General features: G+C 42.1%; 195 protein-coding genes, 1 tRNA gene and 7 pseudogenes (2 of these 203 cut by a window edge). 96 read left to right on the forward strand and 107 right to left on the reverse strand.

Going from position 1 to position 230,686, the window contains the following annotated elements; genetic code table 11:
• Both ttcA and CKV74_RS08105 read left to right on the forward strand, forming a co-directional pair.
• Nucleotides 1-434: the end of a tRNA 2-thiocytidine(32) synthetase TtcA gene (ttcA, locus tag CKV74_RS08100; protein ID WP_095176986.1), read on the forward strand. 499 nt of this gene lie to the left of the window's left edge; 434 of the gene's 933 nt are visible here — the last part of the coding sequence; its start codon lies off the left edge, out of view; the stop codon is at nt 432-434.
• A 1-nt stretch (nt 435) separates the two neighbouring features.
• Nucleotides 436-765, forward strand: a complete 330-nt coding sequence (locus CKV74_RS08105) for a TusE/DsrC/DsvC family sulfur relay protein (protein ID WP_007243612.1) — start codon at nt 436-438, stop codon at nt 763-765.
• A gap of 307 nt (nt 766-1,072) precedes the next feature.
• Here CKV74_RS08105 and CKV74_RS08110 read toward each other — a convergent pair whose 3' ends face one another.
• From CKV74_RS08110 to CKV74_RS08160, 11 genes are all read right to left on the reverse strand, one after another.
• The gene (locus CKV74_RS08110) at nt 1,073-2,551 is read right to left on the reverse strand and encodes a hypothetical protein (protein WP_007243654.1); all 1,479 of its coding nucleotides are present in this window, start codon (nt 2,549-2,551) and stop codon (nt 1,073-1,075) included.
• 96 nt (nt 2,552-2,647) lie between these two features.
• Entirely contained in the window at nt 2,648-3,133 is a 486-nt protein-coding gene (locus tag CKV74_RS08115) for a hypothetical protein (protein ID WP_007243645.1), read from the reverse strand.
• Nucleotides 3,134-3,142: 9 nt separating this feature from the next.
• Nucleotides 3,143-3,853, reverse strand: a complete 711-nt coding sequence (locus CKV74_RS08120; protein WP_007243610.1) for a coiled-coil domain-containing protein — start codon at nt 3,851-3,853, stop codon at nt 3,143-3,145.
• A 20-nt stretch (nt 3,854-3,873) separates the two neighbouring features.
• Nucleotides 3,874-5,454 (reverse strand): SUMF1/EgtB/PvdO family nonheme iron enzyme, encoded by a 1,581-nt coding sequence (locus CKV74_RS08125; RefSeq protein ID WP_095176987.1) that lies wholly within the window; start codon nt 5,452-5,454, stop codon nt 3,874-3,876.
• A complete protein-coding gene (locus CKV74_RS08130; protein ID WP_007243561.1) occupies nt 5,447-6,655 on the reverse strand; it encodes an ABC transporter permease in 1,209 nt (402 codons plus the stop codon). The genes CKV74_RS08125 and CKV74_RS08130 overlap by 8 nt, the downstream gene beginning before the upstream one ends.
• 15 nt (nt 6,656-6,670) lie before the next feature.
• Nucleotides 6,671-7,393 (reverse strand): ABC transporter ATP-binding protein, encoded by a 723-nt coding sequence (locus tag CKV74_RS08135; protein ID WP_007243575.1) that lies wholly within the window; start codon nt 7,391-7,393, stop codon nt 6,671-6,673.
• 12 nt (nt 7,394-7,405) lie between these two features.
• Complete coding sequence (locus CKV74_RS08140; RefSeq protein WP_231897293.1) at nt 7,406-9,355, reverse strand: vWA domain-containing protein; 1,950 nt, start codon at nt 9,353-9,355, stop codon at nt 7,406-7,408.
• A 50-nt stretch (nt 9,356-9,405) separates the two neighbouring features.
• Complete coding sequence (locus CKV74_RS08145; protein WP_095176989.1) at nt 9,406-10,419, reverse strand: hypothetical protein; 1,014 nt, start codon at nt 10,417-10,419, stop codon at nt 9,406-9,408.
• A 10-nt stretch (nt 10,420-10,429) separates the two neighbouring features.
• Complete coding sequence (locus tag CKV74_RS08150; RefSeq protein ID WP_095176990.1) at nt 10,430-13,111, reverse strand: putative virulence factor; 2,682 nt, start codon at nt 13,109-13,111, stop codon at nt 10,430-10,432.
• A 12-nt stretch (nt 13,112-13,123) separates the two neighbouring features.
• On the reverse strand, nt 13,124-16,162 hold the full coding sequence (locus tag CKV74_RS08155) for a virulence factor SrfB (RefSeq protein ID WP_007243574.1): 3,039 nt from the start codon (nt 16,160-16,162) through the stop codon (nt 13,124-13,126).
• 37 nt (nt 16,163-16,199) lie between these two features.
• A complete protein-coding gene (locus CKV74_RS08160; protein WP_095176991.1) occupies nt 16,200-17,807 on the reverse strand; it encodes an SrfA family protein in 1,608 nt (535 codons plus the stop codon).
• Between the two features lie 359 nt (nt 17,808-18,166).
• On the opposite strand from CKV74_RS08160, the gene CKV74_RS08165 reads away from it, so the two are divergent.
• The 4 genes from CKV74_RS08165 (at nt 18,167) to CKV74_RS08180 (ending at nt 21,276) form a co-directional block, all read left to right on the forward strand.
• Nucleotides 18,167-19,153 carry a FecCD family ABC transporter permease gene (locus CKV74_RS08165; RefSeq protein WP_007243556.1) on the forward strand — a complete coding sequence of 329 codons (987 nt, stop codon included), beginning with the start codon at nt 18,167-18,169 and terminating at the stop codon, nt 19,151-19,153.
• Entirely contained in the window at nt 19,153-19,941 is a 789-nt protein-coding gene (locus CKV74_RS08170) for an ABC transporter ATP-binding protein (RefSeq protein WP_007243591.1), read from the forward strand. Before CKV74_RS08165 ends, CKV74_RS08170 begins: the two co-directional genes overlap by 1 nt.
• A 21-nt stretch (nt 19,942-19,962) precedes the next feature.
• Nucleotides 19,963-20,997 carry an ABC transporter substrate-binding protein gene (locus tag CKV74_RS08175; protein ID WP_007243614.1) on the forward strand — a complete coding sequence of 345 codons (1,035 nt, stop codon included), beginning with the start codon at nt 19,963-19,965 and terminating at the stop codon, nt 20,995-20,997.
• Between the two features lie 69 nt (nt 20,998-21,066).
• The gene (locus tag CKV74_RS08180) at nt 21,067-21,276 is read left to right on the forward strand and encodes a TOBE domain-containing protein (RefSeq protein ID WP_007243633.1); all 210 of its coding nucleotides are present in this window, start codon (nt 21,067-21,069) and stop codon (nt 21,274-21,276) included.
• 353 nt (nt 21,277-21,629) lie between these two features.
• Here CKV74_RS08180 and grxB read toward each other — a convergent pair whose 3' ends face one another.
• From grxB to recB, 3 genes are read right to left on the reverse strand one after another with little or no spacing between them, the layout of a single operon-like run.
• A complete protein-coding gene (gene grxB, locus CKV74_RS08185; RefSeq protein WP_007243571.1) occupies nt 21,630-22,277 on the reverse strand; it encodes a glutaredoxin 2 in 648 nt (215 codons plus the stop codon).
• A gap of 8 nt (nt 22,278-22,285) precedes the next feature.
• On the reverse strand, nt 22,286-24,220 hold the full coding sequence (gene recD / locus CKV74_RS08190; RefSeq protein WP_007243603.1) for an exodeoxyribonuclease V subunit alpha: 1,935 nt from the start codon (nt 24,218-24,220) through the stop codon (nt 22,286-22,288).
• On the reverse strand, nt 24,220-27,798 hold the full coding sequence (recB, locus tag CKV74_RS08195; protein WP_095176992.1) for an exodeoxyribonuclease V subunit beta: 3,579 nt from the start codon (nt 27,796-27,798) through the stop codon (nt 24,220-24,222). The genes recD and recB overlap by 1 nt, the downstream gene beginning before the upstream one ends.
• A 280-nt stretch (nt 27,799-28,078) precedes the next feature.
• Between recB and CKV74_RS08200 the strand changes: the two genes are divergently transcribed.
• The 6 genes and pseudogenes from CKV74_RS08200 to CKV74_RS08225 all read left to right on the forward strand — a co-directional run bounded on the left by CKV74_RS08200 (nt 28,079) and on the right by CKV74_RS08225 (nt 35,194).
• Nucleotides 28,079-29,626, forward strand: coding sequence for a type I restriction-modification system subunit M (locus CKV74_RS08200; RefSeq protein WP_095176993.1), 1,548 nt, complete (start codon nt 28,079-28,081; stop codon nt 29,624-29,626).
• Between the two features lie 84 nt (nt 29,627-29,710).
• Nucleotides 29,711-30,868: a restriction endonuclease subunit S gene (locus CKV74_RS08205; RefSeq protein ID WP_095176994.1), complete on the forward strand. Its 1,158-nt coding sequence runs from the start codon at nt 29,711-29,713 to the stop codon at nt 30,866-30,868.
• Between the two features lie 76 nt (nt 30,869-30,944).
• A pseudogene (locus CKV74_RS10665) lies at nt 30,945-31,037 on the forward strand (restriction endonuclease subunit S); the annotation flags it as partial.
• 91 nt (nt 31,038-31,128) lie between these two features.
• The gene (locus CKV74_RS08215) at nt 31,129-31,659 is read left to right on the forward strand and encodes an REP-associated tyrosine transposase (protein ID WP_007243643.1); all 531 of its coding nucleotides are present in this window, start codon (nt 31,129-31,131) and stop codon (nt 31,657-31,659) included.
• Nucleotides 31,660-31,747: 88 nt separating this feature from the next.
• A pseudogene (locus tag CKV74_RS08220) lies at nt 31,748-31,981 on the forward strand (hydroxyacid dehydrogenase); the annotation flags it as partial.
• Nucleotides 31,982-32,065: 84 nt separating this feature from the next.
• Nucleotides 32,066-35,194 carry a type I restriction endonuclease subunit R gene (locus CKV74_RS08225; protein ID WP_095176995.1) on the forward strand — a complete coding sequence of 1,043 codons (3,129 nt, stop codon included), beginning with the start codon at nt 32,066-32,068 and terminating at the stop codon, nt 35,192-35,194.
• Nucleotides 35,195-35,395: 201 nt separating this feature from the next.
• On the opposite strand, the gene CKV74_RS08230 is transcribed toward CKV74_RS08225, so the two are convergent.
• The 3 genes from CKV74_RS08230 to CKV74_RS08240 form a co-directional block, all read right to left on the reverse strand.
• Nucleotides 35,396-35,752: a DsrE/DsrF/TusD sulfur relay family protein gene (locus tag CKV74_RS08230; protein WP_005696059.1), complete on the reverse strand. Its 357-nt coding sequence runs from the start codon at nt 35,750-35,752 to the stop codon at nt 35,396-35,398.
• Nucleotides 35,753-35,814: 62 nt separating this feature from the next.
• Complete coding sequence (locus CKV74_RS08235; RefSeq protein ID WP_007243628.1) at nt 35,815-37,122, reverse strand: NCS2 family permease; 1,308 nt, start codon at nt 37,120-37,122, stop codon at nt 35,815-35,817.
• A gap of 15 nt (nt 37,123-37,137) precedes the next feature.
• Nucleotides 37,138-38,091, reverse strand: a complete 954-nt coding sequence (locus CKV74_RS08240; RefSeq protein ID WP_007243617.1) for an oxidoreductase — start codon at nt 38,089-38,091, stop codon at nt 37,138-37,140.
• Between the two features lie 78 nt (nt 38,092-38,169).
• Between CKV74_RS08240 and ybaK the strand changes: the two genes are divergently transcribed.
• On the forward strand, nt 38,170-38,643 hold the full coding sequence (ybaK, locus tag CKV74_RS08245) for a Cys-tRNA(Pro) deacylase (protein ID WP_095176996.1): 474 nt from the start codon (nt 38,170-38,172) through the stop codon (nt 38,641-38,643).
• Nucleotides 38,644-38,810: 167 nt separating this feature from the next.
• On the opposite strand, the gene fabA is transcribed toward ybaK, so the two are convergent.
• Together fabA and CKV74_RS08255 are read right to left on the reverse strand one after the other, a co-directional pair.
• Nucleotides 38,811-39,344 carry a bifunctional 3-hydroxydecanoyl-ACP dehydratase/trans-2-decenoyl-ACP isomerase gene (fabA, locus tag CKV74_RS08250; protein WP_007243588.1) on the reverse strand — a complete coding sequence of 178 codons (534 nt, stop codon included), beginning with the start codon at nt 39,342-39,344 and terminating at the stop codon, nt 38,811-38,813.
• Nucleotides 39,345-39,512: 168 nt separating this feature from the next.
• Nucleotides 39,513-41,276, reverse strand: a complete 1,764-nt coding sequence (locus CKV74_RS08255) for an AAA family ATPase (protein WP_164703789.1) — start codon at nt 41,274-41,276, stop codon at nt 39,513-39,515.
• Between the two features lie 142 nt (nt 41,277-41,418).
• Between CKV74_RS08255 and matP the strand changes: the two genes are divergently transcribed.
• Nucleotides 41,419-41,868, forward strand: coding sequence for a macrodomain Ter protein MatP (matP, locus tag CKV74_RS08260; RefSeq protein WP_007243638.1), 450 nt, complete (start codon nt 41,419-41,421; stop codon nt 41,866-41,868).
• 85 nt (nt 41,869-41,953) lie between these two features.
• Here matP and cspD read toward each other — a convergent pair whose 3' ends face one another.
• The 5 genes from cspD to CKV74_RS08280 all read right to left on the reverse strand — a co-directional run bounded on the left by cspD (nt 41,954) and on the right by CKV74_RS08280 (nt 43,923).
• A complete protein-coding gene (cspD, locus tag CKV74_RS08265) occupies nt 41,954-42,163 on the reverse strand; it encodes a cold shock domain-containing protein CspD (protein WP_007243621.1) in 210 nt (69 codons plus the stop codon).
• Nucleotides 42,164-42,308: 145 nt separating this feature from the next.
• Nucleotides 42,309-42,473 carry a YoaH family protein gene (locus CKV74_RS10495; RefSeq protein WP_164703790.1) on the reverse strand — a complete coding sequence of 55 codons (165 nt, stop codon included), beginning with the start codon at nt 42,471-42,473 and terminating at the stop codon, nt 42,309-42,311.
• Nucleotides 42,474-42,476: 3 nt separating this feature from the next.
• Nucleotides 42,477-43,187 carry a tRNA pseudouridine(65) synthase TruC gene (truC, locus tag CKV74_RS08270; RefSeq protein WP_164703791.1) on the reverse strand — a complete coding sequence of 237 codons (711 nt, stop codon included), beginning with the start codon at nt 43,185-43,187 and terminating at the stop codon, nt 42,477-42,479.
• A complete protein-coding gene (locus CKV74_RS08275) occupies nt 43,180-43,503 on the reverse strand; it encodes a YqcC family protein (RefSeq protein ID WP_007243592.1) in 324 nt (107 codons plus the stop codon). The genes truC and CKV74_RS08275 overlap by 8 nt, the downstream gene beginning before the upstream one ends.
• A gap of 141 nt (nt 43,504-43,644) precedes the next feature.
• A complete protein-coding gene (locus CKV74_RS08280) occupies nt 43,645-43,923 on the reverse strand; it encodes an acylphosphatase (RefSeq protein ID WP_007243619.1) in 279 nt (92 codons plus the stop codon).
• A gap of 110 nt (nt 43,924-44,033) precedes the next feature.
• Here CKV74_RS08280 and CKV74_RS08285 point away from each other — a divergent pair, with 110 nt between their 5' ends.
• The 10 genes from CKV74_RS08285 (at nt 44,034) to CKV74_RS08330 (ending at nt 55,271) form a co-directional block, all read left to right on the forward strand.
• Nucleotides 44,034-44,693: a curli polymerization inhibitor CsgI-related protein gene (locus CKV74_RS08285; RefSeq protein WP_007243650.1), complete on the forward strand. Its 660-nt coding sequence runs from the start codon at nt 44,034-44,036 to the stop codon at nt 44,691-44,693.
• 73 nt (nt 44,694-44,766) lie between these two features.
• Nucleotides 44,767-46,932, forward strand: a complete 2,166-nt coding sequence (gene yccS, locus CKV74_RS08290; protein WP_007243585.1) for a YccS family putative transporter — start codon at nt 44,767-44,769, stop codon at nt 46,930-46,932.
• A 210-nt stretch (nt 46,933-47,142) separates the two neighbouring features.
• A complete protein-coding gene (rsxA, locus tag CKV74_RS08295; RefSeq protein WP_007243584.1) occupies nt 47,143-47,721 on the forward strand; it encodes an electron transport complex subunit RsxA in 579 nt (192 codons plus the stop codon).
• A gap of 67 nt (nt 47,722-47,788) precedes the next feature.
• Entirely contained in the window at nt 47,789-48,367 is a 579-nt protein-coding gene (gene rsxB / locus CKV74_RS08300; protein ID WP_007243634.1) for an electron transport complex subunit RsxB, read from the forward strand.
• On the forward strand, nt 48,368-50,806 hold the full coding sequence (gene rsxC / locus CKV74_RS08305) for an electron transport complex subunit RsxC (RefSeq protein ID WP_095176999.1): 2,439 nt from the start codon (nt 48,368-48,370) through the stop codon (nt 50,804-50,806). It abuts the gene before it with no gap.
• 23 nt (nt 50,807-50,829) lie between these two features.
• Nucleotides 50,830-51,912, forward strand: coding sequence for an electron transport complex subunit RsxD (gene rsxD, locus CKV74_RS08310; protein WP_095177000.1), 1,083 nt, complete (start codon nt 50,830-50,832; stop codon nt 51,910-51,912).
• A 5-nt stretch (nt 51,913-51,917) separates the two neighbouring features.
• Nucleotides 51,918-52,535: an electron transport complex subunit RsxG gene (gene rsxG, locus CKV74_RS08315; RefSeq protein WP_095177152.1), complete on the forward strand. Its 618-nt coding sequence runs from the start codon at nt 51,918-51,920 to the stop codon at nt 52,533-52,535.
• A gap of 1 nt (nt 52,536) precedes the next feature.
• A complete protein-coding gene (locus CKV74_RS08320) occupies nt 52,537-53,238 on the forward strand; it encodes an electron transport complex subunit E (protein WP_095177001.1) in 702 nt (233 codons plus the stop codon).
• Nucleotides 53,238-53,873 (forward strand): endonuclease III, encoded by a 636-nt coding sequence (gene nth / locus CKV74_RS08325; RefSeq protein ID WP_007243587.1) that lies wholly within the window; start codon nt 53,238-53,240, stop codon nt 53,871-53,873. The genes CKV74_RS08320 and nth overlap by 1 nt, the downstream gene beginning before the upstream one ends.
• A gap of 24 nt (nt 53,874-53,897) precedes the next feature.
• On the forward strand, nt 53,898-55,271 hold the full coding sequence (locus CKV74_RS08330) for a sodium-dependent transporter (protein WP_007243597.1): 1,374 nt from the start codon (nt 53,898-53,900) through the stop codon (nt 55,269-55,271).
• Between the two features lie 195 nt (nt 55,272-55,466).
• Here CKV74_RS08330 and thrS read toward each other — a convergent pair whose 3' ends face one another.
• Nucleotides 55,467-57,398, reverse strand: a complete 1,932-nt coding sequence (gene thrS, locus CKV74_RS08335) for a threonine--tRNA ligase (RefSeq protein WP_007243579.1) — start codon at nt 57,396-57,398, stop codon at nt 55,467-55,469.
• Nucleotides 57,399-57,661: 263 nt separating this feature from the next.
• On the opposite strand from thrS, the gene CKV74_RS08340 reads away from it, so the two are divergent.
• The 13 genes from CKV74_RS08340 to hybG all read left to right on the forward strand — a co-directional run bounded on the left by CKV74_RS08340 (nt 57,662) and on the right by hybG (nt 70,308).
• Nucleotides 57,662-58,246: an FMN-dependent NADH-azoreductase gene (locus CKV74_RS08340; protein ID WP_007243616.1), complete on the forward strand. Its 585-nt coding sequence runs from the start codon at nt 57,662-57,664 to the stop codon at nt 58,244-58,246.
• 183 nt (nt 58,247-58,429) lie between these two features.
• Nucleotides 58,430-59,980, forward strand: coding sequence for an anthranilate synthase component I (trpE, locus tag CKV74_RS08345; protein WP_007243620.1), 1,551 nt, complete (start codon nt 58,430-58,432; stop codon nt 59,978-59,980).
• 12 nt (nt 59,981-59,992) lie between these two features.
• Nucleotides 59,993-60,574, forward strand: a complete 582-nt coding sequence (locus CKV74_RS08350; protein ID WP_007243624.1) for an aminodeoxychorismate/anthranilate synthase component II — start codon at nt 59,993-59,995, stop codon at nt 60,572-60,574.
• A gap of 69 nt (nt 60,575-60,643) precedes the next feature.
• Entirely contained in the window at nt 60,644-61,030 is a 387-nt protein-coding gene (locus CKV74_RS08355) for a tautomerase family protein (protein WP_007243618.1), read from the forward strand.
• Between the two features lie 11 nt (nt 61,031-61,041).
• The gene (gene trpD, locus CKV74_RS08360; protein WP_007243627.1) at nt 61,042-62,043 is read left to right on the forward strand and encodes an anthranilate phosphoribosyltransferase; all 1,002 of its coding nucleotides are present in this window, start codon (nt 61,042-61,044) and stop codon (nt 62,041-62,043) included.
• A gap of 141 nt (nt 62,044-62,184) precedes the next feature.
• The gene (trpCF, locus tag CKV74_RS08365; protein ID WP_007243632.1) at nt 62,185-63,618 is read left to right on the forward strand and encodes a bifunctional indole-3-glycerol-phosphate synthase TrpC/phosphoribosylanthranilate isomerase TrpF; all 1,434 of its coding nucleotides are present in this window, start codon (nt 62,185-62,187) and stop codon (nt 63,616-63,618) included.
• A gap of 264 nt (nt 63,619-63,882) precedes the next feature.
• Nucleotides 63,883-65,031 (forward strand): hydrogenase 2 small subunit, encoded by a 1,149-nt coding sequence (gene hybO, locus CKV74_RS08370; RefSeq protein ID WP_007243559.1) that lies wholly within the window; start codon nt 63,883-63,885, stop codon nt 65,029-65,031.
• 2 nt (nt 65,032-65,033) lie between these two features.
• The gene (hybA, locus tag CKV74_RS08375; protein ID WP_095177003.1) at nt 65,034-66,071 is read left to right on the forward strand and encodes a hydrogenase 2 operon protein HybA; all 1,038 of its coding nucleotides are present in this window, start codon (nt 65,034-65,036) and stop codon (nt 66,069-66,071) included.
• Nucleotides 66,064-67,290, forward strand: coding sequence for a Ni/Fe-hydrogenase cytochrome b subunit (hybB, locus tag CKV74_RS08380; RefSeq protein WP_095177004.1), 1,227 nt, complete (start codon nt 66,064-66,066; stop codon nt 67,288-67,290). Before hybA ends, hybB begins: the two co-directional genes overlap by 8 nt.
• Entirely contained in the window at nt 67,290-68,999 is a 1,710-nt protein-coding gene (gene hybC / locus CKV74_RS08385; protein ID WP_007243608.1) for a hydrogenase 2 large subunit, read from the forward strand. Before hybB ends, hybC begins: the two co-directional genes overlap by 1 nt.
• On the forward strand, nt 68,999-69,472 hold the full coding sequence (locus CKV74_RS08390; RefSeq protein ID WP_007243606.1) for a HyaD/HybD family hydrogenase maturation endopeptidase: 474 nt from the start codon (nt 68,999-69,001) through the stop codon (nt 69,470-69,472). Before hybC ends, CKV74_RS08390 begins: the two co-directional genes overlap by 1 nt.
• Nucleotides 69,473-69,498: 26 nt before the next feature.
• Nucleotides 69,499-70,005: a hydrogenase-2 assembly chaperone gene (gene hybE / locus CKV74_RS08395; protein WP_007243580.1), complete on the forward strand. Its 507-nt coding sequence runs from the start codon at nt 69,499-69,501 to the stop codon at nt 70,003-70,005.
• A gap of 27 nt (nt 70,006-70,032) precedes the next feature.
• On the forward strand, nt 70,033-70,308 hold the full coding sequence (gene hybG, locus CKV74_RS08400; protein ID WP_007243596.1) for a hydrogenase maturation factor HybG: 276 nt from the start codon (nt 70,033-70,035) through the stop codon (nt 70,306-70,308).
• 200 nt (nt 70,309-70,508) lie between these two features.
• On the opposite strand, the gene dapD is transcribed toward hybG, so the two are convergent.
• Nucleotides 70,509-71,336: a 2,3,4,5-tetrahydropyridine-2,6-dicarboxylate N-succinyltransferase gene (gene dapD, locus CKV74_RS08405; RefSeq protein ID WP_007243552.1), complete on the reverse strand. Its 828-nt coding sequence runs from the start codon at nt 71,334-71,336 to the stop codon at nt 70,509-70,511.
• A gap of 343 nt (nt 71,337-71,679) precedes the next feature.
• On the opposite strand from dapD, the gene purR reads away from it, so the two are divergent.
• Nucleotides 71,680-72,690 carry an HTH-type transcriptional repressor PurR gene (gene purR / locus CKV74_RS08410; RefSeq protein WP_007243655.1) on the forward strand — a complete coding sequence of 337 codons (1,011 nt, stop codon included), beginning with the start codon at nt 71,680-71,682 and terminating at the stop codon, nt 72,688-72,690.
• Nucleotides 72,691-72,984: 294 nt separating this feature from the next.
• Nucleotides 72,985-75,621 (forward strand): phosphoenolpyruvate carboxylase, encoded by a 2,637-nt coding sequence (gene ppc / locus CKV74_RS08415; RefSeq protein ID WP_007243629.1) that lies wholly within the window; start codon nt 72,985-72,987, stop codon nt 75,619-75,621.
• Nucleotides 75,622-75,770: 149 nt separating this feature from the next.
• Here ppc and CKV74_RS08420 read toward each other — a convergent pair whose 3' ends face one another.
• Nucleotides 75,771-76,388 carry an endonuclease III domain-containing protein gene (locus CKV74_RS08420; RefSeq protein WP_039847960.1) on the reverse strand — a complete coding sequence of 206 codons (618 nt, stop codon included), beginning with the start codon at nt 76,386-76,388 and terminating at the stop codon, nt 75,771-75,773.
• A gap of 19 nt (nt 76,389-76,407) precedes the next feature.
• Nucleotides 76,408-77,019, reverse strand: a complete 612-nt coding sequence (locus CKV74_RS08425) for a cation diffusion facilitator family transporter (protein WP_095177005.1) — start codon at nt 77,017-77,019, stop codon at nt 76,408-76,410.
• Between the two features lie 85 nt (nt 77,020-77,104).
• On the opposite strand from CKV74_RS08425, the gene CKV74_RS08430 reads away from it, so the two are divergent.
• A complete protein-coding gene (locus tag CKV74_RS08430) occupies nt 77,105-77,488 on the forward strand; it encodes a MerR family transcriptional regulator (RefSeq protein WP_007243601.1) in 384 nt (127 codons plus the stop codon).
• Nucleotides 77,489-77,539: 51 nt separating this feature from the next.
• Here CKV74_RS08430 and CKV74_RS08435 read toward each other — a convergent pair whose 3' ends face one another.
• From CKV74_RS08435 to ygiD, 7 genes are all read right to left on the reverse strand, one after another.
• Nucleotides 77,540-78,640 (reverse strand): NnrS family protein, encoded by a 1,101-nt coding sequence (locus CKV74_RS08435; protein ID WP_007243636.1) that lies wholly within the window; start codon nt 78,638-78,640, stop codon nt 77,540-77,542.
• The gene (locus CKV74_RS08440; protein ID WP_007243652.1) at nt 78,633-79,325 is read right to left on the reverse strand and encodes an ATP-binding cassette domain-containing protein; all 693 of its coding nucleotides are present in this window, start codon (nt 79,323-79,325) and stop codon (nt 78,633-78,635) included. Before CKV74_RS08440 ends, CKV74_RS08435 begins: the two co-directional genes overlap by 8 nt.
• Nucleotides 79,325-80,122 (reverse strand): ABC transporter permease, encoded by a 798-nt coding sequence (locus tag CKV74_RS08445; protein ID WP_007243602.1) that lies wholly within the window; start codon nt 80,120-80,122, stop codon nt 79,325-79,327. The genes CKV74_RS08440 and CKV74_RS08445 overlap by 1 nt, the downstream gene beginning before the upstream one ends.
• 21 nt (nt 80,123-80,143) lie before the next feature.
• Nucleotides 80,144-81,121, reverse strand: a complete 978-nt coding sequence (locus CKV74_RS08450; RefSeq protein ID WP_007243605.1) for an ABC transporter substrate-binding protein — start codon at nt 81,119-81,121, stop codon at nt 80,144-80,146.
• A gap of 211 nt (nt 81,122-81,332) precedes the next feature.
• Nucleotides 81,333-81,692: an MmcQ/YjbR family DNA-binding protein gene (locus CKV74_RS08455; RefSeq protein WP_007243593.1), complete on the reverse strand. Its 360-nt coding sequence runs from the start codon at nt 81,690-81,692 to the stop codon at nt 81,333-81,335.
• A 436-nt stretch (nt 81,693-82,128) separates the two neighbouring features.
• A complete protein-coding gene (locus tag CKV74_RS08460) occupies nt 82,129-82,314 on the reverse strand; it encodes a hypothetical protein (protein WP_007243569.1) in 186 nt (61 codons plus the stop codon).
• Between the two features lie 247 nt (nt 82,315-82,561).
• Nucleotides 82,562-83,347, reverse strand: coding sequence for a 4,5-DOPA-extradiol-dioxygenase (ygiD, locus tag CKV74_RS08465; protein ID WP_007243641.1), 786 nt, complete (start codon nt 83,345-83,347; stop codon nt 82,562-82,564).
• A gap of 302 nt (nt 83,348-83,649) precedes the next feature.
• Between ygiD and CKV74_RS08470 the strand changes: the two genes are divergently transcribed.
• Nucleotides 83,650-84,018 (forward strand): rhodanese-like domain-containing protein, encoded by a 369-nt coding sequence (locus tag CKV74_RS08470; RefSeq protein WP_039847963.1) that lies wholly within the window; start codon nt 83,650-83,652, stop codon nt 84,016-84,018.
• A gap of 118 nt (nt 84,019-84,136) precedes the next feature.
• Here CKV74_RS08470 and CKV74_RS08475 read toward each other — a convergent pair whose 3' ends face one another.
• A complete protein-coding gene (locus CKV74_RS08475) occupies nt 84,137-85,009 on the reverse strand; it encodes an MBL fold metallo-hydrolase (RefSeq protein WP_007243607.1) in 873 nt (290 codons plus the stop codon).
• A gap of 141 nt (nt 85,010-85,150) precedes the next feature.
• Between CKV74_RS08475 and CKV74_RS08480 the strand changes: the two genes are divergently transcribed.
• Nucleotides 85,151-86,104 (forward strand): GlxA family transcriptional regulator, encoded by a 954-nt coding sequence (locus CKV74_RS08480; protein ID WP_007243564.1) that lies wholly within the window; start codon nt 85,151-85,153, stop codon nt 86,102-86,104.
• Nucleotides 86,105-86,555: 451 nt separating this feature from the next.
• On the opposite strand, the gene CKV74_RS10400 is transcribed toward CKV74_RS08480, so the two are convergent.
• A complete protein-coding gene (locus CKV74_RS10400) occupies nt 86,556-86,747 on the reverse strand; it encodes a hypothetical protein (RefSeq protein ID WP_123947615.1) in 192 nt (63 codons plus the stop codon).
• 108 nt (nt 86,748-86,855) lie between these two features.
• Between CKV74_RS10400 and brnQ the strand changes: the two genes are divergently transcribed.
• Nucleotides 86,856-88,181 (forward strand): branched-chain amino acid transport system II carrier protein, encoded by a 1,326-nt coding sequence (gene brnQ, locus CKV74_RS08485; protein WP_007243622.1) that lies wholly within the window; start codon nt 86,856-86,858, stop codon nt 88,179-88,181.
• 219 nt (nt 88,182-88,400) lie between these two features.
• Here the strand turns inward: brnQ and smrB are convergent, their stop codons facing one another.
• Nucleotides 88,401-88,910 carry an endonuclease SmrB gene (smrB, locus tag CKV74_RS08490; RefSeq protein WP_039847964.1) on the reverse strand — a complete coding sequence of 170 codons (510 nt, stop codon included), beginning with the start codon at nt 88,908-88,910 and terminating at the stop codon, nt 88,401-88,403.
• Between the two features lie 82 nt (nt 88,911-88,992).
• Here smrB and prmB point away from each other — a divergent pair, with 82 nt between their 5' ends.
• Nucleotides 88,993-89,934, forward strand: a complete 942-nt coding sequence (prmB, locus tag CKV74_RS08495) for a 50S ribosomal protein L3 N(5)-glutamine methyltransferase (protein ID WP_007243642.1) — start codon at nt 88,993-88,995, stop codon at nt 89,932-89,934.
• A 48-nt stretch (nt 89,935-89,982) separates the two neighbouring features.
• Here prmB and CKV74_RS08500 read toward each other — a convergent pair whose 3' ends face one another.
• The 6 genes and pseudogenes from CKV74_RS08500 to CKV74_RS08525 all read right to left on the reverse strand — a co-directional run bounded on the left by CKV74_RS08500 (nt 89,983) and on the right by CKV74_RS08525 (nt 97,630).
• The gene (locus tag CKV74_RS08500; RefSeq protein WP_007241342.1) at nt 89,983-90,615 is read right to left on the reverse strand and encodes a histidine phosphatase family protein; all 633 of its coding nucleotides are present in this window, start codon (nt 90,613-90,615) and stop codon (nt 89,983-89,985) included.
• A gap of 50 nt (nt 90,616-90,665) precedes the next feature.
• Complete coding sequence (tdeA, locus tag CKV74_RS08505) at nt 90,666-92,033, reverse strand: toxin/drug exporter TdeA (protein WP_007241328.1); 1,368 nt, start codon at nt 92,031-92,033, stop codon at nt 90,666-90,668.
• A 93-nt stretch (nt 92,034-92,126) separates the two neighbouring features.
• Complete coding sequence (locus tag CKV74_RS08510) at nt 92,127-94,061, reverse strand: MacB family efflux pump subunit (RefSeq protein ID WP_007241363.1); 1,935 nt, start codon at nt 94,059-94,061, stop codon at nt 92,127-92,129.
• A gap of 14 nt (nt 94,062-94,075) precedes the next feature.
• Nucleotides 94,076-95,260: an efflux RND transporter periplasmic adaptor subunit gene (locus tag CKV74_RS08515; protein WP_095177006.1), complete on the reverse strand. Its 1,185-nt coding sequence runs from the start codon at nt 95,258-95,260 to the stop codon at nt 94,076-94,078.
• Between the two features lie 176 nt (nt 95,261-95,436).
• Nucleotides 95,437-96,090 (reverse strand): annotated as a pseudogene (locus tag CKV74_RS08520) (IS1595 family transposase).
• 262 nt (nt 96,091-96,352) lie between these two features.
• A complete protein-coding gene (locus CKV74_RS08525) occupies nt 96,353-97,630 on the reverse strand; it encodes a citrate synthase (protein ID WP_007241375.1) in 1,278 nt (425 codons plus the stop codon).
• A gap of 268 nt (nt 97,631-97,898) precedes the next feature.
• On the opposite strand from CKV74_RS08525, the gene icd reads away from it, so the two are divergent.
• Both icd and acnB read left to right on the forward strand, forming a co-directional pair.
• Nucleotides 97,899-99,146, forward strand: a complete 1,248-nt coding sequence (gene icd, locus CKV74_RS08530; protein ID WP_095177007.1) for an NADP-dependent isocitrate dehydrogenase — start codon at nt 97,899-97,901, stop codon at nt 99,144-99,146.
• A gap of 9 nt (nt 99,147-99,155) precedes the next feature.
• Complete coding sequence (gene acnB / locus CKV74_RS08535) at nt 99,156-101,762, forward strand: bifunctional aconitate hydratase 2/2-methylisocitrate dehydratase (protein ID WP_095177008.1); 2,607 nt, start codon at nt 99,156-99,158, stop codon at nt 101,760-101,762.
• 46 nt (nt 101,763-101,808) lie between these two features.
• Here the strand turns inward: acnB and CKV74_RS08540 are convergent.
• Nucleotides 101,809-102,630 (reverse strand): annotated as a pseudogene (locus CKV74_RS08540) (IS3 family transposase); the annotation flags it as partial.
• On the reverse strand, nt 102,612-102,986 hold the full coding sequence (locus CKV74_RS08545) for a transposase (RefSeq protein WP_095177009.1): 375 nt from the start codon (nt 102,984-102,986) through the stop codon (nt 102,612-102,614). The pseudogene CKV74_RS08540 and the gene CKV74_RS08545, both read right to left, overlap by 19 nt.
• A 162-nt stretch (nt 102,987-103,148) precedes the next feature.
• Here CKV74_RS08545 and CKV74_RS08550 point away from each other — a divergent pair.
• Nucleotides 103,149-103,307, forward strand: a pseudogene (locus CKV74_RS08550) (30S ribosomal protein S15); the annotation flags it as partial.
• Nucleotides 103,308-103,324: 17 nt separating this feature from the next.
• Here CKV74_RS08550 and CKV74_RS08555 read toward each other — a convergent pair.
• Both CKV74_RS08555 and sspA read right to left on the reverse strand, forming a co-directional pair.
• Nucleotides 103,325-103,765, reverse strand: a complete 441-nt coding sequence (locus CKV74_RS08555) for a ClpXP protease specificity-enhancing factor (protein WP_007241367.1) — start codon at nt 103,763-103,765, stop codon at nt 103,325-103,327.
• Nucleotides 103,765-104,403, reverse strand: coding sequence for a stringent starvation protein SspA (sspA, locus tag CKV74_RS08560; protein ID WP_007241349.1), 639 nt, complete (start codon nt 104,401-104,403; stop codon nt 103,765-103,767). The genes CKV74_RS08555 and sspA overlap by 1 nt, the downstream gene beginning before the upstream one ends.
• 260 nt (nt 104,404-104,663) lie before the next feature.
• Here sspA and CKV74_RS08565 point away from each other — a divergent pair, with 260 nt between their 5' ends.
• Entirely contained in the window at nt 104,664-105,527 is an 864-nt protein-coding gene (locus CKV74_RS08565; RefSeq protein WP_095177011.1) for a fructosamine kinase family protein, read from the forward strand.
• A gap of 47 nt (nt 105,528-105,574) precedes the next feature.
• On the opposite strand, the gene CKV74_RS08570 is transcribed toward CKV74_RS08565, so the two are convergent.
• Both CKV74_RS08570 and sohB read right to left on the reverse strand, forming a co-directional pair.
• Complete coding sequence (locus CKV74_RS08570; RefSeq protein ID WP_007241343.1) at nt 105,575-106,462, reverse strand: OmpA family protein; 888 nt, start codon at nt 106,460-106,462, stop codon at nt 105,575-105,577.
• A gap of 203 nt (nt 106,463-106,665) precedes the next feature.
• Nucleotides 106,666-107,718, reverse strand: coding sequence for a protease SohB (gene sohB / locus CKV74_RS08575; protein WP_095177012.1), 1,053 nt, complete (start codon nt 107,716-107,718; stop codon nt 106,666-106,668).
• Nucleotides 107,719-107,862: 144 nt separating this feature from the next.
• Between sohB and asnS the strand changes: the two genes are divergently transcribed.
• Nucleotides 107,863-109,266: an asparagine--tRNA ligase gene (gene asnS / locus CKV74_RS08580; protein WP_095177013.1), complete on the forward strand. Its 1,404-nt coding sequence runs from the start codon at nt 107,863-107,865 to the stop codon at nt 109,264-109,266.
• A gap of 210 nt (nt 109,267-109,476) precedes the next feature.
• Nucleotides 109,477-110,169 (forward strand): carbonate dehydratase, encoded by a 693-nt coding sequence (gene can, locus CKV74_RS08585; RefSeq protein ID WP_007241319.1) that lies wholly within the window; start codon nt 109,477-109,479, stop codon nt 110,167-110,169.
• A 43-nt stretch (nt 110,170-110,212) separates the two neighbouring features.
• Here can and bioD read toward each other — a convergent pair whose 3' ends face one another.
• The 7 genes from bioD to apbC form a co-directional block, all read right to left on the reverse strand.
• A complete protein-coding gene (gene bioD, locus CKV74_RS08590) occupies nt 110,213-110,947 on the reverse strand; it encodes a dethiobiotin synthase (protein WP_007241340.1) in 735 nt (244 codons plus the stop codon).
• A 133-nt stretch (nt 110,948-111,080) separates the two neighbouring features.
• Nucleotides 111,081-111,347, reverse strand: coding sequence for a YcgL domain-containing protein (locus CKV74_RS08595; protein ID WP_007241350.1), 267 nt, complete (start codon nt 111,345-111,347; stop codon nt 111,081-111,083).
• Between the two features lie 65 nt (nt 111,348-111,412).
• Nucleotides 111,413-111,904 carry a histone gene (locus CKV74_RS08600; RefSeq protein ID WP_007241372.1) on the reverse strand — a complete coding sequence of 164 codons (492 nt, stop codon included), beginning with the start codon at nt 111,902-111,904 and terminating at the stop codon, nt 111,413-111,415.
• 257 nt (nt 111,905-112,161) lie between these two features.
• Nucleotides 112,162-112,647, reverse strand: a complete 486-nt coding sequence (gene sixA, locus CKV74_RS08605; protein WP_095177014.1) for a phosphohistidine phosphatase SixA — start codon at nt 112,645-112,647, stop codon at nt 112,162-112,164.
• Between the two features lie 105 nt (nt 112,648-112,752).
• On the reverse strand, nt 112,753-114,087 hold the full coding sequence (glmM, locus tag CKV74_RS08610; RefSeq protein ID WP_007241374.1) for a phosphoglucosamine mutase: 1,335 nt from the start codon (nt 114,085-114,087) through the stop codon (nt 112,753-112,755).
• A 25-nt stretch (nt 114,088-114,112) separates the two neighbouring features.
• Nucleotides 114,113-114,940, reverse strand: a complete 828-nt coding sequence (gene folP / locus CKV74_RS08615; RefSeq protein ID WP_007241391.1) for a dihydropteroate synthase — start codon at nt 114,938-114,940, stop codon at nt 114,113-114,115.
• A 294-nt stretch (nt 114,941-115,234) separates the two neighbouring features.
• Nucleotides 115,235-116,347 (reverse strand): iron-sulfur cluster carrier protein ApbC, encoded by a 1,113-nt coding sequence (apbC, locus tag CKV74_RS08620; RefSeq protein WP_007241385.1) that lies wholly within the window; start codon nt 116,345-116,347, stop codon nt 115,235-115,237.
• A gap of 126 nt (nt 116,348-116,473) precedes the next feature.
• Between apbC and metG the strand changes: the two genes are divergently transcribed.
• The 6 genes from metG to CKV74_RS08650 all read left to right on the forward strand — a co-directional run bounded on the left by metG (nt 116,474) and on the right by CKV74_RS08650 (nt 123,686).
• Nucleotides 116,474-118,546 carry a methionine--tRNA ligase gene (gene metG / locus CKV74_RS08625; protein WP_269457016.1) on the forward strand — a complete coding sequence of 691 codons (2,073 nt, stop codon included), beginning with the start codon at nt 116,474-116,476 and terminating at the stop codon, nt 118,544-118,546.
• A 100-nt stretch (nt 118,547-118,646) separates the two neighbouring features.
• A complete protein-coding gene (tehB, locus tag CKV74_RS08630; RefSeq protein ID WP_095177016.1) occupies nt 118,647-119,510 on the forward strand; it encodes an SAM-dependent methyltransferase TehB in 864 nt (287 codons plus the stop codon).
• A 239-nt stretch (nt 119,511-119,749) separates the two neighbouring features.
• The gene (locus CKV74_RS08635; RefSeq protein ID WP_095177017.1) at nt 119,750-121,288 is read left to right on the forward strand and encodes a lipopolysaccharide biosynthesis protein; all 1,539 of its coding nucleotides are present in this window, start codon (nt 119,750-119,752) and stop codon (nt 121,286-121,288) included.
• Nucleotides 121,285-122,238: a polysaccharide pyruvyl transferase family protein gene (locus tag CKV74_RS08640; protein WP_095177018.1), complete on the forward strand. Its 954-nt coding sequence runs from the start codon at nt 121,285-121,287 to the stop codon at nt 122,236-122,238. Before CKV74_RS08635 ends, CKV74_RS08640 begins: the two co-directional genes overlap by 4 nt.
• 2 nt (nt 122,239-122,240) lie before the next feature.
• A complete protein-coding gene (locus tag CKV74_RS08645) occupies nt 122,241-122,984 on the forward strand; it encodes a YdcF family protein (RefSeq protein WP_095177019.1) in 744 nt (247 codons plus the stop codon).
• 39 nt (nt 122,985-123,023) lie between these two features.
• A complete protein-coding gene (locus CKV74_RS08650; RefSeq protein WP_095177020.1) occupies nt 123,024-123,686 on the forward strand; it encodes an NAD(P)H-dependent oxidoreductase in 663 nt (220 codons plus the stop codon).
• Between the two features lie 41 nt (nt 123,687-123,727).
• On the opposite strand, the gene CKV74_RS08655 is transcribed toward CKV74_RS08650, so the two are convergent.
• From CKV74_RS08655 to proQ, 11 genes are all read right to left on the reverse strand, one after another.
• Entirely contained in the window at nt 123,728-124,501 is a 774-nt protein-coding gene (locus CKV74_RS08655; RefSeq protein ID WP_095177021.1) for a TIGR01619 family protein, read from the reverse strand.
• Nucleotides 124,502-124,510: 9 nt separating this feature from the next.
• Entirely contained in the window at nt 124,511-125,314 is an 804-nt protein-coding gene (gene xthA, locus CKV74_RS08660; RefSeq protein WP_007241337.1) for an exodeoxyribonuclease III, read from the reverse strand.
• A 285-nt stretch (nt 125,315-125,599) separates the two neighbouring features.
• Complete coding sequence (locus CKV74_RS10515) at nt 125,600-126,139, reverse strand: hypothetical protein (RefSeq protein ID WP_167373268.1); 540 nt, start codon at nt 126,137-126,139, stop codon at nt 125,600-125,602.
• A gap of 211 nt (nt 126,140-126,350) precedes the next feature.
• A complete protein-coding gene (odhB, locus tag CKV74_RS08670; protein ID WP_007241313.1) occupies nt 126,351-127,580 on the reverse strand; it encodes a 2-oxoglutarate dehydrogenase complex dihydrolipoyllysine-residue succinyltransferase in 1,230 nt (409 codons plus the stop codon).
• Nucleotides 127,581-127,624: 44 nt separating this feature from the next.
• A complete protein-coding gene (gene sucA / locus CKV74_RS08675; protein WP_095177022.1) occupies nt 127,625-130,438 on the reverse strand; it encodes a 2-oxoglutarate dehydrogenase E1 component in 2,814 nt (937 codons plus the stop codon).
• Between the two features lie 164 nt (nt 130,439-130,602).
• Nucleotides 130,603-131,175, reverse strand: a complete 573-nt coding sequence (locus CKV74_RS08680) for a ComEA family DNA-binding protein (protein ID WP_007241358.1) — start codon at nt 131,173-131,175, stop codon at nt 130,603-130,605.
• Nucleotides 131,176-131,243: 68 nt separating this feature from the next.
• Nucleotides 131,244-131,873 carry an MBL fold metallo-hydrolase gene (locus CKV74_RS08685; protein ID WP_007241353.1) on the reverse strand — a complete coding sequence of 210 codons (630 nt, stop codon included), beginning with the start codon at nt 131,871-131,873 and terminating at the stop codon, nt 131,244-131,246.
• Nucleotides 131,874-132,062: 189 nt separating this feature from the next.
• On the reverse strand, nt 132,063-132,623 hold the full coding sequence (locus tag CKV74_RS08690) for a peptidoglycan L,D-endopeptidase MepK (protein ID WP_007241370.1): 561 nt from the start codon (nt 132,621-132,623) through the stop codon (nt 132,063-132,065).
• Between the two features lie 68 nt (nt 132,624-132,691).
• Nucleotides 132,692-134,155, reverse strand: coding sequence for a L,D-transpeptidase family protein (locus CKV74_RS08695; protein WP_095177023.1), 1,464 nt, complete (start codon nt 134,153-134,155; stop codon nt 132,692-132,694).
• Nucleotides 134,156-134,209: 54 nt separating this feature from the next.
• On the reverse strand, nt 134,210-136,285 hold the full coding sequence (prc, locus tag CKV74_RS08700; RefSeq protein ID WP_007241345.1) for a carboxy terminal-processing peptidase: 2,076 nt from the start codon (nt 136,283-136,285) through the stop codon (nt 134,210-134,212).
• A 32-nt stretch (nt 136,286-136,317) separates the two neighbouring features.
• Nucleotides 136,318-137,016 carry an RNA chaperone ProQ gene (gene proQ, locus CKV74_RS08705; RefSeq protein ID WP_007241341.1) on the reverse strand — a complete coding sequence of 233 codons (699 nt, stop codon included), beginning with the start codon at nt 137,014-137,016 and terminating at the stop codon, nt 136,318-136,320.
• A gap of 187 nt (nt 137,017-137,203) precedes the next feature.
• On the opposite strand from proQ, the gene CKV74_RS08710 reads away from it, so the two are divergent.
• The 6 genes from CKV74_RS08710 to CKV74_RS08735 all read left to right on the forward strand — a co-directional run bounded on the left by CKV74_RS08710 (nt 137,204) and on the right by CKV74_RS08735 (nt 147,058).
• Nucleotides 137,204-138,460 carry a paraquat-inducible protein A gene (locus CKV74_RS08710; RefSeq protein ID WP_007241326.1) on the forward strand — a complete coding sequence of 419 codons (1,257 nt, stop codon included), beginning with the start codon at nt 137,204-137,206 and terminating at the stop codon, nt 138,458-138,460.
• The gene (locus CKV74_RS08715; protein ID WP_095177024.1) at nt 138,441-141,098 is read left to right on the forward strand and encodes a PqiB family protein; all 2,658 of its coding nucleotides are present in this window, start codon (nt 138,441-138,443) and stop codon (nt 141,096-141,098) included. The genes CKV74_RS08710 and CKV74_RS08715 overlap by 20 nt, the downstream gene beginning before the upstream one ends.
• Nucleotides 141,099-141,707: 609 nt before the next feature.
• Complete coding sequence (gene nrdA, locus CKV74_RS08720) at nt 141,708-143,978, forward strand: class 1a ribonucleoside-diphosphate reductase subunit alpha (protein WP_095177025.1); 2,271 nt, start codon at nt 141,708-141,710, stop codon at nt 143,976-143,978.
• Nucleotides 143,979-144,014: 36 nt separating this feature from the next.
• Nucleotides 144,015-144,272, forward strand: a complete 258-nt coding sequence (locus CKV74_RS08725) for a hypothetical protein (protein ID WP_039847704.1) — start codon at nt 144,015-144,017, stop codon at nt 144,270-144,272.
• 86 nt (nt 144,273-144,358) lie between these two features.
• Nucleotides 144,359-145,489, forward strand: coding sequence for a class Ia ribonucleoside-diphosphate reductase subunit beta (gene nrdB / locus CKV74_RS08730; protein WP_007241315.1), 1,131 nt, complete (start codon nt 144,359-144,361; stop codon nt 145,487-145,489).
• Nucleotides 145,490-145,666: 177 nt separating this feature from the next.
• Nucleotides 145,667-147,058 carry an SLC13 family permease gene (locus CKV74_RS08735; protein WP_095177026.1) on the forward strand — a complete coding sequence of 464 codons (1,392 nt, stop codon included), beginning with the start codon at nt 145,667-145,669 and terminating at the stop codon, nt 147,056-147,058.
• 218 nt (nt 147,059-147,276) lie between these two features.
• Here the strand turns inward: CKV74_RS08735 and folE are convergent, their stop codons facing one another.
• Nucleotides 147,277-147,933 carry a GTP cyclohydrolase I FolE gene (gene folE, locus CKV74_RS08740; protein WP_007241373.1) on the reverse strand — a complete coding sequence of 219 codons (657 nt, stop codon included), beginning with the start codon at nt 147,931-147,933 and terminating at the stop codon, nt 147,277-147,279.
• Nucleotides 147,934-148,100: 167 nt separating this feature from the next.
• Here folE and moeA point away from each other — a divergent pair, with 167 nt between their 5' ends.
• From moeA to CKV74_RS08765, 5 genes are all read left to right on the forward strand, one after another.
• Nucleotides 148,101-149,318: a molybdopterin molybdotransferase MoeA gene (gene moeA, locus CKV74_RS08745; protein WP_039847711.1), complete on the forward strand. Its 1,218-nt coding sequence runs from the start codon at nt 148,101-148,103 to the stop codon at nt 149,316-149,318.
• Nucleotides 149,318-150,043 carry a molybdopterin-synthase adenylyltransferase MoeB gene (moeB, locus tag CKV74_RS08750; protein ID WP_007241364.1) on the forward strand — a complete coding sequence of 242 codons (726 nt, stop codon included), beginning with the start codon at nt 149,318-149,320 and terminating at the stop codon, nt 150,041-150,043. The genes moeA and moeB overlap by 1 nt, the downstream gene beginning before the upstream one ends.
• 284 nt (nt 150,044-150,327) lie before the next feature.
• On the forward strand, nt 150,328-151,548 hold the full coding sequence (gene yedE / locus CKV74_RS08755) for a selenium metabolism membrane protein YedE/FdhT (protein WP_007241383.1): 1,221 nt from the start codon (nt 150,328-150,330) through the stop codon (nt 151,546-151,548).
• 30 nt (nt 151,549-151,578) lie between these two features.
• Nucleotides 151,579-151,848 (forward strand): sulfurtransferase-like selenium metabolism protein YedF, encoded by a 270-nt coding sequence (gene yedF / locus CKV74_RS08760; RefSeq protein ID WP_007241376.1) that lies wholly within the window; start codon nt 151,579-151,581, stop codon nt 151,846-151,848.
• 136 nt (nt 151,849-151,984) lie between these two features.
• Nucleotides 151,985-152,728, forward strand: coding sequence for an SIMPL domain-containing protein (locus CKV74_RS08765; protein ID WP_007241390.1), 744 nt, complete (start codon nt 151,985-151,987; stop codon nt 152,726-152,728).
• Between the two features lie 141 nt (nt 152,729-152,869).
• On the opposite strand, the gene CKV74_RS08770 is transcribed toward CKV74_RS08765, so the two are convergent.
• Together CKV74_RS08770 and CKV74_RS08775 are read right to left on the reverse strand one after the other, a co-directional pair.
• Nucleotides 152,870-153,304: a pseudoazurin gene (locus CKV74_RS08770; RefSeq protein WP_007241365.1), complete on the reverse strand. Its 435-nt coding sequence runs from the start codon at nt 153,302-153,304 to the stop codon at nt 152,870-152,872.
• A gap of 121 nt (nt 153,305-153,425) precedes the next feature.
• The gene (locus CKV74_RS08775; RefSeq protein ID WP_007241384.1) at nt 153,426-154,553 is read right to left on the reverse strand and encodes a cytochrome-c peroxidase; all 1,128 of its coding nucleotides are present in this window, start codon (nt 154,551-154,553) and stop codon (nt 153,426-153,428) included.
• Nucleotides 154,554-154,707: 154 nt separating this feature from the next.
• Between CKV74_RS08775 and fdhE the strand changes: the two genes are divergently transcribed.
• Complete coding sequence (gene fdhE / locus CKV74_RS08780) at nt 154,708-155,613, forward strand: formate dehydrogenase accessory protein FdhE (protein ID WP_007241347.1); 906 nt, start codon at nt 154,708-154,710, stop codon at nt 155,611-155,613.
• A gap of 173 nt (nt 155,614-155,786) precedes the next feature.
• On the opposite strand, the gene rimI is transcribed toward fdhE, so the two are convergent.
• The 3 genes from rimI to CKV74_RS08795 are packed head-to-tail and all read right to left on the reverse strand — an operon-like array spanning nt 155,787 to nt 157,223.
• Nucleotides 155,787-156,233, reverse strand: a complete 447-nt coding sequence (gene rimI / locus CKV74_RS08785) for a ribosomal protein S18-alanine N-acetyltransferase (protein WP_007241333.1) — start codon at nt 156,231-156,233, stop codon at nt 155,787-155,789.
• The gene (locus CKV74_RS08790) at nt 156,230-156,628 is read right to left on the reverse strand and encodes a DNA polymerase III subunit psi (RefSeq protein ID WP_007241335.1); all 399 of its coding nucleotides are present in this window, start codon (nt 156,626-156,628) and stop codon (nt 156,230-156,232) included. Before CKV74_RS08790 ends, rimI begins: the two co-directional genes overlap by 4 nt.
• 10 nt (nt 156,629-156,638) lie before the next feature.
• Nucleotides 156,639-157,223, reverse strand: a complete 585-nt coding sequence (locus CKV74_RS08795) for a hypothetical protein (RefSeq protein WP_095177027.1) — start codon at nt 157,221-157,223, stop codon at nt 156,639-156,641.
• A gap of 83 nt (nt 157,224-157,306) precedes the next feature.
• Between CKV74_RS08795 and rsmC the strand changes: the two genes are divergently transcribed.
• Together rsmC and CKV74_RS08805 are read left to right on the forward strand one after the other, a co-directional pair.
• A complete protein-coding gene (rsmC, locus tag CKV74_RS08800; protein WP_039847705.1) occupies nt 157,307-158,290 on the forward strand; it encodes a 16S rRNA (guanine(1207)-N(2))-methyltransferase RsmC in 984 nt (327 codons plus the stop codon).
• 8 nt (nt 158,291-158,298) lie between these two features.
• The gene (locus CKV74_RS08805; RefSeq protein WP_007241361.1) at nt 158,299-158,796 is read left to right on the forward strand and encodes a YbhB/YbcL family Raf kinase inhibitor-like protein; all 498 of its coding nucleotides are present in this window, start codon (nt 158,299-158,301) and stop codon (nt 158,794-158,796) included.
• A 58-nt stretch (nt 158,797-158,854) separates the two neighbouring features.
• Here CKV74_RS08805 and dld read toward each other — a convergent pair whose 3' ends face one another.
• A complete protein-coding gene (gene dld, locus CKV74_RS08810; RefSeq protein ID WP_095177028.1) occupies nt 158,855-160,546 on the reverse strand; it encodes a D-lactate dehydrogenase in 1,692 nt (563 codons plus the stop codon).
• A 28-nt stretch (nt 160,547-160,574) separates the two neighbouring features.
• Nucleotides 160,575-161,303, reverse strand: a complete 729-nt coding sequence (locus CKV74_RS08815) for a phosphatase PAP2 family protein (RefSeq protein ID WP_095177029.1) — start codon at nt 161,301-161,303, stop codon at nt 160,575-160,577.
• 72 nt (nt 161,304-161,375) lie between these two features.
• Here CKV74_RS08815 and ribA point away from each other — a divergent pair, with 72 nt between their 5' ends.
• Nucleotides 161,376-162,020: a GTP cyclohydrolase II gene (ribA, locus tag CKV74_RS08820; protein ID WP_007241317.1), complete on the forward strand. Its 645-nt coding sequence runs from the start codon at nt 161,376-161,378 to the stop codon at nt 162,018-162,020.
• A 175-nt stretch (nt 162,021-162,195) separates the two neighbouring features.
• Here the strand turns inward: ribA and CKV74_RS08825 are convergent, their stop codons facing one another.
• The 3 genes from CKV74_RS08825 to metH all read right to left on the reverse strand — a co-directional run bounded on the left by CKV74_RS08825 (nt 162,196) and on the right by metH (nt 169,213).
• On the reverse strand, nt 162,196-162,663 hold the full coding sequence (locus CKV74_RS08825) for a hypothetical protein (protein ID WP_095177030.1): 468 nt from the start codon (nt 162,661-162,663) through the stop codon (nt 162,196-162,198).
• Nucleotides 162,664-163,011: 348 nt separating this feature from the next.
• Nucleotides 163,012-165,468: a toll/interleukin-1 receptor domain-containing protein gene (locus tag CKV74_RS08830; RefSeq protein ID WP_095177031.1), complete on the reverse strand. Its 2,457-nt coding sequence runs from the start codon at nt 165,466-165,468 to the stop codon at nt 163,012-163,014.
• Between the two features lie 58 nt (nt 165,469-165,526).
• Nucleotides 165,527-169,213 carry a methionine synthase gene (metH, locus tag CKV74_RS08835; protein ID WP_007243179.1) on the reverse strand — a complete coding sequence of 1,229 codons (3,687 nt, stop codon included), beginning with the start codon at nt 169,211-169,213 and terminating at the stop codon, nt 165,527-165,529.
• Between the two features lie 674 nt (nt 169,214-169,887).
• Between metH and CKV74_RS08840 the strand changes: the two genes are divergently transcribed.
• The 3 genes from CKV74_RS08840 to trpA are packed head-to-tail and all read left to right on the forward strand — an operon-like array spanning nt 169,888 to nt 172,664.
• Entirely contained in the window at nt 169,888-170,646 is a 759-nt protein-coding gene (locus tag CKV74_RS08840; protein ID WP_007243183.1) for an SDR family oxidoreductase, read from the forward strand.
• 15 nt (nt 170,647-170,661) lie between these two features.
• The gene (trpB, locus tag CKV74_RS08845; RefSeq protein ID WP_095177032.1) at nt 170,662-171,858 is read left to right on the forward strand and encodes a tryptophan synthase subunit beta; all 1,197 of its coding nucleotides are present in this window, start codon (nt 170,662-170,664) and stop codon (nt 171,856-171,858) included.
• Nucleotides 171,858-172,664 (forward strand): tryptophan synthase subunit alpha, encoded by an 807-nt coding sequence (gene trpA / locus CKV74_RS08850; RefSeq protein ID WP_007243131.1) that lies wholly within the window; start codon nt 171,858-171,860, stop codon nt 172,662-172,664. Before trpB ends, trpA begins: the two co-directional genes overlap by 1 nt.
• A 150-nt stretch (nt 172,665-172,814) precedes the next feature.
• Here trpA and aroA read toward each other — a convergent pair whose 3' ends face one another.
• The 8 genes from aroA to CKV74_RS08890 form a co-directional block, all read right to left on the reverse strand.
• A complete protein-coding gene (gene aroA / locus CKV74_RS08855) occupies nt 172,815-174,104 on the reverse strand; it encodes a 3-phosphoshikimate 1-carboxyvinyltransferase (protein WP_007243138.1) in 1,290 nt (429 codons plus the stop codon).
• A complete protein-coding gene (gene purU / locus CKV74_RS08860; RefSeq protein ID WP_095177153.1) occupies nt 174,104-174,940 on the reverse strand; it encodes a formyltetrahydrofolate deformylase in 837 nt (278 codons plus the stop codon). The genes aroA and purU overlap by 1 nt, the downstream gene beginning before the upstream one ends.
• Before the next feature lie 56 nt (nt 174,941-174,996).
• The gene (locus tag CKV74_RS08865; protein ID WP_007243112.1) at nt 174,997-175,410 is read right to left on the reverse strand and encodes an H-NS family histone-like protein; all 414 of its coding nucleotides are present in this window, start codon (nt 175,408-175,410) and stop codon (nt 174,997-174,999) included.
• 754 nt (nt 175,411-176,164) lie between these two features.
• Entirely contained in the window at nt 176,165-179,029 is a 2,865-nt protein-coding gene (gene valS, locus CKV74_RS08870; RefSeq protein ID WP_007243114.1) for a valine--tRNA ligase, read from the reverse strand.
• An 8-nt stretch (nt 179,030-179,037) separates the two neighbouring features.
• Nucleotides 179,038-180,108 (reverse strand): hypothetical protein, encoded by a 1,071-nt coding sequence (locus tag CKV74_RS08875; protein WP_095177033.1) that lies wholly within the window; start codon nt 180,106-180,108, stop codon nt 179,038-179,040.
• Nucleotides 180,109-180,122: 14 nt separating this feature from the next.
• The gene (gene yqfB / locus CKV74_RS08880; protein WP_007243140.1) at nt 180,123-180,428 is read right to left on the reverse strand and encodes a N(4)-acetylcytidine aminohydrolase; all 306 of its coding nucleotides are present in this window, start codon (nt 180,426-180,428) and stop codon (nt 180,123-180,125) included.
• A 4-nt stretch (nt 180,429-180,432) separates the two neighbouring features.
• On the reverse strand, nt 180,433-180,990 hold the full coding sequence (locus CKV74_RS08885) for a hypothetical protein (protein WP_095177034.1): 558 nt from the start codon (nt 180,988-180,990) through the stop codon (nt 180,433-180,435).
• Between the two features lie 30 nt (nt 180,991-181,020).
• Nucleotides 181,021-181,443 (reverse strand): DNA polymerase III subunit chi, encoded by a 423-nt coding sequence (locus tag CKV74_RS08890; RefSeq protein WP_007243174.1) that lies wholly within the window; start codon nt 181,441-181,443, stop codon nt 181,021-181,023.
• Between the two features lie 291 nt (nt 181,444-181,734).
• Here CKV74_RS08890 and fumC point away from each other — a divergent pair, with 291 nt between their 5' ends.
• The gene (fumC, locus tag CKV74_RS08895) at nt 181,735-183,129 is read left to right on the forward strand and encodes a class II fumarate hydratase (RefSeq protein WP_007243150.1); all 1,395 of its coding nucleotides are present in this window, start codon (nt 181,735-181,737) and stop codon (nt 183,127-183,129) included.
• Between the two features lie 109 nt (nt 183,130-183,238).
• Nucleotides 183,239-183,841: a chalcone isomerase family protein gene (locus CKV74_RS08900; protein ID WP_095177035.1), complete on the forward strand. Its 603-nt coding sequence runs from the start codon at nt 183,239-183,241 to the stop codon at nt 183,839-183,841.
• A gap of 45 nt (nt 183,842-183,886) precedes the next feature.
• Here the strand turns inward: CKV74_RS08900 and CKV74_RS08905 are convergent, their stop codons facing one another.
• Complete coding sequence (locus CKV74_RS08905) at nt 183,887-184,789, reverse strand: ATP-grasp domain-containing protein (protein ID WP_039847903.1); 903 nt, start codon at nt 184,787-184,789, stop codon at nt 183,887-183,889.
• A 133-nt stretch (nt 184,790-184,922) separates the two neighbouring features.
• Here CKV74_RS08905 and CKV74_RS08910 point away from each other — a divergent pair, with 133 nt between their 5' ends.
• Both CKV74_RS08910 and prfC read left to right on the forward strand, forming a co-directional pair.
• On the forward strand, nt 184,923-185,186 hold the full coding sequence (locus tag CKV74_RS08910; RefSeq protein WP_095177036.1) for a GrxA family glutaredoxin: 264 nt from the start codon (nt 184,923-184,925) through the stop codon (nt 185,184-185,186).
• Nucleotides 185,187-185,675: 489 nt separating this feature from the next.
• The gene (gene prfC / locus CKV74_RS08915) at nt 185,676-187,259 is read left to right on the forward strand and encodes a peptide chain release factor 3 (protein ID WP_007243107.1); all 1,584 of its coding nucleotides are present in this window, start codon (nt 185,676-185,678) and stop codon (nt 187,257-187,259) included.
• Between the two features lie 83 nt (nt 187,260-187,342).
• On the opposite strand, the gene CKV74_RS08920 is transcribed toward prfC, so the two are convergent.
• Nucleotides 187,343-187,945, reverse strand: a complete 603-nt coding sequence (locus tag CKV74_RS08920) for a peroxiredoxin C (protein ID WP_007243134.1) — start codon at nt 187,943-187,945, stop codon at nt 187,343-187,345.
• Between the two features lie 147 nt (nt 187,946-188,092).
• Here CKV74_RS08920 and metC point away from each other — a divergent pair, with 147 nt between their 5' ends.
• Both metC and mpl read left to right on the forward strand, forming a co-directional pair.
• On the forward strand, nt 188,093-189,277 hold the full coding sequence (metC, locus tag CKV74_RS08925) for a cystathionine beta-lyase (protein WP_007243151.1): 1,185 nt from the start codon (nt 188,093-188,095) through the stop codon (nt 189,275-189,277).
• Between the two features lie 51 nt (nt 189,278-189,328).
• Nucleotides 189,329-190,690, forward strand: a complete 1,362-nt coding sequence (gene mpl / locus CKV74_RS08930) for a UDP-N-acetylmuramate:L-alanyl-gamma-D-glutamyl-meso-diaminopimelate ligase (protein WP_007243135.1) — start codon at nt 189,329-189,331, stop codon at nt 190,688-190,690.
• A 156-nt stretch (nt 190,691-190,846) separates the two neighbouring features.
• Here the strand turns inward: mpl and ftsH are convergent, their stop codons facing one another.
• Nucleotides 190,847-192,745 (reverse strand): ATP-dependent zinc metalloprotease FtsH, encoded by a 1,899-nt coding sequence (gene ftsH, locus CKV74_RS08935; protein ID WP_094188663.1) that lies wholly within the window; start codon nt 192,743-192,745, stop codon nt 190,847-190,849.
• Between the two features lie 117 nt (nt 192,746-192,862).
• Nucleotides 192,863-193,495, reverse strand: a complete 633-nt coding sequence (rlmE, locus tag CKV74_RS08940) for a 23S rRNA (uridine(2552)-2'-O)-methyltransferase RlmE (protein WP_095177037.1) — start codon at nt 193,493-193,495, stop codon at nt 192,863-192,865.
• 148 nt (nt 193,496-193,643) lie between these two features.
• Here rlmE and yhbY point away from each other — a divergent pair, with 148 nt between their 5' ends.
• Nucleotides 193,644-193,943, forward strand: coding sequence for a ribosome assembly RNA-binding protein YhbY (yhbY, locus tag CKV74_RS08945; RefSeq protein WP_007243164.1), 300 nt, complete (start codon nt 193,644-193,646; stop codon nt 193,941-193,943).
• Nucleotides 193,944-193,976: 33 nt separating this feature from the next.
• On the opposite strand, the gene greA is transcribed toward yhbY, so the two are convergent.
• The gene (gene greA, locus CKV74_RS08950) at nt 193,977-194,453 is read right to left on the reverse strand and encodes a transcription elongation factor GreA (protein ID WP_007243132.1); all 477 of its coding nucleotides are present in this window, start codon (nt 194,451-194,453) and stop codon (nt 193,977-193,979) included.
• Nucleotides 194,454-194,607: 154 nt separating this feature from the next.
• On the opposite strand from greA, the gene dacB reads away from it, so the two are divergent.
• The 3 genes from dacB to CKV74_RS08965 all read left to right on the forward strand — a co-directional run bounded on the left by dacB (nt 194,608) and on the right by CKV74_RS08965 (nt 197,876).
• On the forward strand, nt 194,608-196,044 hold the full coding sequence (dacB, locus tag CKV74_RS08955; RefSeq protein ID WP_095177038.1) for a serine-type D-Ala-D-Ala carboxypeptidase: 1,437 nt from the start codon (nt 194,608-194,610) through the stop codon (nt 196,042-196,044).
• Nucleotides 196,045-196,115: 71 nt separating this feature from the next.
• Nucleotides 196,116-196,739, forward strand: a complete 624-nt coding sequence (gene dmsD / locus CKV74_RS08960; protein ID WP_007243165.1) for a Tat proofreading chaperone DmsD — start codon at nt 196,116-196,118, stop codon at nt 196,737-196,739.
• A gap of 78 nt (nt 196,740-196,817) precedes the next feature.
• The gene (locus CKV74_RS08965) at nt 196,818-197,876 is read left to right on the forward strand and encodes a TIGR01620 family protein (RefSeq protein ID WP_095177039.1); all 1,059 of its coding nucleotides are present in this window, start codon (nt 196,818-196,820) and stop codon (nt 197,874-197,876) included.
• A 248-nt stretch (nt 197,877-198,124) separates the two neighbouring features.
• Here CKV74_RS08965 and pyk read toward each other — a convergent pair whose 3' ends face one another.
• Complete coding sequence (gene pyk / locus CKV74_RS08970; RefSeq protein ID WP_039847897.1) at nt 198,125-199,561, reverse strand: pyruvate kinase; 1,437 nt, start codon at nt 199,559-199,561, stop codon at nt 198,125-198,127.
• Between the two features lie 225 nt (nt 199,562-199,786).
• On the opposite strand from pyk, the gene CKV74_RS08975 reads away from it, so the two are divergent.
• A tRNA-Val gene (locus CKV74_RS08975) sits at nt 199,787-199,863 on the forward strand.
• Nucleotides 199,864-200,279: 416 nt separating this feature from the next.
• Nucleotides 200,280-202,466 (forward strand): TonB-dependent siderophore receptor, encoded by a 2,187-nt coding sequence (locus CKV74_RS08980; protein WP_095177040.1) that lies wholly within the window; start codon nt 200,280-200,282, stop codon nt 202,464-202,466.
• Nucleotides 202,467-202,587: 121 nt separating this feature from the next.
• On the opposite strand, the gene cysB is transcribed toward CKV74_RS08980, so the two are convergent.
• From cysB to CKV74_RS09010, 6 genes and pseudogenes are all read right to left on the reverse strand, one after another.
• A complete protein-coding gene (gene cysB / locus CKV74_RS08985) occupies nt 202,588-203,559 on the reverse strand; it encodes an HTH-type transcriptional regulator CysB (protein WP_007243111.1) in 972 nt (323 codons plus the stop codon).
• Nucleotides 203,560-203,575: 16 nt separating this feature from the next.
• Nucleotides 203,576-204,463: pseudogene (gene rluB, locus CKV74_RS08990) on the reverse strand (23S rRNA pseudouridine(2605) synthase RluB); the annotation flags it as partial.
• Between the two features lie 73 nt (nt 204,464-204,536).
• Nucleotides 204,537-205,163 (reverse strand): L-threonylcarbamoyladenylate synthase, encoded by a 627-nt coding sequence (locus CKV74_RS08995; RefSeq protein WP_095177041.1) that lies wholly within the window; start codon nt 205,161-205,163, stop codon nt 204,537-204,539.
• A 146-nt stretch (nt 205,164-205,309) separates the two neighbouring features.
• Nucleotides 205,310-206,179, reverse strand: a complete 870-nt coding sequence (gene sucD / locus CKV74_RS09000; protein WP_095177042.1) for a succinate--CoA ligase subunit alpha — start codon at nt 206,177-206,179, stop codon at nt 205,310-205,312.
• 3 nt (nt 206,180-206,182) lie between these two features.
• Nucleotides 206,183-207,349, reverse strand: a complete 1,167-nt coding sequence (gene sucC, locus CKV74_RS09005; RefSeq protein ID WP_095177043.1) for an ADP-forming succinate--CoA ligase subunit beta — start codon at nt 207,347-207,349, stop codon at nt 206,183-206,185.
• 101 nt (nt 207,350-207,450) lie between these two features.
• A complete protein-coding gene (locus tag CKV74_RS09010; protein WP_095177044.1) occupies nt 207,451-208,140 on the reverse strand; it encodes a TIGR01621 family pseudouridine synthase in 690 nt (229 codons plus the stop codon).
• 14 nt (nt 208,141-208,154) lie between these two features.
• On the opposite strand from CKV74_RS09010, the gene cls reads away from it, so the two are divergent.
• Nucleotides 208,155-209,615 carry a cardiolipin synthase gene (gene cls, locus CKV74_RS09015; protein WP_007243137.1) on the forward strand — a complete coding sequence of 487 codons (1,461 nt, stop codon included), beginning with the start codon at nt 208,155-208,157 and terminating at the stop codon, nt 209,613-209,615.
• 155 nt (nt 209,616-209,770) lie between these two features.
• On the opposite strand, the gene CKV74_RS09020 is transcribed toward cls, so the two are convergent.
• From CKV74_RS09020 to CKV74_RS09035, 4 genes and pseudogenes are all read right to left on the reverse strand, one after another.
• The gene (locus tag CKV74_RS09020; RefSeq protein WP_007243121.1) at nt 209,771-210,586 is read right to left on the reverse strand and encodes a DmsC/YnfH family molybdoenzyme membrane anchor subunit; all 816 of its coding nucleotides are present in this window, start codon (nt 210,584-210,586) and stop codon (nt 209,771-209,773) included.
• A 1-nt stretch (nt 210,587) separates the two neighbouring features.
• Nucleotides 210,588-211,205: a DMSO/selenate family reductase complex B subunit gene (locus tag CKV74_RS09025; protein ID WP_095177045.1), complete on the reverse strand. Its 618-nt coding sequence runs from the start codon at nt 211,203-211,205 to the stop codon at nt 210,588-210,590.
• A gap of 10 nt (nt 211,206-211,215) precedes the next feature.
• A complete protein-coding gene (locus CKV74_RS09030) occupies nt 211,216-213,630 on the reverse strand; it encodes a DMSO/selenate family reductase complex A subunit (RefSeq protein ID WP_007243144.1) in 2,415 nt (804 codons plus the stop codon).
• 311 nt (nt 213,631-213,941) lie between these two features.
• Nucleotides 213,942-216,359: pseudogene (locus tag CKV74_RS09035) on the reverse strand (DMSO/selenate family reductase complex A subunit).
• Between the two features lie 259 nt (nt 216,360-216,618).
• Here CKV74_RS09035 and CKV74_RS09040 point away from each other — a divergent pair.
• The 3 genes from CKV74_RS09040 to CKV74_RS09050 are packed head-to-tail and all read left to right on the forward strand — an operon-like array spanning nt 216,619 to nt 218,341.
• Nucleotides 216,619-217,731, forward strand: a complete 1,113-nt coding sequence (locus CKV74_RS09040) for a transglutaminase-like domain-containing protein (RefSeq protein ID WP_007243116.1) — start codon at nt 216,619-216,621, stop codon at nt 217,729-217,731.
• Nucleotides 217,703-218,065, forward strand: a complete 363-nt coding sequence (locus tag CKV74_RS09045) for a hypothetical protein (protein WP_095177046.1) — start codon at nt 217,703-217,705, stop codon at nt 218,063-218,065. The genes CKV74_RS09040 and CKV74_RS09045 overlap by 29 nt, the downstream gene beginning before the upstream one ends.
• Nucleotides 218,066-218,341, forward strand: coding sequence for a heavy-metal-associated domain-containing protein (locus CKV74_RS09050; RefSeq protein WP_007243129.1), 276 nt, complete (start codon nt 218,066-218,068; stop codon nt 218,339-218,341).
• 128 nt (nt 218,342-218,469) lie between these two features.
• Here CKV74_RS09050 and sodC read toward each other — a convergent pair whose 3' ends face one another.
• Nucleotides 218,470-219,024: a superoxide dismutase family protein gene (sodC, locus tag CKV74_RS09055; RefSeq protein ID WP_095177047.1), complete on the reverse strand. Its 555-nt coding sequence runs from the start codon at nt 219,022-219,024 to the stop codon at nt 218,470-218,472.
• Nucleotides 219,025-219,336: 312 nt separating this feature from the next.
• Complete coding sequence (locus tag CKV74_RS09060; RefSeq protein ID WP_007243160.1) at nt 219,337-220,746, reverse strand: YcjX family GTP-binding protein; 1,410 nt, start codon at nt 220,744-220,746, stop codon at nt 219,337-219,339.
• Between the two features lie 87 nt (nt 220,747-220,833).
• Here CKV74_RS09060 and CKV74_RS09065 point away from each other — a divergent pair, with 87 nt between their 5' ends.
• From CKV74_RS09065 to CKV74_RS09090, 6 genes are all read left to right on the forward strand, one after another.
• Nucleotides 220,834-222,531 carry an ABC transporter substrate-binding protein gene (locus tag CKV74_RS09065; protein ID WP_095177048.1) on the forward strand — a complete coding sequence of 566 codons (1,698 nt, stop codon included), beginning with the start codon at nt 220,834-220,836 and terminating at the stop codon, nt 222,529-222,531.
• Nucleotides 222,531-223,496, forward strand: coding sequence for an ABC transporter permease (locus CKV74_RS09070; RefSeq protein ID WP_007243168.1), 966 nt, complete (start codon nt 222,531-222,533; stop codon nt 223,494-223,496). Before CKV74_RS09065 ends, CKV74_RS09070 begins: the two co-directional genes overlap by 1 nt.
• Nucleotides 223,486-224,373, forward strand: coding sequence for an ABC transporter permease subunit (locus tag CKV74_RS09075; protein WP_007243166.1), 888 nt, complete (start codon nt 223,486-223,488; stop codon nt 224,371-224,373). Before CKV74_RS09070 ends, CKV74_RS09075 begins: the two co-directional genes overlap by 11 nt.
• 3 nt (nt 224,374-224,376) lie before the next feature.
• Complete coding sequence (locus CKV74_RS09080; RefSeq protein ID WP_007243136.1) at nt 224,377-225,429, forward strand: peptide ABC transporter ATP-binding protein; 1,053 nt, start codon at nt 224,377-224,379, stop codon at nt 225,427-225,429.
• Nucleotides 225,429-226,229, forward strand: a complete 801-nt coding sequence (locus tag CKV74_RS09085) for a peptide ABC transporter ATP-binding protein (protein WP_007243154.1) — start codon at nt 225,429-225,431, stop codon at nt 226,227-226,229. Before CKV74_RS09080 ends, CKV74_RS09085 begins: the two co-directional genes overlap by 1 nt.
• A 188-nt stretch (nt 226,230-226,417) precedes the next feature.
• Nucleotides 226,418-227,353 carry a bile acid:sodium symporter family protein gene (locus CKV74_RS09090; RefSeq protein ID WP_095177049.1) on the forward strand — a complete coding sequence of 312 codons (936 nt, stop codon included), beginning with the start codon at nt 226,418-226,420 and terminating at the stop codon, nt 227,351-227,353.
• Nucleotides 227,354-227,434: 81 nt separating this feature from the next.
• On the opposite strand, the gene CKV74_RS09095 is transcribed toward CKV74_RS09090, so the two are convergent.
• Both CKV74_RS09095 and CKV74_RS09100 read right to left on the reverse strand, forming a co-directional pair.
• Complete coding sequence (locus CKV74_RS09095; RefSeq protein ID WP_095177050.1) at nt 227,435-230,038, reverse strand: restriction endonuclease; 2,604 nt, start codon at nt 230,036-230,038, stop codon at nt 227,435-227,437.
• A 9-nt stretch (nt 230,039-230,047) separates the two neighbouring features.
• On the reverse strand, nt 230,048-230,686 hold the final stretch of the coding sequence (locus tag CKV74_RS09100; RefSeq protein ID WP_039847900.1) for a site-specific DNA-methyltransferase. Its footprint extends 1,101 nt past the window's final position; 639 of the gene's 1,740 nt are visible here — the last part of the coding sequence; its start codon lies off the right edge, out of view; it ends in the stop codon at nt 230,048-230,050.

Here is a 230,686-nt window from a genome sequence, read left to right on the forward strand (position 1 = left end):
AATTAAAATCTATGCCACCCAAATTGATTTCCGACGATGGTAAACAGATTGTGATTCGCCCATTGGCATATTGTAAGGAGAAAGATATTGAGAAATATGCCGTAGCGAAAGCCTTCCCGATTATCCCTTGTAATCTGTGCGGCTCTCAACCAAATTTACAACGCCAAGTCGTGAAAGATATGCTCAATACCTGGGATCGCCAATATCCTGGACGTTTAGAAACTATGTTCAGCGCAATGCAAAACATCACGTTGTCACATTTGTGTGATCCAAAACTCTTTGATTTCAAAGGTATCAAACATGGACAATCATTGGATGGTATTGAAGGCGATACGGCCTTTGATGAAGAACGCATTGAGCCTATGACATTTGACGATGAAGATGCTGTAGATTATTCCGATAACGAAATGATCAGCTTTAAAGAAGTGAATTAATATGATTGATGTGCAAGGTAAACAAATCGAAACGGACACCGCGGGTTATTTACTCAATATTGCCGACTGGAATGAAGAAGTCGCCAAAGCTATCGCGCAACTGGAAGGCATTGAATTAACCCAAGCGCATTGGGAAGTGATTTATTTTGTGCGCGATTTCTATCAGGAATACAACACATCTCCCGCAATTCGAATGCTAGTAAAAGCAATGTCAGAAAAATTAGGTGAGGACAAAGGTAATAGCCGCTATCTACAACGTCTCTTCCCTGATGGCCCAGCTAAACAGGCAACTAAACTTGCCGGCTTACCGAAACCGGCTAAATGTTTGTAAACAATATAACCGCGCCAATCAGGCGCGGTTATTTTTTTACTAAAATCGTAAGACAACGTTACATTACTCAACTTTTAAAGAAACATTAATAAAATCAACAAGTTACACTTCTTTTTCAAAGAAACTATGATTTTTAATAGGGCGTTTTATTGATAGCAAAAGATTAAAAAGGGCGTTGAACGCCCTTTTTTATTTATTACATTGCTTGTTACGCAGATTCCATGAGTTTTAACTGATTGGTCTGCATTCAGAATGTATCCATTTTTGATGGACTTACTGCGATTTGGAGTAGCTAAGCATAAATCCCTTATTCACACTCATCGGTTTTAGTCATTGGTGTAATGGCTTGGTTAATCATACTCACCACTTGTTTTTGATTGTTCGCAGTAAATACCTTCCCTCCTGTTGCAGTTGCCACGCAGTTGGCGGCTCTCGCACCACCAATATCGACCACATTCACTTTCAAACGCGGTTTTTGTTTAGCTATATGATGCGCCAAGCTACAGATATCGGCTTTACTACAATTGTCCTTACCATCACTTAAAATAAGAATAAAGGCATCACGTTTTACTCCGTCAACCATTGAACTAGCAACTTGTAAGCCGTTATATAATGGTGTGCCACTTTGTTCTTCACCCGGTTTCATTGCCTGAATTTTGGCTTTAAGTACACCGCGTTTAGCCGGTGAATAAAAACCATGATTAATCGCTGCCGGACAGGTTTTTAAAGAAACGAGGCCAATATCCACATTCTTACCGATGCTATTAATAATGCTGGCAGAAGATTTTTTCGCAGTAGATAAACGGTTTGGAAGCCGTTGCATGTACTGAATTTCAGTTTCTGTTACCCCATATCTCTCCCAACGCTCATTAAATGCTTCAATGGATTGCGGGCTTTCTAGTAAGCTATAAAGCATTGATGCAGAATTATCGAAGATCATCACCATTTGCGGTGTTTCACCCGGTTTATATTTTGGTTTACACACTTTTTGTGGTGGTTGTTTCGGTTCTTCTTTCGGCGGTTCTACCGGCTCCTGTGGTTTTTCCACAACAGGTTCTTCCACCTTTGGTTCTTCCTTAACCGGTTCTTGTACAGGCTCCGGTTTAGGCTCCTCTACTTTAGGTTGCTCTTTTGGTGGTTCCGGTTTTAGTTCTTCTTTTTTAGGCTCTTCTTTTTTCGGTTCCTCAACCTTTGGAGGTTCTACTTTTGGCGATACTACAGGTTCACGATTAAACCACCACCAAGCCAATAAACCGAGTAACAATAAAAGAAGCGGTAATAACCAACAACACCAGCGATGTTTAGGCGCAGCAACCGGAACAACCGGTGGCGGTGGAGGCGGAGCCGGTAGTTCGACTTTTTTGCCAATCCCCCAACCTGTAATAACAGGTTCATTATTCACTAAATAAATTTGTCGGGTGTTGTGATTCGCACCTTCGACCAATTGAGTTAACCAAGCACTTTGCTCTGCATTAATCGCCCCTTTTGCAGTTAGACTTTGAGTAAGAGCAGTAATCGCATTTAGGCGCTGTTGGATTAAAGGTGAAATTCTCTGCAATGTTGCTTTGCCAGCTTCATCTTCAGAGACCAAGTATGGTTGTCCTTCCAATTCGCTATACCATTCTACCGTTACCTGATCAGATTTAATTTCAGGTTTGGCAAATAATGTTGCGGTACTCGGCGGAAGATGAGCCCGTACAATTTTTAGCATTTCATCATAATGTTCAAACAATACGGCCGCATTTTGATTAATTTCTTCGAGTTTAAAACGGGCTAAGCGTTGCATAAATTCCTCTCGATTTGAGTTTGTATTATTGGAATAAAAACAGTCGATATTCTTATTCCAATAATAATGGCTGATCTTAACGATCAGCCATTGTGGTTATTTTACGGCAAGAGCTTTTTTATAAGCGGCCAACTTACGTTGTAACGTTTGCAATTCTTTTGCTTTAGCTTCATCAGACGCACCAGAAGTATTTACCTGTTTCATCTGTTGTTCTACGTCTTGGATTTTAGCCAATACGTCGCTATTACCTTGCGCTTTTTGCTTAAGTAAGGTCGCATCATTTTGCAATTCGCTATTTAAATTAGCCAATGCTGCTTTTTTCTGATTAAGCTGTTTGGCTGATTTATTTTTTGCCTCTTGAGCACGCTTATTTTTAGCCTGTAAATCGGCATTTTTCACTTGCTCCTGCGATAATTCATTTTCTTTACGCTGTACACGGGTTTCATAACTACCTGAGTTTACACAGGCCATCTTTCCCCAAATGCTTTGCTCCACATTGGGATCGCATTCTTCCGGTGTAGCAGAACAAGCAGCTAATAACAAACCGGCAGAAAGTACGCTTAATAACTTAATCGCTTTCACACAAGCCCCTTAACCAACTTGAATTGCAGAACGTTGTTTTACTTGAGCTTGCAATGCTTGCTCATAAGTAGAAACTTGTTTTCTTAATTGAGCAATTTCCTGATCCAATTTTTTGCTTGCAGCACCTGAGGAACGCTCAGCTTTAGCGGTATCACTAAGCATATTTAAGTTGGATTTCATTGCACTTAAACGTTCTTTTGCGGCTTTGATATCAGCATCCACTTGAGCTAATTGTTGTTTAGCTTCAGCTTTCTGAATTGCACCAGATTTTAGTTGGCTATTCACTTTAGCAATCAACTGATTATTGCGAGCAGTTGCCGCATTTAATTTAGCCGTAGATTTTTCGACCATTTGTGAATTTTGACGAACATCAGCAATGTAAGCATTTAAACGATCTTCTTTTTTCACATAGGTTTTACGTTGTTTTTCCAAGTAGTAGTTGGTTGTCATTCCTGCACCACATCCGGCAGCTCCGCCTACTACAGCACCGGTTACAGTACTCTTGGTATCACCACCAATTGCGAGTCCTGCAAGAGCACCTAAAGCAGCACCACCTGCAGCTCCCCAAGCACAAGAGCCCCAACCGGACGAGCTAAAGAATTTTGCATCATCGCCGCTATCCAAGCTACTTGAACTACTACCAGCACCTGTACCGGCACAGCCTGCAAGGACTAAAGAGCTAGATAAAACTAGTACACCAAAGGTTTTTTTCAATTTCATAGGATTTTCCTTATTTATCATTAGTGGGTTTGAGGTTTAATTTGATTACATTGCTGTAACCATTGATCTCGGGTGATTTTGCCATTTTGATAATATTGGCTTAAATGTTTCCAATATAAATCAAGATACTGGCTCAAATTCGTTGCCTTTTGTCCATTTGCGAGTTTTTTCTCGTTCATCATGGATTTCGTTCTTTCTACCTGTTCTTTTACATTGATCTGGCTATAAGTGTCAAAGGTACTGGTAATAGTACCTGCATAGTACTGCACAACAAAATCTCTAGCTTTTTCTGCTTCTTGTAGGCGTTGCTTAAAGTCGGCTTCTTTTTGCTGATAGATTTGCTTTAAATCAGCATCCTGTTCATTTTTTATTTCTTCTGCAAAAGCTTTTACTGCTGTTTCCTGCTGCTCTACTTCAGCCTGTAAATCAGAAATATTGGCACAAAGGAATCCGCCTAATTGTAAAGCAGAACGAATAGCCGCATCCCGTTGCTCATCTCGAGCTTGGTTAGCTGCGCGCAATTCATCTTTAGTTTTATTAATCTCTTGTTTGAGTTTTTCATCTGCAACATTAGAAGCTAATTTTTCTAGTTTGCCGACGATATTCGGATCATTATTTTCTTTACTATCCGATCCTAAGGTAGCCCATTCTTGGCGCAATTGGTTAATACGAGCATTTGATGTCAATAGCGGAGCGGTAATCGCGACACGGAATCCCATATCCTTTTTCTTCATCGCGCCATTATTATCATAGTAAGGTACTTCAATACGTGAAGTATTATTGACTTCACTTTCCCCTTTAATATAACTTCCTCCACGAGCAATCATTCCACCCTCTTGTCCATGATAACGGCTTAGCTTGTTGGCTCGGAAACCATCAAATACCATTTCGGAAACATTTCCTAATGTATCAAATAAACCCAGCGGATTTGCTTCGAGTAAACCAATAACCTGCAAACGGCCATTTGCATTTTTAGATGACCACGCATAACGGGCAATCCCCTCAGGCATAGGGAAAGTATTTTCACGAAATGCCGCTTCATCAACCGCAACCCCACCACGGGAGGCGAATTCCCACTCGGCATTAGTCGGTAAACGGACAAAACCTTTACTGCCATCTTCTGTTGGGAGTTTATCGGCTGCATTTTTAAGTAGCCATTCGTTATATTTATGGGTAAATTCTACTGCATCAAACCAGCTAATATTAATCGCTGGTAAGCTTGTTTTCATATTCACCGAAGGACATTGCTCTCCTTTCATTACGGCATTGAACTGCGCTTCAGTGACTTCATATTTTCCCATTAAGAAATAACGTTCTTGTTTTTCATTGGCGAAGCTACCTGAAATATAATTGGGAGTAGCATATTGAGCATACCCATCCTCATCATTACTATTCCCCCCCAGGGTAACTTTGATATCTTCTAATGGTTTTTTAGTATTCGTTTTAATTACTCGAAAAACCATATTTCCTTCACAAGGCATAGGTAAAACGACATCACCATCTAATTTTTTCGGATTAAAAAATTTTTCATCCCAAGGTTGGGCTGATACGGCGACACTAGCCACACATAGTGCTAATAAAGAAAATCGGTATTTAAACATCTCGCAGACTCTCCGCAGGTTGAATCTTTACCGCTCGAATTGCACCAATCGCTGCAACTACACCAGCAAGTAAAAAAGAGAAAACAAAAGCCAGGCTTAAATGTACAGGAGCCAAACGGCTAACAAAATAAGAACCACTTAGACTTGTTCCTAAAATTTGATTAAATAATTGACTGCCAAACAAATACAGCCCGTAAGATAGAACAAAAGCAACACTACTAAGTACGATTGCTTGAAAAACCAGATAAATACCAACTGCACTCTGTTGAAAGCCTATCAAGCGCAAAACCGCAATATCCTTACGTTTTCTATCAATATTTGCAAGAAATGCGCCAATAAGGGATAGAACACAACCAACCACGGAAGTAAATGCGATTACCATAAAAATAATATTTAATACACTATCAATCGCTTTTACATTTTCAATAGCCTTGGATTCTGTGCGAGTATCGATGTGAAATTGTTCGCGTAACTTAAGGGCTAAAGGAGCCACATCATCTAAACTTTTGGCATAAATTCTAGCTCTGGCAAAATGCTCACGAGCTTTATCGTTCAACTTTCCTTTCGCTTCCGGAAAAAGGGCTGTTTGCATACCATCGCGGAAATCTTCAACGCCAATTAACAAAGACATAGGCACAAAAATAGCCGCACGTGGAAACTGTTGTTCATTTAAAACAGACTGAACTTTTAATTGCAATAATGCTTTTTCCTCTTGTCCATTTTCATTACGCGTGGCAACCAAAGTAATACTTTCACCCTGTTTAGTTTGTAGCTTTTCTGCACTTAACGCACTCAAAATAATAGAGTTTTCAGTTTGTAAAGATTGTTGGGTGATTGGATCACCTTCATCCGTTGGAATTAATTCTACGTTACGAACAAAATTTGTTCCTTTTTTCAAATCAATAATGGTGTTGAGCGAACGGGTTAAGGGAATAGAAAATTGAGTTTCTGGCTGTTGTTTAAGCCAGTCAAACCAATTCTGAGAGAGATTTAAATTACCAACTATTTTCACTTCTAAATTAGTCGGATCATTCACTAGTTGATAGCGTAACTGAGAAACAATGCCGTATTTCAAACTAAACAGAAGCAATAAAGGCGCAATGACAGCAACTAGAGAAGCAATAATACAAAAAGAAACTTTACGATCATAAAAGAGGTCGTTTAATGCTAATCTTGCCAATAATACAAATCTATTCTTCATTGAAACGCCCTATTTTTACCGGTCATTATTGGTTTGTTCGATAAAACAAGACTGACGTAACGCCGTATCTAATTTTGCACTAAAGGTACGAAGTTTGTTACGTTGTACCAAATCCCAATCATGGGTAACTAACAAAACAGCGATTTTTTGCTGTTTTGCTAGGGATAGCATTAAATGAAATAACACCTCTGAGTGATGGGGATCTAATGCAGATGTTGGTTCATCCGCTAATAATAAAAGTGGTTTATGGGAAATTGAACGAACAAAAGCTACTCGTTGGCGTTCACCGATAGAAAGCTGTTTGGGATACTTAGCCAACAAATGGCCGATGTTTAGTTTCTCACATAAATGATGCAACCAAACTTCATCGGCTAAAATCTCATTAGTTTGACAAGGTAATAGGATATTTTGCCATACGCTTAAAAAAGGCAATAGGCCACCATTTTGCAACATAAATCCAAGATTCTTTGAGCGAATCTCAGCTAAAGTCTTTTGGTCATTCCCCTGAATAAGGGGAGCTAAATCCATATTCAAAGTAACACAATCAAAATTATATTGGCTCAAGGTATCGGGCTTTAAAATTAGCCCGATCATTTCTAATAGCGTACTTTTGCCACAACCACTTGAACCGCAAAGAGCAATGACTTCACCTTCGGTTAAAGATAAATGAGGCAACGAAACCGTAAAACTTTGTTCACCTACCCCACGGGTTATAGATAAATCTTTAATGGCTAGCACGCTACATCCTTTTTATGGTAACGCATCCAATGGTACTGGATACACATTATCTCGGGGATCCGCACCTTCAGTCAGAGAAATCCAGCGAGATTGATCTTCATTAAAAATACGGTAATGGCGTAATTTACTATGTAGATCACGAATAAATTTCTCTTGTTCCTGAACGCTCATTCCCTTCCAAGTATCTTCGTCAATTCCAGTCACCTGACTCTTATATGGAATACCATCCAAATATTCTCCAAGTAAGCCTAAATCTGCCAATTTAGTTGATTTATCTTCCTTAATTTTATTTGGATCCTGTCCCATAGCGGCAGCCACCGAACGCAATTGAGCAAACATATCCGTTGGCGAGATCAAACCATTATTTGCTGCATCCGCAATTTTCTTAACAACATCACTTAAATCACTCAACTGCGCCTTGGTTAATAAAACTCGGGCTTCAGCTGTTGGGATTGTTGGTTTAGCAAAATCACGGTCACTCACCCAGGCTTTAAATACTGGGGGGGCTTTCGTACCTTTTACATCACCTAAATAGGCTAACTGCATTGCTTTACCCAATAAAATTGCATCTTCTTCAATTTCTGATTTCTTCTGATCATCGCCTGTTTTCGGTGTAGCAGTTAACACACTACCGGCAGCCTCTTCTCCTGAGTAAGCCTGTTTTACTTGTGTGGTTAACGCATTAGCAAGAGTATCTACTTTTTGCCCAAACTCATTCACATCTCCCGCATTGACCGAATAGTAAAGCGGTTTATTTAAATAATTATTGAAAGACAATTCATTATATTGTGTTTGAGCTATTTGGTGGTTATTTTTACCTGATGGAGTTTTAAGGTGCAGCGTATAGATCGCCACACCACGATGTTGAGCCTCTAAACGCAATTGCTTAGCATCTAATCCTGTAGTTGAAATCGGATTATCTCCCTCAATCGCGCCGGCATCAGTAATCAACACTAAGTAACGGCCACCAAAATTGTTCCAATTGATTTCATTCAATGCCTGCGATACTCCAGCATAAGCATCTTCACTAAATTCTTTTGAAGAAACTACCGCCTGTTTTAGGTTAGCCACTTTATCCATGAAATCCTTGCCATCTTTTACAGTACTTGGATCAACAAACATTTTTGAAGTGTACTCTAATCCAGGTACAGCTTTAGTGCTTGAACGGAATGCCACTAAACCAAATTTAACCTGTTTACCCAGATTCTCTTTTTCGATTTTTTCATAGACTTTTTTAATCGCATCTCGGGTTCGATTAATGTAGGGATCCATAGAAATCGTCGAATCAATCACAAACACAACAGCTGCGCTAAATCCAACAATTTCTTGAGGTTGATTTTGCCCCGCTTTATTTGTTTGATTCCCCGTAGCTGTCGTAGTCGGTTGGGCTACTGGTTTATCATTTTTACTAACCGATGCTACTTCTAACAAACGTTCGTAAAATCCTTGGCTATCCATTACTTCTTCACCTTGTAAAACAGGTAATAGATAGAAGTTCTTTTGGAAATCAACAAACTCCTTTGGCTCTTCCGCTAACACTTTTTCACTGCTTTTTTTCTGGGATAATTCGGCACGAATTGGTTCAACGGCTTTTGCTGGAGAATTATCATTGATGATACCTTCAAGAGTTGCCTTATCCTTAAAGAACAATAAGGAACCACGATCAGATGGATTGGTAAAGACCATTGTCATTTGCATATTCCAAGGTACTGCGCAGCTGGCATCCAACCAACCGACAGTTTTACCAAAGCTATCCGGCCCTACCTGTAATAGTTCTTTATTAGCAACATTTTCCCGTTTATATACATAATAGCGGGAAAATGCAGGAATTTTTTGACCGCTCTTAGCATCCGTTTTTGCCAACAATTCACAACTTGGCGTACTTAACACACGTTGATAGAGCGTAGTTTTACCTTCTTGCAGTAACGGTTTACTCTCTTCAGCAAAAACTGATTGAGACATAATCGCAGTCAAACAACAAAGAGATAAAGTAGAAAATCTTAACGGTTTCATTATTTTTTCAATGCCTCTAATTTTTCTTTAGCTGTCGCATTATTTGGATCGTGACTTAATGCTGTTTCATACCAATAAATTGCAGTTTCTTTATCTGCTTGGAAGCAGCTACTGCCTTTTTCATATTCCGCGGCATAAGCCAGCGCAATCTCTACATTACCACCTTGTGCTTGATTGGCATAAAGTCGCTGAGCAATTGCGCATTTATTTGCTTGTTTGGCCGAAGCAATAATTTCTAAAATTTGCTTCGGCTCAGGTTTAGTTTTCAAACAACTTTGAATAAACGCTAATTCATCATTAGTATTTGCATCAACAGTACAGTCAGATTTTGCAACAGGTTCATCCTTTTTATTTAACAAGAAATAAGCCCCAACGCCCCCGCCAATTAATAAAGCTAAGATTAATGCAATTAAGCCACCCTTACCTTTTTTCTTAGGTTCTTCTGCAATAGTTATCTTTTCCTGGTTCACCGCTGATTCATTCGGTGTTTCTATTTGCGTTAAATCCTCAAACTCAATAGCCGGTTCTGCCGCTTGTTCAACCTCAACTACTGCAATGGAATCCTCTTCAACCGGTGTTTCAATCACGGCCTCTGGCTCTGGCTCTGGCTCAGGTTCATACTGAACGTGGCTTTGTACATTGTCTTCCCGACTAGAATCACCTCCTGCAAGAGAGGCTAAGATATTACCGACCATTCGGACTGGGCCATTATCCATAACAGCACTATCATGCACATCACGAACAGACATCATATAACGTACATTACCAATTTGTTGCACAAGGCTATCCACTAACCATTTACCAATAACGCCTTGCAATACATCATTTTCTAAATTTAGTCCTTCTACCTTATGCCAAACTGGCTCAGGATTCCATGGATTACCGTTACCATTAAAATAGCAACCATCTTGGTTTCTTTGCACTGCAATTTCGACTTCTGCACTTCCACTCCATTTCATCGCAGTAAATTTTGCGTATCCTGGGCGGTCTTCCTCTAATTGAATTCGTAACATTTTCTATTCCTTAGCATTGTGCGGAACGATATAAATCTAATACCGTTCCTAATTTTGTATTGCTGACCTGATCAATCTCACGACCGGCACTGTGTCCTGCATTTCCTTCAGCAAAGTGGCCAAAAGCCACAAACCAATCAAAAAGATAATTTTTGGTGTAATTATTAGTTTGGTCGTCCAATTTAGGTAAACCATTTATCTTTTCAACTTCCCGATTTTCAAATATAGCCCGTTCATTCATCACACGACTGGCGGGGCGTTGAGATAATGGTTGATTAACAAAATCTAACCAAGCGATGAAATCGGCAATTTCCGTATTAATGGAAAATACTTGGCGTTCAGCTAATTGGTCACGCTTACTACCGGCATTTTCATTGCGAAAAACAACTTTTGAAAGTTTATCTTGCAGATGAAGACGATTTGCACCAGTAATCAATTCACCAACTAAACCTTCAACGGTTTCTTTAGAAAAACCAAAAAATTGCATCAAATGCTGATCCGAGGAAACTGAACGCAAGTGCTCAATCCAGGATTTAAAAGCAGCCATTGAAAAACGAGATTCTACAAGTTTCTCAACTGGTTTTTCTTCTACTACAGCAGGTGCCGGTTCAGCAAATAAGTCAAAGCCTTCTGAACCGAAGCCAAAACCAGCATCAAAGGTATTCGTCGAGCTTTCTTGTGCTTTAGTTTTTTCCTCATCTTTATTCAACAAAATTTCTTCATAATCAGAAAAATATAAAGAACGAATCGTTTCTTCTGGCAATTGAAGACAACGTAAAAATTCACCAACCAAAAGACCTTTTTTACTGAATTCAGCAACAATCATTTGTGCCAATTGGCGTTTTTTATTCACCTCTTCGGCACCTTCACTTTGATACCAAGAAGAAAAACGGTTTTCTACAATGTGATGAATACATTCATTAAGTTGCTCGGTTAAACGTTGAGTCTTCACTTCTGGCAAAGCAATAGTTTTCAAATAATCACTAATTCGCTGCATACCGCCATCATTCAGTTTCATCATAGCGTCCCAAGCTTCTAGCGGCTGAGCAACATGTTTTTGAATATCCGGATCATTCGCAAAAGTGCTACGCAAAAGATTAAGCTGACCAGCTTCTTTGGCATTGATAGCTAATTCTTCGGTATTATCCATATCTAAGAAAGCGACTTTAAAACCAGGTTTACGTACTAAAAAAACATTATCAAAAGGCTTACCATTCGCCCATTCATTTAACCACGTATAGTTTCCAAAGCGTTCTAAAATTGTTTGTTTCAGTAATCCGCCCTGTCCCCAAGACATTTTTAGCATATCTTCATCTTTGCCCAAGTCACTACTGATACGCATATCAAACATCGTTATTGCCCAAAGTAAGCCTGGTTTACGTTTTGCCCGATCAATCGGATTATCCCCTTGGGTTTTATTGATCCAACGTTCTAATACAGGTCCTACACTATTTACATCAGATTGCTTGGTTGATGGTGTACAAACAACCAAAATATTCATTTCTTGGCTGTCGGTATAGCGTTCAAAGAGATAAGCCACCTTACCCCGTAAAATAAGCTGAGATACCGGATTACCCTCTTTCACTTCACTCAACGAAGTAATGGCTAAACGCCCGCGGTAGCCGGGAAAATCCAATAAATCCACGGTCTCAACAGCTGGCACTCGAGTTGGATTAATCAACGGGAAAACCAATTCAGCGGTCAATGCGGTTAATTCAGCCAAGGAAATAGAAACAGGTTCACCGACTAGCCCTTCTTCAATAAACGGACGAACAGCAATTTGTTCATCTCTATTGGTCCCCAAACGCTCAAGCATATCTACGTTCATAATACTGTCTGCCTGAGAAAGGCCTCCACTACCATTATCTTTAACAACAGCAGTAAGCGGTGCATAAACCCGTTCAGGATTACCTAATTGGAAAAGTGTTTTAGCAAACCGGATATAAATTTGTGTCAATTCTGGAATTTCGGCCCATAACACAGAAAATAATGTCGCACGATCTTCGATATTTAGGCGAGGAGCCATTGCAACCGCTCGCGCCCAGTAATTCGCTTGCAATACAGATAAAGATTTACCGAAACTTTCTTGTGCATAATCCTGTAAATCAACCACATCATCTTCATTAACCCCTTTTATCCGCTGTGCATTGAGCTTAGCGTTTAACGGTTTTAGAATTTCATTAATGCGGGATTGCTCCAATTGATAAGTCACCCGTTCTTTATCAAAATCGTTGAAATAAGCATTAACTAAAATCTTGGCAACTTCAATTTCATGGAACAAACGTAATTCCAAAGGATAACCACTGACTGCAGCTTTAGCCGAACGAGTAAAACGGGTAACCAAACCGGTTGCCTCTTTACCACCGCCAGGTGGATTAACATGTTTAATAAAATCCAGTTGTTGTCCATCAAAAATGGTTTCTAGATTTCCTTTTTGATCTGCTGCCAATGCGGAAATTAAAAAAGACTTTCCTGCTTGAGACAAGCCAAAAAAACCGGCAGTGATCGGTTTGGAAGAAACTGCACCAAGACGTTTTGCCGTATTACGTAAACGTCTTAATTCAAGGATTAAACCATCCGCCTCATTATTTAAACGAGCAACATTTGGGCGAACATCATTTACCCAATCAATCGCTTGTTGTGATGCTTGGAATACCTTATCCCAAGAGGTTGTTAATTGATTATCCGTCATTTTATCTTCCACCTATCGTTTCACACAGCCAGTATCTAACCAGTATAATTTTTGATCGCCAAGCCCTGCATCTGTCATTGTATTTAGATGAAGGGTAATATCCCTTTCACGCACACAAGAACGCCCATTCGATGCGGTCACATTTTTAATATAGAAATTTTCCGCTCTTTCTTTACTATTACGGCTGTTTTTTATACCTAAAGTAACCTGCAATACTACGCCTTCATTGTTCAACATAGCTTTCCACTCTCGGCTTTCAATAGAAAGCATATAAAGTGGAGATGCGACCCAACGTTCCACATTTAATTGACGGAAACCTAAACGGGTATCACCACGAACTTCAAAGGAAGTATCAGGGAAATCATAGTCTTCATTATCTAAATCAATATCGCGATAATAGACATTGCTATCTTTAATCACATTATTGTTATCCAAGTAGCCAATGTATTTCACTGTGGAATAAGCGGTCATTGCCATTGAACGCAAATAGAAATTTGTTAAACGCATGTCTTTACATAAGAAGCAAAGCATCGCGCCTACTGCTGCAGTAGTTTTTGGATCATCTATGCGACCTTGTTTATGGAATGGATACCAGTTTCCCGTACGATAATGGTGCAACGGTAAAATCCGCCCTACCGGTAAAGGTAAACGGGAACGGAAAAAGGATTGCACTCCCGGTAAACGGGATGGGCGACCGGTCAGTAATAGCACATCACATTGATAGCTGTTGACTACCTCGCACAAGGCATTAAAGGTCTTGCAAATATCAAAATAATCACCACGAATAAACAAACTGTGGATACGCTCTAAATTCACCTGAACCGGTAAATTCAAAATATTAAAATCAGAAGAGCCCAAAGCACGACGAATTGGTTCATTAATATAATCCAATACACTTTCTGTCGGTTGCTCTACATCCTCTAATAATTCTGCAAAGGTTTTTCCATTTAATGCATTGGTCTTTTGCATCGGATCATAGCCTTCGTATTCTTTCAATACGCGCAAACCGATCGGGCTGAATACTTGTAATGTTAATTGTTGACGCAGTAGCGCATCCTGTACTTTTAACGCCTGATCACCAATCAATTCAGAAAGAATCGGTTCCGGATCACGCAAGCCGGCATTTTTCAAGCCAACAGTTAAGGATTCCACCACCACATTACGAATCATATCCAGCAAAATATCATCGCCCGCCACTTTGAAGCCATCGCGGAAACGTTGAGTCGGGATAATATAGGCGTTACTGCCAGAGCCACCGTTTTCCCCATAATCAAGGGAATAATCGTTGATTACCAAGTCGGTTGTGCCACCGCCAATATCAACTGTCGCGATAGTAATACGATCCTTTTCTTTTTTATCCGGACGCTGCAATGCGGCAATAAATTCCTCCGGACGACCGCCATAGTTATTCTGTGTTTCATTGAATAGATAGACGACTTGTCCACAGGTTGCTTCATCCCATTGAATAATTACTTCCGGTAAAATCGGCCAATATTTTTCCCTTGCAGTTTGCGAATTGAAGTCAAAGTCATCATCGGATTTATCCCAACCAAGAGATTTCCATACTAAACCGATAGCCTGGTAAATGGATTGACGGAAAATTTCTCGTTCAGGTTTTGGCATTGCCGGTGGCACGGTCAAGATAATTGAACGTAAGAAACGCGGTGCTTTGGAATGTTCTAATTTAGCCCGTTGAGCTGGACTATTAATTTGCATCAACGCCTGCATTAAGACTTCTGACAACATAAATGTCATCAAGGAACGACGGGAATATTTAGGTTGGAATACCGGCATTTTACGTTCGAACTCTTCATCAATATCGTCCCGCAAAATATGTAATGCTTCGCCATACTCATTGATTAATCCGGAAAGCGGATCGGCCGTTGCATAAGGTTCATAATCGGTTTTCACATAGGAAGAGTTAAAACGCCAACCCTGTTCATAGCGGGCATCGTCCCATAAGTAACGTTTCGGGCTAGATAAACCGGTTGAGCCTTCATTACCTTCACGACGGCTTGCCAAACGGGCGGCTTCCTTACCGACACGGGCAATGGTCGCCCATTGGAAAGCATCGCGTCGGCCACTTTGTACAGAAAAATGATCTTTGCCAAAAAACGCTTGAGCAAATTCAACGCGACTTTCAAATGGTTCAGAATACACACGTTCCGGACGGGTCAAATCACGTAATTCCAATTCGTAGCGTTTTTTCAACCCATCTTTTTCCTGCACGTGATCCTCAATTAAAATACCACAGGTACGGGAATTACCGACATCCAATACCATATCCACCGGAATAGCACGGTTAATTTCATCGGAACGATTAGAAATCATTTTAATGCGCGGAATATCAATTTCTTCGCCAAGAATCGCCAACACATTCAAATAATGGCCTTGGTGGAATTTCGCAACAATATCGGTTTTCAAATCATCTGGATGAATTTTTAAGCGATCATTTTCCGGAGCCAATTCGGTAAAGAGCTCCAGCAACCACTCATTTACCCATTTATAATCTAAAAACCATGACATCTGGTGGGATTGGTAAGCGAGTCCAAAAACCGCACCGGAACGCACATCTTCTTCAGTCGGCGCAAGGTAAGCAACATCCGCACGGTTTGGGAAAATTTTGGTATCAAAAGCTAAAGTAACACGATAAGTATTACCTTCTACATCCGGCTCAGCCAATTTAACAATGCGTGCTCGCGCCCAGTTATAAGGACCTTCATCAAAACCATCGGTCGAAGCCACCGTACGTAATACCGGAATGGGTAGCCAAACGCCATCCAATAATTTGAAAGACTGCTCTACGCTGATTTCATGCTCTACTTTGACCATACGGCTCAAATCACTACTATCGCAATAACCTTCGCCACTACGGTGTTCAACTAAACGACGAATCGGATGGTTTTCACCGCCAGAGGCAAAGTTTCCCATGCTTTTGCTGCGCCACTCTTTGTCTTTCCAATCAATTTTTAAACCGAAGTCTAAAAATTGCACCCCACTATTCATAATCAGTGAGATTTCTTTTCCGTAATGATGTAGTTCCGGTAACATTTTTATTCTCGCTTCTATTCGTTATTTATTGGTTCACTTAATTCGATTTCATTGTCATTGGGAAACCCTGTCCGCTACCGTATCCGCCTTGGCAATCGGCAACGCTGGTTGCACCCGGTTTACAAATCACTTCAGGTAACTGATAGCTTGAACCATCACTACACTTGGCCACGCCTTTATTAGCAATATTCAAACCATTACCTTGCATTTTTGCAGAAACATCGCCGGTACATTGTACACCGTCACCACGTTGTACTTGCACTTGGCCAACACCATCAGAGAATGCATAACTTAAGCGTAACGGTTTGCCGGTAGTTTTATCCTGAATACCGGCTCCAGCATTCCAACGACCATTTAAGAAATCCACGTTGCCGTTTTGCGTACTGGCAGTCGGAATTTGTAATGGTTTCGCATTACCGGACGTTGGACTGGTTGCATTGTTATTCGCCGGGATATTTTTAGCATCGCCGGATGCTGTCGGATTATTTTTGCTATCCGCAGTATTTAGATTAGCATTTGGATTGCCATTATTTTGATCTGCTTTGATATCCGCTTTATTATTTTCAGCTAATGGATCGACCGGCGGTTGTGGCGCATTTCCAGCCATTTTATTTTCATCCGCTTTGATATCCCCAGCTTTATCGTTGTTTAACGCATCCACTTTAATATCATCGGTTGTTGGTAAAAGTGAATTAACATCTCCCGACACATTTCCTTCACCAACCACCGGTGCCGTATTCAAATTATTTAAAATGGAAGAATCCGTTACCGATACCCCGTTATGATCAACCCAACGGCCATTTAAGTAACGGTAAAGTGCCTCATTCAATTTACGAGCTTCTTTTTCCTTAGGCTTTTTCGGTTTTTTCGCTTTTTGCTCTTTCGGTTCGGAAACAGTCACCGGCTCATTCTTCACAACAGTATCTTCTTTTGGCCACCATAAATCTTTAAACCACCAAGCCAATAATAAGAGTAATCCGAGTAACAATGGCAATACCCACCAAAAGACGCGACAAGGGTGTTTTTTCTCGATAACAGGTTCAATCGGTGCTGCGACTGCTGGTGCAATCGGTATGCTCGGCGCAACCGGTTTTGGCTCTGCAGCCTGTAGAGATAAAAACGGATTGCCATGCGCCGCAGCATGTTTTTCAAGAAATCCCCAGAAGGTGATCACCGGACGATCATTGACTAAATAAACATGTTCAGGATTAGGAAAGCGCAGGGCTTTAAGGTTTTCAGGATCGGTAATATCGTCAGGATTGCCGCCACAGAGTAAACGGGCAAATAACAGTTGGTCGCCTTTGGAGGTGGGAGATTGAATCAGTTCCTTGCCGAGCTCCAGCACAGTACGTTCAAAAACTTTCAATTCAGCCCTGGCGGTTTCACGTTCCTCTTCAGTGGCTGAAGTCCAAGGAATAATCATATATTGCCCATCGGCACGGGTAGAATCAAAGGGCACATACCAATCAATCTTATCCCCTTGTTCATTGCGCTGCGGAATTGCTAAATATTCTGCAAAGGAACGACCACGTTTAAACTTAATCGCATCCCGCAATTGGGAGGCTACCGTATAAACGGCCATGCCATCCTGGCCTAATGGCGTATAGTCTTTGATTTCGCCACTTCTCAACAATGCACTCAACATAAAAAGCTCCGCAAATTTTTAGAGATTAATTTAAATGGCGCCTATTCTATTAAAAAAACCGCAGAAAAAGAAGGTTCATTTATTTGTTTTATAAAGAAAAAACACTTTCAAAACCATAAAGTTTTTATGGTGTTAAGAAGCCCATAGAAACCGCTAAAATTTCTGTAAAAAAATCAATGCCTTTTCTATTTTTCATGCAACCCTAATAAAATCAATGGGTTATATTCAACTTTAGGAAAAACTCCGTTCTTCGAGGGGGCGTTTTAAGGGAAATCAGAGGATTAATCCGAACTCGTTATATAAAAAAATCGATAAAGGGGTTACAATCCGTCACCTACATTGTGGATATCGGGATATTTATGGATAAACAAAAATTACTTTTTTCCCTCCTCTTACTCTTACTGCTATTTCTTTGCCTGCTTTCACTTTCGCTCGGGCGATTCTCTATTCCATTGAGCGATACCCTGGAAATTCTGTTGGGGCAACAAGATAACGAGATTCAACGCAATATCATTTTTAATCTACGTTTACCACGTATACTCGCCGCGATTTTGGTCGGCGCCTCCCTAGCTATTGCCGGTGTGGTATATCAAGGTATTTTTCGCAATCCATTGGTTTCACCGGATATTTTAGGGGTATCTAATGGCGCTTGTGTTGGGGCTGCATTAGCGATTTCAATCGGTTCGGGCATGCTGGGTATTCAAGCCTTTGCCTTTGTCGGTGGTTTGATTGCCGTCTTGCTCACCATGAATTTACCACGTTTAATTCAACGCGACTCCACCATTGTTTTAGTGCTTTCCGGCATTATCGTTTCAGGTTTTATGATGGCGACATTAGGCCTCTTGAAATACCTTGCAGATCCCGAAACCCAGCTGGCTGATATTGTGTATTGGCAATTAGGGAGCCTAACCAAATCCAACTACGACAACTTACTCGTACTTTCACCAATCATTTTACTCACCACTCTTGGCTTATTTTTAATGCGTTGGCGCATTAACGTACTTTCCTTGGGCGATCGAGAGGCGAAATTAATTGGGGCAAATATTCGATTAGAGAGAGGTTTAATGGTGGTTTGTGCCACGTTACTGACAGCTTCATCGGTTTGTTTAAGCGGGACGATTGGTTGGCTTGGTTTAGTCATTCCGCATTTAGCGCGACTTTTTATCGGTGATAACAATGTCAAAAGCTTACCGCTTGCCGGACTTATTGGTGCAATATTCTTGCTCGTAATCGATACTCTCGCCCGCAATTTATATATTCAAGAAATTCCGCTCGGCATTCTCACCGGCTTTATCGGTGCACCATTTTTTGCTTGGGTACTGATTAAACAAAAGGTGGTGGACTAATGCTGAAAATCGATGAGCTTTATTATTGGCACAATGTTGAACATTCGCTACTCAATGGTATTGATTTAACCTTACAAAAAGGCGAATTGCTGACTATTCTTGGTGCTAATGGTCGTGGTAAATCAACGTTATTAAACTGTATCGCGGGGCTTTTGAAACCAAAGAGCGGTCAGATTTTGCTGGATAATTGCAAATTAAGCGAAATGAGCAGCAAGCAAATTGCTCAAAAAATTGCTTATGTCTCGCAACACAGCCCACAAACCTATCAATATCGCGTGCGTGATTATGTGGTACTCGGTCGCGCTGCGCATTTAGGTGTTTTTGATAAGCCAAGTGAAGCTGATTTTGCATTAGTTGATGAGGCTTTAAATAAACTTGGCATCAGTCATTTTGCAGACCGAATTTATATGCAAATGAGTGGCGGCGAAAAGCAACTGGTCAATCTTGCGCGTATTTTGGTGCAACAACCGCGACTGATTTTATTTGATGAACCTACTTCGGCATTAGATTACGGCAATGTATTTAAAACCTTAAGCCTAATAAAAGAGCTCTCACTACAAGGCTTTACCATTGTGATGACAACACATAATCCCGATCATCCAATGTTATTGCATAGCACACTACCCAACAGCCGCGTGAGCATCTTAAACGAACACGGCAAATTACAAACAGGTTCGGCACCAGAAATCATTACCGAAGCCAACTTAAAAGCGCTTTATCAAACAGATTTGCGCCTGGTCGATGTGCCATCTCTGCAACGACAAATCTGTGCGATTACCCATTTATAACCCCACTAGAAGGAAATTCATATGTTGAAACATTCTCTAAAAAAAGGCTTAATCGCCCTCTCTCTTGCAGCTTGTTTTGCTATGCCACTACAAGCTAAGATCATAACCGACGTTGAAGGAAACAAAGTTGAATTACCGGATAACGTTCAACGCGTTGCTGATCTTTGGCATGCCAATAACCAAATTGTCTTACTATTAGGCGGTGCCAATAAACTAGTTGGCACGACCACATCTATCGCGGCCAATCCTTGGTATAGCGAAGTGTATCCAAATATCAAAAACGTACCGGTATTAACCAATGGCGAAACCATTCAAACAGAAGAACTGTTAAGTCATAAGCCCGATGCAGTGTTGCTCTCGAAAAAATCCATGTTAACTGAAGTGGAAAAAGCGGGATTAAAAGGCGTGCGTGTAAGTTTCCAAGATTTTGATGGTTTGAAGAAAACCGTACGGATTACCGCTGAAGTTTTAGGTGATAAAGCACCTGAAATTGCAGAAAGCTATATCAAAGAATTAGAAGACAATATTCAATTTGTGGAAAATCGTCTTAAAGGTCTCAAAGATGAAGCGCGCCCTACGGTGTTACATATCACTAAAGGCTCTGACTTATTGATGATTGACGGCGGAAAATCCATGATCGGCGAATGGATTAAATTAGCCGGTGGTAAAAGCGTGTTACCAGATGAAGCCAATATGATCACGGTTACCATGGAAGCTATTTTGCAAGCCAATCCGGATGTGATCATCATTGGCAGCAGCGGCAATAAAGCACAAGCAGCGATAGATAAAATCAAAGGCGATCCGGCATGGCAATCAATAAGTGCGGTCAAAAATAATCGTATTTATGCTAACCCAACCGGCACGTTCCCATGGGATCGCTACAGTGCAGAAGAAGCCTTACAAATTCTTTGGGCGGCTCAACTCTTCCACCCAGAGCAATTTAAAGACTTAAATATGGTCGAAAAAACGCAAGCCTTCTATAAAAAATATTACGGTTATACGTTAAGCAAAGAAAATGCCGAGCAAATCTTGAAAGGCTTAGCACCTCTTAAGTAGTATTTTCATTTGAAGCATTTATCGTTATAATATGCGTTCTTTTTTAACTCAAACATAAGGAAATACTTGATGAAAATTAGTGCAAGAAACCAACTTAAAGGTACTGTAAAATCAATCGAAACTGGTTCTGTGAACGCAATCGTACACATTGATATCGGTAACGGTAACGTAATTTCTTCTACCATCTCTATCGATGCAGTAAAAGAATTAGGTTTAGAAGTGGGTAAAGAAGCTTATGCAATCATCAAAGCAACCTCTGTAATGGTTGGCGTAAACTAATCTAATTTATCGAATGCAACATTCTACATAACCGCGCTTTAAAGCGCGGTTATTTTTTATCTGCAATAAAAAAGTGGCAAGAATAGCTGGTATTTTGGCTGATAATAATCGCAAATAATTAGCAAGCGTATGAATAAACACTTGTTCCAATCCGTCAGAAAATATTGCATTTACACTTGCACTCATAAAACCTTGTCACATTCAAATCCTTAAAACATATAAACAATAAAATCAATATGTTACACTCCATTTTCACAAAAAAACAATAAACCAATAGGGCATTTATATGTCACATTTATAAGTAATAAAAAAGGCAGCCTCAACATCGGCTGCCTTTTCTTTTTTGAAACGAATTAAATTGCAGTATCGAAATATAAATTCACTCGACTTAATTCGGCCATTTTTTTCACATACGCAGCCAATTTCGGTGGGAATGAAATGCCTTTCACACAAGTTAAATTACGTAGGATTGGGAACACCACGATATCTTCCAAGGATAATTGTCCGTTCAACGCCGATTCGCTTTGTAGCAAATCTTCTAAAGCGGCCAAATGTGGTGCTAACTTCTGTAAATATTCTGCAGTTTTTGCAATATTCTCTGCAAAATCGCCCAAGGTTGCGCTTTTCTTGGTAGTGAAATAATCAATGGCGCTTTGGCTGGAAAATTCACCCAATGGCATTTGGGTAAAACGCACAGTCGTTAAATGGCCAATTAAGCCACCTACCGCTTTTAACCAAGCCTCAATTTGCGGACGGATCGCATCCTGCAATAATGGCTCAGCAAATTGACTATCCACATAACGCACGATATCTAAACTTTCCGGCATTGCCGAGCCATCATCTTTGACTAAAATTGGCACCATTTTTTGGCCAACAAGCCCTATTGGCGTAGCATCATCGTCATTCGCTAAAACATGCAGTTGTACGGGGAGATTTTTTAACCCGAAAATCATGCGTGCGCGCACGCAAAACGGGCAATGATCATAAATATAAAGTTGCATAAAGCCTCCTAGTTCTCCATTAATAATTTTGCTAAACCACTTTGCCGCTCAGTAGAATGCCCTACCGCCTGATTCCAAATCGTCGTCTTGGCAAAGGCTGAAAATGCGTTTTTGGCACGGGTTACTCCGGTAAAAATCAATTCACGCGATAACACCGGATTCATTTCATTTGGCAATGCCAAATAACAATGTTCAAATTCCGAGCCCTGTGATTTATGAATCGTCATAACAAAAACCGCCTCATGGGCTGGAATACGCCCAATTGCCACAGCCCGATTAGCAAACCAAACTTTGCCTGGGGTAAGGCACAGGCCGATATCGCCGTTATACAGTTTTACGTTGTGGTCGTTTTCGGTCACCATAATTGGCTTACCTAAATACCAATCTTGCTCGCTGCCAAAATATAATAAACGGGCTTGTTTCAAGGCCAGTGCAATTGCCTGATTTAATTTTTCCACCCCCAATTCACCGCCACGTAAGGCCGCTAAAAAACGTACACGATTAAAATCACGCTGCACATCTTCGGCAAAAGTGACCGGATTACCACGTTCATCCTGATAAGCGATAGCACTAAAATCAACATTCTGTTTTTGATAGTCATGCCATTTATTAAGAAAACGCCGATATTCCTCTACAGACAAACGGACAATACGCTGTAATTGAGCTGTTTCATCCAGTTCATCACCCGCATAAAAATGTAATTCCTGCGGGAATTCATTAAAAGTGGCTAAGGAAGCGCCCCCTTTGCCTAGTTGAATTTGCTCGGCTAAGGTTTTAATTCCTGAATCATCACGAAACCGGCGGCTGATTTTTAAATGACACAGACTATCACGCAACCAATGGGGATTATCCGATGGCAAACTGACTTGGCTTACTTGCCGCAAATAATCAGCTTGCGCATGGGTCACATCAAAGCGTAAAAACTGCGCTAACTCCCCTAACACCGCACCGGCTTCAACGGAAGAAAGCTGATCCTGATCGCCCAATAAAATTAAACGGGTATTGGGTTTTAATGCAGAGAGTAATTTTGCCATCATAGGCAAATCAATCATGGATGTTTCATCCACCACCAGTAGATCAATAGGTAGCGGATTTTGCGCATGATAGCGCGTATCATCACTTAACGGACGAACCCCCAATAATCGATGGATGGTTTCCGCCGTTTTCGGCATAGCGGCCAATAATTCTTTACTTAACGGCTGTTGCTGTTCAATAAATGCCAAGGCATTTTGCAGGGATTCCGTCATACGGGCAGCCGCTTTGCCCGTTGGCGCAGCCAATTTGATATGTAATTTATGTTGGTAGAGCGCCTGCAGTACCAATAACAAACGGGTAACCGTGGTCGTTTTACCGGTTCCCGGGCCACCGGTGATCACACAAAATGGCGCTTTAATTGCCGTAGCCACGGCGATTTTTTGCCAATCGATATCATCACTCGCTGGAAAATAGCGTGTCAATTGCTGCTGAATTTGCTCATTGGAAAATGGCATTTCCGCAGCCGATTTGGCTTGTTGGCGAATATAGCGTGCGATACGTTGTTCATCGTCCCAGGCTCGATAAAAATATAGTGCATCAAATTGCAATACCAAAGGCGCGCCCTGTTGCTCTGGCATATCGGTAAAAGCAAGGTGATTTTGTAGAACTTGCGACCATTGTGCAGCCGGCAAACAAGCAATTTTTTGATTGATTTGGCTAAGTAAATCGTTGCCGTTGGCTCGATATGCCAAGCCAAACCAATTACGACTTAATTGATCGCTTAAATAGCAACAGGTATCACCTTGGTTATAGCGCCAACTGCAAAATGTTGCCAATAACACAGCTAAATTCGCGGTACTGGCCGGATACTGATATGCCGCCTGTTTATCGGCAATCAACTTGCCAAAATAATACTCACCCAGGCTAATAATGCCCTGCTGTTGTAATTCTTTTAAAATCGCCAGCATTAAAACACCTCCTCCAGCGCCGCCATTAATGCCGGGCTCGGTTTATCAAAGAAAATTCCGCCTTGCGGCTGACCATCCATACCACGTAGGAAAGCATAAAGCACGCCACCGAAATGCTGTTCATAGGAATATTGCGGATCGCGTTCCCGTAGGTAACGATTCAGCGCAACACAATAGAGCAAATATTGCCAATCATAATGCTGTGCACAGATAGTTTGAATTAACTGTTCCTTCCCATAGGCGCTTGCCGTTTCTCCCAAGAAATTCGATTTATAATCCAACAAATAATAACGCCCCTGATATCGAAACACTAAATCCATAGTACCGCGTAACATGCCGCGTATCTGCTCAAAAACTAAAGGTTCACTAGACAAATGATGATGCGCTTTTAACGCCTGATTAAAGGCATTTGCATCAAAATCCTGTCGAATATTGATATAAAAACCCAATTCTTTAAGGCAATCCTTATCTTGAATTTGTGACAAACATAGCGCATCCTCAGCGAATAACGGCGTATTGACAATATTTCCCAGCCAACGGCTCATCGAGGTAATATTTTCCTCATCTAAACGCAACATTCGGCAGAGTTTTTCCGCCGCAATATCAGTCGGCCATTGCGCAAATTCGGTGACTTCCGCAAAACGGTGAATTTGTGTACCAAATTGACGACCGCGCGGTAGGCTATTTAACCATTGCTGATGTTCATCTAAAGGTGCTATTTCCGTGAGAGGTTCTGTTAAATCTGTTGATGAAGCATCCTCATAATCCGTCGCATCCATACCGAAATCAAAGGCGGAATTGCGATTTTCCTGCAAATATACATGGCGTAAATGACCTTGCTCCAAGGCGCTAAAACTGATGATATGCCAATTTTGTTCAATGTGCCCTTCAAAGACTCGCGCGCTTAAGGCCTTATTCTCGGCTTTTTGTACAATCGGAGGAGTAGCCTGCAATGTTGATGCCTCTTGGATCTGCACCTCCTGCTCCTGTCCTCGGGCAAATTGCGCGACTAACTCGGCACTCGAATATGTCTGGGATAATTGCTGTTGTGTAGCGATTTCCCCTTGGGTCAGGGTATATAACAAGGCATTCCATTTATCCGTGAAAGTAGCCGGTAAGGTTAAGAGCATTTGGTACTTGGCACGGGTTAAGGCCACATACAGCAATCGTAATTCCTCAGCAAACAACTCTTCGGCTAATTCTTGTTGGTGCTGATTTTGCATATCCCAACAAATTTGTTCTTTGCCCTTGTCGTAATATAAATGCAAACCATTTTTTGAAATGGTTCGCGCTGGCCGCCATAAAAACGGTAAACAAACCAAATCGTATTCCAAACCTTTGGATTTATGCACGGAAACAATCTTGACCAATTGTCGTTCACTTTCCAGACGAATTTGCGCTTCTTGACGACCATCGTCACGAATTTGTTTTTCAAACCAATGTAGCAGTGCCGCTGCACTTTCTTGTAATGCGGCAGCCTGTTGTAATAGCTCAGCCAAATGTAATAAATCGGTCAATTGCCGTTCCCCATCGGGACGCGCCAATAATCGTTCACAAATATGCTCACGCAATAACAATTGCTGCAACATGGCCAAAATCCCCTGACGTTGCCACAACCGCTGATAATAGCTAAAAGCATCGGCCCATTTCTGCCATTGATTTTCATCCTGATGGATCTGGCGAATTTCCGCCGCATTTAACGCAAATAGAGCCGTACCAATCGCGTTTAAAATACTACGCTCCCCCACATCCAAACAGGCCTTTAAAATTAGCGCCAATTGCGCTGCTACTGGACTATCAAAAACACTACTTTGTTCGGATAAATAAACCGATGCTACACCTAATTTTTGCAATTCGCTTTTTATCCAGCCAGCTTCATATCTATCACGCACCAAAACCGCAATATTTTCCGCTAATAACGGCTTGTCAACGAAATGAGCTTGCCCTTCAGCCGCCGCATTAAGCCATTGCTGAATGGCAATCGCGGTGGCGCGGGCATGTTCCATAGCATCATCGCTATCGCTTATATAACAACGCAACGCCGGCTCTTGTGCCCCTCGCAAGGTAAAGCGTGCCACATCATCGCGTGCAGAAACCGGTAAAAAACGAATGGAAGGATAAATAAAGGGCGCATTAGGAAAATCAAATAAACGGTTTACCGCTTGCACTAAATGGGCTTCGGAACGATAGTTTTTACCTAAATTAAAGCACGCATCGGCCTCCTTTGCGGCAGCTAAATAAGTAAAAATATCGGCACCACGGAAACGATAAATTGCCTGCTTCGGATCGCCTATCATCATAAACCCACCCGCGATTTTTTCATCCTGCGGTTTTTCACGATAAATTTTGGAAAAAATCGCATATTGACGGCCATCGGTATCTTGGAATTCATCAATCATAGCAAACGGATATTGGCGGCGAATTAAGGCTGCCAGCTCCTTGCCATGGGCGGCCTCAAGCGCTTCCTGTAATAATCGCAACAAATCATCAAAGCCTTTTTCCACATGCTTGGTACGATATTCCAATAGTCCGCGATTGAGGGCATTTAGATAATGATATTGCAACCCTTTTTGTAAAAAATCTATTGTGGGCAAAGCAGCTAATTTTGCTTCCAAATCGGCAAAAACCTGATGTTCGAGGGGCATCGCGCCTTCTTCCGCGTACTGTGCCAAAGCGCTTTGAGTAAAACGCTCCGGCAGTTTTTTTGCTACTTGCCATTGATTTTCATCCTGCGCCCAAGCATTAACTTCGGATACCCATTTAGTGACTAAATTTCTTTTATAACTTTGACGATTAAGGGATTTGGCTTCGCCCCCCGAGTATTTTTTGGCTAACTCCTGCTCAAGGATTTGCTCAATCAAATTACTCTGAGCCAACCAAAAGTGTTTTATCTCCTGAAGGGATTGCTCGTAATCGGCCAATTTCGGCAAAAATTCCGCCATACTCTCACCCAATGCTTGAGCTTGAGCATCATTTACAACTAATTGCCGCCCAATGTGTGGTTTTAACACCGCTAAAAGCGATTCAGGTGAACCCAACAGATCGGCAATCATGGCACTATGCCGTACCGATAAATGATAAAAATAACGCCGCCACAGTTCTTCGGCTAATTGACGATATAAATCCGATGAATCCTTAACTAATTGCAAATTGAAATGCACCCCGGAATAAAATGCATGTTGCATTAACATTCGGCGACAAAAACCATGAATCGTAAAAATCGCCGCCAAATCCAAATTTTGCAACGCCTCTTCCAAGCGCCGAATCCCCTCGTTGACATTCTCAAGGCTCGCAATCAATGGAGTTAAAAAGGGATCTTGCGGCAGGTTATCTGATGTTGCTTGGTAAGCCTGCAAGAAAGCCAAGGCTTCCATCAGCCGTTCACGAATTTTTCGTTTGAGATCTTGGGTAGCAATCTCCGTAAAGGTCACCACCAAAATTTCCTCAACCTTGCGTTTTTCCTGTAATAACAAACGAAGATAAAGGGAACCTATCGTGTAGGTTTTCCCTGTACCGGCGGAGGCTTCGATAAGATTGGTTTGATTTAAGGGTAATTCGAGAGGATTTAATGGATTCATTGGGGATTCACAGTCACAAAATTTACCGCTTATTTTAGGGATTTTCCCGCCCCTTGGCAAAACGCCCCATTAAAAATAAAAGCTTTTGCCAAAATACCACGCAAGTCATTGATTTTATTAGGAAATGTTTAAAAATGGATTTTAGTGAAAAATTTATTACCAGAAATGCTTTTACATTTTCAGAAAGCGCGATAAATGCGCTAGAATGAGCGCCATTTTCAAATCAGAAATTGATGCAGATTCAATGGGCTATGTCTAGCCTAAAAAATAAGAGGATTTTATGGCAGCAGCAATTCAACAACGCGCAGAACTTCAACGCCGTATTTGGCAAATCGCTAATGATGTACGCGGTTCCGTCGATGGTTGGGATTTTAAACAGTATGTTTTGGGTACGCTTTTCTATCGTTTTATCAGCGAAAACTTTGCTAACTATATTGAAGGTGGCGATGATAGCGTTGATTATTCTACTTTTAATGATGACGCCCCTATTATTGCAGCGATCAAAGAAGACACCATCAAAGCAAAAGGTTACTTCATTTATCCAAGCCAGCTATTTAAAAATGTCGTGGCAACAGCCAATACTAATCCGAATTTAAATACAGACCTAAAAAGTATTTTTACAGATATTGAAAACTCCGCTACTGGCTACCCTTCCGAACAGGATATCAAAGGTTTATTTGCTGATTTTGATACCACCAGCAACCGCTTGGGCAATACCGTTGCCGATAAAAACAGCCGTCTAGCTGCTGTATTAAAAGGCGTTGCCGAGTTAGATTTTGGTGACTTTGAAGATAATCATATTGATTTATTCGGCGATGCTTACGAATTTTTAATTTCCAACTATGCCGCTAATGCCGGTAAATCAGGTGGCGAGTTCTTTACACCACAATGCGTTTCCAAGCTAATTGCTCGACTGGCTTTATATGGACAAGATAAGGTCAATAAAATTTACGACCCAGCGGCGGGTTCTGGTTCTTTATTATTGCAAGCAAAAAAACAATTTGATGAACACATTATTGAAGAAGGATTCTTCGGGCAGGAAATTAATCACACCACTTACAACCTTGCTCGTATGAATATGTTTTTGCATAACATCAACTACGACAAGTTTGATATCGCCCTTGGCAACACCTTAATGAATCCGCAATTTGGTGAGGATAAACCCTTCGATGCTATCGTTTCTAACCCACCTTACTCCGTGAAATGGATTGGCTCAGACGATCCGACGTTAATTAACGATGAACGCTTCGCCCCAGCTGGTGTGCTTGCACCGAAATCCAAAGCGGATTTTGCCTTTATTTTGCACGCATTGAGCTATCTTTCAGCAAAAGGTCGTGCGGCGATTGTCTCCTTCCCCGGCATTTTTTATCGCGGCGGTGCGGAGCAAAAAATTCGTCAATATTTGGTGGATAATAACTATGTAGAAACGGTAATTGCCTTAGCGCCCAATCTCTTTTTCGGCACCAGTATTGCGGTGAATATTTTGGTGCTTTCCAAACATAAACCCGATACCCAAACCCAATTTATTGATGCCAGCGGTTTATTTAAATCCGCCACCAATAATAACCTTTTGGAAGAGGAGCATATTGAGCAAATTCTCAAACTGTTTGCCGATAAAGAAGATGTCCCGCATTTAGCCAAATCCGTGTCCTTTGAAGAAATCGTTAACAATGAATACAACCTTGCGGTGAGTTCTTATGTAGAACAAGAAGACACCCGAGAAGTGATTGATATCGATAAACTCAACGCAGAAATTAAACAAACTGTTGCCAATATCGACCGCTTACGTGCTGAAATTGACAAAATTGTGGCGGAGATTGAGGGATAAAATGTAGGGTGGGCTTTAGCCCACCAATTTACGATAACTGGCGGTGGGCTGAAGCCCACCCTACGAGGAACAACAAAAAATACCATGAAAAACAACCGCACTTTTTTAGAAAAATTATTGGATGGGGCTGAGGTTGAGTGGAAGCCTTTAATTAAAGTAGCATCTTTGACAAGAGGGAGAGTTATATCAAAGGAGTATTTAGCTGATAATTTAGGTGATTATCCGGTATATAGTTCTCAAACTGTCAATAATGGTGAAATTGGAAAAATAAACTCATTCGACTTCGATGGAGAATTTGTTAGTTGGACTACTGATGGTGCTAATGCAGGAACAGTATTTTATCGGTCAGGAAAATTCTCAATCACAAATGTTTGTGGCTTGATAAAAATTCAAAATAACCTTGAACTAAACTATAAATTTTTATTTTATTGGCTCTCAATTGAAGCAAAGAATCATGTTTATTCAGGTATGGGAAATCCCAAACTAATGAGCCACCAGATGGAAAAAATCCTAATCCCCATCCCCCCACTCCCCGTCCAAACCGAAATCGTAAAAATTTTGGACGCATTGACAGCGCTTACCAGCGAGCTTACCAGCGAGCTTATACTACGCCGGAAGCAGTATGAATACTATCGGGAGAAATTGTTATCTTTCGATAGTTTAGAGCAATTAAATATGGGGGGGGCGAAGAAGAAACTTATTGATGTGGCAATTTATGCAAAAGTACGCATCTTGGCTGATAAGTTGGATAAAGAAAATTATGTAGGTGTAGAAAATTTACTTCAAAACAAACTCGGTAAAACAAGCTCCAATTATGTACCAACTGATGGTGCGTTTATTGAGTATCTTCCTAATGATATTTTGATTGGAAATATTCGTCCCTATTTAAGAAAAATTTGGCTATCGGATCGAAAAGGAGGAACAAATGGAGATGTGTTAGTTATACGCTTAACAGACGAAAACATTCTTCCTCGCTATCTTTATCATATATTGGCAAATGAACATTTCTTTGAATACAACGTTAAATATTCAAAAGGTGCCAAAATGCCTCGAGGAGATAAAGCTGCAATTTTACAATATGAGTTTGACGTACCTACATTCGAACAACAGCAACGTATCATTTCAATCTTAGATAAATTTGAAACTTTAACCAATTCCATCACCGAAGGCTTGCCGCTGGCGATTGAACAAAGCCAAAAGAGGTATGAGTATTACAGGGAATTGTTATTGAATTTCTCGTAACCCGTAGGGTGGGCTTCAGCCCACCAATTAACAATCATAAATAAAACGGTGGGCTAAAGCCCACCCTACAAAACGCACTAACTCCATCACCGAAGGCTTGCCTTTAGCGATTGAGCAAAGCCAAAAGCGGTATGAATATTACAGGGAATTATTATTAAATTTCTCGTAACCGTAGGGTGGGCTTCAGCCCACCAATTAACAATCATAAATAAGACGGTGGGCTAAAGCCCACCCTACAAAACTACAATTTGGAATAATATATGCCTAATTATCGCCGCGATTTTACTAAAGGTGGATTGTATTTTTTCACAATTGTTTTACAAGATAGGGCAAAATCTTATCTAACTGACTATATCAATGAATTTAGATCTGCATATAAACAAACTTGTGAACATTATCCATTCGAAACAGTAGCAATTTGTATTTTGCCCGATCATATTCATTTACTGATGCAATTACCTGAAAATGATGATAATTACGCAATACGTATCGCATATTTAAAAACACAATTTACACGACAACTTCCCAAAGAATGCCGACAATTTAATAAAAATAGACAAAAATATCGAGAATCAGGTATTTGGCAACGCCGATTTTGGGAGCATTTAATTCGTGATGATAAAGATTTGGCGAATCATTTGGATTATATTTATTACAATCCTGTGAAACACGGCTATGTTGAGGTAGTAAAAGATTGGCCGTATTCTTCCTTCCATCGTGATGTGAAAGCAGAGATCTATCCTGAAGATTGGGGAGGCAACCCAGATTTGAAAATTAAAGGCGATATATAACAATACCGTAGGATGGGCTTCAGCCCACCAATTAACAAATAAATAAAACGGTGGGCTTTAGCCCACCCTACAAATTTGAGAAGAAATAATGAACGACTTAATCATCTACAACACCGATGACGGCAAATCCCACGTTGCTTTATTAGTTGTTGAAAATGAGGCCTGGCTAACCCAAAATCAGCTTTCCGAACTTTTTGACACCTCTGTACCAAATATAACCACTCATATAAAAAATATATTACAAGACAAAGAGTTAGATGAGTTTTCAGTTATTAAGGATTACTTAATAACTGCCCAGAATGGTAAGCAATATCAGGCAAAAACATTGTAAATAGATACTGAAGATTTAGAAAGTTTAGAAAACTGGCAAAAAGATCTGAAAAAGCAAAAGAATTAAGGAACCCTTATGACCCAATATAAAACCATCGCCGAATCCAATAATTTTATCGTTTTAGATCAATATAATAAGTTTGTTGAAGAGCCTAATGCTGGTTACCAAACGGAAGGGAGACTTGAGCGTGAATTTATTCGTGATTTACAAGCGCAAGGCTATGAGTATTTGCAGGGTCTCAATAATCATGATGATTTGGTTAAAAATTTACGAGCGCAATTACAACGATTGAATAATGTAGTTTTCTCTGATGCGGAATGGCGACGTTTTTTAGAAGAATATTTAGATAAACCGAGCGATAGTCTAATCGAGAAAACCCGTAAAATTCATGATGACTATATTTATGATTTTGTGTTTGATGATGGACACATTCAGAATATTTATCTGCTAGATAAGAAAAATCTTGCCAATAATGCCCTGCAAGTTATCAATCAATTTGAACAAACCGGCAGCTATGACAATCGTTATGATGTGACGATTTTGGTCAATGGTTTACCGCTTGTGCATATCGAACTGAAAAAACGCGGTGTGGCTATTCGTGAAGCCTTTAATCAAATTCACCGCTACAGCAAAGAAAGTTTCAATAAAGAAAATTCTCTCTTTAAATATATTCAGATTTTTGTCATTTCTAATGGCACGGATACCCGTTATTTTGCCAATACCACCAAACGCGATAAGAACAGCTACGACTTCACAATGAATTGGGCTACGGCAAAAAATACTCTGATTAAAGATTTAAAGGATTTTACGGCGACATTCTTGCAAAAACATACCCTGCTTAATGTGTTGGTAAATTACTGCGTGTTTGATGTTTCTAACACCCTATTGATTATGCGCCCCTATCAAATAGCCGCCACCGAGCGTATTTTATGGAAAATTAAAAGTTCATATCAGGCGAAAAATTGGAGCAATAAAGAAAGTGGTGGCTACATTTGGCACACCACCGGCTCAGGTAAAACGCTTACCAGCTTTAAAGCTGCACGCCTTGCAACGGAATTAGACTTTATTGAAAAAGTATTCTTCGTGGTTGATAGAAAGGATTTGGACTATCAAACCATGAAAGAATACCAACGCTTTTCACCAGATAGCGTGAATGGTTCGGAAAGTACGGCGGGGCTAAAACGCAATATCGAAAAGGACGACAATAAGATCATTGTTACCACCATTCAAAAGCTCAACAACCTGATGAAATCGGAAGATAAGTTACCGATTTACGATAAACAGGTCGTGTTTATCTTTGATGAATGCCATCGTTCTCAATTTGGTGAAGCACAAAAAAATCTAACAAGAAAATTCAAAAAATACTATCAATTTGGTTTTACTGGCACACCGATTTTTGGCGATGACATTATTGATGGAAAATTAATTCGTAAAGGTAACGCCCTAGGTGCGGAAACTACAGAAAGCGTGTTTGGAATCCAACTCCACTCTTACATTATCACCGATGCGATTCGTGACGAAAAAGTGCTGAAATTTAAAGTGGATTACAATGATGTTCGGCCACAATTCAAGAGTATTGAAACCGAAAAAAATCTTGAAGCGCTAACAAAACTCGAGAAAAAACAAGCCTTTTTACAACCTAAACGTATTGAGCAAATTGCCCAATATGTTCTAGATAATTTCAAACAAAAGACCCATCGCTTTAATGCCGGTAACAATGGCTTTAATGCCATGTTTGCGGTAAGTAGTGTGGATGCGGCCAAAGTTTACTACCAAACTTTTAAACGTTTACAAAGCACAGTTCCAAATCCGCTGAAGATTGCAACGATCTTCTCTTTTGCGGCAAACGAAGAACAAGATGCGATTGGCGATATTGTCGATGAAAGTTTTGAAGTGGAGGCAATGAACTCCTCTGCTAAGGAATTTTTAAAATCTGCCATTGATGATTACAACGGCTATTTTGCGACAAGCTATGATGTGGATGGTAAATCGTTCCAAAACTACTATCGTGATCTCGCCAAACGCGTCAAAAACAAAGAGGTGGATTTACTGATTGTCGTTGGAATGTTTTTAACCGGTTTTGATGCGCCAACCTTAAACACGTTATTTGTGGATAAAAATCTTCGTTACCATGGTTTGATTCAAGCTTATTCTCGTACAAATCGCATTTACAACAGCACCAAAAGTTTCGGCAACATTGTAACCTTCCGCGACTTGGAACAAGATACCATTGATGCGATTACCCTTTTCGGTAAATCCAATACGCGCAATGTCGTTTTGGAAAAAAGTTACCAAGAATATATGGAAGGCTTTACCGATTCGGGTGTGGCCCGTCGTGGGTATTTAGAGGTTATTGCTGAATTGCAAGAACGCTTCCCGGATCCTGATGAAATTCAAACGGAAAAAGACAAAAAAGACTTTGTGAAATTATTTGGTGAATATTTGCGAGTTGAAAATATTCTGCAAAACTACGATGAGTTCGCTGCTTTGCAGGCATTTCAAGCGCTCGATACCAGCGATGCAAAAGCCGTTGAAGCCTTTAAAGAAAAATATTATTTAACGGACGAAGCTTTTGCTGAAATGCAACCTATTGATATGCCAAGCGAACGTAGCATTCAAAATTACCGTTCGACATACAACGATATTCGGGATTGGCTCCGTCGTCAAAAAGATGGCGAGGAAAAAGCAAAATCGACCATTGATTGGGATGATGTGGTGTTTGAAGTGGATTTATTAAAATCCCAAGAAATCAATCTGGATTACATCTTAGAATTGATTTTTGAACACAACAAGAAAATGAAAAATAAAGCTGAGCTGATTGATGAAATTCGAACCACTATCCGAGCGAGTCTAGGTAATCGAGCCAAAGAAGGTCTGATCGTAGATTTTATCAATCAAACTGACTTAGATAGCATTGTCGATAAAGCCGGTATTATTGAATCCTTCTTCCAATTTGCCCAAAAAGAGCAACAGAAAGAAGCTGACGAATTAATTAGCAGTGAAGGCCTGAATATTGATGCCGCGAAGCGCTATATTAACGTGTCCTTAAAACGCGGATATGCTAGCGAACAAGGTACGGATTTAAATGATACCCTACCGAAAATGAGTCCTCTTAATCCGCAATATCTCACGAAAAAACAAAGCATTTTCCAAAAGATCGTTGCCTTTGTTGAGAAGTTTGTTGGGATTGGTGGAGCGGTTTAGCTTAAAACGCCCCATTAAAAATAAAAGTTTTTGCCAAAATATCACGTAAGTCATTGATTTTATCAGTAATAATTTAAAAATGGATTTTATCGGGTTTAAATGCCGATTTTGGCCATAAGCCGTGGAGGCTTGGGTGGGGAAAGTAAATAAAAAAGGTGCAATCTTTCGATTAGCACCTTTTTTATTGTTCTGCGTTTGGGATTAGAAAGTTAATACTTTATCGGCCCATAATGTCCATTCGGAGACATCGTCTAAAGTACCGAGGGTAACGCCATCGATTAATTTAGCATCTAATAAACCACGAGCTTTTACGCAGCTGGTGCAAAGTTTAATTTCAGCACCTTGTGCCGCTAAAATATCGATAAGTTGTTGGATATTGAACCCTTCATTTGGATTTTGTCCTGCGATACCGCATAAAATCGCATCAGAAAAGCAAAATAATTTGATATTTACATCCTTGCTGTGCTCTTCTTTCATATTAATAGCGAAACGAACCGCATTGAAGGTTTTTTCTCCACTGTATGTGGAATCATTGACGATAAAAAGAATATTTTGCATAACGCACTCCTTGTTGCAATGCTATAAAAAATGAAGGCGTAATAAATTACGCCTCTATGAAATTAGCCAACCCAAACGAATTTGGCTACAAACAATAAAGACACCACCCACACCGGGGCGTTGACCTCGCGTATTCTACCCGTACCTACCTTCATCACGCAATAGCTAATAAAGCCAAAGGCAATCCCTTCAGTGATGGAATAGGTAAATGGCATCATGGCCGCGGTGATAAAGGCCGGAGTGGCTTCAGTTAAATCTTCCCAGCTCACACGAATAAGACTGGATGCCATTAAAATCCCTACATACACCAATGCTCCGGCTGTTGCATAAGCCGGTACCACACTAGCAAGCGGAGAAAAGAAAATCGTGAGTAAGAATAAGACACCGACTGTAACAGCCGTTAAACCGGTTCTACCGCCAACGGAAACGCCGGCGCCACTTTCGATATAGGTACTGATAGCCGATGTGCCGATGTAAGAACCCACTACTGCACTGACACTATCCACATACAGGGCCTGTTTCATTTTCGGGAAACGGCCTTTTTCATCGCTGAAACCGGCTTTATCGGTAACGCCCAGCAAAGTGCCCGATGAGTCAAATAGATTCACCAGTAGGAAGGAGAAAATAATGCCAAGCAAAGCTGTATCTAACGCGCCGGCAATATCCACTTTACCCACGACCGCGCCTAGACTTGGCGGCATAGAAACAATGCCTTGGAACATGACTTGATCATCAACTAAAAGCGCTAATCCAGTCACTACCGCAATAGAAATTAATACACCGGAAAAAATATTGCGGGCGGCTAAGACCACGATAATGAAAAAGCCTAATACACCAAGCAAGACTTTCGGATCATGTAAATTGCCTAACGCAACCAAGGTCGCCGGATTGGCTACAACCAATCCCATATTTTTAAAGCCAATTAACGCAATAAAAAAGCCGATACCGGCACCAATTCCCACCCGTAGTGAAAGCGGAATGGAAGCCATAAGCCAATAACGGATTTGGAATAAGGTTAACACGAATAAACCGATAGAGCCCCAGAAAATAGTGCCCATGCCCACTTCCCATGAATATCCCAGCTTGCCGACAACTACATAAGCGAAGAACGCATTTAGCCCCATGGCGGGTGCGAGAGCAATCGGTAAATTACTGAATAAGCCCATGGCGATAGTGCCTAGTGCGGCAATTAAACAGGTGGTGACGAACACGACCTGTTTATCCATGCCGGCATCGCCTAATACGGATGGATTCACAAATACGATATACACCATTGTAAAAAAGGTGGTGATACCGGCGATAATTTCAGTTTTAGTAGTACTGCCCTTTTCTTTAATTGAAAAAAGCCGTTCAAGTAACGATTGTTGCATTGGTTTTCCCTTCAATTAATAACCTTGATAATAAATAGCTTCAAGCAATTTCACGCCCAATAAGGCGATGTTGAAACGTTGCTCATCGGCAACCGTCCAAAATTCAATCCCATTTTCAACCGCACTTTGTTGGCTGATATGCAATTTTACGCTGTCTTCACCATTTTCATTTTCACCGTTAATCACAGGCGTAATAAGGCTATCGTGTAATTCAATCAATTCGCTTTGTTGGGGCTGATAATCAAATTCATAATCTGAAAGTGCGGTCACTTTTTGTGCCATGCCGTAGAATACGGGCACTTGAATTTGATGGAAAATCACATTGTCCAACTGCGGAAAGATTTTTTGTAATTGCAGATTTAAATTCGTGGCTTGCTGTGGAAAAACATCAAAAGCAAAGCGGGTTTCCCCCTCTTCTAGTGGCATACCATTGAGTAAACGTGCAGTTTGCCCGGCCAGTTTATTAACGGTTTCTCCATTGGTATAAGAAGCCGGCAAAAGTGATGTTGCAAAAACCTGAGTTAAATTCGTTTGCTGTGTGATAGAAGCTAGAGATAGAGCCAGTTGGCTCACTTGTGGATCCGGCAAGCTAACAATGTTACGTTGTCTTAACTCCGTGAGAGCTTGCTCATTAATGGTTGGTACTACAACCGGTACATCGGATAATGCGGAACAAATACCTTTTAAATCCACGACTACGCAGCCGCTTTCTGCCGCTTGGGCTAACAGTGGCGCTTGTTCGATTTGACCGGCAAACAACAGATAATTAACACTTTCCCATTCAACCTCTTCGGGCGCTAATTGAGCAACGGCTTTATTACGAAAACGCACTGCTTGCTCTTCTTCAAAGGGATAGATTTCCACAATGGAAACTTTCTCTATTTCCAACTGAGTTTGCTCAAGGGCTTCGGCAATTTTTTCGCATAGTTCAAATTCTGCTGCGATGGCAATATTTAGGCTTGCGTCCATTTTTCTCTCCACTGTAGAATATTTTTTCGAACGCGGCATTCTACCGAAATTACCCCGCTAAATATAGAAGGAAATAGCATGACTCCGGCAATTGATTTATTAAAAAAACATAAAATCCCTTTCACTTTGCATACCTATGATCACGACCCAAACAACACTCATTTTGGCGATGAAGCCGCTGAAAAACTCGGTCTTGATCCCCATCAGTCCTTTAAAACCCTATTGGTTGCAGAAAATGGTGATCAGAAAAAGCTGGCCTGCTTTGTTCTTTCAACGGCCAATATGTTGAATTTAAAAAAAGCGGCAAAAGCCGTTGGTGTGAAAAAGGTTGAAATGGCAGATAAAGAGGCTGCACAAAAAAGCACAGGATATTTGGTGGGTGGCATTAGCCCATTAGGACAAAAAAAACGGGTGAAAACTGTTATTCATTCCGAGGCATTGGAGTTTCAAACTATTTATGTGTCCGGTGGAAAACGGGGATTGAGTGTAGAATTAGCGCCACAGGACTTAGCCACCGTATTAAACGCAGAGTTTATCGATATTGTGGATTAAGTCATTTAGCAATGTGACATAAAAATGCCCGATATAATTTGTTTATTTTAGTTAAAAACCAACCTAACCTATTGATTTTTATAGGACCCATATAAAAAACAAATTTTCGTGACAGGGCTAAATAAAAAGCCGCATCAACAATGCGGCTTTTTTACGATTCAAATCAATTAGAAGCTGGAAGTATCTTGGAATAAACCCACTTTTAAATCGGTTGCAGTATAGATTACGCGACCATCAACTTCCACTTCACCATCAGCCATTCCCATTACCAATTTACGGTTAATTACACGTTTCATATTGATGCGATAAATCACTTTTTTCGCAGTTGGGAGAATTTGTCCGGTAAATTTCACTTCACCTACACCTAATGCACGACCTTTACCTTTGCCGCCAACCCAACCAAGGAAGAAACCGACTAATTGCCACATCGCATCTAAGCCTAAACAGCCCGGCATTACCGGATCACCGATAAAGTGACAAGCAAAAAACGGTAAATCCGGGTGAATGTCTAACTCGGCTTCAATATATCCTTTGCCAAAAGCACCATCGTCTTCGGTCATTTTTACAATACGATCCATCATCAACATGGTCGGAGCCGGGAGTTGTGGACCTTCTTTACCAAATAATTCGCCGCGACCGGAAGCTAATAAATCTTCATAGGTATAGCTACTTTTGATGTTTGGTGTACAAGTGTTTGGCATTGTGATTTCCTCATTAAACTGATTTTGCTTGGGATTAAGCAATAGTCGCGCATTCTATGGGGAAACTTAAATGAAGTAAATAGCGAACAGTTGTTAGCTAAAGTTGTCGGAGCAGTCAGTAAACGACAAGATATAAAAGAAAAGCGAACCGAAGTTCGCTTTTTTCAATTAGGATTTAAAGAAATCCAGCCATCCTTTTTTCGGCGTTTCCGAACGGAATGCAATACGTTTTTGAATTAAGCGGGAAATCGGTTCTTTGTCCTTGGCATAATCTTCTTTTTCTTCCAACAAATCACGATCAAACAAAATGCTGGCGGTTTGATAAATATCTTCCACCGGATAAATAAAGAATTGCTCGTTTTTTACCGCCTCAACTACATCGTTGGATAAACTGAGTTGCTGTATGGTTGTGGCAGGAATAATGACTCCTTGTTTTCCGGTTAAACCGCGACGCTGACAAATTGTGAAAAAGCCTTCGATTTTATCGTTAACCCCACCAACCGCATGCACCAATCCAAATTGATCAATGGTGCCGGTAATTGCAATATTTTGTGGCAACGGTAAATCGGCAAGCGCGCTAATCAACACGGAAAAAATCGCTAGAGAAGCACTATCGCCATCAATCTCACCATAGGATTGCTCAAATACCAAAGACGCGGAAAAAGGTAATTGGGAAGGCAAATCTAAAATTCCGGCAAGGCAAGCTTCAGAAATCATCATCCCTTTTCCGTGGAGATTACCCGCTAATTCATTTTTACGTTCTACATCGACGACTTCACCATCACCAAATTGCACCAAACAACTAATCCGCGAAGGCTCGCCAAAACAAACCGGTGTGCCCGGATATTCAATCACCGATAGGCCATTAATCTGGCCAACAATTTCACCATCAGTTTCCACATAAATTTGCTCGTTGAGAATATCGGCATAGGTTCGCTCCCGCAAAAAACCATGTTGTTGACGTTTTTGCTGGAAAACGGCTTCAAAATCGTCGGCGGTTAAGGTTTGTTTTTGTGACAACGTCGCAGCATTCAGTAACATTTCACGAATGGTTAGCGGTGAAATATCGATTAATAAGCGATCTTCACTTTCCCGTACCAATAATTGATAGATTTTATTTAATGCTCCGGAGTCCAGATCTAATGCTAATTCAGCGGCTTGACATAACACATAATTCGCCCAAGTTTGCTGGTTTTCCATTTCGGCAATGGAATAATAACTTTCAATTTCCGCATAATCGGCAAATTGATAAAGAGCCTCTTCCAATTCACCTAAGGTCGCAATTTCCGTGCGATTTCCCAAAATAATCACTTTTAAATCAAGCGACATACTTGGAATATCACAAGGCAGCGCTTTAAAAGGATGAGCCGATTGCCAATCAAAGGTCTGGGTTTGTAACAGATGTTTTAAGCGTTGCCATAAATCAAATTGATTTAGCAGGCATGCAGCGCTCAGTATTAACACACCGCCGTTTGCTTGGTGTACCAAACCTTTGCTTAATAAAATATCCTGCGAACTTGGATGCTGACGCACCTTGCCAAAAAGCTGAAACTGATCGCAATTTAACGCTGTAATGACCTCGCCTTGAGAGGCAAAGTTGTCGGTGAGATCTTGAGCCGGCTCAACATAAACCTGCGGAAAAGAAAAGGAATCCCCTTGCTCAACCTGATAATTCACTCCAAAAATCGCATCTGGAGTTGGGCGTATCTCGGTTATAAACTGACTCAGTAAGGCTTGATATTCAGCCGCTTCATCAATTTTTAAAATAAATAAAGAGCGTTTCGGATGGGCTAAAAATAAGGAAAGTGCTTGAGCTGCATTTGGCTGCAAATCCCAAAAGCCGACTTTTTCCGGTGAAAGTTGATTTAAGGTTAATTCAGGTTGCAAGGATTGCCAATTTAAGGCTTGTTCTAGAAAGGCGCTGGAGGTCACAAGATATCTCTGGTTAAAAAAATTATCTGCATTATCGCATAGTTGTTCCCCAGTGAGAATCCGTTATAAAAATCTGCTGGAAAAATCCCTTTAAAACGCGTAACATTGGTTCGGTTACCACGTCACTAAAGAATACGAAATTATGAGATATCAAAAACTTGAAAACCAAGAAGCCAGTTGGAAATGGAGCTATTTAATTCGCAAACATCGCGAAGGCGAAAAAATCACCCGTTATGCGGAAAATAGCCTAGAAGAAAGCAAAGTACAGGAATTAATCGAATGCCAAAATTATCCGGAAAAAATCGAAGAATGGATTAGTAACCATCTCTCAGCCGATTTACCGGTAAAATTAGATCAAGCGATTCGTGCCCGCCGTAAACGCTTTTTCAATGCGGAAAAACAATCCACCAAGAAAAAATCTATCGATTTGGAATATGCGGTTTGGTTTCGTTTGTCGCGCTATTCCCAAAAAATGAAAATGACTCTATCTGAAACCATCATGTATATGATTGATGAACGGGAAAGTAAGGCCTTGTATGAAAGCCAAATGACCGCAATGAAAGCGGGCTTGAAAAATCTACTGAAAAAATAACTGCAATAAAAAAGGCAAGGTTTTTAAACCTTGCCTTTGAGTTACGCTAAATAGAGAAGATTTTTTGAACGCTTACGCGTTCGGTTTATTCCACTATCGGAATAATCTTTGTGGCGTGGGAACCTTTATCCCCATGGATCACGTCAAATTGCACTTTTTGACCGGCTTTTAAAGAGCGATATCCATCCATTTCAATCACCGAATAATGTGCAAAAATATCGGAGTCCACACCTTCGGCGGAGATGAACCCAAATCCTTTTGCATTGTTAAACCATTTAACTACTCCAATTTCCATACTGAACCTCTAGGCAACGCCATAATACAGATAAATAATAAGGTGGAAGCCTTATCCCCTTAACTTGTTGGGGCGTATACTCAACGATTTCATCTATGTATTCAACTGACAATCTCAAAAAATGATAACTTGATCACAAAATATTTTATTTTTCCCTTGTCTTTTCGTTTTCCGCTTTACCGTGAATCTCACGCAATGCTTTGGCGACGATTTGAATAGCCTCTCCGCTACTTATTCCTTGCGCCATTAATTGCTGAATTTGTTCCACCGCTTTTTGCTGTTGTTCGTGGGTTAAATGAATATCAAACATAATCTACCAACCAAAAATTTCTATGAGTTTTTGCCATTGTTCATCTACATCAGCCCGAATTTCCACCATCTCATGACTGTAAGGGTGGCAAAAACGTAACATTTCAGCATGTAAAAATAAACGATTTACCCCACAATGGGTTGTCAATGCTCGATTCTGATGCAGATCACCATATTGGGTATCACCCAAAATTGGGTGAAAAATATGTTTTAGATGTCGCCGTAGCTGATGTTTACGGCCAGTTTGCGGGAAAAGACGTACTAAGGAATAGCGACTGGTCGCATAACGCCCCACTGCGTAAGGCATTTCCACGGTCTGTAAACCACAATAATCGGTAATTGCCAGTTGTGGCTGTTTATCGGTTTCAGCAAATTTATCGGCAATTTTGTCTAGTCGAGGTTTCAACGGATAATCAATCCGTCCTTCCCCCAATAAATAACCGCGCACAATCGCCAAATAGGATTTCTCCATCGTTTTCTCGGCAAATTGTTGGCACAGTAAATTGGCGGTTTCACTATCCAAGGCAAAGAGCAATACGCCAGAAGTCGGCCGATCCAAGCGGTGAATCGGAAATACATGACGCCCCAACTGATCTCGCAAGGTTTGCATAACGAAACGCGTTTCGTGGGTATCCAACCAACTGCGGTGCACCAACATTCCGGCCGGTTTATTCACCGCCACCAGCACTTCATCTTGATATAAAATCTCAAGCATCTTGTTGATTCTGCAGTAATTCTTCTAATTGGCGCAACGGTTCTAATAATTCTGACAATGCCTCAAATTCGGCCATTGCTTCCTCCAAATAAGGGGAAACGGCAATTTGACTCGGCAATGCAGCACCGCTGTCTAATAAGGCATGCATGCGGGGAATAAAAATCCACTGTAACCATTCAGTCGGTTCCATGGTATCCAACGCAAAAGGTTGTTCGCTAATAAAGGCGGCCGGCGCCGGTGGATTGGTCTGCCATAATTGCAGACGCTGCATGACGATTTGCAATTGTTGCAAATGCTCTCTGGTTTGTTGCTGCATCTCATTCTCCCAAAAGGCGCGCATTCTACGCAAAAAACGGACGAATTTTAAGTTTTAAAATCAACCCTAATAAAATCAATGACTTAGGTGTTATTTAAAGAAAAACGTAGAAAATTGATGGGGCGTTTTAGCGCTAAATGTCTAATCCCAACTATGTAATACGCGAAAATCCGGGTAATCGCGCATCTCAATATCCGATTGTAAAACCCGTTCTACATTAGCACTTGGCGGTCCTTGGTGAAGCCAAGTCGATAATTGAGCGACAGCTTCCGGTGTTCCTTGGGCAATCACCTCAACACTACCATCTAGACAATTGCGCACCGTACCGTACACCCCTAGTTTTTGTGCCTGCCGCCAAGTAAAGTAACGAAATCCGACGCCTTGCACACGCCCATACACTTGAAATTTGCCTGCTATCATGATTGCTCCATAAACATACAAAATTCGGCCTTTTGCCTATTTCCATTTGATGAAAATTAGCATAGCATACGCAACCACTTGTTTCATTTATAAATATAAAAGGAGTAATTATGAAATTACGCGCAATTGCACTGGGTTTGGCAGTACTCACAGCCAGCGGCAGCTCAATGGCAGGGATGGTCAATGCGTCATCCAATCTTTCCGTTTTAGCCGTAGATGGCCAAAAAGCCTCTAAATCCTTGCTAAAAAATACCACTTCATTTAACGCCGAAGCAGGTCAAACCCACCAGGCCGTAGTTCGTTTATCAGAAGTGCTTGGTTCAGCCAATAACCAAGAATTATTTGAATCCTCGCCAATTATCGTGACTTTCCAAGGTAACAGCCAAGATTTACAAATTACCGCACCAACCATTCGTTCTAAAGACGATGCTGAAAAATTCAACAAAGCCCCATCCATCACCGTTACCACCAAATCCGGTCAAGCTGTTGATGCTAAAGTGGATGTGTTAAAACAAGAAGGGCTTTTCCCAACGGCCAACGTAGTAAGCGATTTAGCGGAATATAACGCCTCTAACGCACCAGCTGCAGTTGCCGCTTTTGCTGCCGGTAATGCGGCCGCAATGCCGGGTGTTGCCTCCACTAAAGCCAGCAAAGGCAAAATTGTGGTGCAAGGGGAAAATGTTGCTGAACAACAATTACAATATTGGTTCCAACAAGCCGATAAAGAAACCCAAACCCGTTTCTTGAACTGGGCTAAAAAACAAAAATAATTTGTTAACAATAAGAAAGAAAAGTGGGCTTTAGGCTCACTTTTTTATTACATCAACTGAAGAAGGAAAAAGCATGAATCGTTGGCTAAATGCGAAAGTCATTGCAGCCATTCCGGTGTTTATTGCACTCAATTTGGCGGCTGTCGGCATTTGGGCATTTGATATTTCGGCACAGGCCATGCCCTTAGTTTTGGGGATTATTGCCGGTGGTTTAGTGGATTTGGACAATCGCCTAACTGGTCGTTTAAAAAATGTGTTTTATACCCTCGTGGCTTTTTCTATCTCCACTTTTATCGTACAGCTAAATATCGGACAACCGCTCCAATATATTTTGCTGATGACCGCAATAACCTTTATTTTTACCATGATTGGTGCGGTTGGGCCACGCTATAACACCATCGCTTTTGGAACACTAGTAGTCGCAGTCTATACCACCCTCACCTACTTACCCGATAATCAGCAAAGTTGGTTTATTAATCCTTTAATGATCCTGCTCGGCACATTGTTGTATAGCGTAGTCACACTCATTGTTTATCTGTTTTTTCCCAATCGTCCGGTGCAAGAAAACGTCGCCAAAGCCTTCTGTGCCCTGGGTGAATATTTAGATGCTAAATCCACCTTTTTCGATCCCGATGAAATTGAGCAAATTGAACACAAGCAACTGAATGTGGCGATGAAAAATGCCAATGTAGTAAGCGCCTTTAATTTAGTTCGCACAGCCTTGTTTCACCGTATTCGGGGACAACATCGCCATCCTCGCACCCAACGAATGTTGCGCTATTACTTTATCGCTCAAGATATTCATGAACGGGCCAACTCCAGCCATTTTGATTATCAACAATTAGCCGAAACCCTCAAAAATACCGATTTAATTTTCCGTATTCAGCGTCTTTGGGAATTACAGGCTCAAGCCTGCCATGAAATGACCGCTGCATTACGACAAAATCAACCTTATCACTACAATCTGCGGGTTGATAAAGCCCTGCAAGGCACCATGCAATCCTTTGAATTGTACGCTCGCCAACATCCGGATGCCGATGAGCTAACCGCAATTCAAACACTGTTGGATAACCTACAAAGTATCAACTGGCAATTACGTCAATTAGAGCAGGATAATCCGGATCAGGAAAAATATGCCCAGATCTATGAAGTGCAAATTACCGGCCTAAAAAATATCGTTGCTGCCATCCTAGAGAATTGCACCTTTGAATCCCAATTATTCCGCCACGCAGTGCGCCTGTCGTTGGTAGTTTTGCTATGCTGTTCAATTGTAGAATTTTTCCAATTTAACTTGGGCTACTGGATTTTGCTCACCGCCGTATTTGTTTGCCAACCCAACTACTCCGCCACAAAAAGCCGTTTACGGCAACGGATTGTGGGAACGATTTTGGGTGTATTAGTCGGCTCCGCATTGCCTTATTTAAATCCAACCCTGGAAATGCAATTAGGACTATTGGTGTTAACCAATACCCTATTTTTCTTTTTCCGCAGTAATAATTATAGCTATTCCACCTTCTTTATTACCTTACAGGTATTGATTAGCTTCGATGTAGCCGGTCTTAGTAGTGAAGCCGCATTATTACCGCGCCTACTCGACACCCTGATTGGTACAGCCATTTCTTGGGTGGCCGTTTCCTATCTATGGCCCGATTGGAAATATTTGCAACTGGATAAGGTCAGCCGTCAGGCTATCTATAGTGATGCGCAATATCTATTACATATTTTAAGCCAATTACAATTTGGCCAATCCAATGATCTGCAATATCGCATTGCGCGCCGTAACGCCCATCAATATGCGGCAGCCCTCAGTGCCACCCTGTCCAATATGAACAATGAACCGGACAAATATCAGAGCTATTTGCAACAGGGATTTGATTTACTGAAAATGAATTACTCATTGCTCAGCTATATTTCCGCATTAGGGGCATATCGACAAAAAATGAGTCGTTTGCAGCAAAGCACCCAATTCTTGGCCGGTTTCTATCCTTGCGCTAAAAAAGTGCTGTATGTGTTAGAAAATATTGAAAAATTATCCCCTGAAGTATTTGATAAATTACAACTCAATATCGAGCTAGGGTTGAAGGAAATCCAATGGGATGAAAGCCAGGCCGCAGAAAAAGCCGCTTTCAGCCAACCCTTGCAACAATTAAATTTGATTGCCCAGTTATTGCCGCAAATTTACCAATACTTTCACCCAACGGCCGATTTGCCTTTAATGAACGAACAGTCGGCTGGTTAAACAGTAAAATGTCACATTTGATTTAAGTTTTTATTCAACATCAATAAAATCAATAACTTACATGTTATTTTTAATAAAAAGCAGTAATCCAAGGGGGCGTTTAGATGTCACATTTAGCCCCCTTTAAAGGCCGTCTATGTACCCCAAATTTCCTATTGTTCTAAGGCGATAAAATCCGCATAATACGCGGTCTACATTTGAGGCTATCGCATGACACATTATCTTCTTCTTATCATCGGCACCGCGCTGATTAACAATTTCGTGTTGGTTAAATTTTTGGGGCTTTGTCCTTTTATGGGCGTATCGAAAAAAATTGAAACCGCACTCGGCATGGGATTGGCGACGATGTTTGTGTTAACCGTAGCCTCCCTGTGTGCCTATTTAGTGGATCATTATCTGTTAATGCCATTTAATGCGCTTTTCTTACGCACCTTGGTATTTATTTTGGTGATCGCTGTGGTGGTGCAATTTACCGAAATGGTGATCAATAAAACCAGCCCAACCCTATATCGTCTCTTGGGTATTTTCCTTCCGCTTATCACCACCAACTGTGCCGTATTAGGCGTTGCGTTATTGAACGTAAATTTAGCGCATAACCTCACCGAATCAGTGGTTTACGGTTTTGGCGCATCCGCCGGTTTTGCTTTGGTATTGGTGCTATTTGCCGCGTTACGCGAGCGCTTAGCAGCCGCTGATGTGCCCTTGCCATTTCGTGGTTCGTCTATTGCCTTGATCACTGCCGGATTAATGTCCTTGGCTTTCATGGGCTTCACAGGATTAGTGAAATGATTTATTGGTTATTTGCCATTACCGTTACGGTAATTTTTATCGGTTTGTTTTGGAATAAGAAGAAATAATGTATCTGTTACTTGCCATCAGTTTGTTGGCGCTACTATTTGGGGCTATTTTGGGGTATGCCTCTATCAAACTTAAGGTCGAAGCCGATCCCGTGGTGGATAAAATCGATGCGATTTTGCCGCAAAGCCAATGCGGACAATGTGGTTATCCCGGTTGTCGCCCTTATGCCGAAGCCATTGCCAATGGCGATAGCATCACCAAATGCATACCCGGTGGACAACCTACGATAGTGAAGATCGCTGAGATTATGGGCGTTGATGTACCTAGCGGTGATGCACAAGAAGAGCCGGTGACCCAAGTTGCCCTAATCCATGAAGAAATGTGCATTGGTTGCACCAAATGTATTCAAGCCTGTCCGGTCGATGCCATTATTGGTACCAATAAAGCCATGCATACAGTCATCGCCGATCTTTGTACCGGCTGTACCCTTTGCGTAGCACCTTGCCCGACGGATTGTATAAAAATGATTGATGTAAAACCGCAAGTGGATAATTGGAACTGGAAATTCGATGCTAAATTGGTAATTCCCGTGGTAAATACCACTGATAATGAGAAAAAATTAGTGGTGGGGGAATAAATGGCCGATGTATTAAGTCGTTTTGCCAGCGGTAAACTTTGGCAGTTTAAAGGTGGAATTCATCCTCCTGAAATGAAAGCACAATCCAATCACCAACCGATTAGTGCAGCTCCTTTAAGCAAAGATTTTTATGTGCCAGTTAAACAACATGCCGGCAATCCGGGGCGTTTATTGGTACAAGTCGGCGATCGCGTGCTCAAAGGCCAACCACTCACCCAAGGTGATGGGCTACGCGAGTTGCCGATTCACGCCCCTACTTCCGGCCTTGTAAAAGATATTGCGCCTTATGTGGCAGCCCACCCTTCAGGTCTTACGGAAATAATGGTGCATATCGAGGCTGACGGCCTAGATCAATGGCGTGAACAATCCCCCTTAGCCGACTATCTACATCTGCCACCGCAACAATTAGTAGAGCGGATTTATCAAGCTGGAGTGGCCGGGCTAGGTGGCGCAGTATTTCCAACTGCGGCAAAAATCCATTCTGCGGAATCTAAGGTCAAGCTATTAATTATCAATGCTGCTGAATGCGAACCTTATATTAGTTGCGATGATCGCCTAATGCGTGATTACACCGACGAAATCTTGGAAGGTGTACGTATTTTGCGTTATCTGCTAAGACCGGAAAAAGTCGTGATCGCCATTGAAGACAATAAACCGGAGGCTATTAGCGCGTTAAAACGTCATCTCAATGGTGCCGATGATATCGAACTGCGGATCATTCCAACCAAATACCCTTCCGGTGCCGCGAAACAATTGATTTATGTACTAACCGGTATGGAAGTGCCGGCCGGTGGCCGTTCTTCAGATATCGGTGTATTGATGCATAATGTCGGAACGGCTTTTGCAATTAAGCGAGCGATAATTGACGATGAGCCATTGATTGAACGCGTAGTCACCCTGACCGGCGATAAAATTAGCCAAAAAGGAAATTATTGGGTGCGTTTAGGTACCCCAATTAATGAATTATTAGCGCATTATGGCTATCAATTCGATGCTCGTTTTCCGGTATTTGCCGGCGGGCCGATGATGGGCCTACAGCTCTTTGATTTAAAAGCACCGGTAAGCAAGGTCGTCAACTGTCTGCTTGCACCGGATCATTTCGAATACGGCGAACCTGAACCTGAACAATCCTGTATTCGCTGCTCTGCCTGTTCCGATGCTTGTCCGGTTAATTTAATGCCGCAACAGCTCTATTGGTTTGCACGTAGTGAAGATCACAAAAAGTCTGAAGAATATTCTCTCAAAGATTGTATTGAGTGTGGAGTTTGTGCCTATGTTTGCCCAAGCCATATTCCACTGATCCAATATTTCCGCCAAGAAAAAGCCAAAATTTGGGAAATCAAAGAAAAAGAAATTAAGGCAGCAGAAGCTAAAGCCCGTTTTGAAGCCAAACAGGCCCGTATGGAACGGGAACAAGAGGCGCGTAAAGCCCGCACCCAACAAGCGGCAGAAAATCGCCGCCAAGAAGTCGCACAAAACCAAGGCGAAGACCCGGTTGCAGCTGCACTTGCTCGGTTAAAAGCCAAACAAGCTGAAAATACGCCACTTGAAATTAAAACGGTGATTTCCGAACAAGGGGAAGTTCAACCGGATAATTCACAATTAATGGCCTTACGCAAAGCCCGACGCTTAGCCAAACAAGCTGCGGAAACTGAAAAATCAACACAAGTTGATACCTCATCAACGGCAACAAATGATTCAGCAAGCGATGATAAAAAAGCCGCTGTTGCCGCAGCACTTGCCCGTGCTAAGGCAAAAAAAGCAGCTCAACTCAATAGTGCTGCCACTGTTGTTGCTGAAAATACAGTAACAGAAACGGCATCAATAGCGGCTGAAACCGATCCGAAGAAAGCCGCTGTCGCGGCTGCCATTGCCCGTGCTAAAGCAAAAAAAGCAGCTCAAACTGATAGCACCACTGCTGTTGCTGAAAGAACGCCAATGGAAACTGCATCGACAACCGATGAGACTGATCCGAAGAAAGCCGCTGTTGCGGCAGCCATTGCTCGTGCTAAGGCGAAAAAAGTGGCTCAAGCTGATAGCACCACAGCTGTTGCTGAAAGAACGCCAATGGAAACTGCATCGACAACCGATGAGACTGATCCGAAGAAAGCCGCTGTCGCGGCTGCTATTGCTCGCGCTAAGGCGAAAAAAGCTGCTCAAGCTGATAGCACCACAGCTGTTGCAGAAAGAACGCCAATGGAAACTGCATCGACAACCGATGAGGCTGATCCAAAGAAAGCGGCTGTCGCGGCTGCCATTGCCCGTGCTAAAGCGAAAAAAGCGGCTCAAACTGATAGCACTACTGCTGTTGCTGAAAGAACGCCAATGGAAACTGTATCGACAACCGATGAGACTGATCCGAAGAAAGCCGCTGTCGCGGCCGCTATTGCTCGCGCTAAAGCGAAAAAAGCGGCTATGGATGCCGCCAAGCAACAATAAAATAAAGAAATTGAGATAGATCCATGTTTAAAAATATGACCAGCTCACCCCATGTGCATTCCGGCAAACTCACAGCCCGAATTATGCTTTGGGTGATCCTTGCTATGTTACCGGCACTGGCCGCCCAGTTATATTACTTTGGTTTTGGTGTGTTGATTCAAATCCTATTAGCTGTGAGCTGTGCCCTTCTATTGGAATTTGGAGTAACCAAACTACGTAAAAAACCAACGCTTTTTTATATCGGGGATTTTAGTGTGGTATTAACCGCGCTTATTCTTGCGATGGCAATTCCACCCTATGCGCCCTATTGGGTAATTCTAATCGGTACCGCTTGCGCTGTGCTATTGGGGAAACATGTATATGGTGGATTAGGACAAAATCCTTTTAACCCGGCTATGGTCGGTTATGTGGTGTTATTAATTTCTTTCCCATTGCAGATGACAACCTGGATTCCGCCAATTGCGTTATTACAGGAACCACCGACATTCCCGGATGCACTTTCCCTTATTTTTAATAATGTGACGACCGATGGCTTTACCCTGTCACAATTGCTACATTCAATCGATGGAATAACCCAAGCAACACCGTTAGATAGCGCCAAAATCTTCTATTCCCTGCATCAGGGTGGCCCAGAGGTTTTCCATCAATTTGTACAACTGCCGATTTTACAAAATGGTAGTGATTTGGCTACCGGCTGGTGGCAAATCAATCTTGCCTTCTTACTAGGCGGTCTATTCTTAATCTGGAAGAAAGCCATTCATTGGCAAATTCCCGTAGCAATGCTAGTAAGTTTCATGTGCTTGGCAATCATTACCGCCTTTTTGGGAAAACATCATCTAAGCGTAATTAGTCAATTATTAAGCGGAGCCATGATGTTTGGCGCATTTTTTATTGCTACAGATCCTGTCACAGCATCTATTACACCTCGTGGAAAACTAGTATTTGGTGGATTAATCGGGTTATTAGTCTATTTAATCCGTTACTTCGGTAACTATCCCGACGGTGTAGCCTTTGCCGTGTTATTGGCAAACATTTGTGTGCCATTGATTGATCACTACACCCGCCCACGGGTGGCCGGTTATGCTGTGAAGGGGAAAAAATCATGAGTGTGATGACTAAAATTTCTTCCCGTTACGGTTTATTACTCGGCTTTTGCGCCTTAATTTGCACAATAATTTCCGCCGGCGTGTATTCGTTGACCAAAAAACAAATCGAGGAAGCCATGCTGGCTCAACAGAAGGACCTATTGTTGCAAGTTGTTCCACAAAATTATTTCGATAATGATTTTGTGCAAAGCGACCTAGTACCGCAAACCGAGCAATTGCAAGGAATTCAGAAAATCTATTTTGCCCGCAAAGCAGGCCAACTCACCGCTTATGCCTATGAAACCACGGCACCGGACGGTTATTCTGGCAATATTAGAATGTTGGTTGGTCTGACTCCAGCCGGAGAAGTATTGGGCGTGCGGGTTATCGAGCACCATGAAACACCGGGATTGGGCGATAAAATCGAATTACGCATTTCCAATTGGATTTTATCCTTCTCCAACAAATGGCTAAAACCGGATAACCTCAATGATTGGGCGGTAAAAAAAGACGGCGGTAAATTTGATCAATTTTCTGGAGCCACCATTACACCACGTGCGGTGGTGAATCAGGTACGTCGCTCCGCCCAAATAATGTTGGATAATTCAACGTTATTACAACAAATGGCTGCACAAGAGAAATAATATGAGCGAACCTTCAATCACTCAGAGTGAACAAAATCCACAAAGCGACAGCATCCATAGCCCACAAAAAACGCCATCAATTTGGCGCGACATCTTTTTACAAGGGGTTTGGCAAAATAATAGTACCTTGGTCCAATTGCTCGGTCTATGCCCACTTTTGGCCGTTTCTTCCACCGCAACCAATGCATTGGGATTAGGCTTGGCCACTATGCTGGTGCTGACCTGTACCAATACCATGGTATCGCTATTTCGGAAGCAAATTCCTAACGATATTCGAATTCCAATTTATGTGATGATCATTGCGACAACCGTAACCGTAGTGCAATTATTAATGAACGCCTATACCTATACGCTGTATCAATCCCTCGGGATCTTTATTCCGTTGATTGTCACCAACTGTATCGTTATCGGTCGAGCGGAAGCCTTTGCCTCAAAAAACAGCATCTTACATTCCGCTTGGGATGGTTTTTCCATGGGGCTCGGCATGGCATTAAGCCTTACCTTTTTAGGAGCCTTACGGGAAATTCTGGGACAAGGTACGCTCTTTGAAGGTATTGAAAATCTTTTTGGGCAACAGGCCAAATTCCTTACTCTGCACATTTATCATAGCGATAGCAGCTTTTTACTGTTTATCTTACCGCCAGGTGCCTTTATCGGACTGGGCCTGATGTTGGCAATAAAAAATAGAATCGAGCAAAAATAATGAATCAGGCCAAAAGAATTGAGATTTTACGCCGTCTGCGCGATCAAAATCCCCACCCCACAACGGAATTACAGTATAATTCGCCCTTCGAATTATTGATTGCCGTGATTTTATCCGCGCAAGCAACGGATAAAGGCGTCAACAAAGCTACCGCTAAATTATTCCCGGTAGCCAACACGCCTGAAGCCATTTGGGCGCTCGGGGTTGATGGTTTAAAGGAATATATCAAAACCATCGGACTATTTAATGCGAAAGCAGAAAATATCATCAAAACCTGTCGAGATTTAATCGACAAACACCAAAGCCAAGTACCGGAAGATCGCGCCGCCTTAGAAGCGCTCGCCGGTGTAGGTCGTAAAACCGCTAATGTGGTATTGAATACGGCCTTTGGCCACCCGACCATTGCCGTGGACACCCACATTTTCCGCGTGTGCAACCGAACCCAATTTGCTCCCGGCAAGGATGTCGTCAAAGTGGAAGAAAAACTCAATAAAGTGGTGCCTGCCGAATTTAAGGTGGATGTGCATCATTGGCTCATTTTACATGGCCGCTATACCTGTATTGCGCGCAAACCCCATTGCGGTTCGTGCATTATTGAAGATTTATGCGAATACAAAGATAAAACCGAATATTGATTCGCCAAGCTAACGGATAACAAAATGACAACAACCAAACAACAACGACAAACTTGGTCAAGCCGACTGACTTATGTACTTACTGTCGCCGGCGCAACCGTCGGTTTCGGCGCTACCTGGCGCTTTCCTTATTTAGTGGGACAAAATGGCGGTGGTGCTTATGTATTACTGTTTTGTTTAGCGATGCTGCTGATCGGAATTCCAATGATTTTAGTGGAAAACGTGATCGGCCGCCGTTTACGGGTCAATTCCATTGATGCCTTTGGCGATAAAATCCAGGATAAGGGAAAAAATATTTCCCAATACTGGAAAATTCTCGGTTATATGGGAATTCTTGGTGCCTTTGGCATTATGGCCTATTACATGGTGCTCGGTGGTTGGGTGATTTCTTATATCATCAATTTAATCAGCGGTGGCTTGGATATTTCCGAACCAATTACCAAAGATGTAGCCAAAAATTTCTATGAATTACACATTGAAAACAGCCCTTGGGAAATTGTTGGTTATACCTTCCTTTTCGTGGCCATTAACTACATTATCTTAGCCAAGGGTATCATCGGCGGGATTGAACGCTCGGTGAAATATTTAATGCCATTGCTATTTATTTTCCTTATCGGCATGGTGATCCGTAACCTTACATTGCCGGGAGCAATGGAAGGCGTGAGCTTTTATCTCAAACCGGATTTCTCCAAAATTACCCCACAACTATTTATTTTCGTGTTAGGTCAGGTATTCTTCGCCCTAAGCCTTGGCTTTGGCGTATTAATCACCCTATCCAGCTATCTGAATAAGGAAGAAAACCTCATCCACACTGCGGTTATCACCGGTTTTACCAACACCATCATCGCTGTGCTATGTGGCTTTATGATCTTCCCTTCTTTATTTACCTTTGATATTAAACCGGATGCCGGACCAACCTTAGTATTCCAAAGTCTGCCAATCGTATTCTCACATCTTTGGGCAGGCAAATTCTTTGCCATTGTATTCTTCGGTCTCTTACTGATTGCGGCACTGACTACTTCACTCACCATTTATGAAGTGATTATCACCGTATTGCAGGAAAAATTAAGAATGCGCCGTGGTAAAGCGATTTTCTTTACCCTGCTGGGGATCTTCCTATTCGGAAACATACCATCAATTTTAGGCGATAATTTATGGAAAGATGTCACTTTCTTCGGTAAAAGTATTTTCGACAGCTTCGATTTCCTTAGCGGTAATATTCTGTTTATGCTTACCGCGTTGGGTTGTGCGTTATTCGTTGGTTTCGTGTTGAAGGATGAAGCGAAAAAAGAACTCAGCCCGACCCCGAATTCACTCTTTACCAAAGTTTGGTTTAACTACGTGAAATTCGTAGTACCTATTATCATTTTGGTGATTTTTATCAGTAATCTAATCTAAACAAAAAAACCGAGGTTCTCCTCGGTTTTCTTTTACCTCTCCCAAACGCCCCTTCCAAAACCAAAGTTTTTCTAAAAATAACGCATAAGTTATTGATTTTATTAGAATTGATTTAAAACAGGGCATAAAGGACATTTTTCTGCATTAAAAAAGGCGAACACTAAAGTGCTCGCCTTATTAATTAACGCCGTAGGCCTATTCTTCACCCAATAATTTCAACTCACGTTGTCTGACTTGGGATTTTAAGATTTCAGCAAACTCTTCTACGCTGAAGGAGCCTAAATCTGCACCTTTGCGGGTACGTACCGCCACTTTGCCTTCAGCGATTTCTTTATCACCGCAAACAAGCATATAAGGTACACGACGTAGGGTGTGTTCACGAATCTTAAAGCCGACTTTCTCATTACGTAAATCTGCTTTAACGCGTAAACCTGCATCGGAAAGTTGTTTCACAACTTTTTGCACGTAATCTGCTTGGCTATCGGTAATGTTCATCACAACCGCTTGTACTGGAGCTAACCATGCCGGGAAGAAACCCGCATACTCTTCAGTAATGATACCGATGAAACGTTCAATCGAACCAAGAATCGCACGGTGAATCATAACCGGTGTACGACGGTCATTGTCTTCTGCGACATAAGATGCGTTTAAACGACCCGGTAAAGCAAAGTCTAATTGGATAGTACCGCATTGCCATTCACGATCTAAGCAGTCACGTAATGCAAACTCAATTTTCGGACCGTAGAATGCACCTTCACCTTCTTGAATTTCATATTCAAGACCGTTATGCGCTAATGCTGCCGCAAGACCTGCTTCTGCACGATCCCACATATCATCCGCACCGATACGTTTTTCAGGACGAGTAGATAATTTCACCTGAATATTTTGGAAACCGAAAGTGCTGTAAATGTCGTAAACCATTTTGATACAGCTGGTTACTTCACTTTCAATTTGGTCTTCAGTACAGAAAATGTGGGCATCATCTTGAGTGAAGCCACGTACACGCATTAAACCGTGTAAAGAACCCGATGGCTCATTACGGTGACAAGAACCAAACTCCGCCATGCGAATTGGTAAATCACGGTAAGATTTCAAACCTTGATTGAAGATTTGAACGTGTCCCGGGCAGTTCATTGGTTTAATCGCATATTCACGGTTTTCTGATTGTGTAGTAAACATCAAATCACCGTAGTTTTGCCAGTGACCTGTTTTTTCCCATAACACACGGTCCATCATAAATGGACCTTTTACTTCTTGATAATCGTATTCTTTTAATTTAGTACGTACGAAGGTTTCCAATTCACGGAAGATTGTCCAACCATCGTTATGCCAGAACACCATACCCGGTGCTTCTTCTTGCATATGATATAAATCTAACGCTTTACCGATTTTACGGTGGTCACGTTTTGCCGCTTCTTCTAAGCGGGTTAAGTATTCCGCTAATTGTTTTTTATCTGCCCAAGCCGTACCGTAGATACGTTGTAACATTTTATTTTTGCTATCACCACGCCAGTATGCACCTGCTACTTTCATTAATTTGAAGTGATGGCAGAAACGCATATTCGGCACATGTGGCCCACGACACATATCAATGTATTCTTCATGATGATATAACGCAGGGGTTGCGGTACGTTCGATGTTTTCATCTAAGATAGCCATTTTGTATGGCTCACCGCGTTTTTCAAAAGTATCTCTTGCTTCTTGCCAGCTTACCGGAGTTTTGATGACGTCATAATTGGTTTTCGCCAATTCAAGCATACGTTTTTCAATGGCATCAACATCTTCTTGGGTTAAAGAACGGTCTAAATCCACATCGTAATAGAAACCATTTTCAATCGTTGGACCGATCGCCATTTTAACATCTGGGAATAATTGTTTGATGGCGTGTCCAAGCAAGTGTGCGCAAGAGTGACGAATGATCTCTAAACCGTCTTCATCTTTTGCTGTAATAATTTCAAGGTTGGCATCTTCATTGATAATATCGCAAGCATCACGACGTTCACCGTTTACACGGCCGGCAATAGTTGCTTTGGCAAGACCGGCTCCGATATCTTGAGCCACTTCTAACACGGAAACAGGACGATCAAATTCGCGTTTAGAACCGTCCGGTAAAGTAATAATAGGCATAATTTTTCCTTCTACAGTGGTCGCCCATACGAAAGGCAACATGCAAATAATGATTAAAAACAAACCGCACTTTCATTCACTCCCACTATCGAGCAAACCAAGTGCGGCGGCGCATTCTAGCACTTAATCGATATTTTGTTAATCGCTCTGCATTATTTACTGCCAAGAAACAATGATTTTCCTTACAGTCCCTTTATCTGTCAGCAAACCAAGATAGAATTAAGGGCACATTTAACGACCACTTTCAATAGAAGGAAAACATAATGAAAAATGTACTCGTTTTAAAATCCAGTATCTTGGCTGATAACTCACAAACCAACAAATTGATTGATTACAGCATTGAAAAGTTATCGGGGAATCATATCGTGGTACGGAATTTAGCCACACAGCCACTCCCCCATTTTGATGCTACCGCAGCAGTTGCCGTGCGAGGCGAACCACAAAGTAACGAAGAAAAAGCGCTGTTAGCCTTATCCGATGAATTAGTAGCTGAATTAAAAGCAGCGGATATCATTGTTATTGGAGCACCGATGTATAACCTGGGTATCCCAACGCAGCTGAAATCCTATTTTGATTTTATCGCTCGCCCGCGTGTCACTTTCCAATACACAGCCAATGGTCCGGAAGGCTTGCTAAAGGATAAAAAAGCGATTGTATTAGCTGCTTGTGGCGGTATGTATGACGAAGACAATAATGTGACAAACTATTTAAAAGCCATTTTAGATTTTGTTGGCATTACTGATGTTCAATTTGCTTATGCAAAAGGTATTGGATTAGGTCCAGAAGCAATTGAAAAAGCCCAGAGCTCAGCGAAACATAAAATTGATGAGATTCTTGCTACACTTTAATTTTCCCCTTTCAATATAAAAAAAGGCCGCATCGATTGTTTAAAATTATGCGGCTTTTAAGTTTTAAATCACCTCCCTCTATGCTCAACATTTACCGTAAAAAATCCATTTTTTTTGAATCCCCCCTTGACTTAATCTCATTGTACTAGTCTAATAGTGCAAAATTTCAAAACAGGATTGATTATGAAAAATGCTCCTTTTATTGCAGTAACTTCTCAACCGGTGCCCTATCATGCCGATACCACTGCAATTTTTAATACGCTTTGCCAACAAAACTCGAATTCACTCCTTCTCGATTCAGCCGAAATCGGTAGTAAAAATAGCTTACAAAGCCTTATTCTGATCAATGCTGCCGTCAAAATTATCTGTCTTGGTAATCAAGTTACCTTCAAAGCCCTAAATGCAAACGGTAAACAAGTCCTAAAGGAAATCCATCCAGTATTAAGTCAGCTTGGTACATCCAATACTGCCAAGGTTGAGGAGGAATTTTCTGTACAATTTGCGCCACTCGATAATCAATTGGATGAAGACAGTAAATTACAGGCAGCTACTATTTTTGATGGCCTTCGGGTAATCTCCAACCATTATCAACACAGCAGCACGCCAATCTTTTTAGGTGGCTTATTTGCCTATGATTTAGTTGCAAATTTTATCCCAATGCAAGGCATCGCATTGCAGGATGATGGTATTAGCTGTCCGGATTATAGTTTCTATCTCGCGGAAAACTTAATCACTATCGATCACCAAAGCCAACAAGCGACCTTGAAAAGTTTTTGCTTTAGTCAAGAAGAACAAGTGGAAGTGGCTAAAACGGCGCTTTCTATCGCACAAAAATTAAAAAATATTGATGGCGTACTTTCAATTAAAGCAGCAAGCGATGAAATTAGCACCAACTTTGAAGACCCGGAATTTATCGGCATTGTAAAAGCCTTAAAACACCATATTAATATTGGTGATGTATTCCAAATCGTACCATCCCGGCGTTTTTCATTGGCCTGTCCAAACACTCTTGCCAGCTATGCCCAATTAAAACATAACAATCCAAGCCCTTATATGTTCTATATGAATGATGAGGATTTCATTCTATTTGGCGCTTCGCCGGAAAGCGCATTGAAATATGCCCCGGAAAATCGCCAATTAGAAATTTACCCTATTGCCGGTTCTCGCCCGCGTGGTTTTGATGCCCATGGCAACATTGATCCTGAATTGGATGCGCGCTTGGAATTAGAATTACGCCTTGATCATAAAGAACAAGCCGAACATTTGATGTTAGTGGATTTAGCCCGTAACGATATTGCTCGTGTGTGCCAAAGCGGTACGCGTAAAGTAGCCGAATTAATGCAAGTGGATCGCTATTCACATATTATGCATTTAGTCTCTCGCGTGGTAGGTAAACTCCGTCCTGAACTTGATGCCTTACACGCTTATCAGGCCTGTATGAATATGGGCACTCTAACCGGCGCACCTAAAATCAAAGCCATGCAGTTAATTTATCAATTTGAACAACAAAAACGTCACAGCTACGGCGGTGCGGTGGGATATCTCACTTCCGATGGTCATTTTGATACCTGTATCGTCATTCGCTCGGCCTTTGTACAACATGGCATTGCGCATATTCAAGCGGGCTGTGGTGAGGTATTAGATTCCGATCCACAAATGGAAGCCGACGAAACCCGCCATAAGGCAGCAGCGGTGCTTAAAGCGATTAGACAAATCAATACCCAAGCAAAATAAGGACGATAAATTATGGCTAATATTCTCTTTTTAGATAATTTTGATTCATTTACCTACAACCTAGTGGATCAATTCCGCGTGCTTGGACATAACGTAAAAGTCTATCGCAATGACACCAATTTAGAAGCCTTGGTACAGGAAGCACTCAATACGCCAAATGCCGTATTGGCACTCTCCCCCGGCCCAGGTACACCGGCCGAAGCCGGCATTTTGTTACCATTGATTGAACGCTTAAAGGATAAACTTCCGATTATTGGTATTTGCTTAGGCCATCAAGCACTCATTCAAGCGTTTGGCGGTGAGGTTGTACATGCTGGAGAAGTCTTACATGGTAAAGTATCGCGCATTCAGCACGATAATCAGGCCATGTTTAAGGATCTCGCCAATCCAATGCCGGTAGCACGCTATCACTCTTTGATGGGTAAAAATCTGCCGGATGAGTTTATTGTCAACGCAGACTATAACGGTATCGTGATGGCTATTCGTCATAAAACTCTACCGATTTGTGCTTTCCAATTTCATCCGGAAAGCATCCTCACAGTGCAAGGTTCACAATTGCTACAACAATCGGTGGAATGGCTACTAAACCGCTAATTTTGAATTCAATCGTACAAAACTAATAAGAACGATGCGATCAATCGCACTCTATACAAGGACAAAAACATGATTACCATTTATGGATTAAAAGAAACCCTTAGCCCACGCCGTCAAGCGATTGCCGAAGCCATTTATGACAGCCTTAATTTAGGCTTGGATATTCCACGCGGCAAACACACTATTCGTTTTGAATGTTTGGACAAAGAAGATTTTTTCTACCCGGAAGATCGTAGCGAAAACTATATTGCAATTGAAATTAACCTCATGCAGGGACGCTTGGAAGGAACCAAAAAACGTCTGATCAAAATGCTATTTAGCGAATTGGAATACAAAATTGGAATCAAATCCCATGATGTAGAAATCACCATTAAAGAACAGCCGGCTCATTGCTGGGGCTTCCGCGGTATGACCGGTGATGAAGCGCGTGACTTAGCCTACGATCTCAACGTATAAGGGAGTTGATTATGCAAACCGCACAACTTTTAGAACAACTTTACAATGGTCAAAGCCTCGACAAAGCGGCTAGCGAAAATCTTTTTAATGCCATTATGCAGGGTGAACTCAACAACGAACAAATTGCCGCGATGTTGATCGCCTTAAAAGTACGTGGTGCAACTATTGACGAATTAAGTGGTGCCGTATCGGCCTCCTTACACAATGCCAAACCATTCCCTCGTCCCGACTACCCTTTTGCGGATATTGTGGGAACTGGTGGTGATGGTCAAAACACAATTAATATTTCTACCGCCAGTGCAATCGTTGCGGCCTCTATGGGTGTCAAAGTGGCAAAACACGGCAATCGCAGTGTCTCGAGTAAATCTGGGGCAAGTGATGTATTAACCGCACTCGGCGTAAATGTAAATGTTACTCCGGAACAAGCCCGCCAGGCATTGGATGATATTGGTGTGTGCTTTTTATTTGCCCAGCAATATCACAGCGGTTTTAAACATGTAGCTCCGGTGCGTGCGGCGCTAAAAACCCGCACATTATTCAATATCCTCGGGCCATTAATTAATCCGTCCCGTCCGACTTATCATTTACTTGGTGTATATGCCCCAGAATTAGTCAAAACCTATGCAGAAACAGCATTAGCTTTAGGGCATCAACATACGTTTGTGGTACATGGTGCCGGTTTAGATGAGGTGGCTGTACATGGCGAAACCCAAGTGGCTGAAATTAAAAATGGTAAAATTGACTACTTCAGCTTAACGCCGGAGGATTTTGGTTTAAGCACCCAATCCTTAGAAAGCTTGCGCGGTGGTGAACCGGAAGAAAACGCCCAATATTTAACCGCACTTTTACAAGGTAAAGGGAAAGCCGAAAATGCCAATGCAGTAGCGGCCAATGTGGCGTTATTGTTAAAATTATTCGGGCATCAGGATCTAAAACAAAACGTTCAACATGTGTTGGCACACCTTGCTTCCGGCAAAGCCTTTGCAACCTTGCAAAAATTAACAACATATTAATCCATGGGCGCTGCGACTGGCGCCCATTGATGGTTACTCCAAACGCCCTATCGTTTTTCAGAGTTTTTCTAAAAATAGCATGTAACCCATTGATTTTATTAATATTGATAAAAAAACTAATTTTCTCTTAAAAGAGCCATTATGATCACTCAAGATTTCAGTAAACCTATCGATTCTGCTACGGTATTGCAAAAGATCGTGTTAGATAAGGCCCAGTGGGTTAAAAACCAAGAAGCCGCATTTCCGCTTGCACAATTTAAAGAGCAAATTCAACAATCCGATCGTTCTTTTTATGCCGCGTTAGCTCAGGGGACTCATCAGCAACCGGCCTATATTCTGGAATGTAAAAAAGCCTCCCCTTCGAAGGGATTGATTCGTCAGGAATTTAACTTAGAAGATATCGCTAACGTCTATAAGCATTATGCTTCGGCGGTTTCCGTGCTCACCGATGAAAAATATTTCCAAGGCAAATTTGAATATTTACCATTAGTGCGGAATATCGTTTCACAACCGGTGTTGTGTAAAGATTTTATGATCAGCGAATATCAGGTTTACTTAGCACGTTACTATCAAGCCGACGCCATTTTATTGATGTTGTCCGTAGTCAACGACGATACCTACCGTATCTTGGCCGAGTTCGCCCATTCCCTCGGCATGGGGGTACTCACCGAAACCAGTAATGAAGCTGAATTTGAACGTGCCCTTGCACTTGGCGCAAAGATCATCGGGGTCAATAATCGAAATCTTCATGATCTCAGCGTAGATTTAAATCGCGTGGTGGAGCTTACGCAAAAATATGCGGAGCGTATCCCTGCGGATGTACGTATCATCAGCGAATCAGGCATTTATAATCATCGCCAAGTACGGGAATTAAAGAAAACTGCTCATGCCTTTTTAATTGGCAGTAGCTTAATGGGAAGCTGCGATTTAAATAACGCCGTGCGAGAAGTGATTTTTGGAGAAAATAAGGTATGCGGTTTAACTCGCGCACAAGATGTCAAAGACGTCTACGCAAACGGTGCACTTTACGGCGGATTAATTTTCGTCGAACATTCCAAACGCTGTGTGACACTACGTCAAGCGCAGGAGTTAGTCACGGCAGCTGAATTACGATTTGTGGGCGTATTTCAGAATCAAGAGATTGATTTTATTGTGAAAATAGCCAGTCAATTGCAGCTTTATGCAGTGCAATTACACGGTAATGAGAGACCGGAATTTATTACCCAATTGCGGGCTGAATTGCCATCACAAATTCAAATCTGGCGGGCGATTTCCATTGATTTAACGCAACAATCCTTTAGCTTGCCGAAAATTAACGGCGTTGATCGTTATGTCCTTGATAGTCAGGCAAATGGCCAACAAGGCGGTACCGGTCAAGCCTTTGATTGGGCTATTATTAAGGATTCCGACAAAGCCCATATTATGTTGGCCGGCGGGCTGAATGAACAGAATATTGAACAGGCATTGGCACTCAATCCCTTAGGCTTGGATCTGAATTCCGGTGTAGAAAGTGCGCCCGGTATAAAATCAGCGGATAAAATCCAACAATTATTTGAAAGAATAATCAGCGCATAAAGAAAATCCCTTAAGCGGTATTCCCTTAAGGGATTTTTTCACACCCACCTATATACCCATTAATAAGTAACACTCATACCCATTTGTAAGTAACTATATTTTAACAAATAAAAACTATTCTTATTTATCAGCAAAATCAATCACTTATACCCTTTTAAAATACAGGGAAATAGCCTTGTTATTGATAATGATCAAATAAATTTATTAGCCGCAGGCATATCATGCCCAGGTTATTTGTAATGTTATTTTTATCTTGGAGTGATTATGCAACGCAATGATGGTTTATTCGGCAATTTAGCCGAGGTGTCCCGTCGTGACTTTATGAAGTTATGCTCTGCCCTCGCCGCGACAATGGGATTAAGTTCTAAGGCCGGTGCACAAATGAGCGAAGCTCTAACCTCACCGAGTCGCCCACCGGTAGTATGGATCGGTGCACAAGAATGTACCGGTTGTACTGAATCGTTACTTCGTGCCACTCACCCAACAGTCGAGAATTTAGTACTCGATGTCATTTCTTTGGAATACCACGAAGTACTTTCCGCTGCATTCGGTGAACAAGCAGAGGAAAATAAACACCATGCTTTAGAGAAATACAAAGGCCAATATGTTTTAGTTGTTGATGGTTCCATCCCACTAAAAGATGGCGGTGTATATTGTATGGTGGCCGGTAAGCCTATCGTAGAACATATCCGTGAAGCAGCTAAAAATGCAGCCGCGATCATTGCTATTGGTTCTTGTGCCGCATGGGGTGGTGTACCTGCAAGTGGCGGTAACCCGACCGGCGCGGCAAGTTTAGCTGAAGCGCTTCCACCAAATACCCCAATAATCAACATTCCGGGCTGTCCACCAAACCCACATAACTTCTTGGCAACAGTCGCTTACATTATCACTTATAAAAAATTGCCTGGCATGGACAAACTAAACCGTCCATTATTCGCCTATGACCGTTTAATTCATGAAAACTGCTATCGTCGCCCACACTTTGATGCTGGACGTTTTGCCAAGGAATATGGCGATTATGGACATCGTCAAGGATGGTGTTTATATCACCTTGGCTGTAAAGGTCCGGAGACCTATGGTAACTGCTCAACCTTAGAATTCTGCGATGTCGGTGGCAATAACTGGCCGGTTGGTATCGGTCATCCTTGCTATGGCTGTAATGAAAAAGGTGTCGGTTTTACCAAAGGCATTTTCCAATTAGCCAGCGTGGAAAACCCAACTCCACGTGTAGAAAAACCAGATGTGATGAATACCGAAGGTGAAGGCGCTTCGCCAACAGCAATCGCCTTACTTGGCGGCGCTGCAGCGATTTTGGCCGGCGTGAGCGTAGTTACTCTGCGGGAATTAAGTGTTCAACATAAAGCCCGTAAACAAGAAAAAGCACAAACCGCACAACACAACACAGGTAAATAACCATGGATAGACGCAAATTTCTCAAAGCGGGTTTGCTCGGTGGTGCGGTTTCAACCTTACCTGTCAGTGCACAGGCATCGGAAACCGTTGAACCGATCCCGGGCGCCTTGGGTATGCTATATGACTCGACTCTGTGCGTAGGCTGTCAAGCCTGTGTCGCGGAATGTCAACAGGTCAACCATACTCCTGTCAATCCCAAAGGCGAACAGATCTGGGCAAATAACGACAAACTCTCTCCATTCACCCGTAATATCATCCAAGTTTGGTCCGATGGCGATGGCAAAAATAAAGACAAAACGGAAAATGGCTACGCATATGTAAAAAAACAATGTATGCATTGCGTGGATCCAAACTGTGTTGCCGTTTGCCCGGTACAAGCTTTAACCAAAGATCCAAAAACCGGTATCGTTAAATACGATCCGGATATTTGTACCGGCTGCCGTTATTGCATGGTGGGTTGTCCATTCGATGTACCAAAATACGATTACGACAACCCATTCGGTGAAATCAGCAAATGTGAACTTTGTAACCAAAAAGGTGTGGAACGTTTAGATAAAGGTGAAATTCCAGGTTGCTGCCATGTTTGCCCTACCGGTGCCATTATTTTCGGCACCCGTGAGGAATTATTAGCTGAAGCCAAACGACGCTTAAGTCTATTACGCGGCACCGAGTATGATTATCCTCGACAAACAGTTAATAGCACCGATAAATACCGAGCTACTGTACCGGCCTATCAATACCATGTTTATGGTGAGAAAGAAGGTGGTGGTACTCAAGTGCTAGTATTAAGTGCTGTACCAACTGAAAATCTCGGTTTACCTCCATTGGAAGAACAAGCAACCGGCTCCCGTGCTGCACATTTGCAACACTTCCTTTATCGAGGCTTAGCATTGCCATTAGTCGCCCTTGCAGGTCTTACCGTGATGACATACAAAAATATGCATGGCGATCAAATTGCCGCACGTATTGAAAAACAAAAAGAAGCGATGCGTCAGGCTCGCAAAGAAATAGAAGAAGCGGAGGACGAACACCATGAGTAACCCACGTCCGGTCGGCGGTCGTTTAATTTCCGCGGCTATTATCTTTTTTGCCCCATTGGCTGTGATCTGTGCCGTGCTTATCTTAAAGCGTTTAGTCTTTGGGATCGGTTCTGTAACCGCATTAAATGGTGGTTATCCTTGGGGTTTATGGATTGCCTTCGACCTTTTGGTCGGTACCGGCTTCGCCTGTGGTGGCTGGGCTTTGGCTTGGACCGTGTATATTTTTAATAAAGGGAAATATCATGGTTTAGTTCGTCCGGCTCTGCTTGCCAGCCTATTCGGCTATTCCTTGGGTGGTCTTTCTATCACTATCGATATGGGGCGTTACTGGCACTTACCATACTTCTATGTACCAGGCCAATTCAACACCAACTCGGTATTGTTTGAAACCGCTTTCTGTATGACCGTTTATATCTGTGTGGTTACTTTAGAATTTGCACCGGTCTGGTTAGGTTTCCTTGGCTTGAAAAAATGGTTTAACAAACTTAATAAAGTGATGTTCTTCATCATTGCATTAGGTGCCCTCTTACCAATGATGCACCAATCCTCAATGGGTTCATTAATGATCGTTGCCGGTCATAAAGTTCATCCGGTATGGCAAAGCTATGAAGTGTTACCAATACTTTCATTGCTTACCGCCTTTATCATGGGTTTCTCCATTGTAATTTTTGAAGGCTCCTTAGTTAAAGCGGGTCTTGCCGGTAAAACCCCTGACGAACGCCATTTATTCAGCCAATTGGCCAAAGTTACTGCCGGCTTAATTAGCTGTTTCCTATTAGTACGTTTTGGCGAATTAATTTATCATGACAAACTTCACTATGTGCTTGGTTTCGATAAATTGCATAATTTTGAAGCTTGGATGTTCTGGATGGAAATTTGGTTAATGGTATTACCATTACTAACCCTTTTCCTCGGGGAAAAACGCTCAGACGCTCGTTGGCTATTTATTTCCGCATTAAGCATGTTGCTTGGCGCAGCCCTTTGGCGGATGAACTACTCGCTGATCATGTATGATCCGGGTAATGGCTATGAATATTTCCCATCGGCACAAGAATTGTTAATTTCAATTGGTTTCGTTTCTATCGAAGTTTGTGCCTATATTTTAATTGTACGTCTATTCCCTGTATTACCGGTGTTTAAAGAAAAACACACAGAGGAATCGGAACAAATTATTGCCGAAAAAGCGGCATTCAGTAAAAAAGTTAGCGGAGCAGAATAATGACTGAAAAACAACGTATCTCAATCGACCCGATCACTCGTATTGAAGGTCATTTACGTATTGATTGTGAAATTGAAAACGGCAAAGTGACCAATGCTTGGTCCTCCGGCACAATGTGGCGTGGTATGGAAAATATCGTAAAAGGTGCCGATCCCCGTGATGCGTGGATGATTATGCAACGGATTTGCGGTGTTTGTACCACGGTTCATGCCATTATTAGCGTACGCGCTGTTGAAGATGCGATCGGTGCTAAAGTGCCAGTTAACGCTCAATATATTCGTAATATGATTTTGGCAGCTCACAATATCCATGACCATATTGTGCACTTCTATCAACTCTCCGCAATGGACTGGGTAGATATCACTGCCGCACTTCAAGCGGATCCGGAAAAAGCTGCGGAAATGTTAAAAGGTGTTTCCACATGGTCATTAAATAGTGCCAATGAATTCCGCAATGTGCAGAAAAAAGTCCAGGCGTTGGTCGACAGCGGACAATTAGGCATTTTTGCCAACGGTTACTTTGGTCACCCGGCAATGAAATTACCGCCAGAAGTCAACTTAATCGCCGTAGCTCACTATCTGCAAGCATTGGAATGTCAACGTGACGCTAACCGCGTAGTCGCATTATTAGGCGGTAAAACACCACATATCCAAAACTTGGCAATTGGTGGTGTAGCAAACCCTATTAACTTAGATTCGCAAGCAGTGCTTAATTTAGAGCGCTTAATGTTTGTAAAATCCTGTATCGACCGTCTAACAGACTTCATCAATCAGGTATATAAAGTCGATGCGGCCGTATTCGGGGCTTACTATCCGGAATGGTTTGAATTGGGTAAAACTTCAGGTAACTACCTCTCCGTACCGGAATATCCAATTGATGCTAATAACTCCGTATTTATGCTCAAAGGCGGTTATGTTGAAAATTATGGTCTTGGTACTTTCCGTGAAATCACCCAACAAAAAGATGACTTCGTTGTAAAAGGCATTAAAGAAAGTGGTAAACACGCTTGGTATGAAGATGATCAACCATTAGAACCTTGGGCCGGTTTAACTCGTCCAAAATACACCGGTTGGCAAGATGATGGTAAATACTCTTGGGTTAAATCACCAACTTTCTACGGTAAAGTGGTCGAAGTGGGTCCATTAGCCTACTTGATGACCGGTATTGCAGCCAACGACAAACCAACAATGACTCACTTCAATGAGATAAAAGCGCTGTATCAAACCCTAACCGGCAAAGAGTTAAGTGTTGATGCATTGCATTCCACTATGGGACGAATCATTGGCCGTACAGTACATTGCTGTGCAATTAACGATATCCTTGGTGCACAATGGCAAATGCTAATCGACAATATCGGTAAAGGCGATGAAGTGGCTTACTTAAAAACTGAAATTCCACAAAGCGGTGAATTCCGTGGTGTAGGCTTCGGTGAAGTGCCACGCGGTATGCTTTCCCACTGGGTTGTCATCAAAGACGGTAAAATCGAAAACTATCAAGCGGTGGTACCATCTACTTGGAACTCTGGCCCGCGTAATGAAAATGACGAAATGGGACCTTATGAGCTTTCCATTATCGGTACACCAATTGCGGATCCAAGCAAACCATTGGAAGTGGTACGTACTATTCACTCCTTTGACCCTTGCATGTCTTGTGCCGTACACGTGGTGAACACGGAAAACGGTGAAGTAACTGAAGTGAAGGTTCTCTAATGAAGCCGCTGATTTTAGGCATAGGCAATATCTTGTTGGGCGATGAAGGCATTGGCGTGCGCATCGCCCAACAGCTTGAAGAAAATCCGTCCATAACTGCAGAATTTGATGTAGTTGACGGCGGTACCTGTGGAATGGAATTGCTGGACCTAATGGCCAATCGACAACATATCATTGTGATCGATGCGGTATTAGCCAATAAAGCACCAGGTGAAATCATCACACTTTACGATGAGCAGGTACCGACATTTTTCTCCCGTAAAATCTCACCCCATCAATTGGGTTTGTGCGATGTACTTTCTGCCTTAAAATTAACCGACGAGTTTCCAAGCCATTTATGCCTCATCGGTATCCAGCCGGAAACTTTAGAGCCACAAATGACACTAAGTCAAACGGTGCAAAATGCCTTTCCGGCCATTTTCACTGCTCTACGCCAAGCCGCCACAGGCTATGGTTTAAACTTTAATCAATAATGGGGCTTATGCCCCTTTTTAAATTTATGTATCGACACGAAACAACTGCTGCCCCAAATGCACCAGCAACTCAAATTGTTGGTTTTGAAGATAATCCTAGTGAATTATTTTTACAGGAAATGCAAAAAACCGTACCCAATATGCAAGATCTCCCCTTCTATCGTCAGGGTATTGAATGTTTTTGTCCGAAATTTGTACTCTTTGAAGAACAATGGATCGGTACGGTTCTGACCCCTTGGATGATAAGTGTTTTGGTGCTCCCAGGCCCAGGACAAACTTGGGAAGCGCGTGAGTTAGGCGATAAATTAAATATACAACTACCGTATAAAGCCCTGACTTTTACCGTTAGCGGTTTGGAACAAATTCCACAATATTTAAGCTGCTCCCTGCAATCACCGCTCGATCCCGGGCTTTCTAACCAGCAGGCCAAGCAATTGACCCAAGATTGTTTGCGTATGGTACTTTCCATCAACGCTGAGCAGCCGAAACTCAACCAAAACCGCCGCAATCTATTTCAAGCTATGTTAAAATAAGCGCATTTTTCAAATGGAGTGAATATTATGTGTTTAGGCGTTCCGGGCCAAATCGTCGAAATCGGTGATAGTGCCCTGCAATTAGCTACAGTTGATGTCTGTGGCGTACAACGGGAAGTGAATATTTCATTGATCTGTGACCAAGATCCAGCTGAGCTACTACATAAATGGGTATTGGTGCATGTTGGATTTGCCATGAGCATAATTGATGAGGAAGAAGCTAAAGAGACGCAAAATGCACTCTTGGCAATGAGTCAATTAGAGCACGAAGTCGGTGATTTTCTCGGCTTAAATCAACGCTAAAAAAGGGGGGCGAATGTGACATCAAACGCCCCTTCGATTTTAAGAATTTTTCTAAAAATCAACTATAACCCATTGATTTTATTATAACTATTAAAAAAACTGAAAAAATGTGACGTTTTCTGTTTCGAGCTTGTAACTTTGTCCTTTTATCAAATAAAAAACCGCGCTCTAAGGGCGCGGTTTTCTTTTGAACGATATGATTATTCGTCGATAGTACGTAATAATTCGTTAATACCAACTTTACCTAAGGTTTTGGCATCCACTTTTTTCACGATGACTGCACAGTACAGGCTATATTTACCACATTTAGACGGTAAGCTACCGGAAACCACAACAGAGCCCGCAGGAACACGGCCGTAATGAATTTCACCGGTTTCGCGATCATAGATTTTGGTGGATTGGCCGATAAATACGCCCATGGAGATCACACAACCATCTTCCACAATCACCCCTTCAACCACTTCGGAGCGAGCACCGATAAAGCAGTTATCACCGATGATGGTTGGGTTTGCTTGTAACGGCTCTAATACACCACCGATACCCACGCCACCGGATAAATGCACATTTTTACCGATTTGAGCACAAGATCCAACGGTTGCCCAAGTATCTACCATTGTACCTTCGCCCACATAAGCGCCGATATTGACATAAGAAGGCATCAATACCGTATTTTTCGCGATGTATGCACCTTTACGTACTGTTGCAGAAGGCACTACGCGGAAACCTTCCTGTTGGAAACGTTCTTCGGTGTAATCGGCAAATTTTAAAGCTACTTTGTCATAATATTTGGTTTCAGCACCGTCGATAAGTTGGTTATCATTGATACGGAAAGAAAGCAATACCGCTTTTTTCAGCCATTGGTGAGTCACCCATTCACCATCGATTTTCTCAGCAACACGATATTTACCGCAATCTAAGCCTTCGATGACTTCTTCAATTGCTACACGGGTTTGCGCATCTACGGTTTTCGGGGTAATTTCAGCGCGCTTTTCAAATGCGGCTTCGATGATGTTTTGTAAATTTGACATTTTGCTTCCTATTTTTTAGTTAAAAAAACGGCAGTAGTTTTACCATATTTTGCTTTTTTAGGCAAAAAATAAACCGCATCAGGCAATCCCTAATGCGGTTTATTTCAATGATTTTTTTATAAAAAGATCAAGGTTGAAAGTCCCACAACAACGAAAAGGGCAAACATCACCATAACCATTGCATAACCGAAATCACTCATTTGTATTCCCCTTAAAAAAGAATTAGTTAGAATCGCGCAGATTCTAACAAAACTTTTACATTTGGAGCAAATTTTTCTTGCCTATTTTCTTTCCTTTTGTTGCCTAATCCCTATAATGGGCAAAACTTTTTTGGAGACAAATTATGGCAACGATCAAAGATGTGGCCAAGATGGCCGGTGTATCCACAACGACCGTATCCCATGTGATTAACAAAACCCGTTTCGTCGCAGAAGAAACCCAAGAGGCTGTGATGCAGGCTATTAAAGCGCTGAACTATTCGCCGAGTGCGGTTGCGCGCAGTCTGAAAGTGAATACCACAAAATCTATCGGAATGATCGTGACCACCAGCGAATCCCCATATTTTGCCGAAATCATTCATGCGGTTGAAGAACATTGCTATCGTCAGGGCTATTCGTTGTTTTTGTGTAATACCCAAAACTCACCGGAAAAAATCAAAAATCACTTAGAAATGCTAGTGAAAAAACGCGTTGATGGCTTGTTGGTGATGTGTTCCGAATATACTCAATATTCCTTGGATTTGCTTTCCGACTACTCTGCCGTCCCAATGGTGGTGATGGATTGGGGGCCTAATACTCAAAGTGATTTAATTGAAGATAACAGCTTTGCCGGCGGTTATTTGGCCACCCGTCATTTGATTGACAACGGCCATCGCGCCATCGGCATTATTGCCGGAGAATTAGATAAGACCACCGCTCAAACCCGCTATGAAGGCTTTGTCAGCGCCATGCAGGAAGCAGGCTTGAGCATTAATCCAAACTGGGTGATGGAAGGTTTTTTTGAGCCGGAAGACGGCTACGAATGCATGAACAAAATTCTTAAACAAGCCGAATTACCGACTGCGGTGTTCTGCTGTAACGATGTAATGGCGCTCGGTGCGATTTCCGCCATTACCGAAAAAGGCTTGCGTGTACCTGAAGATATTTCAATTATTGGCTACGATAACATTCACTCTTCGCGTTTCTATGCTCCGCCATTAACCACCATCCATCAATCGAAATCCCGTCTCGGTGCGCAAGCGGTGAATTTGTTACTTGAGCGGATCACCAATAAAGAGGGCGAAAAAACACCACATCACATTGTGTTACACCCTGAATTGGTACAACGTAAATCCGTAAAACGGCTAGAAGCATAGCTTTTTAAATCAACCATAATAAAATCAATGACTTAGGATTGATTTTTACAAAAACTCTAAAAAACAATGGGGCGTCTTTTGCCCCATTATCATTTCTGCTTTTTTGCTTAATCGTGCTATTTATCTTTTTTCAATTTAATTTAGATTTTCTCTAAAAATAAAAGAGTCGGTTTAGATAAATTTTAATTTTATTAATTTATTTCAATTTAACTCCTAATAGCATTTGACCCTAGTACACATTTTTGATTATATCTGCCTCGGTTTAATTTTATTTTATCCTTTTGAGGAGTTTTTATGATTCAGGAATATGCAACATTACGCAGCAACATCAATATGTTGGGGCGTTTTCTCGGAGAAACCATCAATGATGCGCAGGGTGCTGATATTTTAGAGCTGATTGAAAATATCCGTCAGCTTTCTCGCGATTCCCGTGCCGGCGATGATACTGCCCGTCAGGCCTTGCTAGATACCCTCAGCACCATTTCTAATGACAATATCATTCCGGTGGCGCGAGCATTTAGCCAATTTTTGAACCTCACCAATATTGCCGAGCAATATCAAACCATTTCCCGCAAACACAGCGATAGTCAATCTTCCGCTCGTTCGTTACGCGCGCTTTTTCAACGTTTAAAAGCCCAAAATGCGTCTAAGGATGAGGTTTATCAAACCATTGAAAAACTCTTAATTGAGTTGGTATTAACCGCCCACCCAACGGAAACAACCCGTCGTTCATTAATCCATAAACACGTGGAAATCAATAATTGCTTAAGCAAATTGGAACATGATGATTTAACCGAACGCGAACGCAATGTCATCGAATGTTATTTGCTGCGTCTGATTGCAGAAGCTTGGCATACCAACGAAATCCGCACCGTGCGCCCAACACCATTTGATGAAGCCAAATGGGGTTATGCCATGATTGAAAACAGCCTATGGCAAGCAGTACCAGAATTTTTACGCCAACTCAATGAATACTCCCGCGAGTTTTTAGGCTACGACTTACCGGTCGGCTTAAAACCGGTACGCATTTCCTCTTGGATGGGCGGCGATCGTGACGGTAACCCTTTTGTAACCGCTGAAATCACTCGTAAAGTATTGTATTTAGCCCGTTGGAAAGCGGCTGATTTATTCCTCAACGATATCCGTGCACTGGCCGAAGAACTCTCCATGGCTCGCTGCACCGAAGAATTCCGCAATAAATATGGCGATCATTTAGAACCTTATCGTTTTGTGGTGAAAGCACTACGCAGCAAATTAACCACCACCCTCGCCTATTACGGCGACTTATTGGCAGATCGCATTCCTCGTGCCGCAAAGACAGAAATCATTGAGCAGGATGCACAACTGTGGGAACCGCTCTACGATTGTTATCAATCCTTACTTGCTTGCGGTATGCGGATCATCGCCAATGGTTCGTTATTGGATATTCTCCATCGCGTCAGTTGCTTCGGTGTCACCCTTTCACAAATGGATATCCGTCAAGAAAGCACGCAACACACCAATGCTATCGCAGAAATTACCCGCTACATTGGCTTGGGTGATTACGCACAATGGACGGAAGATGACAAACAGGCGTTCCTAATTCGCGAACTCAGTTCGCGTCGTCCATTGATTCCAACCAACTGGCAGCCATCGGCTACCACCCAAGAAATTTTAGCCACCTGTAAAGTGTTGGCGGAACAACAACCAGGCGTCATTTCCTGCTACATCATTTCCATGGCACGCAGTGCCTCCGATGTATTGGCTGTGCATTTATTGCTCAAAGAAGCGGGCGTACCATACCATATTCCGGTCATGCCATTATTTGAAACCCTTGATGACTTGGATGCCGCAGAAGATGTGATGCGTCAATTGTTTAATATCGGTTGGTATCGTGGTGTGATTAATAATCGTCAAATGGTGATGATCGGTTATTCTGATTCAGCCAAGGATGCCGGCATGATGGCCGCTTCTTGGGCACAATATCGTGCGCAAGAAGCCTTGGTAAACCTTTGTGAAGATTTAGGCATTGAACTTACCCTCTTCCACGGCCGTGGCGGTACCGTGGGGCGTGGCGGTGCACCAGCCCATGCGGCATTATTATCCCAACCGCCAAGATCCCTGAAAAATGGCTTACGGGTGACCGAGCAAGGTGAAATGATCCGCTTTAAACTCGGTTTACCGGCCGTTGCGGTGGAAACCTTTGACCTTTATGCCAGTGCTATTTTAGAGGCCAATCTATTACCACCGCCGGAGCCAAAAGACAGTTGGCGTGCAGTCATGGATGAACTTTCTGCGGCTTCCTGCAAAATCTATCGTGATGTAGTGCGTGGCGATAAAGATTTCGTTCCTTATTTCCGCAGCGCAACACCGGAACAGGAACTGGCCAAATTGCCATTAGGTTCACGCCCTGCCAAACGTAATCCGAATGGCGGTGTAGAAAGTCTACGGGCTATTCCATGGATTTTTGCCTGGACACAAAATCGCTTAATGTTACCAACCTGGTTAGGGGCCGGCGCCTCTATTCGCCAAGCCATCGAACAAGGACATGGCGCAGTGATCGAAGAAATGTGCAAAGCTTGGCCATTCTTCTCCACCCGTATCGGCATGTTGGAAATGGTATTCAGTAAAACCGACACCTGGCTTTCCGAACAATACGATCATGCCTTGGTCGCGCCGGAATTATGGTATTTGGGGGAAAGCCTACGCGCTCAATTACAAGCAGACATCAAAACCGTATTATCGCTTTCCCACACCGATGAATTAATGTCCGATTTACCTTGGATTGCCGATTCCATTGCCCTGCGTAATATCTATACCGACCCGCTAAATTTATTGCAGGTTGAATTATTACGCCGCTTCCGTGCCAATCCGGAAGTCAATCCAGACGTAGAACAAGCCTTAATGATCACCATCACCGGTATTGCAGCCGGTATGCGCAATACGGGCTAGACTCCCAAACAAAAAAGGCGTGCCAAGCACGCCTTTTTATTTTTCCACAATCTCCCAAACGCCCCATCAAAAATCAGATTTTTTGCAAAAAACACATGTAACTCATTGATTTTATTATATATGTTTAAAAAATAATGATAGTATCCTCTTTAACGCAGCCAATCCTCATTCAGTAAGGTAGCTTGTCGAAACACTTTACCATGTTCATCAATTACTGCATGCCATTCTTGGGCGGTTTTCAGTGAAATACGTTCCATTAGCGGCATACATTCAGCGCGTAAAGCAGTATAAGTTTGTGCTTGGCTTAAACCTAGACGATTAAAGAGACGTAGGGCATATTGATCGGCGATAAAAACTTTACGTTCGAAAAGATAAAGCAGCATCGCATCTGCAGTTTCTGGCCCCACACCTTTTAGAGAAAGTAGCTGTTTGCGTAGCGTCTCCGTTGGTATTGTTTTAAAGGCAGATAACTCTCCGCCTTGTTCAGCAAACCATCTCATTTGATATTTAATATAAGCACTCTTCTGTTTATAAAATCCTGCTGGGCGAATACGTTGTTGTAATTCTTCATCTGACACAGCGAGTAGTTGTTCCAAGGTTAAAATATCCTCTATCTGCTGCAACGCATTGATGGCATTTTTTGCGGTTGTTTGCTGAATTAAAATCATTGAAACCCAATCGGATAAGCGATTTTTGTCGTTCCACCAATTCTGTTCGCCATAATGACGATATAATTTTTCTAAGGTTTGTTCGATTTTATCAAGCATAAGTATTTCCATTTCATTTTCACTGTTTTTTTAATGCCAAGCGGAACGCATTAATCCCACTTTTTAACACCAGTACACTTAACACCATACTTGCCAATGGATCAACCCATAACCATCCCAGAAAATAGGCACTTAGACCGGAAAGTATCGCAATAATGGAACCGAATAAATCCGTCAGTACATGTAAATAAGCTGCTTTAATATTGAGGTTGTCATGATCGCTTTTCAACATTATCCAGGCAACGAAAAGATTTATCAGCAATCCAAGTAAAGCAACACCAAGCATCGGTAATGCCATCATCTCGATGGGATTGTGCCAGCGTTGAATCGCTTCAACTAAAATCATCAATGCCACAATAATCAATGAGCCGCTATTGAGTAAAGCAATGTATCGTTGTTTTTGAGCGGACAGAAACAGCGCCAACAAGGCTAAACATAGCGACAAGCTATCGTTCGCCATGTGTCCGGCATCGGCCATTAATGCCAAACTGTTAAACCAATAGCCACCAATAAATTCAACAACCATAAAACCGGTAATGATGGCAAAACTAAAGGCTAAGATTTTTTTATCTTGTGGAATATGCTCATGGGATAAATAAGCATGATGTTCATGGGTATGATGGTCTGACATACTGCTCCTAATTGTGTGCTTAATTAACTTGGGATAAAGTATAAAGTCCGTAGTAACTACAAGGTCAAGATTTGATTTAAGAAAGATGAAAATTCACGAACTCAGCAAACAAAGTGGCATTCATTTAGAAACCATCCGTTATTATGAAAAAATGGGCTTAATGCCAGAGCCTAAACGTCTGGCAAATGGTTATCGAGATTATGATGAAGCCAGTTTGAAACAATTAAAGTTTATTAAAACCTGCCGAGCGTTAGATTTTAGCCTGGCTGAAATTAAGTTCTTTAATGAGCTGAAAACGCAACAATCTCAACATTGTGAAGTGGATAGTATGTTGGCAAAACATTTGGTTTCAGTCGAAGAAAAAATTGCTGAATTAACGGAGATTAGAAATTTCCTACAAGGTTTGATTACCGAAGGTGATCATCAAGCCGCAGATTGTAGAGCAATGGCGCAATTAAAAGCCTATTAAATACTGTCTAAAAAATATAAAAAATCCGCACCTTGATGTGCGGATTTATCATTATTCCGGATCATCCGTAAAGGCATTGTTTCGGAATATCGGTACGAAAGTCGCCAAATACAGTCCAAATGCACTAGCGATCAAAATAGCCGGAATAGTAATAAAAAACATCTCATCCACATACATTAAACAAGCACGTGCAATGGCTGCGGTGAAAAGGCAAAGCAGGGCCAGCCGGCAAAGTTTTGGATAATCCAGTTTGGTAAAGCCACTATGCCATAATCCTGCGGTGAGCCAGATCATCATTATGCTACCGAGAATGCCGCCAAGTGTAATCATATGTAATGGATCAGCGGTGGATTCATCGAGTAATTTTGCCATACCTATCCACAGATAGCCGATTGCTGCAAACAGTTGAAGAAAGTAATAGATGCGTACGTAATGTTTACGTAGCAATTCGTAATGATGCAATTCGCGTAATTTAGCCAGCAGGATAAAGCCAACTGCAAAGGCTGTAAAAACGGTAGTTTGCGCAGGTAACCAAAGTTCAGCTGCCGTATGAAGCAATAAAAATATAATCGCGATATTTTTATACACGACATTTGGGATAAACACGGGATCTTTTAAATGACTTTCCTTCAGTGCTTCCGCCCCTAATAACACACTCACCCGAATAGACACAAACATCACTGCCGCCATATTTAAATGCACTTGTGCCCGCAATAATTTCAAGCTATCGCTCATAGCATAAGCAGTCTGACAAACCATAAATGCCGCAAGTAACATCAGCAGAGTAAAATTGTCGGTATTGTGATCCAACCAAAACAGCCAACTGCAAAAAAGTAACAACGCTAACCAATACGCAGCGACTAAAAACGAGGCAGTTTGTGGGGAAAATGGCAATAACATCAATCCCGCAAGTAAGAGTATGGCTAAAATGATGGCAATAGGTTTTAAGTTGCCTTTGTAATCCGTCCATTCAAGCATGGATGCGGTAAGAAATCCGCCATATGCGGCCGGTAGCATAAACTCTAAGAAAATTTTGCGGTGTAACACAATCGCATCATCTGGACTGATGAAAAAAATCAATGCACCAACAATCGCTAGAATGGCCGCACCAACAAAAAACGGTCGCATCGGATGACTAAAGAAATTATTCATAGTAATGGATTCCTTGAAATTCACGTGCAACTACGGCTTCTTCAAAGGCTGAATTACGTTCGGATAATGGCGTTGGCAAAGTAATCACATTTTGCACATCCATACCCTTTGGCGAAAGTTGCATAATTTCTCGACTTAAGCGAACAGCTTCAAAACGATCATGTGTCACCAAGATACAAGCCATGCCTTGTTGCTCTATTTTCTCTACCAACATAGCGGCTAAAATATTACGCAAATCACGATCTAAACCGACAAAAGGTTCGTCCAATAAGGCTAAATCACAGCCGCATAGTAATAGACGCAAAAATGCCACGCGTTTTGCCATACCGCCCGATAATTCGGTCGGGTATTTATTCAAATCCCCAGAGGAAAGCCCGATCTTTTCTGCCAGCGCAATGATTTCATTTTCATTAGGATTATCCATAAAAATGGCGATATTCTGCATGGCAGTGAGATTTTCTAATAGACGATTTTCTTGAAACAGAAAGCCTGTTTTACGGAATGTATTATTGATTTCGCCTGATTTTGGTGTTTCTAAACCTGAAATTAAACGCAGTACAGTAGTTTTGCCACAACCGCTTGGGCCGAATAAGGTTTTTACTTCGCCTGGTTGTAAATCCATACTGAAATCGCGCACGATAGGATCGCGGAGAATTTCAAAACGCACATTCTTTAAACTCAGCATTATCTTCTCCACGGCATAAACAGGATTTCCAATGGCTTGGTAATCAAATATTCAAAGAGGGAAACAAACACAATCACCAACAGCACATAAGCCATGACTGTTGAAGTATCTAACATGGCTCTAGCATCGGCAATTTTCGCACCCACCCCCTCATTGGCTCCCAAAAGCTCTGCCATAATTACCACTTTTACGCCCATCGCAACCGCCACGCCAATGCTGGAAATGACATAGCCTGTGAGATGGGGAACGTACAAATAGCGGATTTTTTTCCACAATCCGAGTTTGTACGCATCAAACAATTCTTCATGTTGTTTGTTTACACTTGCCATACCCATAGCGGCACTGGCAAAGGTCAGCGGAGCGACTAATACGATAATGGTAAATAGCACACTTGGGTTGCCAAAGCCAAACCAAAATAAGGCCATCACAACCCAAATAATTGGCGGCATGGCTAATAAAATCGTAATTACGGGTTTGAGCAATGCCATAGCGGTTTTAAAGCTGCCCGCAATCAGCCCCGCGGCTAAGCCAGCGACTAATGCAATGGTAATGCCCACAACGGAACGCCATAGTGAAATACCGATTTCGTTTTGTTGGAAATTTTCAAGCAGCTCAAGGGCTTTTTGAAAAACATCCGCGGGAGCCGGCAACATAAACTCACCAAATACCACGCTGCCCCATGCCCACAGTGCGACAACCATCATTGCCACACTCAAGCCGGCAAAACCGCTCCAGAGGTAGTCGATAATGTAAAACAACACTGGTTGCGGTTTACGGATTTTGTCTGTTTTAATCATGTGATGTGATTCAGTTTTAAATTAAGCTAAGAAGAATTTTTCATCCGGTAATTTACCGCCTAAGAGTTTTGGATTGAATTCCATCAAAGTTTCATAGAATTGCATGATTTCATTTTTCAGTTCACTGGCTTTGGTCACCGTTAAACGAGCCCCCTCTAAGCCCATTTCAATGGCAGATTCCGGCGCAGGCAGATAATTGGCGCCGATTTCAGCCGCGCTTTTGCGATTAGCCATAATCCAACTTAACGCATCGCTTAAATCTTGGTGGAATAGATCAAATTGCGCCTTGTGTGCATGGAAATATTCTTCATTGGCAATAATCCCGGCCATTGGAATAAGTGGTTTGGTGTTAAATGCCTGTCCCCATTCTTTTATTAAATCGAAGCCCTGTACAATATCAACACCAAACATCTTGCCCTTAAGCACTACAGCACTAGCCATCGGCTCCGGCAAAACTGCCCCATGGAAATCCTTAAGTAAGAATAACCCAAGCGCTTCGGTCGGTGTTGCTGCATAAGTAATTTCCAATTTATTGATATCAATATTGAGTTTTTTCAGCAACGCTTGTAACACAATATCCGGCATATCATTTTTAAATGGTACAAGGATTCTTTTCCCGATTAATTCTTGTGGCGAAGTAATAGCGCCACCTTTGCACATTAGCTGCGTAATACCATTGGTCAGAATATTCACCATGCCGACGTTCTGCCCTTGATTACGCAAATTCACGCCTACATTACTAGGGCTCATCATGACTTTAAATTGCCCACTTGCCACACCTGCACGTAGCTGATCCGGCGAACGCCAAATCTCTAATGCTACATCTGATTGTTTTGCTAATTTACCTTGTGCAGCCGCCACTGCAATCGTCACACTTGGCATTGCCGGTGCACCATAAATGGTAAATTGCTCTTTCGCTGTAGCCAATAATGCAGGGGAGATCCCTGCCGCTGTAAGTGCTGCTGTCATTCTTAAAAAATCACGTCTATTAAGTGCCATATTTATCTCCTTAAAATCGCCATCTATTGATAATAATTTTTATTATTATGCTAATCCCGACAAATAAAGTAAAGAAATGTAAAAGCACTCTACTGTAGGAAATGCTTTTACAGATAAAAATTTTTCGATTTGGTTAACTTAAAAGTAAATTGAGAGGTATTGAAAAGAAGGCAAATAATATTTGTAGTGAAAGAATTACTAAATTTTTTCGTTACTTCGTCAAATCATAACTCCAATCCAACAACTTGAAGATTTCTTCGGTTTCTACGCCATGATCTAATACAATCGTTAGCCAATGGGTTTTGTTCATGTGATAGGCAGGTAAGAAATTAGGCGATTGTTGTAAGATGCTTACCATATCGGGTGGACATTTAAGATTGATAAAATCAGTCTCCCCTTGTTCTTTTAAACCAAGTTTAGTTTTACTGATTTTGCCAATAAGCGCATACCATTTCCCTTTAGCATTACCATGGCGCAAGATAGCGTATTCAGGAAATTTTGCCCAAAGATATTCCGGCTGCGTAGCATATTGATTAGCTGCATAATTAAAGAGTTGTTGTGATTGGCGCATGGTTTGCTCCTTGAATGAGGATTTCGGTTATTATCATTCGTAGAATAATAAAAACAAAGGCAGCTTGAAAATTAAATTTCAAACTACCTTTTACATTTCTAAAAACGGTCAAATTTTTAAATCCAATCGCTTGTTCTATCTCAATTATTTACACTCAAAGCTTTCAGGCTTATTCTCATCGCCGCCGATATAGGTAGCGACTTTCGGATAGGCGCAAATTGGCATTTGTTTGTTCGGGAAGTTTTTACCTTTTGCCCTCTTTCCTTTTCTTCAAATTACCGCAAACTTTCTGAGCTAATTTGTCGCCAACCTTGCTCAGTTTCTTCCACTACAAGCGGCACTCCGCTGACACCGAATTGTTGTGCAATATTGGCCCCTTCAGCATACGCTGCTTAACCAGTTGCTCGATTGCAGGATCTTTTAAAATTTGGACTGCTTATATACAACCAATTTCGTGTAAAATCTCAGCCAATACATCTAATTTTGCTGTATCCAAACCTGCTTCATAGCATGCTTTTTGAAATGCACGTAATGCTTCCAATTCACAAGTTGGCTCAGTGGCTTGTACTGCAGTTAAAGCCTGTACCAAGAAAAAAGAATTTAAATTGGTCGGCTGTTGCAAAATGTTTTGGTGATAGCTTTCGCTGAACGGTAAGCCTGCAAGTTTTGCAATATGTTGATCATTTTTCCAGGCATATTCTGAGCAATCTGGCTACATGACTTTATCACGGCAAAATAACCCTGTTGGAATGAGTTTCACATCAGCTGTTTGCGATAATTTTAAAATGCCGTCTGAAATGGCGTAGCACTACCCGCAAAGCGGATCGAACAAATAAAGAATGGTTTGTTTGCTCATGATTTTTTCCTTTTTACTCCACTAAAACCGACATCATGCTGAGCGATCCGGCAATCAAATTATCGTTGAAAAACGTAATCTTATCTTGCGGTTCACGTAATGCCATGATGTACAGTAATGGCAAGTAATGATCAGGTGTTGGCACAGAAAGCTCGGCTTTTTCACCTAACTGCTCATAATGCACTAAGGTTTCATCATCTTGTGTCGCAATCGCTTGATTGATTGTTTCACGGAAAGCAAACGCCCAATCATACCCGGCACCGATTTGGTCGATATGTTCCCAGCTTATTGCTCTCAGATTATGCACAATGTTGCCACCACCGATAATCAACACACCTTGTTCTCGCAAGGCAGATAATTTTTTCGCCAAATTGAAATGCCATTCTGCCGATTGCAAACGGTTAAGACTCAGTTGCACCACGGGAATATCCGCATCAGGATAGAGAAATTTCAACACCGCCCAAGCGCCATGATCAAAACCACGCGTTGGATTTAGCTCAACATTTTCTGGCTGTAATAACGACTGCACTTGCTCCGCTAGCTCAGGCGAACCTGGCGCAGGATATTGCACTTGGCTGAGTTCATCGGGTAAGCCGTAGAAATCGTAAATCATTTCGGGGTGTTCACCTGAGGTTACCTGCAAACGGCTACTATACCAATGTGCGGAAATCATCAAAATGGTTTTGGGTTTGGCAAACTTTTGCGTAATTAGGCTGAAATTCTGATTGAACGGGTTTTCTTTATCTAACGCATTCATCGGACTACCATGCCCAACAAACAATACAGGCATTTTTTTCATATTTTCTCCTCGCTATTTGATAGGGCAGATAGTACGGTTAAATCTTTATGTAAAAAATATCTGTTGATGAACAACATCTTTTACTAATTGGAAATAATGAATTGTAAGGCTTAGAGATATTAGTGTATTGAATTGAGAAAATATTAAAAAGCACGGTTAAATTTTACAAAGATTTTACTTAATTTTTACTTTATTTACAGTTTATTATCTTTATATTTAGGCGTATGATGACTATTAGTTTTACATACCCCCTAAATTTATTTAGGTAAATATATTATTTCTATTTAATAGGAGATTGAATGATGAAAAAATTATTCACAGCAGTACTTTCTGCGGCGGCCATTGCTGTACCTTTTTTTGCTTCTGCGAATACTGCACCACAAACAGAACAAAGTATGGTGCAACCGGAAAAAGCAAAAGGTGTTTGGATCGATGTGCGTTCTGCCGAAGAATTTAATGCAGGCCATTTGCAAGGTGCAGTAAATATTCCACACAATAAAATCGTTGAAGGCGTTAAAGCTGTTAGCTCAGATAAAGATGCGCCAATTAACCTTTACTGCCGTAGCGGTCGCCGTGCCGAAGCAGCACTAATCGAGTTGAAAAATGCAGGCTACACCAATGTAACCAACCATGGCGGTTATGAAGATTTGGTTAAAAAAGGCTTAAAATAAATAGTAGATCATTTAAAGTAAAAATCCCCTAGATTAACCATCTGGGGGATTTTTATATAAGGAGCAGTCAAATAGTTAAGTATTTTTACAAATTATCTTTAAAACTCAACTGCTTATTTTAAAACTTCACTATTTCACCATCTTCTGGAATTGCTACATTTTCAAGCTTATTTGCTTGGACAAATTGACGTAAATCCTTACGGTACACAGACATATGGTTTACCGCATCCATGTGCACCGTGATAAGTTTTGTATTCGGTAGCATTTGGCGAGCATGAGCAACATCTTGTAACCCCATAATAATGCCGTCATTCGGAAAAGCTAAGGTACGCGCATCACCTGTGTTCATAATCATTACATCTGGTTTATAACGATTAATGGCTTTGTTTACTTCGGCAGTCCAAACTGTGTCACCAACCAAGTAAACCGTTGGATGACCTTTCGCTTGGAATGTTACGCCCATCGCCTCATCTAAAATCTCAGCTAATTGTGGTACAGCGTACATTTCCGTTGTGCCGTGAGAACCGCCGGTTTTATTTAAAATAATACCTTCGAACTCCACCGGTTTTTCTAACGATAAACTGGTTATGTTAGTAAAACCTTGCGCTTTGAGTAGGTCGCCATCCCGTTCATGTTGCACAAAAATTTTGATGGATTTAGGTAAAATTTTTTGTGCAACCTCATCCCAATGATCTTCATGTGTATGAGTCAAAATAATGGCATCAACATCTTTGAAAGTATCTTCTGCTTTCATCGGCAATTCCACAAGTGGATTACGCAAATGGCTATTTAATGTCCCTTCAAAGCCTGCATAACGTCCTTTTTCAGCAAGCATCGGATCAATTAAAAAAGTTTTCCCTGCGTAGTTCAGGCGACCCGTGGCATTTCGGATATGTTGGTAGCTATCAGTGTTTTTAGAGGCAAGATCTACGGCGAAAGTATTTGCGCTAATAGCCAATGCTGTAGTGCTAATTAAGGTTTTTAAGTTCATTGTTTTTCCTTTTCTATACGTTATTGAATGAATAAACATATTATAGTAAGAACAAAATTGCGCAAAAATAGATAAAAGATCAATAAACATAAAAATCGGGTCACTTCTGTGCTATGCTCATATCAAAGTAGGAGAAATAAAATGAATAAACCCACAGTTGCTTTGATTGTGTATGAACAAATGATGCCCATTCATTTTGCGATGGCATATTCCGTTTTTTCTATGTCGGATTTAAACGGCAAGCCGTTATTTGAGTGTAAAATCGTTAGTGATTCGGACAACCTGACAAACTCGCTATTTCACATACATTTAGATGGTGGTTTAGAGTGGTTGGAGAATGCTGATATTGTTGTGATGACTGGATGGCATGATACTCAAGTGATGCCGAGTGAGGCTTTATTAACAGCATTACGGCAAGCGTATCAACGTGGTGCAACAGTAGTGGGTTTATGTTATGGCGCCTATGTGTTGGCGTGCAGTGGCCTACTTAACGGCAAAAAAGCAACCACACATTGGCTAGGAGATAGTGATTTTACTAGTCGCTTTCCGCAGGTGAAATGGGATTTAAATCCTATTTATTTAGAACAAGATCGACTGATTACCTCCGCAGGAACGGCAGCTTCCATGGATTGTTGCCTTTCTATTGTCCGTAAATTATATGGTGTGAAGATTGCCAATCATATTGCCCGAATGCTGGTTATCCCCCCTCATCGTGAAGGCGGACAAGCACAATTTATCGAACGCCCTATTTCTCGTTCCACACCTAATCATAATATCAATGCGTTGCTTGCTTATTTAAATGAAAATCTGACCGCACTTCATTCGACTGATAGCCTTGCCGAACGTTTGTCAATGAGCCGTAGCACTTTCACACGACATTTTCGCAAAGCAACCGGAATGTCATTAAATCAATGGTTAATTGAAGCAAGACTACAGCGAGCAAGAGAGCTTTTGGAAAGCACAGATTTATCTATTACTGACATTGCAGAACAAAGTGGATTTCATAGCGATACCGCCTTGCGTCAGCACTTCTTGAAAAAACATAAGATTTCACCGAATCGCTGGCGTAAGCAGTTTCAAATTGAGGATGTTTAGATCTTTTTATTTTAAAGTGCGGTCAGATTTCAAAGCATTTTTGCAAATTCCTTTCAAAATTAGAAAGTTTGTTTATCTAAACTCAGCTGTTTTCTCCAACAAAAATTCAATCACAGTCTGCACTTCGAGCATTGGCTATATTGCTAACATTTCTTATAAGCAGAATGTAAGTCAAACACATTTTTCCTAAGGAAAATTCATATCAGTAATACACTTTTCAAACGAAAACGATTATATGAGTACATTTTTCTAATGAAATAAGGTGTTTTGATTTGATGTAAAAAAGCATATGCAGTATGTATCCCGATGAATCCTTCGTTGAATAAATCATTCCAACCTTGTGCCATTTGCCTTATTGAAAAATTAACCTTGGATAAATATCAACATTAGATACGTATTAAACGGCATCACCTTAATCTTTCCGCATAAAATCAGATTCTTTAAAAAACCACTAATCTAAAGTTTCCAATAACAGCATAGCGATAACTCTAATTTTGCTCTGCTTAGCCACCGAAACTTCTACTTTAGCCTTATCACAAATAATTACTCCCTGCCCCGCCGTTTCTGTCTCCCGAAACGCTACCTTGAAAATCATAGTTTTTGCAAAAAATCGACATAACTCATTGATTTTATTAGAATTCATTTAAAAAGTAGATTTGGCCAATATTTTTGTTGCAAAACATCTCTTTCCCGTTAGGATCTGGCGCCATTGGCTGCGGATGATTCGTGGCCGTCAACTTAAGGAAAAAACATGTTTAAAAAAGCGGGATTAACCGGATTGTTGTTATTCGGGATTTTCTTTGGCGCGGGAAATTTAATTTTTCCACCGGCGTTGGGGGCCTTATCGGGCGATGCATTTTGGCCTGCCATTGGTGGCTTTGTGCTATCTGGTGTGGGTATCGCTGTGCTCACATTAATTATCGGGGCATTAAATCCAAAGGGGTATGTATTTGAGATTTCTGAAAAAATATCGCCCCTTGTAGCCATTATTTATTTAGTCGTGCTCTATTTGGCAATCGGTCCATTTTTTGCAATTCCGCGTACAGCAACGGCCGCCTATGAAGTGGGGATTGCGCCATTACTTGGCGATAAAACTAGCCAATATCTATTGCCATTCACCCTGATTTATTTTGCGGCAGCGTTACTGATTGCCCTGAATCCATCAAAAATTTTAGATAGCGTCGGACGCATTCTAACTCCGCTATTCGCGGCCTTGATTCTACTTTTAGTGGTGTTAGGTGTTTATCAATATATGGATTTTCCACCGGCGAATACCGCTGCGGAATATTTGCAATCGGCATTTGGTAGCGGCTTTTTAGAGGGATATAACACCTTAGATGCTTTGGCTTCCGTTGCCTTTAGCGTGATTGTGGTGAAAACGTTGCGCCAATTGGGATTCCAGAATAAACGACAATATATCATCACGATTTGGTTGGTGGGGATTGTGGTCGCCGCCGGATTTAGCTTGCTGTATATCGGGCTGGCCTTGCTGGGAAATCACTTCCCTATTCCACCGGAAATCATGCAATCGGACATCAATAAGGGCGTGTATATTTTATCCGCCGCAACGCAAGCCATTTTCGGGCATTATGCACAATGGTTCTTGGCATTGATGGTGAGTATGACTTGTTTCACCACCACGGTGGGGCTTATCGTGTCCTGTTCAGAATTCTTTAAAGAGCGTTTTCCGCAACTGTCCTATAAACATTATGCGCTATTGTTTACGCTAATTGGCTTAGCGGTGGCCAATTTGGGATTGAACACAATTATTCGCTTCTCAGTGCCGGTGCTCCAATTACTCTATCCGATTACTATTGTGTTGGTGGTATTGATTATCGCGCATAAATTTATTCCGTTAGCCAAATTGGGCATGCAGCTGACCGTCCTCTTGGTAGGACTAACCGCCTTGGCTGATGTGATTGCACAACATTTTGCATTGCCACTTTTGAGCGCTGGAATTAAACAACTGCCCTTTGCCGAACTGGCTATGGCTTGGGTAGCTCCTGGTTTATTGGGGTTGCTGTGCGCGATGATTTTGCCAAATCGCTACCGCAGTACGCCGTTTCATTTGGAATAATGAAACGCTCTCTTAATTTCCAACGTTTTTCCAAAAATTAAAGCTAACCCATTGATTTTATTAGTAGTAATATAAAAACATAAAATGCGCCTAAACAGGGCGCATTTTTTATTCTCAACAAAGCAGAAAAAAAGATTATTTTTAATCATATGTAATAAAATCAATGGGTTACACCATCTTTTAGCAAAAACTTTTATTTTCGTGGGGGCGTTTGGGCATTTAGATTTCGACCAAAATCAGAATTGCGGCATCTCCGCCCCACTCTTTGGGAGCTTGATGGAGCGCGCGCACCTTCGGGTGTTGCACCAGCCAGCGGGGAATTTGTTTTTTCAGAGTGAAAGTGCCGTAGCCGGTCATAATGGAGGCGCAATCCACCTGCTCCTGTTCACAGGCTAAAAGCAACGCAGCCAGTTCCTGCTTGGCCTGTTCACGGGTTAAACCATGTAAATCTAGGAATAATTCCGGGCTGAAATCCCCACGGCGTAATTGTTTAAGCAAATGCGATTCTTCCCCTTCTCGTAAATATTTCACCACGCCATCATACTCGTTGAGCAAAGGTTCATATTCATCGGAGAAATAAAACAACGTGTCCTGCTTTTCACGCAATTGACGTTGTAAGAGCTTATTTGGCTCTTTGTGAATGCGCACGGGCGCTAAGGTATCCTGTTTTAACGGCTTAATGCCGGCTGTAGCGGCGCGGAACAGCGCCAATTCATCGTTATCTGGCATAATTTCAGGGTTCAATATGAAAAGGGCTTAATGATACCACCGTTTTATGATATAACGGGCCGATTTTTTATAAGGACCACCTATGACAGAACATAATCAAGCCCTTGCTGCAACTATCCGTGAGGATAATGTGCTAGAGGCCTTACAAAGCATTGAGGATTTTTTACGCTGGACTTACAGCAGTTTTAACCGTAGCGATATTTATTATGGTCAAGGATTTGATAATCCTTGGGATGAAGCCCAGCAATTGGTATTAGGCGGACTACAATTGCCACCTGATGTGCCGGAATCGTTATATCGCGCCCGTTTAACCCAAAGTGAAAAAGAAACCTTGTTGGAATTGGTATTGGCACGTATTGAGCAACGTGTGCCGGTGGCTTATTTAACGAATAGTGCTTGGTTCTGCGGTTTGGAATTTTATGTGGATGAACGCACCATTATTCCGCGTTCACCAATTAGTGCATTAATTCAGGATGGTTTTAGCTCACTATTAACGCATCAGCCACAACGCATCTTAGATCTTTGTACCGGTAGCGGTTGCATCGCAATCGCCTGCGCCGATAAATTCCCAGAAGCGGAAGTGGATGCCGTAGATTTATCAGTCGATGCACTAAACGTGGCAGAGATTAATATTGCCCGCCACCAAATGGAGCATCAAGTGTTCCCGATTCAATCGGATCTGTTTAATAATTTGCTTGGTCAACAATATGATTTAATCGTCAGCAATCCACCTTATGTGGATGCCGAAGATTTAGCCGATATGCCACAGGAATTCCATTTTGAGCCGGAATTGGCGTTAGGTTCCGGGGCGGATGGTTTGGATATTACCAAACGTATTTTGCGTGAAGCGGCTGATTATTTAACGGAAAATGGTGTATTGGTATGTGAAGTGGGAAATAGCATGCTAAGCTTGATTGAACAATATCCGGAGGTGCCGTTTAATTGGCTGGAGCTAAAAAATGGCGGTTTAGGCGTATTTGCCTTGGATAAAGCAACCTTGCTGCAATTCCGCGAACAATTCTAAACAAAAAAGCGAAGGTAAGACCTTCGCTTTTTTGTTTGTCTCATATGATTATTGTAAATGAGCTACATCATTAAGTTGCTCAATATGAAAGCCGCTTTCACTATCGTATTTCACAATGCTAATCGAAGTATTCAATAATGACTCTGATTTACCTGCATCACGGTGGTTTTGCCAAGTTGCCCCGCCCAATAAGGCCAATAAAAGACGCAAGGTATGGCCATGCGATACCACTAAAATATTGGCACCCGATTGATGCACCTTAATAATATCGTGCAACGCAGCCATTGCACGAACCGCTAATTGTTCAAAGGTTTCACCACCATTGTTTAATGCTTTATAAGCGCCCGGTTCATTGATGAGTTGTTTGAACTCGGTTAATTCCCGCAAGTCATCGACTTGCATTCCTTCCCAACTCCCAAAAAACTGCTCATTTAGTCCACGATGTTGAAACAGCGGAATATCTCGTTCACCGATAATATGCCCTGCAGTGTCAATGGTACGTTGTAAAATACTGGAATATGCCGCGGCAAATTCGACCTGCTGTAAGGCAGCACCGGTTTTCTGAGCGCCGACAATACCTTGTTCGGTCAGCGGTGAATCACCAAATCCTTGCAAAAGTCCTTGTTCGTTCCATTGGGTGCGACCATGACGAATAAAATAAAAAGTCAGTTTTTTAGACATAATAATTCCTTTAAAAAATAAGGAAGCCTTAGACTTCCTTATGGGGATGATTAGCGGGAGTAATACCCTGCCATTGAGCTATATACCGCATTTTCACTTTGAATTAGTGCGTATTTTGCATTTAAGATGGCAATCTGCGAAGCTTTTTCGGTATTGGCTGCAGTCAACCATTCACGTAATTCGGAAACGCCCGCATTATAACGATTACGATAATATTGGGTAATTCGTTGGTTGTATTGATAAGTTTTTTGCTGGTTAGCAAAGCTGCTTTCGGCTTGGCGGAAGGCAAAATAGTTGGTATCCACATCGTTCAATACCGTCGTGATTGCCTGTTCATAATTTAAACGGGCGGTTTCATAATCAGCTTCAGAAATTTTGACATTCCATTTCACCGTATTCCAATTCAAGAACGGCAAACTGATATTTAATAAGCCAGATGCAATTGGCGTGTGGGTCGCATTATTCACATGGGTACCGGAAGAACTGAGGCTACCGCCTAAAGTTACTTCAGGGAACCAGCCTTTCTCTGTGGCTTTCGCATTTTTGAACGCGCTACTTAAACGATATTGATAACCTTTGATATCTGGACGATTAGCAATCACAGAAACCGGCACATTTAAATTCACGCCCACGTTTTTCACGCTAAGAATATGCGGGAAGTTGATATTTAAAGCAGCATCCGGGGTTAAATTTAACAGATTACGTAATGTTTGCTCCGCAGTTTTGCGCTGAGTTTCGTAAGAAATGAGGCTATTGCGGGCTGTCAATACAGCCTGTTGGGCTTGATCGATACTGGCGCTATCCGCTACACCTTGATTGAAACGGCGTTGCATAATGGCACTAATATCCGTGTAATATTTGATGCTATCCAGGGTCGCACTAATTGCATCATTCAAATAGGCGATTTGATAATAGGTTGTAACAACTGAGTTAATCAATGACAGTTTAGTCGCTTCTAAATCTTCAGCTGTCGCTTTGTGAGTCCATTCTGCCGCATCTGCTGCATCGGCTAAACGACGCCATAAATCCAAGGTATAGCTAACATTAAGTGAACCCTTATGGCTAAGTGTAGAATTACCACCGGTCTTAATATTTTTAGATGCGGATGAAGATGTTGAACCACTAAAGGCCGGAATCAAATTAGCTCCAGCAAGATTCGCAGAGTACAGTGCACGATTTAAGCTTACTGCTGCTTTCGCTAAATTTTTATTGTTTAGTAAGGCTTGCTCTACAACTTGATTTAATTGTGGATCATTGTATAACGCCCACCAGTTTTCTTTCACATTATATTGCTTGGTAATTTCCGCATATTTTTGATAATCCTGTTGGCTGGCCTTGTAAGAATCGCCGATATTGGCACAACCGACTAAAGCACTGCTTAACATAAGGGCCAGTGCTGCTTTTTTAATATGTAACATTGATTTTTCCTTCTAAATAAAGAGGCAATAAATTGCCCTGATGTCATCAATAAAACCCTGGAATTTTACCCAAGTTTAAAATTTTCACCAAAATTATTCCCGTGCTAGTGCATTTATCGGATCCAATTGAGCTGCTCTTTTGGCTGGCATATAACCGAAAATAACACCGATTAATGTGGAGAATAATACGGCTGCAACGATAGAAAAGGCTGAGAAAGCCATGGTGAAATCTTTTACAAATAAATTAAATATTAAACCGATAAGGCCTGAAATCATTACGCCGGTAATCCCACCAATTAAACAAATTAAAATGGCTTCAATTAAAAATTGTTGCAAGATATTACCCTGTCTAGCACCAATTGCCATTCGTACACCGATTTCTTTGGTTCGCTCGGTAACGGAAACCAACATAATATTCATTACGCCAATACCACCAACAATTAATGAAATAAACGCAATGGAAGAAATTAACAATTTCATCGTACCGGTGGTGCTTTCAATGGTTTGCTTAATCGTATCGCTATTCATGATAAAAAAATCTTTTTTACCATGGCGCATCTTAAGTAATTCAGTAATGCCCTTTTCTGCTGCAGTAGTATCTACCGAATCATCGATTTTAACTGTTATCGAGCCAATTTTCTTACTGCCGGAAATTCGATTCATTACCGTTGTGTAAGGAGCATACATATTTAATGAACTACTAGCTCCGCCCATTTGTTTGTCTGATACGACTCCAATAATAATTAATGGGCGTTTATTAAGCATTACAACTTTGCCGATAGGATCCTCATTGGGAAAAATAGATTTTTTAGCACTTTCATCTATTAGAGCAACTTGATTACTATCCAACACATCTTGGTGAGATAGTAAGCGACCTTGTTTTAATTTTAAACCTTCGACATCAAAGGATTCTTCCCCAACACCTTTTAAAGTTGTTGAAGAAAACTCCTTATTACCATACACCAATGTACCGCTAGCGTAGCTATTAGGCGTTACACTCTGAACATAATGCTGCTGACTTAATACATTAGCATCACTCACTGTCAAATTTTGCATTTGCTCAGCACGGCGGTCACCAAATCCTGTCCCATTAAAGATGGTCATAGTATTCGTGCCAATCCCTTTGATATTTTCCAAAATTTTCTGCTGAGAACCATTTCCCAATGCAACAACAGATACAACCGATGTGATCCCAATAATGATCCCTAACATCGTGAGCAATGAGCGCATTTTATGGGCAATTATTGCACTAATAGACATTTTGAAGGATTCAGCTAATTGATCCTTACTAAATCCAAAGTGACGTTTTCGTTCGTTTATCGCTGTATTGGTAATAGAACTTACTGCTTTCTTTTGGCTATCGTTAATGATTTTTCCATCACTAATTTCAATCACGCGATTAGCTTGAGCCGCAATTTCTCGGTCATGGGTTACCATAATGATGGTATGCCCCTCTGAATGCAGTTGGCGCAAAATTTCCATAACATTTTTACCGCTTTGGGAATCCAACGCACCGGTCGGCTCATCGGCTAAAATGATCTCACCACCATTCATTAGCGCTCGCGCAATACTTACTCGTTGTTGCTGTCCGCCGGACAATTGAGAGGGTTTATTTTGACATTTATCGCCTAATCCGAGCTTTTCCAACAGCTGTTTGGCCCGCTCAAGTCTCACCTGCTGAGAAAATCCTGCATAAATAGCCGGTAATGCAACATTTTCTTGTGCCGTTAAGCTGGATAACAAATTATAGCGTTGGAAAATAAAACCGAATTTTTGACTACGCAGGTCAGACAGTTGATCCTTTGAAAGCTCGATGGTTTCTTTACCATTAATTTTATAGGAGCCGCTTGAGGCTGTATCCAAACAACCGATAATATTCATCAAAGTTGATTTGCCGGAGCCTGATTGCCCGATAATGGCCACAAAATCACCTTTTTCAATGGAAAGAGAAATATCCTTTAAGATATGCGCTCGATTTTCCCCTTCCCCGAAATAGCGATTCAGGTTTTTAATTTCAATGATTTGCAAAGCACTACCGTCCTTTAAAACATTCTCGGGCCACGCATTGAATTGCCAACCTGTTCACCGGCAACCACTTGAGAAACAATTACTTTTTCCCCTTCTTGTAAGCCAGATTTGACTTCGCTTTGAATATCATTTTGTACGCCAACTTCTACGCTACGTTGCTCTACCTGATTATTCTCTTTTAGAACATTTACGAACGTTTTACCGTTTTGTTTTTGGATAGCCATATTGGGAACCAATAACACATCCGTTACATTAGCAATTTCAATATTATTTTCTGTTGTCATCCCAATCCGCAGAATACGATCCGGATTATCAATTAGCACATTTGCGTAATAATAGATTGCCGATGTAGATGAACTACTTGAACTACTGCTAGAAGAACTCGATGAAGAACTGCTGTCGCTAGTGGTTGTGTCTGCCGGATCAACAGAATCAATCACTGAGTGATAAACCGTTTGGCTGTCAGATAGAATGGTAAAACGAACCTTTTGACCGGCTTTAACCTTTGTTATATCACCTTCTGAAATTTCCGGTTTAATTCGCATACGGCTTAAATCAGCAATAGTCACGATCGTCGGCGTAGTTTGGTTAGCATTAACTGTTTGCCCTTCAGAAACAGGTACAGCGACAATAGTCCCATCCATTGGTGCTGTAATCTTAGTATAGCCAACATTGGTTTCTGCTGTATTTACTTCAATTTCAGCCTGTTTGATGGATTCTTTTAAGGCATCCATTTCTGATTTTGCTGCATCCAGCGTATTTTTAGATGAATTGAGTTCGTCAAGAGAAAGGGCTTTTTGACTGTAAAGCTTGACATAGCGGTTGTATGCGGAAAGAGCCACATTATATGCGGTTTCCTTAGCCTTTAATTGAGCCTGATAACTTGCTAATACTGCTTTACTGGTGTTTAGCGTGTTTATTTGAGTCGTGGAATCAATGTCTGCAATGAGATCGCCTTTTGTTACATCCTGTCCCAATTTAATATAGAGCTTCGTAATCTTACCAGAAACCTGTGCGCCCACATCAACTTCGTTCACACTTTCAATGGAACCATTTGCAATAACATTTTTTTCAATATTGCCACGGGTGACGGCTTCCGTTAAATAACGAGTTTGTTGTTTACTATCATCTGTCCAGAAGAAATAAGCAATTCCAAGAATAAGTACAATACCGAGTAATAAAAATAACTTTTTTTTCATTAAGTAAAATCCAATAAATGAACAATCGTTCAGAAGGCCGTATTCTAATGATAAATACCTTCTGAAGCAATACTAACCATCCCCATAGATAATGGGATATACCCAAGGCAACTCCATTAAATTAAAGTTTCTTTGCTAAGAATTCCTATAAAACAAGAGGCTGACGTAGATTAGCTCTAAATACCACACCATTTTCGCAATGTTTTAAGTTGTTTTTTTGGTGCTCCAAAGTTAAACCGAAATTCACATTCCTTCAATAATAAAGGAAAGTTTTTTCGGTCGATGCTATTATATTTTCGGAGTATTCTCTTCGCCTGACTTCCAAAATTTTCTATTCCATTTATGTGGTTTTGTTTCACCGCAAATAATTCGGAATGATTGATTCGTTCGTGGTGAAATTTGCTCACACCAAGAGCATCATAGCTTCGATAAGTATCGCTATAAACCCAGCTGTCAGGCTTGATTTTCCTCACAATAACAGGCATTAATGTCTCTGTTCTGGTATTTTCTACCACCACCGTAAATACTTTTCCTTGTCGCTTTAACAAACCGAATACAGCAACTTTTCCTGCTGCGCCTTGACCTCGTTTTCCTTTATGATGACCGCCAAAATAACTTTCATCAAGCTCAATTTAACCATCAAAAACCTCATCGGCTTCAAGGGCTAAATGATAGCTAATGACTTCACGAATTTTTCTGTAAAACAAAATCCCTGAATTGGCTTGGATACCGAGTAAATCAGCCGCTGCTTGGGCTGTAACTTCTAATACAAAAAATTCAAGGAGCTTATTTTGTATAAATTTCTTTAATTTACAATGAGTTATATTCATTTTTATATGACTAGCACACTTGCTAATCTACGTCAGCCCCAATTTTATTGGCGCTGATAGAACTGCAGGACATCATGAAGCTGAATTTGATATTGATGAAAAACAATTACTAACAGGCGTAAATATTTATACTAAATTGTTGCAGAATTTGAGTACATCATGAGCTGTGGACTTGAGAGAATCAGTAAAGTGATATGAAATGTGCTGATTGAAACAATAAAGGCAGACTATTTGTCTGCCTTTCGTTTTTGTTATTTGATAATTATGATTTATCCATCGCTGGAAAGTCACGTTCTGTGTAACCTGTGTAGATTTGACGTGGACGTACAATTTTGAAGTTCCCTTGTTTGTACATTTCTTTCCAGTGCGCAATCCAGCCAACAGTTCTCGCAAGCGCGAACATAACGGTAAACATCGATGTTGGAATTCCGATAGCTTTTAATACAATACCAGAATAGAAATCCACATTTGGATAAAGTTTATGTTCGATAAAATATGGATCATTCAAGGCGATACGCTCTAATTCAATAGCAACATCAAATAATGGATTTTTAATGTTCAATTCTTTTAATACTTCATGGCAGGTTTCGCGCATTACTTTCGCACGTGGGTCGTAGTTTTTATATACACGGTGCCCGAATCCCATTAAACGGAATGGATCATTTTTATCTTTTGCTCGAGCAATAAATTCAGGGATACGATCGACTGTACCAATTTCTTCTAACATATTAATACACGCCTCATTAGCACCGCCATGTGCCGGTCCCCAAAGCGATGCAATTCCCGCTGCAATACAAGCGAATGGGTTAGCACCAGAAGAAGCCGCTGTACGTACAGTCGATGTGGATGCATTCTGTTCGTGATCAGCGTGTAGAATAAAAATTTTATCTAATGCACGTTCTAGAACTGGGTTAACGACATAAGGCTCGCATGGTGTGGCAAACATCATATATAAGAAATTCCCTGCATATGACAAATGATTTTGCGGGAACATAAACGGTTGCCCAATAGAATATTTGTAACACATTGCCGCTAAGGTTGGCACTTTAGCGAGTAAACGAATAGCAGTTAGCTCTCGGTGAGCTTCATTTTTTACATCGATAGAATCGTGATAGAACGCAGCCAAGGCTCCACTTACCCCACACATAACAGCCATTGGATGCGAGTCGCGACGGAAACCTTGGAAGAATTTAGTTAATTGCTCATGAACCAACGTATGGCTGCGTACTAATCTACTGAAATCTACATACTGCTCTTTTGTCGGACGTTCACCAAAGAGTAATAAGTAACTGATTTCTAAGTAATCTCCATTAGCAGCTAGTTGATCTATAGGGTATCCGCGATAAAGTAATACACCATTATCACCGTCAACATATGTAATTTCCGATTCGCATACGGCAGTAGAAACTAAACCGGGGTCATAGGCAAAGAGTTTATTTTGCGTTAATGGACGGATATCAACGGCTTCGTAGCCTAATGAGCCCTTGTAAACGTTAAGCTCATAGGAATTATCATTTATTGTTAGCGTTGCGTTTGCCATATCGTCCTCCTGTTGTGAGATATTTTAGAATTTTTGGATATGTATATTCGAACTTAGCACTATTTAAATTATTTTGGCAATAGTTTTTTCTAGCAAAATGCTTTCAGTTGAAAAGAATTAATATTTTTTAGATGATATTTAATGTGAGATAGATTTTTTTGTGCGAAGTTGTTTTTTTATTTAAATTCCTGATAATGTCTAATCAATCCATTCTAATTTGGCGAAAATTATTCACAATGCGCCACACATTAAAATAATAGGAGATTCTATGCAATCCAACGTTCAAATTCCTCAAGGTGAAAAAATTCAAATTGCCGCTAATGGTTCGCTTCAAGTACCCAATAATCCAATTATTCCTTTTATTGAAGGGGATGGAATTGGTGTTGATGTGACACCTGCGATGCAAGTAGTTATTAATGCCGCAGTAGAAAAAGCGTATCAAGGTAAACGTAAAATTTCGTGGATGGAAATTTACGCAGGTAGTAAAGCGAATGAAGTTTATGGTGAAAATACTTGGTTACCTGCTGAAACGCTCGATTTTATTCGTGAATATCATATTGCAATTAAAGGACCATTAATGACACCTGTTGGTGGTGGCATTCGTTCTTTAAATGTGGCAATGCGCCAAGGTTTAGACCTGTACAACTGTTTGCGCCCAATCCGTTATTATGACGGCACTCCAAGCCCGGTGAAACATCCAGAGTTAGTGAATATGGTGATTTTCCGTGAGAACTCTGAAGATATTTATGCTGGCGTGGAATGGGTGGCAGGCTCACCTGAAGCAAATAAAGTGATCCAATTTTTGCAACAAGAAATGGGCGTGAAAAAAATTCGTTTTACTGAAGATTGCGGTATTGGGATTAAACCTGTTTCCAAACAAGGTACACAACGCTTGGTTCGTGCCGCGTTGCAATATGTGATTGATAACGACCGCACTTCGCTTACTTTGGTACATAAAGGTAATATTATGAAATTTACCGAAGGTGCATTTAAAGAATGGGGCTATCAAGTGGCGCAAGAATTTGGTGCAACCTTAATTGAGCAAGGTCCATGGATGCGTTTAACAAATCCGAATACAGGGCGCGAGATTGTGATCAAAGATTGCATTGCAGATGCGTTTTTACAGGAAGTGTTATTGCATCCTACTGATTATGATGTGATTGCGACTTTAAATCTCAATGGTGATTACATTTCTGATGCTTTGGCGGCACAAGTGGGTGGTATTGGCATTTCCCCAGGGGCGAATATTGGCGATGAAGCTGCGATCTTTGAAGCTACTCATGGTACTGCGCCAAAAATTGCAGGACAAAATAAAGGCAACCCAGGTTCATTAATTTTAAGCGGAGAAATGATGTTACGTCATTTAGGTTGGGTTGAAGCGGCTGATCTTGTGGTTAAAGCGGTGTCCAAAACTATCGCGGATAAAACCGTTACCTTTGATTTTGCGGAGATGCTTGAAGGAGCGACGTTGCGCTCAACTTCTGAGTTCGCACAAGATATTGTTGCCAATATGTAAGGAGTAACTATGTCAGATTTTCTATTAGATTATCAGAAACAAGTTGATGAACGAGCTAAATTAGGTGTCGTGCCACAACCGTTAAATGCGAAACAAACTGCGCAACTGATAGAATTATTAAAAAATCCACCACAAGGAAAAGAAGCTTATTTATTAGAATTATTTGAAACTCGCATTCCTGCTGGTGTAGATGAAGCCGCTTATGTGAAAGCATCATTCTTATCTGCGGTAAGCAAAGGGGATGTGGTTTGTTCGTTAATTTCGGCGGAAAGTGCGGTGAGAATTTTGGGCAAAATGCAAGGTGGTTATAATATTGAGCCACTTTTGACCGCACTTGATGATCCTAAACTTGCACCGATTGCGGCGGAAGAATTATCTCGCACATTGTTGATGTTTGATAATTTCCATGATGTGCAATCCCGAGCAGAACAAGGTAATGTTTATGCGCAACAAGTTTTGCAATCTTGGGCAAATGCAGAGTGGTTTACGTCTCGCCCGAAATTAGCCGAAAAATTAACTGTGACTGTGTTTAAAGTGTCAGGGGAAACCAATACAGACGATCTTTCACCTGCACAAGATGCGTGGTCACGCCCTGATATTCCATTACACGCCAAAGCGATGTTAAAAATGCCACGTGATGGTATTGAACCCGATGAACCAACTCAAGTGGGTCCGATTCAACAAATTGAAACCTTAAAACAAAAAGGCTTTCCATTAGCTTATGTGGGCGATGTGGTTGGAACAGGATCGTCACGAAAATCGGCGACTAACTCGGTGCTTTGGTTTATGGGCGAAGATATTCCTTATATTCCAAACAAACGCGCAGGCGGTATTGTGTTGGGCGGAAAAATTGCCCCGATTTTCTTTAATACCTTAGAAGATGCGGGAGCATTGCCGATAGAAGTGGACGTGAGTCACTTAAATATGGGCGATGTCATTGATATTTATCCTTATGCAGGCAAAATTTGTCGTCATAACACTGATAATGTTCTTGCAGAATTTAGCTTAAAAACGGATGTATTATTAGATGAAGTACGCGCGGGTGGTCGTATTCCACTGATTATCGGTCGCGGTTTAACGCATAAAGCACGTGTTGCTTTAGGGGTGCCTGAAAGCGAGATCTTTGTTAAACCACAAAATGCGGTGGAAAATCACAAAGGATTTACTTTAGCGCAAAAAATGGTGGGGCGTGCTTGTGGTGTAGCTGGCATTCGGCCAGGGCAATATTGCGAACCGCGTATGACTTCAGTGGGATCACAAGATACTACAGGTCCAATGACACGCGATGAATTAAAAGATTTAGCTTGTTTAGGTTTCTCGGCGGATCTTGTCATGCAGTCTTTCTGCCATACAGCGGCTTATCCAAAACCTGTGGATGTGGTCACGCACCATACTTTGCCTGATTTTATTATGAACCGTGACGGCGTGTCCTTGCGCCCTGGGGACGGTGTGATCCACTCATGGCTCAATCGTATGCTGTTACCAGATACTGTTGGAACAGGCGGCGATTCACATACACGTTTTCCTATTGGAATTTCATTCCCTGCGGGTTCGGGCTTAGTCGCTTTTGCGGCGGCAACCGGGGTGATGCCATTAGATATGCCGGAATCGGTTTTAGTACGTTTCACAGGTAAAATGCAAGAAGGCATTACCTTACGCGATTTAGTCCATGCCATTCCATATGTTGCGATTAAACAAGGTTTGCTCACCATTGAAAAGCAAGGTAAGAAAAATATTTTCTCAGGTCGAATTTTGGAAATTGAAGGTTTGGAAGATTTGAAAGTAGAACAGGCTTTTGAACTTTCCGATGCTTCGGCAGAACGTTCGGCGGCGGCTTGTACCATTAAACTCAACAAAGAACCGATTATTGAATATCTCAATTCAAACATTACTTTATTGAAATGGATGATCGCTGAAGGTTATGGTGATGCACGTACACTGGAACGACGTGTCAAAGCAATGGAAAATTGGCTTGCTAATCCAACTCTTTTAGAAGCGGATAAAGATGCTGAATATGCAGCAGTGATTGAGATTAATTTAGATGAAATCAACGAGCCGATTGTATGTGCGCCAAATGATCCTGATGATGCTCGTTTATTATCAGAAGTACAGGGCGATAAGATTGATGAAGTGTTTATCGGATCTTGTATGACCAATATAGGGCATTTTCGTGCCGCTGGTAAATTACTCAATCAATTCAAAGGAATGATTCCAACCCGTTTATGGGTGGCTCCGCCAACCAAAATGGATGCGGCATTGTTAACCGAAGAAGGTTATTACAGCATTTATGGCAAAAGTGGTGCGCGTGTCGAAATGCCGGGTTGTTCACTTTGTATGGGCAACCAAGCGCGTGTGGCGGATAAAGCCACAGTGGTTTCAACCTCTACGCGGAACTTTCCTAACCGTTTGGGGCAAGGTGCCAATGTGTATCTTGCGTCAGCAGAATTGGCAGCCGTTGCGGCATTGCTAGGTAAATTACCAACACCTGCGGAATATCTCACTTATGTGGCGGATTTACAGAAAGAAAAAGACGATGTTTATCGTTATATGAATTTCAATGAAATCAGCACCTATATAAAAAAAGCGAATAATGTGATTTTTCAGCAAGCACTGTAGTGTGAAGCAGCAAAGTGATCTGCCCCCCAAAAGTTGGACAGGTTAGTTAACTTAAATATTGAGCTCGGTATTGCACTGGGCTCAATCCTTTTAAACCAAGTTTAATTCGTTTTTGGTTGTAATACACTAAATATTCTTCAATTTCAGCCTGTAATTCAGCAATTGAATGATAACTCCGAGAGTAAAAGCACTCTGATTTTAATATTGCAAAAAAGCTTTCAATCACCGCATTATCGTAGCAATTTCCTCGGCGACTCATACTTTGCACCGCTTTACCCGCCAACATCTTTACCCATTCCGCCGAGCCATACAATACGCCTTGGTCGCTATGAATAATCGGGCATTCTGTCGGTTTAATCCTACTAAGCCCTTGTTCTAACATCTTTTTTACCAATGAAAACTTCGGGCGTGTCGCAAAGTTATAAGCAATAACTTCTCGGTTAGCCAAGTCCATCAGCGGTGAAAAATAAAGCTTTTCTTGCCCAACCTGAAATTCCGTGACATCCGTTACCCATTTTTGATTGAGTGCCGTTGCTGTAAAATCACGATTCAGTAAATTCGGGGCAATATGCGATGTTTTTCCTCGTTTTCCATGTCTTTTCTTGCGTAAAATGGAATGAATGCCTAACTCGTTCATCAGCTGTAACACCGTTTTATGATTCAAATGGAAGCCCCTTTGGCGTAATTTGAGTGTCATTGGGCGATAACCATCTCGGTTTTTGTTCTTTTTATACAGCGATAAGATAGCCTCTTTAGCTTCGTGATAATTTCGCTTAATCTCTTTATAGTAAAAGCTTGAGCAAGGCATTTTAGCCACACGAAGTAAATCATTTAATGCATGGTTTAGCTTCAATCTTTCAATAATTTTTCTTTTTTCTGTCGTTGTTTTTGACGGTCGAGCGCCTCCAACTCCTTTAGATAAGCAATCTCCGCTCGAGCCAAGGCGAGCTCTCGCTGCAGCTTTTTAAACGCTTTAAGTGAAAAATCTGTGGTTTCTGGAATTTCAATGTCTTTCTTTTTCATCTTTGGCTTCACTATTTTCGGTATTTGAAGGTTTGTATCAGGCGATTTTACGCCATCAAGCCCTCTTTCCCGAAATGCTTTTAGCCAATAAATGATGAGAGCGTGGGAAATTTGATGAAGCTTAGCCACCTCACGGATACCATAATCCTGTTCGATGACGAGTATGATAATTTTCAAACGAAATTGATAAGAGTAGGACATAATCTGCACCTCAAATTAGGTGTACAGGTTTTGGGGGGCAGATCATTTTTTGTTAAAAGTTGCATTTTCTCTGTTTGTGGTTAAAACACACACTTCTTTGTCATCGCTGAATTAGAGATCGGCGAATGATGTATTATTAACTTACTTTGTTAGGAGTAAAAAATGTCTCTAAGCGTAGAACAAAAAGCTGCAATCGTTGCAGAATTCGGTCGTGATGCGAAAGATACTGGTTCATCAGAAATTCAAGTCGCATTATTAACTGCTCAAATCAACCACCTTCAAGGTCACTTTGCTGAGCATAAAAAAACTAATTTCCGGAGAAATTAGGTTTTGTGACTTTAATCCACAATTCGTAAATGAGATGGTGATTTTGGAGTAGCTGATTTAGGTTTATCAACAGCTTGGCTAAAGTTTGTTGGTTGTTCATCTTGTAGTGGCTGATTTAATTCATCATAAATAGCCTCCCCTTCAAACATTACGCCATCCCCATTTTCTCTTGCATAAATTGCAAGCGCTGCTCCCATTGGGATATAAAGCTCTCTAGCAACACCTTTAAAACGGGCATTAAATTGAATGAAATCATTGGTTAATTGTAAATTGCCGGTAGCACTCGGTGAAAGATTCAACACAATCTGTCCATCTTTCACATATTCCATAGGCACATTAACGCCATAATAGGTCGCATCAACTACTAAATAAGGCGTGAAATTACAATCCAGCAACCAATCGTAATAAGCTCGCAGTAAGTAGGGGCGTTTGGCCGGTAATTTAGTTGTCATTATTTTTCATCCAATAAATTCTTAGGCGCCGCTTCACCGACTGATTGCAGGAAGGAATCTCGGGCAAAAACTCTATCCATATACCCTTTCACTGCTTTACTGCCAGTTCCGGTAAATTCAACTCCCATGTTTTTTAATTTCCAAAGAAGAGGGGCAATATAGCAATCAACCAAACCGAATTCATCACTCATAAAATATTCAAATTGTTGAAAGACTGGTGCAATCGCTAAAAATTCTTCTTTAAGTTGTTTCAACGCTTGGGCCTGCTCTGCAGCCGTACCATTTTCAGCATTAGCTAAGGTCGGATACCAATCATGCTCAATGCGTAACATTAATAAACGATCTTTAGCACGAGAAACAGGATATACCTGCATGAGTGGCGGATGTGGAAAACGCTCATCTAAATATTCCATGATGATACGTGAATTATATAAAACCAAATCTCTATCAACTAATGTTGGTAATGTGCCATAAGGATTTAATTCCATTAAATCTTCTGATAATGCTTGTGGATCAACTTCTTCGTTTTCATAAGCAACTCCTTTTTCCGCTAAAACGATTTTAACCTGATGGCTATAAATATCGTTTTTATTTGAAAAAAGCGTCATTACTGAACGTTTATTTGATGCATTGGACATGTATTCCTCCGAAGATCCAAAAAATGCGATTCACTACTAATAAGGGCGCGCATTCTAGCACAAATCAGAACCTAATTACCAATTAATTCTATTTTTTACTTTAATTTCAATAAGTTATACTCAATCCATAAAAAATCAATTTTATCTCTTATTTATATTTATAAATACTCAAACCACCTAAAACTTGAACTTCGTCACAGAAAAAAATTTACTAAAAAAATAGAATAGAGGCGGATTTACTGTATCTAGGAGGTTGTACTATGTGGAAATCAATTTCTCAGGTCTTAGCAGATCAATTCGGCGCATACTATTCCATCAAGGAAAAAAATAAAGTTCATAGCGGCGAAATGAATGAAGCCTGGATCATTAATGACGGAATTCAAGCCGTTTTCGTAAAAGTAAATGAACGGAGCTATCGCTCGATGTTTCGTGCTGAAGCTGACCAGCTCATTCTCCTAAATAAAACAGAATCCATTCGGGTACCACAAGTCTATGGTGTGGGATGCTCACAAAATCATAGTTTCATTCTCATGGAAGCCTTACCGATTACCCAACAAACCGCATTAACTAGCGATTTTGGCTTGCAGCTAGCTAAATTGCATCAATTAAACGGCACTGGTCATTACGGGTTAGATATTGATACTTGGCTAGGTCCTGAATATCAACCTAATAAATGGAGCCTAAGCTGGGCAAAATTTTTCAGCGAACAGCGTATTGGCTGGCAATTACAACTTTGCAAAGATAAAGGGCTATCATTTGGTAATATTGAGCAGATTGTTCATAGAAGTGCTAAAAAATTGGAAAAACATCAGCCATCTCCGGCTTTATTACATGGAAATTTATGGATTGAAAATACTTGCATCGTAGGTAACCAAACCGTAACCTACGATCCCGCCTGCTATTGGGGAGACCGTGAGTGTGACCTAGCGTTTAGTGAATTATTTCAACCATTCCCTATGGAGTTCTATCAATCTTATAATCAGGCGTATCCATTGGATCAAGAAGGTTATCAACAACGTAAAGGATTGTACCAACTCTACCATCTACTTAATTTCAGTCATCGATTCAACGGAAACTATATCCAACTAACTCAGAAATATATCGACAAATTACTTAATGAATAAACAAAAAGAGCGCAATTTTCATTGCGCTCTTCTTTATTCGTCATCCATTATTGAACAACAATAGTCTCAGGTTGACGGCTTTCGTATAACGGAGCCGGGCCTTGTGGACCACCATTCACGTGACCGCCTTCTTGGTGTAATTTCAACACAGAACCAGCTGAAGTAATTTCAACACGGCGGTTTGGACGTAAACAATCTTTTTCTTCTTGACTTGCATGACGGAATCCTGGACAAGCTTTAACTTGTGGATTTTTACCGTAACCGATAGCTGTAATTTGTGCAGTTATACCATCTTCGATTAAGCGGGCTTTCACACGGTTAGCACGACGTTGGGAAAGTCCCATATTGTAAGCATCTGAACCTAAACGATCGGTATAGCCTGCAACTTTAACATCTTTTGCACTGCTAGATTTCAACTGAGCAGCTACGTTGTCAACAACTTCTCTACCACGACGGGTTAACGTATCTTTATCGAAGTCGAATAAGAAGTCACCACTTAAGACAAAGTTAGTATTGCCGTTACAACCATTTGGATACCAGAAGAAGCTTTGTGCATTGTGGTTTTTGTCAAACAATACTTTATATTGACAAATTTTGTGGATACCTTGTTCGCGATAGTTGAATGCATAATCCCATTCTTCAACGCCATATAAGCCTTCTGCGAAGTGCGGACGACCAAGTAGATTATAGATTTGGTCTTTGTTCATACCACGTTCAACCATACGAACATTATCCCAGTTTGGCCAAGAACCAAATTGGCTACCATCATGGTTAAAAGCAGATTTATCGATATTTGGCCATTTCAATTGTGGCACTTGAACACCATCTTTTTCTACATATTCAGGTTGACCATCTGCGGTGACCTTGCTTAAGTTACCGCAAGCGGCGACAGTTGCGACAGCAACAGCTGAAAGTAAAATGCGAGAGAATTTCATTTTTTTTACCTTTTTAGTTAAAGCGCGGTTTTAACACTGCACTATCAAACATTATAAATTCAATGGAAAAACTATAAAAAGTTTCGGTGGATATGTTAAAGATAAATGCCTTTCTTGTAAAGTAAGAAAATGCGATAAATCCTTTAATTTATTAAGTTTTTTTTGTAAATTTATGTAAAGAATTTACAATTTTTCTTTACAATTCAATGGATAAAATCCTGCCCATTTTTAGCCCGATAACGATTAATTAGAGCGGCTAGAGTCTCCTCACTTTGTTTTCCCAATTTCTGTAATAACGTCTTTTTCACCTTATATTTCACAGAGATAACCGAACAATCCGGCATTTTTTGTAAAATCAAATCATCGCTGGTAGACAGTCCATCAATCAATTGTAAATCCAACGCTTGTTGGCCAAACCAGTGCTCTCCTGTTGCCACTTTATTAATATCTACACAAGGACGATTTTGAGAAACAAAATCCTTAAATAATTGATGGGTTTCTTCCAATTCCTGTTGAAACTTCTGTTTGCCTTTTTCGGTATTTTCTCCCAATAAGGTCACCGTACGTTTAAATTCTCCGGCAGTCATCACATCTACATCCACATCATGTTTCTTTAAAAAACGATGCACATTTGGCACTTCTGCCACCACCCCAATAGAACCGATGATGGCAAAAGGAGCTGCAACGATATGATCCGCCACACAAGCCATCATATAACCACCACTGGCCGCAACCTTATCAACCGCAACCGTCAATTTAATCCCTTTTTGTTTTAAGCGAGTTAGCTGAGATGCCGCCAATCCATAACCATAAACCACACCTCCAGGGCTTTCTAAGCGCAATAAAACCTCATCCTGGGGTTTTGCTACTTCAATAATCGCAGAAATTTCCTCACGTAATGCTCGAGTTTGTGATGCATGAATATCCCCTTCGAAATCAATTACATAAATACAGGGTTTCACATCTTCAATACCTTGCTTTAATTTTGTCTTATGCGCTTTGATTTCTTCTTTATGGGCTTTTTTTTCTGCCTTTTCAGCTAATTTGATTTCTTCTTCGGAAAGTAAAAAGTGGGCCAAATGTTTCGCATTCTGACGATACTCTTCGGCCAAATCCTTAAGGATTAATTCTCCGTAATGGGATTGATTACGCTGCTTAGCATTGATAATGAGTGCCACAATTAAGACAATCATCAATAAAATCGTTAAAATTTCCAAAATAAAAATACCGTAACCGGTCAAAATATCGCTCCACATAGGCGCTCCTTCATGGCAAAAAAATACCGCGGCATTCTACTGATTCCTGTGCAAATTCACTAACTTTTTATGGAAAAATTTCCCGATTCAGGTAAACTACTGCGGTTTTTTATGCTTAATTTTTAATGAATTAGCGAGGTTTATATGACAAAAATTGCATCGATTAAAGATGTGTTACAGGGCGGCATCGCTATCGGTGAAAGCGTGACAGTGCGTGGCTGGGTTCGTACCCGTCGTGACTCCAAAGCCGGCCTTTCTTTTTTAGCGGTATATGATGGTTCCTGCTTCGCCCCAATCCAAGTTATCGTTAACAACGATATTGAAAACTATGAAAGCGAAGTATTGCGTCTCACTACCGGCTGTGCCGTAATCGTTACAGGTACTGTAGTTGAATCGCCGGCAGAAGGGCAAGCGGTTGAATTACAAGCACAAAAAGTTGAAGTCACAGGTTTTGTAGAAGACCCGGATACTTATCCTATGGCAGCTAAGCGCCACTCTATTGAATATTTGCGTGAAGTTGCACATTTACGTCCTCGCACCAATATTATCGGTGCTGTGGCTCGTGTTCGCCATTGCTTGGCACAAGCTATCCATCGTTTCTTCCACGAACAAGGTTTCTATTGGGTGGCCACACCGCTTATCACCGCATCCGATACCGAAGGTGCCGGCGAAATGTTCCGTGTTTCCACATTAGACTTGGAAAACTTACCGCGTACCGAACAAGGCAATGTAGATTTTAGTCAAGACTTCTTCGGCAAAGAATCCTTCTTGACCGTATCCGGCCAACTTAATGGCGAAACCTATGCCTGTGCATTAAGTAAAATTTATACTTTCGGGCCGACTTTCCGCGCTGAAAACTCCAATACAACCCGCCACTTGGCCGAGTTCTGGATGGTAGAGCCGGAAGTAGCCTTCGCGACGCTGGCAGATAATGCCAAATTAGCTGAAGATATGTTGAAATATGTTTTCCGTGCCGTATTGGCTGAACGCCGTGATGATTTGGAATTCTTTGCCAAACACGTAGATAGCGAAGTGATCAACCGTTTAGAGCAGTTCGTCAATTCAGATTTTGCTCAAATTGATTATACTGATGCTATCGACGTATTATTGAAATCTGGCAAAAAATTCGAATTCCCAGTATCTTGGGGTATTGATCTATCCTCCGAACACGAGCGTTATTTGGCAGAAGAATATTTCAAATCCCCGGTCGTTGTGAAAAACTATCCAAAAGATATCAAAGCCTTCTATATGCGTCTCAATGACGACGGTAAAACCGTGGCAGCAATGGATGTATTAGCTCCTGGGATTGGGGAAATTATCGGCGGTTCACAACGTGAAGAACGCTTGGAAGTCTTGGACAAACGCATGGCCGAAATGGGGCTCAATCCGGAAGACTACTGGTGGTATCGTGATTTGCGTAAATACGGCACCGTGCCACATTCCGGTTTTGGCTTAGGTTTTGAGCGCCTCATCGTATATGTGACCGGTGTTCAAAATATTCGTGATGTGATCCCATTCCCTCGTTCACCACGTAACGCCAATTTCTAATCTTTCCAAAACGACTGTCTTCGTTGAGATCGTTTCCTGCGATTTCGACGGGCAGTCGTTTTTTCGTTAGCCATATCAGAGGAAGCGCATTGCGTATTTTCGTAAAACGCCCCTTTGAAAATTGGAGTTTTCTCAAAAACAGCATCTAAGTCATTGATTTTATTAGTGTTGATTAAAAAAGTTTTTTCAGCGCTTATTTAGGAAAGTAATATGGACAAAATTAAGCAATTATTTGCCAACAATTTCAGTTGGGCACAACGTATGAAAGAGGAAAATTCTACCTATTTCAAAGAGTTGGCCGATCACCAAACCCCCCATTATTTATGGATCGGTTGTTCTGACAGCCGTGTTCCTGCAGAGAAACTCACTAATCTGGAGCCCGGTGAATTATTCGTTCACCGTAACGTAGCCAATCAAGTGATCCACACGGATCTCAACTGTTTATCGGTAGTGCAATACGCGGTGGATGTGTTAAATATCGAGCATATCATCATTTGTGGTCATACTAATTGTGGTGGGATTAAAGCGGCTATTGCGGATAAGGATTTGGGATTAATCAATAACTGGTTGTTACATATTCGTGACATTTGGTTTAAACACGGCCATTTATTGGGCAAACTTTCACCGGAAAAACGTGCCGATATGCTGACTAAAATCAATGTGGCGGAACAGGTTTATAACTTAGGTCGCTCATCTATCGTGAAAAGTGCTTGGGAAAAAGGCAAGAAATTGTCGCTACACGGTTGGGTATATGACGTTAACGATGGATTCTTAATTGACCAAGGGGTAATAGCGAATAGCCGTGAAAGCCTGGAAATATCCTACCGCAACGCGATTGCCCGTTTATTAACCTTGGAAGAGGAAGATATTTTAAGAAAAGAACCGACTGAGGAAAACCCATAAATCAAAACAAAAAGTGCGGTAACTCTTGTTAACCGCACTTTTTTTATTTGACCTGTAAGGTTTGCATATACAGCAACGGATCGATTTCCGTTAAATAATGCCCCAATTCTTGCGTTTCCGGTTTATGTACGTAAGGCAATTTGCCAAGCAACGGTGCCGCAATATTTTTACTCAATATCTCTATAATCTCTGCGTAATGGCTCAATCCCGGATTGATCCGGTTGGCTATCCAGCCTAACATCGGTACGCCTAACTGCTCAATTGCTTTAGCGGTTAATAAGGCGTGATTAATACAACCTTCTTTGATGCCAACGACCAGTACCACCGGCATTTTGTGTTGACTGACCCAATCGGCAAAGCTCTTACCTTCCGCCATTGGTGTCATGAAACCGAATGACCCCTCCACCACAACTGATTGATAACGTTGATTAAGCGCATCTAGCATCTGATCGACCTTAGTTAGCTTAATACGTCCACCATCAACTCCCAACATCGGTAAATTATGGGAAAATGTGTAACTATTAATATCTTGATAAGCGACCTTTTGATTGGAAGCATGCATCAACGCAAGCACGTCATTATTATCCATATTATCGTAATCGCTATCCGGTGTGCTTGGCTCGCTTATAGCCGGATACAGGCTTTCCTCACAACCGCAGGCAATCGGTTTAAAACCGACAATTTGCACGCCTCTCGCCTGTAAAGCCTGAATAATGGCACGACAAGCAGTAGTTTTACCAACATTGGTATCGGTACCTACCACAAAAAAGCTGCTCATTTTGTCTCCCTCACAGTCTGAATTCTTAAAAATTGAGAAAAAACCTCAAATGGGCGGCGATTCTAGCGAAGTTTGTTCCTTGAAAAGTTGAGATAACGCAAGGTTTACACTAAGGTTAACAAAAAATTTACAATTACTTGATCCAGCTCAAACTATTAAAGAGTCCGTCATCCTCTTTCGCCAGTTGCAAGTAAAAGCCTTGTCCTTGAATAGCCTGCAACACTTCCTGCTTATCAGCATTCTTTAATTCTTTGCTTCCCAGTAAATTAAACGGTATGACGAATTGTGGTCGACCAAACGCCTGTAATAAGGCATCCGGCACCTTGGAAAAATCATCTCGTTTAGCAATATAAAGATAGCTTCCCGGCTTTTTTACGCTTTTATAAATGGCACAAAGCATATTTTCTCCCAAAATAAAAACCCTGCTGGGTTACCCCAACAAGGTTTTTTTACACAGTGAAGGAATTATTTAGTTAATGCTTCTTTCACTTCAGTTGCTTTTTGTTCAACAGCGTCTTTTGCTTCACCCGCTGCTTCTTTGGCGCTACCGACTTTCTCTGCTGCCGCATCTTTCAATTCGGCTGCTTTATCGGATACCGCTTGTTTGGCATCAGCCATTTTTTCCATAGCCGCGTCTTTCGCTACACCTACTTTCTCAACTGCTGCATCTTTTGCATCAGAAATTTTTTGAGCTGCCGCATCTTTCATTTCAGTTGCGGTTTGTTTAGCGGAGTCCATCGCGTCTTTTGCTGCATCTTTGACATCTGCGGCTGCATTTTTAGCGGCTTCTTTTACATCAGCTGCTGCACTTACCGCGGCATCTTTCATATCAGCCGCTGCATTAGCGGTGGCATCTTTGGCCGCTTCAACTTTCTGTGCGGTTTCCTGTTTATCAAAACAACCTGTCATGGTTAATGATGCGCCAAGAACTAATGCTGCTAATACTGATTTTTTCATTTTCAAATCTCCATTTAATCGTTTATCAATGAAAAGCAAAGCGCTTGGGCTTTGCGGGGGCGTAGTTTACGGAAAAATCAAAAAAAGAAAACCTTTTCGACCGAAATTTACTTTTGCCACACCTTTACATTTCCTTATAACAAGCAAAATGGCTTCCTAACACACTGAAATCAAAAAATATTCTAAAAAGTTCCCGAAAAAAATTTTATTTTTTGTAAAGAAGATAATTTTATTTCTTTGTTTATTATTTAAACGATTTATAGGTTTTCCGGTGGATAATGATGGCTTTCTAAACGTCCTTTCTGACCATCCCAATCCACTTGAGCAATGGTAGATGGATAAAAACTAATCGGATTCCGCTTGCCATAAAGCTCTGCCACAATGTCACCAACCAATGGTAAATGGGAGATTAATAACACTGCCTGCGTCCCTTGCTCTGCCAGTACGGCTAAATAATTGGCTACAGTTGTTTCATTACCATAGGGCGTAATACCTTCCCATGTCTCCATTTTATTATCTAAATCGCCCGAAAATGCTGCTGATACTGCAGTAAAAGTTTGTTGTGCACGGGTATAAGGGCTCACCAGTACCTTATCCAGCACAATTCCTGTCATTTTCAAATACTGTTGTAACCATTCGCCCTGCAATGTTGATTGATGTTTACCATAATCCGTTAAACGACGCTCTTTATCGCTTTGAGCCATCACTTCGGATTCACCGTGACGCATAATAAATACTTTCATTTCGCTTTCCTGTAAAAATGTAAAAATCAAAATAAAAATGGGAGCTATGCCCCCATTTATCCTTAAATGATCTCGATTATCCTTGTTCTAAAAGGCAATCATCACTTAAGCGGCTTTTACCGCCTCAGCAATTTCCTCGGCACATTGCTGTGCCAAAGAACCGTCTTCACATTCTACCATCACGCGGATCAATGGTTCTGTACCGGATTTACGTAATAGAATGCGTCCTTTACCGGCGAGACGTTGTTCAACATCGGCAGCCACAGCACGCACATTATCATTTTCCAACGGATTGGTTCCGCCCGCAAAACGGACGTTAATTAGCACTTGCGGGAATAATTGTACTCCACCGGCTAATTCATGCAACGATAAACGGTGTTTAGCCATCGCAGATAACACCGCTAAGGAAGCAATGATGCCATCACCGGTAGTATTTTTATCAGCAATAATAATGTGACCGGAATTTTCGCCACCCAAAGTCCAACCGTTTTCCTGCATTTTTTCCAACACATAACGGTCGCCCACATTAGCCCGAACAAAAGGCACACCTAACATTTTTAAGGCGATTTCCAAGCTCATGTTACTCATAAGCGTACCCACAACACCACCTTTCAACTGACCGGATCGCAATGCTTCACGAGCAATAATAAAGAGGATTTGGTCACCATCGATTTGGTTACCTTTGTGATCGACCATCATAATGCGGTCACCATCACCGTCATAGGCCAAGCCCACATCGGCACCAACTTCCAACACTTTAGCCTGTAACGCACGTGTATCGGTCGCACCACAATGATCATTAATATTTGTACCGTTCGGTTGAGTACCGATTTCAATCACTTCAGCCCCTAACTCACGCATCACATTTGGTGCAATATCATAGGTAGCACCATTAGCACAATCCACAACAATTTTATAGCCATCTAAACTTAAGTGCGCTGGGAAAGTACCTTTACAAAACTCAATATAACGTCCTGCTGCATCTTTGATGCGACTTGCTTTACCCAAATCAGCGGATTCCACGCAGTCCATCGGTTGTTCCAACATTGCTTCGATCGCTTCCTCAATTTCATCAGGCAATTTTGTGCCTTGAGCAGAGAAGAATTTGATACCGTTATCATAGTATGGGTTATGTGAAGCAGAAATAACAATTCCCGCCTCCGCACGGAAAGTGCGGGTCAAATAGGCAATGGCCGGGGTTGGCATTGGGCCAGTAAAAGCGGCTGACAAACCGGCTGCGGCTAATCCCGCTTCTAGCGCAGATTCCAACATATAGCCGGAAATTCGGGTATCTTTACCGATCAGCACGGTACGGGAACCTTGGGAAGCCAAAACCTTTCCGGCTGCCCAGCCCAGTTTTAATGCAAAATCGGGCGTAATCGGATAACTACCCACTTTGCCGCGTACCCCATCGGTACCGAAATATTTACGATTTGCCATCATTCATCCTTAATTAATTGAAATGTTAAGCATTCAGCGTAGCTTGCCAGATTTTCAATGCATCGGCAGTTGCCGCCACATCATGAACGCGTAGAATTTTTGCACCGTTTTGTGCTGCAACTAGCGCACCTACCGCACTTCCAACCAGACGCTCGTCTACCGGTTTGTCCAATACAGCGCCAATCATCGATTTGCGCGAAAGGCCGATTAACAACGCATAGCCATCCTCGGTAAAACGGGCAAGCTGTTGTAATAATTGATAATTATGTTGTACGGTTTTGCCAAAACCAAAACCAACATCCCACAGAATATGTTCCTTAGCCAATCCCGCCGCCAAACAGTCTTGGGTTCGGGCTTGTAAAAACGCATACACTTCCGCAACCACATCGCCATAATGCGGCTCGGTTTGCATTGTGCGCGGTTGCCCCTGCATATGCATAATGCAGGTTGGCAAATTTAGTGCGGCTGCCGTTGCCAAGGCGCCGTCTTCGCGTAAGGCTCGAATATCATTGATCATATCCATACCAACTGTCGCAGCTTGTCGCATCACTTCAGCTTTAGATGTATCAACGGAAATCCAACAATCAAAGCGTTGTGCGACAGCTTCCACGACAGGCACAACGCGCGCTAATTCTTCCTCAAGGGAAACCTCAGCAGCCATCGGACGGGTCGACTCGCCACCAATATCAATAATGGTTGCGCCTTCTTTAAGCATTTTTTCCGCTTGGAATAATGCATTATCCAATTGCAAAAAACGCCCGCTATCGGAAAAGGAATCCGGTGTAACATTGAGGATGCCCATAATTTGCGGCGAACCCAAATCTAGACATTTATTATTGGCGTAAAGTTTCATCACGTCCGGCAGGTATTAAAAAATTGAAGGGCGTCATTATAGCGAAAGATCGACTATTTTTGTATGGAAATGGAGTTTGTTTTTTATATCCCATAAAATCAATAGGTTACACTACTTTTTTAAGCAAACGATGGTTTTCCCAAGGGCATTTTATACGATAAACTGGGTTTTAAAACCAACTCTAATAAAATCAATGAGTTACATGCTATTTTAGATAAAACTTTGATTTTCGATGGGGCGTTTAAGGGAATAAAAAAGGACGGTTTCCCGTCCTTTCATTTATTCACCTTGCAATTATTTAACTTCGCGGAACAAAATTTCGCCCGGAATAACCGAACCTTGCCAGTAAAGCTCACTGGCCACTTTTTCCGCTAATTGTAAGAAGGCTTGGGCGATTTCACCTTGCGGATCTGCTGCCACTGTCGGTTTACCAAAATCCAAATCTTCCCGTAAACGAATATGTAATGGCAATTGGCCAAGCACTTGCACGTTATATTTACGCGCCATTTTTTCTGCGCCACCGGTACCAAAAATTGCTTCATGGTGGCCGCAATTAGAACAAATATGCATCGACATATTTTCAACAATTCCTAATACCGGCACGGAAACCCGTTCGAACATGGCAATGCCCTTCACCGCATCCAATAATGCAATATCCTGTGGCGTTGTTACCACCACGGCACCAGTCACTGGAATCTGTTGGGAAAGGGTTAGCTGAATATCGCCGGTGCCCGGAGGCATATCGATTACTAAATAATCTAGCTCATTCCACAAGGTTTCATTCAATAATTGGCTTAACGCACTGCTAGCCATTGGACCACGCCAAATAGTCGCATTATCATCACTCATCAGATAACCAATGGAATTGCTGTCTAAGCCTAATGCCTTAATTGGGCTGATATGTTGATTATCTGGTGAGGTTGGGCGTTGATCCGCCGCACCTAGCATATGTGGAATCGATGGACCGTAAATATCCGCATCCAAAATACCTACTTTGGCACCTTGTGCTTGCAGAGCCAAAGCTAAATTCACCGATACCGTTGATTTACCAACACCACCTTTCCCCGAAGTCACGGCAATAATATTTTTCACGCCTTTCACCGCCGGTTGGTCGTTGGCACGTTTTAAGGTCGCAATTTGATAATTCACTGCCCATTTAATTTGGCGACACTCGGCTGCGGCTAACAAAGCTTCAGAAACGCTTTGTTTGAGTGCCTCCACACCGGTATTCCAAGCAAAAGGTAATTGCAATTCAATGCGTAGCAAATCACCGGCTTTTTCCGCTTTTTTTAACGCATTTAAAGCAATGAGATCTTTTTTAAGGGTGGGATACTGAAATTGTTGAATGATTTGGCTAATTTGCGCCTGCTGTTGCGGGCTGAGGTTATCGGAGAAAGTTGTTGTCATATCTGTTCCTTGAAAGTAGAGTAAATTTGTCGGGCACATTTAACCATTTTCAGCGCCATCTGTTAAGTAACTTGTTCGTTCAACTAGAAAAAATACCGTTGTTCGGGTATCATACGCGCAATTTTTTTGCACTTTAAACAGAGAAAAACAATGTCAAATTCATCCCGTAAAATTTTAGTGACCTGTGCCTTACCTTATGCCAATGGCGCTATTCATTTGGGTCATATGTTGGAGCATATCCAAGCGGATATTTGGGTTCGCTTTCAACGGATGCGCGGCCACCACGTACATTTTGTGTGTGCAGATGATGCACACGGCACGCCGATTATGCTCAATGCCGATAAATTAGGCATTACTCCGGAGCAGCTTATCGAGCAGGCGAAAGCAGATCATATTCGTGATTTCCAAGGGTTTAATATTAGCTTCGATAATTATCATTCCACCCACAGTGAAGAAAATCGCGAAATCACAGCTGAAATTTACAACAAACTCAACGCAGCCGGTTTTATTAAAACTAAAACTATTTCGCAGCTTTTTGACCCGGAAAAAAATATGTTCTTGCCTGATCGTTTCGTCAAAGGCACTTGTCCGAACTGCGGTGCGGAAGATCAATACGGGGATAACTGCGAGGTCTGTGCATCAACTTATAGCCCAATGGATTTGCTTAATCCGCGTTCAGCGGTTTCCGGTGCAACTCCTATCGTAAAAGAATCGGAACATTTTTTCTTTGATTTACCGGCCTTTGAAGGCATGTTAAAAGACTGGACCCGTTCCGGCACGCTACAGCCGGAAATTGCGAATAAGATGCAGGAATGGTTTGAAAGCGGTTTACAACAATGGGATATTTCCCGTGATGCCCCTTACTTTGGATTCCCAATTCCAGGCACCAAAGACAAATTCTTCTATGTTTGGTTGGATGCGCCAATTGGCTACATGGCATCCTTCAAAAATCTTTGCCAACGTGAAGGACTTGATTTTAATGAATTCTGGGCAGAAGACTCAACTGCCGAGCTTTATCACTTCATCGGTAAGGATATTGTTTATTTCCATAGCCTATTCTGGCCGGCCATGTTGCAAGGTGCAGGATACCGCAAACCGACCAACGTCTTTGCCCACGGCTATGTCACCGTAGACGGCGCGAAAATGTCTAAATCCCGCGGTACCTTTATTCAGGCATCAACCTATTTAAACCATCTTGATCCGGAATGTTTGCGTTATTACTACGCGGCTAAACTCAACGATCGTATTGAAGATCTGGATTTCAATTTGGATGACTTTGTACAACGGGTCAATACCGACATCGTAAATAAGCTGGTCAACCTGGCTTCACGTAATGCCGGTTTTATTGCTAAACGCTTTGACGGTAAATTGGCCAATACCTTGGAAGATACCGCGCTATTTAACGAATTTACCGCGCAAGCGGAGCAGATCGCGAATTATTATGAACAACGCGAATATAACAAAGCGATTCGTGAGATCATGGCATTAACCGATAAAGCCAATAAATACATTGATGAAAAAGCACCTTGGGTATTAGCGAAAGAGGAAGGCAAAGAAAGCGAATTGCAGGCGGTTTGCTCAATGGGTATCGAATTATTCCGTATCTTAATGAGTTATTTAAAACCGGTTCTACCACAATTGGCTGAACGGGCAGAATCCTTCCTGCAAACCGAATTACGTTGGGATAACATTGCCCAACCATTGCACAACCACCAATTAGCGCCGTTTAAAGCCTTGTTCTCGCGTTTGGACAAAAAACAAATTGATGCCGTTGTGGATGAAACCAAAGCATTATTTGCCGCAACACAAACAGCCCCGGCAAGCAAAGCTGCAACAGAATCAGCCAGCAGTAATATCGAACCGATTGCCGATAGCATCAGCATCGATGATTTTGCCAAAATCGATATGCGAGTAGCGAAGGTATTGCAATGTGAGGCGGTTCCGGAATCCAACAAATTGTTGCGTTTCCAATTGGATTTAGGCGATCACCAACGCCAAGTACTTTCTGGTATTAAAGCTGCCTACGGCAAACCGGAAGAACTTGTTGGCCGTTTTGTGATTGTGGTAGCTAACCTTGCTCCACGCAAAATGAAATTCGGAGTTTCAGAAGGAATGATCCTCTCCGCCGGTAGCGGTGGTGCTGACTTATTCCTACTTTCCGCGGATAGCGGAGTCACTGCAGGAATGCAGGTTAAATAAAATAAAGGGCGACACTTGTCGCCTTTTTTATTGCTTAAATTAAGCAAATACCCTAGTATATCACTCAACTTATAGCATCAAAGACAACGAGGAAAATCATATGGCAAAGGAACTCATCTGTTACAAAAGAATGCCCGTATGGACTGCTGATCGCCTACCACAAATGTTTCGCGAAAAGCACAACACGAAAGTCGGTACTTGGGGGAAATTAACCGTATTAAAAGGCCAACTGAAATTTTTCGAGCTCAATGAAGATGGCTCAGTAATTGCCGAACATCTCTTTAGCGCCGGCAGTGAATCACCTTTTGTTGAACCACAAAGCTGGCATCGCGTAGAAGCAGCAAGCGATGACTTAGAGTGTTTTTTGGAATTTTACTGTACGCCAGAAGATTACTTCAGTAAAAAATACAATATGACCGCCACGCATTCGGAAGTGGTCGAAGCCATGCAAACCATCCAGCCATGCAAAGTATTAGATTTAGGTTGTGGCCAAGGACGCAACTCACTTTATTTGGCTCTTAAGGAATTTGATGTCACCGCTTGGGATCACAATGAAAGCAGCTTGGCTTTCTTAAACGAAACCAAGGCAAAAGAAAATTTAGAAATCGACACAGCGCTGTATGATATCAATCAGGCCGCGATTAGTGAAAATTATGATTTTATTCTATCCACTGTTGTCTTTATGTTCTTAGATCGTGCCCGTATTCCGGCGATTATTGACAACATGCAGCAGCACACCAAACCGGGTGGTTATAATCTCATCGTTGCAGCTATGTCCACCGATGATGTACCTTGTCCGTTAGCCTTTTCCTTCACCTTCAAAGAAAATGAATTGAAGGAATATTATCAAGGTTGGCAATTCATTAAATACAATGAAAACATGGGTGAATTGCATAAAACCGATGAAAATGGTAATCGCATTAAAATGAAATTTGTCACCATGCTGGCTAAAAAACCACAATAATTCGATTAGCCACAAACAAGGGCGTTTTATATACGCCCTTGATTTTGTCTAGACGGCAACAAACGCCCCCTCGAAAATCAAAGTTTTTGTCAAAAACAACCATAACCCATTGATTTTATTAGGGTTGATGTAAAATCTATTTTTAGCACATTGCTGTCGTTCAACCGTTCACGGGAAATTTGCCCAATCCCCTATTCCCCCTTATAATCTCCACTCCATTTATCCAAGAATAAAATTGAATGTCCAATAACGCCGGCGCCAATAAAAAAATAGCCAAAAACACTCTCTTTTTGTATATCCGCATGCTCTTCAATATGGGCGCGATGCTCTATATTTCCCGCGTGGTCTTGCGGGTGTTGGGCGTGGAAGATTTTGGTGTCTACAACATTGTTATGGGCGTGGTGATCCTATTTTCATTTTTTAACGGCACCATGACCGCCACTACACAGCGTTTCATTAATGTAGAAAAAGCCTCAGGTGATCCCTTAAAGGTTAATAAAGTCTTCAATATCAGTATCTTAAATCATGTACTGATTATGTTCTTGGTCGTTCTGTTGGCAGAAACCGCCGGCCTATGGTTTCTGAATGTCAAACTTAATATTCCCGCTGCCCGAATGCCTGCAGCCAATATTGTCTATCAATTAGCGCTTTTAATCGCCTTGGTCGAAATCATCAAGGTGCCTTTTAATGCGATGATTGTAGCCCATGAAAAGATGGCTTTTTATGCTTGGCTCGGACTTGCAGAAACAGTACTTAAACTCAGCGCAGTATTTATCCTAATGCATATTGAGCATTACGATAAATTGATTGCCTATGGTGGCTTATTGCTTGGGGTTAGTCTGTCTGTGCTCTGTCTATTTGTGTTTTTCTGTAAACGCACATTTCCTGTGGAAACCCGTTTCCGCTTGTACAAGGATTTAGATAAAACCCGAGAGATGGTGAGTTTCTCCGGTTGGATGCTGTTGGGGCAAGTGGCCGTGGTCGGCTCCACTCAAGGTCTGAATATGGTTACCAACCTATTCTTCGGTGTCCTTGTAAACGCCGCGGTGGGTATTGCTAATCAGGTGGATGCTGCGGTTTATGCCTTCGTGAATAATTTCCAAGTAGCCTTTAATCCGCAATTGGTACAATCCTATGCTGCAAAGGATTATGATCGTAACCGCCGTTTAATTTTGGCTACATCAAAATATTCCCTGTATTTGATTGCAATTTTATCAGCACCGGTCCTCTACTTTAGCCATACTCTGCTCACTTGGTGGTTAGGCGACAATCTACCGCAATATGTAGAACAATTGGTGCAAGCAACCATCCTTTGTTCGCTAATCAGTGCTATGGCCGGTTCTTTTTGGATGACCGCATTGGCGATCGGTGCACAAAGTGTTAAACAATATAATATCGTACTAACCTTAATCGATTTATGCACAGTACCTTTGGCCTACTATCTATTTACCTTAGGATTTAATCCTGTGTATGCCTTTATCGGTAAATTCACAACCGCTATGATTATGCAAATTTACCGACTTTACTTTATTAATAAAAAGGTGAAATTTAACCGTAGTGAATTTGTCTCATACCTGTTCAATGTGGTCGTGATTTTCACCCTAATGCTAAGCCTGATTTATTTATCGGATACCAAAAGAACCTATAGCTTTATGGCTTTCATCGGCGGAGCCTTTATTTTGGAAATCATTTTGATTGCCGTGATTGTGCTGTTTGGTCTTAATCGTCAGGAAAAAAATTTAATTTTTAGCTATATCAACCAGCGAGTACGCAAATGAATCAACAACTTATTGATTTAAAAAACAAACTGTCTCCGATTGCAGATTTAATCAAAGATAAGAGCGATGTTTTTTATTTTGATTACCCCCTACACCTCAATGTAGGTGACTTGTTAATCTACCATGGCACCGAACAGTTCTTTAAGGATCACGGTATTCAAATTCGCCTAAAACTTTGCGAATTTGATATGGATATTGACGAAGTCAAAGCTAAAATCACTGCCAATACGACTATTTTGTTGCATGGCGGCGGTAACTTTGGGGATCTCTATCCACAACACCAAAAAATTCGTGAGGCCATGGTTACTCATTTCCCCAACAATCGAATTATCGTTCTACCGCAAACCCTATACTTTAAAGATACCGACAATTTGCAGCAGTCTGCAAAATTATTCCGTACCCATGCAGATTGTCATCTGATTGCTCGCGATCAACGAACCTTTGATACATTTAAAGCCTTTTCCGAGCATGTTTATCTATCTCCGGATATGGCTCATCAACTTTATGGTAGTTTACCGTGCAAAACTGAAATGACCGGCAAGGCACTCTATTTTTTACGCAAAGATGTAGAAGCAAGTCAAATTGAAAAAGAAATTACAGCAGCATTGCCGGCCGGCGCTCATATTAAAGATTGGGATGATTTACTTTCGATGGTCGATAACAATGTTTTAGCCTTGAGTTGGCGTTTAAGTAAATGGGCTAACCAGCGACAAGCTTACTGGTTGAAAGATCAAATTAACCGTTTTTGGTTTAGATATACGCAAGGAATTACCAAACGGGTAGCGAAAAACTTTCTAAGTTATGACCAAGTCACTACAACCCGTTTACACGGCCATATTTTTTCCTGCCTATTGGAAATCCCAAATACGGTCTGCGATAACGCCTATGGTAAAAATAAAGCTTATGCTGCTTTGTGGACTAAAGAATTGAATTTTGTCACTCTGGAATAAGCATGTTTGAGCTAAAACGTTTAATTACCGCAATGTTACTACCGCCTTTTAATGTCTTAATTTTATTAGGTATCGGTTTACTATTAAGTCGTCTGCAATGGAAAAAACTAGGTCGTTGTTGCCTGTTTCTATCGGTTTTGATTCTGTATATTTTCAGTATTCCCTATACAGCACAACTGTTGAAAGATAGCCTGGTTAAGAATGATGCGTTAAGCCTACAGGAATATCAAAGTGCACAGGCGATCGTATTACTTGGTGGTGGGTTACGAGATAGCCAAGAGCTTTATGCCCCTTTGGCATCTAGTGCAGTACAGTTAGAACGCTTACGTTATGCGGCCTATTTGCAAAAATCCACCGGTTTACCATTACTGATCACGGGAGCCAGCCCAACCGGAGCAATTGAGGCTAAAATTGCTGCACAAGAACTGCAGGAGTTTTTTAATGTGCCTACCCGCTGGATTGAGCCGAAAGCCTTGACGACTAAAGAAAATGCACTTTATAGTCAAAAAATCCTGGCAGAAAACGGTATTCATAAAATTATTTTAGTAACCAATGAATGGCATATGCAACGAGCCAAACTGCTATTTGAACAACAGGGATTTGAAGTGCTCCCTGCTTCCGTAGGTGAAGGTAAAACCCCTGAGGAATATGGAATTAATCTATTTCATTTTGTTCCACAGGGCGGTGCTATGGCTAAGAACACCCAATTACTCAAAGAGTGGTTGGGCTATTGGAAAGAAAAATAGTCTGACAAGGTATTTTATTTATAAGCAAGGAGATTTTTTATGACGCAATTAACCCGTGAACAAATGTTGGCTGTATTTGATCAACGACGCTCTTGTCGTTATTACGATGCCAATAAAAAAATTAGTGATGCAGATTTTGCTGCAATCTTAGAGTTTGCCCGCCAATCTCCTAGTTCTGTTGGTTCTGAACCTTGGCATTTTTTGGTAATTCAGGACAAAGCATTACGTGATAAACTAAAACCCTTTAGCTGGGGCATGGCTACACAATTAGATACTTGTAGCCACTTAGTCATTATTTTAGCGAAGAAAAATGTTCGTTATGACAGTGCATTTTTAATAGATTCGGCAAAACGTCGCGGAGTTGAAGAAGCACAAATGCCGGCAACCATGGCCCGTTATAAAGCCTTTCAAGAAAATGATATGGGCATTGCCGATAATGAGCGAGCTCTATTTGATTGGGCATCCAAGCAAACTTATATTGCCTTGGGTAATATGCTAACCGGTGCGGCAGCCCTAGGCATTGATTCCTGCCCAATCGAAGGTTTTAACTATGCGTTAATGAATCAAACCCTGTCTGAGGCAGGACTTTTTGATCCGCAGGAATATGCAGTATCCGTTGCGGCGACCTTTGGTTATAAGGTCAAAGATATTGCCAAAAAAGCACGTAAACCGTTAGCCGATATAGTAACCTGGGCTAAGTAACAAAATGGCCGCTGATGCGGCCATTTCTATTTCGTATAGAATCAATTTAAAGTTGTCTGATCCGACAATAAATCGTCACATTCCCACCCAATATACTCACCACCAAAATCCAGAGCCAATTGCTCAAACTGTTGTACCAACTCAAAAATTTCGTTGTTATCCAACGGCATTTCCTGTTCTATTTTCACCAAAAAGAAGGGAAGTTCCTCATCATCAATCTTTAATGGTTGGCTTGAATATTTTAATGCACTAAAAGAATATTGCCCTAGACTGAATTCATCCATAAAGGGAAACATTTTCGCTTCTTCATCAAAGTGAAAACTATGTTCCACTAAATAAGTATCCGCTAAATCCCGTCCTTTTTCAGTTAATAAACTCAACACTTCTTCTGTCGCATTTAATTTAATTTCTAAAGGTGATGCCATTAGAAAATCAAAATAGATATCCCAATTGGGATCCTCCTGCACTGTCACATTTTCCACAAAATCAATTTGTTGCAAAACTTCTTGCAACAATTTAGGTTCTTTTGCATAAAAATGCATCTTAGCTTGATGATTACAAATAAAATGACCGGCAAAAAAAACATCTGGTAATGCCGATAATTGTGCCAAAATCTTAAAAATCCGATTAATTAAAATCTCATATTCCGGCTCTGCGGGTAACCCATCCTCATCACCTTGGTAAGGTATCGTTAATTCAACAATTTGGTTTAGCCCTTGATTATGGTATTTTTCAATATCCTCAATATTGGCCGTAAAAACTGCCGCCATACCGTTAACGGTTGAACGATAATTCTGCCAATTTGCCATATCCATAGGCTCTCCTTACTTAAACTCAGCCCAAATCGGAGCATGATCAGATGGTTTATCCATTGCCCGAATATCCAACGCAATACCAACATCAACACAACGTTCGGCAAGTTGACGATTAACTAAAATATGATCGATGCGCAATCCTCGATTATCATCAAATCCTTTCGAACGATAATCAAACCAAGAGAATTTATCATTAACTGTTGGGTTTAATTTACGAAAAGTATCTTCTAAACCATAGTCATATAAACGTTGATACCACTGACGCTCTTCCGGTAAAAAAGAACATTTTCCAGTACGTAACCAACGTTTACGATTTTCTTCACCAATACCAATATCGAGATCGGATGGACTAATATTCATATCTCCCATTATTAAAATAGGATTTTCTGAATCATGTTCTTGTTCAATATAACGCTGTAAATCAGCATAGAATTTTTCTTTAGCAGGAAATTTTGTTTCATGTTGACGACTTTCGCCTTGTGGAAAATAGCCATTAATCGCGGTCAACAGACCAAAATCGGTTTCAAGATCCACCATAATAATACGTTTCTGTGCATCTTCTCCATCACCGGGAAATCCCCTCCGAACAGCTTTTGGCTCCTGCTTAGTCAGAAATGCCACGCCATAATGACCTTTTTGGCCATGGTGAAAAATGTGATACCCAAGATTATCAACCAATTCATAGGGGAACATATCATCAGCCACTTTAATTTCCTGAAGACCAATGACATCGGGTTGATATTTTTCTACGATAGCTTCCAATTGGTGGGGTCTTGCTCGTAACCCATTAATATTAAAAGAAATAAATTTCATAACTGTTCCTTAAAGAATAAAACGGTAGCTATTATAACGAAATTACCACCATTTGCCGTTTAAAAGTCGCATTTATACTCTCTTTTCATTAACCAAGTAATATTCCTTGATCCTATCGATAGACCTAGGGTGTGAATGCTCTCTATAAAGCAATTATTAATCTTAGCTCCAATACAAATTTCGAAATGCTCATAAGAAAAATCAACATCAAAAGTGTAAAAAACTTCAACATGATTTTCTTGTTAATATCATTTTCTCCAGTACAAAATTAGATCTATTTAAAAATTATGGATATTCAAATCCAAATTCGTACTCTTTTAAAAAACCATCAGAAAAGATGAATTTTTCGTAGTATAGTGGCATATCAAATTCTTGTAAAAATTTGCTCTCGCTTTGCTCAGTTACATACATCACAATAGTGTCACTCTTCTCTTGTTGTAGTCTAGTTGGCTTGCCTAACTTACTTAAAAGTATATTTTGCTTCATACCGAGAGAAATACCCGAGTTTGTTGTAAATTCTTTTAGTTTGCTGAAATTTATATCCTCATTCATAAGTTCTCTATCAAAAAACTTAACATTTATTCTTTGAATCTCGTGATTTACACCACAGCAAAAATCAAGGGTCATAACCTGTGTCCTAGATAAATTTACAAACTTTGCTTTTTCACCATCTAAAAAGAATTTGACCTTTTTTGATGCTAAGTGTGTGGTAGATAAAATTTGGCCTATCTTAATCTCATTGATACCTACAGTAGATGGCAAAGTTTGACTAGCCACTAAGCTTAAGGAATTTAAAATGATAAATAATATAAAAAAACACCGCATAGAATTGTTCCTTTACTGTAATTTTTGCAGTCTTAGAATTATTTGAATTTTTTCCTATACCAATAATAGTCTGGCTCCCTCTTCCTTTTTAGTAGACTTTTCATCGTTTTTTAAGCTCAGATACATAATAAGAATGCGGCCAATTCTTTAGCTTTTTTAATCTTTCCCAAAAAATGCTAAAGAATTGACCGCATTACAAATTATTTAATATCTAGATTTCCAATAATAAGCGTGTTGGATCTTCTAAAAGTTCTTTGATTGTGACCAAGAAACCAACGGATTCACGCCCATCAATCAAACGGTGATCATAAGATAAAGCCAAATACATCATCGGACGAATCACTACTTCTCCATTTAACGCTATTGGGCGTTCTTTTATTGCATGCATACCTAAAATCGCACTTTGTGGTGGATTAATGATAGGTGTGGACATTAAAGAACCAAATACACCACCATTGGTGATAGTGAAGTTACCTCCGGTTAAATCTTCAACGGTTAATTTTCCGTCCCGTCCTTTTTCAGCAAGCTGTTTGATATTTTTCTCAATATCCGCCATGCTTAGCTTATCGCAATCACGCAATACCGGAGTAACCAAACCTCGCGGCGTAGAAACCGCGATACTAACATCAAAGTAATTATGGTAAACCACATCATTATCATCAATAGAAGCATTAACTTCTGGGTAACGTTTCAAAGCTTCCACAACGGCTTTAATATAAAAAGACATAAAACCCAAACGCACACCATGTTGTTTTTCAAATTTTTCACCATAGGTTTTACGTAATGTCATAATAGGCTGCATATCAACTTCATTGAAGGTTGTTAACATCGCCGTACTATTTTTAGCTTCTAACAAACGCTCCGCAATACGTTTACGTAACCTTGTCATAGGTACACGTTTTTCACTACGTGACTGATACGCAACAGTACTGATCGTATTGTGTTCCGTTGCAATATTTTGTTTAACGCTAGCTTGCTCACGTCTTGTAATTTCCCGTTCTACATCTTCACGGGTTAAACGACCACCTACGCCAGTTCCTCGAATATCCTCAGCATTTAAATTATTTGCCGCTAATAACCTACGGATTGCCGGACCTTGATCGTCGGCATGGCTATGGCTATTTTCAATCGCCGCCTGTTGACGATCCGATGGTGTCGGCTCATTTGTATCTTTCGGCCCAATTGAACTAATATCTCCCGCCTGTAGAGTCGAAAGAACGCCAAGCACCTGTTTGCTCACTACTGTAGCACCTTCATCCTGGAGAATATCAGCTAATACGCCATCACTAAGTGCCGGCACTTCTAGAACAACTTTATCGGTTTCAATTTCAACTAGAACTTCATCACGTTTTACCGCCTCTCCTACTTTTTTGTGCCAGGTTGCGACTGTTGCGTCCGCTACAGATTCCGGTAAATCAGGAACTAAAATATCGATTGTCATTAGATCTTTCCTTTTAAACTATAAAATTTCTCAATACAGAAGCCTTAGAATGAAAGTGCATCTGCGACTAATTGTTTCTGTTGTTGGGTATGTAATGAAACATAGCCTACGGCTGGAGAGGCTGATGCTGGACGGCCGGCGTATTTCAATTTCACACCATCAGGCAAAGAGCTTTCAAAGTTATGTTTACTACAATACCAAGCCCCTTGGTTAAGTGGCTCTTCTTGACACCAAACAAAATCAGTTACATGGGAATAAGGCTCTAACACCGCTTTTACATCATCATGAGGATAAGGGTATAGCTGTTCAATTCGAATAATCGCAACATCCTGTTGTGCATTTGCTCGGCGTTGCTCCAATAAATCGTAATACACTTTACCTGCACAAAGCACAACTCGTTTAACTTTTTTCGGATCCAACGGGTCAACTTCACCAATGACGTTCTGGAATTCACCGTTAATTAATTCATCCATTGAGGAAACAGCTAACGGATGACGTAACAAGGATTTTGGTGAAATACCAATTAGTGGACGTCGCATCTTACGTAAGAATTGACGACGTAACATGTGGTAAACCTGCGCTGGTGTAGATGGAATACACACCTGCATATTTTGTTGTGCACAAAGTTGCAAATAGCGTTCTAAACGGGCTGAGGAGTGTTCCGGACCTTGGCCTTCATAGCCATGTGGCAATAACATAACCAAACCGCACATTCTGCCCCATTTTTGTTCACCGGAACTGATAAATTGGTCAATTACGATCTGAGCACCATTGGCAAAATCACCAAATTGAGCCTCCCAAATCGTTAAGGTTTTAGGATCGGTAGTGGCATAACCATACTCAAATGCTAATACGGATTCTTCTGAAAGCACCGAATCCCATACTTCAAAATGACCTTGATTCGCATGTAGATGTGTTAACGGAACATAACCTGTACCATCGTTTTGGTTATGAACTACGGCATGACGATGGAAGAATGTTCCTCGTCCCGCATCTTCTCCAGATAACCGTACGTTAGCTCCTTCATCAAGTAAAGTGGCATAAGCCATTGTTTCTGCCATCCCCCAATCCAGTAATTTATCTCCGGCAGCCATTGCTTTGCGATCCTCATAGATTTTTTCTACACGAGGATGAGCACGCAACGCATCTGGATATTCAGCAACACGTTTTGCCAAAGTCACAAAACGTTCTTTAGGGAAAGCGGCATGATAAGGAGAAGTCCAATCATGATCGAGATATTGCAACCAATCCATTTTAGCCACATCCATCTCCCGCCATTCGGCAACCACACGCTCACCGTTATCTAAAGCATCGCGATACAAGTTCATCATTTCTGTCACTTCTGACTCAGTGATAACACCTTCGGCGATTAAACGATCTGCATATACTTTGCGTGGCGTTGGATGTTTTTTGATAATACCGTACATCATTGGTTGAGTTGCCAATGGCTCGTCCGCCTCATTATGTCCATGACGACGATAAGAAATTAAATCAATAAAAATATCCCGTTTAAATAATGTCCGGTATTCCACAGCCATTCTTGCTGCAAAAGCCACCGCTTCAGGATCATCACCATTTACATGGATAATTGGCGCCTGAATCATTTTTGCAATATCCGTACAATATTCCGTAGAACGAGTATCACGTGGGTTAGAAGTGGTAAAACCAATTTGGTTATTGATCACAATACGTATCGTACCACCGACGGAATAACCCCGAGTATTGGATAAATTAAGGGTTTCCTGCACGATACCTTGTCCTGCAACTGCTGAATCACCATGTACCGTAACTGCTAAAACACGATTACGATCAGCATCATTATGTTTAGTTTGGCGAGCGCGTACCGCTCCAGCAACTACCGGACTGACAATTTCTAGGTGAGATGGGTTAAATGCCAAAGTTAAATGCATTTTACGTTCATCGCCCAAAGCGAAATCCGATGAGAAACCTTGGTGATATTTCACATCCCCTGTACGTTCCCCTGTCGTATGTTTACCGGCAAATTCATCAAATAAATCCTCAGGACGTTTACCTAAGACATTCACCAACATATTCAAACGTCCACGGTGCGCCATACCAAACACAACGTCGGTAACGCCTTGCTGTCCCGAATGACGAATGATTTCTTTCACCAATGGAATAAAGGCATCACTCCCCTCTAGCGAAAAACGTTTTGCTCCCGGGAATTTTGCGCCAAGATAACGCTCAAGCCCATCCGCTGCCGTCAATTCATTTAAGAGATTAATTTTTTCCTCTTTACTGAATAATGGTTTTTCTAAACGGCTTTCCAACTTTCCTTGTAACCAAAGTTTTTGTTCCATATCCTGCACATGCATAAATTCCAAACCAATTGAGCCACAATAGGTCTCTTTTAACATGTGGGCCAATTCACCTAATTTAATCGTATCGCGTTTATAGACGTAATGGTTGATATTAAAAGTTTCATCAAGATCTTGTTCTGTTAGGCCATGATAATGGTAATCCAATTCAGGCACATGGGAGGTTTTCCAACGGTAGTAATTGAGGGGATCTAAATGGGCCTCGAGGTGGCCGCGAAAGCGATAAGCGTTAATAAATTGTAAAACTTTTACCAATTTCGCGCTGGCTTCAGGATCGATTACCGTCACAGTTTCACTTGAGTGCTCGCGAGCCAAACGGCGGAAATAATCACGCACCGGCGAATGTGGTTGTTCAACTGTGGTTGATACCTTTGGTAATGCATCAAAAATCGCACGCCAATCAGCATCAATAGAGTCAGGATCGGTTAAATAACTCTCGTACAATTCTTCGATATAAGATTGATTAGCACCACCTAATGCTGTACTGGCTAACCAGTCATCAAAGGCTTTATATTGCATTTTTACCCCCTCGGTCGGTATGAATAACGACCCATTATACATAGGATAAAATGGGAAATAATCGTAAAAGTGAAGTTTGTTACAAAATTGTGATCTTTCTCAAAGAAAAAAACATAAAAAAACCGCATCTATACAATGCGGTTTTTTATTTGATAAAAGTTCTCTTAGAAAGTTAAGTAAGGGGTAATTTTCTCAATGGTAGTTTCACCTAATCCATCAATTTTTGAAAGCTCAGCTACATTTTTGATTTTGCCCACTTTATTGCGGTAATCGATGATCGCCTGAGCCTTTTTCTCGCCAATGCCAGAAAGTTTTTGTAAGGTCGCCGCATCCGCATTATTTACATTCACCTTTGCAGATTTCTTAATCTTCTCTTGCGTATCGTTTACTTTCTCTTTTGCTTTAGCCTTTGCATCATCGGCTTTCTTTTGCATCGTCTCTTTAACGGAAGCACCATCAGTCGCCTTTGCATTCTCCTTCACTGATTGTACTTTTTCCTTAACGCTATCCACTTTCTTTGTGAGCGCGTTTTTATCCGCCACAGAGGATTCTTTTAATGCTTTAGATTTTGCTGCCACGCTATCTTTCGTCGAATCAACATTGCTTTGAAGCGTAGTTTTTGCCTCGCTCATTGCATTATCTTTGACTACCGTTAATGGGTTATTTGTTGCTAAAGCACTACCGGAAACAGCAAGAGCCAAAGCAGATAACGTTAATAATGATTTTAATGATTTCATAAAAGCTCCTATGTTGCTATCAAAACCGGTGCTAGGACTCATTACCAACGGATTAGTTCAACCTTTCATTATTTCACAAATGGATTTTGTGCTTTTTCACGTTCGATCGTTGTATATGGGCCATGTCCAGCTACCACAATCATTTCCCCAGGCAGAGTAAACAATTTCTGGCGAATGGAGGCTAATAAAGTCGACAAATCGCCTCGAGGAAAGTCAGTACGCCCAATGCTATTTTGAAATAACACATCACCGGTAAACGCAATCTTTTTCTCATGCTCAATAAATCCGATATGCCCCGGGGTATGCCCTGGCAAATGTAGAATTTCAAAATTGGCACCTGCAACATTCAGCACTTCACCCTCTTGATCTAAAAAACGATCCGGCTCAAAAGGTGCAATATAAGGTAAACCAAACATTTGCGCCTGCTGTGGGAGCGTTTCAAATAAAAATCGATCGTCAGATGCTGGCCCTAAAATCTGCGCATCAAAATGCGCTTTCAAGGCTTCTGCGGCACCGACATGATCGAGATGGCCATGGGTAAGCAAAATTGTGCGTAGATGCAGCCCTAATTCTTCAATACGCGCTATCAAACGTGGGGCTTCACCACCAGGATCGATAATTGCTGCATTTTTTTCATCATCCCAAATCAGAGAGCAATTTTGTTGGAAAGAGGTGACTGGAATAATTTCAATATTCATAATTGCTACCTTATGCGTTATAACAAAAGGCCGCATAGCAATGCGGCCCATCTTTTATGTTCTTCAGAACTGCGTTTTAAGAATATGCTTTACAGATATTTAAACGCCCTATCGTTTTTTAGAGTTTTCTCAAAAACAACACCTAACTCATTGATTTTATTAGAGTTTATTTTAAAATCCAGTTTTACATCAAACACCGCGCCAGGTTCGGTTCGGGCCGGTGTCCACATGAACAAAATTACTGTGCGGATAATATCCCACGCCACCACTTTGCAGATTTTCTGCGGCCTGCCGTAAACGAGCCAAAGGGACTGTATTGATTCTAAAATCAATCGCTTGGCCTTTTATATGATAGCTGTTGCTCGCTACACCGCGACTTTGACGATGACGCATAGCGTTAGTCGCAGCGCTGCGATAACCACAAATTACTTGAATTTCCGCATTACGTAAGTTTAGTGCGCTTTGAATACGATAAAATTTTAGAAATAAATTCGGATCCATACGGCGAACCTGATCGGTACGACGATCCCGCATAAAATAATCCATCTTGCCAAGTAGCGTACGATTAAACCCGCCATTAGCAGCATATTCACCAACCAATCGCTCACCGGTATTAACATTATAAAAACTTAACAAGCGCGGCTTCGGCGTCGAAACCATGGCCATCGCCGCATTTGGTAAGGCACACGCGCCCAACACAATGCCACCGAGCGAAAGCCATTTACGACGATGCCGATCGATTTGTTCCATTTTTTCTACCCTCAACTAACTGACTAGATGGCTAGACTCTTTAGACGGCCGATAGTTCAGTTAAAAAATTATAAATATTTGCTGACCACACTCCAGTTAATGCCATTGAAATTGGCCTGGCTATCGTAGTTATAAATATCCGGTAATGACTGCAAACGGCCATTATCAATCCATGCCGTCACATAATATAAAAATACCGGATCATTAGTGCGAATTGACGCAGACGTTGTTTTTTTGCTGGCTAAAACACTATTGATTTTATCCTTAGACCAGCCGGCTTCCTGCAATAAAATATCCGCTAATTGTGATGATTTATCCACCCGCACACAACCGGAACTCAACGCACGGTCTTTTTTGTCGAACAAGGCATGATTCGGAGTATCGTGTAAATAAATGGCATCACTGCTTGGCATATTGAATTTATAGCTGCCTAATGCACTATCCCCCGCTGCTTGACGAATGCGATACGGGAATTTGTTGCCAATGGAGCTCCAATCGATCGAATAAGGATCAATTACATTGCCACGACTATCCAAAATAGAATAGTTATGCGCTAATGCATATCCCGGATCCTGTTTCAATTTTGGCAAAATATCTTCATTAATTAAGCGGGTTGGTGCATTCCAAGGCGGATTCACCACCACATTACTTAAACGGCTATACATTACCGGTGTACGACGTGCATTTTTACCGACAATCACGCGGGAATCCAACAACACTTTACCATCTCGATAATATTTCAACTGGTAACTTGGAATATTCACAAAAATACCGTCTTGAAAATCAGGAATTACCCGTAAACGTTGCGCATTAAGCGCGAGTTTCTTACCGTTGGCAGAAAGCCCAGAAGCTGAAATCATACTAGGTAAAGCAGCTAAAGTTTGATGGTATAGGCGATTGGTTCCAGACAAGCTATTAACAAACTCAAGCAATTGTTTATTTTGAGTTGCCGTCTGCCATTCATTGAGCTGTTCTGCTGTCGGTTGTTGGGCTTTATAACCATTGCTACCATATAACCAACGTTGTGCCTGTTGTGAAACATTTTTAGCGTAGTACAGATAATCTAAAAAGGCGTCAGTTAACAAGACATCGTAAGTTAAGCCACCAAGCTGCTCAGATTGCTGAATCGCTTCCAATGATTGACCGGAACGTTTGGAAATACCAGAGGCAACAAAGGCTGCGTAATCACGCAAAAATTGACGTTCAGCAGCTTTATCCTGCCAAAGCAATTGATATTTATTGTCCGCATAAAGCTTGGCGAGTAAAGGTTTAAACTGCAATTGCTGTTCACCGATTTCATGAATCAATGACATTTCCAACATTGCCTGTTTTTCTGCTGCTAAACGTTTTTGATCTTCGGCGATTTCCGCTTCTACTTTCGCCCGTTCTTCCGGACTTAGCTTACTTAAATCTATCTGTTGGGCTACAGGTTGAGATTGTTGATTTTTAGCCCAATCGGCCAATGCACAACCACTACTCAACACCGATAAAGTCACGGCCAATAGGCTGAGTTTTGCTGTCCCTTTTAACATTGCTTATACCTTTTTATTCATAAATAAACCGCACCGAAGTGCGGTTAAAAGTTATTATTTATCCGCTTGGGCTTTATCGGCCTCTTGGCGTAATTGATTATCTATTTTTTGTTGCTCTGCAGATAGCTTAACTAAATCCGCAGCAATTTTTTCCGCTTCTTTTAAGAAGAAATCCGGAGCTTCATAATCCTTCGGTAAATCATCGATATCCTTAAGCGGTTTCTTACCTTCCCGTTTAAAGCGTTCATTGATTTCTTTTAAATGACGAGCATCATCCTTATCATTTTCAGCTTTACGTTCCTGATAATTTAGCGACAGGAATTTACGATCGCGACGTTCATCACGCACTTTTAAATCTTCTGCCAACGCAACAAATTCAGGATCCTTAGCGATACGAGCCAAATGTTTATCGGTAAGAACTGTCACATCTTTACGGGCATCACCGGCTTGAACATAAGTCGCTGCCGGAATTTTATCCCAAGGAAGAGCGTTATCTTCTTTTTCTTCACCGTTTTCTTTGGCATCAATAATTTCCGGGAAGTTAATATCTGCCGAAACGCCTTTTAATTGGGTTGATCCACCATTAATTCGATAGAATTTCTGGATGGTATATTGCAATACGCCTAATGGAGTTTGGTCCAAATCGTACACAAAATTTAACGAACGACTTTGTTGCACAGTGCCTTTACCGAAAGTATTTTGGCCGATAATAATCGCCCGGCCGTAATCCTGCATCGCTGCGGCAAAAATTTCTGAAGCGGAAGCACTAAAACGATCCACCATCACTAATAATGGCCCTTTATATTGTTGGGTATTATCATCATCTTCATGTACACGAATGCGCTGATAAGCATCACGTACCTGAACTACCGGCCCATCGGTAATAAATAATCCACTCAAGGCAACGGCTTCGGTTAGCGCACCACCACCATCTTCACGTAAATCAATAATAAGCGCACCGATATTTTTCTTTTCGGCATCACTTAGCAATTTTTTCACATCTTCGGTTAAACCAATGTAGAAACTTGGCACCTTGATCACGCCAATAGTTTCTCCATCAACCTTGCTCACGGTTAATTTAGCCGCTTGATCTTCAATGCGAACCTTATCTCGGACAATCGTAACAATAGAGCTTTTACCACCCTTAGCCGGTTCGATTTCCAAACGGACTTTAGTCCCTTTTTTACCCTTGATTTTGTCAACGATATCTTCTAGGCGCCAACCGATAACATCTTCAATCTCACCTTTAGCCTGCCCTACACCAATAATCTTATCACCGGCGTGTAGTTTTTTACTGCGTTCAGCCGGAGCACCTGGAACTAAGGATTTAATCGTAGTTTCATCATCTTCGGACTGCAGGGTTGCACCAATCCCTTCAAGAGAAAGATTCATGCTTTCACTAAAGCTTTTTGCGGTACGTGGTGCCAAATAACTGGTATGAGGATCAATTTCACGCGCAAACGCATTAAGGTAAACTTGCACAATATCATCAGCTTTGGTTTGAGTAAGACGACGGATGGCCAAATTATAACGTTTGGTTAATTTATCTTTAATCTCAGGCCATTTTTTGTCTTTTAACTTAAGCGCAATGACATCGTTTTTTACCCGCTCTTCCCACAGTCTATCCGCATCTGCAGTAGTTTTAGGGAAAGCAGCCTTTTCACGATCAATTTCAACTTGATCGTTACCACTTAAATTAGGTTCTTTATCCAACAAGGATAACGCATAAGCATAACGCTCATAACGACGTTTCATCATTAAGTCGTACATAGCAAATGCCGCTGAAAGATCTCCTTCATTAAGCTGATCATCTAATTTCGTACCGTATTTAGCACGTAATTCATCGACATCTGATTGCAAAAAGGTATTACGACTATAGTCAAGCCCTTTGAGATAGCGATCAAAAATTTTCTCGGAAAATGCATCATCCAACTGAAATTTACGATAATGGGATTGAGTTAAACGGGTAGTGGCCCGTTTAGTCGCAAGCTGCTGCGCTTCAGTCGCACTTGGCGTAACAATCTCACTGGATTTAATCTGCGGCGAGACAGCCAAAGCTGTACCTTGATATAAGCAAAAAGCCCCTAAAATAGCTGAGGCAATAAGCGTTTTAGTGGTCGTTAATTTCATTGAATCTTCTCTTTTCCGATAAATTACTTAAATTAAGCAAATAAGCGATCGGCAGTAACTGTCATCACCACACCGTTGGCTAATTCAACCCGTGCGGCATCTTTTTGAATTTCAAGTACCGTGGCCGCTTTTGCTTGACCACCGGCTTTAACTTTAACCTGTGCACCAATAGCCAACTTAGTTAAATCTACTGCATTAAATTTCGCTTGTGGACGACGTGGTTTATTGGTCGGTTGTGGTTTACGCTGACGACGTTGTTGTGCTCGTTTCTCAGCTGCTTCAGCTTTTCTTTTTTCAGCAACTTTAGCTTTTGCTTCAGCTAATTGAGTTGCGGCAAAGGCTGCTTGTTCCGCATCCAATACACCGGCAGGATTACCGTATAAATCAACACGTTCTGCACCTTCACGACAACCATATAAATAACGCCAATTAGACGTATATTGACGCAATACATGACGTAACTGAGTTTTACTCACCCGTGGGTCATCGGCCAATGCATCGGCTAAATCTTGGAATAAACCAATTTTTAGCGGTTTGGCTTCCCCTTCCAAAATGAAGCAAAGTGGGAATTTCTCAGCCAAATAATTCAAAATATCTTTATTATTGGTTAGCTTTTGACCGTCTTGTTCATTGACGGCAACAGCGTCGGTTTGCGCTACGGTTTCGTTTTGATCGGCTACCGGCGTTTGCACTTCCGCATCAGTTTGCACATCAAGTTGAGATTCTGTCATTTTATTGTCCTAAAGATTAAAGATAAAAAACCCGCGCATTCTATCTTACTTTCAGCACTGTTGACAATAGATGCCCCCTATCACGGGAACGATCTTGGCAAATTCAGTCCCTTGGTATTTTTGCGAAAACTTCACAAGGCAGAATAAATCAGGCAAAATACCGCAATTTTTGGTTCTCTGGATAGCTATGTCACGCACTCCCGATTTATCTCAAGCGGTTTTTCGCTATGTTCGCTGCATTGATTGTGATGCTGCGGTCAAGCTTTATCAACCGACCGCTGATGAACAGGCTCAATGCCCGCGTTGCCGGCATACATTAAGCCGAGGCGGTCGTTGGTCACTAAAACGCTGTTCCTTGATCGCGCTATCTATTTTAATCCTGATGCCCTTCGCACTAACCTATCCCTTACTGAGTATCCATTTATTAGGTATGAACGTGGATGCTTCGGTTTGGCAGGGAATCTGGAAAATGTCCGTTGCCGGCTATCCTTATACCGGATTTATGGTATTTATTTGCGCCGTACTAATGCCGATCTCCTTTGCTATTTTGATCATCCTATTGCGCCTTGCGCAAATTATGCATATCAAACCCCGTAATGTCTTACTGTTCGTCGGCTATATCCAACCTTGGGTGATGTTTGATGTCTATTTGGTCGCGCTTGGCGTAGCCATGTTCAAAGTTCGTGAATACGCCGCATTGGAAGTGGATATTTATTTAATAGCCTTTGTATTCGTAGCGATTCTCACCACCTTATTATTTACCAAAATTAATCTGGATGAACTCTGGAACGATTTTTATCCGGAGCGGCAACCGATAACCCAGGCAAACCAATCGCTTAAACTCTGCCATGCCTGCCATTACACCTTTGTCGATGGCCAAGAAATATATGACATGGCCCATCACCCACTTTGCCCACGTTGTCAAAGCCGTTTAGATATTTCAGATAAAATCAAATTACAAAATACCTGGGCGCTGTTAATTACCGGTATCATCATGCTATTACCGGCCAACCTTTTACCGATTTCCGGTGTGGTACTAACCGGCGCTCTCTCAGAAAGTACGTTGATGGGAGGTGTGATCTCTTTCGTACAAATGGGCAGTTATTTTGTCGCCTTCGTGGTATTCTTTGCCAGTATTTTTGTGCCGATCACAAAAGTGATTATCATGCTCTATCTACTATTGAGCGTACACTTCCAGTGGGCCCATTCCATCAAATGGCATATGCGTCTTTACCACTTTGTGCATTTTATTGGCCGCTGGTCAATGCTTGATTTATTCGTTATTGCCCTAATGATGTCATTGGTCAATCGAGGCCAAATCATTGAATTTACGGTGGGATCTGCGGCGTTTTATTTTGGCGCAGCGGTTTTCTCCACCATGTTTGCTACCGAACAATTCGATAGTCGTTTACTTTGGAAAATTTATGACAGAAAAGAAAAATAGTCCCATTGAACAACATTACGAAACACTGAAATCCGAACTGCGCAAAAACCGTCGGATTTCACCTTTCTGGCTGTTACCGTTCATAGCATTATGTATCGGAGCCTTACTCTTTTTCCAAATTGTTCAAGAACGGGGAGAAACCATCACTATCACCTTCAATGATGGTGCGGGATTAGTTGCCGATAAAACCGAAGTCCGTTACCAAGGTTTGCAAATCGGCTTGGTAAAAAAAGTAAACTTTACCGACAATCTGCAAAAAGTCGAAGTTACCGCCAATATTTTCCCGGAAGCGGCAAATGTATTACGTAAAAACACCAAATTCTGGCTAGTACAACCTAACGTATCCTTAGCCGGTATTTCCGGTTTAGACTCCTTGGTATCCGGTAACTACATCACTCTACAGCCAGGTGATGGTGACAGAGAAAATCAATTTATTGCCGAAGATCAAGGCCCTATCGCCCAAGTACGTCCCGGTGACCTCTTAATTCACCTGGTCGCCGATGACTTAGGCTCTATTTCCGCAGGGGCTTCGGTTTATTTCAAAAAAATGCCGGTGGGAACGATCTACGACTATCGCATCAATAAAGAGAACAAAGTCGATATTGATGTGGTCATCGACAAAAAATATGCCCAATTCGTGAAAAAAGATTCCCATTTCTGGAATATTAGCGGTATTAACGCCAATATTGGTGCCAATGGCTTAAATGTCGCCATGGATAGCCTCAACTCGGTCATCCAAGGCGCCGTAGCCTTTGATTCACCGGAAGACAGTCCAATAGCCGGCGCAGATACGGTCTATCCGTTATATGCCAATTTACAGGCAGCCAAACGAGGTTTTGAAATTGCCGTCAATATTCCCACCAGCGTGGGTCTAGAAGCCGGTCAAACCGGCGTGTTCTATAACAACGAACAAATCGGTACCCTTTCAGCGCTGGAAACCGTCAAAGACAACGAACAAATTCTTGCCGGTACATTGTTAATTGATCCGAACCAAACCGTTCTATTCAAAAACAATACTCGCATCGTATTACGCCACGGCAAATTAAATCTGGCAACTCTCACGGATCCGAAAAATTTATTACGCGGAGAATATTTTGAAGTACTTCCGGGTAATGGCGAGGCCCAAACTCAATTTGATGTGATCAAAGAAAATGAATTATTGCTGAAAGAGCCAAATACCCTCGTGTTTAATCTGCGCGCGTCGGAAACCTACGGAGTCGCTGAAGGGCAAAGTATTTATTACAACAATTTCCCTATTGGTGAAGTGGTCGAACAAACCATCGGCGTCAATGGTGTGGTATTTAAAGTGGCGATTTCCGGTACCTATCGCAACTTGATTCATCAAGATTCACAATTCGTTGCGGCCAACAATCTGGATCTCAGCATCGGTCTTGATGGCTTAAAATTTACCTCAGCCACACCGGACAAATGGCTAGCCGGCGGAGTACGCCTGCTAAATAGCGAACAGCCAAAAGGCCAAGCTCAAGAAAACTATCCGCTATATCGCGATCTCGACAGTGCAGCGGCTGGTATTACCGAAATCAATCCGCAACCGACCATCACCCTACACACCCACAACCTACCAAGCATCGATAAGGGCTCTTTAGTGCTATATCGTCAATATGAAGTAGGAAAAGTATTAGCGGTTCGGCCAAAACTCAACGAGTTTGAAGTGGATCTGTATATTTATCCGAAACAACGTCATTTGCTCACGGATAAAAGCCTATTCTGGGTAGAAAGTGCGGCACAAATTGATATCACGCCGAAGGGCATCAGCATTCAGGCGACACCGATTATGCGTTCCTTAAAAGGCGCTATCTCCTTTGATAATAGCGGCTCCGGAGCAAACAAAAACCTCTATGCCAATGAATTGCGCGCGAAATCCGCCGGCCAGATCATCACACTATTTAGCGATGATGCAACCGCCCTAAGCAAAGGCATGAGCTTGCGCTATCTCGGGTTAACCGTAGGCGAAATAGATTCCATCAGTTTGGATAATAAAACCAACCGTATTGTGGCCAAAGCCATGATCAATCCAAACTACATGGCGAAAATTGCCAAAGCCGGCTCTCAATTCAAGGTAATTTCACCGCAAATTTCCGCCGGCGGCATCGAAAACCTCGACAGCCTGTTACAACCCTATATCGATATCGAAATCGGACAAGGTGCGACAAAAACCCAATTTAATCTGCAACAAACCGCCCAAGCACGTAATAAATATAGCCATGGCACAGCTTTCGTCTTAGAAACCAAGGATGCCATGAATATTACCGAAGGCTCACCAATTCTATATCGCGGCGTACAAGTAGGTTCGGTTGGCCGTTTAGATCTCAATAGCCTCGGTGATCGCGTGTTGGTGAATATTGTGATCATTCCGCAATATCAGCATTTGGTACGTAAAAATTCCGAATTCTGGGTGGCTTCCGGCTATGATGTTAGTCTCGGTTGGCAAGGGATGCAGTTAAATACCGGCAGCGTGCAACAATTGCTCAAAGGCGGCATTTCCTTCTCCACGCCATCCTCCACCGTTGTGCAACCACAAGCCACCGCCGGCCAACGTTTCCTATTACAGGTGCGTCGTCCAAACGAGGCGCAAAATTGGAATTCCGGCGCCCTACCGGCACCGACCGCACAATAACCCCAATCCAAGGCGTGCATTGCACGCCTTTTTTCGTGCCATCAAACGCCCCCTCGAAAATCAATCTTTTGCCAAAAATAGATGCTAATCCATTGATTTTATTAGCATCAGTTGAAAAATCTCCTTTATCCCAAAAAATGAGAAAAATAGACATTGCGTGCTCACATTGCAATTGCCTCATATAGCAATTAAGCGCTCCTTTCAACACCACTATTCGATAATATGGCGTTATTTTTATGTGCCAAGCTTGAATTTGCCAAATGCCTGGATCCTTGAATAACCCCAACCTTCCTAGGCCTATTTAAAACGCCCTATTGAAAACTAACGTTTTCTCAAAAACATAATATAAACCATTGATTTTATTAGCATTGATTTAAAAAACGATAAAATCGCCGTTTTTTCGCTCAATGGTGAAAAAATAGCTAATCAACAAATCGTTTTTTACTGTCATTTTCGCTAACTAGTTGTCCGATAAGGCATTTGCTATTGTCAAGGATCAGCGGAAAAAATTTATCCCTTGAAGTTCATTTTAAAACACATTATCTTGTGGGCCGTTTTATGTCGAGCACTATATATAGTGTTATTTTTAATACTTAAGGTTACCCCGCTATGAATAAAGGATTAATGGTCACAAAACGTGACGGCACGCTTGAACAAATTAATTTGGATAAAATTCACCGAGTGATCACTTGGGCTGCGGAGGGCTTAGATAACGTCTCCGTTTCACAAGTGGAGTTACGCTCGCATATTCAATTTTATGAAGGCATTCGTACTTCCGATATTCATGAAACCATCATCAAAGCCGCGGCGGATCTAATCAGCAAAGATACGCCCGACTACCAATATTTAGCTGCCCGTTTGGCGATCTTCCATTTACGTAAAAAAGCTTACGGCCATTTCGACCCACCGCGTTTATACGATCACGTGAAAAAACTCGTACGTATGGGCAAATACGATCACGCCCTATTAGACGACTACACTCGCGAAGAATGGGATGAAATGGATGGTTTTATCGACCACTGGCGCGATATGACCTTCTCCTATGCGGCAGTCAAACAGTTGGAAGGCAAATATTTGGTACAAAACCGTGTAACCGGCGACATCTATGAATCCGCTCAGTTCCTCTATTTATTGGTAGCGGCCAGTCTCTTTTCCAAATATCCAAGCGAAACCCGTTTGGATTACGTGAAACGTTTCTATGATGCGACCTCTACCTTCAAGATTTCCCTACCGACCCCAATTATGGCCGGTGTGCGTACGCCAACCCGTCAATTCAGCTCTTGTGTATTGATTGAGTGTGGCGATAGTCTTGATTCGATCAACGCCACCGCGTCTTCCATTGTGAAATACGTCTCACAACGTGCAGGGATCGGGATTAATGCCGGTGCGATCCGTGCCCTCGGTAGCCCAATTCGTAGCGGTGAAGCCTTCCACACCGGTTGTATTCCATTCTATAAATATTTCCAAACGGCGGTGAAATCCTGTTCGCAAGGCGGCGTACGCGGCGGTGCAGCCACCGTGTATTATCCGTTGTGGCACTTAGAAGTGGAAAGCCTGTTGGTATTAAAAAATAACCGCGGTGTGGAAGAAAACCGTGTACGCCACATGGACTACGGGGTACAAATCAATAAATTAATGTATCAACGCTTGATCAAAGGCGGCGATATTACCCTATTCAGCCCATCCGATGTTCCTGGATTGTACGAAGCCTTCTTCGCCGATCAGGAAAAATTCGAACAGCTTTATTGCAAATACGAACAGGATCCGGCAGTACGTAAACGTGCGGTAAAAGCCGTGGAATTATTCTCCCTCTTAATGCAAGAGCGTGCATCCACCGGCCGTATTTATGTGCAAAATGTTGACCACTGTAACACCCACTCGCCGTTTGATCCGCAGGTGGCTCCGGTGCGTCAATCCAACCTTTGTTTAGAAATCGCGTTGCCAACCAAGCCATTGCAACATATCAATGACGAAAACGGCGAAATCGCGCTTTGTACGCTATCTGCCTTTAACTTAGGCAAAATCGAAAACTTAGATGAGTTAGAAGAATTGTCCACCTTAGCGGTGCGTGCCCTCGATGCCTTGTTGGATTATCAAGATTATCCGATTATCGCGGCTAAACGCGCTTCCCTTGCCCGCCGTGCCTTAGGTATCGGGGTCATCAACTACGCCTATTACTTAGCGAAACACGGTGTGCGCTATTCCGATGGCTCTGCCAACGATCTAACCCATCGCACCTTCGAAGCTATTCAATATTATTTATTGAAAGCCTCTATGAACTTGGCAAAAGAACAAGGCGCTTGCGAATACTTCAACGAAACTACCTATGCAAAAGGCATCTTGCCAATCGATACCTATAAAAAAGATATCGATACCCTCACTCAAGAACCATTGCATTATGATTGGGAAAGCTTGCGTAAAGACATTCAAGAATTCGGCCTACGCAATTCCACATTAACCGCTTTAATGCCGTCGGAAACCTCTTCCCAGATTTCCAACGCCACCAACGGTATCGAACCGCCACGCGGCCATGTCAGTGTGAAAGCTTCTAAGGACGGTATTTTGAAACAAGTGGTGCCGGATTATGAAAACTTAGGCGAAAACTACGAATTGTTATGGGACATTCCAAGCAATGATGGTTACTTACACTTAGTCGGTATTATGCAAAAATTCGTGGATCAAGCGATCTCCGCCAATACCAACTACGATCCAAAACGTTTTGAAGATGGTAAAGTGCCAATGAAAGTATTGTTAAAAGATCTTTTAACCGCTTACAAATACGGCCTCAAAACCCTCTACTACCAAAACACCCGTGATGGTGCCGAAGACAGCCAAGAAGATTTAGATGACGGCTGTGCAGGTGGGGCGTGTAAGATTTAATCACTCTCATTTACTAGACAATGAAAGGAAAGTTATATGACAATTTGTGATAAAAATCATAGATATGCAGATATTTTAAACAATTTACCTCCTAGTCAAAGCTACGACAATGGACGTCATCTATGCACTGGATGTGCTTTAGAAGCAGGTTTCTCTGATGGACTAAATGGTATTCGTCGACAACTTGAAAATTTGAATTTGCCTGAAAGCCAGGCTGGTACAGGAAGGCATAAATCGGCCCAAGCTGCATATGATTTAGGATATAAAAAAGCTCAAGATGGGCAATCTTTATAAGATCATAAAATGGGATTTATCCCACCCAATCAAATAAATAATGCTTCAATGGTGGAATAAATTCCGCCCTACGGAAGGAGATAAAAATGGCATACACCACTTTCTCACAAACCAAAAACGACCAATTAAAAGAACCAATGTTCTTTGGTCAAAACGTTAACGTTGCGCGTTACGATCAACAAAAATATGAAACCTTTGAAAAACTGATTGAAAAACAACTTTCCTTCTTCTGGCGTCCGGAAGAAGTGGATGTGTCGCAAGACCGTATCGACTATGCGGCGTTGCCTGAGCATGAAAAACATATTTTCATCAGTAACTTAAAATATCAAACCCTGTTGGATTCCATTCAAGGTCGTAGCCCGAATGTGGCGTTGTTACCATTAGTGTCTATTCCGGAATTAGAAACTTGGATTGAGACCTGGACCTTCTCCGAAACCATCCATTCTCGTTCTTATACGCACATTATTCGTAATATCGTGAATGATCCGTCAATTGTGTTTGATGATATCGTGACTAATGAAGAAATCATCAAACGTGCCCGCGATATTTCCTCTTACTACGATGATTTAATTCGCGATAGCCAACTTTATGGCCTGTATGGTGAAGGAACTTACACCGTAGACGGCAAAGAATGCGTGGTTACCTTACGCAGTTTGAAAAAACAACTATATCTTTGCTTAATGAGCGTGAATGCATTGGAAGCAATTCGTTTCTACGTATCCTTCGCTTGCTCCTTTGCCTTTGCGGAACGTCAATTAATGGAAGGTAATGCGAAAATCATTAAATTTATCGCGCGTGACGAAGCCCTCCACTTAACCGGTACGCAACATATTTTAAATATCATGGCGGCAGGGCAAGATGATCCGGAAATGGCGGAAATTGCTGAAGAATGCAAACAAGAAGCCTATGATCTCTTCTTAGCCGCAGCAGAACAAGAAAAAGACTGGGCGGATTATTTGTTTAAAGACGGTTCAATGATTGGTTTAAACAAAGACATTCTGGTGCAATATGTGGAATACATCACCAATATCCGGATGCAAGCGGTGGGCTTACCATTACCGTTCCAAGCGCGTTCTAACCCAATTCCTTGGATTAACGCCTGGTTAGTTTCCGACAACGTACAGGTTGCCCCACAAGAAGTAGAAGTCAGCTCCTACTTGGTTGGCCAAATCGATTCCAAAGTGGATACCAATGACTTCGGCGATTTCGATCTATAATCGCTAAGCATTAAAAGAAAGGCGGTAAATTTTAGATTTTATCTAAAAAAACTCACCGCCTTTTATTATTTCTCTATCCACATAACAATTAATTTATTTATTTCATCTTTTTCTATTCCCAATATTCTTCCGCAATGCTACTAAGTAAAAGCCCTTTCTTACTCGGAGGACTTTTATATGCAAACAACAACTCTTTTTATAAAAAAACAAAAAAGCCTGATTATTCTGCTTTTAGATATCCTTTTAATGTTGGCTCTCATCCGTTATCTGCCGTTTTCCCCCCAAGAAAATCGCGGTTTGGCACTATTGGTATTCACCGGCGTGCTATGGTTGACAGAAGCTTTTCACATTACAGTCACCGCCATTTTCGTACCGATTTTGGCGATCCTGCTCGGCCTCACCAACACGCAAAAAGCCTTTGCGCCATTTTCCACACCGATTATTTATATGTTCTTCGGGGGCTTTGTGCTCGCCGCGGTGCTACAAATTCAAAATCTGGATAAATTGATTGCCAACTACATTATCCGTTTGGCAAAGGGCAACCTAAAATTATCCGTGGCCTATTTATTTGGCGTGACCACATTCCTTTCCATGTGGATCAACAATACGGCGGTCGCCGCCATGATGTTGCCACTCACCTTGGGTATGCTGAAAGGCATTAATGCCACGCAAAATTATCGGCTGTACGCCTTTGTGCTATTGGGCATGGCATTTAGCGCCAGCATCGGTGGGATTGGCACCTTGGTGGGCAGTGCACCGAACGCCATTCTTGCATCGCAAATTCAAGTGTCCTTTACCGAATGGTTGGCCTATGGATTTCCGGTAATGGTCTTACTACTGCCGGCGATGATTCTGGCTCTGTGGGTAATTTTGCGCCCCAACTTTAATATTGATTTCTCACCGGAAATTGCCGAAGTGCAACTGAGTGCAAAAAATATTGGAACCTTGGTCATTTTTACCCTAGTGGCTGTGATTTTATTATTCAGTTCGCTAATTAATCCTTGGCTTTCAAGTGCCCTTGGCTTAGCGAAAGATATCCAAAGTTTTGATGCGGTGGCGGTCATATTTGGTGTCGTCTTAATTTGCGCATTTAAAATCGCCTCTTGGCATGAAATCCAAGAACGCGTGGAATGGGGCGTGTTAATGCTGTTTGGCGGTGGCCTCACTCTCAGCGTGGTGATGAAAGATTCTGGCGCCAGCAGCCTGATGGCGGAAGGCATTGTGCATTTTGCTCAAAGCCAGCCAATCTGGGTACTTTGTATGATTATCACCGCCTTCATTGTGTTCCTTACGGAGTTTACATCCAATACGGCGAGCGCAGCGCTAATTATGCCAATTGTGATTTCCGTGGCGCAATCGATGAATCTACCGCCAATTTCCTTGGCCGCCATTATTGCTTGCGGTGCTAGTTGTGCGTTTATGTTGCCAATTGCCACACCACCGAATGCTATCGTATTCGCCACCGGCCATGTGAAACAAAGCCATATGGTGAAGGTTGGGCTGCTCCTCAATTTGTCTTGTATCGCGATTATCGGCGGACTTTCCTCTAGCCTATGGATCCATCTCTAAATCAATTTCAAGACAACAAAAAGGCTTATCCCTTGGGATAAGCCTTTTTGATTGAATATGTCACATTTAAAATGCATTTTTAAATCAATATTAATAAAATCAATTAGTTACATGGGATTTTTAAGAAAACTTTAGAAAACTCAGGGGCGTTTTTATGTCACATTTTAATCAGGCAAAACTTCCCTTTTGCGTCCTAAGTCTTATTCTAAAGCCCTCTCTTATTTTTGAATTGAAGCTAAAAATTCTTTACGTGTATCGCGATCATTTAAGAATACTCCACCGTATGCGGAGGTCACCGTATAGCTGTGGGTATCTTTCACGCCACGAGCTTTTACGCAAAAATGGGTTGCTTTCACATACACCGCCACATCATCGGTTTCCAAAATGGTTTGAAATGCGGTAAGCAGCTGTTCGGTCAAGCGTTCTTGCACTTGCGGACGTTGCGCGAAAAAAGCCACAATGCGGTTAATTTTGGACAATCCAATCACCCAATCCCTCGGATAATAAGCAACCGCGACACTACCATCGATAGTTACAAAGTGATGCTCACAGGTACTGGTTAGGGTGATATCGTTCACCTGTACCATTTCGCTAACCTTCATTTGGTTTTTGATTTTGGTCATTTTCGGGAAATTGGCATAATCCATTCCGCTGAAAATCTCATCAATAAACATTTTAGCCAAGCGATTTGGGGTTTCTTCCAAACTATCATCGCGCAAATCCAATCCGATCAATTCCATCACCTGACGCATATGGGCGGCAATGCCCGCGCGGCGTGCATCTTTATGTTGGGCTGGATCAATCATCGGAGTTTCGATACCTTTGGCAAGCAAGGCATCGCGGACATTAGCGGCATCGGTGGATATGGTGTTCATTGCATTTGTTCCTAAAAAAATAATCGCGAATTTTAGCAAAAACCCCTTTGTTCGTAAAATGCGAAAAATCCCTCTAAGAGATTAATTTCCTTCATATTCGGTTTCAGGATAAAATGGCGCCGTTTATTTTCTCGATTGCACCGCAATCAATGCTTAAAGGATTTATCATGCTGCCACTAGAACAAGCCCAAGCACAGATGCTTGAGCAACTGCCCCTACCTACACACACAGAAACCCTTTCCTTAAACGATGCAGCCAATCGGATTTGTGCCGAAAACGTAGTTTCACCAATCAATGTGCCATCCTTTGATAATTCCGCAATGGATGGTTATGCGGTACGTTTAGCGGATCTACAACAATCCCTCAGATTAACGGTTGCCGGCAAATCCTTTGCCGGCGCGCCATTTGAGGGCGAATGGCCGGCCAATAGCGTTATTCGTATTATGACCGGCGCAATGATCCCAAGCGGTGCTGATGCGGTGGTGATGCAGGAACAAGTCTGTGTAAATGAAGATGGCACAGTCACCTTCAGCGAATTGCCAAAAACCAATCAAAATATCCGTCGCGTTGGTGAAGATGTCAAACAAGGCGATGTGGTACTACAGCAAGGTGCTTTGTTAAATGCGGTATCCCTGCCATTGCTCGCCTCCCTTGGCATCGCAAGAGTAAAAGTCTATCCGCGCTTAAAAGTGGCGGTACTTTCCACCGGTGATGAATTAGTACCGGTCGGTCAACCGCTACAGCCCGGACAAATTTATGACACCAACCGTTTCACTGTTAAACTGATGCTGCAACAGCTCAACTGTGAGGTTTTGGATTTCGGCATTCTGCCTGATAACCAAGAGGAATTTGAAGCGGCCTTTATTAAGGCACAAGCGCAAGCTGATTTAGTACTGACCAGCGGAGGTGTGTCGGTGGGTGAAGCGGATTTCACCAAAACCGTATTAGAAAAAGTCGGAGCGATTAATTTCTGGAAAATTGCAATGAAACCGGGCAAACCCTTTGCTTTTGGTAAACTTGCCAATGCTTGGTTCTGCGGTCTACCGGGCAATCCGGTGTCAGCCTTGGTCACCTTCTATCAATTGGTGGTACCGGCGATCCGCAAGCTGCAAGGCCAACCCAATCCGCCAAAAGCTGTTCAGCTACCGGCCATTGCTGCCAGCAATCTGAAAAAAGCGCCGGGACGTTTGGATTTCCAACGCGGTTTTTATCAGCTAAACGCCCAAGGTCAAATTGAAGTGCATCCGGTGGGCTTCCAAGGTTCGCACCTATTCAGCTCCTTTGTGAAAAGTAACTGCTTCATCCGTTTAGAACTGGAACGTGGCAATGTGAGCGCGGGCGAAAATGTCATCATCGAACCTTTTAATCATTTATTGGGGCAATAATGGCCGAACTTAGCTATCAAGAAGAATTGCGTTATAACCGTCAAATTATGCTTAAAGCAGTGGATTTTGACGGCCAGCAAAAACTCAAAGAAACCCGAATGTTGATTGTCGGCCTTGGTGGTTTAGGTTGTGCAGCCAGCCAATATCTTGCAGCGGCCGGCGTAGGCCATTTAACCCTGTTAGATTTCGATACGGTTTCCCTTTCCAATTTGCAACGACAGGTACTGCATACGGATAGTCGCCTGGATATGCCTAAAGTGGAATCGGCCAAAATCGCCTTACAACAAATTAATCCCCATGTGGCTATCGACACGCTCAATGCACAATTAGCGCCGGAACAACTGGCTCAGCTAGTACCGCAATTTGATGTGGTGCTGGATTGCACCGATAACGTGGATATTCGTAATGCCCTAGATGTAACCTGTGAACAAGCCAAGATACCGTTAGTTTCGGGAGCAGCCATTCGTATGGAAGGCCAAGTATCGGTATTTACCTACCAACCGAACACGCCCACTTATCGCAGTCTCAGCCGTTTATTCGGGCAAAATATTTTAAGCTGTGTCGAGGCCGGCGTACTTGCGCCGATTGTGGGAATTGTAGGCAATATTCAAGCCTTAGAAGCCATTAAGGTACGCCTCGGCATCGGTGAATCCCTATGCGGCCGTTTATTATTGATCGATGGATTAAGCATGCAGTTTCGTCAGATCAAATTACCCGCCGCCTAGGCGTTAATCCTGTTTTTAAAGTATCATCAATAAAATCAATGAGTTACGATTGATTTTATAAAAAACTCTTAAAATCATAGGGGCGTTTGGAAGTCATATCCTCGGCCCTTTGTCATAACTAAAATCCCCCGAATTAATGATAAGCTCCAGCTTATCCATATGTTATTATGCGCGCGACTTTAATGTCTTATATCGCAAGTTTTGTGTATAGGAAATGAAGACCCGCCAAAAATCTTCCATTTATACCGCACTTGCAAAACTTCACTTTCTTAAAGGAATAACTAATGAACGAAATTTTGCAGCATTTTAAACAAAATTATCTCATCAAATATTGGAATCCGGTGGTTGCCGTGATTGCCGCAGGTGTCATTTCCGCCTACTACTTCGGTGTCACCGGCACCTATTGGGCGGTCACCGGCGAATTTACCCGCTGGGGCGGCCATGCCTTACAAGCATTAGGAATTGATGTTTCCAATTGGAGCTACTACAAGATCATCGGCTTACAAGGCACCATCTTCACCCGTATCGATGGTGTGATGATCCTAGGCATGTTTGCCGGCTGTATCTCCGCCGCGCTCTGGGCAAATAACGTGAAATGGCGTAATCAGCCGCACAAACGGCGCATCGTACAAGCCTTAATTGGCGGTGCGCTGGCCGGTTTTGGTGCTCGTTTAGCCATGGGGTGTAATCTGGCTTCCCTATTCACCGGAATTCCACAATTCTCGGTTCATGCCTGGTTCTTTACTATTGCTACTGCGGTTGGCTCTTATCTCGGCGTCAAAGTCACCTTGTTACCCATGTTTCGGGTGAAATTACAGCTCAAAAAAGGCGCAGCCAAATTGGAAGAATCGGATCCTAAACGTGCTACCCGCCGTTTTTGGATTGGTATGCTGGTGTTCTTCGCCTACCTAGCCGCTTCGTTTTATGTGATGAGCGAATCCGTCAAACTGGGCTTTGCAATGCTCTGCGGCCTCGCCTTCGGCTTGTTAATTGAACGGGCGCAAATTTGCTTTACTTCGGCTTTCCGCGATCTTTGGGTGACCGGCCGTGCTTATATGGCAAAAGCGATTATCTTCGGCATTATTGCCGGCACTATCGGAGTATTTAGCTACATTCAATTAGGCGTTCCGGCAAAAATCATGTGGGCCGGCCCAAATGCGATTATCGGTGGGCTCTTGTTTGGCTTTGGTATCGTGTTGGCCGGTGGTTGCGAAACCGGCTGGATGTATCGCTCCATGGAAGGCCAAGTGCACTTCATGTGGGTCGGCGTCGGCAATGTTATCGGCTCAACCTATTTAGCCTATGCCTGGGATGATTTGGCACCTTGGTTGGCACTAGATTACGAAAAACTCAATCTCTTAAAATCCTTTGGTCCGGTCGGTGGCTTGTTGGTCAATTACGGCCTATTAATCCTTTGCTTGATCGCCGTAGTATGGTGGGAACGCCGTTTCTTGGCCAAGGCGAAAGCAAAAATCAGTGCAGCTACCCCTAGTTGCGGTTGTTAATCAATTTATTACTCATATAAGGAAATTAAAATGGCATTTACCGTTATTCAAAAACTCGACAAAGATCCACAAGACATCACCCCGGATTACACCTTAGACACCTTGGGCGAACCTTGCCCATACCCGGCCATCGTGATGTTGGAAACCATGCCACAATTGCAACCGGGCGAAATTTTGGAGTTGCTCAGCGATTGCGCACAATCTATCAATAACATCCCGGTGGATACCAAAAACCACGGTTATACCTTATTAAGCGTGGAACAAGACGGTACGAAATTGCGTTATTTGATCCAGCGCTAATGATAAAAAAAGTGCGGTTCCATCGGAGCCGCATTTTTTTATATATTTTCAATAAAATAAACAGGTTACACATATCAAACCGGCTACAGATTGCATATAATATAGACCTCATTTACCCCTTAATAAGGAATCAACCATGAATAAAAGATCTTACCTTGCCGTCTTCGGCTTGATTTTGGCGCTAGGATTAATGGCTTCGGCGTTTATCCTGGGAAATCAATTTAAAAACTTCCGCCAAACCGGTTCAATTTCGGTAAAAGGCCTTGCCGAAGAATACTACACCTCAACCCAAGGGACTTGGACTATCAAAGTCAGTGCTTGGGGCTCAACCTATAATGAAGCAATGGCAGAAAACCAACGTAACCTTAATGCAACGGTCGCCTTCCTAAAAGAACAAGGCTTCACCGCGAAAGATCGTGAAATCGATGACTTGGATGTATCCACCTACACCGAATACTACGAAAATGAAAAAGGACAAACCAAAAGCCGTCAGAACGGTTTCACCGCCTCAAGAAGAATCAATATCACCACAAAAGAGTTGAACAAATTGCAAAAAGCTATGGCGAACATTCACCAATTGGTGGCAACTAACCAATATATTGATTTCATGGAGCCACAATACTACTTAGAAAATTTAGAAACGATCAAACGTGAATTGATTTCTAAAGCGACTCAAGATGCTCATGTACGCGCTGAAGAATTTGCTAAAACCAGTAACGTGAAAGTGGGTGTTTTAAAATCCGCCTCCCAAGGTCCATTCTATATTCAAGCACCAAATCCGGATGCTGAGGACACTAGCGACTACACCGGCAGTTACGACACCAGCACCATCGAGAAAAAAGCCCGTTTGGTGGTCACTATTGAATATGCGATTGAGTAATTTCGTTTTCTGATAACAAAAAAGGCATCCTAAGATGCCTTTTTTTGTGTCCTTTTCGCCCAAAGGACGCCTTTCTTTTTGCCTGCTTTTTCTTTAGCGACGCAAAGAAAAAGTAGGTCGCCCTTCGGGCGAAACCCCAAACTACTTCACATTCTCAAAATACTTCGCTAACCGCCCCTTATTCATACTGGCTTTTTTCTCTAAGTCTTTCACTACTTTAGCAGCATCTTCTTTATTTGGAATTTCGTCGCCGACTTGGATAATGCCGTTCATGTTCATGGTGCGGTGTACCGGGCAGGTGTAAACATAAACTCCCGCTTTATCTAAGGTGATAGTCAAATCCTGATCTTCTTCCGATTGGAATTTTTGTGCGCCTTCAGGAATCGCTTTACTGTGTACAAAGTGGCTTTTATTCGTCGCTCGGAAAGTCACCGTATCGCCCGGTTGTACTTTGAGATAGCCCGGTTCAAAAACCATCGAACCATCAGCACCGGAATTAAGCATTTGGATCTCATATTGGGCGGCTTGTGCACCGGCACTGAAGACGATTAGAGTTGCAAGTAATAGTTTTTTCATGTCGTTTCCTTTTAATGATGGCCGATTGCTATCCGAAATCTCTCCGGCAAATCGGCACTAATGATCAAATACTCATTCTTATCAATAATGAAGGATAAAAGTGAGCGAATTAAAATTATGGCTATTCTTCCTCGTAAGGCTCATCGGTCAACGTTTTTAAAAAGGCCTCTAACGCCTGAATTTGATGATCGCTCAACGGCGGGGCTTTCAGTTGCTGAGGATCGACCGTCGCCGCATATTCCGGTTGTGGCCAAGGCTGGCCGGTTTGCGGATTGAGCTTACGCTGCGGATTATTCACGCTGTCCTTAAATTCTAATAGGGTTTTGAGCTCTCGGAATACCCCGTTATGCATATAAGGCGCAGTCACCGCGATATTGCGCAAGGTCGGCACCTTAAATTTGCCCTTTTGCTTTTCATCGCCATTCACCATCGGATTATCCAATAAACCGTTATCAACGAAATCCGCAGACAATTTATTATGCGCAATCAATTCCGGATTACTTGGTACGCCAATATTGTAATAGCGGTAATTAGTAAAGGTTTCCTGAGGGCTATTCGGAGCGGCGGACTGGTGGCAATTACTACAATTGGTTTTAGATTTATCAAAGAATAAGCTTTTCCCTTCCGCTTCTAATGGGGTCAATTCTGCCTCACCTTTTAATGCCCGATCATATTTTGAGGAAAAAGGCGCAAACAGCATTTCTTTTTCAAATTCACCAAGAGCTTTTTCCATGATGGCATAAATGGCATTTTGATCCGCCCAAATTTTCTCGCCGAAAGCGGCGGTGATCGCTTGATAATATGCCGGATTGGCTTTTAAACGCGCCACGATAGTTTGCTTATCTGGCATGCCCATTTCCAGCGGGTTCAACGGTGGGCCACCGGCCTGTTCGGCAAGATCCTTAGCTCGACCATCCCAGAATTGTCCGCCCACATAATCCTGTATTTTTTCATCAAAATGGAAATGCGGAGAAAACATCGCATACAGCGGTGTATTGGCATTGCGATTGCCGTGCAATTGCGGATTATCACCTTGAGAAACCATTTGTTTGGCGGAGTTCTCCCGCTTATCAACAAAGGCTGTACTTGGATGATGGCAGGTGGAGCAGCTTTGAGTTTGATTGAATGATAGTGCCTTATCAAAAAACAGCACTTCACCTAGTGCTTTATAATCAAAGCTCTTCTGCTCTCCCCCCTGAGCCAAGGCAAAAGGGATGGCCAATAAGAGCGCAAAGCATTTCCGCGGCATAAGAAACTCCCATAACAATAGTAGAAAATAAAATCTCTGCGATTATAAGCATAAAAATTGCCGGCTCAAGGGGCTTTATACCGCAAAAGGACGATATTCAGCCTATTGCTTTTCGTCTATAATGGCGGCACTTTTTTTCAGCCCCGAGGCGATTATGAGCATCAAAATTCTTCCGGAAAGCGAAATCAAACAAGCCGCTAATTCCTTTCAAACCCCGGCGATCTTATTTGCCAACCCGAAAAACCTATATCAACGCCGTGCCAAACGCTTGCGCCAGTTAGCGGAAGAGCATCCGTTGGGCGATTATTTGCGTTTTGCCGCGCATATTGTCGATAGTCAATTAGCTTGCTTTGAGCGCAATCCATTAGCGCCTCAGCAAGAATTAATTATCGCTGAAGTGGAGCCATTAAAAGCCACCCAATTTAAACGTGCGCCGATTTGGCGGGATTATTTGGCTGATATTTTGCGCGAAGTAAAAGCACAAGCGAATGAACAGATCGCAGCGACTATTGAACGCTTAGAAAAAACCGCCGATGCCGAATTGGAAAAAATGGCGGATCAATTATTGGCACAAGAATTGAATTTGGTACCAAGCGATCAAGCGGTATTCCTGTGGGCTGCATTGTCGCTCTATTGGCTACAATTGGCTCAACAAATTCCGCATCATAGCCGTATGGAAAGTGCCGACAACCTGCACTATTGCCCGGTATGTGGTTCTGCGCCAATTGCCAGCATAGTACATTTTGGCGCATCACAAGGTTTACGTTACTTGCATTGCGCACTATGCGAAAGCGAATGGAATTTGGTGCGTGCACAATGTACCAATTGCAATCAACACGGCAATTTGGAAATGTGGTCGTTGGACGAAGAATTAGCCTTAGTACGTGCCGAAACCTGCAGCGATTGCCAAAGCTATTTAAAAATCATGTTCCAAGAGAAAGATCCTCATGTGGAAGCAGCGGCTGATGATTTGGCCAGCATTTTCTTGGATGTAGAAATGGAAGAAAAAGGTTATGCGCGTAGCGGATTAAATCCGTTTATGTTTCCGGCACAGGAATAATCTTTAAAGCCAAACGGGCGGAAATTCTCCGCCCGTTTTCATTTTTCTTAAACCATGTCACATTTTTCACATTTTTTTGCAATACTAATAAAATCAATTACTTATGTTGCGCTTTTAAGAAAAACCGGTCTTTAAAGGGGGCGTTTATATGTCACATTACCCCCAACCAATCATCAATCGCCTAAATAACAGGCCATCACCAACGCATTTTCCCATCCACCATCTGGACAAGGGTAATAGTTTTTACGTACATCCACTTCGTTAAAGCCTAGCTTTTCGTATAAATAGCGTGCTGGATTGGATTCGCGTACTTCCAGCCAAAGTTGGTTAATTCCCTGCTCTTTTAATCGTTCCATTAATGTCTGCAATAATTGCCGCCCCAATCCCTGCCCTTGATACGCGGGATCGATGGCGATATTAAACAGCGTGGCCTCATCCAGCACGGTTTGGCAAATGGCAAAACCGAGCGGTTGTTCATCTTGGCAGAGCTTTAAATTGAGATAACGTTCGCCTTGATTATTTTTGAAGGTACCGAGCGACCAAGGCACCAAATGCGCGCGACCTTCGATGGCGTATAACGCATCAAAATCATCACTGTGTATTGCTTGAATAGAAATCATTGGGGAAGTTGTTGGATTTGTTGCCAAAATGCCCGTTTAGCTGCAGGGCTGGCTTTAAATTCCGCCCAAACGGGGGAACGATAAATACGGGCGGCATGCGGTAATTCCGACGGCGTTTGGCCATCGCCTTGCAACAGCCAAAAATCCGTCGCTTGCGTGAGTTTGAGGTGTTGCACTCGCTCCTCATCAACACTAAGGACTTCCGCCTCGGTAAGTGAGAGCGCTCTTAACAGATCGCTAAAAAGTCGCTCACTTTGTGGATTGTGGCGACTCACCACAATTAGTTTGACTTGCTCGGATACTGTCGTTTCCAACGCGCCCTGCAACGTGTGCGGACGGGCTAAGCGCCATTCGCTGAGGCCCATCGCTTGTAATAACAGTGCGCGTCGTTGCATGGATTGTTCCTTAACGGGAAATCGCATCAAACGGATAGTCCACAAGGGCTTTCACCACTGCTTTTTCTTGCTCAGGTGTTAATTTTTGCTGATATGCGGTGAAGCTGCGGTAAGACACGATATTTTTGGATTTATGCACTAAAGCCACAAAACGTTGGAATTTGCTACTTTCGCAAGCGTAATAGGTTTGCGCATCGCTGCTTAAGGTTTTTAAATCGCAGGTAGATTTATTTTTTTCCAAATATTTAGCGGTGAGTGTTGGCTCCATGGAAGCATCATTCAAATAGAAAGTATCGCTCAATACCGCTTTACGGTTTTCGCGATCCACGCTGGCCGCAAGACTTAAGAAACGCGGATAATCGCCTTTCACGGCTTGGGTTTGTTTCACGTAGGTTTCGCCATTAAAGGTAATTTCCTGACCGGCACCTTTTACACGTAAAAATTGTTCATCTAATTTTTGGAATAAGGCGGCCTGTTCCGGAGTGATTTCCACTTTGCTTGGCACTTGTTGTGATTGGCCGGATTGTATTTGGTCAATTAATTGACAGCCGGACAGAAGAGATATCGCTAAAACGCTACCGAGTATTTTTTTCATAAAGTAAATCCTATCGAGATTAATTGTAGAGATTTTTGCTAGAATAGCGCGTAATTTTAACCAATAGCCCGTAGGATTCAAGCGTGATTTCTCCTTCAAGCGAGGTTTTAACCCGCCATTTTTCCCTTTTTGCCGGCAAGTCCGTCCTCTTGGCCGGTGCCATCAACGATGATTTCCCTGCTCAATTGAGTGCCCATTGCAAAAGTTTGCAGGTGTGGAGCTTCTATTTTGACTATGCCCGCCAGCATGCCAATGTGACCTTTGCCGAGCAATTTCAGGGTAATGCTGATTTGATTGTGTACTATTGGAGCAAAAACAAAGCGGAAGTAAATTTCCAATTACAACAATTGCTGGCTCAAGCGCCTATTGGCCAAGAAGTGCTCGTTATTGGTGAAAATCGAGGCGGCATTCGTAGTGCCGAAAAACAATTGGCGGACTATGGCGACATTGGCAAAATTGATTCTGCGCGCCGTTGCAGTCTCTATCATTTCACCTTGCAACAACGCCCGAATTTTGATGAATCCCGTTTCTGGCAACGTTATCAATTGCCGACCTTAACAGTTTGTAGCCTACCCGGCGTGTTTAGCGCAGCCGCATTGGATGATGGCACAGCGCTGTTACTGCAAACGCTGGATCATCTGCCACAGGGGGATATTTTGGATGTTGGTTGTGGTGCAGGAGTGATCGGCGCGACGATCAAACAGAAAAAGCCACAAGCCAATCTGTGGATGAGCGATATTCATGCGTTAGCCCTCGCCTCCACGCGCAAAACCTTAGCTGAAAACGGCTTACAGGCTGAAGTGCTGGCTAGTGATGTGTTTTCGGAAATCTCCGCTAAATTTGATTTGATTATTTCCAATCCGCCTTTCCATGACGGGTTGGATACCGCCTATCGCGCGGTCAATGAATTGATTGCACAAGCTAAATGGCATTTACGTCCGGGCGGCGAATTACGCTTAGTGGCCAATCGCCATTTAGCCTATGCCGATTTACTCGCACAACATTTTGGTCACTTTGAAGTATTAGCGCAAAACAATCAATTTAAGGTTTATTCGGTTACTCATTAGGAGGTTCTATGTACTTAACCAGTTCCGCCATCGAAAACGGCGTATTCGCCGATAAATACGGTAAACGCGGCAGCCAATTCAGCCCAAACGGCATGCCAACCTATTCGATCCCTTTTGAAATTCACGATGCTCCGGCCGGTACTCAATCCTTTGCGGTGGTGTTGGAAGATAAGGATGCAATTACCGCTAGTGGTTTTGTTTGGACCCATTGGTTGATCGCCAATCTTACCCGAACACAAATTGCTGAAAACGAAAGTCGTGATGCGCGCGATTACGTTCAAGGTGCCAACACCTGGGCCAGTAAATTAGGCGGTTTCTCCATTGAAGAGGCATCACAATACGGCGGTATGGCGCCACCAAACTGTTTGCACCGTTACGAATTAATCGTGTATGCCTTGGATTGCAAACTGGAACTTGCCCAAGGATTCCGCTTTAACGAGCTACATTTTGCCATGCAAGGGCATATTTTAGACAAAGCGGAAATCGTCGGCACTTACGATGTCTAGATAAATTAATGAGAAAAAAATAGCGCGGTTATGAGGCCGCGCTATTTTATTTGCTCGATTATTGCCAATTTTTCTTTTTCGAGGTTTTTCCTAGCCCCGGATTAAAGCTATTGGTCGGATCCAATTTTTGATAGAAATTACGCAATGTTGGTTTGGCCTCATAAAGATGCCCCACATTATGCTCCGCCGGATATTGTGCTCCGCGTTTATCCAATAATTCCAGCATTTCATGTTCCAAGGCTAGGCAATCATGGCCTTTTTTTACAATGTAATCCTGATGGAACACATGACACATAAAATGACCGTAATAGAGTTTATGGCTAATTTTATTATCGATATGCGGCGGAAGGCTTTCGAACCATTCCCGATCATTACGCCGTAAAGCCACATCCAAGGCCACAATATCTTCTACTTCCTGTTCATGGATCGCACGATAACGAACCGCCGCCGAGGCTACCGCAAAACGATGCAACATCGCCGCTTGGGTTTCTTCCGCATTACATTCAAAGTAGCTGCCATGTGAACCATCGGCAAAATACGCAGATAAATAATCTCGCGCTTCCTGCACGCCGTCTCCGCCCATTTTCACGATCAAATGATGTTCATATTGATCGCGGTATTGCCATAATTTGGTCGGGAGATGTTCCGGTAACACCTTGGAAATCGCCTGCATAATTTTATCGCTCAAATGATGCGGCAAGAATCCAACCTTTTTCGCCAAACGATCAGTTTTCGCTTTCAAGGCAAATAATTTGGGTAACCAGTGAGTCCCGAAACGTTTAATCACCCAGAAGGTATCTTTGCCATATTTGGCCGCAACATCAAAGGCATCGCGATGAATATATTCCCCGGAAATTGGCAGCTGTTTAAATTCAGCCAACATATGACGGCGAATATCATTGAGCGCATCAATGCTATTTGTGCCGATATAAAATACCGCCGTATTTTTCTCCGCAACAAAGGTATCTAAGCGTACCGCAAAGATCGCCAATTTACCGGCACAACCGGAAGCTTCATAATGGCGCGCCGGATCTGCATTAAAACGCGCCGGCGTGGCTTCATCAACTTGGCGCACATGATTGCAATAGCTGTGGTCATGGCCTTTACCGCAATTATGTGCAATATCCTTGCGTTGATAGCGTTGATGTTGCAGATTGCTCAGAATTTCTTCCGGAGTATCGCCCAATTCAACGCCCAAATGGTTCACCAATTGTAATTCACCTTGCGCGCTGAGTTGCGCATACAGCGCCATTTCTGTGTAAGCCGGGCCACGTTGCACCAAGGCACCGCCCGAATTGTTACAAATCCCGCCGATCACCGAAGCACCAATACAGGAAGAGCCAATCACCGAGTGTGGTTCCCGACCATAAGGACGCAGCGCATTTTCCAATTCATTAAGGGTTGAGCCCGGCAGACAAACCACCTGTTCCGCATCATTAATCAATTGAATGCCATCAATACGCATCGCGTTGATCAACACGACATCGCGATCATAATCGTTACCATCCGGAGTCGAACCGCCGGTTAATCCGGTATTGGCCGCCTGCGCGATCACGATCACATCGGCTGCTACACAGGCTTTTAATACCTGCCAAAATTCCAATAAGCTGCCGGGGCGTACCACCGCCAAGGCATTGCCCGAACCAAAACGATAGCCGCTACGATAGGCTTCCGATTTATCGGGATCGGTAATCACATATTTTTTCCCGACGATGTCGGTTAATTGGGAAATTAATTGCACATTTGCCATCAGACACTCCTTACTCAGACCCTATCGCTTACTGAAATTTATGTAAGCTGTCTTTATTTTGTAAAAAAACAAAAATCAGGCTATTGACTACCCAAGCGCCTAAAATGGCTGCTAATAAATCCTGCGGATAATGCATACCAAGTCGTACCCGACTGACTAGCATTAGGACTGACCATAGCAAAATCACGCCAATCAATAGTTTCGCCCGCCATGAGCGATTCCCCAATAATTGCGCAAAGCCGACTGCCAACATTAACCAAGTTGCGGCAAAAATGGTATGGCCCGATGGGAATGAATAACCGGTTTCCTCAGCATAATGGCTGCGCAACCAAGCCGGCGTATCAGATTGGGTGGCAAAGAAAGTTTGCACGATTTCTGCCCGCTCATCGCGCGAGTGGAAATAAAAATCATCAGTAGTGGTTGGGCTTTGTTCGGCCAAGTAGGTCACAAACGGACGCGGCTCAGAAAATAGGGCTTTCATTCCGCTTTTTAAGGCCTGCGTGCCTACCACGGAAAATGCCATAATGAACACACCCCAAAACCATTGGCGGTTGTTTTTAAACAACACACGGAAGCACAGGGCAAATACCGCACAGGTCACCAACGCATAGGGCGCAGTACCACTTTGCGTGAGGCAATACAGCCAATAATCCCAATCGGCCAAGCCGGCATTGCCGTGCCAATGATAACCAAACGCCCAGATAAAAATCGGTACAAGACAAAGTAATAACGTATATAATGACAGCCTTTTGAACATTGTCGCCCCTTGATAAAGAGAAAAGAAGGCGCATATTTTAGCAGAATTCATTTGAAAGCATAGGAACTTATAATGAGCAAGATTGAACGGGTCACCGAAGCAAATTTACCGACCCAATTCGGCCTTTTTAAAATCGTCGGTTTTGAATTTCCCGACAGCAAAAAAGAACATGTTGCCCTGGTGATGGGCGATATCACCGATGGCAAGCCGGTGTTGGCGCGCATCCATTCCGAATGTCTTACCGGCGATGCCTTGCACAGCCTAAAATGTGACTGCGGTTTCCAATTGGCCGCCGCCCTGCAACAAATCAGCAAAGAAGGCCGCGGTGTGTTGTTGTATCATCGTGAGGAAGGTCGGGGTATCGGCTTAATCAACAAAATCCGTGCCTATTCCTTGCAGGATCAAGGCTTGGATACTATCGAAGCTAATTTAGCCTTGGGATTTAAGGCCGATGAGCGCAATTTTAGTGTGTGTGCCGATATGTTTGAGTTGCTCGGAGTGCAAGAAGTACGTTTGATGACCAACAATCCGCAAAAAGTGGAAACCATGAAACAGGCCGGCATCAATGTGGTGGAACGCGTGCCACTCAATGTGGGGGAAAACCGCTACAACACCAAATACCTCGATACCAAAGCACAAAAAATGGGCCATTACATTATTCACAACAATCAAGAACATTTAATGGACTGCCCGTTCTGCGAAGAAGAAGTGATTTAAGCGCTTCCGCTCAATAAAAAACGGCCCGGATTGCAAAATCCCGGCCGTTTTTTCATTTTTCAGACTACCCGAATAAAATCAATGAGTTACATTCAATTTTAGGAAAAACTTTTATTTTCGAGGGGGCGTTTACTGCCATGGATTAACGCAGATGATTTGCCCTCAAAGGTCTTCACTACCCTTCGTGGCACTCCAACCAAGGGCTTTTCATGCCTTGATAATCCTTATAGTAGATCGAGCCACTTTGACGGGCGATCAAATCCACATAGCTGCCATTAATCGGGTTATAGGAACGATAAATCACTTCAAAACGATTGCCACGGGCATTTAAAGTGCGATTTTCAATATGATCAAAAGGTTCGGCCTTACCGCCATCCAATTGGAAATAGATACCGAAATTGTCTTGCAAACGGCTCTCACGAGACAGCGGGAAATATGACGACAAATGCGAACGGCCACCGGTCTCATGATTGCGGCAAACATAGGAATAGCGTTTGTAGTTTTGCGGATTATTCAATTCCGCTTGGCTAATCTGCTCCTTCAAAAAACGCCCCTTCACCACTTTTTTCGTTGGCGTAGAAGTGGTACAAGCAAACAAACTCACCAACGCCACGGCAAGTACGAGATTCTTTAATTTATGCATACGAGTTTCCGAGTAAAGGTTAAACAAAGCGCGGTATGATAGCGGAAATTGGGGATTGTGCAAGGGAGGCTGTTGGTTATCTGTCAAAGTGCGGTAGTTTTCAGGTGTTTTTTTAGTGAAATTAGGCACACGCTAGGAAGTGTGCGTCAACAGATTGTGCAAATAAAGAAAGATAGCGCCAACGTCTACGCTGGTGCTACTTAAGGAAAACATTGCGAATTTTATCCATAACCGTTGGCAGATCTAATATTCAAAATTCTTTGGATTTTTTGACCACACTTTTAATTGATAGGCACAAGCGAGGACGCTTGCGCCACCAAGGTGCCATAATGGAAAGGCAACATTATATTAGAATAATTTTTGAATCTTCTCTATAACACTATCGGGAAGTCCAAATTTTTCTCTATTAAAATAATCTTCTGCTTTTACCTTATCTAAATCGTAATTTAATATAACTAATATTTTGCTGTATATGTACATAATCTTCTTAAAAACATCACTATCTTTAGAAAAACTTTCGTTAATTTCATTTATTGTATCATTTAGCATTTCATAATTAATATTTTCCTGATTTGTAATAATTTCTAGCTTTACTAAAATAGGATATATACTATTACGATACTTTATAATTGCTTCATCTATCTCATCAATAGCTTCTTCATAATTTTCTTTAATATAATAAATATATTGAGCCTTTGATGTTAGATACATTTCATCTGCTTTTTTATGTGAATTATTTTTTAAAGAATCCAGTAGTTTATTAATTAATAAATCTTTGTTATCAATATTCTTCTTTTTAATAACACATCTCAGATACCCTTGTATATTGTAAGGGTTTAATGAATCTAATTCATAGCTCTGTTTTGCATAATTATATGCTAAATCATATTCTTCTATATTTAAGTAAACCTGAACCAGTTCTCTTTTAGCTCTAAAATGATTAATATCTTTACTTAAAACAGATTTTAATCTTTCTAGAGCTTTATTATACTTCCCTACCATTCTATAATAGAACCCAAGAATAAAATCATGTTCAATACCGTTAATACCCTGTACTCGATTTAAAACCTCTTTATCTCTTTGACGAGCTAATGATAAACAACACCAGTAGATAACTTCATCTATAAATTTAGAATCGATATTATTTTTATATTCTAATATTTTATTGGCTAACTTGACAACTATAGAATATCTTTTCTCTTGATTATAAAGTTCTCTCATGGCATTAAGATAGAAAGATGGGATTATATTTTTTCTAGGCATCTCAATATCTAGTTTTAGAGCCTCTTTAGCATAAAAACCAACTTCAGAATAATCAAAAATAGACTCTTCATTATTTAGGATTTCTTTTGCTTGAGATTTGATTTTAGACATTATTTTCTCATTTAGAGAATATCCTTTACGTTCTATATAATCTCTTATTGAATCAGTAAGTTTTATAAAGTTTATATCATCTCCGACTACTTCAAGAATAAAATTGTTTAAAAATGAGTCAAGTAGTTTTTTTACCTCATCTTGCTTATCTTCAAACAATGTATAGATTAAAGAATAGCTAAAAAATTCTCCCATCGATAGCAATTTTAATAATTGCATAGCTAGAGTATTATTTTCATATTCAGAAATTAATAACTGAGAACTATTTTTGTTATAAGCAATAACATTTTCAATACATTGAGTTATAGTAAGGTCTTTACTTAAAAGTAGATTTATTGAAAATCTAATTTGTTCAGGCATACCTGAGAAAATATCTAGCAAATCGTCAAAATCTTTTTTTGATAAAGAAATATCATAAATATTAAGTAGTCTCTCAAAATAATTTTTTCTATCTATCTTATTAAATTCATTTAATGATAAGTAAAGAATTTCATTGTTGTTGAAAAATTTAGATCTATTTATAAATTTAGTAGTTGATGTGACACAAAATACAATTTCGTTATCTTTATTTTTTATTCCTTTTATTAATTCAATAAACCAGTTTGATGCCTCTCCATTATTTTTAAAAATAAATTGATTATCTAGTATAAATAGCATTTCCCCACAACTACGTAATTCATATATTAAATCTCGGCAAATATTAATCTTAGTACTCATGGGAGTGTCGATAAGGTTTGTATTCTCAAATAAAGATTCATTTTTTGAATATCCTAAGCTATGTAATCTACTAATTAAATCCTCAATTGAGTCTCTTCTGTCAAAATTTAATATTATAGGCTTATAGTGTTCTTCAATAATATTATAGTCTTTAAGCATTTTCTTTATGAATTTCTGCTTTCCTACCTTAGGGAGTCCACTCACTATAAGAGTGCTCGGTTTAATATCTCCATAAAGCTCTTCAAAACGTTTTTTTTCTTCATTTCTGCCAATAAATAGTTGCTCTTCTTTTTTTAGACGAGGTTTTTTCTCAAGAGATAAGCTGAAAAGTTCATTCTTTATTAGAAATGCAGATCTTCCGGGATTGATTATGTATTTAATATTATAAGTCCTCATCCAATTAGGGATTTTTTCATGTTTATAATCAATATTATCGTCGATAATTATAGGTTTGAAATATACACTTTCATGTTCATTAACAAATTTTTTAGCAATAAGTAACTCTCTTTTAACCCAATCACTATTTAATGCATCTATAGAAATAAAGAAAACAAATATGCCTGACTTCTCAATTCCTTTATAAATTTCATCTAAGGTTTTCCCTCCCTCTTCAAAAGTCCATGCATCATAAGCAATATTATCTTTACCTAATATTTTAGCAACTTGTTCTACATATGTTTTTTGCTTACTGCTATGTGATAAAAAAGCTTTCATTTATTATTTCCTTCAATTTTATTTATAGAATAATGAATTAAATATTTAAAAAATAATTTCACTTCATCGCCACACCCAACCATTTCATCATCTCTCTCTCATCCCAGCCTTTACGTTTGGCATAATCTTGAGCTTGGTCTTCGTCAATGCGACCTAAAGTGAAATAGTTACTTGCAGGGTGGGTGAAGTACCAACCGCAGACGGAAGCTGCCGGCCACATGGCGTAGCTTTCGGTGAGTTTCATGCCGATGCGTTGTTCGACTTCCAATAAATCCCAAATCAAGGCTTTTTCCGTGTGTTCCGGGCAGCTTGGATAACCCGGTGCCGGGCGGATGCCGACATAGTTTTCATTGATTAAACCTTGATTGTCGAATTCTTCTTGCGTGTAGCCCCAAATGCGGGTACGAAGCTCAAAGTGCAAGTATTCCGCCATGGCTTCCGCTAAGCGATCGCCCACAGCTTGTAGCAAGATAGCGTTATAGTCATCACCCGCTGCTTTATAGCCTTCCACTAGATCCATTTCTTCAATACCCGCACAGACGGCAAACATCCCCATCCAGTCTTTTTTACCGCTTTTGCGATCGGCAATAAAGTCGCTTAAGGCAAAGTTAAACGGACTTTTGCTGTTTTTGCCGCGTTCCGTTTGTTGACGTAAACCGTAAGCGGTGCCGATTGGTTGAGAGCGTTCTTCATCAGCAAAAAGCACCACATCATCGCCCACACGTTCCGCAGGGAAGATGCCTAAAATACCGCTTGGGTTGAGTTTGTGGTTTTGCTCTAATTCATCTAAGACCACTTGCGCATCGTTCCACACTTTGCGTGCTTCTTCGCCACCTTCTGGATAATCAAAGGCATCCGGATAGCCGCCCATCAAGCCCCAAATGCGGAAGAATGGTGACCAGTCGATAAATTTACGCAGAGTGGCAATCGGTACATTTTTAAATTCCACAATACCGGTTTGGTTTGGTTTCGGTGGCACGTAATCTGCCCATTCACCACTAAAGCCATCAAAGCGGTTCGCACGTGCTTCTTCAATGCTCAGTTGTTTGCGTAGCGGTTTGCGATTGGCAAAGGATTGTTGGATTTTCTCGTAATCCTGTTTAAAACGTTCCCACAATTCTACGCGACTTTCCGGATTCATTAAGGTTGCACAGACCGTCACCGCACGGGAGGCGTTGGAAGTGTAAAATACGCCGTGTTCTTTGTATTTTGGATAAAGCTTAATTGCTGTATGTTCTTTGGAAGTAGTAGCTCCGCCAATCAACACCGGCAAGTTCAAACCAAGGCGAGTCATTTCACCAAGGAAATATTCCATTTCATCGAGGGATGGCGTAATTAAGCCACTCAAGCCAATAATATCGGCTTTTTCATCAATGGCGGTTTGAATGATTTTGTCCGCCGGCACCATCACGCCTAAATCAATCACTTCAAAGTTATTACATTGCAAGACCACGCTCACAATGTTTTTACCGATGTCGTGCACATCGCCTTTCACGGTCGCAATCACCACTTTACCGTTGCTTGAACCTTTTTGTTTGGTTGCGTTAATAAACGGCTCTAAGTACGCCACGGATTGTTTCATCACGCGCGCAGATTTCACCACTTGTGGCAGGAACATTTTACCGTCACCGAATAAATCGCCGACCACATCCATTCCCGCCATAAGTGGCCCTTCAATCACATCTAATGGGCTTGGCAATTGCTGACGGGCTTCTTCCGTATCTTCTACGATGTGCGTCGTAATCCCTTTCACAAGGGCGTGTTTTAAACGTTCCTCCACCGGCCAAGTGCGCCATTCTGCGATGGTATTATCTTCTTGCGTAGTGCCTTGATTACGATATTTTTCCGCAATATCGAGTAGTTTTTCGGTGGCATCCGGGCTGCGATTTAACACCGCATCTTCTACAATTTCACGCAATTCAGGATCGAGATCGTCATAAATTGCGAGCTGCCCCGCATTCACAATCCCCATATCCATGCCTTGTTTGATGGCGTGATAGAGGAAGACGGCGTGAATGGCTTCACGCATCACGTTGTTACCACGGAATGAGAAAGAGACATTCGACACCCCGCCTGAGATTTTCGCATGCGGTAGCGCTCGTTTAATACGGCCTGTAGCGTTGATGAAATCCACGCCGTAGTTGTTGTGTTCTTCAATCCCCGTACCGATGGCAAAAATATTCGGGTCGAAAATAATGTCTTCTGGTGGGAATCCGACTTGGTTCACCAAAATGTCATAAGCGCGGCTACAAATTTCCACTTTGCGATCTTCGGTATCGGCTTGACCTACTTCGTCAAACGCCATGACTACCACAGCTGCACCATATTTACGCACCTGTTTAGCGTGGTCGATAAAGATTTCTTCGCCTTCTTTTAATGAGATTGAGTTCACAATCGGTTTACCTTGCACCGACTGCAAACCTGCCTCAATCACTTCCCATTTAGACGAGTCGATCATCACCGGCACTTTGGCAGCATCCGGCTCGGTTGCCATAATATTGAGGAAACGAGTCATGCATTTTTTGCCGTCTAGCAAGGCTTCGTCCATATTGACATCGATCACTTGCGCGCCGTTTTCCACTTGGTCGATGGCAATTTCAATGGCTTCGGCAAATTTGTCTTCTTTAATTAAGCGTTTGAATTTCGCCGAACCTGTCACGTTATTGCGTTCACCCACGTTCACAAATAGGCTTTCATCATCAATATTAAGAGGCTCTAAGCCCGATAAACGCATCGCGGTTTTAATTTCTGGCAATTTACGCGGTGCAATACCTTGCATTGCATCCGCAAAGGCTTTGATATGTTCAGGCGTTGTACCACAACAACCGCCGACAATGTTCACAAAGCCACTTTCAGCCCATTCTTTAAGGTGTGCCGCCATTTCTTCAGCCCCTAAATCGTAGCCACCAAAGGCATTTGGCAAGCCGGCATTCGGGTGCACAGAAACATAGGTTTCGCTGATTTTAGACAGTTGTTCAACATATTGGCGGAGTTCTTTCGGACCTAGCGCACAGTTCAAACCGAAAGTTAGCGGTTTAGCGTGACGAAGCGAGTTGTAGAATGCTTCGGTGGTTTGCCCAGAAAGCGTACGGCCGGAAGCATCGGTAATGGTGCCGGAAATCATAATCGGCAATTCCACACCTAATTCTTCAAACACGGTTTCAATCGCGAAAATAGCGGCTTTTGCGTTTAACGTGTCGAAAATGGTTTCGATCATAATCAAATCCGCACCACCTTCGATTAAACCTTTGGTCGCTTCAGCATAGGCATCCACTAATTCCATAAAGGTAATGTTACGAAAACCCGGATCGTTTACATCAGGGGAAATAGAGGCTGTACGGTTGGTTGGCCCTAACACGCCTGCGACAAAGCGAGGTTTTTCCGGTGTGCTGTATTTGTCGGCAGCCAGACGCGCTAATTTTGCCCCTGCAAAATTCAGTTCATAGGCAATGGATTGTAAATCATAATCTGCTTGTGCAATGGTGGTGGAACTGAAAGTGTTAGTTTCAATAATATCCGCGCCCGCTGCCAAATATTTCTCATGAATCGCAGAAATCAACAACGGCTGGGTTAAGGTAAGCAAATCATTATTCCCACGCAAATCCACCGTACTGTCTTTGAAACGTTCGCCTCTAAAATCAGCCTCGGTGAGTTTGTATTTTTGGATCATCGTTCCCATCGCACCATCTAAAATAAGGATGCGTTCAGCGAGGGATTTTTTCAGTAATTCGGCGGGATTTCTCATGGGTTTTGTTCCGTTAATGGTGTGCAAATTAGTGCGGGGATAATAGGGAGAAGGGGGGAATGTGTCAAATGGTAAGGTGGGATTTTTTATTTAAAATTTCATATCGTTAGTATTGGTTTTATTTCAATATGATGGGATGTTTTCTATATTGGATTTCGCCTAGCGACCTTCTTTCTTTTGCTTACTCAAAAGTAGGCAAAAAGAAGAACAGCGAGTAAAACGTGACATTAAAACGCCCTCTCGATTTTTATAATTTCTTTCAAAAACACACGTAACCAATTGATTTTATTAGCATTGAATAAAAAACCAAAATAAATGTGACATATTTTTGAATAAGCTAAGAAAATCAATGACTCCCTTGTAAATCGTCAGGCGACTTTCAATTTTTAGGAAATTTTCGCTTGTTTGAACCGTTTACTATTAGTTTGAAAATTTCTGTGAAGAAAATTGAAATCAAGCGCGGTTAAGCGATTTACCCGAGGCTCTTGCCTTTGCTTTCTTTTGAGCAAGCAAAAGAAAGAAGTCGCCCTTTGGGCGAAGACCTGATGCAAAAAACCCCAGAATTCCTCTATATTTTTTTGTACTAGTGTAGTAGTATGGCGAGCAAAATTTAAATAAAAACCAAAAAGGGACACGGCATAAAAGTTGTGTCGATTATAAGGAGTAAAATTTCTATGGTTCAAACAGCAATGGTTACCGGAGCAACTTCCGGATTTGGTGCAGCAATTTGTCGTACGCTGGTAAACGCGGGTTATCGCGTAATTGGTACGGGACGTCGCATCGAACGTTTGGAAAGTTTAAAAGAAGAATTAGGCACGGCGTTTTATCCCTTAGCCTTTGATATTTCACTTCGTGATGCCTGTAAAGAAGCCTTTCAATCCATGCCTATTACTTGGCAACAGATTGATTTATTAGTGAACAATGCCGGCTTGGCGTTGGGCTTGGAAACCGCCTATAAAGCCAGTTTGGCCGATTGGGAGCAAATGATCGATACCAATATTAAGGGATTGGTCACCATGACCCGCTTAATTCTGCCGGAAATGGTGGCACGTAAACGCGGCCATATTATTAATATCGGCTCTATTGCCGGCACCTATCCTTACCCGGGCGGTAATGTGTATGGTGCAACCAAAGCCTTTGTAGAACAATTTAGCCTCAACTTACGGGCTGACTTGGCGGGCACGAATATTCGCGTAACGAATGTAGAACCCGGCCTGTGTGGCGGTACGGAGTTTTCCAATGTGCGCTTTAAAGGCGATAACGAACGTGCCGCGAGCCTTTACCAAGATGTGCAATACGTCACGCCACAAGATATTGCTAATATCGTGTTATGGCTCAACCAACAGCCGGAACACGTCAATATTAACCGCATTGAAGTGATGCCGACGGCACAAAGTTTTGCGCCGCTCAATGTGTTTAAAGATCCAAAATAAACAAGGAAATACTATATGTCAGACACCCTCTTAAATCCGTATTTCGGTGAATTTGGCGGTATGTATGTGCCGGAAATTCTGATTCCCGTCCTGCAGCAGTTGGAGAAAGCCTTTGTTGAAGCCAAAGATGATCCGGCATTCCAGCAGGAATTTCAGGATCTGTTGAAAAACTATGCCGGCCGGCCAACTGCTTTGACACTTTGCCGCAACCTCACCAAAGGCACTAAGGCGAAGATCTACCTAAAACGCGAAGATTTATTGCATGGTGGCGCGCATAAAACCAACCAAGTATTAGGCCAAATTCTACTGGCCAAACGCATGGGTAAAACCCGTATCATCGCAGAAACCGGCGCCGGTCAACACGGTGTGGCAACTGCCTTAGCCTGTGCGATGTTGGATATGCCTTGCCGTGTGTACATGGGGGCGAAGGATGTAGAACGTCAATCGCCAAACGTTTTCCGTATGCGTTTAATGGGTGCCGAAGTGGTTCCGGTACAAAAAGGTTCTTGTTCCTTGAAAGATGCCTGTTGTGAAGCTATGCGCGATTGGTCAGCCAACTATGAAAACACCCATTATCTGCTCGGTACAGCAGCCGGTCCGCACCCATTCCCAACCATCGTGCGCGAATTCCAAAAAATGATCGGTGAAGAAACCAAACGCCAAATTCTTGAAAAAGAAGGTCGTTTGCCGGATGCGGTCATTGCCGCGGTTGGTGGTGGTTCCAACGCAATCGGGATGTTTAATGACTTTATTGATGAACCGAATGTACGTCTAATCGGTATCGAACCGGCCGGCCATGGTATTGAAAGTGGAGAACATGGCGCACCATTAGGCCATGCCAAAGTGGGTATTTATTTCGGTATGAAATCTCCGTTAATGCAAACGGAAGACGGCCAAGTGGAAGAATCCTACTCTATCTCCGCCGGCTTAGACTTCCCTTCCGTGGGACCACAACATGCGTATCTCAAAAGCATTGGACGGGCAGAATACCCAAGCATCACCGATGATGAAGCGCTAGATGCGTTCCAACAATTGGCTAAACACGAGGGGATTATTCCGGCGTTGGAAAGTTCCCATGCCTTGGCGCATGCCTTAAAAATGATCCATCAAGAGCCGAATAAGGAACAAATTCTGGTGGTAAACCTCTCCGGTCGCGGTGACAAAGATATTTTCACCGTGGATAAAGTTTTGAAAGAAAAAGGAATGCAATAATGAGCCGCTTTGAAATTAAATTTGCCGAACTTGCAGCCAAAAAAGAAGGCGCATTTGTCCCTTTCGTGACCCTTTGCGATCCAACCTTTGATCGTTCCTTTGAAATTATTTGCACCTTAGTTGAAAACGGTGCAGATGCCTTAGAACTTGGCTTTCCGTTTTCCGATCCGCTATTAGATGGCCCGGTCATTCAGGCGGCCAATAACCGCGCATTAACTGCCGGCCATAGCACGGAAGACAGTTTTCAATTGCTTGCCAAGGTACGCGCAAAATACCCGGAAATTCCAATCAGCTTATTACTGTGCGCTAATTTAATTTTCGCTAAGGGTTTGGATAATTTCTATCAACGCTGCGCGGAAGTCGGGGTTGATGCCGTATTGGTCGCTGATATTCCGCTGTTGGCTAAGGAAGATTATGTCGCTGCGGCCAAACGCCATGGCATTCAACCGGTATTTATTTGTCCGCCAAACGCCGATGCCAAAACAGTACAAGGTGTTGCAGAAAATAGCCAAGGTTATACCTATTTGGTTTCCCGTGCCGGCGTGACCAGTGCGGAAAATCAAAGCCATGCAGCCAATCTGGACAGCCTTGTGGAACAACTAAAAGCCCACAATGCGCCACCGATTCTACAAGGTTTCGGCATTGCCCAACCAGCACAAGTGAAAGAAGCATTACAACTGGGCGCTGCCGGTGCGATTTCCGGTTCGGCCACCGTGAAAATCATTGAGCGTAATTTAGATAATCATGCCCAATGCCTAAATGAGCTTGGCGAATTCGTACGAAATATGAAAGCCGCTACTAAATAATCAAAATAGGCGTTTGGCTGTCCGTTGAGGAAATTCAAACGCCCTCTCTTTCTTCAGCGTTTTTGCGAAAACAGCATCTAACTCATTGATTTTATTAGCATTGCTTTAAAAAAGAAAAAAACGGTCAAATTTGACCGTTTTTTATGCTATTTAGGGTTGGCTAAGTTTTTCAAACTCGCTAAAGAAGGTTGGAAAGGTTTTAGCCGTACACTGCGGATCTAAAATTGTGACCGCCGTATCAGACAATGCCACTAACGCAAAACACATCGCCATGCGATGGTCGTTGTAGGTCGCAATCTCTGCCGGCAAGAATTGTTGTGGCGGTTGAATGCGGATAAAATCCTCGCCTTCTTCCACTTCCGCGCCGACTTTGCGTAATTCGGTAGCCATCGCACTCAAGCGATCGGTTTCCTTCACCCGCCAGTTGTAAATATTGCGGATCACGGTTTCACCTTTGGCAAAAAGAGCGGTTGTCGCAATGGTCATTGCTGCATCGGGAATATGGTTCATATCCATATCAATGCCCTGCAATTCTCCTTGTTCTGCCAAAATAAAATCCTCACCCCAAGTAATTTTTGCGCCCATTTTAGCCAACACATCGGCAAATAAACGATCGCCTTGGATAGAATTTTTACCAATTCCGCTGACTTTCACCTTGCCTTTAATCGCCGCAGCAGCCAAGAAATAAGAGGCCGAAGACGCATCGCCTTCCACCAAATAATTCCCTGGGGAACGATAGGTTTGACGACCTTTGACCAGGAAGCATTGGTAATCCCGATTTTCAACGATAATCCCAAAATCCTTCATCATCGCCAAGGTAATATCGATATAAGGTTTGGAAACTAATTCACCTTTAATACGAATTTCCATATCGCCTTCGGCAAGCGGTGCAGCCATTAATAAGGCAGTTAAAAACTGAGAGGAAATTGAACCATCGATTTCCACCATTCCTCCCTGCAAACCGGCATTGCGAATTGCCAACGGCGGATAACCTTCATTTTCTAAATAACGGATTTGCGCACCGGCTTGGCGTAAAGCATCCACTAAATGCAAAATCGGCCGTTCTTTCATTCGCGGTTCACCGGTTAGAATCACTTCACCGACACTTTTACCCACCAAGCAAAGCGCCGCACATAACGGACGCATGGCAGTACCGGCATTACCTAAAAATAGGCTCAGACCATCCTGCACCGCAAACGCTCCGCCCAGACCAACAACTCGGCATTCGGTTTTATCTTCCGATAAGCTCAGTTGCACACCAAGCGCCTGTAGTGCATTTAGCATATGGCGAATATCATCGCTATCCAGTAAGTTGCGCACTAAGGTTTCGCCCTGAGCTAAGGCAGCTAATAATAAGGCTCGATTGGATAGACTTTTGGAGCCTGGCAGGCGAATTTCACCAACAACCTGTTGAATAGGCTCGAGAGTCAATTTTTCCATTACAGCACCACCGTTTTATTTTTATAAACGAAGATTTTGTCGTGCAATGCTAAATCCAATGCTCGGCTTAATACGGTTTTTTCCACATCACGGCCGGCACGCATCATGGCATCTGCACTGTAAGTATGATCCACATTAATGACGTTTTGCATAATAATCGGACCTTGATCCAATTCATTATTAATAAAATGAGCAGTTGCACCGATGATTTTTACCCCGCGCTCATAAGCCTGTTGGTATGGACGCGCACCGATAAAGGCCGGTAAGAAGGAATGGTGAATATTGATCACACGATTTGGATAACGGGCAACGAACTCCGGATTTAGCACCCGCATATATTTGGCCAACACAATGAGATCCGGCGCATACTCGTCTATTTTGTCCGCCAATAATTTATCATGCTCGACACGGGTTAAACCTTGGTGGCTCACGCAATGGAACGGGATATCAAAACGTTCTACCAATTCGCGTAAATCCTCATGGTTACCGATCACCGCGGCAATTTCCATGTCCAACGCACCATAATAATTTTTCATCAAAATATCACCCAAACAATGAGCTTCTTTAGTCACTAAAATTACAATACGCTTGCGGTGATTGCCAATCAAACGGCAATTAGTACCTTCCGGTAAGCTATAAGCTAAATCGGCAAGCAAGGTTTCTTCATTAAAAATACCTTCCAATTCAGTACGCATAAAAAAGTGTTTGGTTTCAAAATCCACAAACTCATTGTTATGCAAAATATTCAATTGGTGCTTGTAACAAATGTTGGTGATTTTAGCGATTAACCCTTTATCATCGGGACAATCGGTCAGTAATATTTTTTTCTCTAGCATAGTCATTTATAAATAAAAAAAGAGAACCCGTAAAAACGGGTTCTCAGTGAAAAGAATTATTTGATTTTGAAAGAGGATAAGGATTTACCTTTGGCTAACGCAGCTTGAATTGCACGCGGCGTACGGCCTTGGCCGGTCCAGGTTTTCACATTACCTTGCTCATCTTTATATTGATATTGTGCAGGGCGTGGTTCACGTTGTTTTCTTGGTTTCTTCGCTTTTACAGAAGTATTGAAAAGCGCTGCGAAATCATCGGCTGTAAAACCTTCTTTTTCGATGAGTTCTTTATATTTCTCTACTTTCGCACGACGCTCAGCATCCGCTTTCAATAACTCAGCTTCAGCGGCACGTTTTTCTTCGACCAAAGTTTGTAATTTTTCTAAAACAGTTTCAGCATGCTCTAAAGTTAATTCTTTCAAAGCCGCACGCAAACTGCGCAGGTTAGTTAATGCTTTAGTTAATTCGCTCATAATTCATTTCTCCATAAGTAGAATTTGTTGACTAAATTCTGTTACCGGTGTGAATCATACCAAATTTATTGAAAAATAAAATTACAAAAACACATTAATTGTGAAAAAAGTTTGGTTAGACCAGTTCTAAATAATATGTAATACACTGAATTTTCAACAAAAAAACGGCCAAATATAAATAACAAATCCTTTAATCTATATAGAGATAGAATTCTAATTAACAAACAATTTCTTGTCTCAATCCATAAATAAAAAAACAAGTTAATCAAAAGATTAACCTGTTTTTCTTTTATACCGGCTCCTTTGAAAATAAATTATTCCAGAAGAATATTAACTTCTCTTTTCTCTCGCCCCTATAAAAAAATTATCCTCTAGTACATTTGATACCCCTAAGGTTTTCCAAAGGCCTTTCTGAAGCTTGCTTGATAAGATATTCTTAATATTGAATCATGCAAACTCAATTTTCGCTCTATCTAATTTACTCGCATTTTGTAAATCATTGATACTTTTCTTATGACCTAGATTACCTATCCCCATATCTAATACTGATGGTATTCGTTCTATTAAAACTACATATTCTTTAAGTAACGGAAAAGCTTATTAACTTTATTGAAAGAAATAATAAAATAGAGACATAACGCAACAATAATTTGATCTTTTGTCCAATCGCTTATTCGCAGTCATCCTATTCTAAGTATCTTAAAAAAAACAGCTAACTTATTTTCATAAATTAGCTGTTTATATTTATTTAAAACTACAACGCTTCAATCGCTTTATACTGCTCTTGGATTTTTTCTAATCCAGATTGGTATTCCGCTTGTTTTTCGCGTTCTTTCGCAATCACTACTTCTGGTGCTTTAGCCACGAAAGCTTCATTGCTGAGTTTATTTTCGATGCGCTTAACCTCATTTTGATATTTTTCAATCTCTTTGGTTAAACGGGCAAGCTCTGCTTCTTTATTGATAAAGCCAGCCATTGGCACGAGCAATTCAGCATTGCCGACGAGTTTTGCTACCGCAAGTGGTGCTGTTTCGTTTGCAGCTAACACTTGAACGTTGTCTAACTTCGCCATGGCTTTTAAAAGAGCGGTCTGTTTTTCGAGAATTTTTGCATTTTCTACGCTTAAATTACGGAATAACAGATCTAAGCCTTTGCTTGGTGCGATATTGCTTTCTGCACGAATATTACGTACTGCAACAATCACTTCTTTTAACCACTCAATTTCAGCTTCTGCTTCTGGATCAAAGCCGTTTTCTTCCACCTGTGGGAAAGGCTGTAACATAATACTGTCAGCCGTAATGCCGACGAAACCTTTCACTTTTTGCCAAATTTCTTCGGTAATAAATGGAATCAGTGGATGTGCTAAACGTAATAATTTTTCTAGCACATGAACCAAAGTTTGGCTTGCCGCACGAATTTGTGCTGCATTACCGTTTGCAAATACTGGTTTAGTCAATTCTAAATACCAGTCGCAGAATTGGTTCCAGGTAAATTCATAAATTGCGTTAGCACAAAGATCGAAACGATATTGGCTTAATGAGTTACGGAAAGTTTCCACTGTGCGGTTGAATTCTGATTGAATCCAACGATCTGCCAATGAGAACTCGATCTCACCTTCGCTTAAATCTAATTTGTCATTCGTTAAGACGAAACGGCTTGCATTCCATAATTTATTACAGAAGTTACGGTAGCCTTCTAAACGTTTCATATCCCAGTTGATATCACGACCGTTTGAAGCCAACGCAGCTAATGTGAAACGCAATGCGTCTGTGCCGTGAGCCGCAATCCCTTCTGCAAACTCTTTGCGAGTCGCTTTAGCAATTTTTTCTGCTAATTGTGGCTGCATCATGTTGCCTGTGCGTTTTTCAAGTAAATCTTCAAGGCTAATGCCGTCAATCATATCGATTGGGTCAAGTACGTTACCTTTCGATTTCGACATTTTTTGACCTTGCTCATCACGGATTAAGCCTGTTACGTACACGGTTTTGAATGGTACTTGCGGTTTGCCGTTTTCATCTTTCACGAAGTGCATCGTGAACATAATCATACGCGCAACCCAGAAGAAGATGATGTCAAAGCCAGTGATTAACACATCTGTCGGGTGGAACATTTTGAGTTCTTTAGTTTGCTCTGGCCAACCTAAAGTAGAGAACGTCCATAAGCCTGATGAGAACCATGTGTCTAATACGTCTTCATCTTGTTTGAGTTCAACCGTAGAATCTAAGCTGTATTTTGACCGCACTTCTTCTTCGTTACGTGCAACATACACATTACCTTCTGCGTCATACCACGCAGGAATACGGTGTCCCCACCAAAGTTGGCGAGAGATACACCAATCTTGAATATCACGCATCCAAGAGAAGTAAAGGTTTTCATATTGTTTCGGAACAAATTGGATTTCGCCGTCTTCCACCGCTTTAATCGCCACATCAGCAAGCGGTTTCACACTCACATACCATTGGTCGGTTAGCATCGGCTCAATCGGCACGCCACCACGGTCACCATAAGGCACTTTCAAATCGTGCGGTTTGATTTCGTCTAATAAACCCAGCGCTTCAAAATCTGCCACGATTTTCTTACGTGCAGCGAAACGCTCTAAGCCGTGGTAATCAGCTGGGATAGTCGCTTCATAGCCTGCAAGCGGTTTACCGTCAGTACCGATAATTTCCGCTTCATCACGGATATCTGCATTTAAAGTTAACACGTTAACCATCGGTAAGCTGTGACGTTTACCCACTTCGTAGTCGTTGAAGTCATGCGCTGGAGTGATTTTCACTACACCAGTACCGAATTCACGATCGACGTATTCATCCGCAATAATCGGAATTTCGCGATTAGCCAATGGCAGAACCACTGTTTTACCGATTAAAGATTGATAACGTTCATCTTCAGGATGCACCGCCACCGCCGTATCACCCAACATGGTTTCCGGACGCGTGGTGGCAACCACTAAATAATCTTTACCATCTGCCGTTTTTGCACCGTTAGCTAACGGATAGCGGAAATGCCAAAGAGAACCTTTGCTCTCTTTGTTTTCTACTTCTAAATCAGAAATCGCGGTATGAAGTTTTGGATCCCAGTTTACCAAGCGTTTGCCACGGTAAATCAAACCTTCTTCGTGCAAACGCACAAACACTTCTTTTACCGCGTTAGATAAACCGTCATCCATGGTAAAACGCTCACGTTCCCAGTCGATTGAGTTACCTAAACGGCGCATTTGTTGGCTAATTGTGCCACCAGAATAGGCTTTCCAATCCCAAATTTTGTTGATAAACGCTTCACGACCATAATCGTGGCGGGTTTTGCCTTCTTCAGCCGCAATTTTACGCTCAACCACCATTTGAGTAGCGATACCCGCGTGGTCTGTTCCCGCTTGCCATAAGGTGTTATGCCCTTCCATACGGTTAAAACGGATTAAGGTATCCATTAAGGTTTGTTGGAAAGCATGCCCCATGTGTAGGGAACCTGTGACGTTCGGCGGCGGAATCGCAATACAATAGCTCGGCGCATTTTCATTTTCAGACGGTTTAAAATAACCGCTCTCTTCCCAATGTTGATAAAGGGCTTGTTCTACCGCAGACGGATTAAAACGGTCTGCCATTTCAAATTTTTGTGTCATTGTTTTCTCTATTTTGTTAATTTCGAACCTAAATTTTTTAAATTATCCGCTATTTCATCAGACTTAACGAAAGCTGAATCTAAATATCGCTCCTTCATGATCTTCATTAAATCATAAATACTAATTTCTTTGATTAAAATATCTGGAGACTGTTTATCTTCTATTAGTCTCGTTTCCCCTTTAGTTATGATCCAAATTTGTTTATCTGCATTGTCATTGAATGAAATAGTTTGCTTTACTATTTTTCCGCTATATGTAGAACCAAAATTATAATTAATATTTGTAGAACTTCTTATTATTTGAGCCTCATAATTATTAATTTGAGTCATTTTTTCTTGTTCCCACATAGATGTAGGTTTTAAAGTACAATCATAAATAACTTCTAATCTATGTCCATTTGTTGATACACTTGATACTTTAAATATACCATCGGCTCTTCCCCCTGAATTATTTCTTGGGACAGCATAAATCTCTGGAATTCCTAGAGATTTTAATATAAAGAAGGTAAAATCTTCGAAATCAGATCCTCTATAAATTTTTTCTAAACTTGATTCTAAATTAGTAAAAAATACCTCTGTTAGTATTTTTGTGTCTAATTCTTCTTTTATAAAATTATCTTTAATCTCGTTTTTTTTAATCAATTTTAATTCGTTAGCAAAGCATTTATCATTAACAAATTTAGGAATAAAACTAACAGAATCTCCTTCTTTTAATCCGTTAACTTCATCTGCTAATAATGAATGTTTATACGAATCTTTCTTACAAAAGAAATCATTTTCTTGTTTCTCATTAACTTTATTAATTATAAAATCACCATTGTCTAGTATCTTCTTTATAGTTGATTCTAAGCGTTTCTCAGCAAGTTCTATATTATTAGCAAAAGCTCCTTTTTCTGTAATATTAGGGATAAATCTAACTAATGAGCCTTCTGCTAAAGATTTTATTTCTTTCTCAGGTAGAGTTTCCGCATAAGAGGATTTTTTGCATAAAAAATCCCTTGATTGATTCTTATCTATTTTGTTAATAATAAGATCACCATTATCAAGAACTTGTTTTATTGTTGATTCAATTTTATTCATAACATATCCTTTCATCATGCCAAATTAAATTTGATTACATAAAATAGACTCTCATTCGGATAAATTACTTTAATCAGTTCTCGCAATTCTACTAACCCCATATTCTCCTGCTTCGCCTGCTGATCCGTCAGTTCATCAAGAGTAATCGGCGACACACTTAACACTTCAATCGTGCAGAAATATTGATTATCTTCAAACCGCCCCACTCGCAAAATATCACCTGCTTTAAAATGGCTTTCGGATTTATCCCGAATGGTAATCGTTTTACGCCCAGCGAGAATATCGGTTTCGAAGCGTTGATAAAAGGTGATGTCGTTCATTGGCTTATTCATTTACACGTAAATCATCGCGTAAACGTTGCATTTCTAAAAATAAGCGACGTTCTTCTTGGCGGCAAAAACTATATTCACCTAATTTAGCATAATCTTCAGTACAGCGAATTTGCTCGTATTGTTTTTCAACTTCTGTTAGTAAGGCGAGTTGTTGCTGATAATAGGCACTACGTTTTTTAGTTTTACTTTGGCTTTTATTTGAAAGGGCTGAGGTTGTTGAAGATGCTGCCTTTTGTTCTTTAGTTGCTTCAGCATTTTTTTCAACGGCTTCAGCTGGCGTGGCTAAGGCTGCTTTAATGCTCTTATTTTCTACCTGAGGTGCTTCTGATTGTTGTTCCATCTTATTTGCGGTTAGCGAGGTTTGTTCTGCTTGTGTTTTTGCCTCTTGTTTTGAGGTTTCTTCCTGTTGTTGAGATGCAGTTTCCGTCACTGAAGCTACCGTAGGTGCAGCATTTTCATTTTTAGCTGGAGTTTTTTCATTATTATCGCAACCGGCCAATAACAAAACAGCACTAAAAGAGATAATGCTAATTGTGTTTTTAAAATTCATTTGAGACTCCAATGTGAGATTATATGTAATTTACTGATTTTCAGTTGAAAGTTGCCAACCTTGTTGACGTAGCATCTTATAACGCTCTCTCGCCTGTGCTTTTTGTTCTTCCTGCTGTGGCACAAAGTCAATCAATTGCGTGAAACTATTGCTAAACTCAGGTACATCCTGTTGCAGATTGATTAACAAATCCCGCCGTTGCGCATTTCGTTTACCTTTCCAGCTAATTTCAATGGGCGCCGCATATTGCGTCGCTTCACCGGAAAGATTGTGTGGAACAAATTCATCGGGTTCACGCGCCCATAAGGCTTCATCAATATCCAATGCTTGCTGCTCGGTTTCACAAGCAATCAGCACTTTCCGCCCCAAACGCCAAGATTGGGCGGCTAAATCACAAGCCAATTGTTCAGCTGTTTGCTCTTTTAGAATATAAAATTGGGCATTCTTCGCCATTTTTGTGCCTTCAAAGCTAAATTTAAGCGCGTAATTTTACCTAAAACTCGCCTAAAAATAAATGCTTATCTATAGGTCGGACAAATAATAAGCATAAATAAAATGCTATTATTCATTCCTGCCCAAATGAGCTTTTTTTTTATAAAGATAGACGAATAAATGTTATTCACTCTATTTTATGATCTAGGTCACAAAAGTAAGTTTTAACAATTTTCTTACGTTTTATTCATACCACCTGGGTGGTAGAATCTTGGCCGAATTTTTTACTCTAAACATAAATAGGAGAACAACATGACATTTCGTATTGAGAAAGACACCATGGGCGAAGTTCAAGTGCCAGCCGATAAATACTGGGCTGCACAAACCGAACGTTCACGCAATAACTTTAAAATCGGCCCTGCCGCGTCTATGCCACACGAAGTCATTGAAGCTTTCGGCTATTTGAAAAAAGCAGCAGCATTCGCCAATGCCGATCTTGGTGTTTTATCCACTGAAAAACGCGATCTTATTGCTGCGGCCTGTGATGAAATTCTTGCCGGTAAATTAGATGATCAATTCCCATTGGTAATTTGGCAGACCGGTTCCGGTACCCAATCCAATATGAACGTCAATGAAGTAGTGGCTAACCGTGCACACGTATTACACGGTGGCAAATTGGGCGAAAAATCCTTTGTTCACCCGAACGATGATGTGAATAAATCCCAATCTTCAAACGACACCTTCCCAACAGCAATGCATATTGCGGCATACAAAAAAGTCGTTGAAAAAACAATTCCTGCGGTAGAACGTTTACAAAAAACCTTTGCGCAAAAATCTGCTGAATTTAAAGACGTGGTAAAAATTGGCCGTACCCATTTAATGGACGCAACACCATTAACCCTAGGTCAAGAGTTCTCTGCTTATGCTGCTCAATTAGACTTTGGTCTGCGTGCACTTAAAAATACCCTTCCACATTTAAGCCAATTAGCACTTGGCGGTACAGCTGTAGGTACGGGTTTAAATACACCAAAAGGTTACGATGTAAAAGTTGCTGAATATATCGCTCAATTTACCGGTTTCCCATTTGTGACTGCAGAAAATAAATTTGAAGCGCTTGCAGCTCATGATGCGATGGTTGAAACCCACGGGGCATTAAAACAACTTGCCGTGAGCCTATTCAAAATTGCTAACGACATTCGTTTATTAGCATCCGGTCCACGTTCCGGTATCGGTGAAATCTTAATTCCGGAAAATGAACCAGGCTCATCAATCATGCCGGGTAAAGTAAACCCAACACAATGTGAAGCATTAACAATGGTATGTGCGCAAGTATTCGGTAACGATACCACTATCTCTTTTGTTGGCTCACAAGGTCATTTCCAATTGAACGTATTCAACCCAGTAATGGTTGCGAATTTCTTACAATCCGCTCAATTATTGGCCGATGCTTGCGTGTCCTTTGATGAACACTGTGCAACCGGTATTCAACCAAACTACCCTCGCATCAAACAACAATTGGAAAATTCATTAATGTTAGTAACTGCATTAAATACCCACATTGGTTATGAAAATGCAGCAAAAATTGCTAAAACCGCACACAAAAACGGTACAACCCTACGCGAAGAAGCCATTAACTTAGGCTTAGTTTCTGCAGAAGACTTCGATAAATGGGTTCGTCCGGAAGACATGGTTGGCAGCTTAAAATAAGCAAAAAAATCAATAAGTATCAGGCGGGGGAACCCGCCTTTTTTATTCGTTTTACTCTTTTCCCGGCCTTTTGCTATAATCGCCGCAATTTTCACTATTTAGTCATGCTATGAAATTAAAATTTTTATTGCCGCTTGTCGGCGCTGTCTTTTGTGGTCCTTTAATGGCGCAATGGCAACCGGTTGGTAACGCCGAATATACTTGGGGTCCATTCCATGTTTACACGGTCGGACTCTATTCTGAAAACGGGCATTATCAAGCAAATGAACGTCCATTAATGTTTTCCGTGCGTTATGAAAAACCGATCGAAGGGAAAAACTTTGCGATTACCTTGGTAAAAGAAATGGAGGCGCAAAAATTAAGTACCGATGACACCACTGCTTGGCTGAAAAAAATGCAGCAAATTTTTCCAGATTTTTCGCCTAACGATATTTTGAATTTTATCGCCTTAGAGGATCGCGGCTATTTCGTACTTAATGACACCATTTTGGATCATGAGTTTGATGCAAAATTTACCCAGGCATTTATTGATATTTGGCTTTCGCCAAAAAGTAGTTTTAGCAAACTACAACCCCAGCTAACCGGCAAAGAAAAAAGTGGGCATGATTTCCAAGAATTTAAATTACATCCGTCCAGCGAACCCTTTGACGAAGAAAGTACCATGCCGGAATTACCGCCAAATTACGACCAACGAAATAATTTACCGGGATAATTGACTCGCCATTCAATGGCGTACACAAAAATCAAAAAGGGCTTATTAGCCCTTTTGTTTTACCTTCTTTTCTAACAATGCAATCATTTCGCTCGCAATATCTATGCCGCTGGTTTGCTCAATCATCTCCAAACCCGGCGATGCATTAACCTCCAAGACCAGCAGTCCACGCGCTGATGGAATCAAATCCACTCCGGCCACCTCGAGTCCCAATGCTTTTGCTGCAGCTACCGCCAACTGTTGCTCACCAACACTTAATTGAACCGACTCAGCCCGTCCACCACGATGAAAATTCGCACGAAAATCCTCTTTTTTACCAATCCGTCGCATGGCAGCAACAACCCGTTCTCCCACCACAAAGGCGCGAATATCGGCGCTTTCAGCCTCTGCAATAAATTCCTGTTGCAAGGCCGGTGTACCGTTTTGATATAAAAAATCCAACAAGCCATGGGCACTTTTGACACTTTCCGCCAACATCACACCCACCCCTTGCATTCCGGCCAAGGTTTTAATAATCAGTGGCGGAGACAATTGTGCCAATAGTGTCTCAGCACTCACTTCCCGTCCGCTTAAATAGCTATCCGGCAATGGCAAGCCGGCTGCAGCCAAATATTGCAAGGATTGCCATTTATCGCGTGCTAGTGCAAAGGCTTGTGGCGAATTTAAACTCACTGCACCGCGCGCCAGCAAATGTTCCAACACGGCACAACCTTGCTGATTGCTAGTCACTCCAAAACGAGGCAATACCCCATCATAATCCTGCAGCGAATACGCCGCTTGCGTTTCCTTGGCTTGATAATACAGCGAAAATGTTCCAGCCTCGGACAAGCGCAATAAAAAACGATTGGGATCCAATATATCCATTTGATGCCCACGAGCCGCAGCCGCCTCGCATAAACGCTGACAACTATATAGTCGTGGTTCGCGGCATAACATTAATAAATTCATTGCCATCCTTATAGCTCCGAAAAAACCGTCGATATACTACACCAATCGGAGCAATCCTGAAAAAGCCTTTCTTCGGATTGTTCAAATCAGGTAAAATCGCTGCGTTTTTTAATCCAATCAAGAGGAAATCATTATGTTCGTAGTAATTTTTGGCCGTCCAGGCTGCCCTTATTGCGTACGCGCAAAAAATTTAGCGGAAAAATTAAAAGGCGAAGTAGCCGATTTTGATTACCGTTATGTGGATATTCACGCGGAAGGCATTACCAAAGAAGATTTATCCAAATCCGTTGGCAAACCGGTTGAAACCGTGCCACAAATCTTTATCGATGAAAAACCAATCGGCGGTTGTACCGATTTCGAAGCGCTAATGAAAGAGCAATTCAATATCGTAGCTTAATCCGCTCTCTCAAACGCGGTGGTGTTTTTCAAAGCTTTCTGAAAAAGTAATGGCAAGTCATTGATTTTATTAGAAATACTTTAAAAATAAACTTTCACCGCGTTTATTTTGCATTTTTCATTGAAATCACCACTCTTTTTTACTTCTCTTAATATTTTTCGAGCTTCTCTATAGCCTTCCTAACATAGTTAGCGTCAACCTATTGATACCAACCTCAAAAAATCAAAATTTTTAATCCGGTTTGCTCGAAATGCTTCCGTGACTTCCCCCACCTCAATATCCAGATGCTCCCTGAATCACCTCAAAACCTCTTGTTTTTTTAAAATATATTAAATAAAATCAACAAGTTACACCTTGTTTTGGAAAAAACTTTTATTTTCGAAGGGGCGTTTGTCACATCGCTTAAACTTGCTTAAGCAATAAAATTTGAGCCGACGGGCAAAATCAGCGACAATAGCGCCCATTTTTGAGCAATAAGAATTGAGACAGATGAGTTATCCATTAGAAGAAGTGAATAAACGTCGCACATTTGCGATTATTTCCCACCCCGATGCGGGTAAAACCACCATTACCGAAAAAGTATTGTTATACGGCAATGCTATTCAAAAAGCCGGTTCGGTAAAAGGTAAGGGTTCGGCACAACACGCAAAATCAGACTGGATGGAGATGGAAAAACAACGTGGGATTTCCATTACCACCTCAGTGATGCAATTTCCTTACAATGAATGCTTAGTGAATTTATTGGACACCCCGGGGCATGAGGACTTCTCGGAAGACACCTACCGTACGCTTACCGCGGTGGACAGTTGCCTGATGGTAATCGATGCGGCAAAAGGGGTTGAGGAACGTACCATTAAATTAATGGAAGTCACCCGTTTGCGCGATACGCCGATTATCACGTTTATGAACAAACTTGACCGCGACATCCGCGATCCAATGGAATTGTTGGATGAAGTGGAAAGCGTGTTAAAAATTCATTGTGCGCCTATTACTTGGCCGATTGGCTGCGGTAAGTTATTTAAGGGTGTGTACCATTTATACAAAGATGAAACCTATTTATACCAAAGCGGACAGGGTTCTACTATTCAAGAAGTTCGTATCGTGAAAGGCTTGAATAATCCGGAATTAGATAATGCGGTAGGCGACGACTTAGCGCAACAATTGCGTGACGAATTGGAACTCGTGCAAGGCGCAAGTAATGAATTTGATTTGGATCTATTCTTAAGCGGTGAATTAACACCGGTCTTTTTCGGTACCGCGCTCGGTAACTTTGGGGTGGATCATTTCTTAGACGGCTTAACCGAATGGGCGCCGGCTCCACAAGCCCGTCAAGCGGATTGCCGTAAAGTTTCAGCTGAAGAAGAGAAATTCAGCGGTTTCGTGTTTAAAATTCAAGCCAATATGGATCCAAAACACCGTGACCGCGTGGCGTTCCTGCGTGTAGTTTCCGGTAAATATGAAAAAGGCATGAAGCTCAAACACGTGCGTATTGGTAAAGATGTGGTTATTTCCGATGCACTGACCTTTATGGCGGGTGATCGTACCCATGCCGAGGAAGCCTATGCAGGCGATATTATCGGCTTGCACAATCACGGTACGATTCAAATTGGTGATACCTTCACGCAAGGTGAAGATATGAAATTTACCGGCATACCAAACTTTGCACCGGAATTATTCCGCCGCATTCGTTTGAAAGATCCATTGAAACAAAAACAATTGTTAAAAGGCTTGGTGCAGCTTTCTGAAGAAGGTGCGGTGCAGGTCTTCCGTCCATTAAGCAATAATGATTTAATCGTAGGTGCGGTGGGTGTATTGCAATTTGATGTGGTAGTTTCCCGCCTGAAATCGGAATACAACGTCGAAGCCATTTATGAAACCGTCAATGTGGCAACCGCGCGTTGGGTAGAATGTACCGACAATAAGAAATTTGAAGAGTTCAAACGTAAAAATGAGCAAAATCTTGCGCTAGACGGTGGCGATAATCTCACCTACATTGCGCCAACGATGGTGAACTTAAATCTAGCCCAAGAACGTTATCCTGATGTCACTTTCTTTAAAACTAGAGAACATTAAACTCAGTTTGTTCATTCCGCATAAGGATATAAAAAAGCCACCTAAGGGTGGCTTTTTTGTTTGACGATTAATTTAGTTACAAATTAAAGCTTGTCAGCATTTTGTTTTAAGTATTTAGCAACGCCTTCAGGGTTGTCTTTCATACCTTCTTTACCTTTTTCCCATTGTGCCGGGCAAACTTCACCGTGCTCTTCGTGGAATTGTAAAGCATCAACCATACGTAACATTTCATCGATGTTACGACCTAGTGGTAGGTCATTCACAACTTGGTGACGTACTACGCCGTTTTTGTCGATTAAGAAAGATGCACGTAATGCAACACCAGCTTCAGGATGTTCAATACCGTAAGCTTTTGCGATTTCGTGTTTCACGTCAGCGGCTAACGCGTAACGTACTTGACCGATACCACCTTGGTCAGTTGGAGTGTTACGCCATGCATTGTGAGTAAATTGGGAGTCAATAGACACGCCAACGACTTCCACACCGCGTTTTTTGAATTCTTCATAACGGTGATCAAACGCGATTAATTCTGATGGGCAAACGAAAGTGAAGTCTAATGGATAGAAGAAAATCACTGCAGCTTTGCCTGCAATGTGTTGTTTGAAATTGAAGTTATCAACGATTTCACCATTGCCTAAAACTGCAGATGAAGTAAAATCTGGGGCTTGACGGGTAACTAATACCATAATCTAAATTCCTCTTAAACGTTGTGGAAAATACGTGCCGTAGCACTACGGTCAGAATCCTAAAGAAAACCACCGTGTTTTAACAGCTGTTTTTATCTATCAAACCGATAAGAAGCATTAACTTTTATAACAAAATAGAGAAGAAATATGAAAGCACAACTAGCAACAACATTGGTGCACGCGGGGCGTAAAAAACGCTATACCCAAGGCGCCGTAAACCCGGTAATTCAACGGGCTTCCTCATTAGTTTTCGATACTATTGCCGATAAAAAACAGGCGACCCGTAATCGTTACAAGGGCGAGCTTTTCTATGGCCGTCGCGGTACCCTCACCCATTTCGCATTACAGGATCTCTTGTGTGAAATGGAAGGTGGTGCTGGCTGTTATCTTTACCCTTGTGGGGCGGCAGCCGTCACCAATGCCATTTTATCCTTCGTAGCCAGCGGTGATCATGTGTTAATGACTGGTGCGGCCTATGAGCCAACCCAAGATTTCTGCAATCATATCCTTAAGAAAATGCAGATTGATACCACTTATTATGATCCAATGCTCGGTGCTGACATTGCTCAATTGGTACAACCCAATACCAAAGTGTTGTTCTTGGAATCACCAAGCTCTTTAACCATGGAAGTACCGGATATTCCAACGATCGTAAAAGCTGTTCGGGCGGTAAATCCGGAAATTGTGATTATGATTGATAATACTTGGGGCGGCGGTATTTTATTTAAAGCCCTTGAACATGATATTGATATTTCCATTCAAGCCGGAACCAAATACTTAGTCGGTCATTCCGATGCCATGATTGGTACTGCCGTGGCAAATGCTCGCACTTGGGATCAACTGCGCGAACACTCCTATCTAATGGGGCAAATGGTCGATGCTGATACCGCCTACACTACTGCGCGTGGCATCCGTACTCTTGCTGTACGTCTAAAACAACATCATGAAAGCAGTCTGAAAATTGCCCGATGGTTAGCGCAACAACCACAGGTTAAAGCAGTGTACCATCCGGCATTGCCAAGCTGTCCGGGACACGAATTCTTTCAACGGGATTTCAGCGCTGCCAGCGGCCTATTTTCCTTTGAACTTCATAAGCGTCTAAGCGACCAAGAATTGGCCTGTTTTATGGATAATTTTGAGCTCTTTACCATGGCCTATTCCTGGGGCGGTTTTGAATCTCTGGTTTTATGTAACCAACCGGAAGAAATTGCAAAAATCCGCCCGGGCATCGAACGCAAGCTTAGCGGTTCATTGATTCGCCTACATATCGGCTTCGAAGATTGCGATGAGCTAATTACCGATCTACAAAATGCCTTTGCCCGCCTGGCCTAATTTTTAACAAAAGGGCTTGCCTGACAAGCCCTTCTTTTTTTGAGGAACAATATGAAACATATTCACATTCTTGGAATCTGCGGTACCTTTATGGGCGGCGTTGCGATGATCGCCAAACAAATGGGGTATCATGTCACCGGCTCCGATACCAATGTTTACCCGCCAATGAGCACCTTCCTACAACAGCAAGGTATTGAAATCATTGCTAACTACGATGTTGCACAATTGCAACCTGCGCCGGACATGGTGATTATCGGGAATGCCATGAAACGTGGTAATCCCTGCGTAGAATATGTGTTGGACAATGCTCTGCCTTACACCTCTGGGCCACAATGGCTACATGATCATTTATTGCGTGATCGCTGGGTATTGGCCGTTTCCGGTACTCATGGAAAAACCACTACCACCGGTATGCTAACCTGGATTTTAGAACAAAATGGCCTCAACCCAGGATTCTTAGTTGGCGGGATTGCCGGCAACTTTGGCACCTCTGCCCGCTTAGGCGACAGCAATTTCTTTGTTATCGAAGCCGATGAATATGACACCGCTTTCTTTGACAAACGTTCCAAATTCGTACATTACAATCCGAAAACGCTCATCATCAATAACATCAGTTTTGACCACGCCGATATTTTTGATAATTTGGCGGCGATCCAACGGCAATTCCATCATATGATCCGAACCATCCCAAGCAGTGGCCGCATTCTTTCCCTAGCCGATGAACAAAGTGCGAAAGAAACCTTGGCGATGGGCTGTTGGTCCGAACAACAATTTATCGGCAAGCATAAAGAATGGTTTGCTGAACGTATTACCAATGATTGCAGCCAATTTGCCGTCTTCCACCTAGGTGAAAAAGTGGCCGAAGTACATTGGGATATCGTGGGGCAACATAATATGCACAATGCCTTAATGGCGATTGCTGCAGCCTACCATGCCGGTGTAGCCATTACCGATAGTTGTCGCGCACTGGGCTCGTTTATCAATGCTAAACGCCGTTTGGAAGTTAAAGGCGAAGTGAATGGAATCACCGTATATGACGATTTCGCCCATCATCCGGAAGCTATTTTGGCAACACTTACCGCCCTGCGTGATAAAGTTGGCGGAGGGGTGCGCATCTTGGCTGTTTTGGAACCCCGTTCCAACACCATGAAAATGGGCGTCCACAAGGATGAGATTGCGCCGGCATTAGGACGTGCTGATGTGGTATTTATGCTGCAACCCGATAACATTCCTTGGGAGGTGGCGGAAATCGCTTCACAATGCGTTCAACCGGCTCACTGGAGTGGAAACCTAGATAAACTGGTGGATATGATTGTGGCTGAAGCTAAACCGACCGACCATATTTTGGTCATGTCTAACGGCAGCTTCGGCGGTATCCATCAAAAATTATTGGATAAATTAAAAGATGCATAACAAAACGGGAGGACGCGCTCAAAACGCCCTCCCGTTTTTCAACGTTTTGCCCAAAATAGCAGCTAACTCATTGATTTTATTATAGTTGCCTTTAAAACCTATAATGCATTGATTTTCTTAAATAAAAAAGAAGCCCCGAAAACTCGGGGCTTTTTCTTAGACATCTTGTTGATTATCGTCTTGCGCTTTATCTGTCGGTTGCTCTGCTTCCGTACGTTGGGCTTGGCCATTCTCTTGAACCTCTTCCCAACCACTCGGTGCGGTCACCGGACGACGTTCCATCAATTGTTTGATTTGCTCTTCTTCGATGGTTTCATATTTCACCAAAGCATCTTTCATGGCATGTAGAATATCCATATTATCAAGCAACAATTGACGCGCTCGATCATAATTGCGGGCAATTAGCGCTCGCACTTCTTCATCGATCAAATGAGCGGTTTCATCGGACATATGTTTCGCTTTCGCCATGGAGCGGCCAAGGAATACTTCGCCTTCATCTTCCGCATATAGAATCGGGCCAAGTTTTTCCGAGAAGCCCCATTGGGTCACCATATTACGGGCAATATTAGTTGCCACTTTAATATCATTGGATGCACCCGTGGAAACATTTTCCTCGCCATAAATCAATTCTTCCGCCAAACGTCCCGCATACATGGTGGACAATTTGCTTTCCAATTGTTTTTGACTAATGCTAATTTGATCGCCTTCCGGTAAGAAGAAGGTAACCCCTAAAGCGCGGCCGCGTGGAATAATGGTCACTTTGTGCACCGGATCGTGTTCAGGTACTAAATACCCCACAATCGCATGTCCAGCTTCATGATAAGCCGTAGATTCTTTTTGTTTCTCGGTCATCACCATGGTACGGCGTTCCGGTCCCATGTTGATCTTATCCTTGGCTTTTTCAAATTCCAACATAGTCACTGTTCGTTTATCGGAACGTGCAGCAAACAATGCGGCCTCATTCACCAAGTTGGCTAAATCCGCACCGGAGTACCCCGGTGTACCACGTGCTAAGGTCATTGCATTAACATCCGGAGCAACCGGTACTTTACGCATATGCACTTTAAGGATCTGTTCACGACCTTTCACATCCGGTAAACCAACCACAACCTGACGGTCAAAACGTCCCGGACGGGTTAATGCTGGGTCCAAGACATCCGGTCGGTTGGTTGCAGCAATCACAATAACGCCATCATGTCCGCCGAAACCATCCATTTCCACCAACATTTGGTTTAGGGTTTGTTCGCGTTCATCATGTCCACCGCCTAGGCCTGCACCACGTTGACGACCAACTGCATCGATTTCATCGATAAAGATTAAACAAGGCGCATTTTTCTTCGCCTGTTCAAACATATCACGAACCCGTGAAGCACCAACCCCGACAAACATTTCCACAAAATCAGAACCGGAAATGGTAAAAAATGGCACTTTGGCCTCACCGGCAATGGCTTTTGCCAATAAGGTTTTACCGGTTCCCGGCGGTCCTACCATCAAAATACCTTTTGGAATGCGGCCACCGAGTTTTTGGAATTTATTTGGATCACGTAAGAAATCAACAATTTCGCCCACTTCTTCCTTCGCTTCATCACAACCGGCCACATCGGCAAAGGTGACTTTGATTTGATCCTGGGTAAGCATCTTGGCACGGCTTTTCCCAAAGCTCATGGCCTTGCCGCCACCACCTTGCATTTGACGCATAAAGAAAACCCACACCCCAACCAAGAACAACATCGGGAACCAGGAAATCAAAATTTGTGATAAAAGACCGCGACGTTCAATCGGAGTACCTTCCACTTTGACTTTTTTGCTTAATAAATCGTCGAGCAATTTATTATCTTCTAATGGTGGCATCACTGTAGTGTATTTAGCACCATCGGTTTTGGTCACGGCAATCTCATTGGCATCAAAGCGCACTTCTTTTACCTGACCATTACTCACATCATAAGCGAATGTGGTGTAATCCGTCGTATCTCCCGATGCCGATGAATTGAAACTTTGGTATGCAGTCATCATGACAACCGCAACCACAATCCACAAGACGAGATTTTTGACCATATCGTTCAAAGTAAAACCTTCCTTAATTAATCAATAAAAACGCGTAAAAAGATACTATATTTACCCGCTAAGAAAAAGCGATTAATGCAATCAGCCTTTCGGCAATAACACGAACCACTAACAGCCCTTAAAGCCCGAAGCGACAATATAAACCTCGCGCGAACGACCTCGGGAAGCCTCGGGTTTGCGCACCTTCACTGCATTAAACAGCGAACGGATTTCTTTTAAATAGTCATCAAAGCCTTCCCCTTGGAACACTTTCACAACAAAGGACCCTTTCAAGGCCAACACTTGACGGCACATATCCAAAGCTAATTCCACCAAATACATAGCGCGTGGAATATCCACCGATGGCATACCGCTAAAATTCGGTGCCATATCAGACATCACCACATCAACCTTAGCTTCGCCTACCCGCTCTAATAAAGCATTTAGGACATTTTCCTCGCGAAAATCACCCTGTAGGAAATCTACTCCGACAATGGGTGACATTTCCAAAATATCACAGGCAATTACCCGACCTTTGGAACCGATTTGGCTTACTGCGTATTGCGACCAACCACCCGGCGCTGCACCTAAATCGACCACAGTCATTCCCGGTTTAAATAAACGATCCGTTTGCTGAATTTCATCAAGTTTAAAATAGGCTCGTGAGCGCAATTTTTGTTTATGCGCTTTTTGTACAAACGGATCCTTAAAATGTTCGTTTAGCCAACGTGAAGAACTCGCCGAACGTTTTTTCTTTCCCATAATCTTTATCTTTTGTTCTATTTTTTGTAGTCGTTTCGTCTATATTTGGGTACAATTCGCCAAATTCAAGACGGTCGGTTGCGGAAGTTGATGAAATATCGAATATTTTCTGCGATACCCACCACTCATTTCATTTAAAGGGTTTCTTATGACAACTTTATCAACCAAACAAAAACAATATTTAAAAGGCCTAGCACATCACCTTAATCCGGTGGTTATGCTAGGTGCCAATGGCCTTACCGAAGGTGTTTTGGCAGAAATCGATAACGCGCTCAATCACCATGAACTAATTAAAGTCAAAGTAGCCGGTGCCGATCGCGACACCAAACAGCTAATTATCGATGCCATCGTGCGCGAAACCAAGGCTTCTAACGTACAAACCATCGGCCATATTTTAGTGCTGTATAGACCGAGTGAAGAGGCAAAAATTCAACTGCCCCGCAAATAATAGTTATCCCCTCCACACGGAGGGGATTTTTTATTAGAGATAATTAACTTCGAGAATCTCGAATTCAACGGAGCCGCCCGGTGTAGCGATGGTTACGCTATCATCCAGCTCTTTACCAATCAAACCACGGGCAATCGGTGAATTAACTGAAATTAATCCTGCTTTAATATCGGCTTCATCATCACCGACGATTTGATAAGTCACTTCCTCATCCGTATCGACATTCACCAATACAACCGTCGCCCCAAAAATCACCTTACCGTTATTTGGTAATTTAGTGACATCAATTACTTGGCAGTTAGCCAGTTTACCTTCGATTTCCTGAATACGACCTTCACAAAAACCTTGTTGCTCACGGGCTGCATGATATTCGGCATTTTCTTTCAAATCGCCGTGCTCACGAGCTTCGGCAATTGCTTTAATGATTTCGGGACGGCGGGTATTTTTTAAGAAATCCAGTTCTTCACGCAGTAGCTCCGCACCACGCACCGTCATTGGAATCTGTTTCATTACGCTTTTCCTTAAAATTTAACAAAAAGAAAACCACGGCAGCGCAACCGCGTTGCCGTAGTCATTAAGCTTTTATGAGAAAAATCATTTACTCATATTCAATCGGGGCTTATTATTATGCGCCTTAAGAAAAATAGCAACCCAAAGCCGTAAAATGATTAAATTTTCTTCACGTTCCTTACAATTTTCTGCCGCCCTACTTGGCGGACTCGCTTTTAATGCCGCTGCTGATGTCGATGTTTCCCAATATGCCAAATTATTACCGGAAGGGGCTTCCGTCGGCTTTATTGCAGAAAACATCAATCAACAAAAAATTATTGCCGACAATAATGGAGCTACCTTTATGTTGCCGGCCAGTACTCAAAAGGTATTTACGGCTGTCGCCGCCAAGTTGGTGTTGGGAGATGATTTTAAATTCAAAACCTCCCTACTAACCAATGGCCAAATCGCCAACGGCGTATTAAATGGTAATCTCATTGTACAATTCACCGGCGATCCTGATCTCACCAGTGGCCAGCTGTATAGCCTATTGGCCGAATTATCCAAACAGGGAATCAATAAAATCAACGGTGATCTGATCCTAGATACCTCCGTATTCGCTAGCCATGACCGCGGTTTGGGTTGGATTTGGAACGATCTGACTATGTGTTTTAATTCTCCGCCGGCAGCCGCAAATATCGACAATAACTGTTTCTATGCGGAATTGGATGCGAATCAACCGGTCGGAGAAACCGTCAAAATCAATGTGCCGGCTCAATACCCAATTCAAGTATTCGGCCAAGTTTATATTGCCGATGCTCAGGAAGCGCCTTATTGCCAATTGGATGTTGTGGTGCATGACAACAATCGCTATCAGGTCAAAGGCTGCTTGGCTCGTCAAGCTAAACCCTTTGGCTTAAGTTTTGCGGTGCAGGATACCGATGCTTACGCTGCGGCAATTATTCAACGCCAATTGAAACGTTTGAATATCGAATTTAATGGCACCGTCAAACTGCCACAAAAACCGCAACAAGGCACCTTATTAGCCGAACATTTTTCCAAACCGTTGCCGGAATTACTGAAAAAAATGATGAAAAAATCCGACAACCAAATTGCTGACGGGCTATTCCGTGCCATCGCCTACCATTATTACAAACGCCCAGCGTCCTTCCAGCTTGGTACCATGGCGGTGAAATCGGTATTACAAAAACAAGGCATCAAATTTGGTAACAGTATTTTGGCCGATGGTTCCGGTTTATCCCGACATAATTTGGTGGCACCGAAAACCTTACTCTCGGTGCTCGAGTACATTGCTAAAAACGAAGACAAACTACATTTAATGGAAACCTTCCCGATTGCCGGGGTAGACGGTACTATCAGCGGCCGTGGCGGCTTGATCAACGCACCATTGGTAAAAAATGTTATCGCCAAAACCGGTTCTCTAAAAGGGGTTTACAACTTAGCCGGCTTTATGACTAACGCCCGCGGTGAAAAAGTCGCCTTCGTACAATTTATTAACGGCTACTCCACCGGTGAATTGGAAAGCAAAACCAAACGCGGCCCATTAGTACAATTTGAAAGCGGCGTATATAATGCCCTGTATAAGGAATAACAGGCATTGGCAAACGCCATGCCATTTTCCGGAGTTTTCTTTAAAACAACAGCTAACTCATTGATTTTATTATGGTTGATTTAAAAAACGAATTACCGGCCGAAATTGCGCTCTGCGGACGTTTGTTAGGTGCATTATTATACTATCCACCGCAAGATGAACGCCTTGCGCCAATGCGTGATTTTTTCCAACACACTGATTGGCCTGCGGCTTGGCCTTTTCAACAGGATCAAGCACTGTTAACAGAAGCTGCTGCACTACTAGCAAAAGATCCTCAAGATGCACTTGATGAGCAATATCAACGCCTGTTTATTGGCCCGAATGCGCTACCTGCGCCGCCTTGGGGATCGGTTTATTTGGATAAGGAATCGGTGATTTTTGGCGATTCATTATTGGAATTACGCGCCTTTATGCGTCAGCACGGCATTCATTTTGAGACAGCCTTGGATGAACCGGAAGATCATATTGGACTGATGCTAATGCTAAGCGCCTACTTAGTAGAAAATAATCCTTCGCTGCTCCCAGAATTCTTCAGCCAACATCTGCTGACTTGGGCACCTCACCAATTAAGCTTACTGGCTGCACAACAGGATTGTCCATTTTATGCAGCGCTAGCATTGCTAGCCAAACAAGCACTCAATGAATGGCAGCAGGCATACCGACTTGAAGTTCCCGAACGGACCTTTTATCGCTAAACTCAAGGCGTGCATCTTGCAATCTGCGATGCACGCCTTATTTTTCCTTTAAGCTTGTCATGAAATGAAAGGAAAACCATGGAAAAACAAATTTTTGACATCCCAATGCAGAGCGAAGCGCCTAGCGAATTTCGACGCAAACAAACCTTTGATGATGCACAAATCAGTCCCGATGAGCCGCTAGAAGGTGAATTGTTGGAAGAACACATCGATGAAGCGCTTGCGCCACAAAAGAGCCGTTTAGGCAAAATATTCGCAGGGCTAACGGCTCTCTTTGGAATCGCCTGCTTAGCCCAAACCATTCAATGGATTTACGATGCGATCGTCAATCATCAATGGATCTATTTAGCTTTTTCCTTGATTGGACTCGCCGTAGTGCTCGTCGCCTTTACCGAAATTATCGCGGAACTGCATCGTCTGCGCGCCCTCAAGCGACGCCAGCAACTGCGCGACCAAACCGCGGCGCTTTGGGATCGCCAACAAGCCTTAGAACCTTCTGCAGCACAGGTACAGCAACAATGTTTAGATATTGCCGACAATTTGCAACTCAATCCGCAATCACCGGCAATTCAACAATGGCAACAAAGCCTTAATGAGGCCTATTCACCACAAGAAGTCGCACAGTTATTTTCCCAACAAGTGCTCTCAACATTTGATAAGCGGGCAAAGAAACTGATTAGCCAAATGGCCGCCGAGTCGGCTGTATTAGTGGCTATCAGCCCTTTGGCTTTAGTTGATATCTTATTTGTTGCTTGGCGCGGTATTCGCCTCATCAATAAAATCGCGCAAATTTACGGTATTGAATTAGGCTATTTCACACGCATCCGCCTGTTGCGTTTGGTATTGGTCAATATGGCCTTTGCCGGTGCTACCGAATTGGTTCAGGATTGGGGAATGGACTGGTTATCACAGGATTTAAGTGGCAAACTCTCTTCCCGCATCGCCCAAGGCTTAGGCGTTGGTTTATTAACCGCACGATTGGGCATCAAAGCTATTGAATTTTGTCGCCCACTCACTTTCCGAAGTGAGGAAAAACTCAAACTCAAACACATTCAAAAAGAGTTGCTTGGCGTCTTGAAAGAAACCGTACTCGGTAAAACGCCAAGCAAGCAGCCGGAAAAAAATCTATTTGAATAATCTTAAAAACCGCCCTTCGGCGGTTTTTCTTTATGCGAACCGATAACTGAACTGAAAACCCGAACTCAATCTCACTTCTTAAACTATCCATAATAAAATCAATGAGTTATATGCATTTTATGGAAAAACTCTGAAAATCGGAGGGGCGTTTGATAAACAGCTCCAAGATGAAAAGATCAAAATAGTCAAAAAGGAAATAAAAAACGGTGGCATCAAGCCACCGTTTTTAGTCAACATTAAACCTTAAATTATTCAACGATTAAGGTACGGCAAACATTAGTTTGACGGGCAATATCATCACCTTGAGTGAGAAGTACTAAATCGCCAGAAACCAAGTAGCCTTTTTCTTTTAATAAGCTAATTGCAGCTTGTGCACCTGCTGCACTACGGCTTTCACCCTCGTAACGAACCGGAGTAACACCACGGTACAATGCACAACGATTTAAGGTTTGTTCTTCACGGGAAAGTGCGAAGATCGGCAAACCGGAACTGATACGAGACATTAGCAGTGGAGTACGGCCGCTATGGGTTAAGGTGATAATTGCAGACACACCTTTCATATGGTTAGCAGAATACATCGCAGACATCGCTACAGATTCATCAATGCTATCAAACTGACGATCTAAACGGTGGTGAGAAACATTGATGCTTGGCATTTTTTCTGCACCTAAACACACACGTGCCATTGCAGCAACGGTTTCAGCCGGATATTGACCAGCAGCAGTTTCCGCAGAAAGCATTACTGCATCAGTACCGTCCAATACCGCATTCGCGACGTCCATTACTTCCGCACGGGTTGGCATTGGGTTGCTGATCATAGATTCCATCATTTGAGTTGCAGTGATAACTGCACGGTTCAATTGGCGAGAACGACGGATTAATTTTTTCTGTACGCCGACTAATTCCGGATCACCAATTTCTACCCCCAAGTCACCACGGGCAACCATGATCACATCGGAAGCTAAAATGATATCGTCCATTGCTTCATCAGTAGAAACCGCTTCAGCACGTTCTACTTTAGCAACGATTTTCGCATTAAGACCGGCTTGTAGAGCCAATTCGCGAGCGTAGTTCAAATCTGCACCGCTGCGAGGGAAAGAAACCGCTAAGTAATCTACACCGATACGTGCTGCGGTAATGATGTCCGCTTTATCTTTATCGGTTAATGCATCGGCAGATAGACCACCACCTAATTTATTAATCCCTTTATTGTTGGAAAGTGGGCCGCCCACAGTCACTTCAGTGAATACTTTTGTACCTTCGGTGGACAACACTTTTAATTGCACACGACCATCGTCAAGTAACAAAATGTCGCCTGGAACAACGTCTTGTGGAAGGGTTTTATAATCTAGGCCTACAGCTTCTTGGTTACCTTCACCTTTTGGCAAGTCTGCATCAAGAATGAATTTATCGCCGATGTTTAAGAAAATTTTGCCGTCTTTAAAAGTGGATACACGGATTTTAGGACCTTGTAAGTCACCTAAAATCGCCACGGTTTTACCTAGTTTCTTGGCAATCGCACGTACGCGCGCAGCACGTTCGATATGATCGTCCGGGGTACCGTGGGAAAAGTTCATACGCACCACGTTAGCACCGGCTGCGATAATTTTCTCAAGATTGTTATCGCGGTCAGTTGCTGGGCCCATAGTACATACAATCTTTGTTCTTCTCAGTCTTCTAGACATTAATTACTCCGTCAAAAATGATAATTTAAAAGGAAATATTTTTATTCTCCGGGGTTCTCCCGAAAATAAGCCGCGCGGATTATACGCTTAATGCCGCTCAAAAGCAAAAACGACACATGCTCTTTTTTTCTACAAGAGCGGTTAAATTTTTAGCAGTTGTTTACGCTTTGCAAAAATGGGCTTGTCATCAAGTCAAAAAAACTTTATTATCTGCGCCGTTTTTACGCGACTATAGCTCAGTTGGTTAGAGCACCACCTTGACATGGTGGGGGTCACTGGTTCGAGTCCAGCTAGTCGCACCATTTACCCTAAACACAACCCCGCGAAACTCACCGCGGGGTTTTGTTTTTCCTAGTGTTTTCAAGGCTTTTCAGCCCTTTTGCTTATCGCCACTAATCAGATTTAATCGTCTTTAACCGCATTTTTTAGTAACAAGCTTAGTAACACGCTAGTAAATAGGCATTAAGCGGTGTTACTACGCGAGAAAAACGATGCCTAGCCCCCCCCTACAAAGACCGAGGTTGACTGGCTTAAGAAAAAGAATACTCCCTACAATCCCGCTCTACGGTTCAAGCCAAATGACTGGTTTTTTTATTGTCATAAATACTTGCTGATCGGAGCAATCGAAATAGAAATAATTTCTATTGAGCAAACGATTGCATTTCCTGTATACTGCCGCTCCTTTTTATATTTACATGTGTTTATAGGAAAGCTATTTATGAAATTTCGCTTAAACCTCATTTCCACGGCCTTATTAGCCGTCCTATCCTACTCCGCCTACGCTGAAGAAAAATCGGCCGATACGGAAAAACTGGAACAAATCAACGTTAATTCCGAAGAATTACAACAACTTGGCTATCATGCTATTGGTACATCTTCCGTATCAAAAGTAAATGTACCGATTATCGATACCCCAACGACCGTGAATGTAGTGACCTCCAAATTGCTAGAAGATCGCAAACCTAATGATTTAGTCGATGCCCTTTCTAGCGTCAGTGGTGTCAGCCAAGCCAATACCTTAGGAGGCGTATTCGATGCCGTGCAAAAACGCGGCTTCGGCGGCAATCGCGATAATTCAATTATGCGTAATGGTATTCAAGCAGGGCCTTCCCATAACTTTGGTGCAACCACCGAAACCATTGAAGTATTAAAAGGCCCGGCTTCGGTACTGTATGGCATCCAAGATCCGGGCGGTATCGTCAATGTCATCACGAAAAAACCACAACAACAAAGCAAACATGTCATTGGTGGCAGCGTGGGCAACAATAGTATGTGGGGAACTCAATTGGATTCTACCGGTGGCTTAGGGAATGGCTTTGCTTACCGCTTTATTTACGATAAGCAGGAAAAAAATTACTGGCGTAATTTCGGCAAAATCAAAACAACAACTTATGCGCCATCCCTTTCTTGGGAAGATGATAAGACTAAAGTCTTGGTAGCCTATGAACATTTAGATTATACCCAACCGTTTGATCGTGGTACCCAGCTAGTAAATGGCACTGTGGTGAATATTCCTGCGGAGCGCCGTTTGGATGAACCGAACAACCAAACCACAGGCAAAACCGATAATATCCAAGTAAAAATCGAACGTAAGCTTAACGACCAATGGAAATTGAATTTTGCCTACGGCTACGCCCGCGATAAATATTTCTATCGCCAAACCCGCGTTGTGGCTGTGAATACCGATTACACCAATTCTCTCAGATATACATCAGGTGCAACAACACGCACTGTGGCTCCTCGTACAGCATTACGTCGTTTAGAAAAACAAGCGGCGGATCAACGGCTACATAGCGCTTCCTTAAATTTAGTTGGTGAATTTGCTATCGGCAATGTGGCGAACCGCTTTATCGTAGGTGTTGATGCCTCACGCAATTACCGCACAACAGGTCCGGTGTATAACAATGGCGGTTGGAGCAACTTGAATATCGATAACCCGGTTTATACGGATCCTAATGCTAAAGAAACCCTCGCAGCCAACAACTATCAGATCAACAATGTGAAAACTCTTGGCGTCTTTATCCAAGATACCGCTTATTTGACCGACAATCTGATTGTAACCGGTGGTTTACGCTATGAATATTTCGATCAAGTGGCCGGTCGCCATCGTATTGGTGCAGCATTTAAACCGAATACCGATCAGCATGATGGTAAATTACTCTATCAATTTGGAACCGTCTATAAATTCACTCCGAATTGGGCGACCTATGTGAATTATGCGGAATCCTTCCGTCCACAATACAGTATTGCCAGCCAAGTGGATTCCAACTTAAAACCGGAAGAAGGCAAATCCATTGAAATCGGTACCAAATATGAAAGTGCCAACATCAATGCAACCTTGGCATTATTCAATATCAACAAAAAGAATGTGGCCGAATCCTCTACCATCAATGGTGATAGCTACTTGAATGTTGTCGGCAAACAACGCTCCCGTGGTTTGGAATTGGATGTCAACGGCTCCTTAACGGATAAACTCAGCGCTTCCCTCACCTACACTTTCACCAAGGTGAACAGTCGCGAAAATTCCCTTTATCCGGTCGCAATTGGCAAACAACTTAACGGTGTTCCAAAACATCAAGCGGCGTTATTCTTAAGCTATGATTTGGGCGAAATGTTGAACGGCCATTGGCGAATTGGCGGTGGAGCTCGTTATTTGGGTTCCTGGTATGCCTATACCGCAAACTACAAAACGGCTTATAAAATCCCACATGCTACGGTTTATGATGCTTTCTTAGCTTATGAAACCAAGCTTGCCGGTAAGAAGTTAAGCCTCCAATTAAACGGTAAAAACCTTTCCGATAAAGTGTATTACCAATCCACCTCCGGCAATGCGGATAAGTATATCGTGCCGATTTCCTTAGGTTATGGTCGAGAAGTGGTACTTAATGCAAAATTAGAATTCTAATATTCCAAGCCCAAACAAAACGCCCGCAAATGCGGGCGTTTTTTTATTTTTAAATCAATTGTAATAAAATCAATGACTTACATGTTGTTTTTGAGAAAACTCTGAAAATCAATAGGGCGTTTTATTTCACCTCTAATTGCACATCATCAAAGAGTTTCTTCACGGCATTGTTATCCCGTAGACGTTCGGCTTTTTCGACCATATTACGGGTCAAATGAGGGGAGAAAAACTCAATAAAATCATACATGTAATTACGTAGGAAGGTGCTGTGTTTAAAGGCGATCTGAGTCATGCTGGCACGGAATAAATGGCCGGCATCAATCGCCACCAAATCCGTATCCGCTTCGGTATGTGCCATCGAGGCCATAATACCGACTCCAAGGCCCAGCCGCACGTAGGTTTTAATTACATCGGCATCGGTCGCGGTAAATACGATATTCGGCAAAATACCTGCGCTATTAAAGGCATAATCCAAATCCGATACGCCGGTAAAACCAAAGGTGTAGGTCACCAATGGATATTGACCAAGTTCTTCAATCGTCAAATCTTTGACCTGAGCCAATGGATGATCGGGTTTTACAATCACCGAACGATTCCATAAATAACAAGGTAACTGGATCAAATCATCAAATAAATAAGGCGCTTCGGTGGTAATCGCTAAATCTACTTCACCGGAAATTAACGCATCGTGAATTTGTGTCGGTGAACCTTGATGAATATGCAGGCTAACATCGGGATAGCGTTTAGAAAAACGTTCAATCACCGAAGGCAACATATAACGCGCTTGGGTATTAGTGGTGGCGATACGCAACACACCGTGGTTTGGTTGGGTATATTCATTAGCAACCGCCTTGATTCCCTGCGCTTTCACCAATAATTCTCGGGCTATTGCCACAATTTTCTTGCCGGCCGGAGTAATGGCTTTGATATGTTTGCCGTTACGTTCAAAAATTTCCAAGCCGAGTTCATCTTCCAATAAACGCACCTGTTTACTGATACCGGGTTGAGAGGTGTAAAGCGCATTAGCCGCTTCCGTGACGTTCAAGTTTTGGTTAACGATTTCTACGATATAGCGCAGTTGCTGCATTTTCATCCTGATACCCCACTACTTATTTTTTATAGCGTTTATTAAGTTCGGTATAACGTTTCACCGCTTTACGAATTTGGCTGGATTTCGGGCGACGCGCTGCCTGGGTCACATCCAATTTGGTTTCGGTTTCCGGCGCAAGCCCCACCAGTTCACGTAAATAATTAACATTAGCAAGATCCAATTCCTGCCAGCCGCCACGCGGTAAACCTTTAATCAACTTAATATTTCCATAACGAATACGAATTAAGCGGCTCACCTGAATCCCTTGTGATTCCCATAAGCGACGAACTTCGCGATTGCGTCCTTCCATTAGTGTGACATCAAACCATTGATTGATCCCTACACCACCGCCAAATTTAATCTCTTTAAAGGAAGCCGGCCCATCTTCCAATTGCACGCCCTTACGTAATCGGTGCAACATAGCCTCGTCAACTTGGCCAAATACCCGCACCGAATACTCCCGCTCCACTTCGCGGCTTGGATGCATTAAACGATTTGCTAATTCACCATCAGTGGTAAATAACAACAAACCGGATGTATTGATATCTAAACGGCCAACTGCAATCCAACGGGCTCCGGTAAGACGCGGCAAACGGTCAAATACGGTAGCGCGCCCTTCCGGATCATGGCGGGTACAAAGTTCACCTTCCGGTTTGTAGTACATCAACACGCGACATACTTCTTTTTGCGCTACGGTCAGATTGATTTGACGACCATCAATACGCACTTTCACGCCGGAATGCACATCAATCCGATCGCCAAGTGTCGCGATTTTGCCATCAACACTAATGCGTCCTTCGCTAATCATGGTTTCAATTTCGCGGCGAGAGCCCTGTCCGGCACGCGCGAGTACTTTTTGTAATTTTTCACTTTCGCCTTTTGCAGTGGATTTGACCGGATTTTTGGCAACAGAAGAATTACGGGATTGGGTATTTTTAATGGGTTTCATAAAGTGTCCTTTGTCGCTTTCCCAAGCGTCGTTATGCAATAAATGGAGAGGTCGGCCCACTACCTTGGCGGAGAATAATTGGTGTATCTTCCGTTAAGTCCACCACCGTGGTCGGTTCCTGACCGAGATAACCGCCGTGAATGATCAGTTCAACCTGATGTTCCAAACGGTCGCGAATTTCTTCCGGATCAGCCTGAGTAATATGATCTTCGTCCGGCAACATTAAGGAGCAGGAAAGAATCGGCTCACCTAAGGCATTCAGTAAATCCAATGCAATTTGATTGTCCGGTACACGAATGCCGATGGTTTTACGTTTTGAGGTCATCAAACGACGTGGCAGTTCTTTGGTTGCGGTCAAAATAAAGGTATATCGTCCCGGGGTATTATTTTTAATTAACCGATATGCACTATTACTCACTTGAGCATAGTTGGAAAGCTCCGATAAATCGCTGCAAACCAAGGTAAAATTATGCCCTTCCGGTAACTTACGAATTGCCACAATGCGATCCATCGCGTGTTTATCGCCGATCATACAACCTAAGGCATAGCCGGAATCGGTTGGATAGACGATAACCCCGCCATTACGTAAAATTTCAACCGCTTGATTAATCAAACGGATTTGCGGGTTTTCCGGATGGATATAAAAGAATTGACTCATTACGCTTATCCTTTAGAAAATTTGCGCAAATTATACAGGATTTTGGATCTAGGTTATATGATTTCGTTATAAAAAATAACGAGCAAATAAAAATCCGGTTCGATTCAAACAATCAAACCGGATTGAATTCGCATAACGGCTGATATTTATTTTAATAGCCCGCGCAAGGCTGCACCAATTTCCGCTAAACTTCTTACGGTTTTCACGCCTGCCGCTTCAAGTGCATTAATTTTGTCTTCTGCAGTACCTTTGCCACCACTAATAATCGCGCCGGCATGCCCCATACGTTTGCCTTTTGGGGCGGTAATTCCCGCGATATATCCAACAACCGGTTTAGTCACATGGTCTTGAATAAAGGCTGCTGCTTCTTCTTCCGCACTACCGCCAATTTCACCAATCATAACGATCGCTTCGGTTTCCGGATCCGCTTGGAAACGCTGCAAAATATCAATGAAACTAGAACCCGGAATCGGATCGCCTCCAATGCCAACACAAGTGGATTGACCAAACCCTTCATCGGTGGTTTGTTTGACCGCCTCATAGGTTAATGTACCGGAACGGGAAACAATACCAACTTTCCCTTTTTTGTGGATATGTCCCGGCATAATACCGATTTTGCATTCTCCTGGTGTAATGATACCCGGACAATTTGGCCCAATCATCACCACATCGGTTTGTTCTAATTTGGCTTTTACTGCAAGCATATCTAAGGTTGGAATACCTTCGGTAATACAAACAATCAACTTAATACCGGCTTCAATGGCCTCTAAAATAGCATCCTTACAAAACGGAGCCGGTACATAAATCATGGTCGCTGTAGCACCGGTTGCCACGACTGCATCCGCTACCGTATCAAATACCGGTAAACCTAAATGGGTAGTGCCGCCTTTATTCGGTGAAACACCGCCAACTAATTTAGTACCGTATGCAAGCGCCTGTTCTGAGTGAAAGGTTCCTTGTGAACCGGTAAAGCCTTGGCAAATAACCTTGGTGTCTTGGTTGATTAAAATCGCCATGTCTTACTCTCCTTTTACTGCAGCCACAACCGCTTGCGCCGCTTCTTGTAAACTATTCGCGGCAATAAGATTCAAATTACTTTGAGCTAAAATTTTTCGTCCTAATTCGGCATTAGTGCCCTCTAAACGCACTACCACCGGTACGGCCACGCCAACTTCATTAACTGCAGCGATGACGCCCTCCGCGATCAAGTCGCAACGTACAATACCGCCAAAAATATTCACCAACACTGCTTTTACCGCTTTATCGGTCAAAATAATCTTAAAGGCTTCAGCTACCCGTTCCTTAGTCGCACCGCCGCCCACATCAAGGAAGTTAGCCGGTTCACCACCATAAAGTTTAACAATATCCATGGTTCCCATAGCCAAGCCGGCACCATTCACCATGCAACCAATATTGCCTTCTAAAGCAACATAATTTAACTGATGCTGTTCCGCTTGGGCTTCGCGAATGTCACTTTGGGTGAAATCACGCAAGGCACTTAAATCCTGATGACGATACAGTGCATTATCATCAATCGTAATTTTGGCATCCAAGCATAATAACTGCCCTTCTTGAGTAACGACCAACGGATTGATTTCCAACAACGAAACGTCTTTTTCTACAAAAAGTTTGGCTAATTGGGTGAATATATGGGTGAATTGTTTATTCTGCTCATCGCGTAAACCTAATTTAAAGGCCAATTCGCGACCTTGATAAGCGGATGCTCCCAATAATGGATCGAGTGGCATTTTATGGATTAGGTGCGGCGTTTCACGTGCCACATCTTCAATATTCATTCCACCGGCACTTGATGCCATAAAGACAATTTGGCGGGAGCTACGATCAATAACCGCGCCTAAATACAATTCACTAGCAATATTGCAGGTTTCTTCCAGATAAATCGCATTAACCGGTTGGCCATGCTTATCGGTTTGGAAAGTTACTAAATTTTTTCCCAACCACTGTTCAGTAAAAGCGCGAGCTTCCGATTTGTTATGCACCAAACGGACTCCGCCAGCCTTACCACGGCCGCCGGCATGAACCTGACACTTGATGGCCCAACAATCACCGCTGAGGGTATCGATAGCTGCTGCCGCTTCATCGGAACTACGACACACTACGCCGCGGCTAATCGGTAAGCCGTAATCCTTAAATAACGCTTTCGCTTGGTATTCATGTAAATTCATTGCTCGTCCGCCTTGGTAAAAAAATTGGGGAAAATGTAACCTATTTTTAACAAATAAAAAAATTATTTTCAATTTGAATGAGAGTTCGATCACAAAAATTCTCACTCCTCTTGCGCAATCGATTCCGTTTGTGTAACAAATCCCATTTCCTGTATTTTTTCTTTCACTGCTTGACGATGCCAATATTCACCTTCACGTGGCAATGCACAAACCTGAATGCGTTGTTTTTGATAAACAAATTCTAAACGGGTGGCATGTAAATATACCCGATCCGCTATTTCCTCTTTTTTGCCATACAACAGATCGCCGAGAATTGGGCTTCCCAAACTTTTCATCGCGACCCGCAGTTGATGGGTTTTCCCCGTTTCCGGATAGAGCACAAAAAGCCGCAAATGAGGCTCACAACCGACGCTAATAAAACGGGTTTTCGCCGGATTCTCATGACTTTGACAAAGTTTCCAAGCGCCATCCCGCGCCTTTTGCATATCCCCGACAATTCTTCCCTGTTTTTTCTTCGGCTTATGTCGAGTTAAGGCCAAATAGGTTTTATCAACCTGACGATTAGCGAACAATTGCGATAATTCGGCAGCGCTTTGGCTATTGGTAGCTAACATTAATAAACCGGAAGTCACCTTGTCTAAACGGTGAACTAACCATAATTTAGCTAACCTCAATTGCTTAGCTAAATGCGCGGTTAGACCTATGGCCTCGTTATCTTTGTGGACACTGAGGCCACAAGGTTTGTAAATAATGATAAAATCTCGATGCTGATAAATAACGTCTATTTTCATAAAAGCGGTAAAACATGAATTTTGAGCACATTATACTGGTTTATATCATTCCCGTGGTTATTTGGATTGCGGTAATTTCCGTAACCCTACGTTTACTGATACGCAAACAGGCTGTATCCGTCACCTTAGCCTGGCTAATGATGATTTATTTGTTACCCGTAGTCGGTGTATTGGCTTATTTAATCTTAGGTGAAGTCAACTTAGGTAGTCGCCGCGCTAATGCATTTCGTATGCTCCATCCCAAATATCTCAACTGGCTCTCGCGCTTGAGTGAAGAGCGTCCGCTGATTAGTGCTCCACAGGATCTTCAATTTAGCCCTGTATTTAATTTGGCCTATCGACGTTTAGGTATTCCTTGTGTACGCGGTAATGAACTGCATATTTTGGATACGCCAGATAGCATTATTGACAGTATTATCAATGATATAAAGCAAGCTGAACACAGCGTACATATGCTGTTTTATATTTGGGCAGAAGCCGGAAGGGTTGAAGAGGTTGCCAGCGCCTTAAAAGAAGCCGTGGATCGCGGGGTTAAAGTCAAAATCCTGCTAGATTCTGTGGGAAGTAAACATTTTCTGAAAAGTGTCGCCTGTCGATCCATGAAAGCGAATGGCATCGCGATTATTGAGGCTCTGCATGTGAATCTGCTACGGATGTTTTTTAGCCGCATCGATTTGCGTCAACACCGAAAAATCGTGGTTATCGACAATCAAATTGCCTATACCGGCAGCATGAACATGGTCGATCCTAAATATTTCAAACAGGACAGCGATGTCGGTGAATGGGTTGATATGATGGTACGCATCAATGGCCCGGTATCCCCCGTGCTGAATAGTCTGTTTGCCTGGGATTGGGAAATCGAAACCCGCCAAGAAATTTTACCAACATTGCCGGCAGTACAACCGCCGAGTGTTGACGATAACGATACCCATTCGGTACAAATTATCGGTTCCGGACCGGCATTCCCAAATGATCTGGTGGCGCAAACCCTAGCTTGTGCAATCTTTAGTGCGCGCGAAAGTATTGTTATTACCTCGCCTTATTTCGTACCAAGCCATAACATTGCTGAAGCCTTACAAATTGCTGCCCTGCGTGGCGTAGATGTGTCCCTTATCGTGCCCTATAAAAATGATTCACTCATGGTGCATTGGGCCAGTTGTACCTTCTTTGATGATTTACTGGATGCCGGTGTGAAAATTTATGGCTTTAAGGCAGGGCTACTACACACTAAAAGCGTGCTGATCGATAACCGTCTAGCCTTGGTTGGCACGGTTAACATGGATTTACGCAGTTTCTTACTGAATTTTGAAGTGATGATGGCAGTGGAAGATCGTGCTTTTGCGAATGAAGTCTCACTATTACATGACAATTATTTGCAAAAATCCGAGCGCTTAGATCCGGCTATTTGGTCCAAACGGCCGTTCTATCATCGAATTATCGAAAAATTGTTTTTCTTCTTTAGTCCATTGCTCTAAACCGTTCAAAAGAAAAACGAAAAGAAATCAACACCTTATATATTTTCAAAGCAACTCTAATAAAATCAATGAGTTAGATTCAATTTTTTGCAAAACTCTAAAAAACAAGGGGGCGTTTTGCCCCCTTTTATTTTTTCTAAAAACCAACTATTAGTCTAAAAAGCCATGCCTAATGTCATATGCATTGCGTAGAACAGGCTACGGCCAATCATTTCCGCCAGCAAGGTTAAGCATAATGCTACCACTGCACCACCAACTTTACGCCGCCATAGCAAACAGGCCGCGACGGCTAATAAGCAAAGACGCAATGCAGTTAAGTACGCATAATCCGGCACCAATGCCGCAAAAGATGTCACACCGGTACGCAATTGGGCAAACTCAAATCCTTGATAAACAGCAACAATCGCCGCAACGCCCAAACCACATAGGAAAAGCTTTGGTAATAATGTGGCTTTGTCGCCCACGCGCCATAATAACGGCGCCGCTAATGCCGTACCACCAAGCACCACGGTTAAATAGAAATTAAATGTTGTAAATAGATTATCCCATGTCGGCACGGTTGGGATGTGATACACCCGATTCATCACATACATAAATGCCAAACCGGCTAGTCCGCTTAACGGTAACCATAAACGCCCTAAACCTTTCGGCATTTTTTCCATTAAGGCCAATAACCAATAGCCACCCGCTAAGGCAAAAAACAGCGCGCCGCAAGCAATTTCATTACTTAACATCGACTGTCCAACCCGATTTAGCGAGTTAAATGCCCGCCAAGGGCTCCCCAAGTGCATGATAGACGCGGCAAAACCAATAGCTAAAAACAATAAAATTGGCCATAAACCACGTTGTAATTGACGTTGTTTGTCCGCAAATGCACCGGCTACCGGAAACAATAACAACAACCAGGCACCGGCTGCGACCTGTGCCAATACGGTAAATAAAATTAGCGGAAATTCATGTAAACCGTTCATCTTAAACCTCCCGCGGATTACCTAAGAATCCGCTTTGATCGCCGCTTGGTCGGGCATTTTTATTAGGTTTAACCACCAAGTTCGGATGAGTATTATCCGCTGACGGTAACGGTGCGATCGATGCTTGAGAGCCATATTTGGCACGTAATTCATCAATCGGAGCGAAATCCAAGGCGCGCAATGGACAAGCTTCTACGCAAATTGGTTTATGGCCTTGGCCAATACGCTCATAGCAACCATCACATTTAGTCATATGCCCTTTGCGCGCATCAAATTGTGGTGCGCCATAAGGACAAGCCATGTGGCAATAACGACAACCGATACAAGTATCTTCATCCACAATGACAAAACCATCGGCATTTTTATGCATAGCGCCCGTTGGGCAAACTGCGGTACATACCGGATTGTCACAATGGTTGCAGGAAATCGACATATAGTAGGCGAACACATCCTGGTGCCAACAACCGTTGTCTAAGGCCGTCCAATTACCACCGGTATATTCATAAATACGACGAAAATTTACCGAGCTGTCCAAATCTTTGTAATCCTTACAAGCCATCTCACAGGTTTTGCACCCCGTACAGCGTTCGGAATCAAAATAAAAACCATATTGTTTCATGGAAAAGTCCTTATAAACGTTCAACCTGAACTAAATTGGAGTGTTGCGGATTGCCTTTGGCCAAGGGTGATGGCCGTTGTGTAGTGAGCACGTTAATACAGCCCGCATGATCAATCTTATCGCCGAACATATCAGCATCGTGCCAAGCACCTTCGCCCAGTCCGACAACCCCCGGCATAATCCGCGGAGTCACTTTGGCATCAACCCGCACTTCACCGCGATCATTAAAAATACGTACCTTGTCTCCATCTTTAATTTGACGGGAAGCTGCATCAAGCGGATTAATCCACATTTCCTGAGGATTCGCTGCCTGTAAAACATCGACATTACCGTAAGTGGAATGGGTACGCGCTTTATAATGGAAACCGCTTAATTGCAATGGATATTTTTCCATTAAAGGATCACCATAATGCTCAAAACTTTGTACATGAATCGGTAGCGGATCGATCACATCCCCCTCAGCCAATTGCCAGGTTTTAGCAATTTCCGCTAAACGGGAAGAATAGATTTCAATTTTGCCGCTTGGCGTTTGTAATGGATGTTTTTCCGGATCACGACGGAAGTCCTCATAAGCGACAAAACAGCCATTCGGGTCGACCTTCTTGAAAATACCTTGCGCGCGGAACTCTTCAAAACTTGGCAGTTCCGGCAATGCCTCACGGGATTGTGCGTAAATATGACGCAACCATTCTTCCTGTGTACGACCTTCGGTAAATTGTTCTTTAACGCCCAATTTCTCGGCCAAATCACTTAACATTTGATAGATATTGCGGCATTCAAAGGATGGTTGAATTACTTTATCTGCGAAGATCACATAGTTCATGTTCGCAACATAAGCATCCAAGGCAAAATCCATTTGCTCCGAAGCGGTACAGTCTGGCAATAAAATATCGCTGTATTTGGCCGTTGAAGTCAGATGATTGTCGATGGTAACAATCATTTCGCATTGGCTTTCGTCCTGTAAAATCTCGTGAGTACGATTGATTTGTGCATGTTGATTAATCAGACAGTTACTGGCGTAGTTCCAAATAAACTTAATCGGAGCGGAAAGTTTTTCCACACCACGAATACCGTCAGTTAAGGCTGTCATTTGCGGTCCACGTACAATAGCATCAGTCCATAAGAACATTGGAATACTGGCCTGCACCGGATTAGTGAGAGTCGGCATACGTACAAATGGCAATCCATAAGCACTTTCCCTTGCCCCAGTATTTCCCCCATGGATCCCCACATTACCGGTAAGAATCGGCAACATCGCAATCGCCCGCGAAATAAATTCGCCGTTACTGCGTCGTTGTGGTCCCCAGCCCTGGGCGATAAAAGCAGGTTTGGTCGTAGCAATTTCACGCGCCAAACTAATAATGCGAGAAGCCGGAATGCCGGTAATTGCTGAGGCCCAGTCCGGCGTTTTCGCAATACCATCGGCACCTTCACCTAAAATATAAGCTTTATAATGGCCGTTTTTCGGTGCATCGGTTGGCATAGTGACTTCGTCGAAACCAACACAATATTTATCTAAAAATGGCTTATCGATCAGATTTTCGGTAATCATCACATAGGCCATGGCAGCGACTAAGGCAGCATCAGTACCCGGACGAATTGGGATCCATTCGTCTTCACGTCCTGCACCGGTATCGTTATAGCGTGGATCGATAATAATCAGCTTCGCATTAGAACGCGCCTTGGCTTGTTCGATACAGTAAGTTAAACCACCGCCACTCATACGGGTTTCTGCAGGGTTGTTACCGAACAACACTATCAATTTGGTGTTTTCGATATCCGCCATACTGTTACCCAAGGCCCAACCACCGCCATAGGTGTAATCTAAGGCCACAGCGATTTGCGCAGTACTGTAATCGCCATAATGGTTTAAATAGCCGCCGATACAGTTCATCAAGCGCGCAACCATTGTTGCACCCGGTGGCCAGGAACGGGTCATGGTGCCGCCCAACGTTCCTGTGCCATAGTTGAGATAAATCGACTCGTTACCGTAAGCCTCAATATTTTTACGTAAGGATCGCGAGATTTCGGTTAAGGCCTCATCCCAGCTGATGCGTTTAAATTTGCCTTCCCCCCGTTTACCCACGCGTTTCATTGGATATTTCAAACGATCCGGGTTATATACCCGACGACGCATCGAACGTCCGCGTAAACAGGCTCGGACTTGATGATCCAAATTATAGGTTTCAGTTCCTGTGTTATCGGTTTCCACATAGGTGATGCGATTGTCCTTCACGTGCATACGCAATGGACAACGGCTACCACAGTTTACCGTACAGGCACTCCATACCACTTTTTCTTCTTCTGCCTTTTCACCGGGTGCCGCCAATGCTTTAAAAGGCAGCGCCAAATCGGTGGCGGCTAACGCGCTGGCAAGCGATGAAGTTTGTAAAAATTTACGCCGGCTTAATTGATTTAATGCCATACTCATCCCCCACAGTTGAGTAACTCCAAAAGAGATAAGATTGTAAAATCCACTACCCTAAATTAGCTATCCCATAAGCATGACCCCGATCAACAAATAACCTTGCAAATTTTAATGAAAAACAAAAAATTGATAAAAATCAATGGTTAAGATTAACAAGAATTATTCTCACGGAATTTTAGTCACTATTCTTCAGGTTATTTGTCGGGGAAATCGCATTTTTCAACCAACTTCAATAAAATCAATGACTTAGCTTTATTTTTAGGAAGAACATCTAAAATCAGAGGGGCGTTTTATTTCCCCTCTAATATTTAGCCAACCAACTCGATCTGCACCAAATTAGATTGCTGTGGATTTCCCTTGGCTAATGGCGATGGGCGTTGGGTAGTAATCACATTCATAGAGCCGTTATGATCGATTTTATCGCCTGCCATATCGGCCTGGTGCCAAGCGCCCTGTGGAATGGCTAGCACGCCCGGCATAATGCGTGGCGTAACCTTAGCCGGCAGGCGGGTTTCACCATGTTCATTGAACAGTCGCACAAATGCTCCATCAGTAATATTTTTGGCTGCTGCATCAAGCGGATTGAGCCATACTTCTTGAGGATTTGCGGCCTGTAGAATGGCCACATTGCCATAGGAGGAATGGGTACGGCCTTTGTAGTGGAAGCCGACCAATTGGAACGGATATTGCTGCCGTTTAGGATCTTCATAACCATTAAAACCATAATGGTAAATCGGCAACGGATGGATGATATCAGGCGCCTCCAACTGCCAAGTAGCAGCTAGCTTGGCCAAGCTTTCGGAATAAATTTCAATCTTGCCACTCGGGGTTTTGAGCGGATTTTTTTCAGGGTCTTCGCGAAATGCCTTATACGCCACCAAATGTCCCTTCGGATCGCGTTTTTTGAATATGCCTTGCGCTTTCATTTGTTCATATTCCGGAAAATCCGGTAATTTTTTGCGCATATCTTCATATACAAATTTAAGCCAATCCTCTTGGCTACGACCTTCGGTAAATTGTGCTTCAATACCTAGGCGTTTGGCTAATTCGCTCATCATCCAATAAATTGAGCGACGCTCAAATTTCGGCGTGGTCGCTGGTTGGCCGAAAATTAAATAGCCCATATTACCGGCATATTCGTTTGGCGTGAGATCGGCCTGCTCAGCCACCATCAAATCAGGTAACAATAAATCCGCGTAGCGGGCCGAACTGGTCAAGAAATTATCGATGACCACGATCATTTCGCATTTACTTTCATCCTGCAAAATATCGTGGGTACGGTTGATATCGGAATGCTGGTTTACCAGGGTATTGCCGGCATAATTCCAAATAAACTTAATAGGTACATTCAGTTTATCCTTTCCTTTGATGCCGTCGTGTAAGGCGGTCAATTCAGATCCACGCGCAACGGCATCAGTCCACATAAAGACAGGAATTTTGGTTTTCACCGGATTTTTTCCTGCCGGAAAATAGGTAAACGGAATCTTATAGGTTTCTTCACGAGCGCCGGAATTACCACCATGGATCCCCACATTGCCGGTTAAAATTGCTAGCATTGCCACCGCTCGTACGGAAAGTTCACCATTAGATTGACGTTGAATTCCCCAGCCCTGGGTAATGCAGCACGGTTTGGTGGTGGCAATCTCCCGTGCTAAGCGGATAATTGTCTCTTCCGGAATACCGGTAATTGGTGCCGCCCATTTTGGCGTTTTGGCAATGCGATCATCTCCATCACCTAAGATATAAGCTTTGTAATGGCCATTTTTAGGTGCACTCGGCGGTAAGGTTTTCTCGTCATACCCCACGCAATATTTATCCAAGAATGGTTGATCCACTAAATTTTCGGTGATCATTACATAAGCCATAGCAGCCGCTAATGCCGCATCAGTCCCTGGACGAATCGGAATCCATTCATCTTCCCGGCCCGCAGCCGTATCAGAATAACGCGGATCGATAATAATCATCTTGGCGCGAGAAACCTCACGAGCCTACTCCAAATGATAGGTCACACCGGCACCGCTGCTACGATTTTCCATTGGGTTATTACCGAAATAGACAACTAACTTCGAATTGATAATATCCGAGGTGCTATTGCCCTGATTGGTACCGTAAGTGTAAGGCATTGCGGTGAGAATCTGGGCTCGGCTATACGTACCGTAATGACTTAAAAATCCGCCATAACAGTTCATTAAACGGGCTACCATCGAGGTTGAGGCTGAGGAACGAGTAATATTCCCCGCGCTGATGCCTGAGCTGTAATTGATGTACACCGCTTCGTTACCATATTCCTGGACGATGCGTTGCAGATTCGTTGCAATCATGTCTAAAGCCTCATCCCAACTGATACGTTCAAATTTGGCCTCTCCTCGCTTGCCCACCCGTTTCATCGGATATTTCAAACGATCAGGATGATTCATCACCCGCCGAATAGAACGCCCCCTCAGACAGGCTCGGATCTGATGATTACCGTAAATATCTAGGCCGGTATTATCGGTTTCTACCCGATACACCTCGTTATCGCGCACCTTTAAACGTAGCGCACAACGACCATGGCAATTGCCGGCACATACATTCCATACGCTGGTTTCTTGAATTTCCTTAGCCGGTTTAGCTAAGGCATTGAAAGGTAAAGTGAATTGACTGATGCCTGCAATACTGCCGGCTACACCCGCCGCCTGTAAGAAACGACGACGGCTAAGGGATAGATCTGTTGAATGCCCCACCATCATATTCTCCCGGAATAATGAATGAATAAACAAAAAAACAAACTAAAAATGAAAAAAATTCACGACGCAGTTTATCGATAAGCCCAAATGAGAAAAATGACGTAAATCAAAATAATCTAAATTCGCTTAAAAAAGCCTTTTCTGCCAGGATTTGTGCATTGACTATCCACTAAAAGCCGCTATGCTAGCGGCGTCCATTATTGGACTCGATATAATGTGTTAAGGCTTTAACTATTAACGTCTCATCAAGGATAGAAACATGAAAAAATTGCTTTTCACGGCAACCCTTGCCGCGACCACCGTTTGGACCGGCGCTGCAACTGCTCAAACCAATCCGAACAGCACCGTTCACCAATACGAATTCACACAAACCTACCATTTGAATGCGCCGAAAGGCTCGGAAGGCCAAACCAATTTATGGATTCCGATTCCCTTTAGTAGCGACTATCAAAAATTAAAATCCATTGAATTCAGCGGTGATTATCAACAGGCTTATCTCACCAACAATAACCAATATGGTGCACAAACACTGTTTGCAACCTGGGATAAAAGTGCATCAAGTCGTGCGCTCAGCCTAAAAATGGTGATCGAAACCCAAGATCGTGAACCTGCGGTACTAGGTTTATTAAAGGATTATCAACCACCAAAAGAAATTCATTATCCGATTGATGTGGAACCGTTCTTAAAAGCAACTAAACACATTAAAACCGACGGTATTGTGAAACAATTTGCCGATAAAATTGTTGGTAACGAAACTAATCCGCTGAAAAAAGCTGAATTAATCCACCAATGGATCGTCAATAATATGGAACGGGATAATTCCGTCTTAGGCTGTGGCGACGGGGATGTGGAAAAGATCCTAACTACCGGTGTATTAAAAGGAAAATGTACCGATATTAACTCTGTCTTTGTTGCATTGGCACGCGCTTCCGGTATTCCGGCACGAGAAATTTTCGGTATTCGTTTAGGCGCAGCAGAAAAAATGGCGAAATATTCAAAATCAGCCTTTGGTGGCGCAGATGAACATGGTGTTGCCAATGAAAATGGTGGGCAACATTGCCGTGCCGAATTCTATCTAGCCGGTTTCGGTTGGGTACCGGTTGATTCTGCGGACGTTGCCAAAATGCGTTTAACCGAGAAAAAATCCGTTGAAGATAAGGATACGCAAGCCGTAGCGCAATATCTTTTCGGTAACTGGGAAGGCAACTGGGTTGGCTTTAACTATGCACGTGACTTCAACCTTTATCCGCAACCTGAATTAACGCCAATCAACAACTTTGGTTATCCTTATGCCGAAGTGGGTGGCGATCCGCTAAACTCTTTCGATGCGAAAAGCTTTAGTTATGACTACGTCTCCAAAAAGCTCAACTAAATCCCTTTGGTTGGCCGTGGCTACCGCGCTTAGTGCGGCGGTAGCCTCAACTCTTTGCTGCATCGCGCCATTAATCTATCTGGCCTTTGGCATTTCCTCCAGCACCTTGATTGCTTTTGGCGAATACGATTACTTGCGTTTGCCAATGCTGTTGATATCGCTGGTGGCCTTTAGCTATGGTTTTTGGTTGCTATTTTTTTCTAAAAAAATTATTTGTAGCAAATATTTATCGCGTCGCACCTTACAGATTTTGTATCTATTGGTGTCCTTGGTGATTTTGTTCTTTCTCACCTATCCGACGCTACTACCTTGGATTCTAGAAATGGGAGCTTAAATGAAAATAAAATTACTGGGCGCAGTATTAGCCCTCGGATTGGCGACTTCAAGTTTGGCAGCCGAACGAACTGTTATGCTGAAAGTGGCTGAAATGAACTGTCAATTATGTGCCTATTTAGTGAATCGGGAATTGCGCGAAATCGATGGAGTCATCAGCACAAAAGCAGCCATTGATAATGGTATGGTGAAAGTCGTCGCTGAGGATAAAGTTAGCAATCAACAATTACTCGATGCCATTGCCAAACTTCAATATCACGCTGAAGTGATGCAATAAAACTACTTAAAATAAAAAAGCGGCCAATCGGCCGCTTTTGCGTGAAAAGGAAGTGCGGTGACTTTTACTACAGAGTTTTTGCCACTTAAAAAAGCTCTAAAAGTCACCGCACTTTATTCTTAAAAAAATTATTTAATTACCCCACAGGCCATTCTAGCACCGCCACCGCCCAATGGTTTTGGATGGTCAGAATGGTTATCTCCGCCTTCGTGGATCATCATCGAATGACCAACAACTTCCGTCAAACTCTTAATGCGTGGTGCTAACACCGGGTTAGTTGCCGTACCATCAGCCAACACGATCAATGCCGGTAAATCGCCTAAATGGGCGTCATCCTGCCAAGGATAACCGTGTTTTTTAGCTTCTTTCGGATCCCAGTGACCACCGGCCGCCAAACCTGCTGTCAATTTACCGTCTTTTTCTTTCGGATCACAGCTTGGATTTTGGTGAATGTGGAAACCATGTACACCGGCAGCTAAACCATGTAAGTCCGGAGTAAACACCAAACCGTAAGGCGATTCGCTGATGGTTACAGTTCCCACATCACGATTACCATTGACCGGATCCAACTGCTCAATCTTAACGACAACAGTCGCGCCCTGAGGGGCATGGGCTTCATGTGCCATTGCGGTGGCTGCGAGAGTACTTCCGATAGCGATAGCTAATAAGGATTTTAATTTCATAAATTGCTCCTTTGTTGATAAAAACCACTTTCATTCTACTGAAATTTATAGTGACTTTGTTTGATATTAACAATCAGAGCAATCGCTATATCTTGCTTATAAAAAAATCGGCGCGGATTCTACCCAAACCTGAAATAAAAGGCAATCCTTCAGGCTGGTTAGCCTTAATTTTTTAGCTTTTTAACAAAAAATGTCACATTTCTTTGTGATTTAAAAATCAACATTAATAAAATCAAATACTTACAATCTATTTTAGATAAAACTTTTAAAAGCAAGGGGGCGTTTTTATGTCACATTTAACGTACCATTCAACTAAACCAAGCGATCCGCCAATAAAAATTGCAATACAGCGTCCATACGCAAATGCGGAATCCGACCTTCCGGAGCGAGCGGTTGTGGATCGAAACTATCGAATTCAAACGGCCGTTTATCCCAAAATTCCGCTTCCGGTAATTTGGCCGGCACACTACCGGGATATAGAGTTATCGGCTTTTTATCGCGAGAACGAATACCCTGCAAGGCCTTAATGGTTCGTCCCTGTGTTGTCACATTCACTTGTTTAGTCGCGCGAATTGCCGCGATCGCGCCATAATCCACATGAATTCCGGCAAATGCCGCGTGGCGCCCTCCTTGCTGTACCAATTGACGCATTAGGCTTACCAGATTAGGCAATTGCTCAGCAGTAATATGATCCGCTTTACTGGCAGCAAATAACAACTTATCAATACAAGGCGAAAATAGCCGATTCAGTAAACTCCGTTTTCCGTAGTGAAAATTGCCAAATAATTGATTCAACCCGGTTTGCATATCAATAAATGCCTGCCGACTATGATTCAGTGGCGTTAAGCAATCGGCCAAAATCACTTGGCGATCAAAGGTAGCAAAGTAATCTTGATAAAAGCGTTTAACAATTTTATGGCGATAATAATCGTAGCGTTTACGCAACAGGGCAAAATAGCTATTGGATTTTGCATGCTCTGCCAATTGACTTAACTGCGCATCGGAAAGATGTAGTAATGGGAAAAATTGTAGTGCCGGAGCTCCAGCCAATTCGCCCGGCAACACAAAGCGCCCCGGTTGAATAAATTGCATTCCACTAGCTTTACAGGCGTTGAGGTAATCCGTGTAACTCTCCGCAATATCGGCCAGTACATCTTCATTGGCCGGTGCAGTTAAATCCAAGCGTGCGGCTTTAGCTTGCCATTGATGCGCTAATTGTGCACGGGTTCCCACAGTTACGGCACGTTGGCTTTGACCCCAGGTTATAAAATCCATCTCCAGCAATGGCAAATCCAGCAACCATTCGCCTGGATAATCAACAATATCCAAATACAATGTCGCCTGCTCTTTTAAATGGCGTAAGAGTCCTGTTTGACGTTGATAACGAATTGCCAATCGGGTCTCGCTGACACCACGAGTGGATTGACACCATTGTGGTGGATTTTGCTGCAGATCGGCTAAATTGGCCTCATAGTCAAAACGCGGCACGCTTAAATTCAATTGCGGAATTCGTTTCACCGCCAAAATACTGCCATCTTGGGCCGCGTGAAATAATCCCAGATGCCGGTTTTCACCAGGTCCAATATGTAACAATTGATTAATTAAGCTAGTTATAAAGGCAGTTTTACCGCTACGACTAAGCCCTGTCACGGCAAGTCGTAATTGGCTATCAAAACCGCGTTGCACAAATTGCTGAATTTCGCGTTGCAGGCTGTTAAACATTCAAAAAAATTCCTTTGCAGGGCCTAGGCTGGCCATTTTGAGCGAGATATTTTACAATCCGCGTAATTTATCACAATTCTATCGGTTATGTTTCGTCGAACACTTGCTTTTTGCTGTCTTATGAGCGCTCCGTTGCTGTCCTTTGAGGCGGCTGCGGCGCCACGCGTACCGGAAATTCTAACCGATAACGGCATTACTTACTGTACCAACGCCTCGGGTTTTTCCTTTAATCCACAAACCGCTGATGCCGGTACCAGTATGAATGTGGTCACCGAACAGGTATATAACAAACTGTTTGAAATCAAAGATCATAGTGCCATGCTCAATCCAGCATTGGCACTTTCCTACTCTATTGCTGCCGATGGCAAAAGCATTTTGATTAATTTGCGCAAAGGGGTGAAATTTCACCACACGTCTTGGTTTACACCGACCCGCGATTTCAATGCTGAAGATGTGGTGTTCTCACTTAATCGGGTATTGGGCCATGATACCTACTTACCAACGCTAAACGAAACGGATGTGAATTATAGCAATCCGCAATACCGAATTTTTCACGAGCAAGCGAAGAAGGTTCATTTTCCATACTTTGACAGTATCCGTTTAAACCGCAAAATTAAAGCGGTCACAGCGATTAATCCATATCAGGTCAAAATTGATTTATTCGAACCCGATGCTTCAATTTTGTCTCATTTGGCCAGTCAATATGCGGTTATTTTCTCACAGGAATATGCCTACCAATTAAGTGCCGATGATAACCTAACACAGCTAGATACCCACCCTGTTGGCACCGGCCCTTATCAGGTGAGGGACTACGTATATAACCAATATGTCCGCCTGATTCGTAATGAGGATTACTGGAAAAAAGAGGCTAGAATCCAAAATATCGTGGTGGATCTATCCGCCGATCGCAGTGGCCGTTTGATCAAATTCTTTAACGATGAATGCCAACTGGCTTCCTATCCGGAAGTGAGCCAATTGGGCTTATTACGCAATAAAGACGAACGTTATTATTTAAAATCTGCCGATGGCATGAATTTGGCCTATTTAGCCTTTAATTTCCAAAAACCGTTGATGCGTGATAAAGCCATACGCCAAGCGATTAGCCAAAGCTTAAATCGTTGGCGGATTGTGAAAAACATCTATCACAACACAGCTTCGGTTGCCAATAATATTATTCCGAATGTGTCTTGGGCTTCCTCCATCAATACGCCGGATTTTGCCTTTGACTACAACCCTGATGAAGCCAAACAAAAATTACAGGACAAGCAATTAACTCTCAACTTATGGGTGATGAATGAAGAGCAGGTCTTTAACCCCTCCCCAATTAAAATGGCTGAATTAATTAAATGGGATTTAGCTCAGGCCGGTGTGCAGGTGAATGTACGTTCGGTCACCCGTACCTTTTTAATTGAACAGCTACGCAATAATGCCGAGGATTATGATCTCATTCTGACCGGTTGGTTGGCCGGAAATTTAGACCCCGATGGATTTATGCGACCGATTCTCAGCTGTGGGACCAAAAATGAAATCACCAACCTGTCCAATTGGTGTGATGATCGATTTGATCAGATTATGGACAAAGCAATTGCAACCAATCATTTATACGAACGCTCAAAGGCCTATAACCAAGCGCAGGAACTTATTTTGGATGAACTACCAATCATTCCATTAGCCAATGTAAAACGTTTATTGGTCGCCAACGGTAAGGTACTGGGCGTTGAAATGACACCGTTCGGTTCAATTAATTTTGCCACATTACATTTCACTGCGAAGGAGAAAAAATAATGCTCTCTTCCGCTATTCGCCATCTTTTTTGGATGCTGATTTTACTGCTGATTTTATCTCTATTAAGTTTCAGTATTTTGTTACGCGATCCGTTAAATGCTGAACTAGTGACCAATAGCCTGTTACATTCCTATTGGAATTACGTAAAAAGATTATTACATGGCGACTTCGGTATCACTTACAACGGTGGCGAATCCCTGTGGGGACTGATTTCTACCGTATTGCCTCCAACACTAGAACTTTGTAGCACGGCGTTACTGCTGGCATTTCTCTTTGCCATTCCGTTGGGAATTATCAGCGCAATAGAAAATCAACGATTCTTTGCTCGTGCACTACAAGGCTTTTCCGCATTCGGGCTATCGATCCCGGTATTCTGGCTGGCTCCGATTCTGCTTTATTTTGCTGCGATTTATCATTGGGAAATTGCTGCTAGCGGTCAATATAACCTGCTTTACGAGATTCCTACAGTAAGTGGTTTCCCGGTGATTGATGTGTGGTTTGTGGATGCACCTTATCGTATAAAAATCGTACAAAATGTATTGCAGCATTTGGCCTTGCCAAGTTTGATCCTATGCATCTTACCGGCGATGGAATTTATTCGCATTATCCAAGCGCGTAGTGAATTTTTGCTTAATCAAAACTATGCCAAAATTGCTGTCACCCGCGGTTGGTCAAAATGGAAAATTCTGCATCGCTATGTTTTCCGCAATACCTTCCCATTATTGCTACCGCAATTAACCCGCGTATTCACTTTAGTACTCACCCAATGTATGCTGGTGGAAACCGTACTGAGCTGGCCGGGGATTGGGCGTTGGTTAATCGATGCGGTAACTCAACAGGACTACAACAGTATTGCGGCTGGAGTGGTTGTAATCGGGATTTGTATCATCATTATTGACACCTTCTCCAAAAGCGTGATGTTTATTTTAGATCCATATAATAAGAAGGGCTGGTATGCACGATAAAGAAGCTGATGAATTCCGCGAAAGTACCTCCCTTTATCAAATCTGGTTGGCCTTTCGGAAAAAACGTATTGCCTTATTTAGTTTTTACCTTTTCTGTCTCTTGGCGTTGGTAAGCGTGTTCCCGACCCTACTCATGCCCTATAGTGATTCACAACAATTTGTCGGCCTAGAATTGATACCGCCATCTTGGGTTGCAGAAGGGAAAATCGCCTTTTTCTTCGGTACCGATGACCTAGGTCGCGATCTGCTAAGCCGTCTGATTATGGGCACCCGTTATACCCTCGGTTCATCTCTGGTTGTCGTATTGCTGGCCGCACTAATTGGTGGTTCTTTAGGCATTTTGGCGGGCATGACCGGTGGCATTAAATCGCGGATCTTGGGACATATTTTCGATGCCTTTCTATCGATTCCAATTTTGCTTATTGCCATTATTATTTCAACACTAATGGAACCGAGCCTGATTAATGCCATGTTCGCAACCTTATTGGCGATTCTACCTTACTTTATTCATGCCATTGCGCAGGCAGTACAACAGGAATTAAGCAAGGATTATGTGCTAACCTTAAAACTCGATGGCATTTCTAAATGGGAGCTGATTAAAAGTACTATTTTGCCAAATATCACCGTTCCTTATATTCAGGAAATTGCCCGCGCACTCACGGTCGCGATTTTGGATATTAGCGCGCTGAGCTTTATTTCCCTTGGCGCCCAACGTCCACTACCTGAATGGGGAGCGATGATCAAGGATTCCCTCGAACTACTCTATCTAGCGCCTTGGACGGTACTACTGCCGGGCATTGCGATTATTGTAACGATTTTGCTATGCATCATTTTTACCAATGGCTTATGCAAAGCCATCAATCAATATTACGGATAAATTATGGCGCTCTTGGATATTCGCAATCTTAATATTGAAGTCGATACCCCCAATGGCCGGGTGAAAATTATCGACGGGCTGAATTTAACCTTAAATGAAGGGGAAATCCTTGGATTGGTAGGTGAATCCGGCTCAGGAAAAAGTTTAATCGCGAAGGTGATCGGCAACTCCATTAAGGAAAGCTGGATCATCACCGCCGATCGTTTTCGCTTTAACGATGTGGAATTACTCAAGCTCTCTCCGGCTAAGCGCCGCAAAATTGTCGGTAAAGAAATTTCGATGATTTTCCAAGATCCCTTAAGTGCTCTCGATCCTAGCCGCCCGATCGGTAAACAACTTATTCAAAGCATTCCCAACTGGACATTCAAAGGCCGTTGGTGGCAATGGTTTGGTTGGAAAAAACGGCGTGCCATTGAACTATTGCACCGTGTTGGGATTAAGGATCACCGCACTATTATGGCCTGCTATCCGAATGAGTTAACCGAAGGCGAAGGGCAAAAGGTCATTATTGCTACCGCCGTCGCCAATCAACCACGACTCTTAATTGCCGATGAGCCAACCAATGCCCTCGAGCCAATTACTGCGCTTCAAGTATTCCGCCTACTGGTCAGCATGAACCAAAACCAAGGCACCACCATTTTATTGGCCAGTAATGACCTCAAAGGAATCAGCGAATGGTGTAGCAACATCAGCGTATTATATTGCGGACAAAACGCTGAAAGCGGGCCCACCGCCCAATTGCTGGAAACACCACATCATCCCTATACACAGGCATTACTTTACTGCCAACCTGATTTTACCCAACCCTTGGCATTTAAAAGTAAATTGGGCGCCTTAGAAGGCACCGTCCCTATTTTGGAACAACTACCGATTGGCTGTCGGTTGGGGCCGCGTTGCCCCTTTGCGCAACGGGAATGTATCGTAAAACCTAGTCGCTATCGCATCAAACAACATGAATTTTCCTGCCATCATCCGATTAATTTGCGGGAAAGCCGTTTTAAAGATAAGGCTGCCATCACGCCGCTGACCTTAAGCGACAACAAAGGAGCCGAATAATGTCATTATTGGAAGTTGAAGATCTATGCAAAACCTTTGAAGGGCCGGCTCACTTTTTCGGCAGTCAACGCTTTAACGCAGTGGATAATGTCAGTTTTACCCTTGCACCGAAGCAAACGCTCGCAATTATTGGCAAAAACGGTTCGGGCAAATCGACCCTGTTGAAAATGATCGCAGGTATTACCCCGCCCACATCGGGGCAAATTCGATTTAACGGCAAACCATTGAGTTATGCCGATTCCTGCTTTCGCGCCCAACATATCCGAATGCTTTTTCAGGATGCCAATTCGGCCTTTAATCCACGCCAAAATATCGGTCAAATTTTAGATGCACCGTTACGTCTGCTGACTGATTGGGATGAAGAAACGCGCGATAAAAAGATTTTTCATACCCTACAGTTGGTCGGTCTGTATGCCGATTACACCAATTTAAAAATCCATCATTTACCGGCCAGCCAACGCCAACGGGTAGCTCTAGCGCGTGCATTGATTTTAGAACCGGAAATTATTCTAATCGATGATGCTCTGAGTGCCGCCGATGCCAGCGTACAGATACAATTACTTAATCTAACCCTCGATCTACAAACCCACTTTGGGCTCTCCTATATTTATGTGGGGCAAGATTTAGGGTTAATCAAACATATGGCGGATTATTTATTGGTGATGGATGAAGGGAAAATGATCGAGTTCGGCACGCCCCATGAACTATTCACTAATCCCAAAACCACCGTTACCCGCCTAATGGTCGAAAGCTATTTTGGTCACTTATTGGACGATAGTGCCTGGGCACAGACAAGTTAATTATTAATTTTCAAACCAATCTCAATAAAATCAATGGCTTACATATTGTTTTAGCAAAAACTTTTATTTTCAAAGGGGCGTTTTAAAACGTCCTTTTGCGCCGTATAGAAAACCTCTGGCCCTCAGCCATCGACAAGCGCCGCAAGAGCAATTAAAATCCGCGCATCATTTTCATTTTAAAAAACATTATGCAAGCGCTGCTTACTCTCACCAATTTTATCAATAAAACCCTTGGCATTTGGGCGATTTTCATCGTCCTGTTGGCATTCCAATATCCCACTCAAATTAGAACGTTAGCGCCATTCTCCAATTATTTACTCGGATTCGCGATGTTCTGCATAGGTATGAGCCTAAGGTTTCACGATTTCGGCAATCTCATCAAATATCCCAAGACACTTTTTATCGTCATTATTAGCCAATATATAATTATGCCGTTGATTGCCTTCGGATTATCGAAAGCATTTACCTTACCATCGAATTTCGAGATCGGTATCATTTTACTTGGTTGTAGCCATAGCGCTTTCTCCTCCATTCTCATGACCTATTTAGGTAAAGGTAACACCACCCTTTCCGTTGCCAGCACCGCCATTTCAAGCCTGCTTGCGCCATTTCTGATACCAATTATTTTCTATATTTTGGGAGGCCAATGGTTGAATGTTGTGGTGGGAAGCATGCTTTTCACTGTACTAAAATGGGTGCTTGCCCCTATTTTTCTTGGTTTAGTAGTTAGTGCAATGCTTAAAAAACAAATCAGACCGATAACAAAAATCCTACCACTAATAGTCGCCATATCGATGCTAGTCATTTTTGCAATATTATCGGCTGCCCGAAAGGATAAACTCTTGGAATTCGGCTCCTTAATCTTAAGCCTGGTTGTATTACTCAACTGCTTAGGCTATGCCATCGGCTTCTTCACCGCCCGTTTCTTTAAACTGAGTATCGCCGACAGCAAAGCGATCGCCTTCCAACTAGGCATGAAAGATGCCGCTCCTGGTATTGTATTAAGCATCTACAACTTCAAATCGATTGCCACAGCAACACCAAGTTTTCTATTCAACTTCTGGCAAAACTTTTCTGCGCTGTACTTAGCGGATATTTTCGTCAATAAGAAAGACAAAAAATAATCTCATCCGCAATAAAAAAGCGACTTAAAAAGTCGCTTTTTTATTTTATGGTGAATACCTTAAGACAATTAATAAATCTAACTAAATAGCTAGTTCCTCCACCTTTTCTACCACGCGATATTCCAAATCATCATAATCTTTATGCAAATACTCAAAATTCTTTCTTGCATAAGTAATTTTCATTTGTTCTGAAATATCTAATTTGCCTTCATCAACACCACGCTGAATACCTTTGCCGGTATTTTTAGTTTCTGCCACAAAATAAACTTTATTCTGACCTTTAAACACTACCGCCCAGTCGGGATTATAATTCCCCAATGGCGTTGGAATTTTAAATTTTTTCGGTAACTTAAAATAAAACTCGACATCTTCACTGCTTTCACAATGGCGGGCAAACGTATTTTCCGTGTTGGAATCTAGGGCAATATAGCCCTCATAAATGGTTTTTGATTGCTTACTCACAGAAAAACTGTATTGATTAAGATAAAACTCAAAATCCTTAAATAACGTCATTTCATAGGTGCGATCGGCAATGCGGTGATATTCCACACCATCTGCCATAATTTGACTTAATGCTTCATTAATTTTTTCTGCAACCAAATCAATAAAACGTTGTGGATTATGATAAATCTCTGCCAATCGTTCTAATTTTTGCAAAATACGGCAAATGGTTTGACGGGTTAGCCCGGTTTTCTTCTGTAATTCCCCCAACACATCAGGAATATCCCAGCGAGTTTTTGAGGTTACCTGATTGGAAGAACGATATTCGGTCGTCACACCTTTTTCATTAATCGCAAAGGCAACCTTTTCATGTCGAATTTTTACCTCATCAATACGTGGCATTTTGACTAAATTGTTGACCGCACTTTCGATTAAATCATCCTGTGAAAAATTGACCCGATAAGTCGTTTGGTGCTTAATGCGTTCCCAAATCGCGGCAAATTCAGGGTGTTGGCTAAAATCTTTGCGATAACGCACATATTTTCGATCCTGCTTATTTTTAATTTGTCCTTTATCAAAGGACACACCGCAATCTTCTTCAATTTCCCGTTGTAATTTGGTCGCAAATTCCTCATAGCTTTCATTGGCAATCACTGTCAGGATATTTTTATCCCGCTCATGGCTTCTTACGCCAAGCTGATTCACCGGCAAGCGCAATCCACGTCCAATTTCTTGTCGCTTTTTAATTTCCGAATGGGTATCGTTTAACGTACAAATTTGAAACACATTCGGATTATCCCAGCCCTCACGCAAAGCAGAGTGAGAGAAAATAAAACGTAAGGGCTTATCCAAAGACAGCAAGGTTTCTTTATCCCGCATAATTAAATGATACGTGTCATTATCCGCCTGTGTCGTGCCGTTAGTATCTTTCAAGACGCCTTTTTTATCTTTGGAAAAATAACCTTCATGCACGCCAACGGGATCTTTTCCATGGGTTAATTCACGATAAATTTCCTCAAACCATTGATAAAATTTGCCGTCGTTGCGGTAATTATCCACTTTATCTATAAAAAATAGCGACAACACTTTTATACCTAGCGTATTTAAACTTTTTTCCTTGCGTAAATGCTCTTCAATAGTTCGGCGAATTTGCATTTTTTGAATGTCGTCCTTCAATAATGAATTATCAACGCCTTTCGTCACTTTTAATCCGCCGGAAAACTCAATCTGTTGTTCCTCAACATTCATTCCTTCCAAAATATAACCACTGCGATAAACGTCATTTTGTCTGGAAAGATCAAATAAGTCTTGATTCGGCTTAACGGTGACGACTTTCTTCTTCATCGACTTATCATTTACCAAGATTTCCACTTTTGCCGACCAACTTTTCGCGCCGGCGTTAATTTCTTTTAACGCCACATAAGCGCCATTCACATCATTATCCGCCAATACGCTGTCCACTTCGATTTGCTTCACTAAGCCCAATTCGTACGCCTGCACAGGATTGAGGCGAAAAATCGGGTTGTAGGCGTTTTTATGGGTTGCCGAATAGCGCAGAGTGAATAAAGGATTGAGACTTGCGATAGCATGACGGCGAATATCCGTTTCCATATTCTGCGGTTCATCAATAATCACAATAGGATTGACGTTTTGAATATAACGAATGGGCGCATCGCCACTTTCATTTTGTGTATTAATCACATTGCTTTCTTTGGCAAAGGCATCAATATTCATCACCAAAATTTCAATATGATTGCCGGTAGCAAAGGCTTTTAAGCGGGAAAGTTGATTACTCTTATATTCATATTTCGGATTTACGCTCGGGTTATCAAACAGGGTGGCAAAGTGGCTACGCGTTGTTTCCAAGGTATGCAATACGCCCTCACGAATAGGCACGCTCGGCACCACAATCACAAATTTCTGCCAACCATATTGACGATTCAATTCAAAAATCGTGCGCAAGTAAACATAGGTTTTTCCCGTGCCGGTTTCCATTTCTACGGTAAAATTTCTACCCTGTTCCTCAATGAAAGTGCGGTAAAAATTAAACTTGTTTTGTTGCTTAGCCAAGTTTTGTTGTAGCTGTTCATCATTAATTTGTAACGGCAAATTCGCCACGAAACGCATATCATTCTGCGCTTTCAAACCGAATTCCGTTTGCTGATTAGGCTGTCCGATGAACAAATCCACCGCTACTTGAATCGCATGCATTTGGTAATCCAAGGTTTCAAATTGAAGTTCCATTTTGCCTCCTTAAAGCACAAAGAAGGCAATGCCTGCATCATTCATTTGCAACTCGGCATTTTTCTTTAAGGCATCATCGCCATTAAACAACGAATCTAACGTCACGACTTTTTTCGGCTGGGCAGAAATCACCTGATCCAATAAATCCGCACTCAGGGTTTCAAGCAACAAGGCAAACTGTTGCCCGCTTTCATCACTCACCCAAAACACCTGATTTTCCAACCGCACTTTTGCCGTTAATTTCAAGCCCAAGCGTAATAAAATTTCATAAAGCATGGCGTCAGGCGTTGCCTCTTTCCGTACGGGATCCACAAACAATTCGATTTGTTGCGCTAAATTTTCTGCCGACGGCGATTGCCATTGTTTAAAGTGGCTGTCGGTCAGCTTGAACGCTTTAAAACCGGTATCCAACTGTTTATCAGGATGATTTTCGGCAATTTGTTTGCCTGCACGGCGGATACGTTCTTTGGATATTTCAGCGATGTTTTTAAAACCGCCTTTTTCTGTTGGCTCAGGTAGTTGAATCATAATAAATTTTCTATTGGAGTTATTTTTTGAATTAAGCTCCATTACAGAATGAGCCGCAGTAGCTGAACCGCAAAAGAAATCTAAAATAATATCTTCATTACCTGAACCTAATTTTAAAAT

It is taken from the genome of Haemophilus pittmaniae (assembly GCF_900186995.1).
In the GTDB taxonomy this organism is placed as follows: domain Bacteria; phylum Pseudomonadota; class Gammaproteobacteria; order Enterobacterales; family Pasteurellaceae; genus Haemophilus_D; species Haemophilus_D pittmaniae.

Coding starts and splice junctions, on each gene's coding strand:
- CKV74_RS08500 (WP_007241342.1), bottom strand. CDS start 90,615: ATGTCTAAAAAACTGACTTTTTATTTTATTCGTCATGGTCGCACCCAA.
- CKV74_RS10515 (WP_167373268.1), bottom strand. CDS start 126,139: ATGCGGTGTTTTTTTATATTATTTATCATTTTAAATTCCTTAAGCTTA.
- xthA (WP_007241337.1), bottom strand. CDS start 125,314: ATGAAATTTATTTCTTTTAATATTAATGGGTTACGAGCAAGACCCCAC.
- pyk (WP_039847897.1), bottom strand. CDS start 199,561: ATGTCTAGAAGACTGAGAAGAACAAAGATTGTATGTACTATGGGCCCA.
- CKV74_RS08875 (WP_095177033.1), bottom strand. CDS start 180,108: ATGAATAAAATTGAATCAACAATAAAACAAGTTCTTGATAATGGTGAT.
- CKV74_RS08635 (WP_095177017.1), top strand. CDS start 119,750: ATGTCCAATAACGCCGGCGCCAATAAAAAAATAGCCAAAAACACTCTC.
- hybO (WP_007243559.1), top strand. CDS start 63,883: ATGCAACGCAATGATGGTTTATTCGGCAATTTAGCCGAGGTGTCCCGT.
- CKV74_RS08900 (WP_095177035.1), top strand. CDS start 183,239: ATGAAATTAAAATTTTTATTGCCGCTTGTCGGCGCTGTCTTTTGTGGT.
- CKV74_RS08420 (WP_039847960.1), bottom strand. CDS start 76,388: ATGCTTGATAAAATCGAACAAACCTTAGAAAAATTATATCGTCATTAT.
- sodC (WP_095177047.1), bottom strand. CDS start 219,024: ATGAAATTAAAATCCTTATTAGCTATCGCTATCGGAAGTACTCTCGCA.
- CKV74_RS08885 (WP_095177034.1), bottom strand. CDS start 180,990: ATGAATTTTAAAAACACAATTAGCATTATCTCTTTTAGTGCTGTTTTG.
- yedF (WP_007241376.1), top strand. CDS start 151,579: ATGGCATTTACCGTTATTCAAAAACTCGACAAAGATCCACAAGACATC.
- CKV74_RS08825 (WP_095177030.1), bottom strand. CDS start 162,663: ATGCATAAATTAAAGAATCTCGTACTTGCCGTGGCGTTGGTGAGTTTG.
- metC (WP_007243151.1), top strand. CDS start 188,093: ATGAAAGCACAACTAGCAACAACATTGGTGCACGCGGGGCGTAAAAAA.
- CKV74_RS08690 (WP_007241370.1), bottom strand. CDS start 132,623: ATGGAACAAATCGATCGGCATCGTCGTAAATGGCTTTCGCTCGGTGGC.
- CKV74_RS08655 (WP_095177021.1), bottom strand. CDS start 124,501: ATGGATATGGCAAATTGGCAGAATTATCGTTCAACCGTTAACGGTATG.
- cysB (WP_007243111.1), bottom strand. CDS start 203,559: ATGAAAATGCAGCAACTGCGCTATATCGTAGAAATCGTTAACCAAAAC.
- ybaK (WP_095176996.1), top strand. CDS start 38,170: ATGACTCCGGCAATTGATTTATTAAAAAAACATAAAATCCCTTTCACT.
- CKV74_RS08340 (WP_007243616.1), top strand. CDS start 57,662: ATGAAAAATGTACTCGTTTTAAAATCCAGTATCTTGGCTGATAACTCA.
- CKV74_RS09065 (WP_095177048.1), top strand. CDS start 220,834: ATGTTTCGTCGAACACTTGCTTTTTGCTGTCTTATGAGCGCTCCGTTG.
- sixA (WP_095177014.1), bottom strand. CDS start 112,647: ATGAAAGTATTTATTATGCGTCACGGTGAATCCGAAGTGATGGCTCAA.
- CKV74_RS08280 (WP_007243619.1), bottom strand. CDS start 43,923: ATGATAGCAGGCAAATTTCAAGTGTATGGGCGTGTGCAAGGCGTCGGA.
- hybC (WP_007243608.1), top strand. CDS start 67,290: ATGACTGAAAAACAACGTATCTCAATCGACCCGATCACTCGTATTGAA.
- glmM (WP_007241374.1), bottom strand. CDS start 114,087: ATGGCAAATCGTAAATATTTCGGTACCGATGGGGTACGCGGCAAAGTG.
- trpA (WP_007243131.1), top strand. CDS start 171,858: ATGAGCCGCTTTGAAATTAAATTTGCCGAACTTGCAGCCAAAAAAGAA.
- CKV74_RS08440 (WP_007243652.1), bottom strand. CDS start 79,325: ATGCTGAGTTTAAAGAATGTGCGTTTTGAAATTCTCCGCGATCCTATC.
- CKV74_RS08650 (WP_095177020.1), top strand. CDS start 123,024: ATGACGCAATTAACCCGTGAACAAATGTTGGCTGTATTTGATCAACGA.
- CKV74_RS08235 (WP_007243628.1), bottom strand. CDS start 37,122: ATGCAACAATCGTTACTTGAACGGCTTTTTTCAATTAAAGAAAAGGGC.
- nth (WP_007243587.1), top strand. CDS start 53,238: ATGAATCAGGCCAAAAGAATTGAGATTTTACGCCGTCTGCGCGATCAA.
- CKV74_RS08215 (WP_007243643.1), top strand. CDS start 31,129: ATGCCTAATTATCGCCGCGATTTTACTAAAGGTGGATTGTATTTTTTC.
- prfC (WP_007243107.1), top strand. CDS start 185,676: ATGAGTTATCCATTAGAAGAAGTGAATAAACGTCGCACATTTGCGATT.
- CKV74_RS08425 (WP_095177005.1), bottom strand. CDS start 77,019: ATGTCAGACCATCATACCCATGAACATCATGCTTATTTATCCCATGAG.
- CKV74_RS08180 (WP_007243633.1), top strand. CDS start 21,067: ATGAAAATTAGTGCAAGAAACCAACTTAAAGGTACTGTAAAATCAATC.
- CKV74_RS08775 (WP_007241384.1), bottom strand. CDS start 154,553: ATGCCGCGGAAATGCTTTGCGCTCTTATTGGCCATCCCTTTTGCCTTG.
- rsxD (WP_095177000.1), top strand. CDS start 50,830: ATGTTTAAAAATATGACCAGCTCACCCCATGTGCATTCCGGCAAACTC.
- CKV74_RS08230 (WP_005696059.1), bottom strand. CDS start 35,752: ATGCAAAATATTCTTTTTATCGTCAATGATTCCACATACAGTGGAGAA.
- CKV74_RS09090 (WP_095177049.1), top strand. CDS start 226,418: ATGCAAGCGCTGCTTACTCTCACCAATTTTATCAATAAAACCCTTGGC.
- smrB (WP_039847964.1), bottom strand. CDS start 88,910: ATGCCAGATAACGATGAATTGGCGCTGTTCCGCGCCGCTACAGCCGGC.
- CKV74_RS08840 (WP_007243183.1), top strand. CDS start 169,888: ATGGTTCAAACAGCAATGGTTACCGGAGCAACTTCCGGATTTGGTGCA.
- CKV74_RS08735 (WP_095177026.1), top strand. CDS start 145,667: ATGCAAACAACAACTCTTTTTATAAAAAAACAAAAAAGCCTGATTATT.
- hybB (WP_095177004.1), top strand. CDS start 66,064: ATGAGTAACCCACGTCCGGTCGGCGGTCGTTTAATTTCCGCGGCTATT.
- CKV74_RS08525 (WP_007241375.1), bottom strand. CDS start 97,630: ATGGCAAACGCAACGCTAACAATAAATGATAATTCCTATGAGCTTAAC.
- sucA (WP_095177022.1), bottom strand. CDS start 130,438: ATGCAATATAAAGCCTTTGATGACTGGTTAGCCAGTACAGCATTAGGT.
- CKV74_RS09030 (WP_007243144.1), bottom strand. CDS start 213,630: ATGGCATTAAATCAATTAAGCCGGCGTAAATTTTTACAAACTTCATCG.
- trpB (WP_095177032.1), top strand. CDS start 170,662: ATGTCAGACACCCTCTTAAATCCGTATTTCGGTGAATTTGGCGGTATG.
- tehB (WP_095177016.1), top strand. CDS start 118,647: ATGGCAAAGGAACTCATCTGTTACAAAAGAATGCCCGTATGGACTGCT.
- truC (WP_164703791.1), bottom strand. CDS start 43,187: ATGCTTGAGATTTTATATCAAGATGAAGTGCTGGTGGCGGTGAATAAA.
- icd (WP_095177007.1), top strand. CDS start 97,899: ATGCAATCCAACGTTCAAATTCCTCAAGGTGAAAAAATTCAAATTGCC.
- trpE (WP_007243620.1), top strand. CDS start 58,430: ATGAAAAATGCTCCTTTTATTGCAGTAACTTCTCAACCGGTGCCCTAT.
- greA (WP_007243132.1), bottom strand. CDS start 194,453: ATGAAACAGATTCCAATGACGGTGCGTGGTGCGGAGCTACTGCGTGAA.
- purR (WP_007243655.1), top strand. CDS start 71,680: ATGGCAACGATCAAAGATGTGGCCAAGATGGCCGGTGTATCCACAACG.
- folE (WP_007241373.1), bottom strand. CDS start 147,933: ATGAACACCATATCCACCGATGCCGCTAATGTCCGCGATGCCTTGCTT.
- ppc (WP_007243629.1), top strand. CDS start 72,985: ATGATTCAGGAATATGCAACATTACGCAGCAACATCAATATGTTGGGG.
- odhB (WP_007241313.1), bottom strand. CDS start 127,580: ATGACAATCGATATTTTAGTTCCTGATTTACCGGAATCTGTAGCGGAC.
- CKV74_RS08445 (WP_007243602.1), bottom strand. CDS start 80,122: ATGATTAAAACAGACAAAATCCGTAAACCGCAACCAGTGTTGTTTTAC.
- bioD (WP_007241340.1), bottom strand. CDS start 110,947: ATGAGCAGCTTTTTTGTGGTAGGTACCGATACCAATGTTGGTAAAACT.
- sohB (WP_095177012.1), bottom strand. CDS start 107,718: ATGTGGAGCGATATTTTGACCGGTTACGGTATTTTTATTTTGGAAATT.
- CKV74_RS09085 (WP_007243154.1), top strand. CDS start 225,429: ATGTCATTATTGGAAGTTGAAGATCTATGCAAAACCTTTGAAGGGCCG.
- CKV74_RS08805 (WP_007241361.1), top strand. CDS start 158,299: ATGTACTTAACCAGTTCCGCCATCGAAAACGGCGTATTCGCCGATAAA.
- proQ (WP_007241341.1), bottom strand. CDS start 137,016: ATGACAGAATCTCAACTTGATGTGCAAACTGATGCGGAAGTGCAAACG.
- sucC (WP_095177043.1), bottom strand. CDS start 207,349: ATGAATTTACATGAATACCAAGCGAAAGCGTTATTTAAGGATTACGGC.
- CKV74_RS08600 (WP_007241372.1), bottom strand. CDS start 111,904: ATGAAAAAATCAGTATTAGCAGCATTAGTTCTTGGCGCATCATTAACC.
- CKV74_RS08725 (WP_039847704.1), top strand. CDS start 144,015: ATGACAATTTGTGATAAAAATCATAGATATGCAGATATTTTAAACAAT.
- CKV74_RS08330 (WP_007243597.1), top strand. CDS start 53,898: ATGACAACAACCAAACAACAACGACAAACTTGGTCAAGCCGACTGACT.
- CKV74_RS08470 (WP_039847963.1), top strand. CDS start 83,650: ATGAAAAAATTATTCACAGCAGTACTTTCTGCGGCGGCCATTGCTGTA.
- CKV74_RS08320 (WP_095177001.1), top strand. CDS start 52,537: ATGAGCGAACCTTCAATCACTCAGAGTGAACAAAATCCACAAAGCGAC.
- CKV74_RS08765 (WP_007241390.1), top strand. CDS start 151,985: ATGAATAAAAGATCTTACCTTGCCGTCTTCGGCTTGATTTTGGCGCTA.
- CKV74_RS08695 (WP_095177023.1), bottom strand. CDS start 134,155: ATGTTAAAAGGGACAGCAAAACTCAGCCTATTGGCCGTGACTTTATCG.
- CKV74_RS08160 (WP_095176991.1), bottom strand. CDS start 17,807: ATGTTGAGTGCATTGTTGAGAAGTGGCGAAATCAAAGACTATACGCCA.
- CKV74_RS08480 (WP_007243564.1), top strand. CDS start 85,151: ATGAATAAACCCACAGTTGCTTTGATTGTGTATGAACAAATGATGCCC.
- CKV74_RS10400 (WP_123947615.1), bottom strand. CDS start 86,747: ATGAATTCTAATAAAATCAATGAGTTATGTCGATTTTTTGCAAAAACT.
- hybG (WP_007243596.1), top strand. CDS start 70,033: ATGTGTTTAGGCGTTCCGGGCCAAATCGTCGAAATCGGTGATAGTGCC.
- mpl (WP_007243135.1), top strand. CDS start 189,329: ATGAAACATATTCACATTCTTGGAATCTGCGGTACCTTTATGGGCGGC.
- CKV74_RS08995 (WP_095177041.1), bottom strand. CDS start 205,163: ATGAGTCAATTCTTTTATATCCATCCGGAAAACCCGCAAATCCGTTTG.
- CKV74_RS08795 (WP_095177027.1), bottom strand. CDS start 157,223: ATGAAAAAAATACTCGGTAGCGTTTTAGCGATATCTCTTCTGTCCGGC.
- dacB (WP_095177038.1), top strand. CDS start 194,608: ATGATTAAATTTTCTTCACGTTCCTTACAATTTTCTGCCGCCCTACTT.
- CKV74_RS08640 (WP_095177018.1), top strand. CDS start 121,285: ATGAATCAACAACTTATTGATTTAAAAAACAAACTGTCTCCGATTGCA.
- CKV74_RS08770 (WP_007241365.1), bottom strand. CDS start 153,304: ATGAAAAAACTATTACTTGCAACTCTAATCGTCTTCAGTGCCGGTGCA.
- moeB (WP_007241364.1), top strand. CDS start 149,318: ATGGCCGAACTTAGCTATCAAGAAGAATTGCGTTATAACCGTCAAATT.
- moeA (WP_039847711.1), top strand. CDS start 148,101: ATGCTGCCACTAGAACAAGCCCAAGCACAGATGCTTGAGCAACTGCCC.
- CKV74_RS09010 (WP_095177044.1), bottom strand. CDS start 208,140: ATGAAAATAGACGTTATTTATCAGCATCGAGATTTTATCATTATTTAC.
- CKV74_RS08350 (WP_007243624.1), top strand. CDS start 59,993: ATGGCTAATATTCTCTTTTTAGATAATTTTGATTCATTTACCTACAAC.
- CKV74_RS08910 (WP_095177036.1), top strand. CDS start 184,923: ATGTTCGTAGTAATTTTTGGCCGTCCAGGCTGCCCTTATTGCGTACGC.
- CKV74_RS08125 (WP_095176987.1), bottom strand. CDS start 5,454: ATGTTTAAATACCGATTTTCTTTATTAGCACTATGTGTGGCTAGTGTC.
- apbC (WP_007241385.1), bottom strand. CDS start 116,347: ATGACAACAACTTTCTCCGATAACCTCAGCCCGCAACAGCAGGCGCAA.
- tdeA (WP_007241328.1), bottom strand. CDS start 92,033: ATGTTACATATTAAAAAAGCAGCACTGGCCCTTATGTTAAGCAGTGCT.
- dmsD (WP_007243165.1), top strand. CDS start 196,116: ATGGTTGATTTAAAAAACGAATTACCGGCCGAAATTGCGCTCTGCGGA.
- CKV74_RS08905 (WP_039847903.1), bottom strand. CDS start 184,789: ATGAATTTATTAATGTTATGCCGCGAACCACGACTATATAGTTGTCAG.
- acnB (WP_095177008.1), top strand. CDS start 99,156: ATGTCAGATTTTCTATTAGATTATCAGAAACAAGTTGATGAACGAGCT.
- CKV74_RS09095 (WP_095177050.1), bottom strand. CDS start 230,038: ATGGAACTTCAATTTGAAACCTTGGATTACCAAATGCATGCGATTCAA.
- CKV74_RS09070 (WP_007243168.1), top strand. CDS start 222,531: ATGCTCTCTTCCGCTATTCGCCATCTTTTTTGGATGCTGATTTTACTG.
- CKV74_RS08145 (WP_095176989.1), bottom strand. CDS start 10,419: ATGTTACGAATTCAATTAGAGGAAGACCGCCCAGGATACGCAAAATTT.
- cspD (WP_007243621.1), bottom strand. CDS start 42,163: ATGGAAATTGGAGTAGTTAAATGGTTTAACAATGCAAAAGGATTTGGG.
- grxB (WP_007243571.1), bottom strand. CDS start 22,277: ATGCAACTTTATATTTATGATCATTGCCCGTTTTGCGTGCGCGCACGC.
- CKV74_RS08430 (WP_007243601.1), top strand. CDS start 77,105: ATGAAAATTCACGAACTCAGCAAACAAAGTGGCATTCATTTAGAAACC.
- yccS (WP_007243585.1), top strand. CDS start 44,767: ATGAATCGTTGGCTAAATGCGAAAGTCATTGCAGCCATTCCGGTGTTT.
- CKV74_RS08120 (WP_007243610.1), bottom strand. CDS start 3,853: ATGAAATTGAAAAAAACCTTTGGTGTACTAGTTTTATCTAGCTCTTTA.
- CKV74_RS08165 (WP_007243556.1), top strand. CDS start 18,167: ATGGATAAACAAAAATTACTTTTTTCCCTCCTCTTACTCTTACTGCTA.
- CKV74_RS08225 (WP_095176995.1), top strand. CDS start 32,066: ATGACCCAATATAAAACCATCGCCGAATCCAATAATTTTATCGTTTTA.
- ribA (WP_007241317.1), top strand. CDS start 161,376: ATGAGCAAGATTGAACGGGTCACCGAAGCAAATTTACCGACCCAATTC.
- CKV74_RS08275 (WP_007243592.1), bottom strand. CDS start 43,503: ATGCAGCAACAAACCAGAGAGCATTTGCAACAATTGCAAATCGTCATG.
- rimI (WP_007241333.1), bottom strand. CDS start 156,233: ATGATTTCTATTCAAGCAATACACAGTGATGATTTTGATGCGTTATAC.
- rsxG (WP_095177152.1), top strand. CDS start 51,918: ATGACTAAAATTTCTTCCCGTTACGGTTTATTACTCGGCTTTTGCGCC.
- CKV74_RS08570 (WP_007241343.1), bottom strand. CDS start 106,462: ATGAAATTCTCTCGCATTTTACTTTCAGCTGTTGCTGTCGCAACTGTC.
- CKV74_RS10495 (WP_164703790.1), bottom strand. CDS start 42,473: ATGTTTGATATTCATTTAACCCACGAACAACAGCAAAAAGCGGTGGAA.
- CKV74_RS08645 (WP_095177019.1), top strand. CDS start 122,241: ATGTTTGAGCTAAAACGTTTAATTACCGCAATGTTACTACCGCCTTTT.
- dld (WP_095177028.1), bottom strand. CDS start 160,546: ATGGCAAATGTGCAATTAATTTCCCAATTAACCGACATCGTCGGGAAA.
- yhbY (WP_007243164.1), top strand. CDS start 193,644: ATGACAACTTTATCAACCAAACAAAAACAATATTTAAAAGGCCTAGCA.
- CKV74_RS09020 (WP_007243121.1), bottom strand. CDS start 210,586: ATGAACGGTTTACATGAATTTCCGCTAATTTTATTTACCGTATTGGCA.
- purU (WP_095177153.1), bottom strand. CDS start 174,940: ATGCTAGAGAAAAAAATATTACTGACCGATTGTCCCGATGATAAAGGG.
- CKV74_RS08830 (WP_095177031.1), bottom strand. CDS start 165,468: ATGAAAGCTTTTTTATCACATAGCAGTAAGCAAAAAACATATGTAGAA.
- CKV74_RS08565 (WP_095177011.1), top strand. CDS start 104,664: ATGTGGAAATCAATTTCTCAGGTCTTAGCAGATCAATTCGGCGCATAC.
- brnQ (WP_007243622.1), top strand. CDS start 86,856: ATGTTTAAAAAAGCGGGATTAACCGGATTGTTGTTATTCGGGATTTTC.
- CKV74_RS09080 (WP_007243136.1), top strand. CDS start 224,377: ATGGCGCTCTTGGATATTCGCAATCTTAATATTGAAGTCGATACCCCC.
- CKV74_RS08140 (WP_231897293.1), bottom strand. CDS start 9,355: ATGTCTCAATCAGTTTTTGCTGAAGAGAGTAAACCGTTACTGCAAGAA.
- valS (WP_007243114.1), bottom strand. CDS start 179,029: ATGACACAAAAATTTGAAATGGCAGACCGTTTTAATCCGTCTGCGGTA.
- ftsH (WP_094188663.1), bottom strand. CDS start 192,745: ATGGTCAAAAATCTCGTCTTGTGGATTGTGGTTGCGGTTGTCATGATG.
- ygiD (WP_007243641.1), bottom strand. CDS start 83,347: ATGAAAAAAATGCCTGTATTGTTTGTTGGGCATGGTAGTCCGATGAAT.
- CKV74_RS08450 (WP_007243605.1), bottom strand. CDS start 81,121: ATGGCACTTAATAGACGTGATTTTTTAAGAATGACAGCAGCACTTACA.
- aroA (WP_007243138.1), bottom strand. CDS start 174,104: ATGGAAAAATTGACTCTCGAGCCTATTCAACAGGTTGTTGGTGAAATT.
- hybA (WP_095177003.1), top strand. CDS start 65,034: ATGGATAGACGCAAATTTCTCAAAGCGGGTTTGCTCGGTGGTGCGGTT.
- rsxA (WP_007243584.1), top strand. CDS start 47,143: ATGACACATTATCTTCTTCTTATCATCGGCACCGCGCTGATTAACAAT.
- trpCF (WP_007243632.1), top strand. CDS start 62,185: ATGATCACTCAAGATTTCAGTAAACCTATCGATTCTGCTACGGTATTG.
- recB (WP_095176992.1), bottom strand. CDS start 27,798: ATGAATCCATTAAATCCTCTCGAATTACCCTTAAATCAAACCAATCTT.
- CKV74_RS08685 (WP_007241353.1), bottom strand. CDS start 131,873: ATGAATATTGAAATTATTCCAGTCACCTCTTTCCAACAAAATTGCTCT.
- fabA (WP_007243588.1), bottom strand. CDS start 39,344: ATGCCAAACACTTGTACACCAAACATCAAAAGTAGCTATACCTATGAA.
- CKV74_RS09040 (WP_007243116.1), top strand. CDS start 216,619: ATGAAAAAATTGCTTTTCACGGCAACCCTTGCCGCGACCACCGTTTGG.
- CKV74_RS08920 (WP_007243134.1), bottom strand. CDS start 187,945: ATGGTATTAGTTACCCGTCAAGCCCCAGATTTTACTTCATCTGCAGTT.
- prc (WP_007241345.1), bottom strand. CDS start 136,285: ATGAAATTAACGACCACTAAAACGCTTATTGCCTCAGCTATTTTAGGG.
- metH (WP_007243179.1), bottom strand. CDS start 169,213: ATGAGAAATCCCGCCGAATTACTGAAAAAATCCCTCGCTGAACGCATC.
- CKV74_RS08710 (WP_007241326.1), top strand. CDS start 137,204: ATGTCACGCACTCCCGATTTATCTCAAGCGGTTTTTCGCTATGTTCGC.
- rlmE (WP_095177037.1), bottom strand. CDS start 193,495: ATGGGAAAGAAAAAACGTTCGGCGAGTTCTTCACGTTGGCTAAACGAA.
- CKV74_RS08790 (WP_007241335.1), bottom strand. CDS start 156,628: ATGCAACGACGCGCACTGTTATTACAAGCGATGGGCCTCAGCGAATGG.
- CKV74_RS08170 (WP_007243591.1), top strand. CDS start 19,153: ATGCTGAAAATCGATGAGCTTTATTATTGGCACAATGTTGAACATTCG.
- CKV74_RS08890 (WP_007243174.1), bottom strand. CDS start 181,443: ATGGCGAAGAATGCCCAATTTTATATTCTAAAAGAGCAAACAGCTGAA.
- rsxB (WP_007243634.1), top strand. CDS start 47,789: ATGTATCTGTTACTTGCCATCAGTTTGTTGGCGCTACTATTTGGGGCT.
- CKV74_RS09060 (WP_007243160.1), bottom strand. CDS start 220,746: ATGTTTAACAGCCTGCAACGCGAAATTCAGCAATTTGTGCAACGCGGT.
- CKV74_RS08285 (WP_007243650.1), top strand. CDS start 44,034: ATGAAATTACGCGCAATTGCACTGGGTTTGGCAGTACTCACAGCCAGC.
- CKV74_RS08200 (WP_095176993.1), top strand. CDS start 28,079: ATGGCAGCAGCAATTCAACAACGCGCAGAACTTCAACGCCGTATTTGG.
- prmB (WP_007243642.1), top strand. CDS start 88,993: ATGACAGAACATAATCAAGCCCTTGCTGCAACTATCCGTGAGGATAAT.
- CKV74_RS08150 (WP_095176990.1), bottom strand. CDS start 13,111: ATGACGGATAATCAATTAACAACCTCTTGGGATAAGGTATTCCAAGCA.
- CKV74_RS08595 (WP_007241350.1), bottom strand. CDS start 111,347: ATGCTTTGTGCCATTTATAAAAGCGTAAAAAAGCCGGGAAGCTATCTT.
- CKV74_RS08130 (WP_007243561.1), bottom strand. CDS start 6,655: ATGAAGAATAGATTTGTATTATTGGCAAGATTAGCATTAAACGACCTC.
- fdhE (WP_007241347.1), top strand. CDS start 154,708: ATGAGCATCAAAATTCTTCCGGAAAGCGAAATCAAACAAGCCGCTAAT.
- CKV74_RS08240 (WP_007243617.1), bottom strand. CDS start 38,091: ATGGACGCAAGCCTAAATATTGCCATCGCAGCAGAATTTGAACTATGC.
- matP (WP_007243638.1), top strand. CDS start 41,419: ATGAGATATCAAAAACTTGAAAACCAAGAAGCCAGTTGGAAATGGAGC.
- nrdA (WP_095177025.1), top strand. CDS start 141,708: ATGAATAAAGGATTAATGGTCACAAAACGTGACGGCACGCTTGAACAA.
- CKV74_RS08475 (WP_007243607.1), bottom strand. CDS start 85,009: ATGAACTTAAAAACCTTAATTAGCACTACAGCATTGGCTATTAGCGCA.
- rsxC (WP_095176999.1), top strand. CDS start 48,368: ATGGCCGATGTATTAAGTCGTTTTGCCAGCGGTAAACTTTGGCAGTTT.
- hybE (WP_007243580.1), top strand. CDS start 69,499: ATGTATCGACACGAAACAACTGCTGCCCCAAATGCACCAGCAACTCAA.
- CKV74_RS08980 (WP_095177040.1), top strand. CDS start 200,280: ATGAAATTTCGCTTAAACCTCATTTCCACGGCCTTATTAGCCGTCCTA.
- recD (WP_007243603.1), bottom strand. CDS start 24,220: ATGCTGGCGATTTTAAAAGAATTACAACAGCAGGGCATTATTAGCCTG.
- CKV74_RS08390 (WP_007243606.1), top strand. CDS start 68,999: ATGAAGCCGCTGATTTTAGGCATAGGCAATATCTTGTTGGGCGATGAA.
- CKV74_RS08105 (WP_007243612.1), top strand. CDS start 436: ATGATTGATGTGCAAGGTAAACAAATCGAAACGGACACCGCGGGTTAT.
- yqfB (WP_007243140.1), bottom strand. CDS start 180,428: ATGAACGACATCACCTTTTATCAACGCTTCGAAACCGATATTCTCGCT.
- CKV74_RS09045 (WP_095177046.1), top strand. CDS start 217,703: ATGACTACGTCTCCAAAAAGCTCAACTAAATCCCTTTGGTTGGCCGTG.
- CKV74_RS08175 (WP_007243614.1), top strand. CDS start 19,963: ATGTTGAAACATTCTCTAAAAAAAGGCTTAATCGCCCTCTCTCTTGCA.
- CKV74_RS08680 (WP_007241358.1), bottom strand. CDS start 131,175: ATGAAATCATTAAAATCATTATTAACGTTATCTGCTTTGGCTCTTGCT.
- cls (WP_007243137.1), top strand. CDS start 208,155: ATGAATTTTGAGCACATTATACTGGTTTATATCATTCCCGTGGTTATT.
- CKV74_RS09025 (WP_095177045.1), bottom strand. CDS start 211,205: ATGAAACAATATGGTTTTTATTTTGATTCCGAACGCTGTACGGGGTGC.
- thrS (WP_007243579.1), bottom strand. CDS start 57,398: ATGCCTATTATTACTTTACCGGACGGTTCTAAACGCGAATTTGATCGT.
- CKV74_RS08155 (WP_007243574.1), bottom strand. CDS start 16,162: ATGTTACCGGAACTACATCATTACGGAAAAGAAATCTCACTGATTATG.
- asnS (WP_095177013.1), top strand. CDS start 107,863: ATGACAAAAATTGCATCGATTAAAGATGTGTTACAGGGCGGCATCGCT.
- CKV74_RS08865 (WP_007243112.1), bottom strand. CDS start 175,410: ATGAGCGAATTAACTAAAGCATTAACTAACCTGCGCAGTTTGCGTGCG.
- CKV74_RS08545 (WP_095177009.1), bottom strand. CDS start 102,986: ATGTCCTACTCTTATCAATTTCGTTTGAAAATTATCATACTCGTCATC.
- CKV74_RS09050 (WP_007243129.1), top strand. CDS start 218,066: ATGAAAATAAAATTACTGGGCGCAGTATTAGCCCTCGGATTGGCGACT.
- sspA (WP_007241349.1), bottom strand. CDS start 104,403: ATGTCCAATGCATCAAATAAACGTTCAGTAATGACGCTTTTTTCAAAT.
- CKV74_RS08110 (WP_007243654.1), bottom strand. CDS start 2,551: ATGCAACGCTTAGCCCGTTTTAAACTCGAAGAAATTAATCAAAATGCG.
- fumC (WP_007243150.1), top strand. CDS start 181,735: ATGACATTTCGTATTGAGAAAGACACCATGGGCGAAGTTCAAGTGCCA.
- CKV74_RS08715 (WP_095177024.1), top strand. CDS start 138,441: ATGACAGAAAAGAAAAATAGTCCCATTGAACAACATTACGAAACACTG.
- dapD (WP_007243552.1), bottom strand. CDS start 71,336: ATGTCAAATTTACAAAACATCATCGAAGCCGCATTTGAAAAGCGCGCT.
- CKV74_RS08455 (WP_007243593.1), bottom strand. CDS start 81,692: ATGCGCCAATCACAACAACTCTTTAATTATGCAGCTAATCAATATGCT.
- CKV74_RS09075 (WP_007243166.1), top strand. CDS start 223,486: ATGCACGATAAAGAAGCTGATGAATTCCGCGAAAGTACCTCCCTTTAT.
- CKV74_RS08205 (WP_095176994.1), top strand. CDS start 29,711: ATGAAAAACAACCGCACTTTTTTAGAAAAATTATTGGATGGGGCTGAG.
- can (WP_007241319.1), top strand. CDS start 109,477: ATGGACAAAATTAAGCAATTATTTGCCAACAATTTCAGTTGGGCACAA.
- folP (WP_007241391.1), bottom strand. CDS start 114,940: ATGAAACTTTACGCCAATAATAAATGTCTAGATTTGGGTTCGCCGCAA.
- CKV74_RS08815 (WP_095177029.1), bottom strand. CDS start 161,303: ATGTTCAAAAGGCTGTCATTATATACGTTATTACTTTGTCTTGTACCG.
- CKV74_RS08355 (WP_007243618.1), top strand. CDS start 60,644: ATGATTACCATTTATGGATTAAAAGAAACCCTTAGCCCACGCCGTCAA.
- trpD (WP_007243627.1), top strand. CDS start 61,042: ATGCAAACCGCACAACTTTTAGAACAACTTTACAATGGTCAAAGCCTC.
- CKV74_RS08965 (WP_095177039.1), top strand. CDS start 196,818: ATGGAAAAACAAATTTTTGACATCCCAATGCAGAGCGAAGCGCCTAGC.
- CKV74_RS08515 (WP_095177006.1), bottom strand. CDS start 95,260: ATGAAAAAAAAGTTATTTTTATTACTCGGTATTGTACTTATTCTTGGA.
- sucD (WP_095177042.1), bottom strand. CDS start 206,179: ATGGCGATTTTAATCAACCAAGACACCAAGGTTATTTGCCAAGGCTTT.
- CKV74_RS08435 (WP_007243636.1), bottom strand. CDS start 78,640: ATGAATAATTTCTTTAGTCATCCGATGCGACCGTTTTTTGTTGGTGCG.
- CKV74_RS08555 (WP_007241367.1), bottom strand. CDS start 103,765: ATGACAACTAAATTACCGGCCAAACGCCCCTACTTACTGCGAGCTTAT.
- nrdB (WP_007241315.1), top strand. CDS start 144,359: ATGGCATACACCACTTTCTCACAAACCAAAAACGACCAATTAAAAGAA.
- yedE (WP_007241383.1), top strand. CDS start 150,328: ATGAACGAAATTTTGCAGCATTTTAAACAAAATTATCTCATCAAATAT.